The 227,703-nt window shown below is 66.7% G+C and carries 226 protein-coding genes and 2 riboswitches (2 of these 228 only partly in view); of the genes, 116 read left to right on the top strand and 110 right to left on the bottom strand.

Features of this window, described 5'->3' with window-relative positions; genetic code table 11:
- On the bottom strand, nt 1-127 hold the beginning of the coding sequence (locus FBY28_RS00830) for a Crp/Fnr family transcriptional regulator (protein WP_141863536.1). The gene continues 548 nt to the left of window position 1, outside the view; only the first 127 of its 675 coding nucleotides appear in the window; its start codon is at nt 125-127; its stop codon lies off the left edge, out of view.
- Nucleotides 128-270: 143 nt separating this feature from the next.
- On the opposite strand from FBY28_RS00830, the gene FBY28_RS00835 reads away from it, so the two are divergent.
- From FBY28_RS00835 to hslR, 5 genes are all read left to right on the top strand, one after another.
- Nucleotides 271-990, top strand: coding sequence for a cutinase family protein (locus FBY28_RS00835; protein WP_216847415.1), 720 nt, complete (start codon nt 271-273; stop codon nt 988-990).
- A 130-nt stretch (nt 991-1,120) separates the two neighbouring features.
- Nucleotides 1,121-1,855, top strand: coding sequence for a cutinase family protein (locus FBY28_RS00840; protein ID WP_141863537.1), 735 nt, complete (start codon nt 1,121-1,123; stop codon nt 1,853-1,855).
- Between the two features lie 78 nt (nt 1,856-1,933).
- On the top strand, nt 1,934-2,602 hold the full coding sequence (locus FBY28_RS00845; protein WP_216847416.1) for a cutinase family protein: 669 nt from the start codon (nt 1,934-1,936) through the stop codon (nt 2,600-2,602).
- Nucleotides 2,603-2,721: 119 nt separating this feature from the next.
- A complete protein-coding gene (locus FBY28_RS00850) occupies nt 2,722-3,444 on the top strand; it encodes a cutinase family protein (protein WP_174241512.1) in 723 nt (240 codons plus the stop codon).
- 35 nt (nt 3,445-3,479) lie between these two features.
- Entirely contained in the window at nt 3,480-3,845 is a 366-nt protein-coding gene (hslR, locus tag FBY28_RS00855; RefSeq protein WP_141863538.1) for an Hsp15 family ribosome-associated heat shock protein, read from the top strand.
- A gap of 3 nt (nt 3,846-3,848) precedes the next feature.
- On the opposite strand, the gene FBY28_RS00860 is transcribed toward hslR, so the two are convergent.
- From FBY28_RS00860 to FBY28_RS00875, 4 genes are all read right to left on the bottom strand, one after another.
- Nucleotides 3,849-4,478 (bottom strand): hypothetical protein, encoded by a 630-nt coding sequence (locus tag FBY28_RS00860; RefSeq protein WP_216847417.1) that lies wholly within the window; start codon nt 4,476-4,478, stop codon nt 3,849-3,851.
- Between the two features lie 119 nt (nt 4,479-4,597).
- Nucleotides 4,598-6,187, bottom strand: a complete 1,590-nt coding sequence (locus FBY28_RS00865; protein ID WP_141863539.1) for a threonine/serine exporter family protein — start codon at nt 6,185-6,187, stop codon at nt 4,598-4,600.
- Nucleotides 6,188-6,354: 167 nt separating this feature from the next.
- A complete protein-coding gene (locus FBY28_RS00870; protein WP_019514798.1) occupies nt 6,355-6,558 on the bottom strand; it encodes a cold-shock protein in 204 nt (67 codons plus the stop codon).
- Between the two features lie 241 nt (nt 6,559-6,799).
- On the bottom strand, nt 6,800-7,198 hold the full coding sequence (locus FBY28_RS00875; protein ID WP_216847418.1) for an NYN domain-containing protein: 399 nt from the start codon (nt 7,196-7,198) through the stop codon (nt 6,800-6,802).
- An 84-nt stretch (nt 7,199-7,282) separates the two neighbouring features.
- Between FBY28_RS00875 and FBY28_RS00880 the strand changes: the two genes are divergently transcribed.
- Complete coding sequence (locus tag FBY28_RS00880) at nt 7,283-7,837, top strand: DUF4334 domain-containing protein (RefSeq protein WP_141863540.1); 555 nt, start codon at nt 7,283-7,285, stop codon at nt 7,835-7,837.
- A 32-nt stretch (nt 7,838-7,869) separates the two neighbouring features.
- Here FBY28_RS00880 and ripD read toward each other — a convergent pair whose 3' ends face one another.
- Together ripD and tpx are read right to left on the bottom strand one after the other, a co-directional pair.
- A complete protein-coding gene (gene ripD / locus FBY28_RS00885; RefSeq protein WP_141863541.1) occupies nt 7,870-8,499 on the bottom strand; it encodes an NlpC/P60 family peptidoglycan-binding protein RipD in 630 nt (209 codons plus the stop codon).
- Between the two features lie 258 nt (nt 8,500-8,757).
- The gene (tpx, locus tag FBY28_RS00890) at nt 8,758-9,252 is read right to left on the bottom strand and encodes a thiol peroxidase (RefSeq protein WP_023985827.1); all 495 of its coding nucleotides are present in this window, start codon (nt 9,250-9,252) and stop codon (nt 8,758-8,760) included.
- 52 nt (nt 9,253-9,304) lie between these two features.
- On the opposite strand from tpx, the gene FBY28_RS00895 reads away from it, so the two are divergent.
- On the top strand, nt 9,305-10,198 hold the full coding sequence (locus FBY28_RS00895; protein ID WP_141863542.1) for an aminoglycoside phosphotransferase family protein: 894 nt from the start codon (nt 9,305-9,307) through the stop codon (nt 10,196-10,198).
- A gap of 46 nt (nt 10,199-10,244) precedes the next feature.
- Nucleotides 10,245-11,831, top strand: a complete 1,587-nt coding sequence (locus FBY28_RS00900; protein ID WP_141863543.1) for an HNH endonuclease signature motif containing protein — start codon at nt 10,245-10,247, stop codon at nt 11,829-11,831.
- 15 nt (nt 11,832-11,846) lie between these two features.
- On the opposite strand, the gene FBY28_RS00905 is transcribed toward FBY28_RS00900, so the two are convergent.
- The 3 genes from FBY28_RS00905 to FBY28_RS00915 are packed head-to-tail and all read right to left on the bottom strand — an operon-like array spanning nt 11,847 to nt 15,195.
- The gene (locus tag FBY28_RS00905; RefSeq protein WP_141863544.1) at nt 11,847-13,097 is read right to left on the bottom strand and encodes a cytochrome P450; all 1,251 of its coding nucleotides are present in this window, start codon (nt 13,095-13,097) and stop codon (nt 11,847-11,849) included.
- Between the two features lie 4 nt (nt 13,098-13,101).
- Complete coding sequence (locus tag FBY28_RS00910) at nt 13,102-14,028, bottom strand: enolase C-terminal domain-like protein (protein WP_141863545.1); 927 nt, start codon at nt 14,026-14,028, stop codon at nt 13,102-13,104.
- Nucleotides 14,029-14,040: 12 nt separating this feature from the next.
- Nucleotides 14,041-15,195, bottom strand: coding sequence for an alkaline phosphatase family protein (locus tag FBY28_RS00915; protein WP_141863546.1), 1,155 nt, complete (start codon nt 15,193-15,195; stop codon nt 14,041-14,043).
- 22 nt (nt 15,196-15,217) lie between these two features.
- Here FBY28_RS00915 and FBY28_RS00920 point away from each other — a divergent pair, with 22 nt between their 5' ends.
- Complete coding sequence (locus FBY28_RS00920) at nt 15,218-15,877, top strand: MOSC domain-containing protein (RefSeq protein ID WP_141863547.1); 660 nt, start codon at nt 15,218-15,220, stop codon at nt 15,875-15,877.
- A 1-nt stretch (nt 15,878) separates the two neighbouring features.
- On the opposite strand, the gene FBY28_RS00925 is transcribed toward FBY28_RS00920, so the two are convergent.
- The 3 genes from FBY28_RS00925 to FBY28_RS00935 form a co-directional block, all read right to left on the bottom strand.
- On the bottom strand, nt 15,879-16,595 hold the full coding sequence (locus FBY28_RS00925) for an Rv0518 family GDSL lipase (protein WP_141863548.1): 717 nt from the start codon (nt 16,593-16,595) through the stop codon (nt 15,879-15,881).
- Between the two features lie 70 nt (nt 16,596-16,665).
- Nucleotides 16,666-17,844, bottom strand: coding sequence for an acyltransferase family protein (locus FBY28_RS00930; protein WP_141863549.1), 1,179 nt, complete (start codon nt 17,842-17,844; stop codon nt 16,666-16,668).
- Between the two features lie 158 nt (nt 17,845-18,002).
- Nucleotides 18,003-18,554 (bottom strand): Rv1352/Rv1906c domain-containing protein, encoded by a 552-nt coding sequence (locus FBY28_RS00935; protein ID WP_141863550.1) that lies wholly within the window; start codon nt 18,552-18,554, stop codon nt 18,003-18,005.
- 317 nt (nt 18,555-18,871) lie between these two features.
- On the opposite strand from FBY28_RS00935, the gene FBY28_RS00940 reads away from it, so the two are divergent.
- Complete coding sequence (locus FBY28_RS00940; protein WP_141863551.1) at nt 18,872-19,387, top strand: C40 family peptidase; 516 nt, start codon at nt 18,872-18,874, stop codon at nt 19,385-19,387.
- Nucleotides 19,388-19,394: 7 nt separating this feature from the next.
- Here FBY28_RS00940 and FBY28_RS00945 read toward each other — a convergent pair whose 3' ends face one another.
- Nucleotides 19,395-20,642 (bottom strand): CynX/NimT family MFS transporter, encoded by a 1,248-nt coding sequence (locus tag FBY28_RS00945; RefSeq protein ID WP_141863552.1) that lies wholly within the window; start codon nt 20,640-20,642, stop codon nt 19,395-19,397.
- 48 nt (nt 20,643-20,690) lie between these two features.
- Here FBY28_RS00945 and FBY28_RS00950 point away from each other — a divergent pair, with 48 nt between their 5' ends.
- Nucleotides 20,691-21,359 (top strand): FadR/GntR family transcriptional regulator, encoded by a 669-nt coding sequence (locus tag FBY28_RS00950; protein ID WP_141863553.1) that lies wholly within the window; start codon nt 20,691-20,693, stop codon nt 21,357-21,359.
- 4 nt (nt 21,360-21,363) lie between these two features.
- On the opposite strand, the gene FBY28_RS00955 is transcribed toward FBY28_RS00950, so the two are convergent.
- Nucleotides 21,364-21,618 carry a hypothetical protein gene (locus tag FBY28_RS00955; RefSeq protein WP_141863554.1) on the bottom strand — a complete coding sequence of 85 codons (255 nt, stop codon included), beginning with the start codon at nt 21,616-21,618 and terminating at the stop codon, nt 21,364-21,366.
- Between the two features lie 13 nt (nt 21,619-21,631).
- Entirely contained in the window at nt 21,632-22,072 is a 441-nt protein-coding gene (locus FBY28_RS00960) for a hypothetical protein (RefSeq protein ID WP_141863555.1), read from the bottom strand.
- A gap of 58 nt (nt 22,073-22,130) precedes the next feature.
- Here FBY28_RS00960 and yaaA point away from each other — a divergent pair, with 58 nt between their 5' ends.
- From yaaA to FBY28_RS00980, 4 genes are all read left to right on the top strand, one after another.
- On the top strand, nt 22,131-22,877 hold the full coding sequence (yaaA, locus tag FBY28_RS00965; RefSeq protein WP_141863556.1) for a peroxide stress protein YaaA: 747 nt from the start codon (nt 22,131-22,133) through the stop codon (nt 22,875-22,877).
- An 80-nt stretch (nt 22,878-22,957) separates the two neighbouring features.
- Entirely contained in the window at nt 22,958-24,139 is a 1,182-nt protein-coding gene (locus FBY28_RS00970) for an esterase family protein (protein ID WP_174241513.1), read from the top strand.
- A gap of 44 nt (nt 24,140-24,183) precedes the next feature.
- Nucleotides 24,184-25,551, top strand: a complete 1,368-nt coding sequence (locus tag FBY28_RS00975; RefSeq protein ID WP_141863557.1) for a WS/DGAT/MGAT family O-acyltransferase — start codon at nt 24,184-24,186, stop codon at nt 25,549-25,551.
- A gap of 251 nt (nt 25,552-25,802) precedes the next feature.
- A complete protein-coding gene (locus tag FBY28_RS00980; RefSeq protein WP_141863558.1) occupies nt 25,803-26,738 on the top strand; it encodes a hypothetical protein in 936 nt (311 codons plus the stop codon).
- 49 nt (nt 26,739-26,787) lie between these two features.
- Here the strand turns inward: FBY28_RS00980 and FBY28_RS00985 are convergent, their stop codons facing one another.
- Together FBY28_RS00985 and FBY28_RS00990 are read right to left on the bottom strand one after the other, a co-directional pair.
- Complete coding sequence (locus FBY28_RS00985; RefSeq protein ID WP_141863559.1) at nt 26,788-27,453, bottom strand: GNAT family N-acetyltransferase; 666 nt, start codon at nt 27,451-27,453, stop codon at nt 26,788-26,790.
- A gap of 77 nt (nt 27,454-27,530) precedes the next feature.
- Nucleotides 27,531-28,157, bottom strand: a complete 627-nt coding sequence (locus tag FBY28_RS00990; protein ID WP_141863560.1) for a TetR/AcrR family transcriptional regulator — start codon at nt 28,155-28,157, stop codon at nt 27,531-27,533.
- 103 nt (nt 28,158-28,260) lie between these two features.
- Here FBY28_RS00990 and FBY28_RS00995 point away from each other — a divergent pair, with 103 nt between their 5' ends.
- Genes FBY28_RS00995 through FBY28_RS01005 form a run of 3 tightly spaced genes read left to right on the top strand, consistent with a single transcriptional unit; the run spans nt 28,261 to nt 30,390 of the window.
- Nucleotides 28,261-28,539 (top strand): WhiB family transcriptional regulator, encoded by a 279-nt coding sequence (locus FBY28_RS00995; protein WP_141863561.1) that lies wholly within the window; start codon nt 28,261-28,263, stop codon nt 28,537-28,539.
- Nucleotides 28,540-28,594: 55 nt separating this feature from the next.
- Nucleotides 28,595-29,515 (top strand): alpha/beta fold hydrolase, encoded by a 921-nt coding sequence (locus tag FBY28_RS01000; protein ID WP_141863562.1) that lies wholly within the window; start codon nt 28,595-28,597, stop codon nt 29,513-29,515.
- A 14-nt stretch (nt 29,516-29,529) separates the two neighbouring features.
- Complete coding sequence (locus FBY28_RS01005) at nt 29,530-30,390, top strand: LLM class F420-dependent oxidoreductase (protein ID WP_141863563.1); 861 nt, start codon at nt 29,530-29,532, stop codon at nt 30,388-30,390.
- Nucleotides 30,391-30,437: 47 nt separating this feature from the next.
- Here FBY28_RS01005 and FBY28_RS01010 read toward each other — a convergent pair whose 3' ends face one another.
- The 3 genes from FBY28_RS01010 to FBY28_RS01020 all read right to left on the bottom strand — a co-directional run bounded on the left by FBY28_RS01010 (nt 30,438) and on the right by FBY28_RS01020 (nt 32,790).
- Complete coding sequence (locus FBY28_RS01010) at nt 30,438-31,718, bottom strand: competence/damage-inducible protein A (RefSeq protein WP_141863564.1); 1,281 nt, start codon at nt 31,716-31,718, stop codon at nt 30,438-30,440.
- Between the two features lie 25 nt (nt 31,719-31,743).
- Nucleotides 31,744-31,968, bottom strand: coding sequence for a hypothetical protein (locus FBY28_RS01015; RefSeq protein WP_141863565.1), 225 nt, complete (start codon nt 31,966-31,968; stop codon nt 31,744-31,746).
- A 78-nt stretch (nt 31,969-32,046) separates the two neighbouring features.
- Nucleotides 32,047-32,790, bottom strand: a complete 744-nt coding sequence (locus FBY28_RS01020; protein WP_023985836.1) for a glucose 1-dehydrogenase — start codon at nt 32,788-32,790, stop codon at nt 32,047-32,049.
- Nucleotides 32,791-32,893: 103 nt separating this feature from the next.
- Here FBY28_RS01020 and FBY28_RS01025 point away from each other — a divergent pair, with 103 nt between their 5' ends.
- The 10 genes from FBY28_RS01025 (at nt 32,894) to FBY28_RS25695 (ending at nt 43,657) form a co-directional block, all read left to right on the top strand.
- Entirely contained in the window at nt 32,894-33,970 is a 1,077-nt protein-coding gene (locus FBY28_RS01025) for an NAD(P)H-dependent amine dehydrogenase family protein (protein WP_141863566.1), read from the top strand.
- Between the two features lie 24 nt (nt 33,971-33,994).
- Nucleotides 33,995-34,744, top strand: coding sequence for an HAD family hydrolase (locus FBY28_RS01030; protein WP_141863567.1), 750 nt, complete (start codon nt 33,995-33,997; stop codon nt 34,742-34,744).
- Between the two features lie 215 nt (nt 34,745-34,959).
- A complete protein-coding gene (locus FBY28_RS01035) occupies nt 34,960-35,676 on the top strand; it encodes an SDR family NAD(P)-dependent oxidoreductase (protein ID WP_141863568.1) in 717 nt (238 codons plus the stop codon).
- Between the two features lie 23 nt (nt 35,677-35,699).
- Nucleotides 35,700-36,413: an SDR family NAD(P)-dependent oxidoreductase gene (locus FBY28_RS01040; RefSeq protein WP_141863569.1), complete on the top strand. Its 714-nt coding sequence runs from the start codon at nt 35,700-35,702 to the stop codon at nt 36,411-36,413.
- Nucleotides 36,414-36,447: 34 nt separating this feature from the next.
- Complete coding sequence (locus tag FBY28_RS01045; RefSeq protein ID WP_141863570.1) at nt 36,448-37,335, top strand: nitrilase-related carbon-nitrogen hydrolase; 888 nt, start codon at nt 36,448-36,450, stop codon at nt 37,333-37,335.
- Nucleotides 37,336-37,381: 46 nt separating this feature from the next.
- On the top strand, nt 37,382-38,221 hold the full coding sequence (locus FBY28_RS01050) for a polysaccharide deacetylase family protein (protein WP_141863571.1): 840 nt from the start codon (nt 37,382-37,384) through the stop codon (nt 38,219-38,221).
- Between the two features lie 36 nt (nt 38,222-38,257).
- Complete coding sequence (locus FBY28_RS01055; RefSeq protein ID WP_141863572.1) at nt 38,258-39,283, top strand: sugar ABC transporter substrate-binding protein; 1,026 nt, start codon at nt 38,258-38,260, stop codon at nt 39,281-39,283.
- Between the two features lie 8 nt (nt 39,284-39,291).
- Complete coding sequence (locus FBY28_RS01060; protein ID WP_141863573.1) at nt 39,292-40,809, top strand: sugar ABC transporter ATP-binding protein; 1,518 nt, start codon at nt 39,292-39,294, stop codon at nt 40,807-40,809.
- A complete protein-coding gene (locus FBY28_RS01065) occupies nt 40,806-41,798 on the top strand; it encodes an ABC transporter permease (protein ID WP_216847419.1) in 993 nt (330 codons plus the stop codon). The genes FBY28_RS01060 and FBY28_RS01065 overlap by 4 nt, the downstream gene beginning before the upstream one ends.
- A gap of 95 nt (nt 41,799-41,893) precedes the next feature.
- A complete protein-coding gene (locus FBY28_RS25695) occupies nt 41,894-43,657 on the top strand; it encodes an ABC transporter substrate-binding protein (protein WP_160145449.1) in 1,764 nt (587 codons plus the stop codon).
- 30 nt (nt 43,658-43,687) lie between these two features.
- On the opposite strand, the gene FBY28_RS01075 is transcribed toward FBY28_RS25695, so the two are convergent.
- Nucleotides 43,688-44,332: a fatty-acid--CoA ligase gene (locus FBY28_RS01075; protein ID WP_141863574.1), complete on the bottom strand. Its 645-nt coding sequence runs from the start codon at nt 44,330-44,332 to the stop codon at nt 43,688-43,690.
- 179 nt (nt 44,333-44,511) lie between these two features.
- Here FBY28_RS01075 and FBY28_RS01080 point away from each other — a divergent pair, with 179 nt between their 5' ends.
- The 3 genes from FBY28_RS01080 to FBY28_RS01090 all read left to right on the top strand — a co-directional run bounded on the left by FBY28_RS01080 (nt 44,512) and on the right by FBY28_RS01090 (nt 48,591).
- A complete protein-coding gene (locus tag FBY28_RS01080) occupies nt 44,512-45,642 on the top strand; it encodes a nitronate monooxygenase (RefSeq protein ID WP_019510945.1) in 1,131 nt (376 codons plus the stop codon).
- Nucleotides 45,643-45,785: 143 nt separating this feature from the next.
- On the top strand, nt 45,786-46,343 hold the full coding sequence (locus FBY28_RS01085) for a TetR/AcrR family transcriptional regulator (RefSeq protein WP_141863575.1): 558 nt from the start codon (nt 45,786-45,788) through the stop codon (nt 46,341-46,343).
- Between the two features lies 1 nt (nt 46,344).
- The gene (locus FBY28_RS01090; protein ID WP_141863576.1) at nt 46,345-48,591 is read left to right on the top strand and encodes a molybdopterin-dependent oxidoreductase; all 2,247 of its coding nucleotides are present in this window, start codon (nt 46,345-46,347) and stop codon (nt 48,589-48,591) included.
- Nucleotides 48,592-48,603: 12 nt separating this feature from the next.
- Here FBY28_RS01090 and FBY28_RS01095 read toward each other — a convergent pair whose 3' ends face one another.
- Nucleotides 48,604-49,242, bottom strand: a complete 639-nt coding sequence (locus FBY28_RS01095; RefSeq protein ID WP_141863577.1) for a hypothetical protein — start codon at nt 49,240-49,242, stop codon at nt 48,604-48,606.
- Nucleotides 49,243-49,451: 209 nt separating this feature from the next.
- Between FBY28_RS01095 and FBY28_RS01100 the strand changes: the two genes are divergently transcribed.
- Nucleotides 49,452-50,726, top strand: a complete 1,275-nt coding sequence (locus FBY28_RS01100) for a cytochrome P450 (RefSeq protein ID WP_141863578.1) — start codon at nt 49,452-49,454, stop codon at nt 50,724-50,726.
- Here the strand turns inward: FBY28_RS01100 and FBY28_RS01105 are convergent.
- A complete protein-coding gene (locus tag FBY28_RS01105; RefSeq protein ID WP_216847420.1) occupies nt 50,671-50,913 on the bottom strand; it encodes a hypothetical protein in 243 nt (80 codons plus the stop codon). The two genes, FBY28_RS01100 and FBY28_RS01105, sit on opposite strands and share 56 nt — an antisense overlap.
- A 196-nt stretch (nt 50,914-51,109) precedes the next feature.
- On the opposite strand from FBY28_RS01105, the gene FBY28_RS01110 reads away from it, so the two are divergent.
- Nucleotides 51,110-51,886, top strand: coding sequence for a helix-turn-helix domain-containing protein (locus FBY28_RS01110; RefSeq protein ID WP_174241515.1), 777 nt, complete (start codon nt 51,110-51,112; stop codon nt 51,884-51,886).
- Between the two features lie 28 nt (nt 51,887-51,914).
- On the opposite strand, the gene FBY28_RS01115 is transcribed toward FBY28_RS01110, so the two are convergent.
- Nucleotides 51,915-52,481 (bottom strand): hypothetical protein, encoded by a 567-nt coding sequence (locus tag FBY28_RS01115; protein WP_141863579.1) that lies wholly within the window; start codon nt 52,479-52,481, stop codon nt 51,915-51,917.
- A 128-nt stretch (nt 52,482-52,609) separates the two neighbouring features.
- Between FBY28_RS01115 and FBY28_RS01120 the strand changes: the two genes are divergently transcribed.
- The 3 genes from FBY28_RS01120 (at nt 52,610) to FBY28_RS01130 (ending at nt 55,651) form a co-directional block, all read left to right on the top strand.
- On the top strand, nt 52,610-53,305 hold the full coding sequence (locus FBY28_RS01120) for a response regulator transcription factor (RefSeq protein WP_286177616.1): 696 nt from the start codon (nt 52,610-52,612) through the stop codon (nt 53,303-53,305).
- Complete coding sequence (locus FBY28_RS01125) at nt 53,302-54,750, top strand: HAMP domain-containing sensor histidine kinase (protein ID WP_141863580.1); 1,449 nt, start codon at nt 53,302-53,304, stop codon at nt 54,748-54,750. Before FBY28_RS01120 ends, FBY28_RS01125 begins: the two co-directional genes overlap by 4 nt.
- A gap of 70 nt (nt 54,751-54,820) precedes the next feature.
- Nucleotides 54,821-55,651 (top strand): formate/nitrite transporter family protein, encoded by an 831-nt coding sequence (locus FBY28_RS01130; RefSeq protein WP_141863581.1) that lies wholly within the window; start codon nt 54,821-54,823, stop codon nt 55,649-55,651.
- A gap of 16 nt (nt 55,652-55,667) precedes the next feature.
- Here the strand turns inward: FBY28_RS01130 and FBY28_RS01135 are convergent, their stop codons facing one another.
- Nucleotides 55,668-56,945: an MFS transporter gene (locus FBY28_RS01135; protein ID WP_216847421.1), complete on the bottom strand. Its 1,278-nt coding sequence runs from the start codon at nt 56,943-56,945 to the stop codon at nt 55,668-55,670.
- 281 nt (nt 56,946-57,226) lie between these two features.
- On the opposite strand from FBY28_RS01135, the gene FBY28_RS01140 reads away from it, so the two are divergent.
- Nucleotides 57,227-57,769 (top strand): TetR/AcrR family transcriptional regulator, encoded by a 543-nt coding sequence (locus FBY28_RS01140; RefSeq protein ID WP_160145530.1) that lies wholly within the window; start codon nt 57,227-57,229, stop codon nt 57,767-57,769.
- Here FBY28_RS01140 and dmpG read toward each other — a convergent pair.
- Genes dmpG through FBY28_RS01155 form a run of 3 tightly spaced genes read right to left on the bottom strand, consistent with a single transcriptional unit; the run spans nt 57,766 to nt 60,518 of the window.
- Nucleotides 57,766-58,809: a 4-hydroxy-2-oxovalerate aldolase gene (gene dmpG / locus FBY28_RS01145; RefSeq protein ID WP_141863584.1), complete on the bottom strand. Its 1,044-nt coding sequence runs from the start codon at nt 58,807-58,809 to the stop codon at nt 57,766-57,768. The genes FBY28_RS01140 and dmpG overlap by 4 nt on opposite strands.
- Nucleotides 58,806-59,723 (bottom strand): acetaldehyde dehydrogenase (acetylating), encoded by a 918-nt coding sequence (locus FBY28_RS01150; RefSeq protein WP_141863585.1) that lies wholly within the window; start codon nt 59,721-59,723, stop codon nt 58,806-58,808. The genes dmpG and FBY28_RS01150 overlap by 4 nt, the downstream gene beginning before the upstream one ends.
- Nucleotides 59,724-59,732: 9 nt before the next feature.
- A complete protein-coding gene (locus tag FBY28_RS01155; protein WP_141863586.1) occupies nt 59,733-60,518 on the bottom strand; it encodes a 2-keto-4-pentenoate hydratase in 786 nt (261 codons plus the stop codon).
- Nucleotides 60,519-60,710: 192 nt separating this feature from the next.
- On the opposite strand from FBY28_RS01155, the gene FBY28_RS01160 reads away from it, so the two are divergent.
- Nucleotides 60,711-61,571: an alpha/beta fold hydrolase gene (locus FBY28_RS01160; protein ID WP_141863587.1), complete on the top strand. Its 861-nt coding sequence runs from the start codon at nt 60,711-60,713 to the stop codon at nt 61,569-61,571.
- On the opposite strand, the gene FBY28_RS01165 is transcribed toward FBY28_RS01160, so the two are convergent.
- The 3 genes from FBY28_RS01165 to FBY28_RS01175 are packed head-to-tail and all read right to left on the bottom strand — an operon-like array spanning nt 61,555 to nt 64,865.
- Entirely contained in the window at nt 61,555-62,412 is an 858-nt protein-coding gene (locus FBY28_RS01165) for an SDR family oxidoreductase (RefSeq protein WP_141863588.1), read from the bottom strand. The genes FBY28_RS01160 and FBY28_RS01165 overlap by 17 nt on opposite strands.
- 45 nt (nt 62,413-62,457) lie before the next feature.
- A complete protein-coding gene (locus tag FBY28_RS01170; protein ID WP_141863589.1) occupies nt 62,458-63,255 on the bottom strand; it encodes a mycofactocin-coupled SDR family oxidoreductase in 798 nt (265 codons plus the stop codon).
- Nucleotides 63,255-64,865, bottom strand: coding sequence for a flavin-containing monooxygenase (locus FBY28_RS01175; protein WP_216847422.1), 1,611 nt, complete (start codon nt 64,863-64,865; stop codon nt 63,255-63,257). The genes FBY28_RS01170 and FBY28_RS01175 overlap by 1 nt, the downstream gene beginning before the upstream one ends.
- Nucleotides 64,866-65,002: 137 nt before the next feature.
- On the opposite strand from FBY28_RS01175, the gene FBY28_RS01180 reads away from it, so the two are divergent.
- The 6 genes from FBY28_RS01180 (at nt 65,003) to lipP1 (ending at nt 71,803) form a co-directional block, all read left to right on the top strand.
- Nucleotides 65,003-66,064 carry a ferredoxin--NADP reductase gene (locus FBY28_RS01180; RefSeq protein WP_141863591.1) on the top strand — a complete coding sequence of 354 codons (1,062 nt, stop codon included), beginning with the start codon at nt 65,003-65,005 and terminating at the stop codon, nt 66,062-66,064.
- Nucleotides 66,065-66,156: 92 nt separating this feature from the next.
- Nucleotides 66,157-67,338, top strand: coding sequence for an acyl-CoA dehydrogenase family protein (locus FBY28_RS01185; protein ID WP_141863592.1), 1,182 nt, complete (start codon nt 66,157-66,159; stop codon nt 67,336-67,338).
- 15 nt (nt 67,339-67,353) lie between these two features.
- The gene (gene bphC, locus FBY28_RS01190; RefSeq protein ID WP_174241516.1) at nt 67,354-68,262 is read left to right on the top strand and encodes a biphenyl-2,3-diol 1,2-dioxygenase; all 909 of its coding nucleotides are present in this window, start codon (nt 67,354-67,356) and stop codon (nt 68,260-68,262) included.
- Nucleotides 68,259-69,719, top strand: a complete 1,461-nt coding sequence (locus tag FBY28_RS01195) for an FAD-dependent oxidoreductase (protein ID WP_141863593.1) — start codon at nt 68,259-68,261, stop codon at nt 69,717-69,719. The genes bphC and FBY28_RS01195 overlap by 4 nt, the downstream gene beginning before the upstream one ends.
- Nucleotides 69,720-69,933: 214 nt before the next feature.
- Complete coding sequence (locus FBY28_RS01200; protein WP_141863594.1) at nt 69,934-70,815, top strand: IclR family transcriptional regulator; 882 nt, start codon at nt 69,934-69,936, stop codon at nt 70,813-70,815.
- 34 nt (nt 70,816-70,849) lie between these two features.
- Nucleotides 70,850-71,803: a LipP1 family hormone-sensitive lipase gene (lipP1, locus tag FBY28_RS01205; protein ID WP_286177620.1), complete on the top strand. Its 954-nt coding sequence runs from the start codon at nt 70,850-70,852 to the stop codon at nt 71,801-71,803.
- Between the two features lie 6 nt (nt 71,804-71,809).
- Here lipP1 and FBY28_RS01210 read toward each other — a convergent pair whose 3' ends face one another.
- Nucleotides 71,810-73,045 carry an NADH:flavin oxidoreductase gene (locus FBY28_RS01210; RefSeq protein ID WP_141863598.1) on the bottom strand — a complete coding sequence of 412 codons (1,236 nt, stop codon included), beginning with the start codon at nt 73,043-73,045 and terminating at the stop codon, nt 71,810-71,812.
- A 100-nt stretch (nt 73,046-73,145) separates the two neighbouring features.
- Here FBY28_RS01210 and FBY28_RS01215 point away from each other — a divergent pair, with 100 nt between their 5' ends.
- Entirely contained in the window at nt 73,146-73,493 is a 348-nt protein-coding gene (locus FBY28_RS01215; RefSeq protein ID WP_141863600.1) for a hypothetical protein, read from the top strand.
- Nucleotides 73,486-74,112 (top strand): Dabb family protein, encoded by a 627-nt coding sequence (locus tag FBY28_RS01220; RefSeq protein WP_141863602.1) that lies wholly within the window; start codon nt 73,486-73,488, stop codon nt 74,110-74,112. Before FBY28_RS01215 ends, FBY28_RS01220 begins: the two co-directional genes overlap by 8 nt.
- A 19-nt stretch (nt 74,113-74,131) precedes the next feature.
- On the opposite strand, the gene FBY28_RS01225 is transcribed toward FBY28_RS01220, so the two are convergent.
- Both FBY28_RS01225 and FBY28_RS01230 read right to left on the bottom strand, forming a co-directional pair.
- Nucleotides 74,132-75,019, bottom strand: coding sequence for an SDR family NAD(P)-dependent oxidoreductase (locus FBY28_RS01225; protein WP_141863604.1), 888 nt, complete (start codon nt 75,017-75,019; stop codon nt 74,132-74,134).
- A complete protein-coding gene (locus FBY28_RS01230; protein ID WP_141863606.1) occupies nt 75,016-76,938 on the bottom strand; it encodes a flavin-containing monooxygenase in 1,923 nt (640 codons plus the stop codon). Before FBY28_RS01230 ends, FBY28_RS01225 begins: the two co-directional genes overlap by 4 nt.
- Before the next feature lie 117 nt (nt 76,939-77,055).
- Between FBY28_RS01230 and FBY28_RS01235 the strand changes: the two genes are divergently transcribed.
- From FBY28_RS01235 to FBY28_RS01280, 10 genes are all read left to right on the top strand, one after another.
- Nucleotides 77,056-78,639, top strand: a complete 1,584-nt coding sequence (locus tag FBY28_RS01235; protein ID WP_141863608.1) for an acyl-CoA synthetase — start codon at nt 77,056-77,058, stop codon at nt 78,637-78,639.
- 207 nt (nt 78,640-78,846) lie between these two features.
- The gene (locus tag FBY28_RS01240; RefSeq protein ID WP_141863610.1) at nt 78,847-79,965 is read left to right on the top strand and encodes a zinc-binding dehydrogenase; all 1,119 of its coding nucleotides are present in this window, start codon (nt 78,847-78,849) and stop codon (nt 79,963-79,965) included.
- Between the two features lie 40 nt (nt 79,966-80,005).
- The gene (locus FBY28_RS01245) at nt 80,006-81,427 is read left to right on the top strand and encodes an aldehyde dehydrogenase family protein (RefSeq protein WP_141863612.1); all 1,422 of its coding nucleotides are present in this window, start codon (nt 80,006-80,008) and stop codon (nt 81,425-81,427) included.
- A 31-nt stretch (nt 81,428-81,458) separates the two neighbouring features.
- Complete coding sequence (locus tag FBY28_RS01250) at nt 81,459-82,247, top strand: crotonase/enoyl-CoA hydratase family protein (protein WP_141863614.1); 789 nt, start codon at nt 81,459-81,461, stop codon at nt 82,245-82,247.
- Between the two features lie 22 nt (nt 82,248-82,269).
- A complete protein-coding gene (locus tag FBY28_RS01255) occupies nt 82,270-83,421 on the top strand; it encodes an acyl-CoA dehydrogenase family protein (protein ID WP_141863616.1) in 1,152 nt (383 codons plus the stop codon).
- Nucleotides 83,418-84,488 carry an acyl-CoA dehydrogenase family protein gene (locus tag FBY28_RS01260; protein ID WP_141863618.1) on the top strand — a complete coding sequence of 357 codons (1,071 nt, stop codon included), beginning with the start codon at nt 83,418-83,420 and terminating at the stop codon, nt 84,486-84,488. The genes FBY28_RS01255 and FBY28_RS01260 overlap by 4 nt, the downstream gene beginning before the upstream one ends.
- A gap of 76 nt (nt 84,489-84,564) precedes the next feature.
- Nucleotides 84,565-85,047, top strand: coding sequence for a nuclear transport factor 2 family protein (locus FBY28_RS01265; protein WP_141863620.1), 483 nt, complete (start codon nt 84,565-84,567; stop codon nt 85,045-85,047).
- A complete protein-coding gene (locus tag FBY28_RS01270) occupies nt 85,044-85,934 on the top strand; it encodes an SDR family NAD(P)-dependent oxidoreductase (protein WP_216847423.1) in 891 nt (296 codons plus the stop codon). The genes FBY28_RS01265 and FBY28_RS01270 overlap by 4 nt, the downstream gene beginning before the upstream one ends.
- 10 nt (nt 85,935-85,944) lie before the next feature.
- Nucleotides 85,945-86,943, top strand: a complete 999-nt coding sequence (locus FBY28_RS01275) for an alpha/beta hydrolase (protein WP_141863622.1) — start codon at nt 85,945-85,947, stop codon at nt 86,941-86,943.
- Between the two features lie 112 nt (nt 86,944-87,055).
- Entirely contained in the window at nt 87,056-88,132 is a 1,077-nt protein-coding gene (locus FBY28_RS01280) for a hypothetical protein (protein ID WP_141863624.1), read from the top strand.
- Nucleotides 88,133-88,842: 710 nt separating this feature from the next.
- On the opposite strand, the gene FBY28_RS01290 is transcribed toward FBY28_RS01280, so the two are convergent.
- Nucleotides 88,843-90,000, bottom strand: coding sequence for a 3-ketosteroid-9-alpha-monooxygenase, oxygenase component (locus tag FBY28_RS01290; RefSeq protein WP_141863626.1), 1,158 nt, complete (start codon nt 89,998-90,000; stop codon nt 88,843-88,845).
- Nucleotides 90,001-90,135: 135 nt separating this feature from the next.
- Here FBY28_RS01290 and FBY28_RS01295 point away from each other — a divergent pair, with 135 nt between their 5' ends.
- Entirely contained in the window at nt 90,136-91,812 is a 1,677-nt protein-coding gene (locus FBY28_RS01295) for a 3-ketosteroid-delta-1-dehydrogenase (protein ID WP_141863628.1), read from the top strand.
- A 12-nt stretch (nt 91,813-91,824) separates the two neighbouring features.
- Here FBY28_RS01295 and FBY28_RS01300 read toward each other — a convergent pair whose 3' ends face one another.
- Nucleotides 91,825-92,517 carry a PadR family transcriptional regulator gene (locus FBY28_RS01300; protein WP_141863631.1) on the bottom strand — a complete coding sequence of 231 codons (693 nt, stop codon included), beginning with the start codon at nt 92,515-92,517 and terminating at the stop codon, nt 91,825-91,827.
- 133 nt (nt 92,518-92,650) lie between these two features.
- Between FBY28_RS01300 and FBY28_RS01305 the strand changes: the two genes are divergently transcribed.
- The 5 genes from FBY28_RS01305 to FBY28_RS01325 are packed head-to-tail and all read left to right on the top strand — an operon-like array spanning nt 92,651 to nt 96,967.
- Nucleotides 92,651-93,166: a flavin reductase family protein gene (locus FBY28_RS01305; RefSeq protein ID WP_141863633.1), complete on the top strand. Its 516-nt coding sequence runs from the start codon at nt 92,651-92,653 to the stop codon at nt 93,164-93,166.
- Complete coding sequence (locus FBY28_RS01310) at nt 93,159-94,721, top strand: FAD-binding protein (protein ID WP_141863635.1); 1,563 nt, start codon at nt 93,159-93,161, stop codon at nt 94,719-94,721. The genes FBY28_RS01305 and FBY28_RS01310 overlap by 8 nt, the downstream gene beginning before the upstream one ends.
- On the top strand, nt 94,718-95,335 hold the full coding sequence (locus FBY28_RS01315; RefSeq protein ID WP_141863637.1) for a PaaI family thioesterase: 618 nt from the start codon (nt 94,718-94,720) through the stop codon (nt 95,333-95,335). Before FBY28_RS01310 ends, FBY28_RS01315 begins: the two co-directional genes overlap by 4 nt.
- Entirely contained in the window at nt 95,325-95,768 is a 444-nt protein-coding gene (locus tag FBY28_RS01320) for a Zn-ribbon domain-containing OB-fold protein (RefSeq protein WP_141863639.1), read from the top strand. Before FBY28_RS01315 ends, FBY28_RS01320 begins: the two co-directional genes overlap by 11 nt.
- A complete protein-coding gene (locus FBY28_RS01325) occupies nt 95,768-96,967 on the top strand; it encodes a lipid-transfer protein (RefSeq protein ID WP_141863641.1) in 1,200 nt (399 codons plus the stop codon). Before FBY28_RS01320 ends, FBY28_RS01325 begins: the two co-directional genes overlap by 1 nt.
- Before the next feature lie 73 nt (nt 96,968-97,040).
- Here the strand turns inward: FBY28_RS01325 and FBY28_RS01330 are convergent, their stop codons facing one another.
- From FBY28_RS01330 to FBY28_RS01345, 4 genes are all read right to left on the bottom strand, one after another.
- Entirely contained in the window at nt 97,041-97,664 is a 624-nt protein-coding gene (locus FBY28_RS01330) for a hypothetical protein (RefSeq protein WP_216847424.1), read from the bottom strand.
- On the bottom strand, nt 97,661-98,311 hold the full coding sequence (locus FBY28_RS01335) for an Rv1363c family protein (protein WP_141863643.1): 651 nt from the start codon (nt 98,309-98,311) through the stop codon (nt 97,661-97,663). The genes FBY28_RS01330 and FBY28_RS01335 overlap by 4 nt, the downstream gene beginning before the upstream one ends.
- An 87-nt stretch (nt 98,312-98,398) precedes the next feature.
- Nucleotides 98,399-98,797 (bottom strand): Rv2576c family protein, encoded by a 399-nt coding sequence (locus tag FBY28_RS01340; RefSeq protein ID WP_141869981.1) that lies wholly within the window; start codon nt 98,795-98,797, stop codon nt 98,399-98,401.
- A 10-nt stretch (nt 98,798-98,807) separates the two neighbouring features.
- On the bottom strand, nt 98,808-99,185 hold the full coding sequence (locus FBY28_RS01345; protein WP_216847425.1) for a hypothetical protein: 378 nt from the start codon (nt 99,183-99,185) through the stop codon (nt 98,808-98,810).
- A 141-nt stretch (nt 99,186-99,326) separates the two neighbouring features.
- Between FBY28_RS01345 and FBY28_RS01350 the strand changes: the two genes are divergently transcribed.
- Complete coding sequence (locus FBY28_RS01350; RefSeq protein ID WP_141863645.1) at nt 99,327-99,833, top strand: Rv2253/PknI dimerization domain-containing protein; 507 nt, start codon at nt 99,327-99,329, stop codon at nt 99,831-99,833.
- A gap of 58 nt (nt 99,834-99,891) precedes the next feature.
- On the opposite strand, the gene FBY28_RS01355 is transcribed toward FBY28_RS01350, so the two are convergent.
- From FBY28_RS01355 to FBY28_RS01390, 8 genes are read right to left on the bottom strand one after another with little or no spacing between them, the layout of a single operon-like run.
- Nucleotides 99,892-101,421, bottom strand: coding sequence for an MCE family protein (locus FBY28_RS01355; RefSeq protein ID WP_141863647.1), 1,530 nt, complete (start codon nt 101,419-101,421; stop codon nt 99,892-99,894).
- Nucleotides 101,421-102,638 carry an MCE family protein gene (locus tag FBY28_RS01360; RefSeq protein WP_141869983.1) on the bottom strand — a complete coding sequence of 406 codons (1,218 nt, stop codon included), beginning with the start codon at nt 102,636-102,638 and terminating at the stop codon, nt 101,421-101,423. Before FBY28_RS01360 ends, FBY28_RS01355 begins: the two co-directional genes overlap by 1 nt.
- Nucleotides 102,638-104,107, bottom strand: a complete 1,470-nt coding sequence (locus tag FBY28_RS01365; RefSeq protein ID WP_174241517.1) for an MCE family protein — start codon at nt 104,105-104,107, stop codon at nt 102,638-102,640. The genes FBY28_RS01360 and FBY28_RS01365 overlap by 1 nt, the downstream gene beginning before the upstream one ends.
- Nucleotides 104,104-105,186 (bottom strand): MCE family protein, encoded by a 1,083-nt coding sequence (locus FBY28_RS01370; RefSeq protein WP_141863651.1) that lies wholly within the window; start codon nt 105,184-105,186, stop codon nt 104,104-104,106. The genes FBY28_RS01365 and FBY28_RS01370 overlap by 4 nt, the downstream gene beginning before the upstream one ends.
- Nucleotides 105,186-106,220, bottom strand: a complete 1,035-nt coding sequence (locus tag FBY28_RS01375) for an MCE family protein (RefSeq protein WP_141863653.1) — start codon at nt 106,218-106,220, stop codon at nt 105,186-105,188. Before FBY28_RS01375 ends, FBY28_RS01370 begins: the two co-directional genes overlap by 1 nt.
- The gene (locus tag FBY28_RS01380) at nt 106,217-107,410 is read right to left on the bottom strand and encodes an MCE family protein (protein WP_216847426.1); all 1,194 of its coding nucleotides are present in this window, start codon (nt 107,408-107,410) and stop codon (nt 106,217-106,219) included. The genes FBY28_RS01375 and FBY28_RS01380 overlap by 4 nt, the downstream gene beginning before the upstream one ends.
- Before the next feature lie 10 nt (nt 107,411-107,420).
- Complete coding sequence (locus tag FBY28_RS01385; RefSeq protein ID WP_141863655.1) at nt 107,421-108,269, bottom strand: MlaE family ABC transporter permease; 849 nt, start codon at nt 108,267-108,269, stop codon at nt 107,421-107,423.
- 3 nt (nt 108,270-108,272) lie between these two features.
- Nucleotides 108,273-109,016 (bottom strand): MlaE family ABC transporter permease, encoded by a 744-nt coding sequence (locus FBY28_RS01390; protein WP_286177624.1) that lies wholly within the window; start codon nt 109,014-109,016, stop codon nt 108,273-108,275.
- A gap of 271 nt (nt 109,017-109,287) precedes the next feature.
- Between FBY28_RS01390 and FBY28_RS01395 the strand changes: the two genes are divergently transcribed.
- Both FBY28_RS01395 and FBY28_RS01400 read left to right on the top strand, forming a co-directional pair.
- Entirely contained in the window at nt 109,288-110,112 is an 825-nt protein-coding gene (locus FBY28_RS01395; protein ID WP_141863659.1) for an SDR family NAD(P)-dependent oxidoreductase, read from the top strand.
- Nucleotides 110,113-110,160: 48 nt separating this feature from the next.
- Complete coding sequence (locus FBY28_RS01400) at nt 110,161-110,610, top strand: hypothetical protein (RefSeq protein ID WP_141863661.1); 450 nt, start codon at nt 110,161-110,163, stop codon at nt 110,608-110,610.
- Between the two features lie 134 nt (nt 110,611-110,744).
- Here the strand turns inward: FBY28_RS01400 and FBY28_RS01405 are convergent, their stop codons facing one another.
- Entirely contained in the window at nt 110,745-112,148 is a 1,404-nt protein-coding gene (locus FBY28_RS01405) for a hypothetical protein (RefSeq protein ID WP_141863663.1), read from the bottom strand.
- Nucleotides 112,149-112,200: 52 nt separating this feature from the next.
- Between FBY28_RS01405 and FBY28_RS25700 the strand changes: the two genes are divergently transcribed.
- From FBY28_RS25700 to FBY28_RS01415, 3 genes are all read left to right on the top strand, one after another.
- Nucleotides 112,201-112,350: a hypothetical protein gene (locus tag FBY28_RS25700; protein WP_160145450.1), complete on the top strand. Its 150-nt coding sequence runs from the start codon at nt 112,201-112,203 to the stop codon at nt 112,348-112,350.
- A 314-nt stretch (nt 112,351-112,664) separates the two neighbouring features.
- Nucleotides 112,665-113,387: a FadR/GntR family transcriptional regulator gene (locus FBY28_RS01410; protein WP_141863665.1), complete on the top strand. Its 723-nt coding sequence runs from the start codon at nt 112,665-112,667 to the stop codon at nt 113,385-113,387.
- Nucleotides 113,384-114,034: a sterol desaturase family protein gene (locus tag FBY28_RS01415; protein WP_141863668.1), complete on the top strand. Its 651-nt coding sequence runs from the start codon at nt 113,384-113,386 to the stop codon at nt 114,032-114,034. The genes FBY28_RS01410 and FBY28_RS01415 overlap by 4 nt, the downstream gene beginning before the upstream one ends.
- Before the next feature lie 10 nt (nt 114,035-114,044).
- Here the strand turns inward: FBY28_RS01415 and FBY28_RS01420 are convergent, their stop codons facing one another.
- Together FBY28_RS01420 and FBY28_RS01425 are read right to left on the bottom strand one after the other, a co-directional pair.
- On the bottom strand, nt 114,045-114,770 hold the full coding sequence (locus tag FBY28_RS01420; protein WP_141863670.1) for a L,D-transpeptidase: 726 nt from the start codon (nt 114,768-114,770) through the stop codon (nt 114,045-114,047).
- 139 nt (nt 114,771-114,909) lie between these two features.
- The gene (locus FBY28_RS01425; RefSeq protein ID WP_524912004.1) at nt 114,910-116,244 is read right to left on the bottom strand and encodes a DUF7159 family protein; all 1,335 of its coding nucleotides are present in this window, start codon (nt 116,242-116,244) and stop codon (nt 114,910-114,912) included.
- Nucleotides 116,245-116,452: 208 nt separating this feature from the next.
- Between FBY28_RS01425 and FBY28_RS01430 the strand changes: the two genes are divergently transcribed.
- Both FBY28_RS01430 and FBY28_RS01435 read left to right on the top strand, forming a co-directional pair.
- Complete coding sequence (locus tag FBY28_RS01430; RefSeq protein WP_141863674.1) at nt 116,453-117,931, top strand: peptide MFS transporter; 1,479 nt, start codon at nt 116,453-116,455, stop codon at nt 117,929-117,931.
- Nucleotides 117,932-118,184: 253 nt separating this feature from the next.
- On the top strand, nt 118,185-118,406 hold the full coding sequence (locus FBY28_RS01435; RefSeq protein WP_141863676.1) for a hypothetical protein: 222 nt from the start codon (nt 118,185-118,187) through the stop codon (nt 118,404-118,406).
- Here FBY28_RS01435 and FBY28_RS01440 read toward each other — a convergent pair.
- Nucleotides 118,374-119,357: a threonine ammonia-lyase gene (locus FBY28_RS01440; protein WP_141863679.1), complete on the bottom strand. Its 984-nt coding sequence runs from the start codon at nt 119,355-119,357 to the stop codon at nt 118,374-118,376. The two genes, FBY28_RS01435 and FBY28_RS01440, sit on opposite strands and share 33 nt — an antisense overlap.
- A gap of 42 nt (nt 119,358-119,399) precedes the next feature.
- On the opposite strand from FBY28_RS01440, the gene FBY28_RS01445 reads away from it, so the two are divergent.
- Nucleotides 119,400-119,837, top strand: a complete 438-nt coding sequence (locus tag FBY28_RS01445) for an acyl-CoA thioesterase (protein WP_141863681.1) — start codon at nt 119,400-119,402, stop codon at nt 119,835-119,837.
- A 65-nt stretch (nt 119,838-119,902) separates the two neighbouring features.
- The gene (locus FBY28_RS01450; RefSeq protein WP_141863683.1) at nt 119,903-121,201 is read left to right on the top strand and encodes a cytochrome P450; all 1,299 of its coding nucleotides are present in this window, start codon (nt 119,903-119,905) and stop codon (nt 121,199-121,201) included.
- On the opposite strand, the gene FBY28_RS01455 is transcribed toward FBY28_RS01450, so the two are convergent.
- Nucleotides 121,202-122,554 carry a glutamine synthetase family protein gene (locus tag FBY28_RS01455; protein WP_141863685.1) on the bottom strand — a complete coding sequence of 451 codons (1,353 nt, stop codon included), beginning with the start codon at nt 122,552-122,554 and terminating at the stop codon, nt 121,202-121,204.
- Nucleotides 122,551-124,002: an APC family permease gene (locus FBY28_RS01460; protein WP_141863688.1), complete on the bottom strand. Its 1,452-nt coding sequence runs from the start codon at nt 124,000-124,002 to the stop codon at nt 122,551-122,553. Before FBY28_RS01460 ends, FBY28_RS01455 begins: the two co-directional genes overlap by 4 nt.
- A 168-nt stretch (nt 124,003-124,170) precedes the next feature.
- Here FBY28_RS01460 and FBY28_RS01465 point away from each other — a divergent pair, with 168 nt between their 5' ends.
- Together FBY28_RS01465 and FBY28_RS01470 are read left to right on the top strand one after the other, a co-directional pair.
- On the top strand, nt 124,171-124,926 hold the full coding sequence (locus FBY28_RS01465) for a MetQ/NlpA family ABC transporter substrate-binding protein (protein WP_141863690.1): 756 nt from the start codon (nt 124,171-124,173) through the stop codon (nt 124,924-124,926).
- Nucleotides 124,927-124,986: 60 nt separating this feature from the next.
- On the top strand, nt 124,987-125,517 hold the full coding sequence (locus FBY28_RS01470; protein WP_216847430.1) for a winged helix-turn-helix domain-containing protein: 531 nt from the start codon (nt 124,987-124,989) through the stop codon (nt 125,515-125,517).
- On the opposite strand, the gene FBY28_RS01475 is transcribed toward FBY28_RS01470, so the two are convergent.
- From FBY28_RS01475 to FBY28_RS01485, 3 genes are all read right to left on the bottom strand, one after another.
- Nucleotides 125,507-125,899: a hypothetical protein gene (locus FBY28_RS01475; RefSeq protein ID WP_141863692.1), complete on the bottom strand. Its 393-nt coding sequence runs from the start codon at nt 125,897-125,899 to the stop codon at nt 125,507-125,509. The genes FBY28_RS01470 and FBY28_RS01475 overlap by 11 nt on opposite strands.
- A 43-nt stretch (nt 125,900-125,942) precedes the next feature.
- Nucleotides 125,943-127,049 carry a glycosyltransferase gene (locus FBY28_RS01480; RefSeq protein ID WP_141863694.1) on the bottom strand — a complete coding sequence of 369 codons (1,107 nt, stop codon included), beginning with the start codon at nt 127,047-127,049 and terminating at the stop codon, nt 125,943-125,945.
- An 83-nt stretch (nt 127,050-127,132) separates the two neighbouring features.
- Complete coding sequence (locus tag FBY28_RS01485) at nt 127,133-128,029, bottom strand: dienelactone hydrolase family protein (RefSeq protein WP_141863696.1); 897 nt, start codon at nt 128,027-128,029, stop codon at nt 127,133-127,135.
- Nucleotides 128,030-128,121: 92 nt separating this feature from the next.
- On the opposite strand from FBY28_RS01485, the gene FBY28_RS01490 reads away from it, so the two are divergent.
- Genes FBY28_RS01490 through FBY28_RS01500 form a run of 3 tightly spaced genes read left to right on the top strand, consistent with a single transcriptional unit; the run spans nt 128,122 to nt 131,737 of the window.
- Nucleotides 128,122-129,909, top strand: coding sequence for an N-acyl-D-amino-acid deacylase family protein (locus FBY28_RS01490; protein WP_141863697.1), 1,788 nt, complete (start codon nt 128,122-128,124; stop codon nt 129,907-129,909).
- Entirely contained in the window at nt 129,899-130,372 is a 474-nt protein-coding gene (locus FBY28_RS01495) for a nuclear transport factor 2 family protein (RefSeq protein ID WP_141863700.1), read from the top strand. The genes FBY28_RS01490 and FBY28_RS01495 overlap by 11 nt, the downstream gene beginning before the upstream one ends.
- Before the next feature lie 30 nt (nt 130,373-130,402).
- On the top strand, nt 130,403-131,737 hold the full coding sequence (locus tag FBY28_RS01500; protein WP_141863702.1) for a cytochrome P450: 1,335 nt from the start codon (nt 130,403-130,405) through the stop codon (nt 131,735-131,737).
- On the opposite strand, the gene FBY28_RS01505 is transcribed toward FBY28_RS01500, so the two are convergent.
- From FBY28_RS01505 to bfr, 4 genes are all read right to left on the bottom strand, one after another.
- Nucleotides 131,726-132,157, bottom strand: coding sequence for a hypothetical protein (locus tag FBY28_RS01505; protein WP_286177628.1), 432 nt, complete (start codon nt 132,155-132,157; stop codon nt 131,726-131,728). The two genes, FBY28_RS01500 and FBY28_RS01505, sit on opposite strands and share 12 nt — an antisense overlap.
- Entirely contained in the window at nt 132,154-132,636 is a 483-nt protein-coding gene (locus FBY28_RS01510) for a carboxymuconolactone decarboxylase family protein (RefSeq protein WP_141863704.1), read from the bottom strand. Before FBY28_RS01510 ends, FBY28_RS01505 begins: the two co-directional genes overlap by 4 nt.
- 42 nt (nt 132,637-132,678) lie before the next feature.
- Nucleotides 132,679-134,823, bottom strand: coding sequence for an MDR family MFS transporter (locus tag FBY28_RS01515; RefSeq protein ID WP_141863707.1), 2,145 nt, complete (start codon nt 134,821-134,823; stop codon nt 132,679-132,681).
- An 84-nt stretch (nt 134,824-134,907) separates the two neighbouring features.
- Nucleotides 134,908-135,399, bottom strand: coding sequence for a bacterioferritin (gene bfr / locus FBY28_RS01520; protein ID WP_141863709.1), 492 nt, complete (start codon nt 135,397-135,399; stop codon nt 134,908-134,910).
- Between the two features lie 477 nt (nt 135,400-135,876).
- On the opposite strand from bfr, the gene FBY28_RS01525 reads away from it, so the two are divergent.
- Nucleotides 135,877-136,068, top strand: coding sequence for a (2Fe-2S)-binding protein (locus FBY28_RS01525; protein WP_141863711.1), 192 nt, complete (start codon nt 135,877-135,879; stop codon nt 136,066-136,068).
- 4 nt (nt 136,069-136,072) lie between these two features.
- On the opposite strand, the gene FBY28_RS01530 is transcribed toward FBY28_RS01525, so the two are convergent.
- Nucleotides 136,073-136,828, bottom strand: coding sequence for an enoyl-CoA hydratase/isomerase family protein (locus tag FBY28_RS01530; RefSeq protein ID WP_141863713.1), 756 nt, complete (start codon nt 136,826-136,828; stop codon nt 136,073-136,075).
- A complete protein-coding gene (locus FBY28_RS01535; RefSeq protein WP_141863715.1) occupies nt 136,825-137,535 on the bottom strand; it encodes an EthD domain-containing protein in 711 nt (236 codons plus the stop codon). The genes FBY28_RS01530 and FBY28_RS01535 overlap by 4 nt, the downstream gene beginning before the upstream one ends.
- Before the next feature lie 131 nt (nt 137,536-137,666).
- On the opposite strand from FBY28_RS01535, the gene FBY28_RS01540 reads away from it, so the two are divergent.
- The gene (locus FBY28_RS01540) at nt 137,667-139,667 is read left to right on the top strand and encodes an FUSC family protein (protein ID WP_141863717.1); all 2,001 of its coding nucleotides are present in this window, start codon (nt 137,667-137,669) and stop codon (nt 139,665-139,667) included.
- 7 nt (nt 139,668-139,674) lie between these two features.
- Here the strand turns inward: FBY28_RS01540 and FBY28_RS01545 are convergent, their stop codons facing one another.
- Nucleotides 139,675-140,298, bottom strand: a complete 624-nt coding sequence (locus FBY28_RS01545) for a PaaI family thioesterase (RefSeq protein ID WP_141863719.1) — start codon at nt 140,296-140,298, stop codon at nt 139,675-139,677.
- 124 nt (nt 140,299-140,422) lie between these two features.
- Here FBY28_RS01545 and FBY28_RS01550 point away from each other — a divergent pair, with 124 nt between their 5' ends.
- From FBY28_RS01550 to FBY28_RS01595, 10 genes are all read left to right on the top strand, one after another.
- A complete protein-coding gene (locus tag FBY28_RS01550; protein ID WP_216847431.1) occupies nt 140,423-141,091 on the top strand; it encodes a GntR family transcriptional regulator in 669 nt (222 codons plus the stop codon).
- Nucleotides 141,092-141,148: 57 nt separating this feature from the next.
- Complete coding sequence (locus FBY28_RS01555; RefSeq protein ID WP_141863722.1) at nt 141,149-142,555, top strand: allophanate hydrolase; 1,407 nt, start codon at nt 141,149-141,151, stop codon at nt 142,553-142,555.
- Nucleotides 142,552-143,244, top strand: coding sequence for a cysteine hydrolase family protein (locus tag FBY28_RS01560; protein ID WP_141863724.1), 693 nt, complete (start codon nt 142,552-142,554; stop codon nt 143,242-143,244). The genes FBY28_RS01555 and FBY28_RS01560 overlap by 4 nt, the downstream gene beginning before the upstream one ends.
- Nucleotides 143,245-143,256: 12 nt before the next feature.
- A complete protein-coding gene (locus FBY28_RS01565) occupies nt 143,257-144,852 on the top strand; it encodes a SulP family inorganic anion transporter (protein ID WP_141863726.1) in 1,596 nt (531 codons plus the stop codon).
- Nucleotides 144,853-144,948: 96 nt separating this feature from the next.
- Nucleotides 144,949-145,530 carry a TetR/AcrR family transcriptional regulator gene (locus tag FBY28_RS01570; RefSeq protein WP_141863728.1) on the top strand — a complete coding sequence of 194 codons (582 nt, stop codon included), beginning with the start codon at nt 144,949-144,951 and terminating at the stop codon, nt 145,528-145,530.
- Entirely contained in the window at nt 145,530-146,549 is a 1,020-nt protein-coding gene (locus FBY28_RS01575; protein ID WP_141863730.1) for a hypothetical protein, read from the top strand. The genes FBY28_RS01570 and FBY28_RS01575 overlap by 1 nt, the downstream gene beginning before the upstream one ends.
- Before the next feature lie 19 nt (nt 146,550-146,568).
- Entirely contained in the window at nt 146,569-148,245 is a 1,677-nt protein-coding gene (locus FBY28_RS01580) for a tetratricopeptide repeat protein (RefSeq protein WP_141863732.1), read from the top strand.
- A 132-nt stretch (nt 148,246-148,377) separates the two neighbouring features.
- Nucleotides 148,378-148,593, top strand: a complete 216-nt coding sequence (locus FBY28_RS01585) for a hypothetical protein (RefSeq protein WP_141863734.1) — start codon at nt 148,378-148,380, stop codon at nt 148,591-148,593.
- Nucleotides 148,594-148,623: 30 nt separating this feature from the next.
- The gene (locus FBY28_RS01590; protein ID WP_141863736.1) at nt 148,624-149,103 is read left to right on the top strand and encodes a nucleoside deaminase; all 480 of its coding nucleotides are present in this window, start codon (nt 148,624-148,626) and stop codon (nt 149,101-149,103) included.
- Nucleotides 149,100-150,380, top strand: a complete 1,281-nt coding sequence (locus FBY28_RS01595) for an alpha-amylase family glycosyl hydrolase (protein WP_141863738.1) — start codon at nt 149,100-149,102, stop codon at nt 150,378-150,380. The genes FBY28_RS01590 and FBY28_RS01595 overlap by 4 nt, the downstream gene beginning before the upstream one ends.
- Here the strand turns inward: FBY28_RS01595 and FBY28_RS01600 are convergent.
- Nucleotides 150,371-151,693 carry an NAD(P)/FAD-dependent oxidoreductase gene (locus tag FBY28_RS01600; RefSeq protein WP_141863741.1) on the bottom strand — a complete coding sequence of 441 codons (1,323 nt, stop codon included), beginning with the start codon at nt 151,691-151,693 and terminating at the stop codon, nt 150,371-150,373. The genes FBY28_RS01595 and FBY28_RS01600 overlap by 10 nt on opposite strands.
- A gap of 161 nt (nt 151,694-151,854) precedes the next feature.
- Here FBY28_RS01600 and FBY28_RS01605 point away from each other — a divergent pair, with 161 nt between their 5' ends.
- From FBY28_RS01605 to FBY28_RS01615, 3 genes are all read left to right on the top strand, one after another.
- Nucleotides 151,855-153,933 carry an adenylate/guanylate cyclase domain-containing protein gene (locus tag FBY28_RS01605; RefSeq protein WP_216847432.1) on the top strand — a complete coding sequence of 693 codons (2,079 nt, stop codon included), beginning with the start codon at nt 151,855-151,857 and terminating at the stop codon, nt 153,931-153,933.
- Nucleotides 153,930-155,330, top strand: coding sequence for a mechanosensitive ion channel domain-containing protein (locus FBY28_RS01610; RefSeq protein WP_141863743.1), 1,401 nt, complete (start codon nt 153,930-153,932; stop codon nt 155,328-155,330). Before FBY28_RS01605 ends, FBY28_RS01610 begins: the two co-directional genes overlap by 4 nt.
- Nucleotides 155,331-155,514: 184 nt before the next feature.
- Nucleotides 155,515-156,510, top strand: a complete 996-nt coding sequence (locus FBY28_RS01615; RefSeq protein WP_030136577.1) for an esterase family protein — start codon at nt 155,515-155,517, stop codon at nt 156,508-156,510.
- A 456-nt stretch (nt 156,511-156,966) separates the two neighbouring features.
- Here FBY28_RS01615 and FBY28_RS01620 read toward each other — a convergent pair whose 3' ends face one another.
- Nucleotides 156,967-158,733 (bottom strand): BCCT family transporter, encoded by a 1,767-nt coding sequence (locus FBY28_RS01620; RefSeq protein WP_141863745.1) that lies wholly within the window; start codon nt 158,731-158,733, stop codon nt 156,967-156,969.
- 306 nt (nt 158,734-159,039) lie between these two features.
- On the opposite strand from FBY28_RS01620, the gene FBY28_RS01625 reads away from it, so the two are divergent.
- The 7 genes from FBY28_RS01625 to FBY28_RS01655 all read left to right on the top strand — a co-directional run bounded on the left by FBY28_RS01625 (nt 159,040) and on the right by FBY28_RS01655 (nt 165,998).
- Nucleotides 159,040-159,732 (top strand): VC0807 family protein, encoded by a 693-nt coding sequence (locus FBY28_RS01625; protein WP_216847433.1) that lies wholly within the window; start codon nt 159,040-159,042, stop codon nt 159,730-159,732.
- A 66-nt stretch (nt 159,733-159,798) separates the two neighbouring features.
- On the top strand, nt 159,799-162,147 hold the full coding sequence (gene lon / locus FBY28_RS01630) for an endopeptidase La (protein WP_141863747.1): 2,349 nt from the start codon (nt 159,799-159,801) through the stop codon (nt 162,145-162,147).
- 79 nt (nt 162,148-162,226) lie between these two features.
- A complete protein-coding gene (locus FBY28_RS01635; protein ID WP_216847434.1) occupies nt 162,227-162,694 on the top strand; it encodes an OsmC family protein in 468 nt (155 codons plus the stop codon).
- Nucleotides 162,695-162,731: 37 nt separating this feature from the next.
- Nucleotides 162,732-163,055: a TfoX/Sxy family protein gene (locus FBY28_RS01640; RefSeq protein WP_141863751.1), complete on the top strand. Its 324-nt coding sequence runs from the start codon at nt 162,732-162,734 to the stop codon at nt 163,053-163,055.
- A 40-nt stretch (nt 163,056-163,095) separates the two neighbouring features.
- Nucleotides 163,096-163,749 (top strand): DNA glycosylase family protein, encoded by a 654-nt coding sequence (locus FBY28_RS01645; RefSeq protein WP_141863753.1) that lies wholly within the window; start codon nt 163,096-163,098, stop codon nt 163,747-163,749.
- The gene (locus tag FBY28_RS01650; protein WP_141863755.1) at nt 163,746-164,978 is read left to right on the top strand and encodes an NAD(P)/FAD-dependent oxidoreductase; all 1,233 of its coding nucleotides are present in this window, start codon (nt 163,746-163,748) and stop codon (nt 164,976-164,978) included. The genes FBY28_RS01645 and FBY28_RS01650 overlap by 4 nt, the downstream gene beginning before the upstream one ends.
- Before the next feature lie 30 nt (nt 164,979-165,008).
- Nucleotides 165,009-165,998, top strand: a complete 990-nt coding sequence (locus tag FBY28_RS01655; protein WP_141863757.1) for a malate dehydrogenase — start codon at nt 165,009-165,011, stop codon at nt 165,996-165,998.
- 1 nt (nt 165,999) lies between these two features.
- Here the strand turns inward: FBY28_RS01655 and FBY28_RS01660 are convergent, their stop codons facing one another.
- From FBY28_RS01660 to FBY28_RS01670, 3 genes are all read right to left on the bottom strand, one after another.
- On the bottom strand, nt 166,000-167,475 hold the full coding sequence (locus tag FBY28_RS01660; RefSeq protein ID WP_141863759.1) for an acetyl-CoA acetyltransferase: 1,476 nt from the start codon (nt 167,473-167,475) through the stop codon (nt 166,000-166,002).
- A gap of 88 nt (nt 167,476-167,563) precedes the next feature.
- Complete coding sequence (locus tag FBY28_RS01665; RefSeq protein ID WP_141863762.1) at nt 167,564-168,988, bottom strand: aldehyde dehydrogenase; 1,425 nt, start codon at nt 168,986-168,988, stop codon at nt 167,564-167,566.
- On the bottom strand, nt 168,985-171,426 hold the full coding sequence (locus tag FBY28_RS01670) for a CaiB/BaiF CoA-transferase family protein (protein WP_141863765.1): 2,442 nt from the start codon (nt 171,424-171,426) through the stop codon (nt 168,985-168,987). Before FBY28_RS01670 ends, FBY28_RS01665 begins: the two co-directional genes overlap by 4 nt.
- Nucleotides 171,427-171,510: 84 nt before the next feature.
- Between FBY28_RS01670 and FBY28_RS01675 the strand changes: the two genes are divergently transcribed.
- Nucleotides 171,511-172,287, top strand: coding sequence for a CPBP family intramembrane glutamic endopeptidase (locus FBY28_RS01675; RefSeq protein ID WP_141863767.1), 777 nt, complete (start codon nt 171,511-171,513; stop codon nt 172,285-172,287).
- A 4-nt stretch (nt 172,288-172,291) separates the two neighbouring features.
- Here the strand turns inward: FBY28_RS01675 and FBY28_RS01680 are convergent, their stop codons facing one another.
- Nucleotides 172,292-172,558: a helix-turn-helix domain-containing protein gene (locus tag FBY28_RS01680; RefSeq protein WP_141863769.1), complete on the bottom strand. Its 267-nt coding sequence runs from the start codon at nt 172,556-172,558 to the stop codon at nt 172,292-172,294.
- Between the two features lie 109 nt (nt 172,559-172,667).
- Here FBY28_RS01680 and map point away from each other — a divergent pair, with 109 nt between their 5' ends.
- On the top strand, nt 172,668-173,435 hold the full coding sequence (gene map, locus FBY28_RS01685) for a type I methionyl aminopeptidase (RefSeq protein ID WP_141869990.1): 768 nt from the start codon (nt 172,668-172,670) through the stop codon (nt 173,433-173,435).
- 5 nt (nt 173,436-173,440) lie between these two features.
- Here map and FBY28_RS01690 read toward each other — a convergent pair whose 3' ends face one another.
- Together FBY28_RS01690 and FBY28_RS01695 are read right to left on the bottom strand one after the other, a co-directional pair.
- A complete protein-coding gene (locus tag FBY28_RS01690; protein WP_019510005.1) occupies nt 173,441-173,743 on the bottom strand; it encodes a GlsB/YeaQ/YmgE family stress response membrane protein in 303 nt (100 codons plus the stop codon).
- Nucleotides 173,744-173,930: 187 nt separating this feature from the next.
- On the bottom strand, nt 173,931-174,923 hold the full coding sequence (locus tag FBY28_RS01695) for an alanine and proline-rich secreted protein Apa (protein ID WP_141863771.1): 993 nt from the start codon (nt 174,921-174,923) through the stop codon (nt 173,931-173,933).
- A 311-nt stretch (nt 174,924-175,234) separates the two neighbouring features.
- Here FBY28_RS01695 and FBY28_RS01700 point away from each other — a divergent pair, with 311 nt between their 5' ends.
- The 4 genes from FBY28_RS01700 (at nt 175,235) to FBY28_RS01715 (ending at nt 178,969) form a co-directional block, all read left to right on the top strand.
- The gene (locus FBY28_RS01700) at nt 175,235-175,906 is read left to right on the top strand and encodes an SDR family oxidoreductase (RefSeq protein ID WP_141863773.1); all 672 of its coding nucleotides are present in this window, start codon (nt 175,235-175,237) and stop codon (nt 175,904-175,906) included.
- A 67-nt stretch (nt 175,907-175,973) separates the two neighbouring features.
- Nucleotides 175,974-176,900 (top strand): LLM class F420-dependent oxidoreductase, encoded by a 927-nt coding sequence (locus FBY28_RS01705; RefSeq protein ID WP_141863775.1) that lies wholly within the window; start codon nt 175,974-175,976, stop codon nt 176,898-176,900.
- Between the two features lie 125 nt (nt 176,901-177,025).
- Nucleotides 177,026-178,411 carry a type II NADH:quinone oxidoreductase Ndh gene (gene ndh, locus FBY28_RS01710; protein WP_141863777.1) on the top strand — a complete coding sequence of 462 codons (1,386 nt, stop codon included), beginning with the start codon at nt 177,026-177,028 and terminating at the stop codon, nt 178,409-178,411.
- Nucleotides 178,412-178,483: 72 nt separating this feature from the next.
- Complete coding sequence (locus tag FBY28_RS01715; RefSeq protein WP_216847435.1) at nt 178,484-178,969, top strand: DUF2628 domain-containing protein; 486 nt, start codon at nt 178,484-178,486, stop codon at nt 178,967-178,969.
- Between the two features lie 14 nt (nt 178,970-178,983).
- On the opposite strand, the gene FBY28_RS01720 is transcribed toward FBY28_RS01715, so the two are convergent.
- The 8 genes from FBY28_RS01720 to FBY28_RS01755 form a co-directional block, all read right to left on the bottom strand.
- Entirely contained in the window at nt 178,984-179,625 is a 642-nt protein-coding gene (locus tag FBY28_RS01720; RefSeq protein WP_141863781.1) for an urease accessory protein UreD, read from the bottom strand.
- 4 nt (nt 179,626-179,629) lie between these two features.
- A complete protein-coding gene (gene ureG, locus FBY28_RS01725) occupies nt 179,630-180,313 on the bottom strand; it encodes an urease accessory protein UreG (protein WP_141863783.1) in 684 nt (227 codons plus the stop codon).
- A gap of 23 nt (nt 180,314-180,336) precedes the next feature.
- Entirely contained in the window at nt 180,337-180,999 is a 663-nt protein-coding gene (locus FBY28_RS01730) for an urease accessory protein UreF (RefSeq protein ID WP_141863785.1), read from the bottom strand.
- Nucleotides 180,999-182,732 (bottom strand): urease subunit alpha, encoded by a 1,734-nt coding sequence (locus tag FBY28_RS01735; RefSeq protein ID WP_141863787.1) that lies wholly within the window; start codon nt 182,730-182,732, stop codon nt 180,999-181,001. Before FBY28_RS01735 ends, FBY28_RS01730 begins: the two co-directional genes overlap by 1 nt.
- Nucleotides 182,729-183,046 carry an urease subunit beta gene (locus FBY28_RS01740; protein WP_141863790.1) on the bottom strand — a complete coding sequence of 106 codons (318 nt, stop codon included), beginning with the start codon at nt 183,044-183,046 and terminating at the stop codon, nt 182,729-182,731. Before FBY28_RS01740 ends, FBY28_RS01735 begins: the two co-directional genes overlap by 4 nt.
- A gap of 10 nt (nt 183,047-183,056) precedes the next feature.
- A complete protein-coding gene (locus tag FBY28_RS01745; protein ID WP_141863792.1) occupies nt 183,057-183,359 on the bottom strand; it encodes an urease subunit gamma in 303 nt (100 codons plus the stop codon).
- Nucleotides 183,360-183,404: 45 nt separating this feature from the next.
- On the bottom strand, nt 183,405-183,806 hold the full coding sequence (locus tag FBY28_RS01750) for a PaaI family thioesterase (RefSeq protein ID WP_174241518.1): 402 nt from the start codon (nt 183,804-183,806) through the stop codon (nt 183,405-183,407).
- A 179-nt stretch (nt 183,807-183,985) separates the two neighbouring features.
- Entirely contained in the window at nt 183,986-184,765 is a 780-nt protein-coding gene (locus tag FBY28_RS01755; protein WP_141863794.1) for an iron reductase, read from the bottom strand.
- A gap of 215 nt (nt 184,766-184,980) precedes the next feature.
- Here FBY28_RS01755 and FBY28_RS01760 point away from each other — a divergent pair, with 215 nt between their 5' ends.
- From FBY28_RS01760 to FBY28_RS01800, 9 genes are all read left to right on the top strand, one after another.
- A complete protein-coding gene (locus FBY28_RS01760; RefSeq protein WP_141863796.1) occupies nt 184,981-185,397 on the top strand; it encodes a BlaI/MecI/CopY family transcriptional regulator in 417 nt (138 codons plus the stop codon).
- A gap of 14 nt (nt 185,398-185,411) precedes the next feature.
- Nucleotides 185,412-186,359 (top strand): M56 family metallopeptidase, encoded by a 948-nt coding sequence (locus FBY28_RS01765; RefSeq protein WP_141863797.1) that lies wholly within the window; start codon nt 185,412-185,414, stop codon nt 186,357-186,359.
- Between the two features lie 77 nt (nt 186,360-186,436).
- Nucleotides 186,437-187,891, top strand: coding sequence for an NADP-dependent phosphogluconate dehydrogenase (gene gnd / locus FBY28_RS01770; protein WP_141863799.1), 1,455 nt, complete (start codon nt 186,437-186,439; stop codon nt 187,889-187,891).
- A gap of 109 nt (nt 187,892-188,000) precedes the next feature.
- Nucleotides 188,001-189,437 (top strand): GuaB1 family IMP dehydrogenase-related protein, encoded by a 1,437-nt coding sequence (locus FBY28_RS01775; protein WP_141863801.1) that lies wholly within the window; start codon nt 188,001-188,003, stop codon nt 189,435-189,437.
- Between the two features lie 244 nt (nt 189,438-189,681).
- Nucleotides 189,682-191,046, top strand: a complete 1,365-nt coding sequence (locus tag FBY28_RS01780; protein WP_141863803.1) for a hemolysin family protein — start codon at nt 189,682-189,684, stop codon at nt 191,044-191,046.
- Entirely contained in the window at nt 191,036-192,088 is a 1,053-nt protein-coding gene (locus FBY28_RS01785; protein WP_019509985.1) for a hemolysin family protein, read from the top strand. The genes FBY28_RS01780 and FBY28_RS01785 overlap by 11 nt, the downstream gene beginning before the upstream one ends.
- Nucleotides 192,085-192,963: a 3-methyladenine DNA glycosylase gene (locus FBY28_RS01790; RefSeq protein ID WP_141863805.1), complete on the top strand. Its 879-nt coding sequence runs from the start codon at nt 192,085-192,087 to the stop codon at nt 192,961-192,963. Before FBY28_RS01785 ends, FBY28_RS01790 begins: the two co-directional genes overlap by 4 nt.
- Before the next feature lie 41 nt (nt 192,964-193,004).
- Nucleotides 193,005-195,188: a malate synthase G gene (locus FBY28_RS01795; RefSeq protein WP_141863807.1), complete on the top strand. Its 2,184-nt coding sequence runs from the start codon at nt 193,005-193,007 to the stop codon at nt 195,186-195,188.
- A gap of 46 nt (nt 195,189-195,234) precedes the next feature.
- Nucleotides 195,235-197,265 carry a vWA domain-containing protein gene (locus tag FBY28_RS01800; RefSeq protein ID WP_141863809.1) on the top strand — a complete coding sequence of 677 codons (2,031 nt, stop codon included), beginning with the start codon at nt 195,235-195,237 and terminating at the stop codon, nt 197,263-197,265.
- Here FBY28_RS01800 and FBY28_RS01805 read toward each other — a convergent pair.
- From FBY28_RS01805 to secA2, 25 genes are all read right to left on the bottom strand, one after another.
- On the bottom strand, nt 197,246-198,109 hold the full coding sequence (locus FBY28_RS01805) for an endonuclease/exonuclease/phosphatase family protein (RefSeq protein ID WP_216847436.1): 864 nt from the start codon (nt 198,107-198,109) through the stop codon (nt 197,246-197,248). The two genes, FBY28_RS01800 and FBY28_RS01805, sit on opposite strands and share 20 nt — an antisense overlap.
- 32 nt (nt 198,110-198,141) lie before the next feature.
- Entirely contained in the window at nt 198,142-199,047 is a 906-nt protein-coding gene (locus tag FBY28_RS01810; RefSeq protein WP_141863811.1) for an alpha/beta fold hydrolase, read from the bottom strand.
- Between the two features lie 9 nt (nt 199,048-199,056).
- Nucleotides 199,057-201,957, bottom strand: a complete 2,901-nt coding sequence (gene gcvP / locus FBY28_RS01815) for an aminomethyl-transferring glycine dehydrogenase (RefSeq protein WP_141863814.1) — start codon at nt 201,955-201,957, stop codon at nt 199,057-199,059.
- A gap of 39 nt (nt 201,958-201,996) precedes the next feature.
- A riboswitch (glycine riboswitch) is annotated at nt 201,997-202,091 on the bottom strand.
- Nucleotides 202,092-202,189: riboswitch (glycine riboswitch) on the bottom strand.
- A 13-nt stretch (nt 202,190-202,202) separates the two neighbouring features.
- Complete coding sequence (locus tag FBY28_RS01820) at nt 202,203-203,333, bottom strand: M20 family metallopeptidase (protein ID WP_286177641.1); 1,131 nt, start codon at nt 203,331-203,333, stop codon at nt 202,203-202,205.
- The gene (locus FBY28_RS01825) at nt 203,323-203,997 is read right to left on the bottom strand and encodes a DUF1028 domain-containing protein (protein ID WP_141863819.1); all 675 of its coding nucleotides are present in this window, start codon (nt 203,995-203,997) and stop codon (nt 203,323-203,325) included. Before FBY28_RS01825 ends, FBY28_RS01820 begins: the two co-directional genes overlap by 11 nt.
- Nucleotides 203,994-204,410 carry a RidA family protein gene (locus FBY28_RS01830; RefSeq protein WP_141863821.1) on the bottom strand — a complete coding sequence of 139 codons (417 nt, stop codon included), beginning with the start codon at nt 204,408-204,410 and terminating at the stop codon, nt 203,994-203,996. The genes FBY28_RS01825 and FBY28_RS01830 overlap by 4 nt, the downstream gene beginning before the upstream one ends.
- Nucleotides 204,407-205,867, bottom strand: a complete 1,461-nt coding sequence (locus tag FBY28_RS01835; protein ID WP_141863822.1) for a 4-hydroxyphenylacetate 3-hydroxylase family protein — start codon at nt 205,865-205,867, stop codon at nt 204,407-204,409. The genes FBY28_RS01830 and FBY28_RS01835 overlap by 4 nt, the downstream gene beginning before the upstream one ends.
- Entirely contained in the window at nt 205,864-206,511 is a 648-nt protein-coding gene (locus tag FBY28_RS01840; RefSeq protein ID WP_141863824.1) for a flavin reductase family protein, read from the bottom strand. The genes FBY28_RS01835 and FBY28_RS01840 overlap by 4 nt, the downstream gene beginning before the upstream one ends.
- Complete coding sequence (locus FBY28_RS01845) at nt 206,477-207,511, bottom strand: putative NAD(P)H-quinone oxidoreductase, PIG3 family (protein WP_141863826.1); 1,035 nt, start codon at nt 207,509-207,511, stop codon at nt 206,477-206,479. Before FBY28_RS01845 ends, FBY28_RS01840 begins: the two co-directional genes overlap by 35 nt.
- Entirely contained in the window at nt 207,508-208,338 is an 831-nt protein-coding gene (locus tag FBY28_RS01850) for an alpha/beta fold hydrolase (RefSeq protein ID WP_160145452.1), read from the bottom strand. Before FBY28_RS01850 ends, FBY28_RS01845 begins: the two co-directional genes overlap by 4 nt.
- Nucleotides 208,339-208,481: 143 nt before the next feature.
- Nucleotides 208,482-209,405 (bottom strand): LysR family transcriptional regulator, encoded by a 924-nt coding sequence (locus FBY28_RS01855; protein ID WP_141863831.1) that lies wholly within the window; start codon nt 209,403-209,405, stop codon nt 208,482-208,484.
- Nucleotides 209,406-209,409: 4 nt separating this feature from the next.
- Nucleotides 209,410-210,687, bottom strand: a complete 1,278-nt coding sequence (locus FBY28_RS01860) for a TRAP transporter large permease (RefSeq protein WP_141863833.1) — start codon at nt 210,685-210,687, stop codon at nt 209,410-209,412.
- Complete coding sequence (locus FBY28_RS01865) at nt 210,684-211,256, bottom strand: TRAP transporter small permease (protein WP_141863835.1); 573 nt, start codon at nt 211,254-211,256, stop codon at nt 210,684-210,686. Before FBY28_RS01865 ends, FBY28_RS01860 begins: the two co-directional genes overlap by 4 nt.
- The gene (locus tag FBY28_RS01870; RefSeq protein WP_141863837.1) at nt 211,256-212,047 is read right to left on the bottom strand and encodes a maleate cis-trans isomerase family protein; all 792 of its coding nucleotides are present in this window, start codon (nt 212,045-212,047) and stop codon (nt 211,256-211,258) included. Before FBY28_RS01870 ends, FBY28_RS01865 begins: the two co-directional genes overlap by 1 nt.
- Entirely contained in the window at nt 212,044-213,045 is a 1,002-nt protein-coding gene (locus tag FBY28_RS01875) for a TRAP transporter substrate-binding protein (RefSeq protein ID WP_141863839.1), read from the bottom strand. The genes FBY28_RS01870 and FBY28_RS01875 overlap by 4 nt, the downstream gene beginning before the upstream one ends.
- A gap of 517 nt (nt 213,046-213,562) precedes the next feature.
- Nucleotides 213,563-214,186: a MerR family transcriptional regulator gene (locus FBY28_RS01880; RefSeq protein ID WP_141863841.1), complete on the bottom strand. Its 624-nt coding sequence runs from the start codon at nt 214,184-214,186 to the stop codon at nt 213,563-213,565.
- Nucleotides 214,187-214,376: 190 nt separating this feature from the next.
- Nucleotides 214,377-214,871, bottom strand: coding sequence for a bifunctional nuclease family protein (locus FBY28_RS01885; RefSeq protein ID WP_141863843.1), 495 nt, complete (start codon nt 214,869-214,871; stop codon nt 214,377-214,379).
- Between the two features lie 46 nt (nt 214,872-214,917).
- Nucleotides 214,918-215,646 (bottom strand): transcriptional regulator FtsR, encoded by a 729-nt coding sequence (gene ftsR / locus FBY28_RS01890; RefSeq protein ID WP_141863845.1) that lies wholly within the window; start codon nt 215,644-215,646, stop codon nt 214,918-214,920.
- A gap of 28 nt (nt 215,647-215,674) precedes the next feature.
- Nucleotides 215,675-216,139: a glycogen accumulation regulator GarA gene (garA, locus tag FBY28_RS01895; protein WP_023985855.1), complete on the bottom strand. Its 465-nt coding sequence runs from the start codon at nt 216,137-216,139 to the stop codon at nt 215,675-215,677.
- A gap of 199 nt (nt 216,140-216,338) precedes the next feature.
- Nucleotides 216,339-216,734: a glycine cleavage system protein GcvH gene (gcvH, locus tag FBY28_RS01900; protein WP_141863847.1), complete on the bottom strand. Its 396-nt coding sequence runs from the start codon at nt 216,732-216,734 to the stop codon at nt 216,339-216,341.
- A 28-nt stretch (nt 216,735-216,762) separates the two neighbouring features.
- Nucleotides 216,763-217,575, bottom strand: a complete 813-nt coding sequence (locus tag FBY28_RS01905) for a DUF881 domain-containing protein (RefSeq protein ID WP_141863849.1) — start codon at nt 217,573-217,575, stop codon at nt 216,763-216,765.
- A 3-nt stretch (nt 217,576-217,578) separates the two neighbouring features.
- Nucleotides 217,579-217,911, bottom strand: a complete 333-nt coding sequence (locus tag FBY28_RS01910; protein WP_019509972.1) for a small basic family protein — start codon at nt 217,909-217,911, stop codon at nt 217,579-217,581.
- A 25-nt stretch (nt 217,912-217,936) separates the two neighbouring features.
- Entirely contained in the window at nt 217,937-218,845 is a 909-nt protein-coding gene (locus FBY28_RS01915; protein WP_174241520.1) for a DUF881 domain-containing protein, read from the bottom strand.
- Nucleotides 218,838-219,497: a CDP-alcohol phosphatidyltransferase family protein gene (locus FBY28_RS01920; protein WP_216847438.1), complete on the bottom strand. Its 660-nt coding sequence runs from the start codon at nt 219,495-219,497 to the stop codon at nt 218,838-218,840. Before FBY28_RS01920 ends, FBY28_RS01915 begins: the two co-directional genes overlap by 8 nt.
- Before the next feature lie 10 nt (nt 219,498-219,507).
- On the bottom strand, nt 219,508-221,868 hold the full coding sequence (gene secA2 / locus FBY28_RS01925) for an accessory Sec system translocase SecA2 (protein ID WP_286177646.1): 2,361 nt from the start codon (nt 221,866-221,868) through the stop codon (nt 219,508-219,510).
- Between the two features lie 78 nt (nt 221,869-221,946).
- Here secA2 and FBY28_RS01930 point away from each other — a divergent pair, with 78 nt between their 5' ends.
- Nucleotides 221,947-223,878 carry an ABC transporter ATP-binding protein/permease gene (locus tag FBY28_RS01930; protein ID WP_141863851.1) on the top strand — a complete coding sequence of 644 codons (1,932 nt, stop codon included), beginning with the start codon at nt 221,947-221,949 and terminating at the stop codon, nt 223,876-223,878.
- A gap of 16 nt (nt 223,879-223,894) precedes the next feature.
- Here the strand turns inward: FBY28_RS01930 and FBY28_RS01935 are convergent, their stop codons facing one another.
- From FBY28_RS01935 to FBY28_RS01945, 3 genes are read right to left on the bottom strand one after another with little or no spacing between them, the layout of a single operon-like run.
- Nucleotides 223,895-225,376 (bottom strand): FAD-binding protein, encoded by a 1,482-nt coding sequence (locus FBY28_RS01935; protein ID WP_141863853.1) that lies wholly within the window; start codon nt 225,374-225,376, stop codon nt 223,895-223,897.
- A gap of 19 nt (nt 225,377-225,395) precedes the next feature.
- Nucleotides 225,396-225,890: a VOC family protein gene (locus tag FBY28_RS01940; protein WP_141863855.1), complete on the bottom strand. Its 495-nt coding sequence runs from the start codon at nt 225,888-225,890 to the stop codon at nt 225,396-225,398.
- A 45-nt stretch (nt 225,891-225,935) separates the two neighbouring features.
- Nucleotides 225,936-226,625: a TetR/AcrR family transcriptional regulator gene (locus tag FBY28_RS01945; protein ID WP_141863857.1), complete on the bottom strand. Its 690-nt coding sequence runs from the start codon at nt 226,623-226,625 to the stop codon at nt 225,936-225,938.
- Nucleotides 226,626-226,724: 99 nt separating this feature from the next.
- Here FBY28_RS01945 and FBY28_RS01950 point away from each other — a divergent pair, with 99 nt between their 5' ends.
- Nucleotides 226,725-227,165 carry a nitroreductase/quinone reductase family protein gene (locus tag FBY28_RS01950; protein WP_141863859.1) on the top strand — a complete coding sequence of 147 codons (441 nt, stop codon included), beginning with the start codon at nt 226,725-226,727 and terminating at the stop codon, nt 227,163-227,165.
- Here FBY28_RS01950 and FBY28_RS01955 read toward each other — a convergent pair.
- Nucleotides 227,078-227,703: the 3' portion of an Rv1815 family serine proteinase gene (locus FBY28_RS01955; protein ID WP_216847441.1), read on the bottom strand. Its footprint extends 145 nt past the window's final position; the window shows 626 of its 771 coding nt (coding positions 146-771); the start codon falls outside the window, past its right edge — the gene reads right to left on this strand; the stop codon is at nt 227,078-227,080. The genes FBY28_RS01950 and FBY28_RS01955 overlap by 88 nt on opposite strands.

Genomic DNA, 227,703 nt, shown 5'->3' on the forward strand with positions numbered 1-227,703 from the left:
GCTCACCCTCGACGAAGATGGTGTGGTTGCGCGGAAAGTTCATCCACTCCAGCTCGCCGCTCAGGGTTTCCATCGCCTCGGCATCGACATCGGCGAAGATTGCGGTGCGGGCCAGTACCGCGTTCATCGGCGCGCACCCGCAGCCGATGCGCCGGGAACGGCTTTGTGTGCGGCCGAGCGAGTATTACTGCAGGTCCGGGTCAATTCGTAGCTCCGAGTGGTCAGGTGCGGCGCGGCCCGGAACGTCTGGTCGACCCACGGGATGATGGCATGATCATATTCATGTTCCAGTGCACCCGCGCCAGCGCAATCGGGCGCCGCTTGATTCCGGTCACGACATCGACCCTAGGCGTTCTGGCCGCCGTTGCCGTGCCTCTCGGTGCGGCACCACAGGCGGAGGCGGCACCGGCCTGCGCCGATATCGAGGTGGTCTTTGCCCGCGGCACCGACGAAGCGCCCGGTGCGGGCAGTGTCGGTACTGCCTTCGTCGATGCGCTGCGGGCACAGCTGGCCGGAAAGACGGTGGACAGCTATGCGGTGAACTATCCGGCCAGCAACAACTGGCCCACCGTGGTCCTGGGCGTCAATGACGCGGCAGACCGCATCCGGACGGTCGCTGCCGACTGCCCGGACACCGGCATCGTGCTCGGTGGTTACTCACAGGGTGCGGCCGTCGCGCAGTTGGTCACCGCCGACCCACCGGCCATCCCGCTCAATTCCTTCGCCCACGGAACCACCACGGGGTTGAGCCCCGATGTCGCCAAGCACGTCGACGCGGTGCTGCTTTTCGGCAAGCCCAACGACCGGATGCTCTTCCTCATCGGCCAACCCAACGTACCGATCGGCACCAACTTCGTGTCGAAAACCCTTGACCTGTGCGCGATCAACGATGCGGTCTGTTCCGACGGCCTCGATCCGGTGGCTCACCAGACCTACATCGCCAACGGCATGGTGACCGAAGCCGCAACATACGCTGCCGCACGCATGTGACCCGTTCACGTCCGCTTCCCCGGCGAGGTTGGTGCTAGCCGGTATCGGTGATGCGCGCCTGCGTCAATGTGCGGCGGGCGGTGATGCGGGATCCTTGATCAACCACGACCCTCGCTCCCGAAGGACCGCCATGACTTCGGCATTGTTCGATCGTGTTCGATCACGCCGTATTCACCGTCTGACCGGCGCCGTTGTGTTGTTGTGGGCGGTGGCGATCAGTCCACTGGTGTCGGCACGGGCAATTGCCGCCCCGCCGGCCTGTTCGGATGTCGAGATCGTCTTCGCACGCGGCACTTTCGAGGCACCCGGCATCGGCGCGACGGGACAATCCTTCGTCAACGCCCTCACACCGCTACTCGGCGGTGCGTCCGTTGACGTCTACCCGGTCAACTACCCCGCATCCCTGGATTTCCAGGCTGCGGCCAATGGCATCGCCGATGCCAGTAACCGGATCCAGTACATGGCCAACAGTTGTCCGGCAACCAAGATCGTGCTCGGCGGCTACTCACAGGGTGCCGCGGTCGCCGGCTATACCACCTTCGATGCGGTGCCGGCCGGCCTTACCCTTCCTCCCGGCTTGGCCGGACCGATGCCACCATCTGTGGCGCCGCACGTGGCCGCCGTGGCATTGTTCGGCACACCCGACAACTGGTTTCTGAATCTGGTGGACCGCACTGCTCCACCGATCACGGTGGGACCGCTCTACACAGCCAAGACCATTCAACTGTGTGCACCCGGTGATCCGGTGTGCGCGCCAGGCGGCCTCGACCGCGCCGCACACAGTGCGTACAAGGACAATGGGATGGCCGTTCAGGCAGCGGATTTCGTCGCCGACGCACTGGCCAGGACACCTTCGTCGGACTGACGCCGCAGCGTGCTGGGTCCCGATTCTCGTTTGCTCGCCGGGGTGTCCGCGACGAGTATCGCGGGTAACATGCCGCGAATGGGGATGGGCCGAGAGCTCCGGGTGTGGACAGTTTGCGCGCTCGCCGCGTCGGCGCTGGCAACCGGTGGGGCGCCGGGCGCGGGGGCGGCAGCCTGTCCCGATGCCGAAGTCGTGTTCGCCCGCGGCAGCGATGAGCCACCTGGTCTCGGGAGCACCGGGCAGGCGTTCGTCGACGCGCTGCGTGCGCAGTCCCCCGGCAAGACAATCGACTCATATGCCGTCAATTACCCGGCCACCGGTGATTTCGACAACCGCGCGGTCTTCCCGTCCACGATGTTCGACGGTGTCGCCGACGCCGGTGCCAGGATCAGGGCGACGGCAGCGAACTGCGCGAACACCCGGTTCATCCTCGGCGGTTACTCACAGGGCGCGGCGGTAGCGGCCTATGTGAGCACCTCCGATATGCCGGCAGCAGTGACCGACCGCATCGCCGGCGTGGTGCTGTTCGGCAAACCATCGGCAGGGCTGCTGTCCCGGTATGGCGCCCCGGCGGCGAACATCGGATCTCAGTACGCGGGGCGGTCGCTGGACCTGTGTGCGCCCGGAGACAACATCTGTGACGGCTCGTCGCCCGCATCGCTGCTCGGTTCGCTGGTGCATGTCACCTATCCGGTCAACGGACTGGTCGCTGCCGCCGCTGCGGCTGCGGCGGGTCGGCTGGCCTGACCGGGTTCGATCCGCCGGTCAGCGTGGGGCACTGTTTCGGTAGCAAACAGCACGGGTACAGAGGGGCAGGTCGCCATCTGCCAGCCGGCGGGCACGGCGAATCACCGAAGGAGTGCCCGATGAGCCTTGGACAATCCGCCCGATTTCTCGGCGCTGCAGGGTTGCTGACAGCCGGACTGGCAGTCGGGTCGGCACCCGTGGCGGCAGCGGAGCCGGCATGTCCCGATGTCGAGGTCGTCTTCGCCAGGGGTACGTCTGAAGCGCCGGGTGTCGGTGGGACAGGCCAGGCGTTCGTCGACGCGCTGCGCGCCCAGACGCCGGGGAAGTCGGTCGCTGTCCATGCCGTCGACTATCCGGCCAGCAGTAACTTCACGGATCGAATTCCGTTCGCGCAGAACGTCGTCGATGGTGTGCGCGACGCGGGGTCGCACATCCAGGCGACCGCAGCCGCGTGTCCCGACACCGAAATCGTGCTCGGCGGCTTCTCGCAGGGCGCGGTGGTCGCCGGATACGTCACCGCTGATGCGGTGCCGCAAGGTGTTCCCAGCGAGTACCTCTCCTACCTCCCGAGTCCGCTACCCGATGAGGTATCCGACCATGTGGCCGCGGTTGCGCTGCTGGGCAATCCGTCGGAGGCATTTCTCAACCAGTTCGGCGCGCCCATCGGCACCATCGGTCCGCGGTACGCACCGAAGACCATCGAGCTGTGCGCCCCCGGTGACACGATCTGCGATGGCACCCCAGGCGCCATGCCATCCATGGCGCATGCCATGTACGGCATCAACGGGATGACCAACGAGGCAGCCTCCTACGTCACTGCGCGGGTCATGCCTGCAGCGTGACCGTTCGGTAAGCACGATGATGCGATCATCGACGGGTGGAATCCACGAGGATCGACCGGTGGCTGTGGGCGGTCCGGCTGAGCAAGACCCGGCCCGACGCCGCGGCTGCCTGCCGGGGCGGGCACGTTCGGGTCAACGATCGAGTCGCCAAGCCGTCGACACCGGTGGTGCCCGGAGATCGGGTGCAGGCCCGGCTGGGTGATCGTCAACGCGTCGTCGAGGTGGTCCGGGTGATACAGAAACGGGTAGGCGCCCCGGACGCCGCCACCTGCTATCTGGACCGCACCCCGCCAGCCCCGGCGATCGTCGAACCCGCTGTTGCGGTACGGGACCGCGGTGCTGGCAGGCCCACCAAGCGCGAGCGGCGGGAGCTGGAGAAATGGCGCTCGGGCCTGCGGTGAGCGCTACTGGTTGGCGATGATCATCGGTGGTGGAGGCGGCCCCACCGGCGCTGGGGGCGGCGGCGGTGCCGCCGGATGCGGCACCTCGGCGGGCGCAGCGCCCGGGGCACCGATGGGCAGGACATCCGCTGGCGGGGCGGGGTCGGAAAGCGACACGAACCCTGGTGGCAGCGGCGGACCGCCCACTCCGGGCGCGCGCTCGAGAGCCGGGGTCGAGGACGCGGGATCGGTCAGCGACGTGTAGCCCGGCGGCAGCTTGGGTGCCGGGCCGGCCCCGGGTGGAGCGCCGCCGGGTGCGGCGCCCGGATCGGCCACGAGCGCCTCCATCGGGTTACCGGTCTGGAAGGCTCGCCAGAGATCTCTGATGTAGCCACCGGCACCGGGCGTCTGCCCTTGGCCGTAGACCGGATTGCTGATCTCGGGTACCGGCGGTGCGCCGGCCGGCGGCGGAGCGGGTGCGGCCACCGGCATCTCGCCGGGACCGAGAACCACGGGCTGTCCCGGCGGCACCGGCTGGCCGGGCGCCACGGGCGGGGGTTCGGCGCCGGCAAGGCCCGCCGTCGTCAGGGCCATTCCGGCCAGTGCACCCGCGACCGCGAGTCGCAGGGCCGACAGCCCTCGTTCGGTGATCACCGCTGTTCGTCCTCTCCGGTCATGCCTCGTCCGCGTCGTGATGTCGTCGGGCATGCCTGCGAGAAGGCTAGCGTCTCCAGGCTCAGGCGTCACACGATGCGCAAAGGTGCCGCCCGCCGTCATCGCGGTTCACGTGGATCCGGATCGCTGTTCTCGTCGGCCGCGTCGTCGGCTCGATCCGTGGTTTCCGGTTCCAGGGCGACACTGCGTGCGCGCACGGCGTTGCCGCCCGGGGAGGCACTATCGGCCGGCTGCAACCGCACCACCCGACCGACCGCGCGACGCAGACCCGGTGGTCCTTCGATCCGCACGAAGTCACCGACGCGGCCCGCGCGATAACGTAACGGCGACCCCAGCAGCTCGCCCATCACCACGCCGCTGCCGATGGCGAGGGCGATGGCGACCGCAGACAGCAGTTGTGCGATGCCGTCGATATAGCGCTCGTCCACCGCAAAGAAAAACACCGACCGGAAGACGGCCAGCCCCGGCAGCATGGGAGTGATACCTGCGGTGGCGATGACCAAGGCCGGCGCCTGGCGCCGGATGGAGAGGACGGTTGCCAGCAGGCCGACCCCGACCGAGGCGATGCCGGTGGCGAAGACGACGCCGAACTGTGCGTGCCCGAGTCCGATCAGCACTGCCTGCGCGGTGCCGGCGGTCGCCCCGGCGGTCAGCACCGATCGCAGTGGCGCGTAGGACGCCAAAGTGAGGAACACGCCGGCCAGGGCCGCGCCCAGCACCGCAATCCCGATTTTCAGGGGCCCGCTGGGCACGATGATCGATTGTGTTGCGTCGATGTGCAATTCGATCTGGATGCCGCCAAGGTTGGCGATCTGCAGACCCGCGACGATGCCGGCCACGATCCCGGCGGTGAGGAACAGCGCATCCCCCAACCGTCCGACGGCGGTCACCATGTGTCCGGTCAGTGCGTCCTGAACGGAACCGACCAGGGTCATGCCGGACAAGAGCATCACGATTCCGGTGGCGACCAGCGCTGTCGGGTTCTGATCGGCGAACCGGTAGGCGGCCACCGCTACCAAGGTGGCGATGGCGGCGCCGACGGCGTGCTGGAAGAAGAACGGGGTGCCCACCCGGTTCAGCAGCCGCCCGATCCGGTCGATGACCGCCGAGGTGGCCGCCGCCAACAGGCAGATCTGCCAGGTGCCGCCGAGCAGCATCGCGATACCGAGAGCGAAACCTGACCAGCACGCGGTGGCCATCCACCGCGGATAGGGATGCGGTCGTTCACTGAGCTCGTCCATCGCGTCATGAGCTTGCTCGACGGTGACGCCGCCGGCGGTGATCCGCCGGACCAGGTTGTCCAGTTCGGCGAGCCGCGTGTAGTCGGTCGCGCGGTGCCGCACCGCCCTGACGATGGTCAACGGCGGGCTGTCGGCGGTGGGCAACGCCGAGACGATGATGGTCGAGAAGGTGATGTCGACGACGCAGTCGGTGAGTTGATACGCCTGGGCGACATCTTGGGCGGTTGCCACGATATCGGCGGTTCCCGAGCCCGACGACAGCATGACCTCGGCCAGCCGGATCGTCAGGTCGAGGACCTTACGGGTGTGGACATCGCCGACCCTGTTGGTGCTGCGTCGCCGCTGGCCTGCAATCGGGGCCGGATCGCGACGCCCACGCAGTGCGCCGCGGAGACCGCGGCGCAGAAGACGGTTCTGCGCGGTGTCTTCCGGGTTATCGGGAGCCATTGTCGACACCATACTGACGTTGCCTCCCGCAGTGGAGACCCCGTACCGGCGCCGAGCACACGAGATGGGATACCGGTAAGGGCAAGGGTTTTCCGATCATTTGTGCGGAACGCCAAAAACCCCGCGGCCCGGTGATCGGGTACCGCGGGGCTTCTGTACGAAAGGGTCTAGATAACCGAGACCGCGACGGCCTGGGGGCCCTTGGCGCCCTGGGTGATGTCGAACTTCACGCGCTGGTTCTCTTCCAGGCTGCGGTATCCGCTGGACTGGATCTCGGAGTAGTGGACGAACACGTCCGCTGCGCCGTTGTCAGGAGCGATGAAGCCGAAGCCCTTTTCGCCGTTGAACCACTTGACGGTTCCTTCAGTCATGCTGTTTGTTCTCTCTTCTTCGAACTTTGGCTGCCGTCATGCAGCCAAGTATGGGGGTACGACCGCGAATGATCATTCGTGTCGCGGTCGAAACGGGGTGTGCGATCGCCGGCACAGGGCTGCAATGGGGTGGAACTGACACCCGGCCGCGGCTCGGCCGAACACAGACACGCCGCCTTACAGTTGCGACGTACGAAGACAGCGTACCCAGTGGGCGCCGACATCGCCTAATTTCCGATGATTATTCTTGCGCGCCTGTCGCTCCGGGGCGGTCCAGACGGTCCAGATCGTCGCGGAATCGGCCCGCGGACACTATCTGCGCGCCCGCCCCGCGTGCTCGTCGGGCCAGCGTTGCATCCGAAGTGATGACGACGATGTCGTGCGGATGCTCATCGGCATGCAACAGGCGGATGATCTCGTCGTCGGCGGAATCGGCTGCCGCCGACGGGGCGCTCGTCACGGTGACCACCGAGGACCAGATGGGAAGCGGCCGCTCCAATACAACGGTCACCTCGGCGCGCTCACGTTCGGCGAAGATCTCCAGTCGCTGGACGAGCGCTGCCAACGCAGCCTTCCGATCCCGCCACCAACCATCGGGCCGCGCCCCGATGACGTTCATCGCATCGATGAGATAGCGCACCCGGGCGACGGTACGCCCAGTGCCCTGCGCGGCGGCGCGACGAGCACGATTGATGACTTGACACCTGTCAAGTAGGCTGACCACATGCTTGTTCAGGACGTGCTGACCACCGTGCCGACCTCCACCGACGAGGCGACCGCCCTCTTCGATTCCGCCCCGGCAGTCGAGCCGGACTTCATGTTCGGCACGTGGCAGGGCGCCGAATTGCCGACCGCGCATCCCATGGACGGGCTCCTGGAAGCCAGCGGCTGGTGGGGTAAGCAATTCATCGACGAGGAAAACGTGCACCCGCTGTTGTTCCCCAAGGACGGCGGCACCGCGCTGTGGGCGCTGAATCCGGTGCTGGCATTCGGCGGCCTCGGGCTGGCGACCAAGGTCCCCGCCGTTCGCAATCTTTCACTGGTGCAGCCCATCTCGGCGCTCCGTCCGGCACTGCGCACCAAATCGGCCAAGGCGCGGCTGCGCACCACCCGCTACCGCGGCGTCGACAGTGCGACGATGATCTACGACAATCTGCCGATCAACGACGTCTTCCGAAAGATCGACGAGGACACCGTCATCGGTGCCATGGACTATCGCGGCGGACGCCGGCCGTACTTCTTCGTGCTGCGCCGCAACAACGCGTTGCCGGTGCACTGACACCTCGCGAGCAGATGAGGCGGCGGGTCAGATCAGGCGATGATCCGCACGAGATAGGGCGTCATGCCCGAGGTGCGCACCGGCGAGACCGTGACACCGGAATCCCCGGTCTCCAGCATCTGGCCGTTACCGATGAACAACGCAACGCTCTGGGTACCTTCGGGGCCGAAGAAGATCAGATCTCCCGGGAGCGCCTGCGCGGGCAGCACCTTCTGGCCGACCTTGTACATCTCCCCCGATGACCGCGGAAGCTTCACACCGACGCCGGCGAAGGCATAGACGATGATGCCGGAGGCATCGAAGCCCACGACATTGGTGGCCGGCGCCGGCACCGCCGGGGTGACCGGCAAGCCCGGGACCGTCGCCGCGGCGGGCGGAGCCAGACCTGGGAAGTTCAACCCGGGAACACCACCGGGAATGGGGTTGGCCACCGGGTCGGCAGCGTCGGGCGGCGTCTCACGCACGACTCCGAGGGTGGGACCGTTGGCGTCGCCGCCGCCGTAGGCGAAAGGCACACCCCGCTGCGACAGCGCACGGGCGATCACGTAGTCCACGGCCTGTTGGTTGCGCGCCGGACGCGTGTTGAAGGAATCGGCGGAAGCGACGCCCGGACTCACTGCGAGCATCGCCAGACCGAGCACCAGGGCACAGAAGCTTCTCATCGCTAGTGTCAACTCATTTCCGGACGGCACATACGTCGGCGCCGAATTGACGCCCACTGACGCTCAATCTAGGTGAGCTTTGCGTCGTGTGCCCAATCCAACTGCGGCACAACGGCAATGAGATATGTATCCGTGACCGGACGGTGATTCAGGACCCGATTTCGTGACGTAACCGGAACGCGTTCGATACCGGTCGGTGAGCCCGGACAGCAAGCGGCGCCGGCAGGCTCGGCCTGCCGGCGCCGTCAACGACACTGTCTACTGCAGCGCAGCCAGGGCTGCGTCGTAATCCGGCTCCTGGGCGATCTCGGGGACCAGCTCGGTGTAGGCGACGTTACCGTCGGCACCCACGACGACCACCGCGCGACCGAGCAGGCCGGCCATCGGGCCGTCGGTGATGGTGATGCCGTAGTCCTCGCCGAAGCTGTCCCGGAACGCCGAGGCTGTCACGACGTTCTCGATGCCCTCGGCACCGCAGAAGCGCTTCTGTGCGAACGGGAGGTCCTTGGACACATTGAGCACCGTGGCGCCGGTGGCTGCCGCGCGCTCGTTGAAGGTGCGGACGCTGGTGGCGCACACCGGAGTGTCGACCGACGGGAAGATGTTGAGCACGACTGCCTTGCCGCTGAACTGGTCATTGCTGACCGGTCCCAGATCGGTGCCGGTCAGGCTGAACGCCGGTGCCGCGGAGCCGACGGCAGGCAGTTCACCGGCGGTGTTGATGGGGTTTCCCTTGAGCGTTATCTGTGCCATGGCGATAAGTCTGTCACAGTGACCCGGCCGGTTTCGTGGCAGCATCGACCGTGTGATCGACCTGCCCGACGGGGTCCGCGCGATGGCCGCTCGTGGTCCTGAATGGCAGCGCTGGATCGATGTTTTGCCGACCCACACCGCGGCCGCCGTACAGGACTGGAACCTCTCCATCGACGGTGCCGCACAACACGGCTTCTGCTCGCTGGTGCTGCCGGTCCGAACCGTCGACGGAGTACCGGCAATGCTCAAGATCGCGTTCCCCGACGACGAGTCCGAACACGAGCATCTGGCGTTGCGCCGCTGGGGCGGTGTCGCGACGGTACGACTGCTCAGCGCCGACCCGCACCGGCGGGCGCTGTTGCTGGAACGGCTGAAGGAACGGAACCTCAACGAGGTGTGGGACATCGAGGCCTGCGAAATCGTGGCGGGACTGTACGGGCATCTGCATGTGCCTGCCCTACCTCAGCTGCGTCCGCTGGTCGGATTCATCGAGAAATGGAACGCGGAGTTGGCCGGGCTGCCGCGCAGCGCGGCGTTGCCGCACCGATTGGTGGAACAGGCGTTGAGCCTGGGCGCGGACCTGGTGCGCGACCCCGCCAGCAGCGGCACCCTGATCCATGGCGATCTGCACTACGAGAACGTGCTGGCCGGAGACCGCGAGCCCTGGCTGGTGATCGACCCCAAACCGATGAGCGGCGACCCGCACTACGAGCTGGCACCGATGCTGTCCAACCGATTCGACGAGTTGGAGGGTTACGTCCGCGAGGGGGTGCGGCGGCGGTTCTACACATTGGTCGATGCCGCCGGTTTCGATGCCGACCGGGCCAGGGCCTGGGTCATCATCCGGATGATGCACGACGCGATGTGGGAGCTCACCGAGAACACCGTCCCCGATGGCCGCTACCTGACCATGTGCGTGGCCATCGCCAAGGCGGTGCAGGACTGACGCTCGGCCGGCCGACTTGTCGGTGTGCCGAAGTAGACTCGCTCATATGTTCGAACGATCGGGATTGTCGGGGCTGAGCGATGAGGCGCTCATCGCCGAGGTCACCGATGCCACCCGCACCGAGGCGGCTGCGGCGGCCCGGCGGCTGGCCGCGATCGCCGAGGTCACCGCCCGGCACTGCGAGGTCGAAGACGAATCGTCGGCGTTGAGGTTGATCGACGGGTGGGCGCTGGCCAAAGCCGAGATCAGCGCCGCCTGCACCCTCAGCCCCCGGGCCGCCAGCGCCCAGATGCGCATCGCGATGGCCCTACGTGACCGGCTACCGAGGACCGCCGAGGTGTTCACGCAAGGCTCGGTCTCGGCCAAGGTCATCGCCGCGATCACCTGGCGCACCCAGCTGGTCTGTGATGAGGAGGCGCTGGCGTTGATCGATGCCGGGATCGCCGGCACCGCCCACCAGTACGGCGCATTGTCGGAGAGCGCGCTGATCACCGCGGTCGACTTCTGGGTGCACACCTTCGACCCGGTCGCGGTCATCCGATCCAAGGCCGCCGCCAAAGACCGCTACATCGACTTCGGCGACAACGACGACCCCGACGGGGTGGTCTCGTTCTGGGGACGAATGCGCACCACCGACGCCGCGATCAGCGACACCCGCCTCACCGACCTCGCCAATGGTGTCTGTGAGGGTGATCCGCGGACCATGGCCGAACGCCGCGCCGACGCCCTGGCCGCCGTCCTGGCCGGCGCCGACCGACTCACCTGCCTGTGCGGGAACCAAGAATGCACCGGATCGGGCAAGGATCCTCGGGCGGGTGCGGTCACCATCTACGTGCTCACCGGACAGCAACCCGATAGCGGGCACGGGGCGAAGCCGGATACCGGGCCTATGCCGTCGACCGGACCGGTACCGGCCACGCCCGATGCCGATGAGTTGGAGGAACATCAGGAATCCGGTTCGGACGTCGAGGCCGAACCAAAGCCTCCCTCGACGCCCTCGGCACCTTCTGCACCGGCCGCCAGCACTCGGCCCGGCGTGGGTGCCGGGATCACCCTGGACGGGGCGATCATCCCCGCCCACCTGCTCGCCGAGCTCATCGCCACCGGCGCGAGGGTCCGACCCCTGAGCAGCGCAACCAACCTGGGCTCCGAACCCCGCTACCGCCCCTCGACAAAACTGGCCGCCTACGTCCGCATGACCGCGATGACCTGCTGTTTCCCCGGCTGTGGGAAACCCGCCCAACGCTGCGACCTGGACCACCTCACCCCGTGGCCCGCCGGGGCGACCCACCCGGGCAACCTGCGCCCGCTCTGCCGCGAACACCACCTACTCAAAACCATGAAAACCGGCTGGACACCGGAAGCGCACCCCGACGGCACCACCACATGGACCGCACCCACCGGGCACCGGTACACAACGATGCCGCTGGGGCCAGTCCTGTTCCCGCACAGAACATCTGACGTCGAGATCCCACGAGCGCGGCACATCACCCTGATCGATCACCCCGAACGCGAACCCGACATCCCACGGCGCAAACGCACCCGACAACACGACCGCGACTACCGCATCAACAGCGAGCGCACCCGCAACGCAGCCGACGGCGATATCGGCACCGATCCCCCGCCCTTCTGAAAAGGGTGGCCGCCCCTAGACCGTCACCGGCAACGACAACATTCCGCGCAGCGTCACGTTTGGCTTGTACTCGGGGTCACCGCCGAGTTCGGCATTCGGAAACCGCTTTGTCACCGCCGACAGCACGATCGAGGCCTCCAGCCGCACCAGGGGTGCGCCGAGACAGAAATGCGCACCATGACCGAAGCCCAGATGGCGGATGACTCCACGGTCTGGATCGAAAACGTCCGGATTCGCGTTGGCGGCCGGGTCGCGGTGTGCCGCAGCCAACAATACGATCATGGTGTCGCCCTTGGGAATATGCAGATCGCCCAGGGTGATGTCCTCAGCGGCGACCCGACCCAGCAGCTGCGCAGCCGGGTCGAATCGCAGCGTCTCCTCGATGACCCGCAATGCACGCTTCGGGTCGGCACCCAACGCCGCCCACTGCTGCTTGTCACGAAGCATGGCCAGTACCGCGGTGGCCATCATGCTGACCGTCGACTCATGTCCGGCGATGAGCAACAGATTGCAGGTTGAGATGATCTCGTCCTCGGACAGCTGATCCCCGGACTCTTCGACGGCGATCAGCGCGGAGATCAGGTCGTCACCGGGATCGCTCCGCCGGGCGCTGATCAGGTCGCGGAAATAGCGCCGCAACCACTTGCCCGCCTCGATGCGGTCGGTGAATCCCTCGGGCACCTCGCCGGTGGCCGACAGAAACGGATCGACCGTCTGGGCCAACAGGGTGGAGGCGATCCCGAACTTCGGTTCGTCCTCGACCGGAACACCGAGCAGTCGGCAGATGACGGCCACCGCAACCGGATAGGCCAGCCCGCCGACCGCATCGAACTCGCCGCGATCCTGCGCAGTGTCCAGCAAAGAGTCGACCGTGCCGACGATCTCCTGGCGCAGCTGGTTGATCACGCGCGGCGCGAACGCCTTGGCCACCAGCTTGCGCAGCCGGGTGTGGTCCGGCGGATCGAGGAACAGAAAGGCAGGCGTCCGTCGCTTGTCGACGAGTCCGGCCAAGCCGAACGGTCGGGGCTGTTCCCCCGCAGCGATCTGACGCTGCGCGATGGCCGACTTCATTCGGTCGCTGGCCGCTGCCGGATGCCGCAGCACGGCATCGCAGTGTGCGTACGAGGACAACACCGTCAAGCTGATCTCTGGGATCTGCAACGGCCCGTACTCACGCAGTTGGCGGTACACCGGATAGGGGTCGACCCGGTTGGCCGGGTCCAGCGCACGGCCGAGGAGTACCTGCGGGGTGGACACGGAGGTCATGCCCTCATTGTGCAATTGCGTGCCGCAGACGTCTGCGCCAGCACCGAATTCGTTCCGGATCCGTCACCGTGTGCTCCGCAGGCAACTGCGGTGCCGGCGACATCGGTGCGACCGGCAGGAACCCCTCGACCGGGACCAGACTTCGCGCCGCCGCGACGGGATCCGCAGCCAGCACCAGTCCCGCGCCCAGCTCACAGGCAAACGGGAGCGTGGGCAGCGCGCCGGCAAGAGCCACCCCGACCGCCGCACCGACGCTGGTCTGTTTACCCGAGGTCACCACGCACGGCAGGCCGCTGATCTCGGCGACGCGCAGGGCCCGCCGGGCCCCGCCGAGCACACCGCAGTGCAGGATCGCGATGTCCGCGATGCCGCGCAACTCCAGATCTGGCGCGGCGTGAACGGCGATCGGAACATCGACCAGGCGTCGCACGGCGCGCAGCTGCTCGTGGTCGGCACAGGGGCGCGCAATGTACTCGAGGCCACCGGCGGCACGGTCCAGCGCCGCGATCGCAGCCACCGCGCCCGCGGCGTCCCAACGCTCCCGCGCATCACACCGGATCTGCCCGCCGGGCCCCAACGCCGCACGGACCGCCGCCACGCGCTCGATGTCCTCAGCCGTCGCGCCGTGCACCTCGACCGTGGCGGTGCGGCATCCCGATTCGAGGACTTGCGCGTGGGCGCGGCCGGGGTCGACGGCGCCGATGCCCACGGCAACAGGGACGCGCCCACGCACCGCATCCGGCCAACCGACCGTGCCCACCTCGGTGGCTGCCGTGAGCCACCGTCCCAGCAACTGGTCGGGACAGTCGGCAGGCGGGCTGAATTCGCCCCAGCCCTGCGGTCCTTCGAGCATCATGCCCTCGTGGGTGCCACCGTCACGGAGCGGAACGGCGAACACCGCGGCGGCATCGAGGTCGATGAGGGTCTGCACAAGCAGTGGACGCTAGTTGCCCGCAGCGGCGAAGGTGTACAGCGGCACCAACATTTCCGCCGGCGTCAGCGAACCGTGATGGCCGAGCAGGTTCGATTGCAAGGGTTCGGCACCGGAGCGGATCACGGCACGATCGGTATCGGAGACCACCACCACATCGCCGATTCGCGGTGCGACGTCCGCGCGCACGTTCGGTCCGAACCAGCCGGCGCCGGTGACCTCCGAGCGGGTCAACACGGTGAAGTCGCTGCCCAGCGTCTCGCGCCAGGTTGCGGCAACATCATCGGCCGCACCGGGTTCGGTGTAGACGTGCCGGGCGCGTGGTTCGCCGCCCAGCGTGCGCACACCGGTCTGCAGCACCGCGGTGCTGTCGAAATCGACCGGGTCGGCGACCTGCACCATGCCGTGGTCGGCGGTGACGATCAGCGCCGACCCGGCCGGTAGCCGTTCGGCGATCAGCCGGATCATGAGGTCGATCTGCGCCAGTTCCAGCGCCCAGGATTCGGACTGTGGACCACGCACATGGCCGGTCATGTCGAGGTCGCCGTGATAGGCATAGACCAGCGTGCGGTCGGCAGCCGACAGCGCCGTGAGCACCCCGTCGACAAGGTCGCCCATGGAGAAGGCCGGCCGGAAGTCGCCACCGCGCAGCGCCGCCCGGGTCAGCCCGGAGCCCGCCTGGTAGGTCGGCGCCACCTGGGTCACCCGCACACCGTCGGCGGCGGCCCGCTCGAAGGCGGTCTGCGAGGGCTGGAACTGCTCGGGGATGAGCTCTTTGAGCAGATCGACCTTGGGCCCCTGGCCCATCAACCCCCATTTCAGCGGATTCATCAACCGGTCGTGACCGGGCACCGAAAGCAGGTAGCCGACCAGACCGTGCTCACCCGACGGCAGGCCGGTGCCCAGCGACGCCAGGCTCGCCACCGTCGTGCTGGGGAAACCTGCGGTGAGCGAGCGGTCCGGCCGGGCGGCCAGCAGCGGCGCGACATCCCGGCGGGCCGCGACCAATTCGCTGCCCATGCCGTCGATCAGCAGGACAGCGATTCGTCGCACCGCACCCAGGTCCAGACCTATCCGGTCCGACTCGCCGGCCACACCGAGAACCCCGAGGACGGACGGAAGAAGGTCGGCAAGTGCGCCGGTGCCGTAGCGCGGGGAGACGAACATGCCGCCAGACTAGGCTTGCCCCATGTCGAGCGTGCTGACGGTCAACATTGCCCACCCCATGACCAACCCCGACCACAAGAAGAAGCCGACCGGCATCGACAAACGCCCCACCGATGAGGCGGTCACCGTACGGGCCCCCGGCCCGATGCGTGGCGGTCTCGGCAGTGGCATGGTCGGCGATCTGGTCAGCGAACAGAAGTACCACGGCGGCGACGACCAGGCGGTTTATGCCTACGCCCGGGAAGATCTGGACTTCTGGGAGGGTGAACTCGGCCGCGATATCTCCAACGGCGTGTTCGGCGAGAATCTCACCACCGCGGGCATCGACGTCACCAACGCGCTCGTCGGCGAACGCTGGCGCATCGGGACCGACGGTCTTGTGCTGGAGGTGACCCGTCCCCGCACCCCGTGCCGGACCTTCTCGGCGTGGCTGGATATCGACGGCTGGATCAAGACATTCACGCGCAAGGGTGCACCGGGAGCGTATCTGCGCGTGATCTCGCCGGGGTCGGTGCGCGGGGGCGATGCCGTCGAGATAATCGATCGCCCGGACCATGACGTGACGATCGGAACCGTCTTCCGGGCGATGACGACGCAGCCCGCCCTGTGGCCCGCACTGCTCGCGGCCGACGCCCTGCCGGACCAGCTCAAGGAGAAGGCCCGCCGCAAAGCCGGGGTGTGAATCAGCGCCGCAACGTCAGCTGCGCACCCATCAGACGGGCAATCTTGTCGGCGAGGTAGAGATGGCCCGCGTCGGTGGGATGCACGCCGTCGGCGGCGATCAGATCGGGACGGCCGACGAACCAGCCCTCGGCAATCGGATCGACGAATCGCGCGCCGGCCGACCGGGCCACGGCCGCCAGCGCATCTCTGATGCGCAGGATTTCCACCGGCACGTCGGCGGTCGGCCAGGGCGGCCCGATGACCAGGAGGCGGGCCGCCGGTGCGATCCCGTGCACCAGGGCAAAGGCATTGCGGGCCTGATCGACGACATCGGTAACCGCCACCGGTTGGTCGTTGCGCGATCCGAAGAACACCACCAACCGATCGTCGGGCCGGACCGCGCGCGTCGTCAGATCCCAGAACAGGCTGCCGCGGTCACCCCGCACGCCATAGCCTGCCCGGCCCTCTGCCGCGACATCGGCGACGACGGGCCTGCCCTGGGCGGCCAGCAACTGCCAGGCCTGGGCCGGCCACCCGGCCGCACCGATCCCGCCCCAATCGGTTCCGTTGGTATACGAGTCGCCGATCACCGCTACCCGGCTCAACGGTGTCTCCACCGACAGCGGCCGCGCGTCGATGTGGGCGACCGGTATGACGACGCATACGAGCATCACGACCACCGCTGCCAGCGTCGACAGGGGCAGGATGGGGCGCCGCAGCACGTCTGTCAGGATCATCGGCGGCGAGCTTACTCGAAGAACCCGTGAGAAGCCCTGCCGCACACGGCCATTGGGGTCACATGGCGGGTCACGCCGACAGCCGGGTCTCGGAGTCCACCGCGTGCACGCTGGCAGCAGGCTTCTTTCTACCGACCATCCGACGCATCCATATCCGGGCCGGCTCCTCCACCACGTGATACAGCGCCGCCGATGCCGTCAGGGTGACGGCGAACACCGCGACCAGCCACCACCCGCCCCCTGGCCCGGCCATCGTCAGTTCGAATTGCTTGGCCGCCCAGATCCAGGCGGTGTGGATCAGCTCGTGGACCATGTACAGGCTGAACGAGATCTGCCCGCCGTAGATCAGGATGCGTTGGGAGAGCAGCCACGGCAGCGTGCCCGCACCGATCGACAACGTGACCACCAACGGCACGAACAGCAGGTCGACGACTCCCCCGCTGTCGATCACACCGGGGAACGGATGCTCGTCCAGCCAGTACAGGCTGCCGATGATCGTGGCGACCAACGCGATGGAAGCCAGCCCTGCCGCAGTCCGGGCCCGGTCGCTGGGGTACAAGCGGCGCACCGCCGCGCACGCGATGACTCCGGCGGTGAACTGCATCAGGATGCGGGGCAACCAGCTCCACGGCGTATAGATCTGTCCGCTGGACAGCAGGAACATCACGGGCGGCAGGGTGGCCGCGAACGACAGCAGCAACAGGCTGCGAGCGCGGGTGGCCGCGGCCATCCGGAACACCACCAGCGCCAGGAAGCCGAAGAACAGGTAAGCCAGCCACTCGGCGCTGATCGACCATGCCGGCCCGTTCCAGCTCGAGCCGTCGAAATAGGGCTGGTACCACAGCTGCACGAGGAAGAGTTGCCGTAGATAACTGGTGGCGGTCAGGGTGTCGGCCACTTCGGACGGGAACCGCCCGACGTAGAGGGTGAAGATGATCCACAGTGCCGCAAGGTGCAGTGTGACCAGATAAACCGGCCACACCCGAGCCAACCGCATCCACAGGAAGTGCAGGGTGTCGCGGGTCGACCAGGTCGGACCCATCCGGTCCAGGTAGTTCCAGGCCAGGACGAAACCGCTCAGAATGAAAAAGAGGTCGACGCCTTGGGCGCCACTGTTGAGTATCGGCGCCAACGCGGTACTGACATCGGGTATCGATTCGGCCAGCAGCGGGCGGAAATGGAACAACACCACCCAGACGGCGGCGAAGAGGCGAAGGCCGGTGAGGGCCTTGATTTCTCCGCTACGCACGACACTCTTTTCGCGTTCCGATTACTTCGCGCTCGCGCGCGCTGCCCGGGCGGACCGCTCTCCCCGAGGTCCTCACTTCCGGCTCACGCAGAATAACAGCGCTACGCGCCTTGGCGCGGTAGGGCGAACTCGCGTCGGTGCGCCGGACCCGGTCCGGATTAAGGCGCCGGGGCCGGTGGTGCCGGGGCCGCCGGGGCCGGCGGCGGTTTGTTGGCCTCGTACTGCTGGGCGTTGCGGTTGAGCGAATCGAGATAGCCGCGCACCTGCAGTCCGGCCAGCAGTGGGCCCATTCCCGGCGCCGGCGGCGGTTGATCGGTCAGCGTCCAGGTCTGGCACTCGGTGGTCTTGAACACGCCATCGGTCGGCAGGACCTGGACGACCTGGGGCTGTTTGGTGAACGCACGGTCCAGGGTCTCGCCTTGTTCGGCACCGTCGACCGCCGGTGCCATCCGCCGCCAGGAGCACGTGCCGTCGGGGAACGGTCCCGCCGAGGCGTACACACCGGGAACGATATCGACGCCGACCCGGTAGGTGCCGTCCTTGTCGATCACGGTCGCCGGTGCCGGTGCCGGTGCAGGAGCGGCGGCGGGCGCGGCCGGGTCTACGGGAGCCGGACTCGGCGCGGGTGGTTCGGCGGCCGCGATACCGGCAGAAGCCATCGCAGCCACCGCCAGAACCGCACCGAGCATCGCCGGATTCCTCAAAGCCATGACACCCAGAGTAAGCGCGCCGCGGCGGCTGCGAAAACGCATGGCGTGCCTCCCTCTTGCGTCGCGGCCGCATGACTCAGCAGATTCGTTGCGGCCCTTCGGTTTCCAAGTCCACGGGCGCCCGACGGACCACCGGCTCACCACGGCGGCGTCGAGTTTGCGAGAACTCCCCTGGCGGTCGAAAAATCAACCATCAAGTTCCGCCGCGCAGCGCCGAAGTTGTGCGTATTTGTGATGTGAACTGCGGTTTTACAGACCTGTGTCTGGAGTCACAAGATTTTGCCCGCTTACAAAATGCTCTGTTAACGTCCGTCGCCATGTTTGCTGTAGCTTCACTATTGGCGCTGGTTGGCCAGGTGTCGGGAACGCCGTATATCTCGGGTGGGGACTCCCCGGCCGGTACAGATTGCTCGGGCCTCGCATCATGGGTCAGCAACGCCGCGACGAATCGACCGGTCTTCGGCGATCGGTTCAACACAGGCAATCAGGAAAGCGCACTGCTGGCGCGCGGGTTCAGGTACGGCACTCAGCCCGGCGCGCTGGTGATCGGGTGGAACAGTGGCCACACCGCAGTGACACTGCCGGACGGCACCGCGGTGTCCTCCGGTGAAGGCGGCGGAGTCAAGATCGGCGGCGGAGGCGCCTACCAGCCGCAATTCACCAAGCACATGTATCTCCCCGTCGAGGAGATCGCGCCGGCGCCTCCCGCACCGGGCACACCCCCGCCGCCTCCCGCACCGGGTGTTCCCCCGCCGCCGGCGCCAGTGGCGTTCGTGCCGCCTCCGCCGGGACAGCTCCCTCCCGTCGCACCCCCGCCCGGCGTTCCCGTCTAGGCGAGACTCAGACGTAGCGGGGACGGCCCGCCAAAGCGCCCAACACCATCTGCACGATGTACACCGTCATGACCATGACCCAGGGCACCGTCCATCCACCGCTCGTCTCGTGCAGCAGCCCGAAGAGGAACGGTCCCACGCCGGCCAGTAGATATCCCAACCCCTGCACCATCCCGGACAACCGGGCGGTATCCGCAGCGGTCCGTGAGCGCAGGCCGATCACCGCCAGAGCGAGCGAGAACACGCTCATACCCAGTCCGAGCAGGACCGTCCACAACAGCGGCGCCGCCATCGGCGCGAGCGTCAACCCCAGGACTCCACCGAAACCGAGCAGTCCCAGTCCGACGATCCAACCGCTCTGACTGGCCCGCCTGGCAGCCATCGGGGCCACCACGATGCTGATCGGCACGGCGATCACCGCGTTCAGGCCGAGCAGCAGTCCGGCATCGGACTTGCTCATCCCGTGGTCGATGAAGACCTGCGGCAGCCAACCCATCACGATGTAGGCCAGGCACGACTGGCACCCGAAGAATCCGGTGATGATCCAGGCCAGCCTGCTCCGGAGCATCGAACGGGGTTGTCCCGCCGCGGCGGCCGGCGTGGCGGCGGTTGCCCGCGCATGGTGCCCGCGGATGGCCAGTACCCAGAAGACCAGCGCCGCGGCGGCCAGGCCCGCCCAGGCGCCGAGCGCGGGCCGCCAGCCGCCGAACAGGTCGTCCAGCGGCGGGGTGACAGCGGAACCGGCGGCGCCACCGCCCTGTAGGGCCGCCGTATAGATGCCGGTCATCAAGCCGATCCGGGCGGGAAAGGACTCCTTGATCACGACGGGGATCAACACGTTGATCAAGGCGATCCCGGCGGTGGCCACCAGGGTGCCGCCGATGACGACCGCAGGCCCGTCGACGACACGCAACACCAGGCCGCCGATCAGGATTCCGAGTGCTGCGGAGATTGCGTGGCCCAATCCGATCCGACGCGCCAGATAGGGCGCAGTCAGTCCGGCCAACGCGAAACACAATCCCGGCAAAGTGGTGAGCAGTCCGGCCCACAACGCCGATGTTCCAAGCTCACCCCGCATGTCCGCGAGCAGCGGTCCCACACTGGTGATGGCCGGGCGCAGATTCGCCGCCGTCAGCACGACCGCCGCCATCAGCAGCACGCCGCCGGCGACCACCTCGGCGGGACGCGGATCGATCGGACCATGGGCCTCGACGTCCCGGCCGTCCAGGGTCTGCGGGTGGCGGCTGTGGTTCATCTGCACTAGGTTGCCATACATCCGATGATTGGATGAAAGGGGTTTCGCGTGCCGTTGGCTTCGACGCGCCGGACGGGCTTGGTCGACCAGGCCATCGAGCAGCTGCGCAGCTCAGTGGCCACCGGCGAGTGGCCGGTCAACGCCAAGATCCCGACCGAACCGGAGCTGGCGCAGTCTCTCGGAGTGGGACGAAATACCGTCCGGGAGGCCGTCCGTGCCCTTGCTCACAGTGGAATCTTCGAGGTCCGACAGGGCGATGGGACCTATGTGCGGGCCACCAGCGAGGTCTCCGGAGCCCTGCACCGCCTGTGCGGCTCGGAACTGCGCGACGTGCTTCAGGTGCGGCGTTGTCTCGAGGTGGAGGCCGCCCGGCTGGCCGCCACGGCACGCAGCGCCGAGGATCTGGACACATTGTGGCAACTCTGGGAGCGCACCGAGCAGCTACGCAGCGACCGGCGGGACGAGGAATTCGCCCGCGCGGATGCCGACCTGCACTTCGCGATCGTGCGCAGCGCACACAACGCGGTGTTGACCGAGCTGTACCGCGGGTTGACCGAAGTCGTGCTCGCAAGCGTGGTCACGAGTACCGGAAATCTCGACGAGAGCCCGCAGCACCGCGAGCTTATCCAGGCCATCGCCGACGGCGACCAGGCGCTGGCGAGCAGGGAGGCCGGCGGATTTCTCGACGAGCTTCTCGACCGGCTTCCGGAGCGGTAGTCGCCTACTCCGGCTGCAGGACGTCGGAATCGACGAACGTCAGCGAGCCGCTGTCGAGCAGAACTGCCCACCGCCGCGCCGGATCCGCGATGTGGTGCTCACCGATATCGACGGACTGACCAGCTGTGTCGCCGAAATCGTCGACGATCACTCCGACTGCCTCGTCCTCGGTACCGGCATGGACGCGCACTCGCGCGTCGATGGCGAGTCCCTGATCCTGGTTGTCGGGGTCGGCACCGACGATTCCCTGAGCAGTCACCAGAACTCCCTAGTCATCCGCGGCGACCGCCATCCGCGGCCACCCAGTCGAGTGAGACGCAGAAACGGATATGCGATCCGGCCCTGCGCTGTTTCTCATTGCACGTCCAGCCCCCGACGAGCATCTGTTCGATCCCCTCGTACCGATCGACGCCCAACCGAACACGCCGATCCTCATTTACCGAATACAACGTTGTCAATCCGTCCGCCGCAACGAACCGGAAAAGCGGTCGGACCGGCGTTGCACCCGGTGTGTCCATCGTAAACTCCGGGGGCGCGAACTTGATCGGCCACAGCCCCGCAAAGGCACCCGAAATGCCGGCGACCGTCGGGATCAATTGCGGATGGCGCAAAAGCGTGCGCGCGCAACATTCGATTTCACGAATGGACAAAGGCACCGAAAATCCCCGTACGTGCAATTTCAGCAAATTCATCGACAGGCCGATGATGACCATCCGGCACTGCGCCGGAGCCGCGGCACGATGCGGTGCGGCCTGAGCTAACGTCTGTGCCGTGATCGTGCTGCTTCCCCCCTCGGAGACCAAACGCGCCGGCGGCGACGGCCCCGCCCTGCGGTTGCACGACCTCAGCTTTCCAGCCCTGAACGGCGTGCGCGGCGAGCTCGTCGACGAACTGGGCGCACTGGCTTCCGATATCCCCGCATCGCGTCGGGCGCTCGGTGTGACCGCTGCCCAGGATGCCGAGATCGCCCGCAATGCCGAGCTGGTGACCGCGCCGACCATCGCGGCCATCCAGCGCTACACCGGGGTGCTCTACGACGCACTCGACGTCGACTCGTTACGCGGTGCCGCGGCGGCGCGGGCACGTGCCCGACTGGCGATCGGGTCCGCGCTGTTCGGCCTGCTGCGCGCCGACGACCCGGTTCCGGCCTACCGGCTCTCGGCAGGGTCGAAGCTCCCGGGACGCCCGACACTGGCCGCCCGCTGGCGTCCGGTGCTGGAACCATTGCTGGCCGAGATCGCCGAGGCCGACCTCGTCATCGATCTGCGGTCCGGGTCCTATGTGGGACTGGGCCGGCTTCCTGGGGCCGTACGAGTGGATGTCCTTGCCGAACGAGAGGACGGACATCGTTCGGTGGTAAGCCATTTCAACAAGGCGCACAAGGGCAGACTGGCCAGGGCGCTGGCGACCAGTCGCGCAGAACCCGACGATGCCGCCAAGGTCGTCGGCATTGCGCGCCGGGCGGGGATGCGTGTCGAACGCGACGGGAACAACCTGACGATTATCGTGCCCGCGTGAGTTAAATCGTTATATAACAACGCGATCACAGCGAGCGTCGCGCCGTTGCGGCTCACCCGTGCGCTGCTAGTTTGCCGTGCATGACGCATCCGACAAGGCTGCGGCGCTGGGCGCGTCGTTGCGTGTCCACAGTCCTGGCCACCGCCGTCGCGGGCTCACTGATCGGCGCTCCCGAGGCCGCCGCGTTCTCCAGGCCGGGGCTACCGGTCGAACAACTCGACATCCCGTCGCCATCGATGGGACGCAACATCCGTGTCGAATTCCAGGGCGGCGGCCCCCATGCGGTGTACCTCCTCGACGGCCTGCGGGCACAGGACGATTTCAGCGGTTGGGACATCAACACCGCGGCATTCGAGTGGTATCACGACTCCGGTCTGTCCATCGTGATGCCTGTCGGCGGTCAGTCGAGCTTCTACAGCGACTGGTATCAGCCGGCCGCGGGTAACAACGGCACGCTCACCTACAAATGGGAGACGTTCCTGACCCAGGAGCTGCCCGGCTGGTTGGCCGCCAACCGCGGGATCAGCCCGGTTGGCAATGCGGTTGTGGGACTGTCGATGTCGGGCGGATCTGCGTTGACCCTCGCCGTTTGGCACCCGACCAAGTTCATCTTCGCCGCCTCTCTCTCCGGCTTCGTCAACCCGTCACTGGGTCTGTGGCCGACCCTGATCGGCCTGGCGATGCGCGATGCGGGCGGATACAACGCCACGAGCATGTGGGGGCAGACCAACGACCCTGCCTGGCGCCGCAACGACCCGATGGTCAATGTGGCGACGCTGGCAGCCAACCGCACCGCGATCTGGATCTACTGCGGTGACGGCACCCCCTCCGACCTCGACACCGGCGGTGATTTCGGCGGGATGTTCAGCGCGCAGTTCTTGGAGAACATCACCCTGAACACGAACAAGACCTTCCAGCAGCGCTATCTGGCCGCGGGCGGGCGCAACGGTGTCTTCAACTTCCCCAAGGACGGGACACACAGCTGGGGCTACTGGGGATCCCAGTTGCAGGCGATGAAGCCGGATCTGCAACGCGTGCTCGGGGTAATTCCTCCTGCCCCGCCGGCAGCCGCGCCGGTGCCGGGCGCTCCTGTTCCGGGTCTTCCGCCGGCCGTCGCGCCGGCCGTGGGCGCAGGGCAACTCGCCGCGGTGGTCGGTTCACCCGTCCCGCCGCTCGCGGCAGCGCCCCGCGTCGCCGCGCCCATCGCACCGGCCCCGGCGATCCCGGCGGCGGTCCAGCCGGCCACACTTCCGCCCTCCTGAGAATTCGACGGTACGACCGGCATCCGGGTGGGTAGTTTCACCCCATGAAGCTGATTTCCCCGACCGATGCGATGTTCCTCGTCGGTGAGTCCCGCGAGCATCCGATGCATGTCGGAGGTCTTCAGCTCTTCGAACCACCCGCCGATGCCGGACCGGACTTCGTGGCGGAGATGTATCGGGCGATCGCCGGCTTCGGCGATTTCCAGCCGACATTCCGTAAGCACCCGGCGACGTTCTTCGGTGGAATCACCAATATCGGTTGGACTTTGGACGACGAGGTCGACGTCGACTATCACCTGCGGCGTTCGGGTTTGCCGAGGCCCGGACGGGTACGTGAGCTGCTCGAGCTCACCTCGCGCATCCACGGCAGCCTGCTGGACCGTCATCGGCCACTGTGGGAGGCGTACTTCGTGGAGGGCCTCAGCGACGGCAGGTTCGCCGTCTACACCAAGATCCACCACTCCCTCATCGACGGCGTCTCGGCACAACGGCTGATGATCAGGACGTTGTCGGCGGACCCGCATGACCGCGAGATCCGGGTTCCCTGGACGTTGGCGCCCAAGCGCAGGCCTGCGCGCCCGAATACGGCGGGATCACTGGTGCGGTCGGTGACGGGTACCGCGTCGGCCGTCGCGGGGCTGGCCCCGACCACCTTGGGGTTGGCCCGCGCGGCCCTGCTCGAGCAGCAACTCACGCTGCCGTACCGGGCACCCAAGACGATGTTCAACGTGCCCATCGGTGGCGCCCGCCGGTGCGCCGCGCAATCCTGGCCGCTGGCGCGGATCCGGGCGGTGAAGGCGGCCACCGGCGTCACGGTCAACGATGTCGTGTTGGCCATGTGCGCCGGTGCGCTGCGCGCCTACCTGGAAGAGCAGAACGCATTACCCGAGACTCCCTTGGTGGCAATGGTTCCGGTGAGCCTGCGCAGTGAGCACGAGCAGGACGCCGGCGGGAACATGGTCGGCACCATTTTGTGTAACCTGGCCACCGACACCGCCGATCCGCTGCGCAGGCTGGAGGCCATCAGTTCCTCGACGCGCGACAACAAGCGGGTGTTCAGCGAACTCCCGCGAACTCAGGCACTGGCGCTGTCGGGTTTCCTGGTCGCCGGGCTGGGCCTGAGCCTGGTCCCCGGCGTCGTGTCCTCGACACCGCCGCCGTTCAACATCGTCATCTCCAACGTGCCGGGGGCACGAGAGCCGATGTACTGGAACGGGGCCCGACTCGACGGCAACTACCCCATGTCGATCGCACTGGATGGCCAGGCCCTGAACATCACGCTCACCAACAATGCCGACAACCTCGATTTCGGACTCGTCGGTTGCCGGCGTAGCGTGCCGCACTTGCAGCGGTTGCTCGTGCATCTGGAGGATTCACTGACCGACCTGGAAAAGGCAGCCGCCGGCATGTGAGGTGAACCGGCGGAAAAGGCATTCGCAGGACGTTCTTTTCGCGAGTGGGCTTCGCTTCGCGTCACAGGACGGGCAACGGATCGCATCGGATCGGTGTCGGCTCCGACGCGCGGTGAATCTGGGACCGGAACCGCGATAGGTTCCCCACGTCGTTTGTCGCCGGCCGAATCAGGAAATCGATGCCACCCACCGTCAACAGGCTCGCCATCACGTCTGTTGCGACGGCAGGGATGTGTTTCGGCGTGTTGGCCATGAGTTCGGTAGTTTCGGCCGAGCCGACGACCAGTCCGGGTGTGCCCTGCCTGGACATGGTCCAGCAGCTGTCCACCAGTCCCGAGATCGTCCCGCAGGCTGCCGATGCCGTGGTCGCGGCGCCCGCGGAAACGGGGGCCTCCCCACTGATCGAGGCCCCGCTGATCCAGGCCCCACTGATCCAAGCAGCGGCCGTGCCACCGACGCCCGAACCGGCGGCCGCCGCGGCACCACCGGTCATCGAACCGGTAGCCGTCGCGGAACCCATCCCCGAACCGATCGCCGAACCCTTGCCCGAACCCTTGGCCGCAGCGGCTGTTCCGACCGAAACACTGGACCTGATCTCTCCGGTGCTGGCCGGACCGCCGGTCGCCGAACCCCTGTCGGCTACGCCGATCGGCCCGCCGCCGGCGGTACCGGTGGTGCCGGTCCCTGCCCTACCCGCCGCCGCCCCGCCGGTACCCGTGCCCGTGGCGGGTGCAGCACCTCCGGTCGCATCGGTGGCCGCACCGCTGACCCAGGCCGGCGTTGCGATCCCTCCCCCGGCGCCCGTGCTCAGCCCGGCACCCGTGATGGCCGAAACCGCGGCAGTACCACCGATTGCCGATGTGTCCGAGACCGTTGCGGCTCCGGTGGAAGCCGCGGCGGCCGAGCTGGTCGAGGCTGCCGCACCGATTCCGGTCGCCGCAGCGCCTGCTGCCGCCGCCGCCCCGGCCGAGGCCGCCGGGGCGGCTTCGGCTGCTGCCATATCGGCCCCGGCTGCCGCCGCATTGGCCACCGATACCGTGCTGCCCGCCATTGCCTCGGCGCCCGCGGTGCTGGCGGCGACGCCGCCGCCTCCGCTGGCGCTACCGGCAATGCCGGGCCTGCCGGTCCAACTGCCTGCCTCGATCCCGTTCCCGACCGACCTGGTGTGTGAGGGCACCGCCTGGTGACCCGCCGCCCATATTCCCTATGACCGTACGGCTCACCGGCTTTGAGCGATCAGGGCGCGGGCACACCCGGAGCGCGGACCACGACCGGTACGGCCGGGAAGTAGATAGCCATCTCGGACCGGCACTTGCGCAGAGCCGCGGTCGCATAACCCTTTTTACGGCATTCCGGATGGATCCAGACCCGGACCTCGACCTCGTGGTCGACGAGCTCACCTAGCACCATGCCGACCTTGCGATCACCCTCCAGGGCGACGAACCATGCCGCTTCTTCGGCGTCGACCCGGCCGAGCGCGGCACTGATCTCATCCTCCAGACTGCCCGCTGGACCGCCCCTGCCGTCGCCGGCGGTGTGCATGTCCTCGATGCGGGCACCGAAGATATCGCGGTCCTCGGTGCCGGAGAAGGTGCGCAGCACGACGCTCTCGGCCCCGGAGGCCGGCCGGTCGTTGAGGGTGAAGGTCAGCTGGCTGTTCAAATCCTCCAGTTCGGCGGCGATGTTGCGGCGCGAATCCTTGGTGAGTTTGTCGAAGGACAGCCCGAATACCGCTTCGCTGCCGGCCTGGCTGGTGCCCAGCAACTCGGCGATCGCCGTGACAGCGGCCTCACGGTCGTCGGCGTCAACGATGATGTCGAGTACCTCGTGCCTGCGGTCGAGTGCCTTGAGCAAGGCATCGGTGATATCACGACGGGCGGCGGCACGATCCAGATCGGTCATGCCCCAACCTTAGACCCGAGCGTTCCGCTTCTCGCCGGATCGCCGCGCCACGAACCGCGCGTGGCGGGCGCGCGTTCTCAGCTCCGCTCCGTGGGCGGGAACAGACCATCGCGCAGCAGGGTGTCCACCGACGTCTGCCAACGATCGAGTTGGGATGGGGCGGTGAACGGTTCGGGCAGATGACGTTCGATATGCGGGCGCAGGCTCACCGCACCGAGGGCGAGCACCAGCGCGTTGGTCGCCGCCCACACCACGTCGATATCGGGACGCGCTTCGCCGCAGTCGGCACGAGCCTGCCAGCGCGCGACACCGACCTCGAACAGGCGGTCGAAGACCACGTGCCCCAGTGCGCTGCCGTCGACCAGTGCGCGTCCGAGGTAGGCAGCCACATCCGGATGCTCGGCGATGATCCGATTCACCCGTCGACCCACCTCGGAGATCGAATCCGATGTTTGCTCCTCGATCGGCTGGGCCATCGGCGTGATCACCACATCGAGGACGTACTCGTCGACAGCCTTGATCAGGCCGGCCTTCGTCGCGAAGTGGTGCTGCACCAGCCCCAGCGACACCCCGGCGGCCGCCGCCACGCCACGCAGTGTCGTCGCGGCGGCTCCCTGCGCGGCGAAGCTCGCCAGCGCCGCACCGCGAATTCTGTCGATACTGCGCGGTTCTGCCACGCCCGGTCCGCCGCCCTCTGCGCTCACATGTGTAACCGTAGTCAACATCACTCCTCCACCGGCTCGACGGTAAAGACGAATTCACGATACAAACGTATTGTCGAGTTCGGAAGTTTGGAAGGGGGGGAACATGCATCCGATAACGGCAGCCGAGGGGATGTGGACGGCACCGTGTACGCAAGATCCCGACCGTTGGACGACGACCGCCGACGAGGGAGCCAAGGCACTCTGCCGGGCCTGTCCACGGCGCTGGCAGTGCGCAAAAGAGGCCTGCGTGACACCGGGCGCCGAGGGGCTGTGGGCCGGGATCGTATTGCCGCCTGCCGGCCGCAGCAGGCAGTTCGCGCTCAAACAGTTGCGGTCGCTGGCCGAACGCAACGGCGTGTCCGTTCGGCGCCGATCGAGCTGAGCCAGGCCCGCGGGCCTGGGTGTTTTGGGACTGTTAGCCGTGACACACTCTGCTGATGGTTCCACCCATCGAGCGCCCCAAGCTGGAGGGCAATGTAGCGGTCAGCGCAGACCGCCAACTCGGTTTCGCCGAGTTCGGTGACCCGCAGGGCCGGGCGATCTTCTGGTTGCACGGCACCCCGGGGGCACGACGCCAGATACCTGCCGAAGCTCGCGCCTATGCCGAACTGGAGAAAATCCGGCTGATCGGGGTCGACCGGCCCGGCATCGGTTCCTCGACACCGCACCAGTACCCGAACGTACTGGCCTTCGCCGCCGATCTGGGCACGATCGCCGACACCCTGGGTATCGACGAGTTCGCGGTCGTCGGATTGTCCGGTGGCGGGCCCTACACGCTGGCCACCGCCGCCGCCATGCCCGACAGGGTGGTCGCGGCCGGTGTACTCGGCGGCGTGGCGCCCTACGTGGGACCCGACGGTATTACCAGTCCCCTGATGAACCTGGGCTCGACGGTGGCGCCCGTCCTGCACCTCGCCGGGGCGCCCATCCGGTTGGCAGCGGCGACGGTGATCAAGATCGTCGCGCCGATCGGGTCACCGGCACTCGACCTCTACGCCCGGGTGTCCCCCGAGGGCGACCGCAAGCTGCTGGGGCGACCGGAGTTCAAGGCCATGTTCCTCGACGATCTGCTCAACGGCAGCCGCAAACAGTTGGCTGCGCCGTTCTACGACATCATCGACTTCGTCAGGGACTGGGGTTTCCGCCTCGACGAGGTGAAGGTGCCGGTGCGCTGGTGGCATGGCGACAGGGACCACATCGTGCCCTTTTCCCACGGCGCGCACGCGGTGTCCCGACTCCCGGACGCCGAGATGACGGTGCTGTCCGGCGAAAGCCATCTCGGGGGCCTCGGTCGCGCCGAGGAGATCCTCCGTACGATGTTGGACATCTGGGATCGCGAGAGGCCAAACTCTCGCTGAAAGGAGTTCGGCACGTGGATCTTTCGGGCACCGGCATCTGGAGCTCACACCTGCGCTACGGTGACGCCGGGCAGGCCGCCGAGGCGGTGGCCGAACTGGAGCAGCTGGGTTATCCGGCGGTCTGGATCCCGGACGTGGGCGGACCGGTGCTCGAGTCGGTGGAGAACCTGCTCGCGGCGACCACGAAGATCACCGTGGCCACCGGCATCCTGAACCTGTGGATGCACGCTCCGGCAGACGTCGCCGCCGCGCACGCACGCCTGCAGGCCGCTCACGGCCGGCGGTTCCTGCTGGGCATCGGCGTCAGCCACGCCCCGCTTATCGACTCCAAATCCCCTGGCACCTACCGCAAGCCGCTCGCCGCGACCGCGGCGTTCCTGGACGGCCTCGACAACGCCGAACAACCGGTGGCCGCCGAGGATCGGGTGCTTGCCGCGCTCGGGCCGAAGATGCTGACGCTGGCCGCCGATCGCTCACGTGGAGCACACCCGTATCTGGTCACCCCGGAGCACACCGCGACGGCCCGCGAAGTCCTCGGAACCGGCCCCCTGCTCCTGCCGGAACAGACGGTGGTGCTCAGCGATGATGTGGATGCCGCCCGCGGTATCGCCCGCGACTGGGTACGCAACTACCTGGCGATGCCCAACTACGCGAACAACCTGCTGCGGTCCGGCTTCACCGAGGACGACGTCCACAACGTCAGCGACCGACTGGTCGACGCCATCGTGGTATCCGGTGACGAGGAGGCGATCCTCGCGCGGGTCGACGAGCACAAGGCCGCCGGCGCCGACCATGTCTGCGTACAGGTCCTCGACGCCGACCCGACGACCATGCCGATGGCGCAGTGGCGCAGGCTGGCACCGGTACTGAACTGACGCATACCGGGTGGGGCCGACGCGCGTGTCGGTCTCACCCGGTCACGTCACGGCAGCTGAGCGCGGCCGAGGTGCTCGCGCAGCAGATGCATCGCCACGGTCGTCGACCGTTCACGGACATCGCTGCGATCCCCTGGCAGATGCAATGTCCGCACCACGGTGTCGCGACCGGCCACGGCCAGCCCGAAACACACCGTGCCCACCGGTTTCTGCTCCGATCCCCCGCCGGGCCCGGCGATACCGGTGATACCCACCGCCGTGTCTGCGCCGAACCTGGCGAGCGCACCTTCGGCCATCGCCCGGGCGACCGGTTCTGACACCGCGCCGTGCTGGGCGATCAGGGCCTCGTCGACGCCGAGCAGCTCGATCTTTGCCTCATTGGAGTAGGACACCACGCCGCCGGCGAGGTAGGCCGAGGAGCCGGCCCGGTCGGCCAGGCGGGCCGCCAGCAGACCAGCCGTGCACGATTCGGCGGTGGCGATGGTCCGGCCGGCAAGCACACCGGCGACCTGGTCATCGATCAGGGAACCGTCATCGGAGAACAGCTCGCGCGGATAGCGCTCGCGCAGCAGCTCGACAAGGGCGGTGTAGCTGTCGGCGGCATCGGGTTCATACCGGGTGACGATCTCCAACTCGCCGCGGCGCAGACATGTGGTGATCTCCAGGTCGTCGAATCCGGCCACCTGCGACTGTGCCTCACGCAGTGTTTCCGCCAGCCCGGACTCGGGCAGCCCGAACATCCGCACCGTCCGCTGCAGGTAGCGGGTGCGTCCTGCTATCGCACGCTGGACCCCGTCGGTGACCACCGCGGTCGACCACATCGGCTGTAGCTCGCGCGGCGGGCCGGGCAGCACCACCACCGTGGGCAGGTGTTCGGAATGCAGCACGACACCAGGGGCGGTGCCCACCGGCTCGAGGATCTGCGCGCCGACCGGCACCATCGCCTGCTTGCGGTTGGCCGCCATCACGGCGTCGAAATCCACACCTGGCCTGCCCGCGCCGAGCCGACGCAAGATGGCCGCGATGCGCTGTTCCAACGCGTCGTCCAAGACCAGATCGCGGCCGTAGAACCCGGCGACGGTGGCGACCGTCAGATCGTCGGCGGTAGGGCCGAGGCCGCCGCTGGTGATGATGAGGTCGACGTCCTGACCCGCCAGGAAAACCAGCTGTGCGGTGAGATCTTCGGCGCGATCGCCGCATTGGGTGATGTGCGCCAGCTCGACGCCCAGCTCAAGAAGCCGGTCGGCCAACCACGGGCCGTTGAGATCGCGGACCCGCCCGGTCAGCACTTCGGTCCCGGTGATCACGATCCCGGCGCGCACGCTCATGGGTGAAGCCTAGGCAGCGCGACGGTCAGCGGGACAGCCAGCCCTTCACCGTGTCGAGCTCGCGGGTGTACTGCTCCATCATGTCGTCCTGGTAGCGCGAGCCACCGGAGAGCGCCTCGTCACCGCCCCAGATCACCCGAATCCGGGTCGCGTCGCGCAGATAGACGTCGACGCGGTCGATCGCGCGCCGGTTCCATCCCTTGTCGGCGGTGAAGTCGGCGAGGGCCTGCCGTTGCGTTCCGTCAGCCATGGGTCCTCCTCTGTCGGCTGCCCGCCATCCTGCCCTGTGCGGTGGCGGGCGTCGCGAGCGGTGCCGGTCGACACCGGATCAGAAGAGATCCTTGTGCGGAACGTCGGTCACCAGACCGCCATCGACCACGAACTCCGCGCCGGTGGAGAACGACGACTCGTCGCTGGTCAGAAAGACGATGAAGGTCGCAACCTCTTCGGAGGTACCTGGGCGGCCCAGCGGCGAGGTGACCATGTCATCCGGGAAATGCTTGGTCATCGGGGTGCGGATGAAACCGGGGTGCACCGAGTTGATCCGGATGTTGAACTTACCCAGTTCGATCGCCGCTGACTTCGCCAGACCGCGCACGGCCCACTTGGACGCCACATATGGGTGCACCATCGGCGCGCCGCGCAGACCCTCGATCGAGGACACGTTGATGATCGATCCGCCGCCGGCGGCCTTCATCTGCTCGACGACGGCCTGCATACCGAGGAAGGTGCCGGTGAGGTTGACGTCGATGACCTTCTGCCACTTCGCCATGTCGAACTGACCGATCTTGCCCAGCGCGACGATGCCTGCGTTGTTGACCAGCGTGGTGACCTTGCCATAGGTCTCGACGGCCAGGTTGACCGCGGCCTCCCATTGGTCGGCCTGGGTGACGTCGAGGTGGATGTAGCGTGCGGCGTCACCGATTTCGGCGGCCAGCGCCTCGCCCTTGTCGTCGAGGATGTCGCCGATGACCACCTTGGCGCCCTCGGCCACCAGCATCCGGGCGTGCGCGGCGCCCATGCCCTGCGCTCCGCCGCTGATCAGTACAACTTTGTCGTCCACGCGTCCCATGCGCGCACACGCTACCGCACGCCCCGACAGAACTAGAACCTGTTCCAATTCTCCGCCGAACCGCGCATACTGCGATCAGACCACACACCGTCAGGAGACTCGTATGGCCATTCGCGTGGCACTCGTCGGCACCGGAAACTGCGGGAGGCTGGCCCTGATCCAGCTGATCGAGGATCCGCGGTTCGAGCTCGTCGCCGTCGGCACGTCCACCGAGTCGAAGGTCGGCGTCGACGCCGGTGAACTGGCAGGCCTGGATATCAGCACCGGCGTGCCGGCCTCCCTCGGCATGGATGACGTCATCGCCGCCGCCCCGGACTGTCTGGTGTACTGCGCGATGGGTGACACCCGCCCCGTGGAGGCCACCCGTGACGTGATGGCCGCCCTGGCCGCGGGCATCAACGTCGTCGGGTCCGCACCGGGGGGCTTGCAATTTCCCTGGGGAGCCATGCCGGAGAAGGCCATCGCCCGGGTGGAAGAGGCCGCTCGCCAGGGGAATTCGAGCGTGTTCATCACCGGGGTCGATCCCGGGTTCGCCAGCGACCTGGTGCCCTTCGCGATCGCCAGCACGTGTCAGCGCATCGATCAGATCAAGACGATGGAGATCGCGGACTACGCCACCTACGACGGCACCGAGGTGATGTCGATCGTGATGGGATTCGGCAATCCGATCGATCAGCCGGGCATGTTGTTCCTTCCCGGGATCCTCGGCGCCGCCTGGGGAACGGCCATCCAGATGCTCGCGGCGGGCCTGGGTGTCGAGGTCGAGGAGATCACCGAGAGCTATGAGCTGGAGCCGGCACCCGAGGATATCGAGGTCGCCACCGGCGTCATCGCCAAGGGCACCGTGGCCGCCATGCGGTTCGAGATCAACGGAATGGTCGGCGGCCGACCCGTGATCGTCGTCGAGCACATCACCAGGGTGCGTGAGGACCTGCGGCCGGACTGGGCCCAACCTGCCCAACCGGGCGGTTCGTACCGCGTGGAGATCACCGGCGAACCGTCCTACGTCGTGGACATCTGCCCGACGAGCGCTCGCGGCGACCACAACTACGCCGCGATCCTGGCCGCTGCGGGGCGGATCGTGAACGCCATCCCGGATGTCATCGCCGCGCCGGCAGGCATCCGCACCACCCTCGACCTGCCGCTGGGCACCGGTAAGGGCCTGGTCTATCAGGTCTGATCCACGGATCCGCACAATGGAGGGGTGACCGACCCGCTAGCCGCCGTCCTCGCGAGTCCGCAGGGGCCGCAGGTCGGTGCATTCTTCGACCTCGACGGCACGCTGGTGCGCGGGTTCACCGCGACCGTGCATGCCGGACACCGCTTCCGCAACGGACAGTCCGGCTTCGGTGAACTCACCGGCATCTTGGAGGCCTCGGTCCGCTACAAGGTCGGGCGCATGGAGTTCGCCCGGTTGCTGCAGCGGGCCGCGGGCTATCTGGTCGGCGACTCCCTTGCCGAGCTCGAGGCACTCGGCGAGACGTTGTTCAACGAACGCATCATCGGCCGACTGTTCCCGCTGATGACCAAGGTGGTGGCCGCGCACCAGGAGCGCGGGCACACCGTCGCCATGAGCTCGTCGGCACTGACCATGCACGCGGGACCGGTCGCCCGGCACCTCGGTATCGAGCATGTCCTGTGCAACCATTTCGACGTCGACGACGCCGGCAGGCTGACCGGTGAGATCGTGCGGCCCATCATCTGGGGACGCAACAAGGCCCGTGCGGTCACCGAGTTCAGCGCCGCCAACGGTGTCGAGCTGGGGCGGAGCTTCTGCTACGCCGACGGCACCGAGGATCTGCCGCTGCTCGATGCCGTCGGGCACCCCCACGCCGTGAATCCACGGTCCGGTCTGGCCGCAGCGGCCACCCGCAACGGCTGGCCGATACTGCGGGTCGATTCCGAGGAAGACCGCCGCCGGTGGTTCCGAGCCGCACGGCCTCGGCGCCGATGACCGCATCGGCGAACCAATACCCGCCTACCGGGTTTCCACCGCGTTAACCACGGTTTCGAAGGGGCTAACCCGACCCTCGGATGCTCCGCATATGCCCTGCTGGGGGCCGGCGGTCCGGACCACTACGTAGAAGTACGGATGACGCAACCACACTCGAACATCTTCACTCATGCAAGGCCGCGGGGCGTGCCCGCCGCCAGAGAGAAGGTAATGCGATGGGCCGGTTGGCCGGAAAGGTCGCGATAGTCACCGGAGCTGCCGATGGAATCGGATTGGCGATAGCCAAACGCTGCGCCGACGAAGGCGCCGAGGTCATCGCCACCGATGTCTCCGGGCCCGCTGATATCGATTCCATCCGGGTGCTCGCACAGGACGTGACATCGCCCGACCGGTGGGACGAGATCATCGGCAACGCCGAAAGTGCTTACGGCCGAGTCGACATCCTGGTGAACAACGCCGGCGTCGCCGGTTATCAGGACATCGAGAACTCATCGGTGAGTGAGTGGGAGCGGATCATCGGTGTCAATCAGACCGGAGTGCTCTACGGCATGCGCGCGGCCATCCCGGCGATGCGCCGCGCGGGAGGCGGTGCGATCGTGAACGTCTCGTCGATCTGCGGTGCCGCGGCCGTGCCAGGAATCAGCGCTTACCACGCCAGTAAGGGCGCGGTGATCACGATGACCAAGAACGCCGCGATAACCTATGCCGCAGAGCGGATCCGGGCCAACGTCATTCTCCCTGGGTGGATCCCGACACCGATGACACTCGCCCAGACCGACGAGGTCAACAACCGCTACCTCGATCACACACCGTTGGCGGGAGTCGCCGATCCCGACGATATCGCCTGGGGCGCAGTGTTTCTGGCCTCAGATGAAGCGAAGTTCGTCACCGGAATCGAACTGCCCATCGATGGTGGATATCTGGCCCGGTAGGGCCCGGACCGAAGACAGGAATCATGAACCGACTCGCAGGCAAGATCGCCTTGGTGACCGGAGCGGCGCAAGGCATCGGGCGCAGTGTGGCCGAACAGTTCACCGCCCAGGGAGCCACCGTCTATGCCACCGACCTCACCACCGGCCAGCTGCCGCCCGGAAGTCAGGCGATGACCCTCGACGTCACCGACCCAGATCAGTGGGCGCGGGTGGTGGACACCATAACCCGCCAGAGCGGGACGATCGACGTCCTGGTCAACAACGCCGGCGTGATCGCCTATGCCGACATCGCCACCGTCACGGACGCCGAGTGGGAACGGGTGCTCGCCGTCGATCAAACCGGCGTCATGCTCGGGATGCGGGCGGTGATACCCGGAATGAAGCAACGAGGTGGATCCATCATCAACCTGTCCTCGGCCTGGGGCGTCGTGGGCGGATCCGGTGTGGCCGCCTATCAGGCCGCAAAGGGCGCCGTGCGGTCGATGACACGAAACGCCGCGATCACCTACGCCGCCCACAACATCCGAGTCAACTCGGTCATCCCCGGTTGGGTGCGTACCCCGCTGGCAGAGGCGCAGGACCCGGCCATCAACCAGGACGTGATCGGGGCGACGCCCCTGGGCCGGGGCGCAGAGCCGGTCGAAATTGCTCATGGGTGCGTGTTCCTGGCCAGCGATGAATCCTCCTACGTCACCGGCAGCGATCTGGTGATCGACGGCGGCATGCTCGCCCGCTGACCCTGACCACCCACGTCTTCAGATAGGAACCACGATGTCGAGAACTCTCTCCGTCGCCGCAGTCCAGTTCGAGATGCGGCCGGTCGCCGACTTTGCCGAGTTCGCCGGCCAGGTCACCACACTCGTCGATCAGACCGACGGCGCCCAGGTCACGGTCTTTCCCGAGTTGTTCACCGAGTCCCTGTTCACCATCGACCCCGACTGGAGATCCGATCCGGTATCGGCGCTGGGCCGGATCGCCGACTACACCGACGATTACCGGGCACTGTTCGCCGAACTGGCCCGCAGTCGTGGACAGACGATCCTGGCAGGCAGCCACCTCGTGCGCGGTCCCGAGGGTTCGCTGCTCAACGTCGCCCACCTGTTCACGCCGGCCGGTGAGATGTACACCCACGAGAAGACCCACATCTTCCCGGCGGAGGCAGAGTGGGGCACCACAGAGGGCGACACCCTGGAGCCGATCGACCTCGGACACGTCACCGTCGGTATCGCCATCTGCTACGAGGCGGAGGTTCCTGAGGTGTCCACCGTGCTGTCCCGGCGCGGCGCGGAATTGATCCTGAGCCCGTCCTACACGTTCACCGAAGCCGGCTTCTACCGAGTCCGCCACTGTCTGGCCGCGCGGTGCATCGAGAATCAGGTGTATGCGGTGCACGCACCGGTGACCGGCCGCCTCGGGTCTCCGTTGTCCCCCGGCTGGGCCCGCGCATCTGTGTTGGGACCGTGCGACACCGGTTTTCCGGCCGACGGAGTGCTGATCGAAGCACCGCAGAACGTCGAGAGCGTCATCCACGCCACTCTCGATCTCGACGCGTTGGCAGAGAATCGCCGCAGCGGTGCGGCAACCACCTTCCATGATCGCCAGCGGCGTGCCGGGCTGTACCGCAACAGCTTCCAAGAGGATCTACTGCCGGCGCCCTGATCGCCCGGTTCGCTCGTGTCATCCCTCCCACTCTGAAGGAGAAATCATGCCCCTGAACCTCCCCACCGGAAAGAAACTGGCCGTCAACATCGGCGCGGACTTCGATGCCGACAGTGTCTGGATGGGCACGTTCGGAAAGTCCAGCCCCTCGTACCTTTCGCGCGGGGAATTCTGCGCAGAGGTCGGAGTACCCAGGGTGCTGGCTCTCTTGGAGAAATACAGCATCAAGGGCACCTGGTGCACGCCCGCACACAGCATGCAGACCTACCCCCGGCGCTTCGCGTCGATAGTGGAAGCGGGACACGAGATCGCCGCGCACGGTTGCTTCCACGAGGCGGTGCCCACACTCGATCACGACACCGAACGCAGGTTGATGGAACGCACCCTGCAAGAGCATGAGAAGTACGTCGGCAAGCGACCGCGTGGATACCGTTCTCCTGCATGGGATTTCACCGAGCACACGCTCGGCTTGTTGGAAGAGTACGGCTTCGAGTGGGATTCGTCGTTGATGGGACGCGATTTCGAGCCGTACCATCCGCGTCCGGTCGCAGTGGGCTACGAGGACGGGAGTGTGTTCGGTGACCCGTCACCGATCCTGGAACTTCCGGTTTCGTGGTATCTCGATGACTTTCCTGCCGTCGAGTACATCCCAGGGATCAACCAGGGTCTCGGTTCCACCGAAACCATCTATCAGCGGTGGAAAGACCATTTCGACTACGCCTACCAGAACATCGAGGGCGGGGTCATGGCGATCACCGTCCATCCGCAGACAATCGCACGCGCCCACCACATCATCATGTTCGAGCGACTGCTCGACTACATGAGTGGCCATGACGGTGTGTGGTTCACCAGCCTCAGCGACATCTACGACACCTGGACAGATTGACATCCCACATCAGCCCCGACCACCAAGGAGCTTTCCATGAGAATGAACCCGCTCTCCGCGATCGCGGCGGTGGCGCTGCTGGCCGGCCTGCCGGCATGCAGCGTCGATGACACCGGTCCGACAGAAGGTACTGCGGCACAGGTGAAACCGACTGTCAGTGATCCGAAAGATCTCAAGATCGCCTATTTCTCCGCAGGTAGCAGCAATTCGTATCTGCAGGCCGGGATCGCCGAAGCCAAGACCACCGCCGCCGAACTCGGCGCCCAGATCGATATCTTCGACGGCCAGTTCAGCGCGCAGACACAGTTCGACCAGATGCAGTCGGCGATCACCAGCGGCAGATACAACGCCTTTGCCGTCGAACCCAACGACGGCAATCTCGTGTGTAATCTGCTGACCCAGCAGGCATCGGCCAAGCAGATAATGGTCAGCGTCTTCAATCTCCCCATCTGCGGGCGCGCCACCAATGCCGGAGAACAGACCTGGGAACCCGGCACTGTGAATTACGTTGGTGGGCAGACGATCGACGTGTACGAACAGTGGGTCGACCAGGTCAAGAAGGATCATCCCGACGGAGCGAAGATCGCGCTGATCTCGGGGCCCGACCTCAACGCGAACACCATCGCGTTCTTCGAGGCCGCCAAGGCATTCGACGGCGACGACAAGTACCAAGTGGTGGCCAGGCAGACCACCGACTACACAACACCGAAGGGGTTCCAGGCGGCCCAGACCATCCTGCAGGCCAATCCCGACCTCGATGTCATCATGTCGAACTTTTCGGGCATGAGCCGCGGCGTCGTGCAGGCGGTCAACGGACGAGATGTCGCCATCTACGACTTCGGCGGAGACGCCTGGTCGTTGGACAGCGTGCGCGCGGGAACCCTCACCAGCACTGTCATGATGCTGCCGAAAATGGAGTCCCGGAAATCCATCGAAGGTATCGCCGAAGTGGTCCAGGGTATCGACACGGCGCGCTTCGTGAACCTGGCCGAGTCCGACTCACTGCCCGGCACTCCATTCGTGACCAAGGACAATGTCGGCCTTTTCACGGCGGAGTACTAGGAAGGCCCATGCAAACCGCAGTCCAGACTCCCCCGGATACGGTGGCCATCGGCTGTCGCGACGTCTCGAAATCCTTCGGCGCCAACAAGGCCGTCAAAAACGTCGACCTACAGGTGGACAGTGGCACCATCCATGCCCTCGTCGGTGAGAACGGCGCAGGTAAGTCCACCCTGCTCGGCATGATCAGCGGCAGGTTGCCTGCATCGTCCGGACAGGTCACGGTGTTCGGAAACCCGCTCAAGGGCGCCAATCCCCGAGACGTCCGCGAGCTCGGGCTGGCTGCGGTGTACCAGGAGCTGACCATGGTGCCCGCGCTGGATGCGGTGGCGAATGTCTTTCTGGGTCAACCATTGCACCGGGGTGGACTCCTCGACACCGCCGGGATGCGCGCGCGTTACACCGAACTGTGTGCGCAGTTCGGCGTCAACATTCCGGCGGGCGTACCCGCCCGTGAGCTGTCGGTGTCTTCACAGCAGGTCCTGGAGATCATGCGTGGCGTACAGGCGCAGAGCAGAGTGCTGATGCTCGATGAACCGAGTGCCGCTCTCGCCGAAGCCGAAAGAGACATGCTGTATCGGATCCTCAACCAGCTCAAAGAGTCGGGCACCACCATCATCTTCGTCAGCCACAATCTCGAGGAAGTGCTCGCGCTATCCGACCACATCACGGTGCTGCGCGAGGGTGCGGTCGTCCGCACCGCGCCGCGCCGGCAGTGGGATCGGCAGAAGCTGATCAGGGCCATGGTCGGCCGGGACGTGGCCGTCAACGTGCGATCGTCTCGTCGGCCACTGGGTCCGGTTGTCCTGCAGGTACGCAATGTTGTTCCGCGCCCGGGGATGACACCGCTCGAGCTCACCGTCCGCGAGGGCGAGATTGTGGGCCTGTGGGGCCTGGTAGGCTCCGGCCGCACCCGTTTCATGCGGTCGGTGTGTGGACTGGAGTCCTCGTCCTCGGGCGAAATGTCGCTGCGCAACCAAATGATTCCATGGCCTACGTCACCGCGATCGGCCATCGCCGCCGGGCTGGCACACGTACCCGAAAGCCGTCGCAGTGGACTGGTCATGAACATGAGTGGGGCGACCAACTACTGGTTGGGACGCCCGTCCCGCTCCGGTGGTTGGCTGCTTCCCGCCAGAGAACGCGCCGGGGCCACCACCCAGGCGGAATACTTCGGCTTCGATCCCAAGCGCCTCGGCGAACACGTCTCGCGTCTGTCAGGTGGCAATCAGCAGAAGGTGTTGCTGGCCAAGTGGGCAGGCCACGCACCGTCGACGTTGTTCATCGACGAGCCCACGCGAGGAATCGACATCGGCGCAAAGTCCGAAGTACTTGCCTCACTCGTCGCACTCGCCGAGCAAGGCGCCTCGGTCGTGGTGACCTCCTCGGAGTTGGAGGAGGTCCTGGCGATCGCAGACCGCCTACTGGTGTTCTCCCATGGTCGCATCGTCGGCGAGATCGACTCCACGTCAGAGAATTTCACAGTTCCCGAGATCGTCAGACTCGGCTTCAAAGAGGACGTCGCATGACCGCTCCCGCTGCACCCACCCAACAGTCCCCCGCAACTCCTGGTGGCCCGAAAAGCAGGAACCTGGCCGCGGTGACCTATCGCTACAGCATGCTCGGCGTACTGGCGATTCTGATCGTGGTGGCCAGCATCCTCTACGACGGCTTCCTGGCACCGGACAACCTGCGTGACATCCTGGTGCAGAACGCATCCGTCGGCATCATCGCGGTCGGGATGACATTTGTCATCATCTCCGGCGGTTTCGATCTCTCCGTCGGCGCCACCTATGCATTGGGCTCCACCGTTTTCGCCGGCGTGATGATCTCGACGAATTCCATCGCGCTGGCGGGAGTGATCGCGTTGACCGCCGGCGTGGTGTGCGGTCTGGCCAACGGATTGCTGGTCGCCCGACTGAAGATCAATCCCTTCGTGGCCACCCTCGGCTCGGCGTCGGTGATCGCCGGCATCGCCTATATCTATTCCAACTCCGCCCCGTTCATCGTTTCCGACCGGAGCTTCCAGGCCTTGGCCAATTCCAGGACGCTGGGCGTACCCACACCGATCCTCATCCTGTTGGTGACGTTCACCGTCGGAGGCCTGGTCCTGTCCAAGACCACCGTGGGCCGCAACGTGCAGGCGGTGGGCGGCAACGTCGAAGCTGCCTGGCTGTCCGGCCTGCGGGTTCCGACGCTGACCGCAGGGGTGTATGTGCTCACCGGTGCACTCGCCGCACTCGCGGGAATGATCGATGCATCACGACTGGCCGTCGGCCAGGCTGATGTCGGCGCCACCATGGCACTGGACGCCATCGCCATCGTCGTGGTCGGTGGCACCTCACTGCGTGGCGGCGAGGGCGCGATGTGGCGATCCTTCGTGGGATTGCTGATCCTGGCGACCCTGACCAACGTCTTCTACAGCCTCAATGTGAGCCAGCACTGGCAACTGATCGCCAAGGGCCTGATCGTGATCGCGGCGGTGGCCCTGGACGCCGCGGTCCGCCGGAAGTCGTGAACCTACACCGCAGCGGGCGTCCCGCGGCACAGAGGTAGACCGATATCGACCGCCGAGGCGACAATTGGGCACCGGTACACGAAGGGAGAGCACCGATGGGATCAGCGGGGCCCCGCGCGCACGACGACGCTCGCCCTTTCTGCGCCGTGGTCACCGCGACCGGATCGACGAGCAGACTCCGCGGCGAATCCGTTCACCCGGCGACGGTGGCCAACGGCGATCGGGCCGATCTGCACCCCGACCTCGTTCAGGTGGCCCGCGGTGCGCTGCGCGACGATCTGGACACCGTCACCTTCCGGTGGCGCGGCGGCAACCGTCTTTATCGGATCACCGTGACGGTGGCCGACGCAGAGGCCGAGGTGGTGGTCGAACCCGACGCGGGACTGCCGGTGACCACGCGCGAACTCGAGGTGCTCACGCTGCTCAGCGGTGGCCTCACCAACGCCGAGATCGCAGCCCGGCTGATGCTCAGTCCGCGCACGGTGACCACCCACGTCGACCGGGTGCTGACCAAGCTGGGCGCGGCCGGTCGCACATCGGCGGCGATCATCGCGATGAACCATGGTCTGATGCTGCTTCCGGTTCAGGGCGGCACCAGGGGCCTGGAGCACGTGCCGTTGATCCGTGCCAGTTGCGCGCTTCCCGCGCCTCGACTGGTCCAGCCTTCGCGCCGAATCAAATTGCAGCCATTGGTGATCGGCGCAGCCGTCCCGCTCACCGGTCAGGCCAGATCCGACGGGGTCGAGATGGTTCGAGGCACCGAGCTGGCAATGCGTGAGATCAACGCGCGTGGCGGGGTGAACGGTCGACGCGTCGAATTGGCCACCGCAGACGTGGATATCACCTCTCGTACCAGTATCGAACAGGCGATGCTCTCGTTGGCCGAGCGCAATGTCGACGCCTTCACCTCCGGGTATTTCGCCTGGCAGGACATTGCCCATGAAGTGGCCGCCGATCACGGTGCGCCGTACCTGCACGCGGCAACGCTGCAGGTGATGGCAGATCGCGTGCGCGACAATCCGGCCCGCTATGGCCGGATATTCCAGGTGTGCCCCAGCGACACCAACTATGGACCGGGCTTTGTCAGCTTCCTGCAGGAGTTGCGGGCTCGTGACCAGTGGCGGCCGTCAAGCCGCACCTTGGTCGTCTTGCAGGGCGGTTGGGAGGTGACCGATCTGGGCCTGGAGTACGCCGCCGACCTCGCCGCATCCTCGGGCTGGGAACTCCTGGTGATCCCGGTCGGACCCACCGAACGGGATTGGGCTCGGTGCGCCGATCGCATCCGAGATCTCGAGCCTGCCGCCGTGATGGTGGGCGACTACTTCATCAACGGAGCGTTGGCATTCATCCGCGCGCTGCTCACCGCCGCACCCGACGCCCTGATCTACTGCTTGTACGCACCCTCGATACCGGAGTTTCGCCAACGCCTCGGCGAGCAGGCCGAGGGCATCATCTGGGCCACCACAACGGGCACCTACTCCGATCCGGTCGGTACCACGTTCGCCGACTCCTACCGGCGGGCATACGGGGTGGCGCCCGGACGATCACACGCCGGGATCAGCTACGACCGAGCGATGATCCTGGCCAATGCGTGGTCGCGCACCACCCGACCACACGATCACCGGATGGTCGCCGAGGAACTGCGCTCGGGCGTGCACCGAGGCGTCAATGGCGTGTACTACATGGGAGCTGCCGATCAGTCCGCACGCGCGTACCCCGCATCCAACGGTGACGGGTCGCTGGCACTGGCTCACCTTGTGTACCAGATCCAGGGCAACGGCCACCGCATTCTCAGTCCTGCCAGCCAAGCCGACGGAACGTTCCGGATACCGCCGTGGTTCGGTGTCCAGGCGCGCTGATCACCCGAAACGGCCGGCCGATACTGCGGGTCAATACCGCGAAGGACCGCCGCTGCCGGGCTCGATGGTCATCATTTGCAAGAAGCTCCCGATGAACACGGGCGGATAGGCTCCGACACCTGCCTCGGCGAGCCACACGGCGGCGTCCTCGGACTCGCGCAGCCAGCGCCGAGCGGTCGATTCGTCGTCGACCTGCTGCAGCATCAGCACCTCGTGCGGGTCGTCGAGGGCGCGAAAACTCCAGAACCGCTGCACCCCGGCGGCATGGAATATCGCGGCATCGTCTCGCACCCGACCGTTCAGCCGGCCGATATCGGCAACCGAGGTGACCAGACAGATCATCACCGGCGGGGCGGCATGGGTGTCGCTGTCGAAATCGATGCGTGCGACCAGTTCCCCGGCGAACACCGCAGGCAGGTCTTGCACGCCGACGGCATCGAACCAATCGAAGAACACCCGCGACCGCAGCAGGTCGCGCACCGGCTCATGGGCGTGAATTCCCAGGATCACCAGAACGCGTTCGGAATCGGTCGTGGAGGTGTAGACCAGGACGTGATGCACGCCCAGATCCGCGAGCGCATCGGCGCGTCGTTGCAAGAGCATCCACACCGCGGACGGGTCGGGCACCCGATAGTCGGAGACCAGCACCAGCGAGTTGGCCAGCCAATCCCTCATCGGACACCTTCGGCTCGCGGATACGGTCGCTGTTAACGCCATGTGCGTAGTTTGATAATCACATTCTCGCACGGTGGCGTGCACATCGCGCCAGATTTTGCCGGGAGTCCCCTGTCGATGACAGTGGCTGTGATACTAAACTAGAACACGTTTCAGTCGCGCCCAAGCAAGGAGCAGGCATGCACACCGCCCTCTGTGACCAACTCGGCATCGAGTTCCCGATCTTCGCCTTCACCCACTGCCGCGACGTCGTCGTCGCCGTCAGCAAGGCCGGCGGTTTCGGCGTACTCGGGGCGGTCGGGTTCACCCCCGAGCAGCTCGAGGTCGAGCTCAACTGGATCGACGAACACATCGGCGACCACCCCTATGGCGTGGACATCGTGATCCCGAACAAGTACGAGGGCATGGACGCCAACATGTCGGCCGACGAGCTGAAGTCGACGTTGAACGCCCTGGTACCACAGGAACATCTCGACTTTGCCAAGAAGCTGCTGGCCGACCACGGCGTGCCCACCGGAGACCTCGACGACAACGCGCTGCAGTTGCTCGGCTGGACCGAGGCGACCGCCACCCCCCAGGTCGAGATCGCCCTACAGCACCCGAAGGTGACCCTGATCGCCAATGCGCTGGGGACCCCGCCGGCCGACATGATCAAGCACATCCACGAGTCCGGACGTAAGGTCGCCGCGCTGTGCGGCTCCCCCGCTCAGGCACTCAAGCACGCCGAGGCCGATGTCGACATCATCATCGCCCAGGGCGGCGAGGGCGGCGGCCACTGCGGCGAGGTCGGCTCGATCGTGTTGTGGCCCCAGGTGGTCAAGGCGGTCGCTCCGCGCCCAGTGCTGGCCGCGGGCGGTATCGGCAGCGGTTACCAGATCGCCGCGGCACTGGCCATGGGCACGCAGGGCGCGTGGACCGGCTCGCAGTGGCTGATGGTCGAGGAAGCCGAGAACACCCCGGTGCAACAAGCGACGTACGCAAAGGCGACCAGCCGCGATACGGTGCGCAGCCGTTCGTTCACCGGAAAGCCGTGCCGGATGCTGCGCAACGATTGGACCGATGCCTGGCAGACCGCCGGTAATCCCGAGCCGTTGGGCATGCCCTTGCAGTACATGGTGTCGGGCATGGCCGTGGCCGCCACGCACAAGTTCCCCGACCAGACGATCGACGTGGCATTCAATCCCATCGGCCAGGTGGTCGGCCAGTTCACCAAGGTCGACAAGACCTCCACCGTCATCGAACGCTGGGTGCAGGAGTATCTCGAGGCGTCCAACACGCTCAACGAGATCAACGAGGCCGCCACCGTGTAGCCCGCATCCCGCATCGACAGACCCGCGAATCCCGCCGGCCTCCGTTCTCCCGGACCGGCGGGATTCGTGCTGTTCGGGGTTGGCCGGAGGGCCACCCGACTATGTATGCTGCTATACATAATCCGGTGAGAGGAGTCTGCTCGATGGCCAAACACCGAGACCGGATGGTCGCTTCGGCCGCCGTTCTGATCAGAGAACGCGGAGCGCACGCCACCGCCATCTCGGACGTGCTCGAGCACAGCGGCGCACCCCGCGGGTCGGCCTACCACTACTTTCCCGGCGGTCGAACCCAATTGCTCTGCGAAGCAATCGACTTCGCTGCCGATTTCATTGCGCACCGGATCGCTTCGGCACCGTCCGCGCTCGGCGCGCTCGACGCCGTGGCCGACGGTTTCCGCGTCCAGTTGACCGAAACGGGCTACCGAGCCGGTTGCCCGGTGGTCGCGGTCGCGGTGGAAGCCGACAATCCCCAGATCACCGAGCGCGCCGCAGCGGCATTCACCCGCTGGATCGATCTGATCGAAGACAGGCTGCGGGCCGACGGCGTCGGCGCCGACCAGGCGGCCGAACTGGCAATGCTGACGACCACCGCCATCGAGGGCGCCGTGCTGGTCAGCCGCACCACCGGGGCGAGCTCGGCGCTCGACCTCGTGCACCGACAGTTGCGTGCGCTGGTCACAGCGGCGACCGGAAGGGACTGAGATGGCCGTGCAGAGCGACTGGCAACCCACCGCATGCATTCTGTGTGAATGCAACTGCGGCATCGTCGTTGCGCTACAGGACCGGACGATCACCAAGATCCGCGGCGACAAGGCGCACCCCGCCTCGCGGGGCTACACCTGCAACAAGGCGCTGCGTCTGGATCACTATCAGAACAACCCGAACCGACTGACCTCCCCGCTGCGCCGTCGCGATGATGGCAGTTACGAGGAGATCGACTGGGACACAGCAATTTCTGAGATCGCCGAGCGATTCGCGGCGCTGCGCGACCAGCACGGCGGGGACAAGATCTTCTATTACGGCGGCGGCGGACAGGGCAACCATCTTGGCGGTGCCTACAGTGGCGCGTTCCTCAAGGCCATCGGTTCGCGGTACCGGTCGAATGCACTGGCCCAGGAGAAGACCGGCGAGTTCTGGATCGACGCTCAGCTCTACGGCGGGCACACCCGCGGCGAGTTCGAACATGCCGAGGTATCGGTGTTCATCGGCAAGAACCCGTGGATGTCGCAGAGCTTCCCGCGGGCGCGGGTGGTGCTCAACGAGATCGCCAAGGATCCGGCACGGTCGATGATCGTCATCGACCCCGTGCGCACCGATACCGCAGAGCTCGCCGACTTCCACCTGCGGGTCCGCCCGGGCACCGATGCCTGGTGCCTGGCCGCGCTCGCCGCGGTGTTGGTGCAGGAGGACCTTTGCGACGAGGAGTTCCTGACCGCCCGGGTCACCGGGGCGACGGGGGTGCGCGCGGTCCTCGCCGATGTCGATGTGACCGCGTACGCCACCCGCTGTGGAGTCGACGAGACACTGATTCGTGGCGCCGCCCGGCGTATCGCCGCCGCGGCCAGCGTCTCGGTATTCGAGGACCTCGGAATTCAACAGGCACCCAACAGCACGTTGTGCTCATATCTGAACAAACTGCTGTGGATCTTGACCGGTAACTTCGCCAAAAGGGGTACCCAGCATCTACATTCGTCGTTCGCGCCGCTGTTCAGCGCCGGGGGCGTCGGCCGCACACCGGTCACCGGCGCCCCGATCATCTCGGGCCTGGTGCCCTCCAATGTCGTGCCCGACGAAATCCTCACCGATCACCCCGACCGCATTCGAGCGATGATCGTGGAGAGCAGCAATCCGGCGCACTCGGTGGCCGACTCGGCACGCGTACGCAGCGCGTTGGCTGCGCTGGATCTGCTGGTGGTCATCGATGTTGCGATGACCGAGACCGCGCGCCTGGCGCACTACGTACTGCCGGCCGCCAGCCAGTTCGAAAAGGCGGAGGCAACATTCTTCAATCTGGAGTTCCCGCACAATACGTTTCAGCTGCGCCGTCCGGTGCTCGACCCACTCCCGGGCACCTTGCCCGAACCGGAGATCTGGGCGCGGCTGGTCCGCGCACTCGGGGTGGTCGACGAGGCGGATCTGCATCCGCTGCGCGTCGCCGCCCGGGCGGGACTGGAGGCCTACACGGCGGCGTTCTTCACCGCGGTGAGCGCGAATCCCGCACTGGGACGGATTCTTCCGTTCGTGCTGTACGACACGCTCGGCCCGACCCTGCCCGCGGGGCTGAGCGGAGCAGCGGCGCTGTGGGGATTGGCGCAGAAGACCGCGATGACCTACCCGGAGGCAGTCCGCCGGGCCGGCCACGCCGATGGCAACGCACTGTTCCAGGCGATCCTGGACCATCCCTCCGGCGTCACCTTCACCGAACACGAGTACGTCGACGACATCGCGTTGATCAGCCATGCCGACCGGCGGATCGCCCTCGACATTCCCGAGATGCTTGCCGAAACGAGAGCACTGGCCGCCGACCGCAGCCCCCTCACCAGCACCGAATTTCCCCTGGTGTTGTCCGCGGGGGAACGCCGTGCCTACACCGCGAACGACATACTGCGCGATCCGTCGTGGCGTAAGCGTGATCAGGATGGCGCCCTGCGGATCAGTCCCGAAGACGCCGATGATGCCGGTGTCGGCACCGGCGATCTGGTGCGCATCACCACCGCGAGCGGTTCGGCCGTGGCCACCGTCGAGATCAGCGATGCCATGCAGGGCGGGCACATCGCCCTGCCCAACGGTTTCGGAGTGGACCACATCGGTACCGACGGCCGGGCTGTCGCGCCCGGGGTGGCACCCAACGAGCTGACCGCATCGCAGTGGCGCGACGAGTACGCCGGCACCCCGTGGCACAAACACGTCCCGGCGCGGCTGGAAAAGGTCGAGGCAGCCTCGTCTTGAGGCGCGGTACGGCTACGGGAGCGGCAGCGGGGCCGGAGCCTCAGCGGCGGCGGGCACCAGCGGTGCGGGACCCGACGGAGCGGGGGCGGGCGGCAGCGGCACACCGGGCGGCGGCGCCACCGGCGGCAACGGGGCACCCGGAGCCAGCGGCGCCGCGGGATCGCGCGGGTACTGGATCGGCACGTTCGGACCCGGGGCCTGCGCAGGCATCGGGGTGTTCATCCCACGCTGCGCGAGGCCGAGGACCAGCGCCTCCTTCCCACTGATCTCCTGACTCTGCACCGCATGCCACAGATCGCGCAGGTAGCTGACGTTCGGCGACGGATCGCGGCCGGCCAACGTCGGATCCATGGTGGTGCCCACCGGCAACGCATCGGGACTCGGCAGGTGCGGTGTGCCATCCATCGATGGCTCCGGAGCAGCCAACACCGCATCGGGGGCCGGCGCGGCCGGATCGGGTGCCGGGGCCGGGGCAGCCAGCACGCCGGGGCCGGGTGCCGGTGGAGCCACCACGGGACCGGGCGCGGGCACCGGCGGGACGGGGCTCGGAAGCGGCTCGGCCAGCGCAGTCGCGGGTGCGGCGAGCGCGACGCACACGCTCGCCGCACACCAGCTCACCGTGGTCACGAACCGACGAAGGTCGACACTCATCGCAGCTGCCTCTCACTGAAGCCAAGGGACCGAAGTTCTGACGCAGAATGTATCTCCACCGACCTGGTTCGCGTTACTCGGACAAAACGAGAACAGGTTCTTCTCAGCACTTCGTACGACTTTGCCGAAGCGGCGCCGCGCAGGCCCCGGGGTGGTGTAGCAATGCGTTAGGCCACTAGACAGCTTCGTCAAGAGGAGTCCTGGACGCCATGACCGACACCGCCCACGCCCGGCAGCCCAACATTCCTCCCGGTTTCGATTTCACCGATCCGGACATCTACGCCCACCGGCTGCCCATCGAGGAATTCGCCGAAATGCGCCGGGTGGCGCCCATCTGGTGGAACGAACAACCGGCCGACAAAGGCGGCTTCGGTGATGGCGGGTACTGGGTCGTCACCAAGCACAGGGACGTCAAGGAGATTTCGCGGCGCAGCGACGTCTTCTCCAGCCTGGCCAAGACCGCGCTACCGCGCTATGCCGACGGCACCGTCAAGGAACAGATCGACACAGGCAAGTTCGTCCTGCTGAACATGGACGCTCCGCATCACACCCACCTGCGCAAGATCATCTCGCGCGCCTTCACGCCGCGCGCCATCGAGCTGTTGCGCGCGGACCTGGCCGAACGGGCCCGCGAGATCGCAGCCAGGGCGGCCGCGGCCGGGTCGGGTGATTTCGTCGAACAGGTGTCCTGCGAACTGCCGCTGCAGGCCATCGCCGGGCTGATGGGTGTTCCTCAGGAAGACCGGATGAAGCTGTTCCACTGGTCCAACCAGATGGTCGGCGACATGGATCCCGAGTTCGCCGGTAACGACGCCATCAGCGCGTCGGTCGAGCTGATCACCTATGGCATGAAACTGGCCGCCGAACGCGCCGACTCCCCCGGCGAGGACCTGGTCACCAAGCTGGTGCAGGCCGACGTGGAGGGGCACAAGCTCTCCGATGACGAACTCGGGTTCTTCGTGGTGCTGCTCGCCGTTGCGGGTAACGAGACGACGCGCAACTCGATCACCCAGGGGATGATGGCGTTCACCGACTTCCCGGATCAGTGGGAGCTGTTCAAGCGGGAGCGGCCGTCGACGACGGCCGACGAGATCGTCCGGTGGGCCACACCGGTGACATCGTTTCAGCGCACCGCCCTCGCCGACACCGAACTGTCCGGGGTGTCGATCAAAAAGGGTCAGCGGGTGGTGATGATGTACCGCGCAGCCAATTTCGACGAGGATGTTTTCGAGGATCCGTACACGTTCGACATCCTGCGTGACCCGAACCCCCATGTCGGCTTCGGCGGCACCGGGGCGCATTACTGCATCGGCACCAGCCTCGCCCGGATGACCATCGATCTGATGTTCAACGCGATCGCCGACGCGATGCCCGACATCACGTCGCTGGCCCAGCCCGAACGGTTGCGTTCCGGCTGGCTCAACGGCATCAAACACTGGCAGGTCGACTACGTGGGCGCGTCGAAACAGGCCGCGCACCAATAGTTGCGGGCTCCGGGTAGTCCAGCACCGAACGCCAGTAGCCCTCGTCGATCTCGGCACCCCGGCGCAGCACCAGCGCGAGCCCGGTTGCCATCGCGATGCCGAGCAGCCCGAGCCACAACCCGGCAAGGGCGATCAGCACCCACAATGCGGCGGTCAGCGCCTTCCACGGCGACATGACGGCGAGCACCGGAGCGAAGAAGAAGCCGGCGCCGATGTACCAGGACGACCCCGCCCGGGCGCCACCGCAACACCGTTCGCAACCATCGGGGAACCCGCGGATCCACTGTCGTGCTCATACCGCCACGGTGCTCGCCCGCGCACAAGCCCCGCAATTACCGCCCAGGTAATGGAGTTTGGTCCGATTCTGGCCGACACTGGCTCAGGTGACCGGTGTCGACCTGCAGAATCCGCCGCTCGGTGCGCTGATGAAGGCCTGGCGTCAGCGGCGGCGCCTCAGCCAACTCGACCTGGCCTCCGAAGCCGATGTCTCGGCGCGCCACGTCAGCTTCATCGAGACCGGGCGCGCGGTGCCGAGCCGGGCGATGGTGTTGCGGCTTGCCCACGCGCTGGGCGTTCCCGCCCGCGAACAAAATCAGTTGCTCCTTGCGGCGGGACTGGCCCCGGCGTACTCCGAACGTGATCTCGACGACCCCGGGATGTCCGCGGTGCGTACCGGAGTCGAGCGGGTGCTCGACGCCTACAACCCGTTTCCGTGCCTGGCCGTCGACCGGTATTGGAATGTGTTGCAGACCAACACCGGCGCGGCGATCCTGCTCGACGGGGTCGCCGCCCATCTTCTGGCTGTGCCCAATGCGCTGCGCATCGCATTGCATCCCGACGGCCTGGCACCGCGCATCCGCAATCTCGCGCAGTGGCGCCACCACGTGATCGGCAGGTTGCGCCGGGAAGCAACGCTGAGCGGATCGGCACGGTCGGCGGCCCTTCTTGCCGAAATCGAGTCCTATCCCGGCGGCCAGGACGAGACCATCGACTCCGGTGACGTGGCAGTGCCACTGGAACTCACCGGTGTCGACGGGCGCCGGCTGACCTTCCTGAGCACGGTCACCACCTTCGGTACCGCGCTGGACCTCACCGCGGCCGAACTCAGCATCGAGGCGTTTCTGCCTGCCGACGACGGCACCGCCGCAGCCTTGCGCTGAATCCTGCGCCTGTGCCCATCCGGGATGCTCAGCCCGCGGGACGCTCCGCGGGTAGCGGCGGCGCCTCACCGGCGGGCGGGACGGGCCTGGGTCCCGCCGGCTCGCCGTCCGCAGGAGGGACGGGGCCGGGCGGCGGGCCCGCGGGTCCACGATCGCCGGGACCGTGCGGGCCGGCACCGTGGCCGCCTGGACCGTGGGCACCGGGACCCGCTCCCCCTGGTCCGGGCGCACCTGGCCCACCGTCGGCCGGGCCGGGCGGCATCGGGGGACGCGGTGCAAAGATCCCCGGCCCGCCTGGACCGTCGGGTCCTTGACCAGGTGCCGGCGGGCGAGCGAAACCACCGGGGTCCGGTGTGCTGCCCACGGTCAACGAGACCATGGGGTGCGCGTCGACGGCGACGCCGCCCAGAAAACCGACCAGCAGCCCGGCTGCCGCGGTGGCCACCGCCACCCCGACCTGTTGGCGGCGCGCCGGACGCTTTTCGGCGATCTCGGGTTCCTGCGCAGCGACCTCCTGGTGGGCCACCGGCGCGGTGACCTCCGACGAGCTCGTCGGTTCGCCGGAATCGGGTTGACTGCGTTGATCATTGGACATGGTGACTCCTCGAGTGGGAAAGCTGACGAGAGCCGACGCTAAGCGGCCGTTCTGAAGCGAACCTGAAGCCCGGCCCCGGATCGACGATCTTCAGATTCGCTTCAGCCTGCGAACGTCACAATGGACGGGTGACACCCTCCGCCGGTGCGGCACGCCGCCCACCGCACGTGCTGCTGGTCGAGGACTCTGCCGCCATCCGCGACATGGTGGCCGAGGCGCTGCGCGACGCGGGGTTCACGGTGTCGGCCTACTCCGACGGTGACGGGCTGGAGGAACGGCTGGCCGGACACCGGCCCGACGCCGTCATCCTGGACGTGATGATCCCCGGACGGGACGGCTTCGAGTTGATCGATGTCGTGCGCGAGTGGGGTGAGGCCGGCATCATCATGCTCACCGCCCGCGACGGCCTACCCGACCGGCTGCGCGGGCTCGACGGCGGCGCCGACGACTATGTCGTCAAACCCTTCGAGATGCCCGAATTGCTGTCGCGGGTCAACGCGGTTCTGCGGCGCCGCGGAACGCTCGCCTCGATCATCGAACTGGGCGACCTGTTGGTCGACAAGGACGCCGCCGTCGCCACCCGAGCGGGTCAACCGCTGTCGCTGACTGCGACCGAACTGAAACTGCTTGAGTTCCTCATCGATCAACGCGGCCGGATCGTCAGTGCCGCACAAATACTCGATGCGGTATGGGGATACACCGCCTATGACGACAACCTGGTCCACGTGCACATGAGTAGCCTGCGCCGCAAACTAGAGGCGCACGGTCCCCGCCTTGTGCACACGGTGCGAGGGATCGGCTATCGTCTGCAGCTCACCGCATGAGCACCCCTACCCCGTCGCTGACCCGACGGACGATCGTCGCCGTGCTGATCGTGCTCACGGTCCTGCTGGCGCTGCTCGGCGTGACCATCGACTCGGTGGTCGGCGCACAGGCCCGAAACGACCTGCACGACCGACTGATGGCCGCGTCGGCGCGCGCCGATTCACTCGCAACCCAGGGCGCGTCGCCGCAACGCCTGGTAGCCGAGACCAGCGGTGGCGGCATCCGCACCCGCCTGATCACCGCCGCCGGAATGTCGTATGGCGACCCCGCGGTCGTCCCCGGTCCGCCAACCGACGCGGGTCCACCACCACCGCCCCGCCCGCCCGGGCCCGGCGGCCCAGACGGGCCGGACCCCGGTCCGCGACACCGCCCACCCCCACCGCCGCCGATCGGGGCCACCGCCACGGTCATCGACCACCCCCTTCCCGGGGGTGACCGACTGATACTTCTTGCCGACACCACTGCCACCACCGCGCTGCTGCAACAGCTGCGCATCATCCTCGTGCTGTCCAGCCTCGGCGTTCTGGTGGTCGCCGCGATCAGCGTGGCCCTTGTGGTGCGAGCGACGATGTCTCCCCTGGGTCGGCTGACCGCGGTGGCCGAGAGCATCGCGTCCGGTGACCGGGGCGCACGGCTGGCACCGGATCGTCCGGGCACCGAACTGGGAAGGGCAGCAACCGCGTTCGACACGATGGTGGATGCACTGGAGACCTCCGAACGGCGTGCCCACGCCGCAGCGGCAGAAGCCGAGCGCGCGGACGCCGCGACCCGGCAGTTCCTGGCCGACGCCGCCCACGAACTACGCACGCCGATCGCCGGCATCCACGCCGGAGCCCAACAGATCGTGGCCGCCGCGCTCCAAGACATCGACCATCCGGCGGCCGCTGCCCAGCAGCATCGGGCCGAATTGGTGCTGACCGAGGCTCGGCGGGCCGGGAGACTGGTATCCGACATGCTCGATCTGAGCAGAATCGACGCCGACCCCCGACTGGACCTCATGCCCTGTGACATCGTCGAATTGGCGGACAACGAGCGGCGGCGAATAGCGATGCTGTCACCCTCGCTGACCGTGACGATGAACGCACCGGACGTACTTGCGGCGGAGGTCGACCCGATCCGGGTCCAGCAGATCCTGACCAACGTGGGCGACAACGCGCGCCGTCACACGCCGGCCGACGGGTCGATCACGATAGACGTCACCGGTGACGGCGAGACGGTCGACGTGACCATCACCGATTCCGGCCCCGGGGTGCCCGCCGATCAGCGGGAGCGAATCTTCGACCGGCTCGTCCGGCTCGACCATTCACGAGCCCGCGATCAGGGTGGAGCCGGACTGGGATTGTCGATCGCACGGGCACTCGCCCGCGCTCACGGCGGTGACCTGGTCTGCGTCGAGCATCCGTCGGGAGCGCGCTTCACCGTCACCTTGCCTACCCGCCGGTGAAGACGCGGCTTCGATCTCCGTCGGCGGGGTACCCCGCGGATCTATTGTCACCGACGCGGAGGATTCACCCATGAGCCCGACGAGCCAGCGCGAGTTGGGCAGCTCCGGCAGCCCGATCGAGGACGAACTCGAAGACGCCTTCAACAGAATGGTCGATGAGGGCACCCAGCGCCTGCACCGCAGCTGGCGCGAAGTGCTCGTGACCGGCTTCTTCGGCGGCACCGAGGTGGCGATGGGTGTGTTGGCCTACCTGTCGGTGCTCGCCGCCACCGGTAATCAACTGCTGGCCGGCCTGGCCTTCTCCATCGGCTTTCTGGCGCTGTTGCTCGGCCGCAGCGAGCTCTTCACCGAGGGCTTCCTCATTCCCATCACCACGGTGGCCGCCAAACGTGCCGGCATCGGTCAGTTGTTCGCGTTCTGGAGCGGCACGTTGGTGGCGAACCTGGCCGGTGGATGGGTGCTGATGTGGTTGATCATGTCGGCGTTTCCCAAGTTGCACGATCAGACGATCGAATCGGCGGGCCATTTCGTCACCGCCCCGATATCCGCAGAGACAGTGGCTTTGGCTCTTCTCGGTGGGATGGCCATCACGCTGATGACCCGCATGCAGCACGGCACCGACTCGGTGTTCGGCAAGATCGCCGCCGCGGTCGCTGGCGCGTTCCTACTGGCAGGCCTGCAGATGTTCCACTCGATCCTGGACTCGCTGTTGATCTTTGGCGCGCTCGCCACCGGCCGGGCGCCGTTCGGATATCTGGACTGGCTCGGGTGGTTCGGTTACGTGGTGGTCGGCAACATCATCGGCGGATTGGGCCTGGTGACCCTGCTGCGACTGCTGCGCAGCAAGGACCGCATCAAGGAGGAGCGTGCGGAGGCCGAGGCCGACGAATCGGGAGACTGACCCGCCGGCGTGTGCATCAGATGCCGGTCAGATCACGTCCACTCGTCTCGGTCAGTCTCCACACCGCGGATACCGTGATCAATCCGCAGCCGGCGGAAAGCAGCACCAGCGGTCCGCTCGAGACAGCGTGGGCGTGCAAGCTGCTGGCGATCAGCGGGGTGAAACCGGCACCGAGCAAGGCCGCGAGCTGATAGCCCATGGAAGCCCCCGTGTATCGGACCGCGGTACCGAACATCTCCGAGAACAAGGCCCCGAGTGGGGCGTACATCATGGACTGGATGATCTGTGCGATCACCATCGCCAGGATCAGGTATCCCTGCGATCGCAGATCGATCAGCGCATAGAACGGCCATGCGTACACGACGATTCCGATCGCGCCGGCAAGCATCACCACGCGACGCCCGACGAAGTCGGACAACGCCGAGAACAACGGAATCGCGACCAGGCCGGTCAGTGAGGTGAAGATCAACGCGGTCATGACGTCGGTTCGGTGGTAACCGATCGCCGTTGCATAACTGATCATGTATGTACTGATGAGCGCCGTCAGCGCGAACGGACCGATACCGACGGCGCACGCGAGGATCAGCGTGCGCGGCCTTCGCAGAACCTGGAAGAACGGCGGAGCGGTGTGGGCGCCGCGGACACCTCGGGACGCGGCCTCGAACACCGGGCTCTCGGTGACCGACAACCGCACGTACACACCCAGACCCAGCAGCAGCAGACTCACCAGGAATGGCACGCGCCAGCCCCACGACAACAGATCATCATCGGGTAGCAGGGTCACGATCGTGACCACACCCACGGACAGCAGCGATCCGATCGGCGAGCCCATTTGCATCAGACCGTTCCAGAAGCCTCGCCGGTCAGCGTCGGCGTGCTCGGTGACCATCAGGGTGGCGCCGCCCCATTCGCCGCCGATCGCAATGCCCTGGACGACGCGCAGCAGCACCAGCAGGATCGGCGCTGCCACACCGATGGCAGCGTAGGTGGGCAGCAGACCGATCAGGAAACTCGACGCGCCCATCAGCACCATGGTCAAGACCAGCATCGATTTGCGACCCACCCGATCGCCGAAGTGGCCGAACAGGATTCCCCCCAGGGGGCGGGCGACGTACCCGGCCGCCAGGGTGCCGAATGCTGCGATGGTGGCCACCGCGGGATCGGAATCGGGAAAGAAGACCAGCCCGAAGACGAGCGCACTCATCGTTCCGTACACCAGGAAGTCGTAATACTCGATCGCCGTGCCCAGCAGGCTGGAGAGTGCGACCCGTCGAAGTAGCCGCGGTTCGCTCACCGACACATCATTCACCGAACCTCCCTGCGTGTCGCGACGTCCCGCGACATCGTGGCGTCTGGCGGCTCGCCTGATTCGACGACGTCTCGCCCAACGGGACGTCATCGAACTCGCTGCGGCCGAAACACTCTCGTGTTCCATTGACCGAGAGAGCGAACGTCGACTCGATGCAGCGCGGCCTATCGTGTCCTGGACACCGGAGGAGGTCCGTCATCCAGCACGCCGCCACTGAAGCGAAGGCTCGGCCGGCACCAGACCGGATCCTCATCACCGCGTTGGGCATGGCCGATCACGATTACGACGACTTCCAGATCAGGCTGGTCGCGCACCGTGCGCATGTTTCGCCCGCCACCCTGTACCGCCACTTTGCGTCGAAGGACGAACTTCTGGTGGCATGTCTGAACCATTGGTTGACCGACCTGGTCCCATTGGTCTGCAGCGAGTTGGCTCGGTGCGATGACCCGGGCGGCCGTGTCGGGCACGCGGTGGCACGTATAACGCTCGGCATCGTGGAAAAGCCGCTTTTGGCAGCGGCTTTCGCGCGCTCGTACCTTCTGTCGAATATCGCTTCACCGACCTCGGACACCGTGCATTCGACACTGACATCGTTGTTCGCCCACGCCGTAGGCACGCACCGGAGCGGACCGAGCGAACTATTGACCGATATCTGGTCCGTCAACATGCCCGCCTTGTTGCAACGCAGGATCACCCTCGCCGAACTTCACGAACGGATGAATCGCAGCGCCGCCGCGATCGGCATCGCGCCGGCCGGCCGGCCGGTCCGGCTGGTGCCCCCGTACACCAGCCGGGCCGTGAACCACTAGGCCGACGAGGCCTGTTCGCGTTTGATTTCCAGGGCGATGTCGATGAGTTGGTCTTCTTGGCCGCCGATGAGTTTGCGTTGACCGGCGCGGTGCAGCAGTTGGTGCGCGGGTACGCCGTAACGTTCGGACTGGCGGATCGCGTGCTTGAGGAAACTGGAATACACCCCCGAGTAACCCATGATCAACGCGTTGCGATCCAGCAGGCATTCCGCGGGCATCGCCGGGGCCACGACCTCTTCGGCGGCATCGGCGATCTCGAAGAAATCGATCCCGGTCTTGACACCGATCTTGTCGAACACCCCGATCATCGCCTCCACCGGCGCGTTACCCGCACCGGCACCGAACCGCCGACACGACCCGTCGATCTGCTTGGCACCCGCGCGCACCGCCTCGATGGAGTTCGCGACACCCAACCCGAGATTCTCATGACCATGAAAACCCACCTGGGCGTCATCACCGAGCTCAGCGACCAACGCGGCCACCCGATCGGCAACCTGATCGAGCACCAACGCCCCCGCCGAATCCACCACATACACGCACTGGCACCCCGCGTCGGCCATGATCCGGGCCTGCGCGGCCAACTTCTCCGGGGAAATCGTATGAGACATCATCAAAAACCCGACCGTCTCCAAACCGAGTTCACGGGCCAACCCGAAATGCTGGATCGACACATCGGCCTCGGTGCAGTGCGTGGCGATGCGGCAGATCTCCCCACCGTTGTTCTGGGCCTGGATGATGTCTTCCTTGGTGCCCACACCCGGCAACATCAAAAACGCGATCTTCGCCTCTTTGGCGGTCTCGGCCGCCAGCTTGATCAGTTCCTGCTCAGGGGTTTTGGAGAACCCGTAGTTGAAGCTCGACCCACCCAACCCGTCGCCGTGGGTGACCTCGATGACCGGCACCCCCGCAGTATCCAGCGCCGCCACGATCGAACGCACCTCATCGGCGGTGAACTGGTGACGCTTGTGATGGGACCCATCACGCAGCGACGTGTCGGTCATCCGGACATCCCACACCGGGTTGAAGAAAATCTCGCTCATGCCTGCACTCCTGCTCCCGCTGCGCTGCGTTCCTTGGCGATCTCCTCGCCGACCTTGGTCGCCGCCGCGGTCATGATGTCCAAATTCCCGGCATAGGGCGGCAGATAATCCCCGGCCCCCTCCACCTCGACGAAGATCGTCACCACATGCTGGCCACCATTGACCACCGACGGCTCATCGAACTGCGGCTCATTGAGCAACCGATACCCGGGCACATAGCTCGCCACCTGCGCGACGACCTCCTTGATCGAGGCGGTGATAGCCGCGTGATCGGCATCCTCAGGGATCGCACAAAAAATGGTGTCCCGCATGATCATCGGCGGATCCGCCGGATTCAAAATGATGATCGCCTTACCGCGCGCCGCCCCACCGATATCACGCACACCGGCACTGGTGGTCTTGGTGAACTCATCGATATTGGCCCGCGTCCCCGGCCCCGCCGACGCGCTCGACACCGACGCCACAATCTCGGCATACGGCACATCCACCACACGCGACACCGCGTACACCATCGGAATGGTCGCCTGCCCACCACAGGTCACCATGTTCACATTCGGCGCACCCAGATGCGCCCGCAGATTCGCCGGCGGAATCACCCCCGGCCCCACCGCCGCCGGAGTCAGATCGATCGCGGTGATACCGGCCGCCTCATACCGCGGTGCGGCATCACGATGCACATACGCGCTGGTCGCCTCGAACACCACATCGGGCTTCTCGGACTGGCCCAACAACCAGTCCACCCCCTCATGGGAAGTCTCCAGACCGAGCTTGCGGGCACGCGCCAACCCCTCCGACGCCGGATCGATCCCGATCATCCAGCGCGGCTCCAACCAGTCCGACCGCAACAACTTGTACAACAGGTCGGTACTGATATTGCCCGACCCCACAATCGCAACACTCAACTTCTCAGCCATACGTGGCTCCTATTCGAAAGAAAGACGAACCGAACCCAGCCCATCGAAATCCGCTACGAAATCGTCACCGGGACGAGCATCTATCGCCCGCATACACGCCCCCGGCAACACGATGTCCCCCGCACGCAACCGCACCCCGAACTGATCGACCTTGCGCGCCAACCACGCCACCGAAGTCACCGGATTACCCAACACCGCATCACTGCGACCCTCGGCCACCACCTCACCATTGCGTTTCAAGACAGCATTGATGGCCTTGATATCGATATCCTTGGGCGACACCCGTTCCGGGCCCAACACCCACCCCGCAGACGACGCATTATCGGCGATCGTGTCGCACAACTTGATCTTCCAGTCCGTGATCCGGGTATCGATCAACTCGATCGACGGCGCGAACGCCGCCGTCGCAGCCAGCACATCATCCTCGGTGCACCCCGCACCCGGCAGATCATCGGCCAAGATGAACCCCACCTCGACCTCCACCCGCGGATACAGAAACCGGCCCGCCGCAACCGGTTTATCCTCGAACACCTCCATATCAGCGAGCAGATGACCGTAATCGGGCTCATCCACCCCCATCATCTTCTGCATCGCCTCCGAGGACAGACCCACCTTGTGCCCGACCACCCGCGCACCCTCGGCCACCCGCTGCCGGATATTGATCAACTGAATCTCATAGGCATCCACCACATCGATATCGGGATACCGATCCGTCAACGGCGTCGTCGCCACCCGACTACGCTCCGCCTCAGCCAAGTCGGCAGCAAGCACGTCGCGGACCTCGACACTGAGCATGTTGATGAATTCCCCTCGAAACCTTTTGCGTGAAGCCTTGCGGGCCGACGATGAGCCCATTGTGGGCTGATCGACGCGACGCGATCTCCGGAGGTCCACTCAACGGACGTCTTGTAGTTCACATTCGAGCCCGGTATCCCGCTCTCCGGTATCAGGGGTGAGTTTCGCGAGTCGATCGTGTGGAATCGGTGCATGACAATCGACTACCGCGAGAGCCAGCGTGAGATCAGTACCCCCTCGGGCGTGCTGCGCTACCACGAAGCCGGCGACGGTCCTCCCCTGCTGCTGTTGCACGGTTCCGGTCCCGGTGTCACTGGTTGGCGGAACTACCGCGGCAATCTCGCGTTCTTCGCCGAGCACTACCGTTGCCTGGTACTGGAGTTCCCTGGCTTCGGTGTGAGCGATGACTTCGGCGGACATCCGATGCTCGACGCGCAGGGCGCCGTCGTGCAGTTCGTGGATGCGATGGGTCTGGACAAGGTCGACGTCATCGGCAACTCCATGGGTGGTGGTGTCGGCATCAACTTCGCCACCACACATCCCGGCCGTCTCGGCAGGCTGGTGACCATCGGCGGTATCGGCACCAACATCTTCAGCCCCGGACCCAGCGAGGGCATTCGGCTGCTGCAGGAGTTCACCGAGGATCCCACTCGACAACGGCTGGTCGATTGGCTGCGCTCGATGGTCTACAGCGAGTCCCTGGTGACCGAGGAGTTGATAGAAGAGCGTTGGTCGCTGGCCACCGACCCGGAGACGCTGGCCGCCGCGCGACGCATGTACGGTAAGGCGGCGTTCGCGGCGATGATGGACATGATGCGCAACGCCGCCTTCCCGCTGCCGTGGGCGACCATGCACAAGGTCGTTGCCCCGACGCTACTGACCTGGGGTCGTGATGATCGCGTCAGCCCGCTGGACATGGCGTTGGTGCCGATGCGGACCATCCCCAATGCCGAGTTGCATGTGTTTCCCAACTGCGGTCACTGGGTGATGATCGAAGCGAAGGCGGCTTTCGAGCGGACAGTGCTCGCTTTCCTCACTAAGAGCGACGCCTAGCACGCCGGTAACCGAGGAATCGTGTGGTGTACCGCGGCAGCATCGCCGCGGGCAGCCGCGCGGGCCACGAGTCGGGCCGAAAGTAGGCATCGGAACCCCCGTCGACGAAAATGACGCTGCCACAGAGGAAATCGGCGGCATCCGAGAGCATGAACACCATCCAGTCGGCGAGCTGTCCGGGGTCACCGAAGCCACCGACCGGCACCGGGAATGTGGTGATCGCTTTGGCTTCGGTCGGATCGGCCAACTGTTCTTCCAGCAGCGGTGTCATGACGGCGCCCGGGGCCAACGCGTTGAGACGGACACCCACGCCTGCCCACTGCGCGGTGACCGCGTTCCGACGCACCCACCGTGCCACCGCGATCTTGGAGGCCGCGTAGATCATCGGCGCGGAACGGCCGCCGAACATCCGCACGGCCCGCATTGCCCGCTCGATATCGCCGTCGAGCAATGCCCGCACCGCACGACGCGGCACCAACGGGGTGACCGTGGTCGAATTACTCGATACGACCACGATCTTGGCTCGTTCGGCACGGGCGAATGCCGGCAGCAGCGCGGTCAACAGATCGGTGACTCCGAAGTAGTTGACCTCGGCGATCAACCGGTCCCGCCCCGGGATGGGTCCAAGCCCGGCGGCGAGCACCGCACCATCGAGGACACCCTCGCAGAGTTGCAGCACCCTCTGCACCGCCGTGGCACGCCCCGCATCGGTGGACAGGTCGGCGATCACCTCGGCATTCCTCAAATCGACGCCGATCACCGAATGCCCTGCGGCATGCAGCCTCTCGGCTGCGGCCCGACCCATACCCGAGGCCGATCCGGTCACCACATAGGTACCCATGAAATGAAGTCTCCTTTCACTGCAACACGAATGGCCCGTCCACGGCTACGCCTTCTGTGTCAATCCGGCATCGACCACCAATTGGGTGCCGGTGATATAGCGGGCCTCTTCGGAGCTCAAAAAGCACACCGCATTGGCCACATCCACCGGATCCACCCACGGAACGGGCAGCAGATTTCGTGCGGTCAGGACCCGCGCCGCATCCGCTTCGGTGGGGTTCTCGATATCCGGGCACAGCCGTCGGTAGGTCGCCTCGTTGCGGACCATGGCGGTACCGACGGCGCCCGGGTGTACCACGTTGACGCGGATGTTGAATGGTCCTAGTTCGTTGGCCAGGCTGCGCGCCAACCCGACGACGGCGTGCTTGCTGGCGGTGTAGTGGGCCGAGTTCGCAGTTCCGCGGACACCGTTGGTGGATCCGATGATGACGATCGATCCCCCGTTCCGGCTCAGATGCGCAACAGTTGCCTTGACGGTGTGCCAGACGCCCGTGAGGTTCACATCCAGCGTGTCCGCCCACGCGCGGGCACTCAGTTCCCAGGTCGGCGCACCGGCGATATGGATACCCGCGTTGGCCACCACGATGTCCACACCACCCAGTTCGGTGGCCCCGGCCGTCACCACCGACTGCAACGAATCCAGATCGCGGACGTCGGAGTGGCCGCTGTGGCACCGCCTCCCCCGGCCGATCACCGCTTCCACCGTGCCGGCCAGCTCGCTCGCGGCACCGGTGTCCACGGCGATCACATCGGCACCTGCATCGGCCAGTCGTTCACAATGCACCCGGCCGGTGCCGCGCGCCGCACCCGTGACGACCGCGACCTTACCGCCCAGGTCCGGCATCACGCCCCCTTCAGCAGGCTGAATCCCTTGTAGCCGGCATTCGCCACGTCGGCGCAGATACCGAGGTAGGTCGCGAACCCACCGATGAACAGCATGAACACCCGGGGTTTACCTGGCACATTGGCACCCATGTACCAGGAGTTGGCCTTGGGGAACAGTGTCGCGTCGGCGCGCCTGTTGCACTCGGCCACCCAGTCGTCGACCGCGTCGGCGGTGGCCTCGATCGCGGCCACCTCATGCTTGTCCAGATAGTCGATGGCGTCGGCAATCCAGTTGATATGCGCTTCGGCATGCAACACCATGTTGGCCAGCACCGCCGGCGCGCCGGGGCCGGACACCAGGAACAGGTTGGGAAACCCGTCCACTCCCAAACCGAGGTAGGTGCGAGGCCCGTGGGACCAGCTATCGACGAGCCTGCGGCCGTCGCGGCCGACGATGTCGATCTTGGCCAGAGTGCCGGTCATGGCGTCGAAACCCGTTGCCAGCACGATCGCGTCGACGCCGACATGGCGGTTCGTGGTGTTGATCCCGGTGGCGTCCACCGATTGGATCGGGGTCGCGCGGACGCTGACCAGTTCGACGTTGGGCCGATTGAAGGTCTGGAAATAGTTGGTGTCGGTACAGATTCGCTTGGTGCCGATCGGATGATCCTTCGGGATCAGCAGGTCGGCGACCTCGGGATCGTCGATGACCGCCCGGATCTTCTCCTCGTAGAATTTACGTGCCTCGTCGTTGGCCTCCATGTCGATCATCTGATCGGCGAAGGTCTTCGAGAACAGCACACCGCCCAGCTGCCAGCGCTTCTCGAATGCCTCGCGGCGTTCGTCAGGGGTGGCCTCCATGGTCATCTTCGGATGTGCCACATGCGGTGACCCGCCGCCGCTGCGCCATGACATGCGCCGCCGCTCATCGTAAGTGGCCTTGGCTCGTTTGATCTCGTCGTTGCTGAGCGCTCGATTACCGGCCGGCACACTGTAATTCGGCGTACGTTGGAAGACATAGAGCTGCGCAGCCTGCTCCGCGATGATCGGAATGGACTGGATACCCGAAGAGCCGGTGCCGATCACGGCAACCCGCTTACCGGTGAAATCGACGCCGTCATGTGGCCAGTGAGCCGTGTGGTACACCTCGCCGCCGAAATCGTCGAGGCCGGCGATATCGGGCGTCAACGGAGACGACAGCGGACCCGTGGCCATCACGACGAAGCGGGCAATGACGGTCTCGCCGGTATCGGTGGTGACGGTCCAGTTCAGCGCATCGTCGTCGAACACCGCTGACACGACACGGGTGTTGAATGTGATGCCGGGCCGCAGATCGAGCTTGTCGGCCACCCACTTGATGTAGTCGAGGATCTCGCTCTGGGTCGCGTACTTCTCCGTCCAGGTCCACTCCTGCTGGAGTTCGTCGGAGAACGAGTAGCAGTAGTCCAGGCTCTCCACATCGCAGCGAGCACCCGGATACCTGTTGAAATACCAGGTGCCCCCGACCTCGGGTGCCGCCTCGAACACGCGTACCGACCTACCCTGCTGCCGGAACTTGTGCAGGGCGTAGAGGCCGCCGAAGCCGGCACCAACCACCACAATGTCAACACGATCCGCAGTCCCAGTCACGCCGAAAACGCTAGGACCTCCACGCGCAACGACGTCCGGCCCTTCCCGGTCAACGGTCATCGAAAAGCGGGCTTTTCGTCCCAGCCACCGGTAGCACCTCCGGACACCCGGTCGAAAGTCGAGCAGGATCCCGGGCCATGAGCGACGTCCAAACCGATAGCCGCGCCGCGGCAGCACCCCGCGCAGTACCCCTGACCGTCACCGCTGTCGTCGAGGAGAGTCGCGATGCCAAATCCCTGGTATTCGCCGTGCCCGCCGAGCACCGGTCACGGTTCGACTATCGACCGGGTCAGTTCCTGACCCTGCGGATCCCGAGTGAACAAACCGGATCGGTCGCGCGCTGCTACTCGCTGGCCAGCTCTCCGCACACCGATGATGCACCAAAGGTGACCGTGAAGCGGACCGACGGCGGATACGGATCGAACTGGTTGTGCGACAACGTGTCCATCGGAGACACCATCGAATCACTCCCGCCGTCCGGCATCTTCACGCCCCGCGACCTCGACGGTGACTTCGTGCTCTGGGCCGCAGGTAGCGGTATCACCCCGGTGATGTCGATCCTCAAATCGGTGCTCGTCGCGGGCACCGGGCGGGTGGTGTTGTGTTACGCCAACCGCGACGAGGCATCGGTGATCTTCGCCGCCGAGTTGCGTGCCCTCGCAGCGCGCCATGCCGGCCGGCTGACCGTGATGCACTGGCTCGAATCGATCCAGGGCCTGCCGACCCTGACCCAGCTGAACAACTTCGCCCGGATCTACTCCGGTTACCAGTCATTCATCTGCGGACCCGCACCGTTCATGGCGGTGGTCAAGGAAGCCCTCACCGCGGCCGGAATCGCGCGGGAAAACATCCATTTGGAGGTTTTTCAGTCCCTCGATGGCGATCCCTTCGCCGAAGTGGCCATCGAGGACCTGCCGTCCGACGGACAGGGCGCCGAAGCCGAGATCTCCATCGATGGTGCGGTGCACCACCTCACATGGCCGGTGGGTCGCAATCTCGTGGACACCATGATCGCGGCGGGCATCGAGGTTCCCTACTCGTGCCGGGAAGGCAACTGCGGATCCTGCGCGGCCACGGTCGTGGAGGGCCAGGTCGACCTGGGGAATGCGGAGATCCTCGAGGAAGAGGACATCGCCGAAGGACTTTTCCTGGCCTGTCAGGCCTGCCCGCTGTCGAATTCGATCAAGGTCGAATTCTAGACGTGTGGCATGCGCAGCGCGGGGCACGATTCGCGTCCGCTCACCGGGAAGGCAGCTGCGTGTCCGGCCGGACAAGCGCCACCATCGTAGGTATGACACAACGGGTGATCGACAGCCTCGCGGACGTCGCAGACCAACTGCGCGAACAGGCTCAGGAGGCCGAGAAGATCGGCAAGTTGACCGATGACACGGTCAAGACGATGAAGCGGCTCGGCAACATCCGCCTGCTCCAACCGAAGAAGCACGGCGGCATGGAAGTCCATCCGCGGGAATTCGCCGAAACGGTGATGGCCACCGCGGCGCTCGATCCGTCCGCCGGCTGGATCAACGGAGTGGTCGGTGTCCATCCCTACCAGCTCGCCTACGCCGACCCACGCGTCGGCGCCGAGATTTGGGCCGATGATGTCGACACCTGGGTCGCCTCGCCCTACGCACCCCAGGGTGTCGCCGTGCCGGTGGACGGTGGCTACATCTTCAACGGTCGTTGGCAGTTCAGCTCGGGTACCGACCACTGCGACTGGATCTTCCTCGGCGCGATGATCGGCGATGCCGACGGCAAGCCGTTGATGCCTCCGCAAATGCTGCACATGATCCTGCCGCGCAAGGATTACGAGATCGTCGAAGACTCCTGGGATGTCGTGGGCCTGCGTGGTACCGGATCCAAGGATGTCATCGTCAAGGATGCTTTCGTGCCGACCTATCGGACGATGGACGCCATGAAGGTGATGGACGGCACCGCCCAGCGCGAGGCCGGCATGACCGAGACGCTGTACCTGATGCCGTGGTCGACGATGTTCCCGCTGGGCATCTCGTCGGCAACCATCGGCATCGCCGAGGGCGCCCTTGCCGCCGCGCTGGATTACCAGCGCTCACGGGTGAATTCCAGCGGCGTCGCCATCAAGGACGACCCCTACGTGATGTATGCGATCGGTGAGGCGGCCGCCGATATCAACGCCGCCCGCCAGGAACTGCTGGCCAATGTCGACCGCATCTACGACATGGTCGACGCGGGCAAGGAGGTGTCCTTCACCGACCGTGCCGCCGGTCGGCGCACCCAGGTTCGCGCAGTGTGGCGCGCCGTGTCCGCTGTCGATGAGATCTTCGCGCGCTGTGGCGGTAACGGCACCAGGATGGACAAGCCCTTGCAGCGGTATTGGCGTGATGTGCACGTGGGTCAGGCGCACGCCATCCACGTGCCCAGCACCGTCTATCACGCATCGGCACTGAGCTCACTGGGCGTCGATCCCCAGGGCCCGCTGCGAGCGATGATCTAGGAGGGCACAGACAACATGGGTTTGATCAAGAGCCTCGGCTACGTCACCGTGCAGGCGACCGATATGCACCGCTGGCGCCAATTCGCCTTCGATGTCCTGGGTTTCGCCACCGGAAGCGGACCCGACCCGGATTCGCTGTATCTGCGCATGGACGAACGGGCCGCGCGCATCATCGTTTCTCCCGGTGACACCGACAAGATCGTCACCGTCGGCTGGGAGGTGCGTGACGCTGCTGACCTCGGCGAGGTCAAGCGAAGCCTTGAGGCCGCAGGCACCCCGTACAAGGAACTGTCACTCGCCGAGGCCGACAGTCGTCGGGTCGAAGAGGTCATCGCCTTCGAAGATCCGGCCGGTACCTCGCTGGAGGTCTTCCATGGCGCGGTGCTCGACCACAGCCCAGTCGTCACACCGTTCGGTGCCCGTTTCGTGACCGGGGAACAGGGCCTGGGCCATGTGGTGCTGCCGGCGTTGGACGTGCAGGGGATGTTCGACTTCTACACCGAGGTACTGGGTTTCAAATCCCGCGGCGCATTCCGGGTGCCGGTACCGCCGGAATTCGGTCCGGTCCGGGTCCGCTTCCTCGGGGTCAACCAGCGCCACCACAGCCTGGCGCTGTGCCCCGCCGCCACCCTGCGTGACCCGGGCCTGATCCACCTCATGGTCGAGGTCGACACACTTGACGCCGTCGGCCAGGCGTTGGACCGCATCAGCTCCGACGGCTTCCAGCTGTCCTCCACGCTTGGCCGCCACACCAACGACAAAATGGTGTCGTTCTACGTCCGGGCGCCCGGGGACTGGGATATCGAGTTCGGCACCGAAGGCATGCGCGTCGACGAGAATCACTACACCGCCGAGGAAATCACCGCCGACAGTTACTGGGGCCACAAGTGGGTCGATGATCTTCCCGCCGCGATGCGCCCGTGAGCAGCGATATCGTCCCGCTGGCCGAGGCCGAGGTCACCCGGTGGGATCACCACGCCGACGTCGTCATCGCCGGTTACGGCGTGGCCGGGGCGTCGGCGGCCGTCGAGGCAGCGCGAGCCGGGGCCGATGTGCTCGTACTCGAGCGCACCGGCTCGTGGGGTGGTGCGGCATCCATGGCCGGCGGATTCATCTATCTCGGTGGCGGCACGTCGTTGCAGAAAGCCTGTGGTTTCGAGGATTCAGTCGCCGACATGGCCGCCTTCCTCAAGGTGGCCATGGGCCCAGGCGCCGACGAGAAGCGCATCGACGACTACTGCGCGGGCAGCGTTGCCCACTTCGACTGGCTCGTGGGCTGCGGGGTGACGTTCAAGGCGGAGTTCTTCGGCGAGCCCGGCTGGGAGCCGATGGGCGATCAGGGGTTGATGTACTCCGGTGGCGAGAACTCGTTCCCGTTCAACACCATTGCCACGCCCGCACCGCGCGGTCACATCCCGCAGATGTCGAACAAGAAGCAGGGTGAAGCGTCCGCCGGCTACATGCTGATGAAACCGCTCGTCGAGACGGCGACCGCAGCCGGCGCCCGTGCACTGTATGACGTTCGCGCGCAACGTCTTGTGGTCGCCGCGGATGGTCGGGTCGTCGGTGTCCTCGCGCGCCAGTACGGAGACGAGGTCACCATCCGCGCGCGGCGCGGTGTGGTGCTGGCCACGGGTAGCTTCGCCTACAACGAGGCGATGGTGGCGCAGTACGCGCCGCGGATCGCGGGCAGGCCGGCCGCCTCGATCGAGCAGCACGACGGCCGCGCGATCCAGATGGCACAGGCACTGGGAGCCGATCTGGCCCATATGGACGCCACCGAGGTCGCGATCTTCGCCGATCCACAGCAGTTGGTGCGCGGAATCCTGGTCAACGCCCGGGGGCAGCGCTACGTTGCCGAGGACACCTATCCGGGTCGCATCGGCCAACTGACGCTGTACCACCAGGACAACACGGCGTATCTGATCATCGACGGAGATGGCCAGGACGACGCGATGAATTCGCCGTCGCCACACTTGATGATGCGGCCGCCGACCTGGGTTGCCGATACCGTCGCCGAACTCGAATCGGAGATCGGCTTGCCCCCGGGTTCGCTACAGTCCACCGTCGCGGCCTACAACGCCGGCGCGGCGCGTGGTGAGGACCCCCTGTTGCACAAGAAGCCGCAGTGGATCAGACCCATCGGTTCTCCGGTCGGCGCGATCGATCTGCGCGAAAGCACCGGGGGCTTCACCCTCGGCGGCCTCGCCACCACGCTCGATGCCGAGGTTCTACACGTCAGTGGCGAGCCCATACCCGGCTTGTTCGCCGCCGGGCGGTCTGCCGCCGGGCTCGCGGCCTGGGGCTATGCCAGCGGCGTGTCCCTCGGCGACGGCAGCTTCTACGGCCGCCGGGCCGGGTGCAGCGCGGCGTCGGCCTGAGGACGGGCGACACGCCGAGACACACAATTCACATCGAGCCGGGTCGGTGAAGGCCCACGTCAAGCCGGGTTGTGCGACAGCACGCCCGGCTTTCGACGTTGTTGTCCGGCTGAGAAACGACCCAACCATGTGACAGCAGCCACAGCGATGTGATAGGTCTATATGAGCATTAGGCATATGCCTATTAGAAATATGGATACTCCGGAGGACCACGATGACCGTGACCGTCGACAGCTCTCGCGCACCCGCCATCAAGGCCGCCGCCGAAACCCCGAGCGCCGTCATCGACCGGGTCTCGCTCGTGCTCGACGCGTTCGATGGACCCGGGCGGCTGACACTGGCACAGATCGTCCGGCGCACCGGATTGCCGCGCTCCTCCGCCCACCGGATGCTGGAGCGCCTTGTCCAACTGCGCTGGCTGCGTCGCTCCGGCCGCGACTACGAGTTGGGGATGCGGCTGGTCGAACTCGGCTCACTCGCGGTCCACCAGGACCGGCTGCACAAGGCCGCGATTCCGATGCTGCACGAGCTGCACGCCGCCACCGGCCTGGTCGTCCATCTCGCCGTGCTGGAGGGCTCGGATGTGGTCTACATGGAAAAGGTCGGCAACCGGCTGACCGCCGCCATCCCGACCCGGGTCGGCGGACGCCAGCCCGCGCATTGCGCCGCCGTCGGAAAGGCGATCCTGGCCTTCGCCGGTGAGCCGGACCTCGACGTGGCGGCTGCGGCTCCGCTTCCGCGTCGGACCAAATACTCCATCTCCACGGCCGCCCAGCTGCGCGCCGAACTGGCCAAGGTTCATTCGCACGGCGTCGCCTTCGACCGCGAAGAGTCGGTGCCCGGATTCGGCTGTGTGGCAGCTCCGATCGGTGACCCCGGCGAGGCGGTCGCCGCGGTCTCGGTCTGCGGGCCGATGGGTCAGATGAAATTCGACCAACACCTCGTGGCGCCGGTGCGGATGGCGGCCATGGGGATCTGGCGCGCGGTGGAAGGCGGGCCGATGCGGGTGGCTCCGACGCTGCAGCAGATGCGTCCGCTGCGCGGCGGTCCGATCAGTCAGACGGCGGTGCGGACCTCGACCCTGCAGCCGGCATGAGCGCAGCTTGCGGAGCGAATCGACAGATATGAGCGTGAGCGACAAACTCGACCCACAGATCGCAGCCATCATCGACGCGCTGGATTCCGGCTTCCCGCCGGTACACACCATGACCGGTGACCAGGCCCGCGCCGCCATCCGGTCACGGATGGTGGCAGCGAGCGATCCCGAGCCCATCGCCTCGGTCGAGGACCGCAATATCGCGGGACCGGACGGTCCGGTGGCTGTGCGCATCTACCGACCCGAAGCCGCCGACGACAAGGGCGTACCGACGCTGATCTATGCACACGGTGGCGGCTGGGTGTTCTGCGACCTGGACAGCCACGACGGGTTGTGCCGCGACTTCGCCAATCGCCTACCGGCCGTTGTTGTTTCGGTGCACTATCGGCGGGCCGCAGAAGAAGGCCAGTGGCCCGCGGCAGCCGAGGACGTCTACGCCGCAACCGTCTGGGCCGCGGCGAACATCGCCGAACTAGGTGGCGATCCGGGTACCCTGCTGGTCGGCGGCGACAGCGCCGGTGGAAATCTCGCGGCGGTCACCGCCCTGATGGCCCGCGATCGCAGCGGTCCCCGACTGGCCGGCCAGCTGCTGTTGTACCCGGTCATCGCCGCCGACTTCGACACCCCGTCCTACCGCGAGTTCGGTCATGGGTACTACAACCCGCTTCCCGCTCTGCGGTGGTACTGGGATCAGTATGTGCCGAACCCGGCCGACCGGACCGATCCGTACGCCTCGCCACTGCACGCCGACGATCTGTCGGGGCTGCCGCCGACGGTGGCTGTGGTGGCCGGGCACGATCCGCTGCGAGACGAGGGTGTGGCCTACGCCGAGGCCCTGCGACGGTTTGGAGTTCCGGTGGTGCAGCGCTATTTCGAGGGCGGTGTGCACGGTTTCATGACCATGCCGAGCCTGGACATCTGCCAGAAGGCCCGCGCCCAGGCGTGTGCGTACCTCACCGGCGTCATCAGCGGTCAGGTCAACTCATGAGCCACGTCACCGCCGGATGGTTTCCCCGGCGGTGACGTCCATGGATTCGGCAGAGCCGTAACGCTGTTGCGGGTCGAGCACACAATGCGTTCGGCCGAAGACCGTCACCATGCACCTGTTGTTGTGGTTGCAGCGACTGCGGGTGCCGGGATCTGCGATCATCTTGTTCACCAAGTCCGGCTCACGCAGCAGCGCCCGGCCCATCGCGACGAAATCGAAGCCCTCCCGGATTCCGGTCTCGATGTGTTCGCGGTTGGTGATGCCCCCCAACAAGATCAGCTTGGTATTCTTCATGATCGGCACGAATTGCCGGGCGGCCGGCAGCATGTACAGATCTTCGTAGGGATAATTTCCCATCACTGCTTTGCCAAGGACTCGTAGACCAGGCCGCACCATCGTCGGCATCACCTTGGCGAACTCACGCACCGGTACATCGCCGCGAAACAGGTACATCGGCCGGTAGACCGACGAACCCTGGGTCAACTCGATGGCGTCCAGATTGGCGTCGATGTCGAGCAGCTGCACGGTGCGCAGCGCCTCATCGATCCAGATGCTGCCCGGCAGGCCGTCGTCCATATCGAGTTTGGCGATGATCGCCACCCTGTTCCCGACGACTTCGCGCACCCGCCGGGCGATCTCGCGGACCAGACGCGAGCGGTTGTCGATGTCTCCGCCGTACTCGTCTTTGCGACGGTTGAGCAGTGGGCTGAGAAATGAACTGGGCAGGTACAGATGACCGAAATGAAGTTCTACCGCGTCGAATCCGGCGTCGACCGCCACTCTGGCCGCGTCGCCGAACTGGTCGATGATCCCGGCGATCTCGTCGCGACGAATCTCTCGGCAGTACGCGCCGGACGACGGATTGATGAACCTGCTCGGCGCCAGCGGGGTGACACCTGTCAAACGCTTGTGTGCCACGACCCCGGCATGCCCGAGTTGCGCGGAGATACCTGCCCCTGCCGAGTGCACGGTATCGGTGAGCCGCCGAAGGCCGGGCAGCGCTTTATCGCTCATCACGATCTGGCCAGGGGCACTGGCCGCCTGCGGTGAGACACAGCAGTACGCCACGGTGGTCATTCCGATGCCACCCTCGGCGAAACTGCGGTGAAAGTCGATCAGATCGGTGGTCACCAACCCCTCGGGCGATCGCCCCTCGGAGGTGGCGGCCTTGATGACCCGGTTACGGAGCCGGACGGGCCCGAGCTGTATCGGACTGAACGGATCTGGGCTGAGATCGGTCATCAGATCACGATCGACCGGCGGCCGTCTCCGCGTCAACATCGGTTCCCGATAACCGGGATCAGCACCCTCTCATCGTCGGGAAGACCCTAGGGTCAGTGCTATGGCAGACGGTGAGATCTTCGTCATCGACCGGGTGATCACCCGGCCCGGCCGCGCCAGGCAGTTCGTCGACAGCTACCTGTCCGGATACGCGCCGAGTGCCCGCGAACGTGGCATGAGATTGGTCAATCTGCTTGTCTCACCACCTATCTGGTTTGACACGGAGCCCAACACGGTCACCGCCACCTGGGTCCTGCCCAGCGCACAGGCGTGGTGGGAGATGACCTGGCAGGGTCGACCCGACCCGGCGGTCGGCGCTTGGTGGGACAGTGTCGCCGAGCTGGTGCTGCAGCGGGAACGCGATGCGGCCGCCGCACACGATGACGTCGACGGGCTCTGCGATGTTTAGCGTCACCCGGCTCATCGATATCGCAGAGGGAGACGACGAACGGATCCGGACGGCGCTCACCCACGCGGCACGGCGCAGTGGGGCCCACCGGGCCCTGGTCTCCCCCACCCTGGCGGGCAGTCGAAACGGCGGGGATCTGCTGCTACACCTCCGATTTGAGGAGAGCGCCGGATGGGAGGCTGCCGCCACCGAGGTCGCGGATGTCCTGGCCGACCCCGCCGTGACCCGCGTCAACGGCGCCGATTATCACGGTTCGTCCACCGCGATCGAGGGCCGTCGCACCGGCAGCGTCTACCGCGTGCTGTTGTTGCGGGTCGCCGACGGCACCGATCCCGACACCACGGCTCGCTTCGAGGCCGACCTGCGATTACTGCCCGGCTATGTGTCCACCATCAGCACCTGGCAGCTGAGTCGGCCGGAGCGCACCGTCGGGAACGCCTGGACCCACGTCTTCGAACAGGAGTTCACCGATGCCGACGGCATCATGGGTGCCTACCTGATGCACCCCATCCACTGGGCGGTCGTCGACCAGTGGTTCGATCCGGAGTGCCCGAAGGCCATTGTCCGCGAACGGGTCTGCCACAGTTTCTGCATCGACAGCGACCACGTACTGCGCTGACGTAGGCAGTTGCGGAAGATCAGATCCCGTCGGGCAGGATGTTCGGGTTCGCTGCGGCCGGCGGCTGCAGCGGCGGCAGCTCGGTGGTGCCGTCGAGGCTGTGCACCGTCAGATTCTGCGACCAGGGATAGTGCAGGCTGAACGCCACCAGACCGGTGCGTTCGGCCGCGGGCAGGTGACACATTGCCAGCACCGTCTCGGCCAGGTACTCGACCGGCTCGGTCGGAAACGTCTCCGGGATCAGGCCGGCAGCGCCGGGCGTGCGCACGGCACTGGACGGCCCGACCACATTGACCGCGATGTTCGAGTCGAGCAACTCGGCAGCGACGCCCTGCGTGAAGCGGTGCAGCGCCGCCTTCATCGAGGCGTAGATGACGTCACCGGAGGTCTTGTTGTACTCCCGGTAGGGCCGCGCCGGCGCGAGTCCGGTGACCGAGCCGATGTTGACGATCCAACCGGCGCCCTGTGTGCGCATGTGCGGAACGGCCCGCTGGGTCAACACGAACGGCGTGCGGACGTAATGCTCTATGGTCCGTTCAAAGGTGGTCATCGGCATGTCCTCGATGACGGAGTAGTCCGCGTATCCGGCATTGTTGACCAGGATGTCGAGTCGCCCGGTGTGCTCCACAACCTGATCGATGAGCCGAGCGCGCTGGTCGGCGTCCTCCAGATCGCAGGCAATACCGAAGGCCTTACCGCCGGCACCCTCGATCAGCTCGATCGTCTCGCCGATCGTTCCCGGCAGCTCGGCGGTGGTTCCCGCCCGGGTGGACGCAGAAGCCCGATGAGACCGGGCGGTCACCGCCACGGTGGCGCCCTCGGCGGCCAGCCGCTGGGCGATGGCCCGCCCGATACCGCGGCTGCTGCCGGTGACCAAAGCCGTTTTACCGTGCAGAATTCCGCTCACTGGACGACCAGATCCTCTTCGTTGGGGGCACGGTGGCTCTGCCACACCTCGATGAGGCGGAACGGGAACGCCGTCACGATGCGACCACCACCGGACCGGTAATAGGTGTGCGCGGTCGGCGTGTGACACCACACCGTCTGGGCCATCGCTTCATCGATGGAGCGCACATACTTCTCGAACGCCTCCGGGGTGACCTCGACGGTCTGCGCCCCGCGCTCCGCCATCAGCTGCAGGCACTCCATCACGTAGTGCACCATCACCTCGACACCGAAGTTGTGCCCCGCACCGTGCCCCGGGCTGTAATTGGGCGCCGAGGAGATGAACATGTTCGGGAAGCCCGGCACCAGACCACCACGGTATGCGGCAGGGCTGTCACCCCAGACATCGGCCAACTTGATGCCGTCGCGCCCCTCGATGTCGACGGTGGACAGGAAATCCAGGTGGTAGCCGGTGGCGTAGATGATGACGTCCAGGTCGATCTGCCGTCCGTCCTGCGTGACGATACCGCGCGCGTTGACTTCGGCAGGCTCGCTTGCCTCGACGTCGACATGATCGCGGGCCAGCGCCGCGTAGTAGCCGCCCGGATCTCGGATTATGCGTTTACCGTACGGCGCGAAGTCCGGAGTCACCTTCTTCGCCAACTCCGAACCGGCGCCGAAGACCCGGTCGATGTACTCAAGACACATCTGCAGGAGCACATCATTGGCCGGCGAGATGGACAGATGATCGGCCGCCCATTCGGGATCGCGCACGATGACGGGATAGTTGTTGTCGGCCGTTCCCCAGAACGACTTGAGCCGGTTCCAGTTGGCGTAGAAGGGAACATGCGCGTTGAGATAGCGACGGTGTTCGGGTACGTCGTCGGTCAGACGCTTGCGCGGCGCGACCCAGTGGGGCTGACGCTGGAAGACCGTCAGGTGCTCGACCTCGTCGACGGAGGCATCCACGATCTGCACGGCGGTGCAACCCGCACCGATGATCGCCACCTTCTTGCCGCGTAGCGACAGCTCCGGGTCCCACTCGGCGGAGTGCACGCTCACCCCGGCGAAGGTCTCCCGGCCGGGCAGGTCCGGCCATCGCGGCCGATTCAGATAACCGGCAGCCGGCACGACGACATTGGCGTAGGAGACGTCGGGCTTGCCGTCGGCACCGCTGCTGTGCACCTCCCACACCTTGCGATCGGCAACCCAGCGCAACGCGGTCACCTCGGTGCTGAACCGGGTCCGGTCACGCAAGCCGTACTTGTCGGCGACCGACTTCAAATACTGCTGGTACTCGGGGCCTTGGGGGTAATAGCTCGACCACCCCCCGTTGATATCGCGAGACAGTGAGTAGTAGGCCGACGGGGTGTCCACGCCGATTCCGGGGTACACCGCGGTATACCACGTGCCGCCGACCTCGTCGTTGCGGTCGATGATCTCGTAATCGATACCGGCGGCAGCGCACTCCAGCGCGGCGGCCATACCGGCTATGCCGGCCCCGATGATGACGACCTTGAAACCGGTGGGCAGCTTCGCGGTGCGCGGCAGCACCGGTTGGGAGGCGTGAAAGCCGCCCTGTTCCAGCAACAGTGCGATGTACTCCGGTCCCACTTCGGTGCCCAGCGCCACAGGTGCCACGGCGGCGAACAACTCGGGGTCGTCGAACGGCACGGCATCGGCGGGGCGCGGGTTCTGCATCGCGGCCACCACCGCCTCGACCAACTGAGTATGCGTTGCGGGGTCGGTGCTGCCCTTCTGCTCGGGCGGATCAGGTGTGTACGAGATCTTTCCCGCATACCGGCCCACGACGCTGGCGTCACCGGTCAGCTGAGCCAGCACCGCCACCAGGATGCCGGCATCGGCGTTCGCGAGATTGGTGCGCAGTTCCTCAGGTTCTGGCGATTTCTGGTCTGCGGTAACGGTCACAGCGATCGTCATCGATCCTCCTTGTTCTGGACCGAGTATGTGAGCGTCCGACGCTGCGCGAGGCACCGTCTTCTACTGAGCGGGACGCCGGCCGATCACAGCCGTCCGGCGGCCCCTACAGTCCAGGTCATGGATGATCTGCAGTCCGTTCTCGCCTCGGCACGAAGCCACGCCCTCGGCGATATCCCACGACGCTCGGCGCGCAAGCATCCCGACAAGGTAGCGATCATCGACGGTGGCCTCAGCCTGACCTTCGCCGAGTTCGAACGACTCGTCGACCGGACCGCAGCCGCACTGGGTGACAACGGTTTCGGAGTCGGCGATCGGGTTGCCGTCCTGGCCCACAACTGCTGGCAGTACGCGGTGCTGGCATTCGCCACGGCGCGCGCCGGCGTGGTGCTGGTCCCCATCAACTTCATGCTCACCGCCGCAGAGATCGCCTTCATCGTGCAGCACAGCAAGGTGACCGGGTTCCTGGTCGAGGCCGACCTGGTCCCGACAGCCGAGGCGGCGATGCAGGCGGGCGCACCGGTTGCGGTGACTGCGGCGCTGGTGCTTCCCGGTCAGACACCGCCGGCGGGCTGGCCAGACTTCGCACAGTGGTTGGAGACCGCTTCGCCGGCACCCAGTCCGCACATCGACGACGACCAGATGATCCGGCTGATGTACACCAGCGGCACAGAGTCGCAGCCAAAGGGCGCCATGCACTCGACCCGCAGCCTGATGGGCAACTACATCAGCTCCATCATCGCCGGCTCGATGGAGGGCAGCGATGTGGAAATCCACTCGCTACCGCTGTATCACTGCGCCCAACTCGACAACTTCCTGATCACCGATATCTACCTCGGTGCCACCAGCATCATCCTGCCCAAGGCCGATCCCGAAATGGTCCTGCGAACCATCGAAAAATACGGGGTGACAAACTACTTCGCGCCACCGACGGTGTGGATCTCGCTGCTACGCTCGCCGGTGTTCGAGCAAGTGGACCTGTCCAGCCTACGCAAGGGCTACTACGGGGCCTCCGCGATGCCGGTGGAGATCCTGGCCGAGATGCGCGAGCGGCTGCCGCATCTGCGCCTCTGGAATTTCTACGGGCAGACGGAGATGGCGCCGCTGGCATCGGCCCTGGGGCCTGATGAACAGGATGCCCACGCCGGATCCGCGGGCCGGCCGGTCATCAATGTCGAGACCAGCATCCTCGACGACGACAATGCTCCGGTCGCTGCGGGCGTCGTCGGCGAGATCGCGCACCGCAGCCCACATCTGATGTTGGGCTACCTCGACGACGAGGCCAAGACGGCCGAAGCGTTCCGTGGAGGCTGGTTCCATTCCGGTGATCTCGGCTACTACGACGCCGACGGGCTGCTGCACGTCGTGGATCGCAAGAAGGACATGATCAAAACCGGTGGCGAGAACGTGGCCAGCCGCGAGGTCGAAGAGGTCATCTACCGGCACTCCGGGGTCGAGGAGGTCGCCGTGTTCGGCGTGCCACATCCGACCTGGGTGGAAGCCGTCGTGGCCGCGGTGGTCGCCAGGGACGGCTTCGAGCTGACCGAAGACGATGTTGTGGCCCACTGCCGTGCCCACCTGGCCGGGTTCAAGACACCCAAGCAGGTGTTCTTCGTCGAGGCGTTACCCAAGAATCCCAGCGGCAAGCTGTTGAAGCGGGTGCTGCGGGAGCGCTTCACCACCGCGGCGCGAGTCCCCGGCTGAACCCATATCGACGCTGGCCGGTACGCACCCCCAACCCGGCGCCGACGTGCGGTAGCGCACAGTGACCGCTGGGCGGGAATCGCGAGTTCGCTCCCCCACTGTGCGCCGTTACGGTGCGAAAACAGATGTGGCCGTGTGCATGCCCGCACGTGTGTGCCGACCGCGGCGGACATGGCCTACGCAGGTGAACCGAGAGGACGTCAAGCTGTGACTGTTGCGCCGTACAGGGGTCGTATCGCTCGATTCGACGAGCCGGGTAAACCGTTCGAGATCGAGACGGTCACTTTACCCGATATCAATCCCGGCGAGATCCTCATCAAGGTGACGCGCGCCAACATCTGCGGCTCGGATGTGCACGCCTGGCATGGCACCTTCGCGACCCGCGGTCTCGGCGGGCAGTTGCCGACCGTGCTGGGACACGAAATGGTCGGTGTGGTGGCAGCTTTGGGTGAAGGTGTGTCCACCGACTCCAACGGAAAGCCGCTGGCGGACGGAACCCGAGTGGTGTTCCCCTACTTCTTCTGCTGTCATACCTGCCGCAACTGCCTGGCCGGGCGGCGAAACGCCTGCCTGAACCTGAAGATGGCCATGTTGGGCCGCGCCGACGAGCCGCCCTACTTTGTCGGTGGCTACGCCGACTATTTCGTGTTGCCCGCCGGCGCCGTGGTCTACACCGTCCCCGATTCGGTCTCCGATGACATCGCTGCCGGTGCCAACTGTGCTCTGTCGCAGGTGATGTACGGCCTGGAACGGGTCGACCAGCAGCTCGGCGAGTACGTCGTGGTGCAGGGCGCGGGCGCCCTCGGGCTGTACGCGGTGGCGGTCGCCAAGGCCCGCGGCGCGGCGAAGGTCATCGCGATCGACGGCGTTCCCGAGCGCCTCGAGCTGGCGACGGCGTTCGGCGCCGACGCAGTCATCGACATCACCGAGGTGACCGACGAGAAGGACCGGGCCAAGATCGTCCGGCGGCTCACCGACGGCCAGGGCGCCGATGTGGTGGTCGAGGTTGTCGGGCATCCCTCGGCCATCGACGAGGGCCTCAAGTTGCTCGGGCAGTTCGGCCGATACGTCGAGATCGGGAACATCAACGTGGGCAAGACCTTTGTGTTCGATCCGTCTCGGTTCGTGTTCTCCAACAAGACGATGGTCGGAGTTTCTCTCTACGACCCGGCGGTGCTGTCCCGCGCACTGGACTTCCTGGCCGCCTATCAGGACACGCTGCCCTTCGAACGGTTGGCCGCGGCGTGCTACTCCCTCGACGACATCAACGACGCGTTCGCCGCCGCCGAGGACAAACGTGACGTTCGCGCCAGCATCGTCCCCTGACCGGCCACCCGCCCCGAAACCGATTACCGGAGAGCGCCAGATGAGCAACCACAACTACGACCGCACCGAGCTCTACATCGACGGTGAGTGGGTCCGCCCCACCGGCAGCGACGTCATCGAGGTCATCAACCCGGCCACCGAGCAGGTGCTGGGGGTCGTGCCCAGCGCATCGGACGTCGATGTCGATGCCGCAGTCTCCGCCGCGCGCAGGGCGTTCGACCCGAACATCGGTGTCACCGAGCGGCGCGAACGCCTCGACGCGGTGATCGCGTCGATGGAGAAGCGGCTGCCCGATATCGCCGAGACCATCACCGCCGAGATGGGGGCACCGATCCGCGTCTCGCAGTCCGTGCAGACCCAGGTTCCATTGGCCGTCGCACGCGGATTTGCCGACGCGCTGGCCACTTTCGAGTTCGAGGAACGAATCGGCAACTCGCTGGTGACCCGCGAACCCTACGGTGTGGTCGCGGCCATCACCCCGTGGAACTACCCTCTGTACCAGGTGGTGGCCAAGGTCATCCCGGCCATCGCTGCGGGGTGCACAGTGGTGCTCAAGCCCAGCAACGAGGCCCCGCTCTCGGTGTTCGAGTTCGTCGAATCGCTGCATGATGCCGGCCTACCTCCCGGTGTGGTGAACCTGGTGTCCGGTCCGGGCCGGATCATCGGAGAGCGGCTGTCCGAACATCCGGACGTGGACTTCGTGTCGTTCACCGGTTCCACCGGTGTCGGGAGCCGAGTCGGTGAGCTGGCCGGAAAGACCATCAAGAAGGTGGCCTTGGAACTGGGCGGCAAGTCGGCGAACGTCATCCTCGATGGCGCCGACCTGACGACCGCGGTCAAGGTCGGCGTGGGCAACGCATTCCTCAACGCCGGCCAGACATGCATGGCGTGGACCCGCATGCTGGTTCCGCTCGCCCGGTACGGCGAAGTCCTCGACATCGTCGAAGCCGCCGTCGCCAAGTACACCGTCGGAGACCCGTGGGATCCCGCGACCCGTGTCGGCCCGATCGCATCCAAGTCTCAGCAGGAAACAGTTCTCGGCTTCATCGAGCGCGCGCCGGGCGAGGGTGCACGACTGGTGTGCGGTGGCGCCCAGAAGGTACGCGATATCGGCTATTACGTCGCCCCCACCGTCTTCGCCGACGTCGATCCGCAATCCGAACTGGGTCAGGAAGAGGTCTTCGGCCCGGTGCTCTCGATCATCCCGTTCCGCGACACCGACGAAGCTCTGGAGTTCGCCAACGGCACGCCCTACGGACTGTCCGGAGCCGTCTGGGCCGCCGATGACGCCACCGCGGTGGCGTTCGCCCGACAGGTGCAGACCGGTCAACTGGATATCAACGGCGGCAAGTACAACCCGGCCGCTCCGTTCGGCGGCTACAAGAAATCTGGTATCGGGCGTGAGCTCGGCCGGATCGGTTTCGAAGAATATCTGCAGATCAAGTCACTGCAGCTGCCGTAGATCCGACCCACCGAGAGCCTGGAGCCATGACATGTCGGTAACCACCGAACCACTCCGCATCACGTCCGACGGGGCGGTGCAGACGTGGACCATCAACCGTCCCGAGCAGGGTAACGCCATCACCGGCAAGGACATCATCGCGGCCTTCGAGGCCGCAGCCGAACAGGCCAACGCCGACACCGGCGTCTGTGCCGTCATCCTCACCGCGGAAGGCAAGATCTTCTCCGCGGGTGGCAACGTCAAGGAGATGGCCGACGGTCAGGGCATGTTCGGCCTCGCACCCATCGAACAACGGTACGCCTATGTCGACGGCATCCAACGCATCCCGCGTGCGCTGGGCAGGCTAGAGGTGCCGTTGATCGCCGCGGTCAACGGCGCCGCCATCGGGGCGGGCTGCGATCTGGCGATGATGTGCGATATCCGGATCGCGTCCGAACGCGCCTCGTTCGCCGAGAGTTTCGTGCAGCTGGGCCTGATCCCCGGTGATGGGGGCAGTTGGTTCCTGCAGCGCGCGATCGGTTACGAGCGCGCCGCCGAGATGACCTTCACCGGTGACCGGATCGACGCGGTCACGGCGCTGGACTGGGGCCTGGTGAGTCGCGTTGTCCCCCACGACGATCTGCTGACCGCGGCGAAGGACCTCGCCGACCGCATCGCGAAGAATCCGCCACATTCGCTGCGGATGGCCAAAAGGCTGCTCGGCGAATCACGCACCGGCACCTTGGAATCGACATTGGCGATGGCGGCGGCAATGCAGCCGTTGGCGCACGCCGATACCGAGCACCGGCAGCGCATCGCACGTTGGCGGAGCCAACCATGAGACACGAGAGGCGGACCTCCTGATGGCCCGTTCGCGACTCGTTCCGCCCGCGAGCACCGACCTGGCAGGCACCGCCGCGCTGCGGGCCGAAGTTCGCGCCTTCCTGACGGCCCAGTTGTCCGCCGGTTCCTTCGTCCCGGCGGTCGATGGCTGGCTGTGCGGATGGGACGAGGCTTTCACCAAGGCACTGGCGCAGCACGGCTACCTCGGGATGACGGTTCCCCCAGAATATGGCGGACATGGCCGTTCACATATCGAACGGTTCGTCGTGACCGAGGAACTGCTGGCGGCGGGCGCGCCGGTGGCGGCACACTGGATCGCCGACCGTCAGATCGTCCCGGCCCTGCTCAAGAACGGTACCGAGGCCCAGAAGCGGGAGTTCCTGCCGAAGATCGCCACCGGGGACTGCTTCTTCGGCATCGGGATGAGCGAGCCCGACTCGGGATCCGACCTTGCCAGTGTGCGCACCAAGGCCACCCCCGTCAGTGGCGGCTGGTCGCTGACGGGCACCAAGGTGTGGACCTCGGGTGCGCACCGCGGCCACGCCTTCATCGTGCTGGCCCGCACCACACCGGTGGACCCCACGCACCGCCACGCCGGGCTCAGCCAGTTCATCGTCCGTTTCGACGGGCCCGGCGTACAGGTGCGCCCCATCGTCTCGATGAACGGTGGGCACCACTTCAACGAGGTGATCCTCGACGAGGCATTCGTGCCCGAAGACATGGTGTTCGGCGAGATCGGCGACGGATGGCAACAGGTCACCTCGGAGCTCGCCTTCGAGCGCAGCGGGCCCGAGCGGGTGCTGTCGACCTTCCCGGTGTTGAGCGCGATCGCCGAAAGCACGTCACGGCAGGACATCTCCCCCGGTGCCGAGCTGGGCCGGCTGGTGGCCCGGATCGCCGGGCTTCATCAGATGTCGACTGCGGTGGCCGGTGCGCTCGAACGTCACGAACCCGCCGATGTGCCGGCGGCTGTGGTCAAACTGCTCGGCACCTCCACCGAGGGGGACATCGCAGACTTCGCCGATCTGCGCCTCGGTGACGAGACCACCGTGGATCAGCACGTGCGTGAATTGGTTTCGGTTGCGGTCGATCAGCGGCCCGGCTTCACTCTGCGGGGCGGAACGACCGAGGTACTGCGCGGCGTGATCGCGCGTGGATTGGGGATGCGATGACGATCTCGGAGACCGGCCACCAGGCCGAGAGCGTGGGTACCGCTGTCGACGCCGATCTGATCGACATGATGGACGCGGTGTTCGCGGCGCAGCGCACGGGGCACGAGGCCCCCGCGACGGTGGGCCATGACGCCGAGTCATGGTCGCGTCTGGACGAGTTGGGGTTGGTGCGGCTGACCGGGTCCACCGAACACGGTGGTAGCGGTGCGGGCTGGGCCGAGGCCGCCGAGCTCATCTCGGCGGCCGTCCGTCACGGCGTGCGCGCTCCCCTGGCCGAGCACGACCTGCTGGCCTGCTGGCTACTCGAAGCGGCCGGACTACCCTGCGACGAGACGCTGCGCACGGTCTGCATACTCGACGCTGACGGCACCGCCACCGGGGTGCCGTGGGCGCGAGCCGCCGGGCGCATCGTCGTGGTCTTCGGCGACACTGACGGCGGCAGCGAGTACCGTCTCGCCGATATCGACGCGGCCAGGCTCACGATCACTCCGGCGACCAATATGATCGGCGAACCGCGTGACAGCATCGCCACCGATATCGGGGCGTTGCACGCCGGCAGCCGTGCCATCGATAGAGCACTGGTCGACCAGTTGCGTCGGAAATCGGCTCTGGTGCGCTCGATTCAGATCTGTGCGGCACTGGACAGCGCACTGGATCTGACCATAGAACACACGTCCTCGCGGGTACAGTTCGGGCGTTCGCTGTCCAAGTTCCAGGCCATCCAGCACATGGTCGCCGATATCGCGGCCGAGGCGGCACTGGCGCGGGCGGCCACCGAGGCCGCCGTGAATGTCGCGATCACCAGCGACTGGACGGCCGACAATCTCGGTTTCCTGGTGGCAGTGGCGCGATCGTGTGCCGGGCATGCCGCTTCGGTGGTGGTGCGCAACGCCCATCAAGCGCACGGCGCGATCGGCACCACCGTCGAACACCGGCTGCACGAATACACCCGCGCCGCACTGGCTTGGCGTTCGGAGTACGGCTCGGTGACCTATTGGGACCGGGTCGTGACACAAGCTGCCGTGGCGGCAGGTGCAGCGGGGTTGTGGCCGCTGATCGCCGACTGAGCCAGGTGCTGTTTGGTGTTCCACTGACCGGTCACGACGGTGTCCACGGTTACCCGACAACGGTTGACTCGATGGCATGACCACCCCGATCACGCTGCCGGAAGTTCACGAGTTCATCGCCAGTTTCTGGTACCACTACGACCAGGGCCAGTTCGATGTGCTGGCCGCCTACGTCGCCGACGATATGAAGTATCTGAGCCGGTCCGATTCCGGGCAGTGTCCGTTCGAGGAGTTGTTGGCCGCCGAACTGTCCGGTGGCACCGAGGTTCTCGCGTGGCTGTCCCAGCACCGGGATGAAAACCCTTACCCATTACGGCATCACGCCACCAACATCTTCCGTACCGGAAGCGACGGTGACGCGACCCTGGTGCGTTTCTACCTCTATGTCAACCAGGTCACCAACAACGTGCCGTTCGACGTGTCCTCCGGCGTCGTCGATGTCGCCATCCGGCGTGCCGGTGAGGGGCTCAGGTTCACCTCCATGACGGTGGTGCTCGATGCCGAGGACTCCATCCCGTTCGCCGAGCACCGCACCAAACTCGCCGCGACGAACGCGTGACCGTGGGGGACGGTGACGCACAGGCAACCTTCGGCGGCGGCGTAGCGGTCATCACCGGAGCCGGCGCCGGTATCGGTGCCGGCCTGGCCAGGCATGCCCATCGGCTCGGCATGACGGTCGTGTTGGTGGATGTCGACGAAAACGCCGCCACCGCGTTGCGCGAGGAGTTGATTGCCGACGGTGGAACGGCACACGTCGCAGTATGCGATGTTCGCGACGCCCAGGCCATGGTCGCGTTGGCCGAGCAGGTCTATCGCGATATCGGACCGGTGCGACTGCTGGTGAACAACGCCGGTGTCGAGCAGTTCGGCTACCTGTGGGATACCCCGGTGGCCAACTGGAACCGGGTGATGGACATCAACGTCAGTGGGGTTTTCCACGGTGTGCGGGCGTTCCTACCGAAGATGATCGCCGCCGCAACCCCCGCGTGGGTGTGGAATCTGTCATCGATCGGCGGGGTTGCCAGCGTCCCGCTGCAAGCGCCCTACATCGTGAGCAAGCACGCCGTGCTGGCACTCACCGAGTGCCTGCGCCTGGAGGTCGAGTTGGCCGGGCACAGCGATGTCATCCGCGTACAGGCCGTCCTGCCGGGGGCGGTGAAGTCGAACATCTTCGAAGCCGCCGGTGGGGTGGACGCTGCCGCTGCCGGTACCGCGGTCGACGCGGCCGAATCTCAGCGTGCGGCAATGCTCGATATCAAAGCTGCCGCAATGGATCCCGACGAGGCGGCCCAGGTGGTCTTCGAGCAGTCGGCGCGGGACGCGTTCTATCTGTTGACCCAGCCCGAATATGTCGGTTCGGCGATGGCGGATCGTGCGCACACCTTGACCACCCTGGCCGCACCGAAGCTGCGTAGGACGCAACGCTTCGACCCGACTCAGCACTGAGCAGCTGCCGATGCCTCATTCTGACCAGCCCACGGGGCACCGACCCACACTCGATCCCGATGCCGCCGCTCGGGTGGCGGCGTTCGGACCGCCGACGCCGATCCGGCAACGCGGGCTGCAAGCCGTCCGCGACTCGCTGGAAGCGGCGCCGCCGCCGGTCGATATGCCGGAGATGGCAGACATCTCCGATACCGAGGTGACGGGACCGGGCGGTCCGATCCCGGTACGCATCTACCGCCCCATCGCCGCCGATGGCCCGCAGCCGGTGATCGTTCATCTGCACGGCGGCGGGCTGGTGATGGGTTCGAACCGTTCGTTCGAGCCGATGGCTCGGGCGTTGGCGGCGGCCAGCGGGGCCGTCGTCGTCGCCGTCGACTACCGGCTGGCACCGGAGAACCCGCCGCCCGCCCAATTCGAGGACGCCCTTGCGGTCACCAAATGGGTTGCTGGCGAAGCTGATCCGCTCGGACTTGATCTCGACAGGATCGTCGTGTGCGGCGACAGCGCCGGTGGAGGCGTCGCCGCGGCGGTGGCGTTGGCAGTGCGCGACGACCGCGGACCCCGGCTGTTTGCCCAGGTGCTGTTGTATCCGGGTGTGGACCGCGATATGGGTGCACCGTCGTTGGTGGGACATCACGACGCACCCATGCTGGTGCATGACGACATCGTCTTCCTGCACGAACTCGCCGATATCGGCGCCGGGTCGCCGCACGATATCCGGCGGGTCCCCGCCTATGCCACAGATCTGGCCGGTCTTCCGCAGGCAATAGTGGTCACCGCCGAACTCGATCCGATCTATGACTGGGGTGAGCGCTATGCCGCGCGTCTACGTGATGCCGGCGTACAGACCACGCTCACTCGCTACCCGGGCATCTACCACGGGTTCCTGATGCGCTCGGAGGCCACCGCCCGCGGCCGGTTGGCGATGGCCGAGACAGGCGCGCTGCTACGCGCCAAGTTCGCCAACCCGCTGCCGTTCGCGCTTGCCGACCAGCGAACACAGGGTTGACCGACGTCCCGATGGCCGGACACTGCCCGTACGAACATGGCTGACCGCAACCACAATTGGACTCACTGACGGCGTGCGATTCGCCGTATCTACAGAAGAAGGAGTGCCTGTGATGCTCACCGATGAGCGGCGGATGGAGCTGTCCGACATCCTGCGGCCCGCGTCGCCGCCTCGCGAGGTCGACAACGTGTACACAGACGACCAGCGGGACCGACTGCTGAACGTCGTTCGTGAGAACGCGCCGTGGAATCTGATCATCGCGCAGCACTTCTCGTCGCCCGAGGAGCTGATCGCGACGATGAGCGGCAGGTTCCCCGAGGGCTTCACCCCGACATTGGACCTGTTCCTCACCCCGACGTTCCGTGGGTTCCTTGCCAACTACGGCACGGTGCTCTACCCGGAGCTGCACGACTGCTTCTACAACGCACAGTTCATCGATCAGGCGAAGTCGTACTGGGGTGCCGAGTATGCCAAGCCGCAGATGATGTTGTTCAACATCAACGGCCCGTGTGCCAACCGCGATCCGGGCCACCTGGACTCCCCCAGTTTCCGCGGCGTGCGGTACGAGAACGCACCGACCTGGCTGGTCAGCGTGATGGGAAAGTCCGGTTTGTTCCAGGACTACCTGATCAAGATGGCACAGGTCATCACCTGGTTCTCCCACGATCCCGGGAGCGGCTTCACCTACTGGCCCGAAGGACCACTGAAGGAGCCGCGACGCGTGGTGCCACCGGTGTACAACCGCGGTGTGGTGGTGCAGAACGAGATGCTGATGCATCGCGGCGAGGCCAACGGCCCTTTGGATCAGCAGGTCCCGGCGGGCCTGGACTTCCACACCGTGTTCGCCGGCGATCCGGATTCCAACGAGCACTGGGTACTACGCACCGATGACACCGTGATTGCCCGCCACCACACCGACGATCTGCGATTCCTGGTGCACTGGTCGGCGGAGGTGTTCGAGGACTATGACGAGCTCAAGAAGAACATGGATCACTCCGATGATCTGACCATCGACAAGGCGATCGACATGATGGTCGACGATCTGGGTAAACGGGGCATCAAGCTCGACATCCCGAACGCTCCCCTGCATGACGCCGCATTCATCGGCGCACTGAATGCCGGTTACGACCTGGGCGGTCCGGCGATCTACCCCGAAGAAGCCCCGCTGAGCGCCTTCCAGTTGGGCTGATCCGAACGATCTTCGCCACGCGACGTCCTGACAGCCCTTGCCGGCTGTCGGGACGTCGCGTATTTCGCGTGTGTAGCGGAACATCAGCAGATCAGCTGGACCGTCATTTTCGCCGCCGACGAGGACGTCGTGCTACCCCTGCTCGGGCAGTACGGCAGCCTGAGCGTTTCAGCCTCTCCACAACGCCGCAGTCGAAACCGCTACCGCCGAAGCACCCGTCACCGATCCGCAGTATCGCCTTCGATGGCTCGAATGGGGGCAGCAACTGGAGCCGGCGATCACCGAGTTCTTGGCAACACGGGTCGAATTGGACGATGATCAGTTCGCTCGGACATCACCGGCCCACATGATCATTCAACTCTGTCGCCAGGCCTACATCCACTGCAACTAGCTCGGCGCCCGATTTCCACGCTGTCAGCTTTCGCGCTCCGCGAGTACCGGAAGTGCACCCGTACCGGCGGCGCGTTCGATCGAGTCACGCAGTCGGCCGCACGCCAGGAACAGACCGGGCCGCTCGAGCCCGAGACCATTGGTCGCCGCAGGTTGGGCGGATGCCTCAGCACGTTCGCGACACCGAGTCAACGAATCGGCATCCCACTGCACACTCGTCTGTTCCCAGCTGCTTTTGCGGACCAGTACGCTCGCCGCGCATTCCCGGCAGCTCACCGGCTGCATCGGTGCGTCGCGCAGCCGGTTGTCCGGCCGGACGCTCACTTGGTCAGGCCCACCAGCCTGGGCAACCGCTTGGCGGCGATGTTTTCCTCGACCTCTTTCATCCACGCCTCACGTGGGCGGGTGGTGTCGATCTCGAATTCGAACCGGTCGACCATGTCCGGTGTGACGTCCGCGGCATCGACATAGAACTGCTCGTACCACCGTCGCAACTGGTAGACCGGGCCGTCCTCCTCGCACAACAACGGGTTGTCGATGCGAGCCTTGCGGCGCCAGATGTGCACGTCTTGTTCGAAGCCCATCTTCACGAAGTCGCCCAGCACGACCGCCATCTGCGTGGCGACGTCATCCGGCACGGCTTCCGACTTCTCGACGGTGATCCCGTACTGCAGGACGAAGGAGTTCTCGTCGATCGGGTAGTGGCAGTTCAACAAGACCGTGCGCTGGTCACCGTGTTCGTAGTGGTAGGTCAGGTCATCGATCATGAAGGAGGGTCCGTAGTACGAAGCCACGGAGGTGGTTCCGAGGATCTTGGCACCCTCGCCCGACCCGAGATCGGGCCTGCCGACGCTCTCGTAGTACTGCGTCGCGACGTGCCCCTCGAAGATGTTCTTGAATCCGGTCGGCAAGCCGCCGTGGATGTAGAAGAAGTGCGCCATATCGACGATGTTGTCGATGATCTCGCGACAGTTGGTGTCCACGACCGTGGTGTACCAGTGCCAGTCGGTCCACGTTTCACCGCCCACTCCCTCGATCGAAGGGATGGTGACATCGGCCGGCGGCGCCTTCTTCTCCGGGTCATTCCACAGAAAGAGCATGCCGTCTTGTTCCATGGTCGGCCACGCCGCGGTACGCGCCAGCTTGGGTACACGCCTGCTGTACGGAATCTGCTTACAGCGGCCGTCACCACCCCAGCGCCAATCATGGAACGGGCAGGCGATCTCGTTACCCTTCACCTCGCCATCGGACAGGTCACCGCCCATGTGCCTGCAGTATGCATCGAGGACGTTGATCGTGCCGTCCGCACTACGGAAAACAACGAGCTTGGTGCCAAACGCGTTGATGGAGTGCGGTTTACCGTCGCCGAGATCACGGGTCAGGCCCAGGCAATGCCAGCCGCGGGCGAACCGGGTGGGAGCGGCCTTTGCCTCGATCTGGCGAACGTCTCCGGCACCGTCGGGCTGCAACGATGTCATGTCGGACCATCCTCGAGTTCGTTGTTTGCGTGAATGATTCCGTTCTAGCACCGGAATTCGCGCGCTGACGGCGCGGTGTTCCACTGACCGGGCATCGATGCCGCACGTGTCGTCGGGCAACGCCAGAATCGACCGGTGACCGATCAGAACAACATCACCGTCGACCTCCTCGTCGTCGGCTCGGGTACCGGGATGGCGGCAGCATTGGCTGCCCACGAGCTGGGAATGTCGACACTGATCGTCGAGAAGAGCGCCTATGTGGGTGGTTCGACGGCTCGCTCCGGCGGTGCCTTCTGGCTTCCCGGCAGCTCCATTCTCAAGGACGCCGGTTCGGCGGACACTCCGGCCAAGGCGCGCACCTACCTTGAGGCACTCGTAGGTGACGACGCCTCACCCGAACGCGCACGCACGTTCATCGATCAGATCCCCGCGACCATCGACATGCTGCGTCGCACCACCCCGATGAAGTTCATGTGGGCCAAGGGATATTCGGACTACCACCCCGAGAGTCCTGGCGGCAGCGCTGTGGGGCGCACCTGCGAGTGCCGCCCATTCGACACTGCGGTCCTCGGCCCAGAGCTGGCGCGGCTACGACCTGGAGTCATGAAGTCCTCGTTCCCGATGCCGGTCACCGGCGCCGATTACCGTTGGCTGAACCTGATGGCCCGCACCCCGCGCAAGTCCTGGCCGCGGATCATGCTGCGGGCCATGCAGGGTATCGGCGGCCTGGCCCTGCGGCGCCGGTATGCCGCAGGCGGCCAGGCCTTGGCGGCCGGGATGTTCGCCGGCGTGCTGCAGGCGGGGATCCCCGTGTGGACCGATTCGACGGTGACCGAGCTCATCACCGATGGTGCACGGGTGACCGGCGCGCGGGTGCTGCGCGAGGGATCGGCCGTGACCGTGACCGCACGCCGTGGCATCGTGCTGGCCACCGGCGGGTTCGACCACGAGATGACCTGGCGGCGGAAGTTCCAGTCCGAGCTCCTCGGTGAACATCTCAGCCTTGGCGCCGAGAGCAATACCGGCGATGGCATCCGGCTCGCCCAGGACCTGGGCGCAGGCACCGGCCTGATGGACCAGGCCTGGTGGTTTCCGGCCTTTGCTCCGCTGCCAGGCGGTGATCCCACCGTGATGCTGGCCGAGCGGTCGCTGCCCGGCTGCCTGCTGGTAGACCAGAACGGTGAACGCTTCATCAACGAGGCCACCGACTACATGTCCTTCGGACAGCAGCTGCTGCGTCGCGAACACGTGGGCAATCCGGTCGAGACGATGTGGATGATCTTCGATCACCGCTACCGGAACAGCTATCTGCTTGCCGCCGAACTGTTTCCACGAATGCCGATCCCGCAGAGTTGGTACGACGCCGGGATCGCGCACCGCGGCACGGATGCGGAAGCATTGGGCCGCGAGATCGGTTTCGATCCCGCGACGTTGGTCGCCACGATCGAGCGGTTCAACGGACTCGCCGATGCCGGTGTCGACGCCGACTTCCAGCGCGGCGCGAGCGCCTACGACCGCTACTACGGCGACCCGACGATCACGCCCAACCCGAACCTGCGACCGCTGGATCCCGGCCCGCTGTACGCCGTCAAGGTCGTGCTGAGCGACCTGGGCACCTGTGGTGGGGTCCTGACCGACGTGAACGGGCGGGTGCTGCGCGAAGACGGAGCGCCCATCGACGGTCTGTACGCGATCGGCAACACCGCGGCCAACACATTCGGCAAGACCTACCCGGGCGCGGGAGCGACCATCGCGCAGGGGCTGGTGTACGGCTACGTTGCCGCGCACCACGCCTCAGGCCGGCGCGCCTGAACCCGCCCGGACTCAGTTCGCCGGATCACCACCGGGGTCGCCTTGGGCGCTTTCGGCGGCGATCCGACGTTCCAGCTCATACCAGTACTCACGCACGGGGAACTGGATACCGCCGGTGACGTTTTCGCCGAATGTCTCCTCGACGGCATCCAGATCCTTGATCATCTGGAGCGCCAGTTCGCGTTCGGCCGCGTAGTACTGCTCGGACCACTTCAGCGCCAGGCGGGCGTACGCCCACGCCGGTTGCTCGGTGGTCCACCGGACCTCGGTGGCGGCGGCCTGGTGCAGTTGCTCGGCGTATGCCGCGTGGTCGGTGAGAACCTCGCGGAGCCGGCCGGGCTTGAGCAGGTGCCCGAGCATCACGCGCAACATTGGGTTGTGCTTGAGAGTGGGCGGTTCCACGGGATCGTCGTTGATCCACCGCTCGACGGCAACCTGGCCCGCGTCGGTGATCTTGTACATCCGTCGGCTGCGGACTCCGGCATCGACTCGGGAACTGACCAAACCGAGTCGCTCCAGCCGCTTGAGTTCGGAGTAGATCTGGCTGTACGCAGGACTCGAATAGAAGAATCGGATGGCCCAGTTGATCCATTTCTTGATGTCGTAGCCAGACAACTCTTCACCGCTGGTCAGTAGGCCCAGCAGGGCCCACCCGGTGGGCGACACATTCAGCCCGTCGGTTTCGCCCCCGGCGTGTTCCGTCACCTGCCAAGGCTAGCAATGTGACCAGCTCGTCGGCCCGTTACTACCGCTCACCGGGATGACGCGTTGCACCACCACGCAACGGCGGCAGAGGGTAACAATCGACTCGTTGGGCCTGTGAACGGCAAGGAGATGTATGACTGCACAATCCGGTGGCGCTGTTCTCGTCCCCGAGGGACCACACATGCGCCATGTGCTCGGGCACTTCTGCACCGGGATCGCCGTCATCACAGCCCATGACGGCAACCGGCCCATCGGCTTCACCTGTCAATCGGTCACATCGGTTTCCCTGGATCCGCCGTACATCTCATTCTGTCCCGCCGCCACGTCGACGAGTTGGCCCCTGATCCGGGCAGTCGGCACCCTGTGTGTCAACATTCTCGCCGCCGAGCAGAGGGACGTCTGCACACGGTTCGCCACCAGAGGTGACGACAAATTCAGTGGTGTCAGCTGGAAACCCGGCGCCAATGGAGCACCGACCGTCGACGGCACCCTGGCCTCGATCGAGGCCGATATCGAGTTCGAGCACGCCGCAGGTGACCACAGCATCGTCGTCGCGAGGGTGACCGGACTGTGGGCGCACGAGGAACGACGTCCTCTGCTGTTCTACCGTGGCGGGTACGGGGCGTTCGAAGGGACACCTGATGCCTGATTCAGATATGCCTGATCCAGATCTCGAGTTCGACGTCATCGTCGCCGGGTCCGGCGGTGGACTTGCCGGCGCGTACACCGCTGCCCGCGAGAATCTTTCGGTGCTGCTCGTCGAGGCGACCGATCTGTTCGGCGGCACCACGTCGTTCTCCGGCGGGGGCGGCATGTGGTTTCCCTGCAACCCCGTTCTGCAACGCGCGGGCACCGACGACACCATCGACAAGGCGTTGACCTACTTTCACGCTGTCGTGGGTGAGCGCACCCCGCTCGCACTTCAAGACGCCTACGTCCGCGGTGGCGCGAAGCTCATCGAGTATCTGGAACAGGATCCGGCCTTCGAGTTCACGGCGCTCCCGTGGCCGGATTACTACGGCACGGCTCCCGAGGCGCGTACCGACGGCTACCGGCACACGATTCCGCTTCCCGTTCCCGATGCGGCCCTTGGCAAGTACGCGGGCCTGGTGCGCGGCCCGCTGGACACCGAGCGGCTCGGCGCCGAAGCGCCCGATCTTCTCGTCGGAGGGCGCGCGCTGGTCGGCCGGTTCCTGGCTGCACTGGACAAGCTACCCACCGTCACCTGCTGGCTGAACGCGCCGCTGTCGGACCTGATCACCGAGAACGGACGCGTCGTCGGCGCGGTGATCGAGCGCGACGGCGCTCCGGTGCGGGTCGGGACGCGTCGCGGCGTGCTGTTGGCCAGCGGTGGATTCGAGCAGAACGCCGAGATGCGCGCCGAGTACGGCGTGCCGGGCAACGCCACAGACTCCATGGGTGGTCCGGGTAGCACCGGCCGCTCGCACCGCGCCGCCATCGGCGTCGGCGCCGATGTCGATCTGATGGACCAGGCCTGGTGGTCACCGGGGATGACCCATCCCGACGGCCGGTCCGCCTTCGCGCTGTGGTTCACCGGCGGCATCTTCGTCAACCAGCAGGGCCGCCGGTTCGTCAACGAATCCGCACCCTACGACCGCATCGGCCGCGACATCATCGGTCAGCTGGAGAACGGTTCCACCACATTGCCGTTCTGGATGATCTACGACAACCGCGACGGCGATATTCCCCCCGTCAAAGCCACCAACGTGTCCATGGTCGAGCCCGAGAAATACCGCGCGGCAGGTCTGTGGCACAGCGCCGATACGCTGGCCGAGCTCGCCGGGGCAATCGGTGTCCCCGCCGCCGAACTGGAAGCCACCGTGCGGAGGTACAACGAACTTGCCGCCACGGGCGTCGACGACGACTTCGGCCGCGGCGGTGAGGCGTATGACCGCGCGTTCAGTGGGGGCGAGTCACCGATGGTCCCACTGGACACCCCGCCCTATCACGCGGCGGTCTTCGGGCTGTCCGATCTGGGTACCAAGGGTGGGCTGCGCACCGATACCCACGCCCGGGTGCTCGACGCCGACGGCGCGGCCATCCCCGGTCTGTACGCCGCGGGCAACACGATGGCGGCAGTGTCGGGCACCACCTACCCCGGTGGCGGCAACCCCATCGGTGCGTCGATGTTGTTCAGCCACCTGGCAGCACTGGACATGGCGACACAGAGCTCAGCGCAATGAGCGCACCTCTTGCGGCCGATGAAGCACGGCGTCTGGAGGATCTTTACGGACCCCTCACCCAGTCATTGCGCACACTCATCGACGTGACGATCAGGAGCCGGGCCGATGACACCGATGTGCGCCAGGCGCACAGTTTGATCAATCAGGCTGTGACACTGCTGAGCTCACGCTTGGACCCCGAGCCATTCGGAGTACGTGCGACAACCGAGGGTGGGATGCTCACGTGGGGCAATGTTGCGATAGGACTGCGTAACGCCATCGCGTTTCCTTTGCACGTCATCCGCGACGACAATGGTGCGACCAGTGCCGATCTACACGCCACGGCACCCTATGAGGGTCCTCCCGGTCACGTGCACGGCGGAGTGTGTGCGCTCATCCTCGACCATGTCCTGGGGGCGACGGCACATCAACCGGGTCGGCCCGCGATGACCGGCACCCTTACGGTGCGGTATGTGGCACCCACTCGCCTGGGCCCACTTCGGGCCGAAGCATGGGTCGAGCGCGAGACGGAATCGAAAACCATTGCCGTCGGCCACCTTCGGAACTCAGAAGGTACAGTCACGGTAGAGGCTCACGGCGTTTTCATCAGACCGAAAGCGAAACATGACAACTGATTTCGACACCGAGCCCGCGGTGGAAGGGTGGTTCGCCACCGACGAGTCCGGGGCCACGCATCTGATCGGCGGTAAGTGCACCGCCTGTGCCACCTATGTCTTCCCGCCCCGGGAAAACAACTGCCCCAACCCCGGCTGCGACAGCGACACCCTGGCCTTGGTCCCGCTCTCCCGGCGCGGCACCGTGTGGAGCTACACCGAAAACCGGTACGCCCCTCCCCCGCCCTATCCCTGCCCAGACCCCTTCGAACCCTTCGCCGTCGCCGCGGTCGAACTGGCCGACGAAGGACTGATCGTGCTCGGCAAGGTCGTCGAGGGCACCCTGGCCGCCGACCTCAAGGTCGGGATGGTCATGGAGCTGACCACCATGACCCTCTACACCGACGACGACGGCACCGCACGCACCACCCACGCCTGGAGGATCGCTCAGTAATGGCAACCGAACCGGTTTACATCCTCGGCGCAGGCATGCACCCCTGGGGCAAATGGGGCCGCGACTTCACCGAATACGGCGTTGTCGCCGCACGCGCCGCCCTGGCCGAGGCAGGCCTGGACTGGCGCCAGATCCAGCTGGTCGCCGGCGCGGACACCATCCGCAACGGCTACCCCGGCTTCGTCGCCGGGGCCACCTTCACTCAAAAGCTCGGCTGGAACGGCATCCCCATCACCTCCAGCTACGCCGCCTGCGCCTCCGGATCCCAAGCACTGCAATCCGCGCGCGCCCACATCCTGGCCGGCCTGTGCGACGTCGCCCTGGTCATCGGCGCCGACACCACCCCCAAAGGCTTCTTCGCCCCCGTGGGCGGGGAACGCAAAAACGACCCCGACTGGCAACGCTTCCACCTCATCGGCGCCACCAACACCGTCTACTTCGCCATGCTGGCCCGGCGTCGCATGGACCTCTACGGCGCCACCGTCGAAGACTTCGCGAACGTCAAGGTCAAGAACGCCCGCCACGGCCTGAACAACCCCAACGCCCGCTACCGCAAAGAAGCATCCGTCGAGGATGTGCTCGCCTCCCCGGTCGTCTCCGACCCGCTGCGCCTGCTCGACATCTGCGCCACCAGCGACGGCGCCGCCGCCGTCATCGTCGCCTCCAAAGCATTCACCGAGAAGCACCTCGGTTCGGTTGCCGGTGTCCCGTCCGTGCGCGCGGTGAGCCTGCAGTCTCCGCAGTACCCGCAGCATCTGCCCGAGCTGCCCGATATCGCCACCGACTCCACCGCAGTCGTGCCCGGGCCGGAGCGGGTATTCAAAGACCAAATCCTCGATGCCGCCTACGCAGAAGCCGGCATCGGCCCCGAAGACCTGTCCCTGGCCGAGGTCTACGACCTGTCCACGGCACTGGAACTCGACTGGTACGAACACCTCGGACTGTGCCCACGCGGCGAAGCCGAACAGCTGCTGCGCTCCGGCGCCACCACCATCGGCGGCAAGGTTCCCGTCAACGCCTCCGGTGGTCTGGCCAGCTTCGGCGAAGCCATCCCCGCCCAGGCCATCGCCCAAGTCTGCGAACTCACCTGGCAGCTCAAAGGCCAGGCCACCGGCCGCCAGGTCGAGGGCGCCACCGTCGGCATCACCGCCAACCAAGGCCTCTTCGGCCACGGCTCCTCCGTCATCATCGCCACCTGACCCCCGCGAACGTGCTTGCCCCAACCCGACGCAGCGCGCCAGGTTGGGGCAGCGTCGTGCGCGGCCGGCCCGTCTACACGGGATCGAGTGCCGAAATACGCCAATCTCCATCGGTTTTGGTGATGCTGACCACCACGCTGCTGGTTGCCAACGAAGGCTCCGGGCGGTCCTTGCTCGCCGTCTCCTGATTCAGGAAGAGCAGAACCTTGGCGTTGTCGGGCTGTATCTCCATGACGGCCGCGTTGAGCACCTGTGCGCCGGCCATGATTCCGCGCTCGCGCACGGCCGGCGCCACGACCTCGGCGGTGAACTTGGTGTAGTAGGTCTGGAACTCACCGGTCGTCAGGGTCTTGGCTCGTTCCATATCGCGGTCAAGGGTCTCCGGTGAATAGGACAGCAGCGCCAGTGTCGACGATGAGGCGGCATCCACGGCCGCCTGCTCGGACGCCGCATCGGTCAGCTGGCTCGGACGGAAACTGGTGAGGTACAGCGCCCCGGCGAACCCCGCGGCGGCGAGCAGCATCACCGTGAGCGCCAGCCCCTTCCAGCGTGCAGTCACGAAGCCACGAGTCCGTGCGAAGATCCCGCTTTTGCCGGGCGTCGGTGCGGTCGATTCCTGTTCGGCTGCCGTCTCGTCGACCGCCTGCTGGTCGATGTCTGTCGTCTCCACCGACTCGGTGTTCTCCTGAACGCTCATGGCACGAACTCCACTTTCGACATCTTGATCCGGTCGCCGTCACGCTGGAGATCGACGGTCAGCCGCCAGTTGCGCGGCGCCTCCTCGGCGCCTGCGGCGTTGGTGACAGTCGAGGATGCCGATACCAGCACCACCGCCGAGTCCGCGGTCATCGACTCGACGGCTGCGGCATTCACGGTCGCCTTGGTGATCACCTTGGCGTCCTGAGACACCTTGATGAAATCCTCTGATGCGCCTTGGAATTCCTGGCGGAACGGGTCGACCGCGTTGTCGAGGATCTGCTCGACGCTGGCCTGCGGGTTGTTGAAGTCGATCGACATCAGGGTGACCACGACCTGGCGGGCGGCCGTGGTGAACTCGGCACGGTGGCTCTCCTGGGCCGCAACCTCCCGGCCTTGGTGCACCATGAATCCGCCGGCGGCCAGCAGCGCGACCGTGCTCAGCACCGCCAGCGCGGACGCCACCCTTGTCCAGCGCGGTCTGCGCCGTCGCGGCTTGCTGCGCGGCGGTCCGTCAGCACCGCTGTCGGACCGCAGTCGGTCCGCGCGGGCCCGTGCTTCGAGGGCAAGCTGCTCGGCAGCTTCGGCTTCGGCTTCAGCCTCGGCGGACAGCGCATCGCGCTGCTCAGCGGTGAGATCCACGGACATATCGGCACCCTAAGTCGAGGACCGGATGCTTCCGGAGCGTCCTCCCACCCAGTGGGCCACGTCACATGAACTGCGTGTTCAGGACGCTCAGAAGTGCCGAATCGCGCAGAGCGCGCCCTTGGGACCGCTTGAGGTGTCCACGACCACGCCGTCGACCGCCAGCTCGCAACGAAACATCGGTTCCACCTGTGCCCGACCGCTGGTGGCCGAGACCATTGCCCACCTGGCGGGATCCAGCAACGTCGCGTGCAGCACCCACGGGCGGTCCGGACCGATCTCGACGTCCACCTTCGGGCTGAACACGTAGGGATTGTGGCTGTAGTCTGCCCAGCTCGGCGGATCGTTCTGACGGAAGTATACGGCTGCAGTGACCGGGGTTTCGGTGGTCACGGTGTAGGTGACCTGACGCGGGACAGGCGGCTCGGCCTGCGCGTGCCCGGTCGTGCCCAGGCCGGCGGCGCCCAGACATACCACCGTCGACAACAAGCACCTCACCCTAGACATCTCCGCGCCCCCACAGTGGCGCGCCGTTCTTGGACTGGCAGGCAAGGAACAATCCGTCCGGGGCCTGGGCCACCCAATTCTCGTAGCCGGCGCAACTGACCCCGAACTCCTTGACACCGGCCATCGACGGCGACCGGAAGTACCGGGGCTCGTACCGGCGCGGTGAACCGCAGAACACCAGCCGACCCCACGACGTGGTGCCGAAGACGAAGTGCGCAGTGTCCCGGCATGGCGCACCCAGGACCACCCCGGCGGCGATACCGGGCGTGCAATCCGGACCGTCGCAGCCGACGGGTTCCGCCGCCGCAGGCACGCCGGTGAACAGGGCGGCGGCCAATGCGCCCGTCACCGCAAGCACCCTCATCTTCACGGTGCGCACTCTGTCAGCCCCGGTGCCGCACCGCACGTCGGTTGTCCGCTCAGTGGACATGTTGCCGGCGGACGTCTGGTGCCGGGTATTTACTTCTCACGCTGCCGATTCCGGACAGCAGGCCCGTCCGAGGAGCAGGCAATGCTGCGTGTACCCGCAATCATGACCATCGGCGTCGCCGCACTCGCCTGTCTGGCGACACCCGCCGTGCACGCCGACAACCCCGACTGGGGTATCAACGGAACCTTCACCGCCACCTCCAACGGCGAGTGGGCGCGCAAGAACGACGCCTTCTTCGATCAGGCCAGTCTGCGTAGCACCTGGACCGTCAGTACCCAGTGCAGCTACCCCGGCGAGTGCACCGGCACCGTGCAGAGCGACTTCGGTTGGACGGCACCGATCTATCAACGCAGCGGCGTCTGGTATGTCAAGCACACCGTGGAGAACTGGATTCCATGCCCGGACGGCAGCACCGCACCGGGCCTGCAGACGTTCCGGTTCAAGCCGATGACGCCGGAGGGCGCCAACTTCGACATGTCGTCGAATGTCCTTGTCGGAGAGGATGTCACCACTGGCCCCAGCGGTGCGTGCGGTGTGAGCAAGCCGGTGTACATCAATATGCCGTTCAAACTCGCGAAGGTGAGCTGACCGCCCACCCCACGCTCCCCCGGTGCGCCCGGCGTTCACCGAGTGCACCGGGTGTCCGCTACTTCGGCATCAGGTCTTCCCAGTTCCGCGCGGGCGGACCCACCAGATCGGTCTGGGTGTAGACGTTCCCGTCCGGCGCCGCGTACTGACCGGTCTCCGGGTTGTACGTCGCGAACGCCACCGACGGTCCCTGCAGCGAGCTCTCGTGAGCGCTCGGAGCCACCGGTAGCGCGCCTGCCGCCGGCGGTGCAGGCGTGGCCGGTGGCGCATCGGCGGGAGGCATCGGGGTCCCCTGCACCGGTCCGAAGATCTGATCTCCGAAAGTGACCCGGTCATCGACAGGGACCCCCTGGGCGATCAGGTTCGGATCGATGGGATACGGGCCGGTGACATGTTGCCGCATGGCGAGCGGCTCATAGGGCCGGTCACTCTCACAGATCTCCACCGTGGGCGCCCGCTTGCCGGGCTGGCCCTGACACGGAAAGTTTCGCGCCCCCCGCACACCGATCGGCGAATCCTGCGGCAGTTTGCAATACAACCCGTCCGGGGTGTCGATATCCGATTCGTCGGCGGGAGACCGCCACGATGACGGCGGCAGGAATCCGACCGAACACGCGGGTGGATCACCGAGGGTGAGGCTGAACTCCGAGAGGGCCATACCGGTCGGGTTGTTCAGCGAGGACCCGTAGGACTGGGTGGCCGCCAGGTAGGGCGGCAGGAGTACCAGGAGCTGCTCCAGCGATGCGTTGTAGGTGACCCCGATCTGTCCGACGGTCGTCAGATTGGCCAGCAGCACCGGCAGCGTGGGCTTGACCTGGTTCAGCAGCCGGGAGGCCTCATCGGCGGCACCGGCACCGGTGCGCAGGATCGTGCGCACCTCCTGTTCGCGTGCCGCCACGGTATCGGTGATCCCGGCCAGACTGGCAGCCCAGGTCCGGATCGCATCGGCCTTGTCGGCCTGCCCGTCCAGCAGCGGACGGCTGTCCTCGATCAGGTCGCGGGTATCGGCGGCCGAGGCCTCGACGTCGGCGGCCAACCTTCCCGACGCATCGAACAGTGCGCCCAGGTCGTTGCCGGTGCCGTTGAGCGCCTTGAAGGATTCGTCGAGCAGCCCGGTGAGTTTGCCGGTCGGGATGCTGCCGACCAACGCGCTCATCTGGTCGAGCATGGGGCCGACCGGTTGCGGAAGCGATGTGTTCGCCACGGTGATCACCGACCCGTCCTCGAGATACGGAGCTCCGTCCGTGCGTGGGACGAGGTCGACGTACTGCTCACCGACGGCGGACACGCTGCGCACATTGGCCTGCAGGTCGGCAGGAATCCTCGGTGATCGTTGCAACGACATCGTCACCTCGGTGCCGGTGCGCGTGGGTGTGATGGCGGTGACCTTGCCGACTTCGACCCCTCGGTAGGTGACGTTGGAGAACTGGTAGAGCCCACCGGTGGCCGGGACCTGCAGGGTGACCCCGATGCGGCCGAATCCGAGCAGCATCGGCGCTTGTAGGTAGACGAAAACCATCGCGCCCACACCGATCACGGAAGCGATGGTGAAGATGATCAGCTGATTGCGCACAAAACGGGTCAACATCAGTTACCACCCTCGGTAGCCGGGATATCCGAAGGCGGTGCCGCGGGTGCCCCACCCGGCTCCGCCGGTGCGTCGGCCAATGGCGGGAAGGGTGCCACCTCGGTGGGGATCGGTGTCACCGGTGCCGACAACGGGTCCCGGGTGTAGGTGTTGTACCACGGGTCACCCGGGGCGGGAACCATGGTCGCGTTCGGCTCACCCCATCTGGTGCCCAACAGAATTCCGCTCTTCAGGCGGGGAATGGTGAAGTCGAACACGATGAACTGGTTCATATAGTCACCGCGGATCCCGCGGTCGATGAACTCCTGTGTGTAGGGAAAGGTCGGCAGGAACGACAGGGCTGTCGTCAGATCGGGTCCGATATCGGCAAGAGCCCGGATCGTGGGTTCGAGATTCTGCAGGTTGCGAACGATGTCACCTTGCGAGTCGTTGATGAGTTGTGTTGCGGTGTCGCTGAATCGGCCCAGCTTGGTCAACGCTGTGGTGATGCGTGGTCGTTGCTGGTTCAACACGTCCAGCGCGGGCGGGATCCGGTCCAGGGCACGTGTCAGCACATCGCGTTGGCCGGCGAATGTCGCGGCGAGCCGGTTCAGCGCGGAGATCGATTCGATGATGTTGTCCCGTTGCGAATCCAGGAGACCGATGACCTTGTTCATCCGGCCGAGTAGGTCGCGGATCTGGCCCTGGCGGCCGTCGAGCGCGGCGTTGAAGTTGTGCACGATATCGCCGATGTGTGTCAGGCCACCGCCGTTGACCACCACCGACAGCGAGGACAGGGTCTGCTCGGTGGACGGGTACGTCGATGTCTTGGACAGCGGGACCGTGGCACCCGGTGCGAGTCTGCCGCTCGGGCTCTCACCGATCGGCGGGTCGAGCGCCAGGTGCATGGACCCGAGCAGGCTGGTCTGCCCGACGGTGGCCACCGCGTTCCCGGGAATCACGGCGTCCGGCTCGACAGTCACCTCGACGTTGGCAGTCCAGTCATCGACGGTCATCCTGCGTACCGCTCCGACCACCACGTCACCCACCATGACCGGTGAGTTTGATTCCAGGGTACCGACATTGGCGATCTGCACCCGGTAGGTCGTGGCGCCCTTGCCGGTTCCAATAGTGCCGGGCAGCGGCAGTGAGTTGATGCCGTCGAATGAGCATCCAGACGTCACCAGCATCGCGCAGCAGACCGCCGCGGCCCACCGGCGGGCCGGCTTCGGCTTCATCACGGGGTGCCTTCCTGTGCCGGCACCTCGGGGGCGGCTTCGGCCGGTAGTAGCAGTTCGGTCAGGGTTGACGCGGACGGCGCGGCAGGTGGGGGCTGAAACGGGAGTCCAGGCGGCACGGGCGCACCGGGGTAGAGGGCCGGGGTGCGTGCTGCGGGCAGTCCGAGCGGCGCGTAGGACCCCGGGGGTTGTGGCGGGTCCGTCCATCCCGGGGGCGGCGGGACATCCCCTGTCCCGGTGTAGGCCGACACCGCCGGCGGGAGATCGACCGGCGCGGGCCCGGTACCGCCACCACCGGGCGCCAGTCCCGGCTCGGAGTAGATGACGTTCTTCGGTGCCGGTCCCAGGTAGGCGTTGAACGGGATCGGAAGGTGGTTGAAGTTCAACAGTCGCAGGGCGGGGCCCAGATACTGCGCGCAGGCGCGGCCGGATTCCTCGGCGGTGACGTTCTCCACCGCCGAGATCGCAGAACAGATCGTGGCGACCGGGTTGGCGAAGTTGTTCATGGCGAACGAACCACGCGGCCCGCCGGTGTCGGGGTTGTAGATGTTGTAGCCGTTGACCAGGGCATTGGGCGCGGCATGCAGAATGTTCTTGACCGCCATGCTGTTGTCGGAGAGCACCTGGGTCACATTGGCCAGCCGCTCGATCTGCTCAGCGGTCTGATTGCGTGACCCGGCGACGAAGCTCTGCACCTTGCCCACCGCTACCGACAACTCACTGATCGCGGAGTCGAGGTCGGCACGGCTGCCGTCGACGACACCGGTGACATCGGCCAGCCGGTCCTGAAACTGCACGATCTGGGTGTTGCTGTCACGGAGCGCACGGACGAAGACCTGCAGATTCTTGATGACGCCGACAATGTCACCGCTCCCCTCGCCGAGAACACGTCCGACATCGGAAAGCTGGGTGATCGTCTCCCGCAGCCGATCTCCGTTACCTGCCATGGCATCGGCGGTGCTGTCGATGAACCGGCCGAGCGAGGTCTCCGATACCCCACTGCCCGGCCCGAGTTCGGTGGCCAACCGGGTGAGCTGCTCCTTGATCTCATCCCATTCCACCGGGACCGCAGTGCGGTCCTCCCCGATCTCGGCGCCGTCGGCCATGATGGCGCCGCTGGCTTCCGGGGTGGACCCGAAGGCCGGCGTCAACTGCACATAACGCGCCGACACCAGATTCGGTGCCACGATGATGGCCTTGGCGTCGGCAGGCACCGGCACGTCGCGATCCACCTGCAACACAACCCGGGTACGGGTCCCCATCGGCTCGATCGCCTTGATGGAGCCCACTCGTACCCCGACGACACGCACCTCATCGCCCGGGTAGATCGCCGTTGCCGACACGAAGTAGGCGACGATCGTCCTGGGCTTCAGGAAGTTCTGGTACACCGCGAATCCGGCTCCCGCGACCATCGCGACGGCCACGGCGACGACAGCGATCTTCTTGGCGGCGGGCGTGCGCATCCTCATCGCGATCCTCCGGGAATACCGTTGTACGGGAACGGGAATTCGGCACGCGGTCCGGCGTTGTCCGGCGGCTGTCCGGCGTTGACACCACGACGGAATCCGAGCGCGTAGTCGAGGAAGGGTTGAATCGCCGGCCCGGGTAGCAGATTGGCGGCGTAACCGTAGTAGTAGAACCCACTGTTGACGGCCTCGCCCTGGGTGATCTGGTACTTGGCCAGACCGGTCAGCGACTTGGCAAGATTATCGCGGTTGCGTTCCAACACCTCGGCAACCCGATTCAGCTGCGCGAGGGTCGGAGCCAGTTCGGCCTCGTTCTCGTCGACCAGCGCCGAGAGCTGATCGGCCACGGCGGTGGTGTTCGCGAGCAGGTTGACGATCGCGTATCGGCGGTCCTGCAGCACCCCGAGTAAGTCGTTGGCGTTCAGGATCAGACTGTTGACCTGCTGACTACGCTCCGAGAGGATCCCGGTGACATCGGCCGCGCTGCTGAGCAGATTGCCCAATGACTCGTTGCGGTTGTTCAGCGATCGGGACAGTCGGCTCACCCCGTCGAAGGTCGGGGCCAACTGCGGTGCCAGCCGGTCGACGGTGTCGGCGAGCACGTCGAGGGACTGGTTGATGGCCGCGGTATCGGTTTCTGCTGTATTGGAGGTGAACTCGTTGAGCGCATCGGTCAGCGAGTACGGCGATGCCGTCCGGGTCATCGGGATGGTGTCGAGGGCACGCATCCGGTCGCTGCCCCGGGGCTCGAGGACCAGTTGACGTTCGCCGAGCAGAGTGCCGATACCGATGTGGGCGATGGTGTCCTTGCCCAGGCGCACCTTGCTGTTCACCGCGAAGGTCACCAGCGCCGTGCCCTGATCCAGTTCGACATCGGAGACCGATCCGACGGTGACCCCGGAGACCTTGACATTGTTACCCGCGCTCAGCCCACCGGCTTCGGCGAAGACGGCCTGGTAGCGCACCGAGGTGGCCATCGCCACGAGCTGCTGTGGCTGCAGGCCGACAGCGATGATCAGGATCATCGACACCAGGCCGATGAAACCGGCTCGGACCAGGGATGATTGGCGATACTTGAGCATCAGGGTTCACCGCACCTTCCGGTGTTCTGGATCACCCACGGGAAGTGGGCGGTCCGGCCTTGCAGATCTGACACCCGGATGGTGACACCGCAGATGTAGAGGTTGAGCCAGCTGCCGTACGAACCGAGACGGACAAGCTTGCGATAGTTCTGCGGAGTCTTCTGCATCAGCAGATCGAGTCTGGCCAGATCGGTGTCGTTGGCCAGCAGCGGTGCCATTCGGGTCAGTTCATCCACCGTGCCCGAGAGCGCCGGGCGCGCCTGCGTCAGCAGGCCGGCCAATGAGGCGGTGCCGTTGTCCAGCGCGGTGATCGACTCCCCTATCGGATCTCTTTCTGCGGCAAGGCCGGTGACCAGCCGCTCCAATTTGTCGACAGCCCCGGAGAACTTGCCCCCGTCCTCGGCGAGCACCGTCATCGTCTCGTTGAGGTTGTCGATCAGGCTTTCCACCGTCTGACCGTTATCAGCCAGCGCACTGGCGAACGACGAGGTGCGGGTGAACAAGGACTCCAGGTCGTCGCCACCCTGGCCCTGCAGAATCTGGATCAGTGAGGTGGTCAGCGAGTTGACGTCGGTGGGGTTGAGGCCCTGGATGACGGGCTTGAGACCACCGAGGAGCAGGTCGAGATTCAGTGCAGGCTCGGTTTGCTCGATGCTGAAACGCGTTCCCGGAGGACGGATTCGGGTGGATCCGGGCTGATCGATCAGTTCCAGATAGCGATCACCCACCAGGTTCAGGTAACGCACGGCCACCGTGGTGTTCTCGCTCATCCGGATGTTGTCGTCGGCGTCGAAGCCGACGAGCACGGTGTTGTCGGGCTGCAGTTCGATGCTGCGGACGGTGCCGACCCGGATACCCGAGACCCGCACCGAATCACCCGATTTCAGGCTCGAGGAATCCGTGAACACCGCGGAGTAGCCCGCGGTGGACCCCGAACGGTACTGGCTGAATATCGCGAACAGTCCAGCGGTCAGGACCACCATGGTCAGGCCGAACGCACCGAACTTCGTCGCCGTCTTGGCAAAGGGGCTCATCCCGGCTGCCCTATCTGAGGAGTGTTGCGCGGCGGTCCGTCGAGCGGACCGAACAGCGCCTGCTTGAGGCCCTCGGAGTTCAACAGAATTCCTTCGTTGCCGTACTGGGCGGGGTTGGCGTTCACGTCGGTCACGACAAACGGCGGATGCTTCTGGAATGGCACCTTCGGCAGATCGGAGCACTGCGGGCCACCGGTGGCGGCCACCTTCGGCAGATTCGCGGGATACCGGTACCGCTCCTGGCCCAACACGATGGTCTGGAGCAACAGACCGCCCGGCACCGGCGTCCCCGGCGCCTTCGCCAGTTCCACCGCGCCACCCAGACCGCACTTCAACGCGGCGTTGTATTCGTTGGTCAGATCGGTGGTGGGTACCAAGAGGCGCATGGTGTCGGTGATCGCCTGCCGATTGGATCCGACGACATCGGTGCCGGTTTCGGCAAGCCCGATGACACTGATCAAAAGGGTGTCCAGATTGTGCTGCTCGTCTACCAGGGTGTCGCTCATCCGAGTCGCCGCGTCGGCGGTGGAGACCAGATCGGGGGCGGCGTCGGCGTACGCGTCGAGTACCTCGGGTGCAACGCCGATCTCGTGTTCCATGGCGGGCAGGCTCGGATCGACGGTGGCGAGGAAGCTGTCGAAGTTCGACAGCATCCGGCCGATCTGGTCTCCGCGCCCGTCCAGCGCGGTGGCCAGCGCGCCAAGGGTTTCGTTGAGTTTCGTGGGTTCGATCCTGCGCAGAACCGTGGAGAGTTGCTCGAAGACGGTGTTGATCTCCACGGTGACATGGTCGGCGGCGAGCACCTGCCCGGCGGCAAGTGACTGCGGCGACGGGTCGGCCGGTGGGATCAGTTCGACGAACTTCGAGCCGAACACGGTCGAGGACGCAATGTCAGCGCGCACGTTGGCCGGGATGAGTTCCATATACGACGGGTCCATCGCCAGGTGCAGCGCAGCACGACCGTCGGGCAGGGACTCCACGGACCGCACCGAACCGACGGGTGCGCCATGAAGTTTCACCTTCGCGTCGGCGTTCATGACCAGTCCGGCCCGGTCCGCGAGCACGGTGACGGGCACGGTATCGGTGAAGCTTCCTCGGAACAATCCGACCGACAATGCGACGATTCCCACCGCCACACCGACCGTTGCCACACCGACCAACGGTCGTGTGACGTCATCGTTCATCGCCATCTGCGCTCCCCTATCCCGACAGGTTGAAATTGCCGTTGGAGCCGTAGATCGACAGTGAGACGAGCAGGGTCACCGAGATCACGACTATGAGCGAGGTCCGCACGGCATTGCCCACCGCTACCCCGACACCGGACGGTCCTCCGGTGGCGAAGTATCCGAAATAGGTGTGCACCAGCAGCACGGCAATCGCCATCAGGATTGCCTGCAGGAACGACCACAACAGGTCCACCGGGTTCAGGAATGTCGAGAAGTAGTGGTTGTACAGGCCGGCCGACTGTCCGAACAGGCCGACCGTCGTCAACTTGCTTGCGGCGAAAGAGAGAATGACCGCGATGGAGTACAGCGGGGTGATGGCGATCATGCCCGCCACGATGCGAGTACTCACGAGATACTCGACCGGCCGGATGGCCATCGCGTCCAGAGCGTCGATCTCCTCGTTGATGCGCATGGCACCGAGTTGGGCGGTGACCCCGGCCCCGAAGGTGGCGGCCAATCCGATTCCCGCCACCACCGGCGCGGAGATGCGCACATTGATGAACGCCGCGAGAAAGCCGGTGAGAGCCTCGATGCCGATATCGCCCAGCGAACTGTATCCCTGCACCGCCAACGTGCCGCCGGCCGCCAGGGTCAGGAAGCCGACGATGACGACCGTGCCGCCGATCATCGCCAACGCGCCTGCACCCATGCTGATCTCGGCGATCAGCCGGATGATCTCGCGACGGTAGTGCACGAACGCGTGCGGCACGCCGGCCAGCGCGCGGCCGTAGAACAGCGTGTGGTCACCCACGCGTCCGAGCGCAGCGACCGGACGATTGAGCTCACGGGTCAGACGTGGGCGTAACGAGCGCGCGACGGTCATCGGCTAATCCGCCGTCATCTGGATGCCGATGGCAGTCACCACGACGTTGACCACGAACAGTGCCATGAACGCGTAGACCACCGTCTCGTTGACGGCGTTGCCGACCGCCTTCGCACCGCCGCCGCTGATCATCAGACCCCGGTAGCAGGCAACCAGTCCCGCGATCAGACCGAACAGGCCGGCCTTGACGCACGAGATGATCACCTCGGGCACACCGGTCAGCAGGGTGATGCCTGCGGCGAACGCACCGGGGTTGACGCCCTGGATGAAGATGGAGAACACATAGCCACCGATGATGCCGATGATGACCACCAGGCTGTTGAGCAGCAGTGCGACCAGTCCGGAGGCGAGCATGCGGGGCGTCACCAACCGCTGCACCGGGTTGATACCCAGCACCTCCATGGCATCGATCTCCTCGCGGACGGTACGCGAACCCAGGTCCGCACACATGGCGGTGGCACCGGCACCCGCCACGATCAGCACCGTCACCATCGGGCCGACCTGGGTGACCGCACCGAATGCCGCCCCGGCACCGGAGAGATCGGCCGCACCGAGTTCACGGAGCAGAATGTTGAGCGTGAAGCTGACCAGCACGGTGAACGGCACCGCGACCAAAATGGTCGGCATCAGCGACACCCGCGCGACGAACCACGACTGCTCCAGGAATTCCCGACCCTGAAATGGCCGCTGGAAAAGGAATTTGACCGCATCGGCGGACATCGCCAGCAAGCCTCCGATGGCACGCATCGGCCCGGGGCCACCCGTCCTGAAGATTGTGATCCCGGCGGACCAACGGTCCTGGGGGCTGCTCACCATGTACCGAAGAACCTCCGCGCCTGCTGCTGCCGAACCTCACGACCGGCCTGTCGGCACGTGACCCATGAACGTTGACAGCAGGACATGATCTTCGACACACCACCTCCCATCCACCGGGAACCATCACACGACAGCTCTCACGGGCGCGAGAACGTAGCGTGTCGTCGGTCCGTGTGAGTGTCTTCATGACAGGAGTCGAGCTGTGTCAGTTTCCGTTGAGCCCTCCGAAAGTGCGCGTTATGTCGGACGTCGCGTACTGATCACCGGGGGCGGTTCGGGTATCGGCCAAGCCTGCGTGCTGCGGATTCTGGCAGAGGGCGGCACCGTCGTCGCGGCGGACATCAGCCCGGACGGGCTGTCCGACACCGTCACCAAGGCCGGTGATGTGGGAGGTCGGCTGTCGACGATCGTGATGGATATCGGTAGCGAGCCCTCGGTCCGGGCCGGCCTCGCCGAAGCGCTCTCGATCCTGGGCGGCCTGGACACGTTGGTCAATGCGGCGGGCATTCTGCGCTCCGCCCACCTGGCGCAAACCACGCTCGCCGATTTCGAGCTGGTGCTCAGGGTCAACCTGGTCGGTACATTCCTGGTCACCCGCGAGGCGATCGGTGCGCTCGGCGCGGGCAACGGTCCGGCTGTGGTGAACTTCAGCTCGACCTCGGCGCACTTCGCGCATCCGTACATGGCCGCATACGCCGCGTCCAAGGGCGGTGTGCTGTCGATGACGCACGCCTGGGCCATGGAATTCGCCAAGGCCGGTATCCGCTTCAATTGTGTTCAGCCCGGCTCGATCTCGTCCGGCATGACCGACGGCACCGGGGTTGCCCGCCAGAGCATCGGTCCCGGGCTGCCCGCCGATGCGGACTTCGCCCTGTTCGCAAAGGTGGCCCCGATGCTCCCGCTGGGCAATGGCGCGATCTTCGCCGGGCCCGACTCCGTGGCAGGTGTCGTGGCGATGCTGGGCAGCGATGACGCCTACTTCATCACCGGCACCGAGATCCGGGTCGATGGCGGCTCCCATATGTGATCGGGCGAGGAGCCCATCTGACCGCGCCTTCCGGGAAAGGGATCAGCCATGAAGCTGGCACCGCTGGCATACGCATTCTCCGCACTGGCTCTGGGCACCGTGACGGGTGCACCGGCCGCTCAAGCGGATCCGTTCTTCGCCAATTATCAACTGGTGATACCGGATCGGTACGACTTCCATACCTGGGCATGGTCGGTGATGCACTGCATCCCGGCCGCCGACGACTGCCGCAGTATCGGCGCCATGCCGATGCCGACGGCGAAGGCCTTCGAATACTCCGGTCAGGCTCACCTCGCGGACGGGCGCTACACGTTGACCGTTGATGTCCCTGACGGTCTGCGATGCGGAAACGTCTACTACGGACCCGTCGTCGCGACCCGCGATGTCTACACGTGGGACGCCTCGACGCTGCGAGGCAATCTGACATCGTCATTCGCGGCGGGCTGCGACGGCGCGCCCGGCGCTCTGACCTATCCCTTTTCGCTGGTGCGGCTCTAAGCCTTTCGCTCCAGGCCTTTCGCTGTCAGTCTTTCGCTCCAGGCCTTTCGGGCGGCCCCGCCGACTCGTCGTCGCCGAAAATGCCATGCCGGCGCGGATCCTCGGATCCACGCCGGCATGGCTTTCGGCTCATCTCACACAGCGGTGGTGCCGGCCACGCTGAGGCTGATGGTGCGCACCGGATCGCCGTTGTGCGGCTTGAAGAGGTTGAGCAGGTTGAACCTGCCGTCGGTCACGACCACCTCGAACGAGTCGTCTCCTCCCGCGGCGGCGAAGGCGGGGTCCGGCGTGTAGGTGAACTGGCCGGTGACTTCGTCGATGACGACGGTGCCGTGCGCCGCCTGCGTGACGAGCTTGTAGCGCAGCTCGGGCCGGACCACCTCACCGCTCAGTACCCCGGTGGCGGCACCCGTTGCGTCGAGGGTGCTTTCACTGATGACCGTGCCGCGCACACCCTTGAGATCGCCGGTACCGAGATGCGGCTGAAGTTGAGCAACCGATCGTTCCTGCGTCGCGGACAACAACACACCATCGAAAAGCAAGGTGACGTGGCCCGTTCCGAGTCCGTCGATGGTGACCTCACCGATTTCCTTGCCGGTGTAGGTGACGGCACCGTTTGACCCGATGTAGACGCACGTGATGTCCACAGCGTCCGGGGCATGCCAGTTGCTGCCCGGCTCGGTGCCCAGGTATGCGTCGTTCATGAACGGCAGTCCGGCCACGCCGTCCACCACCGCGCAACCGCAGTCGGGTTCGGGGGTTCGTGGCCGCGCCGGGTAGGCGAAGACATTGGCTCCGATCTTGACTGTCTTGCCCATCTCGTCGGGATCGATCGCGTCGATGGTGCCGGTGATGACGCCGTCGGCCTGCTGAGATCCGATGTTCACCGCGGTGATTTCGGGGGCCTGGTTGAAGAATGTCCTGCGCACGAAGGCCAGCAGTGCCCAGGCCAACGGATTCTGTCCGGCCGGCGCGGAGGACATCAGTTCCTGCAACGGGCCGAAGAGCGCATCGAAGAACCGGTGCACCACGTCGGTGATGATCGCGACCGGGTTCGGCGCCGTGACGGTGGCTGCCGCAGCCGAAGCCGACATGGACATGGTCGCCGGTGCGAAGGTCGCCGGGCCGCTCACCTGACCGGCCGAGTCCGAGCGGGCGGTGGTGCGTGCCGAGAGTTGGTCGACCGACACCGTCGGCACCGGCTGCACCACCCCGTCCTCCGGTTGCTTCTGTTCGACAGCCGAATTCGAGGTGTTGTCGTGGTCCCGGTCGGTGGCGGGTTGTGCCTGCGCCGCTGCGGCGGTGTCCGTGTCGGCAGGAGCAGCGGGTCGCTCGGGGCTCTCCGATTCCGGCGGAGTCTCTGCCCCTACCACCTCCCACGGCGTCTCCGTGACATCCGGGGTGCCGAGCTCCACCGACGAGGTGTCCTCTTCGGCAGCATCCTCAGCAACGGCATCCTCGTCGGCAGCGTCCTCGTCGGTGAGGACGGCGGGCTCCGAGGAAACCGACGGTTCGAGGGCCGAGTCGGCGCTCTCCACGGCCGAATCCGAGGTATCGCGACTGTCGTCGTCGGAGGCCGAGCGAGACGCGGTGAAGGCCGACCCCGTCGAGCGCTCGGTGGCGGACTTCGGTTCGTTCGACGATGACGAGGTCGAGGTGGAGGACCCCGAAGAAGAGGACGAGCTCGCCGACGTACCGGCGGAACCTGAAGACGAATCATCGGCGATGGCGACCCCGTGACCGGTGGCGACGGCGGCGACGAGCCAAGCAGATAGTGCCAGACCGCCGAAGGCCACGTGTCGGGCCGCGGTACCGGCGAGCCGTTCCGTGGTGCGGTATCTCGCGGCATGGGCCGCGCTCCTGGGGTGCATATGAGTGTCGCCCTCCTGAGACGTAACTGTGACCCCCCACACAATCGGCTGTGAGAGCGCGGATCGGGCAATGTCATCCCGCTCATCGGGCGATGCGGCCCGGGCCGACATCACGACAACTGCCGTTACACCAAATTGGTCTGACCACTTGACCTCTTACCGCTCTGCTGCCATTGTTCACGCATGGCCCTGCAACCCGTACCTCGCCGCTCGGTCCCCGATGACGTCGTCGAGCAGATCGTCGACGAGGTGCTCAGCGGCGCGATGCAACCCGGCGACCACCTGCCCAGCGAGCGCCGACTGGCCGAGGTACTCGGCGTATCCCGACCCGCCGTGCGCGAAGCGCTCAAAAGGCTGAGCTCGATCGGCCTGGTCGAGATCCGTCAGGGCGACACCACCACGGTGCGCGATTTCCGCAGGCATGCCGGACTTGATCTGCTTCCCCGGCTGCTGCTGCGGGCCGGCGAACTCGACACCGCAGTGGTGCGTTCCATCCTGGAAACCCGTCTGCACAACGGGCCGAAAGTCGCCGAACTGGCCGCACGGCGCCACGGCGCCGAACTCCCCGGCCTGCTCGAGGCCGCCGTCGCGGCGTTGCACACCGAAACCGATCCGGTGAAACTGCAGCGCCATGCACTCGGCTTCTGGGATCACCTTGTCGACCATGCCAATTCGATCGCATTCCGGCTGATGTACAACACACTGCGGGCCGCCTACGAGCCCGCGCTTCCCGCACTGGCCGCGATGATGGCCGCCGAGGTCGGTCGGCCGGAGGCGTATCAGGCCATCGCGGACGCCGTCATCGCCGGCGATGCCGACAGGGCCGCTGCCGCGGCCCGCGCGCTGCTGGAACCCGCCACCACGGCGCTGTCCGCCGCGTTGACCGAACTCGAGGAGGCCCGATGAACAGCCGCGGCGGCATGACGTTGCGCGATGCGGCACGGGAATTCCGACGCCACCCCACCCCGTGGATGCTGGGCGCGACGCTCGTCGGTGCCGCCGCTGCCCGCGTCCTTACCGGCGACTGGCAACTCACCGACGCGTTGGTACCCGCCGTGATGCTCGCGGCGTTTCCGTTCGCCGAATGGCTGATCCACGTGCTGATCCTGCACTGGCGTCCACGCCGGATCGCCGGCATCCGCATGGATCCCCTGCTGTCGCGCAAGCACCGCGAACACCACGTCGAACCACGTGACCTGCCATTGGTGTTCATCCCCTGGCGGTCATTGCTCTGGGTGTTGCCGCTGGCCGTCGCGATCGCGACGCTGGTCTTCCCGAGCCTGGGCCGCGGTCTGACGTTCCTGACGATCATCACCGCACTCGGGTTGGGCTACGAATGGTGCCACTATCTGATCCATACCGACTACAAGCCGAAAACCGCCGTATACCGCGCGATCTGGCGCAACCACCGCCGGCATCATTTCAAGAACGAGCACTACTGGTTCACCGTGACCAGCAGCGGGACCGCCGACCGCGTGCTGCGAACCTACCCGGATCCGGCGGTCATCGACACCTCACCCACCGCGCGCAACCTGCACGCCGACGCTTGCTGAGGGCGAAAACTCAGGCCTGCACCACAATCGGGTCGCCGATGCTCACATTGTTGTAGTACCAGTCAGCATTGTCCGGGCTGAGGTTGATGCAACCGTGGCTGACGTTGGCATAGCCCTGCGAGCCCACCGACCACGGCGCACCGTGCACGTAAACCCCGCCCCAGGTGACGCGCACCGCGTCATACACCGTCAGCTTGTAACCCTCGGGATCATCGAGCGGGATGCCGATCGTGCGCGAATCCATGACCACCACGCTCTGCTTCTCCAGTGCGGTGAATTGACCGATGGGAGTGGCGTGTCCGGGCTTGCCCATCGATGCGGGCATCTCCCGGGCGACCTCGCCGTCGATGCTGACGGTGAAGGTGTGCGCGTCGATATCGGCGACACCGCGCACCAGGGCGCCGGTCTGGAAGCTCGATTTCATACCGACTGCCTCGACGGTGATGGTGGAATGCGCGGGCCAGTACTCGGTGGGGGTGAACCGCACCGTGGCATCGTCGAGCCACTCGAACTCACCGCCGGGCACCGTCGGTGCGGAGAAGGTGATGCCCCGTTCGGCGGCATCGCGGTCGAGAACCGGCGCGCCGAAGGACACGGTGACCGGATAGGCGACACCGACCACCGCACCGGCCGCGGGCGACACGGCCACGGCCGACACCGGCACGCTCACCGCGGCCACGCCCGTGGTTGTGGATGCGCCCAGTGACAGCGCGGTGACACCGACGATGACCACCATGTATCGAATAGCTTTTCGCAACGTGCCGAACCTCCCATGAACTCCGGACACTCCGGACCCGACCTGACCGCTCATCTGCTTGTCGCACCGAGTCCGGTAAATGTTAGCCAGCCGCAGATCTGCGCGGCACCCCAAAGGCCTAGCCTTGCGGCGGACTGACGATGATCTGGCCGGGAGGACCCTGGTCGGGACCGCCGAGGCGCAGCCGATCCCTGATCCGCTGCAGGAACGGTTTCTTGGGTTGCTCGAACACCTGGGGCGGCGTCGCGACCGGCGGGACCGGCGGCGGCAACACGGCCGGCGGCGCGGGCGCCAGCGCCGGATCGGGTATCGCCGCCTCGACCGGCGCGGGGTCGTAGCCGGCGCTCACCTCGGGCGCGGGCGCTTCGGGAAGCACCGGCTCGACGGGTGCCTGCGGCAGCGGCGCGAACTCGACCGGGGGTGCCAGCGCGTCGGAAAGTGAGGACCGCTCCCCCGCGGCCGGCTCGGCGAGCGGCGCCGCGGGCGGGGCCGGGCGCGGAGCGACACGCGCGGCGGGCGCATCCTGGACCACCACGGCGGCGGGCTCGGGGGCAGCGGTCTCCCGCGCCGGTGACAGTTGCACCGCCACCGCCACCGATGCCGAAACAACGAATGTGAGTACGCCGGCAACCAGCGCTCCGGCGATGAGGCGCGTCGAGTTGTTGCCGGCCGGCGGGGCGGCATGCCGACCCGCCGCGGTGGCTGCAGGCAACTCCAGGCTGAACGGCAGACCTGAGCTGTGTGTGGAGGCCAGCGCGGCACCGCGAGCCAACGCCAGGGGCGCCTCCGCGGGAGCGAACACCGGTACCGAGAGCGCCTCTTCCAGCTGCGGCAGGACGGTGTCGAAGCCACCGGCAGAACCGACGACGACCAGTGCCTCCGGCTGCCAGTCGGCGCGAGTGAAGACGGTGCTCAGCCAGCCGATCAGGCTCTCGTCGCTGTCGATGCCGTGATTGATGGCCGTATGTATCGCACCGTCGTCGGTGTGGACGATCAGGGCGATGGCGGTGTCCGGTTCGATGACACACACCGCACTGGTCCGGTATCCGATGACATCGGCCATTCCTCGGGCGAGCGCCTCGGTGGCTTCCGGCAGCCGGATCGGGACGACATTGCCGAAACCCGACCGATTCAACGAGTCCATCAGTGCGGTCGCCTCGGCGTCGGCGTTCTCGCTCCAGGTGACACCGATCGACTTGAGGCGCTGCCCCCGTGCAGCGGCAATGGCACCGACCGCCGCGGTCGCCTGTTCGGTTGCCGAACGGGCGTCCGAGCCATCGACGCGGACCTCGAAGGAATCCCGGGCGGCCGCGCCCTCCGGGGCCCCGTCACCGTCGACGACGACCACGCCGAGCGACGTAGGCGTCATCGACAAACCGAGCACCGCGTCCACATGAACCCCTTCGGACCACCCGGTCGCAGGCACGCGACCGGGTCGAGACGATTCGGTCACCGCCCCGTTATCCGGCCGACCTTACCCGGGAGGGTGGCCCAGAGCCCAGTCAGCGCGTCATCGCCGGCAGCCCAGAATTTGCCAATGAGACGGTCTACCTACGTCAAAGCCGCGGACATGTTCGCCGAGTCGTCATCACAGGCACGACGAGAAAGTGACATCGCCACAATGCGACACGTGGTCGCAGGGCGTGGCAGGGTGGTGTCCCATGACTGGGGCGCAACATACGGCAACCGGCAGCGGCGACGCACAAGCAACTCGCACGATCTTCGGCCACCCGATCGGCCTGACCAACCTGTTCGGCGTGGAACTGTGGGAACGATTCTCGTTCTACGGGATGCTCACGATCCTGGGGTACTACCTCTACTACTCGGTGACCGACGGTGGCCTGGAGATGGCCAAGGCCACCGCGACAGGCATCGTCGGGGCCTACGGCGGCCTGGTCTATCTGTCGACGGTGCTCGGCGGATGGCTGGCCGATCGGGTCCTGGGCATGGAACGCACGGTGTTCTACGGCGGCGTCGTGGTGATGGCCGGGCACATCGCCCTGGCCCTGCTCCCGGGTATCACCGGGGTGGCGGTCGGCCTGGTGCTGGTGGCGCTCGGATCCGGCGCGCTGAAGGCAAACGCCTCCTCCCTGCTCGGCACGCTGTACGACAAGGGTGATGCCCGTGCCGACGGCGGGTTCACGCTGTTCTACCTGGGCATCAACCTCGGCGCCTTCATCGGCCCGTTGCTGACCGGTCTGCTCCAGACCCGGGTGGGCTTCCACTACGGATTCGGCGCGGCCGCCATCGGCATGGCCATCGGGCTCACCCAGTACGTCGTGTTCCGGCGCAACCTCGGCACCCATGGCCGCGAGGTCCCCAACCCGCTACCGCGCAGCGGGGTCCTGCCCGCAGTTGCCGCCGGTGTCGGGGTGCTGGTCATCGTGGTGATCGCGTTCTGGACCGGCCTGGTGACGCTGGCCATCCTGTCTCAGGTGACCACCGGCGTGATTGTCGTGGCCTCCATCGCCTACTTCGCGGTGCTGTTGCGCAGCCCGAAGGTCAGCGGCCAGGAACGCACCAGGGTGCGGGCATTCATTCCGCTGTTCATCGCCAACGCGGTGTTCTGGTCGCTGTTCCAACAGATCTTCACCGTGCTGGCGGTGTACTCCGACGAACGGATGAACTGGTCGATCTTCGGGTGGACCGCCCCGTCGAGCTGGATCGGGTCGATCGAGCCGGTGTGGATCATCCTGCTGTCACCGCTTTTCGCGATCATGTGGACTCGGCTGGGCAACCGCGCGCCGACCACCCCACAGAAGTTCGCCTACGGTGTCATCGGAATGGGCGCGGCGTTCCTGCTGTTCCTGCCGTTCGCCGGCACCACCGGCAAGGCTGTCCCGGCACTGCTGGTGATGGGCATCATGGCGGTGTTCGCGGTATCGGAGCTGCTGCTGTCCCCGATCGGTCTGGCCGTCACCACCCAACTCGCGCCCGAGGCGTTCCGGGCGCAGATGATGGCGCTGTATTTCTTCTCCGTTGGATTGGGCACCGCCATGTCGGGAGTGCTGTCCGGGTATTACGACCCCGCAAGCGAGTTCGCATACTTCGGGATCCTCGGTGTGGTCGCGATCGCCGCCGGTGCCGTGGTGCTGGGGCTGGCGGGACGGATCAGCCGGCTGATGGAGGGTGTGCATTAACAGCTGCCCCAGCGGTCCCAAATTTACGCTGTAGCAACATCTCTGACTCATGCGACGTGGGCAGACAGCTTGTTTGGCAACTCCGATCGGCGGGTAGATGGCAGTCGTCCGTTATCCCGGCTTGACCGGATCAGCGTCGACTCGTAACTCGCCGATCCTGCCGAACCGGGGTCCAGCGGCGCAGAATTCGAACTGCGACAAACTCGCACGTCTGCGTGACACCGAGGTCAGGTCGACGAAGGAGATGGATCAGATGAACGTCTTACTGTTGGAGGACCGCCTCACCGCATCGACCGGAAGCGGGGTGGCCTACGTGTACAACCGCGGTGTCGGCAACTCCACCGCCGGCTGCTCGTGCGGCTGGATGGGCCGGCGCCGCCTACTGAAGGCCGCCGCCGAACAGGATGCCTGGTCGCACTGCGCCCATCTGGGTTGCGCAGTGTCAGTCCCGCTGGTCTTCCCCGATCGCGGCTGACGAGGTCAGGATCTCCGACAGCAACGCCGGCTCGATATTTCCACCGGAGACGATCAACGCAGTCGGACCCGGCGGCATCATGTGCCGCCGGTAGGCGGCCAGCGCGACGGCTCCGCTCGGCTCGGCCACCAGCCGAGCCTTGAACGCCAATTCGGCTACCGCAGAGCGGATCTCGTCTTCAGATACGGTGAGAACATCGCTCAGCACATGCTGGAGGTGGGCGAACGTGAGCTCCGAGGGCTGCGAACGCAGACCGTCGGCGATCGTTCGATTGCGATCCTCGATCGGCATGTCGACCCGGGTGCCCCGGCGTAGGCCGGCCGCGGTATCGGCGGCCAACTCCGGCTCCACACCGAAGATCTGGGCATTCGGGCACAGCGCGCGGATCGCCGTTCCGATGCCCGACGCCAATCCACCGCCGCTGACCGGAATCACCACATTGGCGATATCCGGGAAGTCCTCGGCGATCTCCAGGCCGATGGTGCCCTGTCCGGCAATCACATCCGGGTGATCGAACGGTGGGATCAGCGATCCGCCGGTCTGTTCGACGAGCTCGGCGGCCACCGCCTCGCGCCGGCCCATACCGCACAGCACCACCTCGGCACCGTGCGCGCGGGTCCGCTCGATCTTGACACGTGGGGTCTCCTCCGGCATGACGATATGTGCTCGCAGTCCGAAACGTGCTGCGGCATAGGCGACGGCCTGAGCATGGTTACCGCTGGAGTACGCGACGACGCCGCGGCGCTTCTCGTCGGCGTCGAGCCGTCCGATCGCGTTGAGCGCACCGCGCACCTTGAACGCACCGATCGCCTGCAGACTCTCCGGCTTCAGCCAGAGGGGACGCCGCGGATCACCCCACTCGGCCGCCAGCAGCGGAGTGCGCACCACGGCACCATCCAGGCGTCGAGCGGCGGACCGGATATCGTCGATGCTGATCAGGGTGGGAGCCACCCCCTGATCGTAACGAGCGCGTGATGGGGCAAGGTGTGCTCCGTGAGTCCGGTCGACGATGCACGGTTCGCGCTGTCGGTGGTCCCCCGGTACGCCGAGGTCGACCAGCAGTCGGTGGTGTTCCACGCCCACTACCTGACCTGGTTCGACGAGGCCTGGACCGCGTATCTGGACCATCGGTCGCTGCGCTATCCCGACCTGATCGCCGCCGGCGTCGACTTCCAGGTGGTGCGCAGTGAGATCGACTACCGCGCGCCCGTGCGCTGGCGCGACACCGTCCGGGTGGTCGTGGCCTGCGAGTCGGTGGGCTCCACCAGTTTCACCGTCACCTTCGACGTGCTGCGCACCGATGGCGACGGCATCGAACGGACGGCGGTGCGCGGCCGCAACGTCTACGTGACGGTATCCACCGACGATTGGGCGAAACGGCCGGTGCCCGACGCACTCCGCCGCATCTTCGGCGACTCGGCCCCCGGCTGACGGTCGGGCAGCGCTTGGCCGCGATTCCGACGTGCGCCGACGCCTGCGAATCTATGCTGAGGTTCATGTCGATCGCGGTCCGTCGCAACGGAACACCCCCGCGCACCGTCGACCGGTCCGAGGTCGATCTGGGGTCCTGGCGGTTCTGGCGCGGCGACGACGATTTCCGCGACGGCGCGTTCGCCACTCTGCGGCACCGCGACCCGATCTCCTTCCACCCCCCGGTCACGGCCGAGGGTGTCGATGCCGGGGCCGGACACTGGGCGCTGACCCGCTACGACGACGTGCACTATGCCAGCAGGCACCCCGAGATCTTCAGTTCGAGTCCCAACATCACCATCGGCGACCAAACCCCGGAACTTGCCGAGTACTTCGGCTCCATGATCGCCATGGATGATCCGCGTCACGGTCGACTGCGCAACATCGTGCGCAGCGCCTTCACCCCGCGGGTCCTGGCCAGGGTTGAGGAATCGGTTCGCGAGCGCGCCCGCGACCTCGTTTCCGCGATGGTCGCCGATCATCCCGATGGCCGTGCGGATCTGGTCTCGGCACTGGCAGGTCCGCTTCCGCTGCAGGTGATCTGTGACATGATGGGTATCGCCGAGGAGGATCACGACCGGATATTCCATTGGACCAATGTGATTTTGGGCTTCGGAGATCCGGATCTGACCGCCGACTTCGACGAGTTCGCCAGGGTGGCGATCGATATCGGTGCCTACGCCACCGCGTTGGCCGAAGACCGCCGCGCGCGTCCGCGCGATGACCTGACCACCGCCCTCATCTCGGCCGAACTCGACGGCGAACGGCTGACGTCGGCGGAGGTGGCCTCCTTTTTCATCCTCCTCGTGGTGGCCGGTAACGAAACCACGCGCAACGCCATCAGCCACGGTGTCGTCGCGTTGAGCAGACATCCCGAGCAGCGCGACCTGTGGTGGTCGGACTACGACCGGATAGCGCCGACCGCCGTCGAGGAGATCGTGCGGTGGGCATCGCCGGTGGCCTACATGCGGCGCACACTGACCCGCGATATCGAGCTCGGTGGTGTCGCCATGGCCGCAGGTGACAAGGTCACCATGTGGTACGGCTCGGCCAATCGCGATGAGACCCGGTTCCCCGACCCGTGGCGATTCGACGTGCTGCGCTCCCCCAACCCTCATCTCGGGTTCGGCGGTGGCGGCGCCCATTTTTGTCTGGGCGCGAACCTGGCCCGCCGTGAGATCACGGTGACGTTCCAGGAGTTACACCGCCAGCTCCCCGATCTGCTGGCCGACGCCGAACCGGACCGCCTTCTCTCGCCGTTCATCCACGGAATCAAGCGGCTGCCGGTGCGCTGGACGCCCGGCGCGGCTCGCGATATCGGCTGATCAGGATGTGGTCAGATAGCGGCGACGTTCCCAGTCGCTGACCTGTCCGGAGTAGGCAACCCACTCGGAGCGCGCGATCGCCGCGAAGTCTGCGACCGAATCCCGCCCAAGGATCTCGGCGATGGTGTCGTCCTGAGTGGTCAAGGCCACCGCCACCGCGAGCGAATCCGGCAACGGAGTGCCCGAACCGTACAGATTGCCGGCCTGCGCGGGTTCGGGCCGCCGCCGGGCCTCGATACCGGCCACCACGGCCGCCAGTGCCGAGGCGACCAACCAGTAGGGGTTGGCATCCGAACCGCCGGTGCGCAGCTCGATGCGGGTCGCCCGCGGGTCCTGATTCAGAAGCGAACGCACAGCGGCACTTCGGTTGTCGCGACTCCAGGTGACCGTGGCCGGTGCGAACGAGTCCGGCACGAAACGGCGGTAGGCGTTGACCGAATGTGCACCGAACAGCGTGATCGAGGGCAGGTGTTCCAGCAGACCGGCGATGGCGAACTGGGCGAGGTCGTTCTCGGTGCCGTCCACCTCGCCGAAAGCCGGTTCCTCGTCCCGCCAGAGCGAGATGTGCAGGTGCGCAGAACTTCCGGAGTGTTCGGCGAAGGGCTTGGCCATGAAGCTGGCGAGCTTGCCGTGCCTGCGTGCCACCTCCTTGGCAGCATACTTCAACCGTGCGCTGTCGTCGGCGGCCTCGAGCGCATCGGTGTAGACCAGGTTCGCCTCCACCTGTCCCGGCCCGTACTCGCTCTGGATTCCCTCCAGTCGGGTGAACGCACCAAGGGTGTCGTAGAGGTCGGACAACACCGGATCCAGCGCGTTGGCGTTTTCCAGCGAGTAGGCGTGGATGTCATCCTGCAGGGCGGTGCCGTCCGGATTCAACAGATAGAACTCCAGCTCGACGCCCACCTTGGCGGTGTAGCCCAGTGCGGCAAGGCGATCGAGCACCCGCCGCAGCACGGCCCGTGGATCCAGCAGCGACGGTGTGCGGTCGTGGGTGACGATATCGGAGACGACATGCCCGACGCCCGGCCGCCACGGCAACTCGCGCAATGTCGACAGATCGGGCACGGCGAACACGTCGGGATAGCCGCCTGCCCAATTGGTCAGCCGCAGCCCCTCGATGACGGTGCCGTCGGCGTTCCATCCCAGTGAGGCCTCGCAGAACGCGAATCCGCTGCCCCGTGCCCGGTCCAGGAACTGTGCGGCCGGGATCCGTTTGCCCTGAGCATGTCCCAGCGGATCGCTCCAGGCCACCTCGATCTCGGTCAGCGAGCCGTCGGCAAGGCGGTCGGACAGCGCGCGCACGGGCCCCTCGGTCGCGGTGTAGGAATTTGTGGTGTCGGCGGCGCGGGTCATGAGTGCACCACCGGGTTCACCTCGGCGGCACCCGCCACCCGCCGGGCAATGACCGCCCCGATGACGAAGGACACGATCAGGAGGCCGACAATGCCCCACCCCAACGCATTCGAGGTGGCCAGGCCCTCCAGATTGGTGAGGATCAGCACCAGGGTGAGACCGAGTCCGACGAGTCCCGATACCGGCGCGATGCGTACCCGCCACTGTGAGTACCCGCGGCGGTCAGGTGCGAAGAACACCAGCACCGCGACGCTGGTGGCGATCAGCAACGCCACGAATCCCACCGTGGTCGTGGCCGCGAACCACGTGTAGAACTGCGTCACCGGATCCAGGCCGAACACGACGGCGGCCGCAATACCGACCGCGACGACGGCGGAGATCCACAGCGATGCCTTGTGTGGTGAACCATGCGCGGAGTGCGCGACCCCGAGTGCGTCGGGCAGCACCCGGTGCTGGGACAGCGCGAACACGTAGCGCGATGCCACGTTGTGGAAGGCCAGGATGCAGGCGAACAGACTGGTGAAGTACAGCACGGTGATGATGTCGTTACCCGCGGTTCGGATATAGGTCTGGGCGATGTCGGCGAGGAAGGTGCCACCGGAATCGGTGGCCTGGGCGACGGCGCGATCATCACCCCATGCCGAGATCAGCGCCCAGCTACTCACGGCGTAGAAAGCACCGATGAGGATCAGTGCGGCGTAGGTGGCCCGCGGGATGGTGCGCTGCGGGTCCCTGGCTTCGTCGCGGAAGACCGCGGTGGCCTCGAAACCGATGTAGCTGAGCATCGCGAAGAGCAGGCCGATACCGAGCGAGCCGGAGAACACGGTGGCGGGGTTGACCGCGCCCGTCGACAAGCCCTCATCCCCTCCGCCGCGCAGCACGATCACCAGGTCGAGGACGCCGATGACCGCGATCTCGGCGGTCAACAACACGCCCAGCACCCGACTGGACAGTTCGATGTTGCGGTGGCCCAGATAGGTTGTCACCGCGAATGCGACCGCCGCGACGGCCCACCAGGGGATCTCGGCCCCGCCGAACAATGTGATGACACCGACGCCGGCGGGCCCCAGCAGGCCATACACCCCGGCCTCCAGGGCCACGTAGCTGACCAACGCGACGAAGCCGAACCCGATGCCGACCGAGAATCCCAGGGAGTGGCGGATATAGGAGAAGAAGGCCCCGGCATCGTCGACGAACGGGGTCAACGCGGTGAAGCCCACCGCGAAAAGCAGCAAGATCACCGTCGAGACGAGGAACGTCGCAGGGAATCCGGCACCATTGCCGTTGGCGATGCCCAGTGGGAAGACGCCACCGACCACCCCGAGGGGTGCGGCGGCGGCGACCACCATGAAGACGATGGAGGCCACCCCGAGGTTGCCCCGCAACCTCCGGTCGGAACTCTCAGCCGGGTCGCTCAGCTGCCCGGCTACGGCGGTGATCTCGGACATGGTGCACCAATCCTTCTCGGCCCTGCGATGACTGTTGGCCAGAACCTAGGCCGCCATCGAGCGCTCGAGAACCGCTGCGGTCAGCGTGCGCCGAAGTCCGTAACATGACGGCACATTCGCCGCGACTACCACCTTGCGCGCTGTGCAGTCTTCAGTACTCTGGCGAACATGTCGACCAGTTCGGTCCGATCGGTCAGCACGAAAGGGCTTCGGCCACTGCGGGTCGGCGCATCGCCGGTCCCGCACGCCGAGATCTTGGAGAGTGCCCGCACCGCGCTGGCCGAGTCCCAGATCGATCTGCAGGTGATCGTATTCGACAGTTTCGACGAGCCCAACGACTGGCTGGCCTCAGGACGATTGCACGCCAACTACTTTCAGTACCTGCCCTTCCTGGAGCAGTTCAACAGCACGGCCGGCACCGCACTGGTCCCGGTGGTCGCGGTCCACATCGAGCCGTTCGGGTTGTACTCCAGCCGGGTGACCAGCCTGGCAACGATTCCCGAATACGCAGAAGTGGCGTTGCCTGCCGACGCGGTGAATGCCGACCGGTCACTGATGATGCTCGACCGGCTCGGCCTGCTGGACTGTCGGCCCGATGCGGGGCAGTTGGCCACCACCGCCGACGTGCGGGCCAACCCCCGCCGGCTGGTGTTCAAGGAACTGACCAGTTGGACGATGGCCTCGGCTCTCGACGATTTCGACGCGGTGTTCCTCTTCGGCAACCAGGCGATGGAACGCAACGTGCACACCGACACCGCCCTGCACTGCGATCGCGGTGACCCCGTCTACGCCGAGTATCTGGTGACCGAGCATGCGGGACAACGCAACCCAGACATCGCGACGCTGGCCGCGGCGCTCACCGGGCCGCAGACCAGGATGTTCATCGAGACGACGTACTCCGGTCAGGTCATCCCCGCGTTTTGAGTTGCGCTCACCGCGCGCCAAATCCTGGCGGGCACCCGAATCCTGGGGCACCATGCAGCGATGTACCAATCGGGAGCGGGTACGTCATCGCCGACAGCGCATCCGGTGCAGGTCGTCCTCATCCTGGAGGTGCCGCCGGGCTTGACCGAACTTCCGCTGCGCACGGCTCAATTGGCCGACGAGTACGCCGGCGTGATTGCCCGCTCCATACCCGGGGTACGCGCCCGACCGGCCGTCATCACCTCCGCAGACCGCGCAGGCTTGGCGGCCCGCGAGACCGGCGGCCTGCGGATCCATCCTTCGCAGCGTTCGGTCATTGTCGACGGTCACGCGGTGCATCTGAGCTATCGGGAGCTCGAACTGCTCCTCTACCTGGCCCAACACCCGCACCGCACGGTATCCCGCGAGGAGTTGATGGCGCAGCTGTGGGATGACCGGCCCGCAGCCGGGCGTACCGTCGACACCCATGTTCGCCGGCTGCGGGTCAAACTCGGCGGCCATGCCGGCGTCATCACCACGATCCGCGGCGGCGGCTATCGGTTCGACATGGGCGCCGATGTGCACTACCTGCGCGACGGCGCTACAGGATGACCGTGGTCGGGCCGACGGTACTGCAATAGGTCACCGGCGGGCTGCCCGCGTTCGCGCACACCCGGCCACTCACGATGTATCCGGCACCAGGGGTGTACGGGCTGAATCTGACCTCGGCGGTACCGGGGCCCTCGGATTGCACGCACAGCGGGGCCACCGCACTGCCGGCCTGCTGTAGGCATGCCACCTGCAGCTGCGGAACCGCACGGTTGCACGCGCCCGGACTCACCGATGCCACGACGGCACGCACCCCGGCGTCCTGCACCACCGTGGGCGGCTGCAGGGTGACCGCGCATCCTTGTTCGGGGGCCGCGGTCGCCGATCCCGCGCCGAGCAGTGCCGCCACACTCACCATCGGAACCGCCAGCACAAGCCGTCTCATGCCCAGATCGTAGGACACGGTGCCCGCGGGCCGCGGCGATTGGTCACCGTCGGGCCAACACCTCCAACATGCCCGCCGCCGACCGGGGCCAGGTGAACTGTTCGGCCCGGCGCCGTGCGCAGTGTCTGCGCATCGTCTCGGGTCGGCTGATCACCGCGGCGACGGCATGGGCGATGGCCCGCGGATCGTTGTCCGCGGCGGCGCCGCTGTCGGCGGTGAGAATCTCCGCAAGGGCCGACGTGCGTGAGACCACCGCCGGTGTGCCGCAGGCCAGCGCCTCAAGGGCGGCCAGGCCGAAGGTTTCGTGCGGCCCAGGCGCCAACGCGACGTCAGCCGAGGCGAGGATGGCGGCCACTGTGTCGCGGTCACCGATGTAACCGGTGAAGTCGACCGGCAGACCGGCGGCCTGGCGCTCCAGCCGCGACCGCAGTGGGCCTTCCCCGACGACGACCAGTCGCGCGTCCACACCCGAGTCACGAAGGGCCGCAACGGTGTCGATGCTGCGATGGGCGTGCTTTTCCACCGAGAGCCTGCCGCAGTGCACCAGCAGGGTCTGCTCCGGGCGCGCCCATCGGCCACGCAGCTGCGGACAACGGTAGCGCGGGTGGAACTGGTCGAGATCGACGCCCAGCGGCACGGTCGCCACGTTTGTCGCTCCGATCCTTTCGAATTCCGCACGGGCGAAAGCCGTCGTACAGACCACCGCGTCGTAGTTGCGGGCGGTACGTCGGTTGGCCGCGTCGGCGATCTTGCGGGCCGCGCGGCGCGGCAAGATCTGCCCGAGCAGCCGGTCGAGTCGCTCGTGCGAGATCATGACGGTGGCCACCCCGTTGCGCCGACCCCAGGGTCCGAGCGAGCGGAGCGTCAGACGATCGGAGACCTCCAGCGCGTCGGGTTGCAACTCCTCGAGCAGGGCGGTCACCGGTCCGGGCAGCACGGCCCGGTAGCCGCCGGTGAACGGGATGCCGCGCGCCGGAAGGGACAACCGCGTGACACCGGAGGGCAGCACCTGCCGACCCGCATCGGCGCCCGGCACCACGAGTAGGACATCGTGGCCGGCGGCGCTGTACTCGGCGCCGAGCCGATCGACGGCGGTGCGCAGTCCACCCGAGCGCGGACCGTAGAAGTTGGCGACCTGGACGACCCTCATGGGCCATGAGTAGCCGCGATCTGTGTTCGGGTGGTCACGCGCCGCCGACACCGACGTGAACTGCCGGTGAATGCGCTTGCGACTCAGCCGACGTGGGTCGACAGCCAGGCCAGGGTGCGTTGCCAGGCGTCCTCGGCGGCCCGCGGGTCGTACCGATCGCCGGTGTCGTTGAAGAACGCGTGGTTGGCGCCCTGCTCGACGACCAGCTCGTGCACCAGCCCGGCGCGGTCCAGCGCCGCGGCGGCCACCGGTTCGGTGGCGTTCACCCGCTGATCGAGCTCACCGTAGAAGCCGAGCACCGCAACGCTTTTCGAGCCGCCAAAATCCGGATCATCGGGCGTCGGGCCGTAGAACGGGAAGGCGGCCGACAGCTCGGGCGCACCCGCCGCCAGCAGGCGCCACACCAGTCCGCCGCCCATACAGAAGCCGATGGCCGCCACCCGCTTGCCCGGAGTCCGCGCCCGCACCTCGGCGATCCCGGACCGCAGGTCGGCCACCATTTGTTCGGGCGGACGGTTGCCCAGCGCGGCGGTGGCCTCGGCCGGATCGGCGAAGGCGGCGGTGCCGCCGTCTGCCGACAGCAGGTCGATGGCCAGGCTTGAGTAGCCCACCCCGGCCAGTCGACCGGCCACCGAGCGCACCCAGTCGTTGAGCCCTTTGTTTTCGTGGATGACCAGCATCGCACCGCGTGGATCGGGCGACTCTGCCCATGCGCCCCGCAGTTCCCCGGCCGGCCCCTGCCAGCTGACCTGGACCGTCGGACGGGCCGCATCCATCCCCGGCGGCGTGGATCGGGTCGTCTCCGTGCTGGTCGCGGTCACATCCTGCTTGGCGTCCCCGCAGGCGGTGATGAGCGCGGTGGCCGCGGCCGTCCCGACACCGAGCAGGGCGAGTCGACGCAAGGCCTCCCGTCGCGACAGCAGGCCGTCGACGTGATCGGTGGCGATCTCTTCGGCGATATAGCGCTGCAGTGGCGTCATGGTGTCGAGTATGCGCGCCCGAAGTAGACACCTCGACAAATCTGTTCACGATTTTCGTTGACACCCGTCAGCGCCACTGTTCTGATGACGGGGTGACCTACGACACAATCATCCGTGGCGGACGCTGGTTCGACGGCACGGGCGCCCCGTCCGCCGTCCGCAATATCGGTATCCGCAGCGGACACGTCGTCGCCGTCAGCGCGGACGACCTCGACGACACCGACTGTCCGCAGCTGATCGATGCCACGGACAAATGGGTGATCCCCGGAATGCTCGATATCCACACCCATTACGACGTGGAGGTGCTGGCCCGGCCGTCGCTCACCGAGTCGCTGCGCCACGGGGTGACCACCGTGATGCTGGGCTCGTGCTCGCTGTCCACCGTGCACATCGGCGGGGCCGACGCGGGTGACCTGTTCGGAAGGGTCGAGGCGATCCCACGCGAGTACGTGATCGACACCGTCGATGAACACAAGACCTGGACCGGCGCCGAGGGTTACGTGCAGGCGCTGGAATCGCTGCCGCTGGGGCCCAATCTCGCGGCGTTCATCGGGCATTCGGACATGCGCACCGCGGTGATGGGCCTGGACCGAGCCACCCGCGCCGATCAACGACCGACTCGGGCCGAGCAGGCCGAGATGGAACGCATGCTGACCGAGGCCCTGAACGCAGGATTTGTGGGAATGTCCTCTCAGCAACTGCTTTTCGACAAGATCGACGGCGACACGTGCCGTTCGCGCACGTTGCCGTCGACCTACGCCAAACCGCGCGAGCTGCGCAGGTTGAAGTCGCTGCTGCGCCGCACGGGTCGAGCCCTGCAATCCGGGCCCGATATCCAGAATCCGCTTAACCTGCTCTCGCAGATGGCCCAGTCGCTGGGGTTCCTGCGCAACCCTCTCAAGACCAGCCTGCTCTCGGCCGCCGATATCAAGGCCAACCCCTACGCGATCAAGATCATGGGTCCGTCCTCGCGATTGATCAACGCACTGGGCGGCAATTTCCGCTGGCAGCATCTCCCGGTGCCGTTCGAGGTGTACGCCGACGGTATCGACCTGGTCGTATTCGAGGAGTTCGGTTCCGGCGCAGCGGCTCTGCACCTACGCGACGAAGTGGAACGCAATGCGCTGCTGGCCGACGAAAGTTACCGGCGGCAGTTCCGCAAGGATTACGAGAGCAGATACGGCCTGCGCGTCTGGCACCGGGACTTCTTCGATGCCCAGATCGTCGAGTGCCCCGACGCGGGGGTCATCGGCAAATCGTTCGGACAGGTGGGTCTTGATCGCGGCCTGCACCCGGTCGATGCGTTCCTTGATCTGGTCCTCGAGCACGGCCGCGGACTGCGCTGGCGGACAACCATTTCCAATCATCGTCCGGAGGTGCTCAAACAGCTGGCCCGCGAGCCCGGTATCCAGCTCGGGTTCTCCGATGCCGGAGCGCACCTGCGCAACATGGCGTTCTACAACATGGGCCTGCGACTGCTGCGCCACGTGCGCGATGCCCAGAACAGCGGGCGGGAGTTCATGACCATCGAGCGAGCGGTGCACCGGTTGACCGGCGAGCTCGCCGACTGGTACCGCCTCGACGCCGGTCACCTTCGCATCGGCGATCGGGCCGATGTCGTGATCATCGATCCCGAGCGCCTGGACGCAGGCCTGGACGACTACGCCGAGGAGCCCGTCGACTGTTACGGAGGGCTGTCGCGGATGGTCAACCGTAACGACGACACCGTCGCGGCCGTGCTGGTGGGCGGACGTGCGGTGTTCATCGACGGGCACGCCACCGAATCGGTGGGCCGGGACCGCACCGGTCGGTTCCTGCGGGCCGCGCACCGTTCCCCCGCCCATGGCGCCGAGCAGAGCGCGCTGGCCGATGCCGTCTGACACCGTCGGCGCGGCCCACTGCGCCGAATCGGCTGCGGTACTGGGCATGTGGCGCGCACTGTCGCGCCGCGACTGGGCGGAGGTCGCCACCTTCCTTGCTCCGGACTGCATCTACGCCGACATGCCGGTCGGGCCGGCCGCGGCAGCCCGCGGTCCGCAGGACATCGTCAAGCGCCTCAAGATCGGGCTGGAATCGTTGGCCGCCTACGAGAATCACGACGGCCTGCTCGTCGCCGACGGGCCGCATGTCATGTACGAGCACTCCGAGACGTGGACGTGGCCGACCGGCGAGCGAGCGGTGCTGCCGTTCGTCACCGTCCACCGGGTCGTCGACGACCGGATCACCCTGTGGAAGGACTATTGGGACATGGGTGGCCTGACCAACCATGCGCCCGCGAACTGGCTCTCGGATTTCGCCACCGCCGACATGTCATGGGTGTACGACGCGACCGGTCGGCTGTGAGGGGTTGCACCCGTCCGTAGACTCATACACATGACTGAATTGGCATTGCCGCCCGGACCTCCGCTGCCGCCGGGTCTGCAGGCAGCACTGCTGATGAAATTCTGGCCTCGGCTGATCGCCGGCTGTCGACGTCGGTACGGAAACGTTTTCACGCTGCGCATCGCATCGATGGGCACGGTGGTCTACCTGGCCGACCCGGCCGATATCAAGACGGTGTTCAGCGGCGACCCAGCCGTGTACCACGCCGGCGAAGCCAACTCCATGCTGACCGGATTGCTGGGTGCCAGCTCGGTTTTGGTGATCGACGAGGATGAACACCGGCAACGACGCAGGATGATGCTGGCACCGTTCGGCCGCGAGGCCATCGCCAGACAGACCGATGTGATCGCCCGGGTGGCCGCCGACAATATCGAAGACTGGCCCCTACGCCGGCGCTTCGCGGTGGCGCCCAAGATGGCCGAGATCACCCTGGAGGTGATCCTTCGGACGGTGATCGGTGCCAGCGACCCCGACCGGTTGGCCGCACTGCAGCGCGTCATGCCCAAGCTACTCAGCGTGGGAATCTGGGAGTCACTGGCGATCAGCACTCCCGGCCTGCAGCGCCTGACGCCGTGGCGGCCCTTCGCCGAGCGACTGCGTGCAGCCGACGAGCTGCTGTACGCCGAGATCGCCGACCGGCGCGACGATCCGGCGCTGGAATCCCGGACCGATGCGCTGGCGATGATGATCCGCACCGGCGAGATGTCCGATGAACAGCTGCGCGATCAGCTGATGACGCTGTTGGTCGCCGGACACGACACCACCGCGACCGCACTGTCGTGGGCGCTGGAGCGACTGACCAGGCACCCGGATCTACTCGCCAGGGCCACCGCGGCGGCCCGCGACGGCGATGACGCCTACCTGGATGCCGTGTGCAAGGAGATCCTGCGGATTCGCCCGGTTGTCTTCGACGTCGGACGGGTTCTCACCGAACAGGTCGAGATCGGCGGCTATCGACTTCCGGCCGGTGTGATGGTCGCGCCGGGGATCGGGCTGGTGCACGCCGACGCCGATCGCTATCCCGATCCCGAGAAGTTCGATCCCGACCGGATGCTCGACGCCCAGCTGAGCCCGACCACCTGGCTGCCGTTCGGTGGCGGCAACCGGCGCTGCCTCGGTGCGAACTTCGCGCTCGTGGAGATGGGGATCGTGCTGCGCGAGGTCTTGCGACGCGTCGACCTGGACACCACGACGGCTCCGGGCGAGCGGCGCCGCGTCAAGAGCGTGATCCTGATGCCGCACCGCGGGGCGCGGATCCGTGTACGTGCCCGGCACGCGGTGGCGACGTCACCGGGATGCCCGCATGCCGCGGCGTCAACGCAGTAGCGCGACACCGGTCACGATGAGCGCCGCCACTTTGACCAGTTCCAACCCGACATAGGCGTAGTGCGCCCGTGACCGCGCGGGCTCGCCGCCTCCCGACGGCGCGGCGAGCACCGCATCGGACCGGCGGCTCAGTCGTGGCCGGACCGCCACTAGTTGGACCGCCAACATTGTTGCGGCAACGCCGAATCCGATAAGAGCGGGCCCGCGTGCCGAGGAGAGCGTCAAGGCCGTGCCGATGAGTAGGGCGAGCACCGTCTCGACGGTGTTCAGCGCGCGGAAAACCAGCCTCCCGATACCCAGTCCGATGCGCAGGGTGACATCGGGAGCCCGGAACTTCAGCGGCGCCTCCAGAAACGAGATCGCCAGCACCATGCCCAACCAGACGAAGGTGAGCGCAACCGCCACGGCGGGACTGCTCAAAGGGTGATCTTGCAGGACTGGCCGATATCGAGCGTGCGCAGCATGCGCCCCATCCCGAGCCACATCGCACACGAGAGCGCGAGATCGGTAAGCAATTCATCGCTGAACTGCTCACGGCAGCGAGCCCAGAAGTCTTCGTCGTCACGCAGAGCGGTGTGGTCGTTGGCAAATCGCTCGGCGAACTCGGCGGCGACCCGCTCCTGGTCGCTGAACCCCGGCCAGGTCTGCCACACCGCCGCGTGGTCGTAGAGGTCTTCATCGACGCCGGCCGCCACGCCCTCGGAGTCGCGGGTGTTCTGGCACACCACGCACTCGTTGTTCAGTGCGATCACCATGCGCGCCAACTCCCGCACCCGCATGGGCAGCCGGTTCTTGTTGTAGACGGCGTGGGTGTAGCCCGCCATCGCCATCCCGATATCGGGCGACTTGGTGATCCAGGCGGCGGCATCGTCGTCAGCGAAATCTCCGATACGGCTCATGTGCGCAACCGTACGCCGATGACGACCGAAGTGGAACGTGTTCTAGTTCTTTGATGGGTCGGCGCGGGCCAGTTCGTCGCGATCCTCCACCCATTGCGGCTGGACCATCATGCGATGGGCGATCCGTTCCAGTGCCGCTTCCACCTGGAGACGGTCGGGCCGGGCAGCGAACCTGACGCTCGCCCCGTGCCTATCCCCCGTCGCTGCGCTCGCCCCGTGCCCATCCCCCGTCGCTGCGCTCGCCCCGTGCCCATCCCCCGTCGCTGCGCTCGCCCCGGTGAGGCGGTCGATCAGCTTGCTCACCAGCACATCGATCACCACCTGCACTTGCTCGGCACCGGCTTGGGTCAACCAGAGCTGGTCGCCGGTGCGCAAGGCGTAACCGGTATCGACGCACCGCTGGAAGGTCGGCTCAAGCACCTCGGCGGGAACACGCCGCGTATCGGCGATATCGGTCAAGGTTGCCGACCCGTACACCTGGTTGTGTCGGTAGATCTGCACGACGGCCCATAACCTCGCGATGTCGAGTTCGCACCCCGGATGGTCGGTCAGCCTACGCAGGCGAATATCGGGAGAATCCCGGAAGATGCGCGCCACCGCCATCTCCAGTATCTCGTCGGAGGTCTCCAAAGTCGGCATGCCGAACCCTTCGCCGAGATCGGATGCCGAAACCGTCTCCATCTCACGCAGCGGAATCTCTTTCAGGAACAGCGAGACGATGAATCCCACGAAGGCCACCGGGGCCGCGCACAAGAAGACCATGCCGAGGGCATCGGCATAGGCGTCGATGATGGGAGCCGCCATCTCGGGCGGTAGTTCGCGCAGCGCCTGGGGGGATTGCGCGGCGATCGCGGGCGCGCCGCTGTCGGCCACGGCCTGACCGATCCGGCTCGACAGGAAGTTGGCGAACAACGACCCGAAAATGGCAGCACCGAAGGAACTTCCGATGGTCCTGAAGAACGTGACCCCCGACGTCGCCACCCCGAGATCGGCGAAGTCGGAGGTGTTCTGCACCACCAGGACCAGCACCTGCATGCACAGCCCGATACCAGCACCGAGGATGAACAGATACAACGACTGCATCCAGAACGCGGTGTGCGCATCCATGGTGGACAACAACGCGAAACCCACGGTCATGACGGCGGTGCCGGCGACCGGGAAGATCTTGTACCGTCCGGTCCGGCCGACGATCGATCCGCTGCTGATGGAGGTGATCAGCATGCCAGCCACCATCGGCAGGGTGCGCAGACCGGATACGGTCGCCGATACGCCGTCGACGAACTGCATGAACGTCGGCAGAAATGTCATCGCACCGAGCATCGCGAAACCGACGATGAACGCCAGCACGCAGCAGACCGTGAAGACCCGTCCCGCGAACAGCCGGATCGGCAGAATGGGTTCCGGTGCGCGCAGTTCCACCCGGACAAAAGCCGCCAGCGCGATCACCGAGCCGACGAACAGACCGATGATGACCGTGGATGTCCAGGCGTACTCACCGCCGCCCCAGCTGGTGGCCAACGTCAGGCCCGAGGCGCCGAGACCGACCAGGGCAATGCCGGCATAGTCGATCACGGGGCGCGAGGTGCGAGCCAGCGCGGGAATGGCGACCGTGGCGACCAGGAACACCGCCACCGCGACCGGCACGTTGATCCAGAACGCCCACCGCCACGACAGATGGTCGGTGAAGAACCCACCGAGCAACGGGCCGATGACGGTGGTGACACCGAAGACCGCGCCGAGCGCGCCCTGATAGCGGCCGCGGTCACGCAGTGGGATCACCTCACCGATGACGGCGGTGGCGGTCACCATCAACGCGCCGCCACCGATGCCCTGTAAGGCGCGCGCACCCACCAGCATCGCCATCGAACCGGCCAAGCCACAGAGCACGGAGCCCAGCAAGAAGAAGGCCACCGCGACCTGGAATACGGACTTCCTGCTGAACAGATCGCCGAGCTTTCCCACGATCGCCGTGGCGATGGTCGACGCGAGCAGGTAGCTGGTCACCACCCAGGACTGGTGTCCGGCTCCCCCGAGATCGGCGACCACCGTTGGCAGCGCAGTGGCGACGATGGTCTGGTCGAGCGCCGCCAGCAACATCCCCAACAGCACCGAGACGAAGATGATGTTGCGGCGCTGCAGGCTGATTTGTGTGCCGGCGGCACTCGTACCCGTGGCAGTGGCCGTCACGGTTCCCCGGTCCTCCCCGACCCAGCGAAATATTAGCCTTGCTACCTAATATACCGCGGCCGGCGAGCCGGACGACCGCGCAACCTAGGCGGTACCCACACCCGGCGGGCGCGACACACACTGTGCCGAGTACAGCTCTTCGCCGAGCTTGTCCATCAACTCGAGCTGGGTCTCCAGGTAGTCGATGTGGCTTTCCTCATCGGCAAGGATGGTCTCCAGGATGCCCGCTGATGTCGCGTCACCCTTCTCACGACACATCATCACCCCGGGACGAAGACGTTCGACCACCTCGTACTCGATGGCCAGGTCCGACTGGAACTGCTCGCGCAGCGTCTGCCCGACCCGCAGCGAGAACAGGCGCTGGTAGTTGGGCAAGCCGTCCAGAAGCAGAATGCGGTCGGTGATCGTTTCCGCGTGGCGCATCTCTTCAAAGGATTCTTCGCGTGTGTGACGCGCCAATTCGGTGAATCCCCAATTGTCCTGCATCTTGGAATGCAGGAAATATTGATTGATCGCCGTGAGTTCGCTCGTCAGCTGCTCGTTGAGCAGTTTCAGAACATCCGGATCGCCTTGCATGTTGCTCCTAAGCACCTTGAGGGCTGTCAAGTGTCGCCAAAGCCGTGCGCACCCGAATCTAGCCGAGCCGGAAGGCCGCAGCGAGGGTGTCGGCGGCGGTTCGTCGCAGAGTTTTACGCGGCTACGGCGTGCCGTAGGCAAGGCAAACCCAACTACTGGACAACTACGGGAGAACGTTATGGACTGGCTACCCTTAGTTAGGTTACGATGACCTAACTTGCAGGCGATGGTGTCGGCAGCGCCGAGGGATACGCGTGAGCGAAGGGGGAATCATGACCCACCACGCGAATTCCTCACGCCATTGTTCTTTATCCCCGTGCCATTCCGACGAATTGGTCGCGTCAGTCGCGTCTCGGCACCTGAATTTCGATTTCGCGCGGATTTCATTGTCGATGAATGGCGCGCGTTCGGCACTCCACCCCGCGATACTTATCCCGAAGTACCATTCCGGCAACACGAGCATGGCGGCCTGATCCGATGTTCGTCTGCCTGTGCACCGGCGCCACCACCCAGGCGGTGCATGACGCCGTCGCGGCGGGCGCGACGACGTCTCGACAGGTTGCCGACGCCTGTGGCGCCGGCTCGGACTGCGGCCGGTGTCGCCGAACGGTGCGGGCGATTCTGGCCGCAGCCCGCACCAGCGAGTGCCCGGTGCACGCCGCGGGTTGACCTGTCAGCTACGTCCGGCGTTGAACGACGCCAGCGCGTCGACATTGGCGGTCTGGCCCAGCAGCTCGGCGAACAGGGCGTTCTCGCGCTCGGACGCCGCGGCGATCGCCGGGCGGATGGCTTCCATCATCGTCTGTTTGACCGCCATCAGGCTGTTCAACGGGCGGGACGCCAGCAGCTCGGCATGAGAACGCGCCTCGGACATCAACTCTGCGGGCTCACACACCTTGAACACCAGCCCCATCCGCAGCGCCTCGTCGGCATCGACCCATTCCGAGGACAGCAACAGCCAGGCCGCGTTCTGCCGACCGATCAATCTGGGCATCAGATAGGACGATGCCGCCTCGGGCGGCACACCCAGGCTGGTGAACGGGCACTTGAACCGCGCGGTGCTGGACATGAAGGCCAGGTCGGCATAGCCCAGAATGGTTGCGCCGATACCTAATCCGAGCCCATTGACGGCGAGGATGAGTGGCTTGGGGAAGGCCGTCAGCGCCTCGATCAGTCCGCGGAAGCCGTGCTTACCCGGCGTGTACTCCGGGTCCGTGACCAGCTTCTGCATCTCGACCAGATCGTTGCCCGCGCTGAAGGCCCGGCCCGCGCCGGTGAGCAGAACCACCGACACCTCGGGATCTTCTGCCGCGGCCAGCAGGGCCTCGGTGGTCGCGTCGTACAGCGCCTCGCTGAAGGCGTTCAGCGCCTCCGGCCGGTTGAGGGTCAGGGTCCGCACCCGGTTGTCATCCGAGATCAAAAGTGTCACGCGTGCAGCGTAAGCCCCTCGGCCCGGCAGACGTACCGACTGGTGGGCACCGTGTCGATATTGCGGTCCGCACCGAACCGCGCGACGCTGGCCGCCATCCGCCCCATCCGGTCGGCGAGATCGGCCTGATCGGCGGCTCCGAAGAACGCGAGCAGGTCCGATACCGCCTCGATCGGGAACAGTTCCTCCACGATGGCATCGATCACCGGCGCATCGGCGGTGATCGCGCGGACCACCGTGTTCTGGGTGTAACCGAAGGTGGCTTGGGTCTCGATCGCCACCGGCGTGTGGTCGATGTGCCAACGTTCCAGCCACGTCGCGGTGTCCAGATCCGCGGGACGGCGCAGCAGCGCCACGTTGGCCAGACCGGGTGTGCGCGCGCCGACGGGAACCTCGGGAGCGGGCAGCGGCACCGACTCGGTCACCAGATAGGCGGCCAACAGATCGCATTCTTTCTCCAGTCGCCGCAACACCGCCGCGACCGCGCTCCCGTAGTACTGCTGGGTCCAGATGCTCACCACCGCGACGACCGGCGGGTCCAACGTGGTCAGTGTCATCATCGACGCCCGCACGTCATCGTCGCGGACGTTGACCGTCAGACCGGCAAGACCCGAGCCGGACAGGTCGGCGGCCACCTCGGTCCGCAGCCGCAGGCACCACTGCTCGTCGGCGGCCGAGCGGCGCAACGTGATCATCACCTTTTCCACGATCAGAACGTAGCAAGAAGCACGTAGCAAGATCAGAACGTAGCAATCGCAGCCGGTTTCGATGATCACAACGGCGCGCGGGAAGGGCGGATCACCGTTGTTACGGGTGCGACTGGGGTGAAAATGGCGTCATGACGACGAGCCGCCGGCTGCGCCTGACGCTGTATGACTCGGGCGCGGTGATCCGCAGCCTGGCCGGTGTCATGGCGATCACGGTGCCCGCGATACTGCTGGGCTTCCCGGCTCAGCTGTCGGCGGTGGCGAGCGCCGCGATGGCCGGGTTGGTCGCCGGCGCCAGCGCGTTACAGGACAGCCCCCGGGGCCGGTTCCCGATCGTGGTCCTCGTCTCGGCCGAGATGGCGTTGGCGGTGCTGCTGGGCGCGCTGACCGGCGGCAGCGATCTGGCCCTGCTGATCGCGCTGGCGCTGTGGTGCGTGGTGGCCGGCCTGCACTGGGCACTGAGCGCCAACGCAGGTCTGGTAGCCGCCTCGGGCGCGGCGCTGTTGTTGACGGCCGAGCCGCCGGCGACGGCATCCGCGGCGGTGAGTGCGGCCGCGCTGGCGTTGGCCGCCGGACTGACCCAGGCGGTACTCATCGCGCTCTGGCCGCAGCGGCGTTGGCGCGATCAACGCAGCGCCCTCACCCGGGCCTACCTGTCGCTGGCGACCTACGCCGAGGGCATGCTCACCGATCCGGCCGCCGAGATCGACAACGAACCGCTGCTGCAGCTGCGGGAGGCCTTCACCGTCAACGAGGCGATGGCCAAACGCCGGCCACCGATCTACCGGGGCTGGTACGGCCTGCCCGAACGTATTTCGCAGTCCCTGACCGGGCTGCGCGCGCACACCGACGACGAGGCCGTCGCACGGCTGCTGCGCGCCGCTGCCGACCTGCTGACGGTCATCGCCCATGCCAGACGTCGCTCTCGGCAGGACCTCGGTCACGCCATCGGCCAATTGGATGGCTCGGCGCAGGCAGTCGGCGGCGAGCTACGCGACACCGCCGTGCGCCTGGTCGGCCAACTGCGCGAGGCGGTGGAGTTGCGCTACGGGCAGTTCGAACCCGAGCAGGTCGCCCACCTGCGCAGGCCCGGTCTGCCGCACGCGCTGGCCGCGGCCGTGCATCTGATGCGCGAACAGACCGACCGGTACTCGCCCATCCTGCGGCACACGATCCGGCTGGCCGCCGCCACCGTCATCGGTGTGGCGGTGTGGCGGTATGCCGGGGTGCCCCATGGCGCATGGATTGCGCTCACCGTCCTGATGGTGTTGCGGCCCGAGACCGCGCACACCTACACCCGGTGTGTGTGGCGAATCGTCGGAACCGCCGCCGGGGTGGCACTCGGGGCCGTCATCGTCGCGGTGTCGGGACCGTCGCCCATTGCCTCGACGGTGCTCGCGGTGCTGCTGGTCGCGCTGGCCTATGCCAGCGCCGAGGTGAGCTACCTGGCGGTGAACACGGCCATCGCGGCAGCCCTCGTCCTGCTGCTCAACACCGGTGGCACCGGTGATGCCGCCGCCATTGCCGACCGCCTGCTCGCGGTACTGATCGGCGGCGCACTGGCGGTGACGGTGCACGTCGCCCTACCGGACAACGCATTGGTGCGGTTGCGGCAGCGCGCAGGCGAGCTGCTCAAGACCGAGATCGACTATGCGGCAATGGTCGTGCGGGCCTTCGTGCACGACCTGGACCACCCGAAGGAGGCGCTGGAATCGGCATGGGCGAGGGCGGTGAGTGCGCGCACCGCGTTCGAGGCGACCGCCGGGGCGACGGGAACCGACTGGCAGCAGCTACGCCGATGGATGCGCTCCTACCGAGCGGCGTTGAACGCGGTCACCACCTCATGCGCCACGTTGGAAGCCAACCTGCCCGCGCATCCGCCGGTCGACCTGAACCGGGAATTCGTCGCGGCCGTCGACGAGTACGTGAAGGCGTTGTCGGGTGATCCCGCCACGCCGGCCGCGCCATGGCGTGTCGATACCGACGCGCTGCTCGCCGCCAATGCCGGCGTGCGGACCGCGGCGGCACTGTTGACCGACGCCGACGGCGCCGAGCGGGTACTCGTCGCCGAGATCGCCACCATCACCGCGGTGGTCACCGAGGTAGCCGCAAGCGATATCCAGGTGGGGTGAGCCGGCGTCACCCCCGTGCCCACCTGGGTTGGATGAACACCCCCTCGGCCTGCACTGTCGGTCCGGAGCCGTCCGATATCGTGCCCGCGGCAAAGGTTTTGATGCCCTCGGTACGCACGATCGCCGCTTCGGCACGCAGCGCGCCCAGCGGTGTCGGACGCAGATATCGCACGCTGATGGTTCCGGTCAGCCGCGGACTGGTGGCCGGGCTGGCAGCCTCGCCGAGGACGTGATCGAGGATCAGCGCGGCGATACCGCCGTGCACATGTCCCGGCGGCCCTTCGTAGGGGGCGCCGAGCACGAAATCTGCCGATACCGAACCGTCGTCGGCGCGGCGAACCGCCAACGGCGGCGCGATCGGGTTGCGCAGGCCGATCACGGCGTTACCCCACGGCATCCGATCGCCGTGGGCGGTGAACCGCACACCGAACGCACCGTCGAGTTGCTTACCGCGCAGCGCGGCAGTCGCCTCGTCGATGCGCGACTTGGCCGCCGCCACGGTGTCGGCGTCGGTTTCGGTTCGGATGGTCGCATCGACGAGTCGGCGAACCGATTCGGTGAGTGGGCCGTAGATGCTGCGCAGCCGTTCGACCTCCTCGGCGCTGAGGTCCTCGTGGGTGAAGTCCAACATCCCAGAACTAGAACACGTTCTAGAGACTCTGTCGAGCCGCCTCGCGCCGTGTCCACCCCATGACGCTATGGTCGCGACAGACCGATGCCGGCGACACGACGCGGGGAAGGTGACAACCGTAGCCATGGCGGCACCAAGGATGCCCGGCCCGGGACAGGGGCTGCCCGCGACCCTCGTCGACGTGGCCGCCGACCGGCTGCGGGCCGCCATCCTCAGCGGCGCATTGCCACCGGGCCAAAAACTGGTCGAAGAACAGCTCTGCGCCGATCTCGGGATCAGCCGGGCACCGTTACGCGAGGCGCTGCGCTTGTTGACCCAACAGGGCCTGGTCGAGCATCTGCCGCGACGCGGATCCCGGGTCACCGTGTGGTCTCCGACCGACATCCTCCAACTGTTCGCCTTGCGCAACGTCCTGGAGCGGCACGCCATCGAGCTGGCGCTGCCGCTGGCCGATCCGGCCACCGACCTCGAGCCGGTCCACCGTGCGTTGGACGAGATGGCCCGGGCCCGCGACGAGTTGGACCGAGACGATGCCCACCGCCGCTTCCACGCTGCCGTGGTGGCGCTGGCCGGAAATCGGCAACTCGACATCGCCCTGGCACCGATCTTGCTCAAGCTGCAGCTCCCGATGGCGATGAACCTTCGCGAGGAGGCTCGACACCACCGGGCCCGCGACGGGCTCGACCGGCATCGCGCCATCCTGACCGCACTCGAGACCAATGACCCCGCCACTGTCATCACCGCGCTGGCCGAGCACGGTCATCTCCAGTTTCTCGAGCTGCCGGATCGCTAACAAGATCGACACACGGCCGTACCGAGATCGCCACGATTCTGTCGACAATCGACAGATATGGATTCAGATGTGTGGGGCCCGACCGTCGGGCCGTCGGTGGCAGAGATACTGGCGTCGCACGAAAGCGGGAGCGGATCACCCACCAAGACCGCGGCTCGTGTTGCCGATGCCATAGCTGCCCGCGGTGACGATGGCACGTGGCTGTCGACGGTGCCCAGAGCCGAACTGCTGAACGCCGCCGCCGAGATCGAACGACGCCCCGGGGCACGTACCCTGCCCCTCTACGGTGTGCCGTTCGGGGTCAAGGACAGCATCGATGTCGCCGGGGTCCCGACCACCCTGTCCTGCCCCGATTTCGGCTACCTGGCGACCGAGACCGCGCCCGCGGTGCAGCGACTGCTCGACGCCGGCGCGTTGTATGTCGGTAAGACCAACCTGGACCAGTTCGCCACCGGCCTCAACGGCACCCGCACCCCCCACACCATCCCGCGCAGTGTGTATGGCGCCGAATTGATTTCCGGTGGTTCGAGTTCCGGTTCGGCAGTGGCCGTCGCGCTCGGCCAGATCCCGTTCGCCGTCGCCACCGACACCGCTGGGTCCGGCCGGGTGCCCGCCGCACTGAACGGCGTCATCGGCTTCAAACCATCACGCGGACTGATCAGCACCGTCGGCTTGGTACCGGCCTGCAAGTCGCTCGACTGCATCACCGTGATGGCCGGGTGCATCGATGACGTGGACCGGGTGTTCGACGTGATGGCCGGCCGCGACGACGCCGATGCCTGGTCGCGTGACCGCGGGCCCCGGTACACGGGTGCGCCGATCACGCTCGGATTGCCTGCCATCGACGAACTGGAGTTCTTCGGCGACGAGCAGATGGCACGTGCGCACGAGGCGTTTCGCCGCCGCCTCGCGGGTCAGGTGCACACCGTCGAGGTGTCGCTGGCGCCCTTTCTCGCCGCAGGCGAGCTGCTCTACCAGGGCCCGTGGGTGGCCGAGCGGCTCGTCGTGTTCGGCGATTTCCTTGCTGCTGAACCGGACTCGATACACCCGGTGGTCAGGGACATCCTGCGCAGCGGCGCGAAATACACCGCCGTCGACGCGTTCGCCGCGTTACAGCGACTGCAGGAACTGCGCGCCGAGGTGAGCCGGATCTGGTGCGATATCGACGCCATGGTGGTGCCGACCATCGGGACCACCTTCACCGTCGACGAGGTGCTCGCCCGGCCGATCGACACCAACACGATGCTCGGGCACTACACCCATTTCGGCAACCTGCTCGATCTGCTCGGGGTGGCAATCCCACTGGGCCGCACACAAGACGGCCGCCCGCACAGTGCCACCGTGCTGTCGGCCGCCCGGCGTGACGACCTCGCGCTGCACATCGCCGCGCAGATTCTCGACGAGCCGCGCTGCAGCGCCACCCCCGGCACTCCGGTCGCCACCGCCGTCGAGGAGCGAGTATGAGCCAGCACGTCGCCATTGCCGCAACACCCGAACCATTCCCCCTGGTTGCCGGTCGAACCGCGCTGGTCATCATCGACATGCAACGAGACTTCCTGTTGCCCGGCGGCTTCGGTGAGAGCCTCGGAAACGATGTCGGGCAGCTGCTGAAGGTCGTACCGCCGCTCGCGGCACTTCTGACAGCGGCACGAGAGGCCGGCGTCATGGTGATCCACACCCGCGAGGGGCACCGGCCCGACCTGTCGGACTGCCCTCCGGCCAAACTCCGGCGCGGCGTCCCCAGCAAGCGAATCGGCGACGAGGGCAGGTTCGGCCGCATCCTGATCCGTGGTGAGTACGGCCACGACATCATCGACGAGCTGCGCCCCCTCGACGGTGAGGTCGTCATCGACAAACCGGGCAAGGGCGCGTTCTACGACACCGAACTGGCCGAGGTGCTCGCCGGGGCGGGCATCACGCAACTGCTGATCACCGGTGTCACAACCGAGGTGTGTGTGCACACCACAACCCGCGAGGCCAACGACCGCGGATACGAATGTCTGGTCGTATCCGACTGCGTCGGTTCGTATTTCCCGGAGTTCCATCGGATCGGCCTGGAGATGATCGCCGCACAGGGCGGGATCTTCGGCTGGGTCGCCGACAGCACCGCCGTCCTCACCGCCCTGCACACCCTGACCATCGACGCCGCCTGATCGGAGATAGCCATGAGTACCGAGATCACCGATCCACCGGTCGACCCGCCGGTGCCCGAAGCCGCCGCTGCCGTGCCGTGGTGGACCCGCGGCGACACCAACGCGTTCTTCGGGCTCGGGTTCAACATCCTGGTCAACGTCCTCACCCTGACCGGGCTCATGATCGGGGTTGTCGCGGTGCCTGCCAGCGATGTGCTCGGTACGGTGCTCCCCGCCCTCGGCGTCGCGCTGATCCTGGGAAACCTGTACTACACATTTCTTGCCCGCCGGCTCGCGCGACGCGAGAACCGCACGGACGTCACCGCACTCCCCTACGGCCCGTCGGTGCCGCACATGTTCATCGTCGTGTTCGTGGTGATGCTGCCGGTATACCTGAACACCCAGGACCCACTGCAGGCGTGGTCCGCCGGGCTGGCGTGGGCGTTCATGATCGGCATCATCGTGATGATCGGCGCGTTCGTCGGGCCCTACATCCGTAAGCTCACTCCGCGCGCCGCCATGCTCGGCACGCTGGCCGGGATCTCCATCACCTTCATCTCAATGCGGCCGGCCGCACAGATGTGGGAGGCCGCCTGGATCGGCCTGCCGGTGCTCGCCATCATCCTGATCGGATTCTTCACCGACGTGAAACTGCCGTTCGGGATGCCGGTCGGTTTGGCGGCGCTACTGGTGGGCACCGCCATCGGCTGGATGGGCGGATACATGTCGGCGCCCGATGTCGGCCGAGCCGTCTCCGATATCGCGATCGGCATCCCCGATCTGCGCCTGGACCTGCTGTTCTCCGGGCTGACCAACCTGGCCCCGCTGTTGGGCACGGCGATCCCGCTGGGTGTCTACAACTTCACCGAGGCGATGAGCAATGTCGAGAGTGCCGCGGCGGCCGGTGACAACTACAACCTGCGCAGCGTGCTGCTGGCCGACGGCGCGGGCGCGGTCGTCGGTTCGGCCTTCGGCTCACCGTTCCCGCCGGCGGTCTATATCGGCCATCCGGGCTGGAAGGATGCGGGCGGTCGTGCCGGCTACTCGCTGGCCAGTGGCCTTCTCATCGGCGTGCTGTGTTTCGTCGGCCTCTTCGGCATCCTGGACGCGCTGCTGCCGGTGCCTGCGATCGTGCCGATCCTGCTCTACATCGGTCTCCTGATCGGCGCCCAGGCCTTCCAGGCGGTGCCACGCCTGCACGCAATCGCCGTGGTGATCGCCTTGTTGCCCAATCTCGCCGAGTGGGCCAAGACCCAGATCGACAATGCCTTGAACGCCGCGGGGACGACGGCGTCGGAGGTGGGCATGGATGCGCTCAACGGTTCCGGCGTGGTGTACGCGGGGTTGAAGACGTTGGGAGAGGGTGCCGTTCTGGTCGGGCTGATCCTCGGCACGATGGTCGTCTTCATCCTGGAGAAGAAATTCCTCTTCGCCGCCGCCGCCGCAACCGTCGGCGCGGCACTGTCCTTCATCGGGCTGATCCACTCTCCGGCAGTGGCGTGGGCGGCCAACCCGTCGGTGGCGCTGGGCTATCTGTTCTTCGCCACGGTATGCGTGCTGTACAGCCTGCTGCCGGGTGCCAAAAGTCCTGCCCTGATCGACGAGAGCGATATCGTCGCCGGTCACTGACCTGGGCGGCGGAGGTCACACGACAGCCCCGACGGTGGCATAGATAACCTAAGTTTTCGTGGTCACTTGTCTACGAAGTGCATTACCCTCGCATTCATGGCTGCACGCACCCACAGTGCGGACCCGCGCGCCGAGCGGGTCCGCACCCTTCTCCACGAGGCCGCCTTCACGCTGGCCCACGAACATCCGGTCGACGAACTGACCGTCGCCACCATCGTCGGTCGCGCCGGCGTGAGCAGGCAGGTCTTCTATCAACATTTCCGCGACCGTGACGACGCGGTCGCGGCCGCCTTCGCGGTGGCATTCGAACAGGCGACCGCCGATATCGGGGACGACCCCCGGGTGCGCATCACCCGGCTGTTCGATTTCGCCGGGGAGCATCGCGAGATGTACCGGAATGTCATCCCCAGCGCGGTCACCCAACGGGTCGTCAATGCCTTCCGCGCCGAACTGGCACCGGCTTGTGCCGAGATCGCCGCGCAGGGCATGTCGGTCATCGCGCCGATGTCCGGGCTCACCGTCGAAGCGGTGACCCGCTTCCTGGTCGGAGGGTTCATGGAGGTGCTGCGATCGTGGATGGAGGCACCGGACCAGCGCGACGCACATGATCTCCGTGAGCGTGTGACCGCCGCATTCGACACCGTCAACGCCCTGCTCACGCTGCCGGGACGGATCTGATGGGCAAGCATCGCGACGCACCTCCGGTCGTCACCCCGACCCAGATCCGAAACGTCGCACTCGCGATGGGCGTTTTCACCGCCCTGGTGCTGGCCATGATCGCCAGCTACGCCGGTGCGTTCGCCAAACCTACTCTGCGCCATATGGATATCGCCGTCGCAGCGCCCGCCCAACTGATCGAGGCAATGCAGGCCAGACCCGAACTCGCCGTCACCGCGGTCACCGACGACGGTGCCGCGCGCGATCTGGTGCTACAGCGAAAAGCAGACGCCGCATTGGTCGCCCAGCCCACGGGAACCCTGGACATCTATGTGGCCGGCGGCGGTGGCCGCAGCGTGGCGACCGCTGCCGAGAGCGTGGGGCGCAGCGTGGCGGCCGGAGCCGGACTGACCCCGGCTGTCACCGATATCGCGCCGACCTCGGCGGGTGACCCGTCCGGCACCGTCGAGTTCTACGCGGTCATCTTCGTCTCGATCGGCGCCTCGGTGGGTGCGGCGGCGTTCGGGCGGTTGGTCGGCGCCGTGCACCGTCCGGCCACCCTCGCCTTGCGGACGGTCACGCTCGGCTGTTACGCGGCACTGCTGGCCGGTGTCGTCACCGTGTATGTCGACAGCGGGCTCGGGGCACTGGCCGGTCATCCCTGGCAGGTTTTCGGGGCGCTGTGGCTCTACGCCATGGCGGTCGGCGGGGCGGTGACCGGGGTCGCGGCCGCCTTCGGCACCGTGGCGGCCATGACGGTCACCGCGTTCCTGGTGGTCGTCGGCAATGCTGCGGCCGCCGGCCCGATCGGCAGACCTCTGTTGACCGGGTTCTACACGTTGTTCAACCAGATCGTGCCGCAGGGATCGGGAGTTTCGCTGCTGCGCAGTATCGAGTACTTCGACGGCAATGGGGCGCTGACACCCTTTGCCACACTGATGATCTGGGCAGCCACCGGGCTCGCGCTCGCCGCGTTCGCGACCACCGTGCGCACACCGGCCGCCGAACGGCTGCGCCGTCGCACCGGCTCGCGCGGCTGACCCCCATTATGGTTGGTCGATGGATGCGGGCTACTACGACCTGGGCAGCTACCGACGCCCGGTCGACACCGATTCTGCACAGGCGCAGGTGTGGTTCGACCGGGGTCTGGTGTGGGCCTACGCCTTCAATCACGAAGAGGCGGTGCGCTGTTTCGAACGCGCGCTGGAACACGACGGCGACCTTGCCATCGCCCGCTGGGGCATCGCCTACGCCGTCGGCCCGAACTACAACAAGGCCTGGGATGCCTTCGATCCCGTCGAACTGGACGGTGCACTGCGGCGGGCGCACGCAGAGCTGGCCTCGGCCGCGGCGGGGCGGGCCTCGGCCACCGAACGCGCCCTGATCGAAGCCCTGTCGCTACGTTTCCCGACCGACGACCCGTCCGATGACACCGCGCTGCACGGCGGGCACGCCGCCTACGCAGACGCGATGGTGTCGGTCGCCGCGTGCTTCCCCGACGATGTCGACGTGCAGGCACTGGCCGCCGACGCGCTGCTCAACGTCAGCGCCTGGGAACTCTGGGACAGCGCGACCGGTCAGCCGGCCGCCGGCTCACGGGTGGAAGAGGCCACGGCGATCCTGGAGGCCGCCCTCGCCGGGACCGCCGGGCAGGCACATCCGGGGATCTTGCACCTCTACATCCATGCGATGGAGATGTCGGCGCACCCCGAGCTCGCGTTGCCCGCGGCCGACCTGCTCCGCGGCCTGGTACCCGATGCCGGCCATCTGCAGCACATGCCCAGCCATATCGACGTGCTCTGCGGCGACTACCGGGCCTCGGTGGTGGCCAACCAGGCCGCCGTGGCCGCCGATCGGGTGTTCGTCGCCGATGCCGGGCCACTGAACTTCTATTCGCTCTACCGCGCCCACGATCTGCACTTCGTGGTCTACTCGGCAATGTTCGAGGGCCGGTTCCAGATCGCCCACGACGCCGCGCGCGAGCTCGCCGAACAGCTCACACCCGAACTGCTCGCCATCCCCTCGCCCCCGATGGCCGACTGGCTGGAGGCGTTCGCCGCCCTCGAGGTTCACGTCCTGGTGCGTTTCGGCCGGTGGTCCGATCTGATCTCGCTGCCGGTGCCCGAAGACGGTGCGCTCTACTGCACCACCACCGCGACCGTGCACTACGGCCGCGGGGTGGCCTACGCCGCAACCGGCCAGCTATCTCATGCGTACGACGAACGTGACGCTCTCGCAGCCGCTTACGCGCGGATTCCCGATACCCGCTACCTGTTCAACAACACCAGCCGCGATATCCTCGCCATCGGAGTCGCCATGCTCGACGGCGAAATCGCTTATCGGGAAGGGCGATTCGACGACGCTTTCGCCCGGCTCCGCGATGCCATCGCACTCGACGACGCCCTGCCCTACGACGAACCCTGGGGCTGGATGCAGCCGACACGGCACGCCTACGGCGCGCTGCTGCTCGAGCAGGGCCGGTTATCCGAGGCCGCCGACGTGTACGCAGCGGATCTCGGACTCGACAGCACTCTGCGCCGGTCGTGCCAGCACCCTGGCAACGTCTGGAGCCTGCACGGCTACCACGAGTGCCTGCAACGTCTGAGCCGTGATGCAGAAGCGGCAATCATCGGCCAGCAGCTGAAGCTGGCCCGCGCCCGCGCCGATGTACCCGTTCTCGCGTCCTGCGCGTGCCGCCTCGATGTCACAACAGGGCCGGAGACGTGTTGCGAATAGGTGAATTTAGTTGGCAGTCAACGTGTCATGCAACCAACGAGGCCCCGAGCCACTATCGTGTGCGTCAGGAAAAGAACCGGGGGCCCGCGCAAGCCGAGTGCGCTCCCGCCCCTACCTGTGGAGAGGACAACGATGTCCAACGAACACCACCTGGCGCACCTCCGTTCCAAGGACGAGCCATTGGTCGCACTGGTCGGGATGATCAGGCACGCAGTGAGCGACCCGGTCCGCTCCGCCGGCGGCAGCAAAGCCGATGTCGAGGCCATCGCCGTCGCGGCCGCGTACGCGGCGTGGTGCTGGGGGGCGGCCACCGACGAATCGGCGCCCCAACCGTTGCGCTGCGGTTGACGTTGCACCCCGCTGGGTAAACTCGCCCGCGTGGCGATCACCGACGCGGACCTGGAATTCCTTCGGCGGTGTGTCGAACTGGCACGCGACGCGCTGAACCTCGGCGACGAGCCCTTCGGCTCGCTTCTGGTCGACGAAGCAGGTGACACCCTGTTCGCCGATCACAATCACGTCAGCAATGGCGACGCCACCGAGCACCCCGAGTTCGCCATTGCCCGATGGGCCGCCGAGCACCTCACCCCCGAACAGCGCTCGAGTGCCACCGTCTACACCTCCGGTGAACACTGCGCCATGTGTTCGGCCGCGCACGCGTGGGTGGGCTTGGGGCGCATCGTCTACGCGACATCGGCCCAGCAGCTCAGCCAGTGGTGCGCCGAGTGGGGTGCGCCCCAGGCGCCGGTCGCGCCACTTCCCATCAGCACCGTCGCACCGGGTCTCGTCGTCGACGGCCCCGCGCCGCAACTGGGTGACCAGATGCGCGATCTCTACGAGCGGGCGTTCCGACCATGAGCGATCCAGACTGGGTGCGCCACGTCATCTGGTGGCAGATCTATCCCCTCGGGTTCGTCGGCGCGTTTCCTGCCGATCCCGCACCGACGGCCGAGGAGCACCGGCTGCTGCGGATCATCGACTGGCTCGACCACGCGCTGGAACTGGGCGCATCCGGTCTGGCGCTCGGGCCGGTGTTCAGCTCCCGGACCCACGGTTATGACACCACCGATCACTTGCGTATCGATCCACGCTTGGGAACCGATGCCGATTTCGACCGACTCATCTCCGAATGCCGCCGGCGAGGGCTCAGGGTGTTGCTCGACGGTGTGTTCAACCACGTCGGCACCGACCACCCGCGCTATCGCGACGCGGTCGCGGGTGGCCCGACGGATTGGTTCCGGCATGGTTCCGGCGGTTTCGACACCTTCGAGGGCCACGGCGAACTGATCGCGCTGAACCACGGTAATCCCGAGGTGGTGGCGCACACCGTCGAGGTGATGAACCACTGGCTCGATCGCGGTGCCGACGGCTGGCGCCTCGATGCCGCCTATGCAGTCGATCCGGGATTCTGGCGGCAGGTCTTACCGCAGGTTCGTCGCCGCCATCGCGATGCCTGGTTCCTGGGCGAGGTCATCCACGGCGACTACGCAGCGCAGGTGAGCGCCGCAGGATACGACTCGGTCACCCAGTACGAACTGTGGAAGGCCGTCTGGAGCGCCCTGAACGACAAGAACTTCCACGAACTCGACTGGGCGCTGCAGCGCCACAACGATTTTCTGGGATCCTTTGTGCCGCTGACGTTCATCGGCAACCACGATGTCACCAGGATCGCCAGCCGCATCGAAGATCCGCGGCATCTCGAGCATGCCCTAGTGCTGCTGCTGACCACCGGAGGCACCCCGAGCGTGTACGCCGGCGACGAATGGGCCTGGCGCGGTGTCAAGGAGGAACGCGTCGGCGGCGACGACGCGATCCGCCCCGAGTTCGGCGCGCCGCCGATCCCACCAAATGACATGACGCGGCTGTATCAGTACCTCATCGGCCTGCGCCGACGAAACCCGTGGCTGCACAACGCCCGTACCGAATCACTGAGCCTGACCAACACCGGTTACGCCTACCGCGTCGCCGCCGATGATCGAGCGTTGGTGGTGGCCCTCAACCTCGACGACGCGCCGTTGACTGCCGGGTTGCCTGGGACCGGGCGGGTGATCGCGGGCTCCGGGGCCCCACCTGCCGAACGTGTCGACGAACTCGTCGTGCCCCCGCACGGCTGGGTGATCGCCGACTACGGCTGATCGTCCTTGGTCCAGGTGTAGGGCTGTTCGGGCACACCGCGATCGCCGAGCATGAATGTCCGATGCTCACGCTCGCCGCGCCCGATCGCTGCCATCCAGGTCAGCACCGTGCTGACCCGGTTGTGGACACCAGTCAGGAACGCGATATGGATGAAGCCCCACGCCATCCAGCCCAGCCGGCCCGAGAGCTTCACCGGACCTACTTGCAGCAAGGCATTGCCGCGGCTGATGTAGGCCGCCGAGCCGAGATCGCGGTACCGGTATCTGCGGCGCGGTTTACCTGCCAGCTCACGACGCACGCACGAGGCAACGTGCAGGCCGCCCTGCATGGCGTTCTCGGCCACACCGGGATAGTCGCCCCCGGCCAGATCGCCGATGACGAAGACCTCGGGATGACCAGGCACCGACAGATCCGGTTGGACGTCGATCCGGCCGGACCGATCTGTCTCGGCGCCCAGCGCCTGCGCGGCGCGCCGGGCGAACGGCACCGCCTCGACGCCGGCGGTCCACAGGACCGTCCTCGCCTCGTACCGCTGCTCCGGTCCGCCGGACTTGGGCGTCACCGTCACGCCGTCGCGGCCGACATCGGTGACATGGACGCCCATGTGCAACTCGACACCGAGCGCCTGCAGGGTGCGGGTGGCCTTGTCGGTCAAACCCGGGGCGAACGACTTCAAGACCCGGTCACCACCGTCGAACAACAGCACCCTGGCGTCCTCGGGTTTGATGCTGTGGAACTCGTTGGCCAGTGTCCGTGAGGCGACCTCGCGGATCTGGCCGGCGATCTCGACACCGGTGGGGCCGCCGCCGGCCACGGCGAAGGTCAGCCAGCTGTCCCGCTCGCGGCCCGGCGGCAAGGTCTCGGCGATCTCGAATGCGGTGAACAATCGCTGCCGGATGCACAGCGCATCGTCGAGGGTCTTCATCCCCGGTGCCCACTCGGCAAAACGCTCGTTGCCGAAATAGGACTGCTGCATGCCCGCCGCGATCACCAGGACGTCGTACTCCAGCGTGTAAGTCGATTCGTCGGGACGTAACGCCGTCACGATCCTGGCGTCCGGATCCAGCTGCACCGCCTCGCCGAGCAAGGTGCGCACATTGGGGTATCGCGAGAGCTCCTCGCGCAGTGAGTGGCTGATCTGACCGATGCTCAGCGTTCCGGTGGCGCATTGGTAGAGCAGTGGCTGAAAGATATGCCCGGCCGCACGGTCGAGCAGGGTGACCGCCGCGCCGGTGCGCCCGAGCCGGCGGGCGCAGAACAGACCGCCGAACCCTCCCCCGATGATGAGCACCCTGGTGCGTCCGTTGTTCACCCGTGCCAGGCTAGTCGCCACGTCACTTCGTCAAGCCGCGCGCGTCACCCGACCCGGACGGCTACGCTCACCGGTTGATGGCGATCACCAGCGAAGCAGTATCGGAGCCCGGGCCCGCTGCCGACAACCACAAGCGCCGCAGGCGAAGTGCTCTGTCGAGAATGAGCATCCAGTCGAAATTGTTGATCATGCTGCTGGCGACCAGCATTCTGTCTGCCGCCGTGATCGGCTATATCGGCTATCAGTCCGGGCGTAGTTCGCTGCGCGACGCGGCCTTCAACCGGCTCAACGAGATCCTCTCGTCGCAAACCCGCCAGTTGGAGGCCGAATACCGCTATCTGCGCGAATCGCTGGTGATCTACACCCGCGGTTCCACGGCACACGAAGCAGCACGCGAGTACGCCGCGGGCTTCGACGAGCTCAGCACCGCCACCACCACCCCCGCGCAGGACCGCGCCATCAATGACTATTACCGGGATCAATTCGCCAAGGAAACCACCGCGGCTACCGGGCAGGACATCGATATCAGCGGCCTTCTTCCCACCTCTCCGGCAGAGAAGTACCTGCAGGCCTATTACACCGCGCCCTTCGACGACTGGGATGCCGCCCTGCGAAACGACGACGCCGGTGACGGCAGCCGATGGTCGGCGGCCAACGCCCGCTTCAACGACTTCTTCCGCCAGATCGTGCATCGGTTCCGATTCGAAGATGCGCTGTTGTTGGACACTCAAGGCAACGTCATCTACACGGCCTACAAGGGACCCGATCTCGGGACCAACATTCTGACCGGGCCCTATCGCGACGGCAAGCTCACCGCGGCATACCAGTCCGCGTTGGAGTCCAACGTCGTCGACTATGTCGGTGTCACGGACTTCGCCTACTACCAGCCGACCGCCGAGCCGACGGCATGGTTCATGTCGCCGATCGGTTCCGGTGGGCAGATCGACGGGGTGCTGGCATTGCAATTTCCCACCATCGGCGTCAACCGCGTCATGACGATGGACCGAGAGTGGGAACAGGCCGGTATGGGGAGCACCGGTGAGACCTTCCTCGTCGGACCCGACGGGACGATGCGGTCCAACTCGCGGCTTTTCGAAGAAGATCGCGACGCGTTCCGCACTCGAGTCGTGGATGCCGGTACGCCCCCGGATGTCGCCGATCAGTCGCTGCGCAACAACACCAATGTCCTCATTCAGCCAGTGGCCGACGAGGCAACCCGACAGGCCCAACGCGGACAGACCGGCACCATCGTCGAAACCGACTATCTGGGTAACGAATCCCTGCAGGCGTACGGGCCGGTGAATCTGCCGGGCCTGGACTGGGTGATGGTCGCCAACATCGACACCTCCGAGGCGTTCGCCCCGGTGGCCACCTTCACCCGCACACTGGTGTTGTCGACAGCGGCCATCGTTTTCATCGTCTCGATCGCCTCGATGCTGTTGGCGCGACTGTTCACCAGACCCATCCGGCGCTTGGAGTCCGGGGCCCGCCAGATCAGTTCCGGCGACTACGGCGTCACGGTACCTGTGCAGTCCAAGGACGAGTTCGGTGACCTGACGGTCGCCTTCAACGCGATGAGCCGCAATCTGGCGATCAAGGACGATCTGCTCAACGAGCAACGCAGGGAGAACGACCGCTTGTTGTTGTCGCTGATGCCGGAGCCGGTCGCCGCGCGCTACCGCGACGGGGAGGAGACCATCGCCCAGGACCATCAGGACGTCACGGTGATCTTCGCCGGCATCACCGGTCTCGACGAATTGTCCGCCGAGCTCAGCGCCGACGAGGGACTGTCCCTGTTCAACCATCTGATCCGCCAGTTCGACGCGGCAGCAGAGGATCTCGGCGTCGAGAAGGTACGCACGCTGCACGACGGTTACCTGGCGAGCTGCGGTTTGACCACACCCAGGTTGGACAATGTGCGCCGCACCGTCGACTTCGCCGTCGAGATGCAGCGCATCGTTGACCGCTTCAACGCCGAGACCGGCCACAGCTTGACCCTGCGTGCCGGTATCGACACGGGCACGGTCACCAGCGGCCTGATCGGCAAGTCCAGCCTGGCCTACGACATGTGGGGCGCCACCGTGGATCTCGCGAACAGCATGCAGAGCGGCTCGTCGCAGCCCGGGGTCTACGTCACGGCACGCGTGCACGACGTGATGAGCGGTAGTCGCACTTTCACCGCCGTCGACGACAGTGGCATCGGCGAACCGGTGTGGCGCTTGACCGAGCAGCGCTCGTGAACGGACTGTTCGACGCCCCGTGGTTCTTGTGGGCCGTCGGGGTGTCCGTCGGCCTGCCGGTCGCCCTGGTGATACTCACCGAGTTGCGTAACGCGCTGGCCCGGCGGGGCAGCGCACTCACCCCCGCGGTGGGCCTGGTGCGCAACTATGTGGTGCCGACCGGGGCACTGTTGCTACTGCTCACCGAGGCCACCGAGATATCAGCCGAAGCCACCGGTGTGCGCATCATCGCGACCGTGTTCGGGTTCGTGGTCCTGATCCTGCTGTTGTCGGGGTTCAATGCCGCGCTGTTCCAGGACGCCCCCGAAGGCTCGTGGCGCCAGCGCATTCCGTCGATCTTCCTCGATGTGGCGCGCCTCGCGCTGATCGCGGTCGGGCTGGCGATGATCCTTTCCTTCGTGTGGGGCGCCAATGTCGGCGGCTTGTTCACCGCACTGGGCGTCACGTCGATCGTTCTCGGCCTGGCCCTGCAGAATTCGGTCGGCCAGATCGTCTCCGGCCTGCTGCTGTTGTTCGAACAACCCTTCAAACTCGGCGACTGGCTCGACACGCCGTCGGCACGCGGTCGCATCGTCGAGGTCAATTGGCGGGCCACCCACGTGGACACCGGCGGTGGCGGGCTGCAGATCATGCCCAACTCGGTGCTGGCCGCCGCATCGTTCACCAATCTGAGCCGGCCTCCAGGCCAGCACAGCATCTCGGTCGTCAGCGTGTTCAGTGCCGGGGACGCGCCCGACAAAGTCTGCGCGATGCTCACCGAAGTGGCCGCGACCCTGCCGCAGTTGCGTAGCGGAGCCACTCCGAAAGCCGTGCCGATCGGTGGACTGGAGTACCGCACCTCGATACCGGTCCGCAGCCCTGCCGACGACGGCGCAGCCAAGGCGACGTTCCTGCGCTGGGTCTGGTATGCCTCCCGGCGTTCGGGTCTGCATCTCGACGAGCGCACCGACGAGTTCAGCACCGCCGCGCGTGTCGACGAGGCAATACAGGCAGTCGCCGCCTCCCTGCGACTGCATCGCAGTGAGCTGGACGGGATCGTCGAGCACGCCCGGGTTACGCGCTACGGGGCCGACGAACTGGTGCAGTCCCGCGGGCAGGTCCCCCACCAGATGACGTTCATCCTCGACGGCAGGGTGCGGTTGTACGCGCCACGCGCGGATGGAGTCGTCGTTGCGGTCGCCACCCTGGAGCAGGGTGACTTCCTGGGCCAGACGACACTCACCCGGGAACCTGTTCGCGCCGACGCCCGCGCCCTCGAGGAGGTGGCCGTCCTACAGATCGGACGCAGCCACGTCGAGGACCTCGTGATGCGAAACCCCCTGTTGCTGCAGGAAATCGGGCGCATCATCGAGGATCGACGGATAAGCATGCGCGACGCATTGGCGACGGCCGACTGATCCTGCCCGGGGCCCATCGGAGCTTTGCCGCGTGTCGGGTCTCGACACCGAGTCGGAATCGTTGCCCAACCGCGATACACCACGCCGCGCTGGTACGCGTGTGACGCAAGTGGCCCGTGTTGAACTACCCATCGAAGAAAGCAACGGCGATTGCTTGAAGACGAAAGGTGGGTTGGTTGCCGTTATGAAGACCATCAGGAAAATCCGTGGCGGATGGCTACGCAGACTGGCGGTGGTTGCCGCGTCGATGCTGGCGCTGCCCGGGCTGATCGGTTTCGCCGGGGGTTCGGCGACTGCTGGTGCGTTCTCTCGACCCGGGCTGCCCGTCGAATACCTCGACGTGTTCTCCCAGTCGATGAACCGCAACATCCGGGTGCAGTTCCAGGGCGGTGGGCCGCACGCGGTCTATCTGCTCGACGGCCTGCGCGCTCAGGATGACTACAACGGCTGGGATATCAACACCCCGGCATTCGAGTGGTACTACCAGTCCGGTCTGTCCACGATCATGCCGGTCGGCGGCCAGTCCAGCTTCTACGCGGACTGGTACCAGCCCTCGAAGGGCAACGGGCAGAACTACACCTACAAGTGGGAGACCTTCCTGACCCAGGAGTTGCCCACCTACCTGGAGACCGTCAAGGGCGTGTCGCGCACCGGCAACGCCGTGGTCGGTCTGTCGATGGCCGGTAGCGCATCGCTGAACTACGCGATCCACCACCCGCAGCAATTCATCTATGCCGCATCCCTTTCCGGCTTCCTCAACCCGTCCGAGGGTTGGTGGCCGATGCTGATCGGGCTGGCCATGAACGATGCCGGCGGCTTCAACGCCGAGAGCATGTGGGGCCCGTCCTCGGACCCGGCGTGGAAGCGCAACGATCCGATGGTCAACATCAACCAGCTGGTGGCCAACAACACCCGCGTCTGGATCTACTGCGGTACCGGCACCCCGTCGGACCTGGACGTCGGTGCCAACACCGGCAACCTGATGGCCGCGCAGTTCCTGGAGGGCTTCACCCTGCGGACCAACGTCAGCTTCCGGGACAAGTACGTCGCGGCCGGTGGGACCAACGGGGTGTTCAACTTCCCGTCACAGGGCACCCACAGCTGGGGCTACTGGGGCCAGCAGCTCCAGATGATGAAGCCTGATATCCAGCGCGTGTTGGGAGCCCAGGCCGTCGCATGATGACGGACTGACCCGACACACCGAAGACCCAGGGAGCCTGCCGTACCCCCCGAACGGCAGGCTCCCTGCTTTGTGTCTGTTCACGAGAGTGACGTTTCTGCGCCGTCCATGGTCTGGACAGCGCAGAAACGTCACTCTCACGGCTATGCGGCGGCGAAAACCGGTTGCTTGACAACCTTGCGGCGCGTTGAGTGGTACCCATGAAGAACCAGCAGCATCAGGGCGGCAGCTGGGATAGTCTGCGCGCCAACGCAATAGGCTCCATGTGGGGACGGTCGGCGCTCACTCCCGACATCGCATCCGCCATTCTCCGGGTGCACCAGACCGGCACCGGCGGTCGGGTGACGGGGTTGGGAGCCACATTACGGTCGTCGACCGAAGGACTCATCTAGACCACACCGCGCTCAGCAGTTCAGCGGTTCGGCCACCTCGAGAGGCGAGGTCAGGCCCTCAGCGTTACTCGTTCGTCGGGCTCTGCTTCTGAGCCGGTGCCGCGTCGGGGGCCACCTTCCCGTCGGCAAGCGGATCTGTCGGCTCATTGATCGACAGTTCTCCGGTCGCCGGGTGTATCTCCCAGTCGGCCGGCGTGATCGTCCGGACCGCAACCAAGCCGGCCATGGTGGCCGACACGCCATGGCGGCGGTGCGACGGAGGCAGGTCGGGTGCTGTGACATGCAGCAGCCGCGGCGTCGTGGCCAGGTCGTATCGGAAGGCCCGCAACATGGCCACACACGCGGCAACCATTACCAGGGAAAACGGTGCTGCGGTGGCGATCGACGCCGTTTGCAGAGCGGTGAGGGATCCCGCGCCGCCGACCAACAAAAGAACTCCAGCCGCGACGCCCTCAAGCACCGCCCAGTACACCCGGGTGGCCTTCGGTGGATCCAAGTCTCCACCCGAGCAGAGGATGTCGATGACAAGCGAACCCGAGTCCGATGACGTGATGAAGAAGAACATGATCACAAGCACCGCAACCACACTGGTGATGGTGGGCCACGGCAGCGTCGACAACAATTGGAACAGCGAGGTATTCGAGTCGACGGCGCCGTCGACCAGCATGTCGCCCTGCGTGCGCTGCCGCAGAATCGCCGAGTCACCGAAAATGGTGAACCACAACGACCCGATCACCGTCGGCACCAGCAGAACGGTGGTGACGAACTCGCGGATGGTGCGACCGCGGGATATCCGCGCGATGAACATGCCGACGAACGGCGCCCAGCTGATCCACCAGCCCCAGTAGAAAATGGTCCACGATCCCAGCCAGCTTCCGTCGCTGAAAGGTCCGGTGCGCAGGGAAAGCTGCGGCAGCGCCTGGGCGTACCCGCCGAGGTTCTGCACCCACGCCTGCAACAAGAAGAGCGTCGGTCCCAACGCGATGACGAACAGGGCCAACGCCGCTGCCAGCGCCATATTGATGTTGGACAACCACTGCATGCCCTTGGCGACGCCGCTGACCACAGAGAATGTGGCCATCGCCGTGATCACCGCGATGAGCACCAGCGTCCAGGTGTTGTCCAGTTCAATCCAGCCCAGATACTGCAGTCCGGCACCGATCTGGGTTATCCCGAACCCGAGCGACGTGGCCACGCCGAACAGGGTGCCCACGACGGCCACCACGTCGACCGCGTGGCCGATGGGTCCCTCGACGCGATTCTTACCGATGAGCGGCTCCAGCAGCCACCGCACCGAGAGCGGGCGCTGGCGCCGGTAGGTCATATAGGCCATTCCGAGGCCGACAACGACGTAGATGGCCCATGCGTGCAAACCCCAGTGGAACAGCGTCAGCGACAGCGCCTGATTCGCCGCGGGTGCGGTGGCGCCGTCGACACCCAGCGATGCGGGTGGATCGACGTAGTGGGTCAGCGGTTCAGCGACGCCGTAGAAGACCAGGCCGATACCCATGCCCGCGCTGAACAGCATCGCCAACCACGCGATGAAAGTGAACTCGGGTTCCTCGTCATCAGCTCCGAGCCTGATCGTGCCGATGCGCGACGCCCCGCAGTACACGGCAAACAGTACGAAGCCCGTGGTGACCAAGATGTACCACCACCCGACACCGGACGTGATGGCCTTGTTGAGTTCGGCGAAGGCTCCTTCGGCGGTGGCGGAAAAAGCCACCGAGAAGACAATCAGCCCGATGATGAGTACCGAGGAAGGGATGAACACCTGCGGTTTCAAGGCGCGGAACGCCTTGGGCATCACAGTTAGCGAACTCTTGGGCATCGACCAACCTCGTCATCGTCTTCGCTCTACGTCGCGTGCGCCAGTCAAATCTGGCCATGGGCCGGCCAGCGGCCGGCGGGATCTGACCATACCCGCTCCATTTGCGGCAGGACCGGTTGATCAGCCAGGCCGTCCCACTCGTTCTGTGCCTCGCCCCCCGCTCAGAGAAGTGCCTCGCCCTTCTTTTCACCCGGTTACCCGTCCGGATCGCCGTCAGAGACCCGAGCGGACGTCTGGGCCGACGCAGCGACCGCCGGCGCAGGCACTCACAGCGGGTTGTCAGCATCGGGCCATAATGTCGGCAGGGTGACCGAGGCGCATACGCCGCGACCGTCGTTGCGTCCCGTTCTGCGCGGCATGCTGCTCGACATCGCCCCGCCGCTGGTCGCCTACTACGGATTGCGCGCCGCCGGGGTGTCCGAATATCTGGCCCTGCTCACCGCGACGGTGCTCGCCGGTGCCAAGGTCGGCTACGACGCGATCCGCGCACGCCGGCTTGACCCGTTCGCCGGCTACCTGATGCTCAACTTCGGCCTGAGCCTGGCCGTCGGCCTGGCGACCTCGGATGCCCGGATGCTGATGGTCGGCGACACCCTGGTCGGCGGCATCGGCGCACTGATCTTCCTCGGGAGCTGTGTCATCGGTAAGCCCTTGACCCAGGTTGTCGCCGAGCGGGTGCAACCGGACGACGTGCCGGAGTCGGCGGATCCCGGGGCCGCGACCTTCCGGCGGCACATCCACGTCCTGCTCTCTGCGATGTGGGGTGTCGGGCTTCTGGTCGGCACGGGTCTGAGCCTGGGCATCATCTATTCGTTCTCGGTCGACGTCGGCAAGGGCCTCAACACCGCGGTGTCGCTGATCGTCATCGGGATTCTGACGCTGCTGACGGTCGTCATCGCCAACCGGGCGCGAGCGCGGTGGCAGCACACGGACGAGTCGGCGGTGCCGTCCGCCGATCCCCCGGCACCGCCACCCCGGTGTTCGCCCTCAGCGCAGTGACCGTGCGCCGGGAACAACCGCAGACCGCTCCGGGTTGAGTGCATCAGAATCAACTTTGGAGGATTGATGTCTGAAGCCATCACAGTCCCGGTCCTGTTCGTCAGCGAGCCCATCGTGCTGCCCGGCATGGTGGTGCCCATCGAGCTGGACGACACCGCGCGCGTCGCCGTCGAAGCGGCCCAAGCCGCCGCCCAAGACCGCGACGCAGCGAAACTGCTCATCGCACCGCGCCTGGATGACCGCTACCCCACCTACGGGGTGCTCGCCTCGATCGTGCAGGTGGGCCGGGTTCCCGGCGGCGGCGCGGCCGCCGTCGTCAAGGGCGAGACCCGCGCACACATCGGCTCCGGCACCACCGGACCCGGTGCCGCGCTGTGGGTCGAGGTCGAGCCGATCGCGGAGGCGGAGGTCTCCGTCGAGACCAAAGCCCTGGCCGCCGAGTACAAGAAGCTGCTGCTGGCGATGCTGCAGCGCCGCGAGGCCTGGCAGATCGTCGACGTCGTCAACAAGATCAGCGACCCGTCCGCGCTGGCCGATACGGCCGGTTACGCGTCGTACCTGAGCGATGTGCAGAAGCGTGAGCTGTTGGAGACCTCCGATGTCGAGCGTCGGCTCCGGCTGTTGATCGATTGGACCGGTGAGCACCTGGCCGAGGTCGAGGTCAACGACAAGATCGCCGAGGACGTCCGGGCCGGGATGGACAAGCAGCAGAAGGAGTTCCTGCTGCGCCAACAGTTGGCCGCGATCCGCAAGGAACTGGGCGAGCTGGGTCCCGACGGCCAGGAGGGTGAGGACGATTACCGGGCCCGCGTCCAGGCCGCCGAGCTGCCGGAGAAGGTCCGTGAGGCCGCGCTGCGTGAGGTCGGCAAGCTGGAACGCTCCAGCGATCAGAGCCCCGAGGGCGGCTGGATCCGTACCTGGCTGGACACCGTGCTGGACCTGCCGTGGAATGTCACGACCGAGGACTCGGCCGACCTGAAAGCGGCTCGCGAGATCCTCGACGCCGATCACCACGGTCTGGAGGACGTCAAGGACCGCATCGTCGAATATCTGGCGGTGCGGGCGCGGCGCGCCCAACGCAACATGTCCGTCGTCGGCGGGCGTGGCTCCGGCGCGGTGATGGTGCTGGCCGGTCCGCCCGGGGTGGGCAAGACCTCGTTGGGTGAGTCCGTCGCACGGGCCTTGGGCCGCAAGTTCGTTCGTGTCGCCCTCGGCGGTGTGCGCGATGAGGCCGAGATCCGCGGGCACCGGCGCACCTACGTCGGCGCACTGCCCGGCCGGATTGTGCGGGCCATCGGCGAGGCCGGTTCGATGAACCCGGTCGTGCTGCTCGACGAAATCGACAAGGTCGGCTCGGACTACCGCGGCGACCCGTCCTCGGCGCTGCTCGAGGTGTTGGACCCGGCGCAGAACCACACGTTCCGCGACCACTACCTGGAGCTGGACCTGGACCTGTCCGATGTGGTGTTCCTGGCGACGGCCAACGTCATCGAGAACATCCCGTCGGCGCTGTTGGACCGCATGGAGCTGATCCAGATCGACGGCTACACCGAGGACGACAAGGTGGCCATCGCGCGGGATTACCTGTTGCCCCGGCAAGCCGAGAAGGCGGCGCTCAGCGTGGACGAAGTTGAGGTGACGGATTCTGCGCTGCGCAAGATCGCCGCCGACTACACCCGCGAACCGGGCGTGCGCCAGTTCGAGCGGTTGCTGGCCAAGGCGCTGCGCAAGGTCACGACCAAGCTGGCTGGAGGGATCACCGGCCTCATCATCGATGAGCCGGATCTCGTTGAGTACCTGGGCCGTCCGCGGTTCACTCCGGACTCCGACGAGCGGACCGCGGTGCCGGGTGTGGCGACCGGTCTGGCCGTGACCGGACTCGGTGGCGATGTGCTCTACATCGAGGCCGGCTCGGTCGAGGCAGAGCCGGGATTGAAGCTGACCGGTCAGCTCGGCGACGTGATGAAGGAGTCGGCGCAGATCGCGCTGTCCTATGTGCGTGCCCATGCCGAGCAGCTCGGCGTCGACCCGAAGGCGCTGGATCGACAGATCCACGTGCACGTGCCCGCGGGTGCGGTGCCCAAGGACGGCCCGTCGGCCGGTGTGACGATGGTGACCGCCCTGGTCTCCATGGCCACCGGGCGGCAGGTCCGCGGTGACGTGGGCATGACCGGCGAGGTCACGCTGAACGGTCGGGTGCTGCCCATCGGCGGTGTCAAGCAGAAGCTTCTCGCCGCGCAACGGGCCGGGCTGATGACCGTCTTCATCCCGCAACGCAATGAACCCGATCTCGACGAGGTCCCCGAGGAAGTTCTGGCCGCGCTCGACGTCCGGCCGATGACCGATGTCGCAGAGATCGTCGCGCTGGCGCTGGAGCCGGCCGCCGAGAGCTCGACCGACACGGTCGCGGCATAGCCTGACGAGCGTGCGTGTCTGCAGGTCTGACAGTCGACCAGCAGACACGCACGCTCGGGGTGACCTCTACCGTATGAGCATGGTCGGCAAGACACACCGCTACGAACCGGATATCACCTGGACCGGTAACACCGGAAGCGGCACCAGCGGTTACCGCGCATACGAGCGCGCCCATGAGATCAGCGGGGCCGGCAAGCCGACGATCCCCGGCAGCGCGGATCCGTCCTTCCGCGGTGACCCGCACCGATGGAATCCAGAGGAGCTGCTGGTCGCATCGCTGTCCCAATGCCACATGCTGTGGTTTCTCGGGCTATGCGCTCAGGAGGGCATAGTCGTCACCGGGTACACCGATCATCCGTCGGGCACGATGTCCGAAACCGAGGATGGTGGCGGGCATTTCACCGAGGTGGTGCTGAGGCCGGAGGTCCGGGTCGATGATCCCCGACACCTCGATGCGTTGTCGGCGATCCATGAGCGGGCCCATCATCTGTGCTTCATCGCGAACTCTGTGAATTTCGACGTCCGTTGTGAGCCGGGCACTGCTTAGAATCTCGGCATGACCATCCGGGTGGACCTGGACTGACATGGCCTACGACCTGGATCTCGCAGATCGCGTGCGAGAGCTTGTCGGCGGGGCCGAGGAGCGGCGGATGTTCGGCGGGCTGGCCTTTCTGGTGAACGGGCACATGGCCGTCTGCGTATCGGGTCAGGGCGGGCTGATGGTGCGGGTGCCCGCCGAAGAAACCGGCGCCCTGCTCGGCCGCGAACATGTCGAGCCGATGGTGATGTCGGGGCGCGAGGTCCGTGGCTGGATCCGAGTGGCGACCGCCGGGATTTCCGATAAACGCAGGCTGCGATCCTGGGTGGATCGCGGGATCTCGCATGCGAGGTCGCTGCCTCCGAAGTAGCCGACGTTTGCGCCGGACCGCCCCGGGTACCTCAACACCGATGTCTGATTCGCAGAACAGGGCCGAGCGGCTGATCCAGCAGGCGGGCACCACCTATGCCGAACAAGCCGGCATCACGCTCAAGGACGCCCCTGCTCCGCTGTTCCAGCTGCTGACGCTGGCGATGCTCGCCAGCAAGCCCATCGGTGCCGATATCGCCACCGCCGCCGCCCGCGAACTCCACACCGCGGGCCTGCGCACACCGGATTCGGTGTTGGATTCCGACCGACGGACAATGATCGACTGTTTCGGCCGCGCGCACTACGCCCGCTACGACGAGAGCTCGGCGACCCGGTTGACCGAACTCGCGACCCGCGTCCGTGAGCACTACTCCGGAGACCTCCGTACGCTCGCCGAAAAGTCGGGCCACGACGTGGCGGCGACGAAACGCCAACTGCAGGAGTTCAAAGGTATCGGGCCGACGGGCGCGGACATCTTCCTGCGCGAGGTGCAGGACGTGTGGCCGTGGGTGCGGCCCTACTTCGACGACCGTGCGGTCGAGGCCGCACGTGGGCTTGGTCTACCCCACGATCCGGATGGCCTGCACCGACTGGCACCGCGCAGGTCGGCCCGGCTGGCCGCCGCCTTGGTGCGGGTTTCCCTCGACGACGAATTACGCGACACCCTCATCAACGCAACCACGGAGCAGACATGACCACACCCAGCTATCTGATCATCGGCGGCGGGCTGGCCGGCGCAAAGGCCGCCGAAGCGTTGCGCGACAACGACTTCGACGGGAGCATCATCCTTTTCGGTGCCGAATCCGCACTGCCCTACGAGCGGCCACCGCTGTCCAAGGACTACCTGCTCGGCAAGGCCACACCGCCCGATTTCACGGTGCACGACGCGGACTGGTTTCGAGAACACGATGTTGATTTGCGGTTGGGTACCGAGGTCAGCATCATCGACCCGGCCGCACATGCCGTCGGCTTCGACGAGGGCCGGCATGAGCATTACGACAAACTGTTGTTGGCCACCGGATCACGGCCGCGCCGGTTGGACATCCCGGGCGCCGATGCCGATGGTGTGTATGTACTGCGCACGGTCGCCGATGCCGACGCCCTGCTGTCGGCGCTGCAGCACCGACAGCGGCTGGCCATCATCGGCGCGGGCTGGATAGGCCTGGAGGTCGCCGCCGCGGCACGGTCCCGGGATGTCGCCGTCACCGTTGTCGAGAACGCGGACTTGCCGCTGCTCAAGACGCTCGGCCGGGAGAACGCGAAGGTGTTCGCCGGCCTACACACCGGGCATGGCGTCGACTTCCGGTTCGGCGCGACCGTCGAGGGCATCACCACAACCGCCGGTGGACCGGCCTCCGGAGTGCGCCTCGGCGACGGTTCCACGGTGGCCGCCGACGCCGTGCTGATTGCGGTGGGCGCGGAACCGAATCTCGGACTGGCCGAACGCGCAGGTCTGGACATCGTCGACGGAGGGCTGGCGGTGGATGCGTCTTTGCGCACCAGCGACGCGGACATCTATGCCGTCGGTGACATTGTCGCGGCCCAGCATCCGCTGTACGGCACCAGGATTCGTACCGAACACTGGGCCAATGCCAAGAAACAACCCGCCGTGGCCGTCGCAGGGATGCTGGGCAAGCCGGGCGTCTATGACGAGCTGCCCTACTTCTACACCGACCAGTACGACCTCGGTATGGAGTACGTCGGTCACGCACCGGATTACGAGGCCGTGGTCTTCCGCGGCGATGTCGACGGTCGCGAGTACACCTCATTCTGGCTGGACGGGAAGGACCGCGTGCTGGCCGGGATGAACGTCAACATCTGGGAGGGCCTGGATGACATCAAGGCCCTCATCCGATCCGGCACTAAGGTCGACCGGCAGAGGCTGGCCGATCCGTTGGTGCCGCTCGCGGAGCTGTTCGACTGACCACCGATAGGCGCGATTAGGGTGGTCGGCATGTCCCCCACCCCCGTCACCGTCGCCGTCACCGGCGCCGCGGGCCAGATCGGCTACGCGGCGTTGTTCCGAATCGCCGCAGGCGCGATGCTCGGTCATGACACACCGGTCACGCTGCGACTGCTGGAGCTGCCCGATGCGGTGCGTGCCGCCGAGGGTGTGGTGATGGAGCTCGACGACGGTGCGTTCCCACTGCTGGCGGGCACCGAGATCTACGACGACCCGGTGCGGGCGTTCGACGGCGTGGACGTCGCGCTGCTCATCGGCGCCCGGCCACGGACCAAGGGCATGGAACGCGCCGACCTGCTCGGCGCCAACGCGCAGATCTTCGCCAACGCGGGCGCGGCGCTCAACGCAGGCGCGTCCGACGATGTGCGGGTGCTCGTCGTGGGGAACCCCGCGAACACCAACGCCCTGGTGGCATCGGCGCACGCACCCGATATCCCGCGTGACCGATTCACCGCGCTGACCCGCCTCGATCACAACCGGGCCGTCGCCGCGATGGCAAGGCATGCGCGGGTGCCGGTGACCGAGATCAGCCGGATGACCATCTGGGGCAACCACTCCCCGACGCAGTACCCCGATATCTTCCACGCCGTGGTGGGTGGCCGGTCCGGTGCCGACTACGCCGCCGACACCCATTGGCTTGCCGACGATTTCATCCCGACGGTGGCTCGTCGCGGCACCGCGATCATCGAAGCACGCGGTGCCAGCTCGGCGGCCTCGGCCGCCAACGGGGCCATCGACCATATCGACGACTGGGTCCACGGCACCCCGGCCGACGACTGGACCTCCGTGGCACTGCCGTCGCCGGGCGCCTACGGCGTCGACGAAGGTCTGGTGTCCTCGTTCCCATGCCGGTCGGTCGGGGGCCGTTGGGAGATCATCGAGGGCCTCGACGTCAACGCATTCTCGCGCGCCAGGATCGACGCCTCGGTGGCCGAACTGCGCGAGGAGCGCGACGCCGTGGCGGCACTGGGCCTGCTGTAGGTCAGCCCAGCGTCGCCGTGCCGTCGGCGCGCACGGTGACCTTCGCCCCGGCGATGTCCTCGTCCACGCTGGCCCGCGCCTCGGAGCGATCGGTGAGCACCGCCAGGGTGCGCGTGTCGGAGGGGGTGCGCACCGCCAGGAACGCCTTCTCCGGTTCGCCCTCACGATCGAACGGCGTCGTCCACGTCTCCACCGTGCCGACGCCGGACCACTCGACCTCGGCGGCCCGGGTGGGTTCGGCGTCCACCTTCTGCTGCACGTCCTCCCAACGGAATTCGTGGCTCGGCGGCTCGGTTCCGTATACCCCGAAGCTGTGCTTGGTGAGATAACCACCGTTGGCGGTGATCAGGCCCCGGCTGCCCGGTTCGGCGATCAGCCGCTCGGCCATCGTCGCGATCGAATGTGTCACATAGTTGTTCCACGGTCCGCCGGCGAAGGTCAGTCCGCCGGTCACGGTCAGCGGCCGGCGCGGGTCATCGAGAGCCAGTCCGAGTTCGTTGGCCGCGACCTGCACCGCCGACGGGAAGCATGAATAGACGTCGACCAACGCGATATCGGCGAGATCGGTCTGCGCCAGCTCCAGCGCGGTCAGTCCCCCGATCCGAATGGCCGGTGAGCCATGGAACTCGGCGCGGTGGCTGATCTCGTAGGTGTCGTGCGCGTCGGTGCCGGCGTACGGGAAAACCCAACGCTCGGTGGGTATCTGGAGATAGGTGGCCTTCTCCGCGGACATCAGGATCAGTGCGGCGCCCTGATCGACCATATTGTTCGAGTTCATCAGCTTGGTGTAGGGCGTGCTGATCATCCGGTTCTTCGGTCCCGGGTTGGCGATCTCGTCGGCGGACAGCGGCTCCTGGCTCCAGGCGTGCGGGTTGGTCGCCGCGACCGCGCTGAAGCGCGACCACAGTTCGCCGATCCGGCGCTGGTGCTCGGCCGGTGCGGCGCCGGCCGCGATGCGCAAGGCCTGCTCGAACATCGGGTACACGAACGACGGCCGGTCCAGATGGATGCGCAGCTCGCCGGGACCGGCAAGCGCGAACTCGTCATCGGAGCCCGGCGCCAGCGGCACCGACTCGTCCTGCTTTGTGCCGGTGAGCTTCTCACCGCGGGCGCGCAACCGGGTTCGGCTGCGCCACGTTTCACCGCCGCTGATCAGCACCACGTCGTTGCGTCCCTGCTGGATGTCCAGGCACGCCTGGTTGACCAGCGACTGCGGCACGTTGCCACCGATCGGGGTGTAGCGGGTGGCCGCCGAGGCCGCCCCGATGCGCTGCGCCAACAGCAGGCCGGGATCGCGGTACCGCCAGGACAGCAGGTTGACGATCCGTACCGAATCGACGGCGGCCAGCACGCGCGGGTCGGCGGCGGCGCGAGCGGCGGCCTCCATGAGGTCGACGGGCTCGGTCGTCGCGCTCTCATCGCGCTGGTTGGTCTGGCCAAACCCGACGAGCACCGGGGTCCTGGGGTCAATGGTCATGCGTGCATTCCTCTCCACGAGCGTGCGGAAAATTCAGAGTGAGAGCGGCGCGTCGGGGTGCAGACACGCACGCTCGTCGGGTTGGGGATCAGGCGGGGCCGACGCGGTAGATCGACTTGAGCACCTGATAGGCGGCCAGCCCCTCGGGGCCGAGCTCGCGACCGAGACCGCTGGCCTTGACGCCACCGAAGGGTGCGTTCACGTCGAGCTGATACTCGTTGACGCCGATGGTGCCGGTGTGGACGGCGCGCGCGATCTCGGTGGCGCGTTCGACGTCCTGGGACCACACCGTGCCGCCGAGGCCGAACTCGCTGTCGTTGGCGATATCGATCGCCTCCTGGTCCGAGCCGTACGGGATCACCGTGAGCACCGGGCCGAAGATCTCTTCCTGGGCGATGCGCGCCGAGTTGTCGACATCGGCGAACACTGTCGGCGCCACGAACCAGCCCTGCGGTTGATCCGCCGGAACCGCGCCGCCGGCAACCAGTTTGGCCTCGGATCGGCCCACCTCGATGTACTCCAGCACGCGCTGCTGCTGACGCTTGCTGACCAGCGGCCCGATATCGGTGGACTTCTGCAGCGGGTCACCGACCACCAGTCCGTCGGCCAGGGCGGCGACGGCGTCGACCACCTCGCAGTAACGCGAGCGTGGGGCCAGGATCCGCGAACTCAGATGACAGGTCTGACCGTTGTTCACGAACGAGGCCGAACGCAGACCCTTGACGGTGGCATCCAGGTTGGCGTCGTCGAGGATGATCGCAGCCGATTTGCCGCCCAGTTCTAGCGTGACCGGACGCAGCAGTCGGCCGCACGTCTCGGCGATGGCCCGCCCGGCTGCGGTCGAACCGGTGAAGGCGACCTTGTCCACCCCGGGGTGTGACACCAGATGAGCCCCGGCCTGCGGCCCACCGGCCAGCACGTTGAGAACCCCGGCAGGCAATCCGGCCTCTTGGGCCGCCTCGGCGAACACCAAGGCGTCCAGGGCGGTTTCGGGTGCGGCCTTGAGCACCATGGTGCAGCCGGCGGCCAGCGCCGGCGCGATCTTCATGGCGGCGAGGGCCTGCGGATAGTTCCACGGTGTGATCGCGGCGACCACCCCGACCGGTTCGCGACGCACGATGGTGTGTCCGATGGCCGCCGGCCTGGTCTCCTCGTCGACACCGCGGTCGACGAGGTCGGCGTAGTAGCGCAGTAGCAGCGCGGGGTACAGGCCATTGGCGCCCTTGGACAACCGGATGGGCATCCCGTTCTCGCGCGAACACAGCGTGTGGGTGTCGGGGCCGCGCTGTTGCAGGGCGTCGGCGAAACGCCGCAGGATCGCCGCGCGTTCGGTGGCCGGGGTCTGTTGCCATCCGATCAGCGCGGACCGCGCCGCCGCCACCGCGGCGTCGACCTCGGATTCGGTTGCCGCCGAACCCAGTCCGAGCTGTTGCTCGGTGGCCGCCTCGATGACCGGGGCCGACTGCGATGCCGAACGGAACTCGCCGTCGATGAAGATTGATGCGGTGCTCATGTCGTGGTCCTCGCGTCGGTGGGGGTGGCGACCGGTGCACTCTCGAAGAGAACACCATCGGCGATCAACCGGTCGATATCGGATATGTCGAGCCCGAGTGCGCGGTGGGCGATATCGCGGGTGTGCTCCCCCGCCGTCGGTGCCGGGCGCAGCTCGCCGCGCGGTATCCGCCGATAGGGCGCGGGTCCGGTCTCACTGGGCATCGGTTCGTCGAACAGCGGATGCTCCAGATCGGTGTAGAGCGAGCGGAATTGCAGCTGCACATCGTCAAGGACATCGGCAGGACGGTTCATCGGCCCGGCCGGGATGCCGGCCCCCTGCAGTTGCTCGGTGATCTCGTGCTTGTCGCGCCCGCTGGTGTAGGCACCGAGAATGGCCGTCAGCGCGGCCGCCTCGGCGGGCAGGTCGATGCCGATCAGCGCGGCCAGCGTGTCGCGGTCGGTCTGGTCACGCACCGAGATGACGCACCATTCGTCGTCACCGGCGCAGGGGCACACCGCGTGCACGGCAGGGTCCGCGGTGAGGGCGAGCCCGGACTGGGCGGCGGCTTCGGCGACATAGGCCACCGCGAGCTGGTTGATCGCCACCTCGGCCTGCGAAATGTGCACATGCGCCCCGGTGCCGGTGCGTTCACGGCCGATCAGCGCAGCCAGGGTGGCGATGGCGGTGATCCTGGCGGCGACGTGATCGGGGAACACCGTGGTGGCATCGAAGAACGCCGCAGAACTGTTCCCCCGGCTCCCGGCGGCGCGCCAGAGCCGGGTGACGCCGGTGGTGGCGCGCACCAGCGGCCCATAGCCCATCTGGGCACTCCACGGCCCCGTGTCGCCGAACGCACTGCTTTCCGCCAGCACCAGTCGCGGGTTGATCTGCTGCAGCTTCTCGAACGAGAAGCCAAGCCCGGCAAGGGTTCCCGGCTTGAAGTTGGCGAACACCAAATCGGTCCGACTGACCAGCTTGGCGAAGATCTCGGCGCCCTCGGGGCTGCGCAGATCGACGCCGAAGCTGAGCTCATTGCGGTGGGTCAGCGCCCAGGATGCGCTCATGGGCTGCCCCGGCGCGGTCTGGCGCAGCCCGTCGGGATAGGCAGCGCTCTCCACCTTCACCACGCGCGCGCCGAGATCGGCATACAGCCGCCCCAGTTCGCCGCCGGCGACGATGACGCCGAGGTCCAGGATCCGCAAACCGTCGAACGGCCGCGCACCCTGCTTCTGCGGACGCCCCAACGCGTTGGGTGCACCGAGCCACTGCGCCCCGGCATCGGCCACCGCGGGCCGCCTCAGCCCGCGGTGCTGTCCGTCGATGACGAAGGGTCCGACCGGCACGGTCACCGACGCGCCGGGGGCCACCGGCAGCGAGGCCAGGGCGCCGACGGTGCGCAGATGATCGGAGGCCAGCGCCTCCGCCGGAGTCTGCACCGCCGCGATCGGCACCCCGCGTGATTGCCCCTGCTCGACCAGGTGGGCCATCGTGTGCTCGGCGAACAGCGCACCGATCAGCGCATTGAGCTGTTCGGTGGCGGCGAACCGGGCGGCGATCGAGTCGAACTCGGGGTCCGCGAACTCCGCGGGCTCGCCGAGCCAGGCCCGCATCCCGCGCCACTGCCGGGGCGAGAGAAGACAGATGCGGACGTGACCGTCGCGGCATCGGAAGGTCGGGTAGATCTGCTGGTTTCTCGGGCGTCCACGCCATCCGCCGGTGCGTTTGAGTCCGGCCGCGGCCTGTCCCTGGGAACCGAAGGGTGGATCGAGGGCCTGGACCACGGCCTCGAATCGGGAGAAGTCGATGTGCTCGCCTCCACCGTGGCGCAGGCGGTGGTAGTAAGCGGCCAGTACCGCCCAGGCGGCCTGGGCGGCGGCCGTCGCCGAAGCGATCCCCACCGGGGGAAGTACCGGGGTGCCGGTGGCGGGTCCGGAGCGCGACAGCGCCGTCGACATCGCGTAGAAGACCGCGTCGGTACCGCGCCAGCTCCGGTACGGTCCGTCGGCACCGAAGTCGGTGATCGTCATGGCCACGAGGTCACGGTGGCGATCGGCGAGTTCGGCGGCGGTGGCGCCGAACTCGGCGGCGAGTCGGCCGTCGGCCACCAGGATGTCGGCGCCAGCGACCAGCTCGTGGAACCGGTCGCGGTCGGTGTCGGCCGCCGGATCCAGCGACAGCAACCGCTTGTTGGCGTTGTCCAGCGTGTGCGGGATACTCAGGGAGCCCACCAGGGGCGGTGCCGGCCTGTCATCGCGACCGGGCACCTCGACCCTGCGGACGTCGACCCTGCGGACGTCGACCCTGAGGACGTCGACCCTGCGGACGTCGACCCTGCGGACGTCGACCCTGAGGACGTCGGCACCCAGATCGGCGAGCAGCCGGGTGACCGCGGCCCCGGCGGGTCCGGCGGCGTCGAGAACGCGGACGCCGTCGAGCAGCACCTGTCCCGCCGTCACAGTGTCTTCTTCCGCACGTCCGACACCTTAGCGCGTCAGTTCGCTAACTTAGGTAGACAACACCGCCGCGTACACTGACAAGCGATGTCTGACGCCGGCGCGGTGGTTTCACCGATCGATTCGCCTGCCCACCCTCTGGTCGGGCAGCTTTCCGCGGTGCACCGCTTCCGGGTGTACGTCGATGTGGCCATCGTCGTCGCCGTGCTGGTGGCCACCAACCTCGTCGCACATTTCACCACCCCGTGGGCCAATGTCGCCATCGTCCCCGCGGCCGCCGTCGGCCTGGTGATCCTGGTGCGCTCGCGGGGGCTGGGCTGGTCGGAACTGGGTCTCGGCCGCGAACAGTGGCGCTCAGGCGCCGGCTACGCACTGGCCGCCGTCGGGATCGTGCTCGCCGTCATCGCGATCGGTGTCGCGCTGCCGTGGACCCGGCCGATGTTCATGAACAACCATTACGCCACGCTGTCCGGCGCGCTCATCGCGTCGATGGTGATCATCCCGCTGCAGACCGTGATTCCCGAGGAGCTCGCATTCCGCGGGGTCCTGCACGGTGCCTTGGATCGCGCCTGGGGTTTCCGCGGGGTCGCAGCCGCCGGATCGCTGCTGTTCGGCCTCTGGCATATCGCCAGCTCGTTCGGGTTGACCAGTGGCAATGTCGGTTTCAGCCGCATCCTCGGCGGCGGCGTGTTCGGCATGGTGGCCGGCATCGTCGGCGCCGTGATCGTCACCGGCGCCGCGGGTTTCGTATTCACCTGGCTACGGCGCCGCAGCGGCAGCCTCATCGCACCGATCGCGCTGCACTGGTCACTCAATGGGATGGGCGCACTGGCAGCGGCGCTGGTGTGGCACGCCTCCAGCTGAACGGTCAGCCGGCGTGCTCCAGATCGACGGGAAACAGGCAGCTGTCGGCCAGCTCGTCCAGCGACACCGGTAGCACCCGCGCCAATGCGGCCACGGTGGTGAATGCCGGCGTCGCCAACCGGCCGGTCTCGATCTTGCGAAGTGTTTCCGGCGAGATCCCGGCCGATGCCGCAACGTCGGCCAGCGTCCGCTCGCCACGCGCGTGGCGGAGTTGCTCACCGATGCGTTTACCGGCGGCGAGCTGTTCGGCGGTCAGCGGAAGGCGCACCATGCGGCCAGCGTAGCGCGCCGGTATGAAAATACCGGGATTATGGGCTACCGTGATCGTCAGCCGGTATTTTCATACCGGCCTCGACGATCACGATGGGGCGCAGGCGAACATGGTGGAACTGAAGACAGCGCAGGAAGTCGACGCGATGGCGGTCACCGGGGCGTTCATCGCCGCCCTTCTCGACGACCTCGCCGGGCGCGCCCGGCCCGGGGTCAATCTGCTCGACCTCGAACTGCGCGCCCGCAACCTGATCGCCGAACGCGGAGCGCAGTCCTGCTACTGGGACTACGCGCCCTCCTTCGGCCGCGGACCGTTCCGCAATGTGATCTGCCTGTCGGTCAACGACGCGGTGCTGCACGGTCTTCCGCACGACTACACACTCGCCGACGGCGACCTGCTCACCATGGACATTGCCGTATCGATCGATGGTTGGGTGGCCGATTCGGCCCGCAGCATCACCGTCGGCACCCCCAGGGCCGAGGACCTGCGGCTGATCGAGGCCACCGAGCGCGCACTGGCCGCCGGTATCGCTGCGGCGGTACCGGGAAACCGACTCGGCGACATCTCCGCGGCCATCGGGAACGTCGCGGCCGATTACGGCTACCCCGTGAACACCGACTTCGGCGGGCACGGGCTGGGCCGCACCATGCACGAGGACCCCCACGTGCCCAATATCGGCCGGGCCGGTCGCGGCCTGAAACTACGCCCGGGTCTCACATTGGCACTGGAACCGTGGCTGGCCGCCGGCACCGTCCGGATCGTCTACGACCCGGACGGTTGGACCATTCGGTCCGCCGACGGCTCCCGCACCGCGCACAGCGAACACACCATCGCCGTCACCGACGGAGCGCCTCGGGTGCTCACCGTGCCCGGCTGAGACGGCTACGACTTTTTGGTGACGAGCCCGACGATCCACAACAGGATCACCGAACCCAGCACCGCGGTGAACAACGTGAACCACCATCCGCCACCGGCGGTGTCGAGGAAGAAGCTGAGCAGGAAACCGCCGATGAGCGCACCGACGATGCCGATGACGATGTTCATCAGGATCCCGGATCCGGTGCCCTTGACGAGCTTTCCGGCGATCCAGCCTGCGATCGCTCCGATGATGATGTAGCCGATCCACCCCACGCTCGTCTGGGTGGTCGAGCGGGCAAGAACTTCTGTTGCCGCCAGCATGTCCATATCAACACTCCTGCCTAGATACCCCGGATGGGCTCCCCGTAGCGGGATGCGCAGCCCCTTCAGGCCGTGCTGCTTTCCGGTGTACCCCGGTCAGGTGACGATCACGCCGTCAAAACGGGCACGATCGTGCCAGAGTCGGTTGTCGGCACAGTATGGATCAGGCCGACGTGGATCAGGCCGGTCTGGATCAGGCCGGCGGCAGCATCCCCGGAGCGGAATTCGGATCCACCGGCACCGGGACACCCACCGCGGGACGCGGCGGCGGCGCATTCGGGTCCGGCGGAGGCGCGTTGGGATCCGGCGGCGGCGGAGGCGCGTTGGGGTCCGGCGGCGGCGGCGGAGGAGGCGGTGACCACGGCCTGATCGACTGCGCGAGATTCACGGCGGCCGCCTTGTCGACCGGGTTGTTCGCCGTTCCGAGCCACACCACGAACCAACGCTCGGGAGCACGCTGCCCACGGGTGCCCGCGGCAACCGGGGTGCCGACGACCCCGGACCAGATCTGCCCGTTGGGCTTGTTGGTATCGGTGAACTTGACCTCGTAGTAGGACGCGGAGCCGGTGAGATCACCCGCGGTCAGCGGGGCGCTCTCCTGTCCGAGCCGGGTCCCGGGGAACGGCATGAAGAACTCACCCATATCCGAGGCCAACCTGGTCGCGGCCTTGGCATTGTCGGCTTCGGAACCGGCGAAGAGCTTCAGGTCGAGCCTGCCGAGCAGCACGCTGGTGTCGTTGGTCGGCTGTTCCGTGCCCGCCGGCGGAATCTTGGTCAGCAGCGCCTGGCCGTACGACAGCTGCGTGGCGTCGGCGACCTTCCAGCCCTCGGGCACGACATAGCTGAAACCCCCGGCCGCGTTGTCGACCCGGCCCGGCTCCGGCGCGGGCGCTGGTGGCGCATTGGGGTCCACCGGCGGCGCGTTCGGATCAGCGGGCGGCGGTGGCACCCCCGGCGGCAGCGGGGCCGGTGCGGGCACCCCGGGAGCCGGTGCTGGCGCTGGTGCGGGAGCCGGTGCTGGTGCGGGCTCGGCAGGTACCGGAGGAGGCGGTGCGGGAACAGGTTCGGCATGCGAGACCGCCACCGGCAGCGTCAGCGCGGCGGCTGTTGCCCCGGCCGCGGCAGCCGCCAGCAACCCGGCGGTGCGGCGCCTGCGGTGTGAGGAATTCACGTCCGACTGATCCATGGAGAAGAAAATACCGTGTTACGGCCGTGACGCAAGTGTGAGTTGCTCTAATAGTGTTTTGCTGAAAGATAGCTAACGACACCAAAACACGACGCCAGTAGACCCTACCCACGTTGCCGACCTCGGTCGTCGATCACGGGTGCACCGATCGTGCGCGGCGCACGTTCAGCGGGTCTCAACGGTGTTTCGCGCGAGCACACGCCGGCGTTACCGCACCGCCTCCGGGTGGGCGCGTCGGATTTCACCTCCTAGCTACTGTCCAGTAACATCGCCGGTATTCGCTGACTCAGCGCTGAACCAAGGAGGGTTCGATGCACGTGCTGCTCACCGGTGGCGACACCGACCTCGGCCGTCAGATCGCCGGCGGTTTCCGGGAAGCCGGCCACGATGTCCTGATCGCCGGCTCGCGACGCGCGGAGCTCGAGGTGGCCGCCAAGGAACTCGACGTCGACTTCGTCGTCCTGGACAACATCGATCCGGCCAGCCTTGAGGCCGCACGCGGATCACTCCCCCAACATCTGGACGGCATCGTCAACGTTCCGGCACCGCGCTGGGACGCCGGCGATCCTCGGACACACTCGCTGGCCGAGCGCGCCGCTACCTGGCGACATGCGCTGGACACCACCGTCCTCTCGGCGGTGCTGACCGTGACCGTCCTCGGCGATCAGCTGAGCTCCGGTGGATCGATCCTCAACATCGTTGCCGAGAATCCCGCAGAGGGCAGTGCCGACGCCGCGATCAAGGCTGCGCTGTCGAACTGGACCGCGGGCCAGGCCGCCCACTTCGGCATTCGCGGCATCACCATCAACACCATCGCCGCGGGCCGCAGCGCCGAGGCCGGCTACCCGGGTGCCGACCCGGCGCCGGGCTCGACTGCCGCCGAGATCAGCCGGCTGGCACTGTTCCTCACCACACCGGCGGCCCGCCACATCACGGGCGAAACGCTGCACGTGAGCCAGGGCGCGTTGGCACAATTCGGCTGAAATATTCCGCGTTCACCCCAAGCTGAAACGGGGTGACCACTCCGGTTCGCTGTGGTTTGGTGAGTCCATGGCGATTCGACTTGGACTCCAGATCCCCAACTTCTCCTACGGCACCGGCATCTCCGAGCTTTTCCCGACCGTGATCGCGCAGGCCCGCGAGGCCGAGGACGCCGGTTTCGACTCGGTCTTCGTGATGGACCACTTCTACCAACTACCCGGACTCGGCGCCCCCGAAGAGCCGATGCTGGAGGCCTACACCACCCTCGGCGCCCTCGCGACAGCCACCGAACGGGTCCAGCTGGGAACGCTGGTCACGGGCAACACCTATCGCAATCCGACGGTGCTGGCCAAGGAGATCACCACGCTCGACGTGATCAGCCAGGGCCGCGCCATCCTCGGTATCGGCACCGGGTGGTTCGAACTCGAACACGACAGCCTGGGTTTCGAGTTCGGCACGTTCACCGATCGGTTCAAGAAGCTCGACGAGGCGTTGAGCATCATCATCCCGATGATCAAGGGTGAGCGTGTCACCGTCGACGGCACCTACTACCGCACCAACGAAGCGTTCGCCAATCCCCGCTTCCGCCAACACATTCCGCTGATGATCGGGGGCAGCGGCGAGAAGAAGACCATCCCGTTGGCCGCGCGGCACTTCGACCACCTCAACATCATCGCCGGCTTCGACGAGCTGCCCCGCAAGCTCGATGTCGTGCGGGCCAGATGCGAGGAGATCGACCGCGACCCGGCGACGCTGGAGACCAGCATGCTGGTCGTCGCGCTGATCGGCGAACAGTTCACCGCCGAGATGATCCCGGACGATTTCAAGCAGCAGGCCGTGTTCGGCAGTCCCGATCAGATCGCCGAGCAGCTCAAGGAGAAGGTGTACGACATCGGGGTCGACGGCGTCATCCTGAGCCCGGTGACCATGGGCGGATACGTCCCCGGCGGAGTCACGGGTGTTGCCGAGGCGCTGAAACCCCTGATCTCGGGGTAGAGCTCGTGGTGCGAGCCCGGTCTACGGGATGAATTCTCGGTCCGGTGTGCCATCTCACCGCGCTGCTGGGATGGCCACCGACTACCCTGGGGTTGTACTGACAAAGCACTTCGCTAGGAGCAGAGATGAGCCATCCCGGAGCTACGGCATCGGATCGGCACAAGGTCGTCATCATCGGATCGGGTTTCGGTGGTTTGAACGCCGCGCAGGCGCTCAAGCGCACCGACGTCGACATCAAGTTGATTGCGCGCACCACCCATCACCTGTTCCAGCCGCTGCTGTACCAAGTGGCCACGGGCATCATCTCCGAGGGTGAGATCGCCCCGCCGACGCGGCTCATCCTGCGCAAGCAGCGCAACGCTCAGGTACTCCTCGGCGACGTCACCCACGTCAACCTGGAGAAGAAGACCGTCGAGTCGGTGCTGCTGGGGCACACCTACAGCACCCCATACGACACCCTGATCCTGGCGGCCGGTGCCGGTCAGTCCTACTTCGGCAATGACCACTTCGCGGAGTGGGCGCCGGGTATGAAGACCATCGACGATGCGCTGGAACTTCGCGGACGCATCCTGGGCGCGTTCGAGCAGGCCGAACGCTCCAGCGACCCGGAGCGCCGCAAGAAACTGCTGACGTTCGTGGTCGTGGGCGCCGGTCCGACCGGTGTCGAGATGGCCGGTCAGATCCAGGAGCTCGCCGATCAGACGCTCAAGGGCAGTTTCCGCCACATCGATCCCACCGAAGCCCACGTCATCCTGCTGGATGCCGCCCCGGCGGTGTTGCCGCCGATGGGTGAGAAGCTCGGGCTCAAGGCCAAGGAACGGCTGGAGAAGATGGGCGTCGAGATCCAGCTCAACGCCATGGTCACCGATGTCGACCGCAACGGCATCACCGTCAAGGACAAAGACGGCACGCTGCGCCGCATCGAGTCGGCGTGCAAGGTGTGGTCGGCGGGTGTGCAGGCCAGCCCGCTGGGCAAGGACCTGGCGGCGCAGTCGGAGACCGAGATCGATCGCGCCGGTCGTGTTGTCGTCAACCCCGATCTGTCGATCCCGGGGCACCCGAACGTCTTCGTGGTCGGCGATATGGCCTTCGTGCCGGGCGTGCCGGGCATGGCGCAGGGTGCGATCCAGGGCGGCAAGTACGTCGCGGCGATCGTGAAGAACGAGGCGGCAGCGCGCGCCCACGGCACCAAGCCCAAGCCACGGGTGCCGTTCAAATACTTCGACAAGGGCTCGATGGCCACAGTGTCGAAGTGGAACGCGGTGGCCAAGGTCGGCAAGCTGGAGTTCGGCGGGTTTATCGCCTGGCTCGCCTGGCTGGGCCTGCACCTGATCTATCTGGTCGGCTTCAAGACTAAGATCGCGACGTTGTTGTCGTGGGCGGTGACCTTCCTGAGCCGACAGCGGGGACAGCTGACCATCACCGAGCAGCAGGCCTACGCGCGGATCAGGATCGAGGAACTCCAGGAGATCGCGGCCTCGGTTCAGGAGAGCGAGAAAGCCGCCAGCTGAACCGATCTCACCGCCCATGTGATCCACCGACCGTGGCCGCACAATGAAGTGCGCGAACGGTATTATGGCGCGGTGACAGATAGCGGCTTCCCGTCCCAGTATCCCCAGAATCCCGACATCCCTTACGGCGCACCGGTTCCCGGACCGGCGGGCTTCCAGGTTCCCGAGCAGTGGCGTAGCCGCTTCGACTTCTTCTCCCGCTACGGGTACCCGGCATCCACGCCGGCCGCGCAGGCTGCGTTCAAGCAACTGTCATTCGGCCAGCGGATGCGGTTGGGGGCCAACGGCCCGGCGTTCTTCTTCGGACCGATCTACTTCGCCATCAAGGGACCGTGGCGAAAAGGGTTGAGCCTGTTCGGCATCTCGTTCGTGCTGGCGGCGGTGATCAGCGTGATCGAAATCGCGCTGAACTTCACCTTCTCCTCGGCGGCGTACGGCGCCGCGATCGGCGTGCTCTACTCCAGCACGGCCAACTGGGCCTACTTCCTGCACGTGACGCGCGCCAGCACCAGCTGGAACCCCTTCGAGGGTGCGCCGATGTTCCGCGGAAAGCGCTGAACCGATCGCGCGGGTCAGGTCGGCGCCTCGTCGAGTCGCAGGCCCTGCCAGGTCGACAACGCCCCGCCTGCGGCAAGACTGAGCACCGTCCCAACACCGGCGAAAGATGCTTGTGGATAGCGTAATTCGCTGATACACGCGCGTGGCGCGGCAATCTGATCATCGCTGACCGATGCGGTGCCCATCTCCACGCGGTGCCGCAGCAACGGTGCACCGTCGATATCGGCGCGCAGCGACCCGGTCCAGTACCCGTCGCGTTCACCGTGCCTGCCGATCTGGATGCGTTCGCGCACCCGAATCCTCGCGTCGGCGGCCATCCGGACTCGGGTGGCCGCCGAATGCCGTGAGCTGCCCGCGATCACGGTCGGCTCCGGGTCGAAGTCCAGCTCGCCGCACACCTCCGCTTCCCACGTGCTGTGCGACTCGGCGCTCGCGGCGCCGGGCAGCACGACGGTGGCTGCCACCGACCGCACCGCCAACCGCGCCCCCGCCTCCACGACGATCCGTACGGTGATGACGTCGCCGCCCAAGGGTGTGGCGGCCGCCGAGAGCAGGTGCACGGTCTCGGCACCGGTGCGCCGGGCGGTGATGCCACCGGTGCATTCGATATGCGCGCCACGACCGGGCCGCGCCACCAACAGGACGTCGGAACGCACGATGTCAGCCCGACACCGACACCTGGAGTTGTTCACGAACCCACGCCAGCACCGGCCCCGCCGTGGGGTCCTCGGTCAGCGAGATGAGCACGAACGGCCGATCCCCGCGCACCATCGTCGAATCCCGGCGCATGACGTCCAGATCGGCCCCCACCATCGGCGCCAGGTCGGTTTTGTTGATCACCAACAGATCCGAGAAGGTCACCCCCGGGCCACCCTTGCGTGGCACCTTGTCCCCGCCGGCGACATCGATGACGAAGATCTGGACATCGATGAGGCCCGAGGAGAACGTGGCGGTCAGATTGTCGCCGCCGGATTCGACGAGGATCAGGTCGAGGCGTGGATTCGCGGCGATCAGATCGTCGATCGCATCGAGGTTGGCGGTGATGTCATCGCGGATGGCGGTGTGCGGGCAGCCGCCGGTCTGCACCGCGGTGATGCGCTCGTCGGGCAGTACGGCGTGGCGGCGCAGGAAGTCGGCGTCCTCGGTGGTGTAGATGTCGTTGGTCAGTACGGCCAGCGAGAGCTCATCGCGGAGCTGCCGGCACAACGCGGCGGTCAACGCGGTCTTACCCGACCCGACCGGCCCGCCGATCCCGATACGCAGCGGTTCGCCGGGACGGCGGACCCGCTTCGGCCGATCGTGGTGGTGATCGTGCGGTTCGCCGTCGATCAGATGTGGGGGCATGTCATTCCTTCGATATCGGTCGGTCAGGACGAGAACAGGGGGCGCTCACGCGCGGCGTGGTGTTCGGCCAACACGTCGAGCAGCGGGTCGGACAGATCGGCAAGGCCCTCGAGCGCCTGCGCGGCGGTCTGCGCGCACAGCGCGGACAGCTCGAAGGTCACGGCGGCCACGTCGGCCGGGTCCAGCGCCAGCAGGCGCTGCGCGGCGGTCGCCGACCCCGTCATGGTCGTGTAGACCAGCGACAGCGCGGTGTGCTCGGGGGCGATCCCGCTGATGCCACCCACCACGCCGGCGACCACCGGCAGGTGCGGTTTGGCACCAAGGGCGGCCCAACCAATCTCCGGTCGGGAATCCGGCCATACGCGTTTGGCCAGCCGCAGGAGTCCGCGGCCCTGGGCGCGCGAAGCGGCGCGGGCGGCCGGCGACGGTGTGCGGGCATCGGTTTCGGCGTCGGCCAGCTCGACAGACAGCTCACCGCGGTGAACAGCAGCGGCCAGCGAGGCGCTCACCAGCCCCTGGGTGCCGATCCGGCGGCGCAGATACGCGCGCAGCGTGGGAAGATCGTGCACCCGGCCCGTGGTGATCGCCTCTTCGATGCCACCGGAGTGCACATGTCCACCGGTGGGCAGCCGGGAATCGGCGAGGGTGAGCAGCGTGGCCAAACCGTGCGGAGCCTGGGCGAGCATCAGAACAGGAAGTAGCGCTGCGCCATCGGCAATTCGGCGGCGGGTTGTTCGGTCCACACATCGCCGTCGATCCGGACGGTGAACGTGTCGGGGTCGACCTCGATGCGGGGCATGGCGTCGTTGAGCGGCATCTGCGCCTTTCCGACCTGACGGACGTTCTTGACCGGCAACAGCTTTCGCCGGATATCCAGGCGATCGGCCAATCCGTCCTCGACGGCGGCGGGCGCGACGAAATGCACCGATGTGGCGGCGGCGGCCACCGGGTCCGCGCCGAACATGGGCCGCGGCAGCACGGGCTGCGGGGTCGGGATGGACGCGTTGGCATCCCCCATCGCCGCCCAGGCGATCATGCCGCCCTTGACCACGGCGTGCGGGCGCACACCGAAGAAGGCCGGCTCCCACAGCACCAGGTCGGCGAGCTTGCCGACCTCGACCGACCCGATCTCATCGTCGAGGCCGTGCGCGACCGCCGGGCAGATCGTGTACTTGGCCACGTACCGGCGGGCCCGGTTGTTGTCGGCTCCCCCGGGGCCGGATCCGTCGCCTTCGAGCGCTCCCCTGCGGCGCTTCATGACATGCGCGGTCTGCCAGGTCCGCAACACCACCTCACCGATACGACCCATCGCCTGGGCGTCCGATCCGATCATCGAGATGGCGCCGATATCGTGCAGCAAGTCCTCGGCGGCGATCGTCGACGGCCGGATCCGGCTCTCCGCGAACGCGAGATCCTCGGGGATGCGCGGATTGAGGTGATGACACACCATCAGCATGTCGAGATGTTCGTCGAGGGTGTTGACGGTGTGCGGGCGGGTCGGGTTGGTGGAGCTGGGAAGCACATTCGGGTGCGAGGCGACCGTGATGATGTCGGGCGCGTGCCCGCCGCCGGCACCCTCGGTGTGATAGGCGTGGATGGACCGGCCCTTGATCGCGGCCAGGGTGTCCTCGACGAAGGCCATCTCGTTGAGGGTGTCGGTGTGGATGTTGGCCTGCACTCCCGCGGCGTCGGCGACGGTGAGACAGGCGTCGATCGCCGCCGGGGTGGTCCCCCAGTCCTCGTGCAGCTTGAAACCCGCTGCACCGCCACGCAATTGCTCCCACATCGCCTCGTGGCTCACGGTGTTGCCCTTGCCGAGCAGGGCGATGTTCAGCGGCCAGGAATCCAGGGCCTCCAACATCCGGCCCAGATGCCACGCCCCCGGGGTCACGGTGGTGGCCTTGCTGCCCTCGGCCGGACCGGTGCCGCCTGCCACGATCGTCGTGATGCCGCCGCCGAGCGCTTCGGCCATGATCTGCGGGCAGATCAGGTGCACGTGACAGTCGATGGCGCCCGCGGTCACGATGCGGCCGTTACCCGCGATGATCTCGGTAGAAGGCCCGACCACCAGATCGGGGTGCACCCCCGACATGATGTCCGGATTACCCGCCTTACCGATGGCCACGATGCGGCCGTCACGGATGCCGATGTCGGCCTTGATGATTCCCCAGTAGTCCAGGATGACGGCGCCGGTGATGACGGTGTCGGGAGCGCCCTGCGCCCGGGTGACCCGGGACTGGCCCATCGATTCACGCAGCACCTTGCCACCGCCGAAGACTGCCTCGTCGCCGGCAAGCCCCGGCCCACCGCTGCGGTCCTCGGTGATCTCGATGACCAGATCGGTATCGGCCAACCTGATCCGGTCACCGGCGGTGGGTCCGAACAGCGCGGCATACCGGTCGCGGGACAGTGAACTCACAGAGACGGATCCAATCTTCCTGGCGGATCGAGCGACAGTCCGTGCACCTCGCGCGTACCGCCCAGCGGGACCAGCGACACGGTCTGGGCGATACCGGGTTCGAACCGCACCGCGGTTCCGGCGGGGATGTCGAGGCGATGGCCGCGCGCGGTGACCCTGTCGAACTCCAGCGCACTGTTGGCCTGCGCGAGGTGCACGTGACTGCCGACCTGGATCGGTCGGTCGCCGCCGTTGATCACCGGCAGGGACAGCCGCGCGGCACCGCGGTTGAGCTCGACATCGCCGTCGCCGTAGAGGATCTCACCGGGAATCATCGTGACGGCCTCAGGAGATCGGCTGGTGGACGGTGACGAGCTTGGTGCCGTCGGGGAAGGTCGCCTCGACCTGGACATCGTGCAGCATCTCGGGGATACCGTCCATGACCTGATCGCGGGTGAGGACTTCGCGGCCGGTGACCATCAGTTCGGCCACCGTGCGCCCGTCACGGGCACCCTCCAGGATGTGGTCGGTGATCAGCGCGACGGACTCCGGGTGGTTGAGCAACAGACCGCGGCCCTGGCGGCGGCGCGCCAGATCGGCGGCGTAGGAGATGAGCAGCCGTTCCTGTTCATGCGGCGTCAAACGCATAGTGCGCGATCCTGCCACGCCGACGCGGTTTCGGCAGCGCTGCGGTCAGTCGGCGATGTTCTGCAGCCGGACCTGACCGCGTGCGACGGTGCGGCCCTCCTCGTCGGTGATGTTGATCAGCCACAGCTGCTGGCGACGGCCGCGGTGAATCGGCGTCGATACCGCTGTGACGGTGCCGGATTTGATGGCGCGCAAGAAGTCGGTGTTGTTGTTGACGCCGACGACGGTGCCGCCACCGTGCTCGGCGAGCCACACGTGGCCGGACACACTGGCCAGGCTCTCGACGATGGCGCAGTAGACGCCACCGTGCACGATCCCCCACGGCTGCTTGACCTTGTCGCTGATGACCAGCTGTGCCCGGCCACCGTCGGGGGTCACCTCCAGGTACTGCAGTCCCAGTTCGCTGTCGAAGCCGGCGCCGAGGCCGGGAGGCAAGGAAGAAGTCACGAATGATGTGTCTACACCGTCGCGCGAAGGCGCCGTCGACCCACTGCACCCCGCAGATGCGGAAGGGCCCCACGCGTATCGCGTGGGGCCCTTCCTTCGAGTGGACCGGGGGTCTCTGCAGCCCTCAGGACTCCGGCTCGGTCCGTTAGTCTCGCATGATCATCATAGGCAAGGCTTGCCTAATTAAGCAAGGCTTTCCCTGCCGAGAATCTGCTCGCGCCGCGCACCGGCAGCCCGAAGCCCACCAATGCATCGAGAATTGCCTGCCCACGGCTCATGCTCGTCAGCTCACTGGAACCCGCGAGCAGGGGCACCTGCGTCGAGGCACCCACCACTGCGGCGCCGACGATGTTCCACATCGACGCGATGGAGATGGCGCCATCGCTCACCTCGTGGAGCTTGGCGAACAACGGGGCCAGCGCGCGATGGCTGCGATGAGCGACCCAGGTCGTCAGCGCCGCCTCACTGGGCAGTGCAACGATGCCGTCGCGCCGGGTACGCACCGACCCGACACTGCGACGTTGGGCCAGGTGCGGATCGTCGGGAAGCGCGCGCAGCGTCGGATCCACGACGCCGACCCAGTCGATCGCACCCTCGGAATCCACGTGCACCCACAGGTTCTCCAGCCCGACATCCCAGGCCCGGCCCTCGAGCGCCACCAACGGGACGACCCGGCCGATCACCACGTGCGAGAGCGTCGCCGCCAATTGCTGGGCGACCGCAACCCGACTGTCGGTCTCGGCCACGGCCGCATCGAACATCAGGCGCAGACGGTCGGTCGTGACCATTTCGATCAGCGGCCACCAGCGGCGCCGGGACAGATCGCCCATCACGGCCACGCCGTAGACACGTGGACATTCCGGATACAGCTCACGCAGCCGGCGACTCGACTCATGCAGCGGCAAAGCCCGCCGGATCGACATGCGGGCGATCAGTGGATCGTCGACCACGACCGTCATCGGCACCTCCTCAATCGGTTAGGTTAGCCTTACTATAGTCATGACCCACCAACGGGCCAAAGCGTGTGACTGGACTCACAGGATCACGTAAAACGCCCCGTGACCGGCGCGGGAAGTTTCTTCGCCACGCGGAGCGGCAACCCCGGTGATTGGATACGACGCACGGTAGTAAGCGCGTAGTACGCTGTTTTCATTGCTCAGGGAGTGAACGGAACATGGCCAAGTTGACGCGGCTCGGGGAACTCGAGCGCGAAGTGATGGACCACCTCTGGACCTCGCGCGAACCACAGACGGTGCGCCAGGTCCACGAGGCGCTGGCCGCACGCCGCGATCTGGCCTACACCACGATCATGACGGTGCTGCAGCGGCTGGCGAAGAAGAATCTGGTCGTCCAACACCGCGACGACCGTGCCCATCGGTATGCGCCCACGCACGGACGCGACGAACTGGTTGCCGGCCTGATGGTCGACGCACTCGACCAGGCGGCCGATTCGGGTAGTCGCGAAGCCGCCCTCGTGCATTTCGTGGAACGGGTCGGCGCCGGTGAGGCCGCCGCGCTGCGCCGGGCACTGGCCGAACTGGAAGCCAAGCACGCGACGGTCACACCGACTGGTAATTCCGGTACCGACTGAGAGACACTAGCGGCGTGTCCGCGCTGGCTTTCTCCGTCGTCGCGCTGGTGCTCGTCGGTCCGGTTCCCGCACTGTTGGCGCGGGCCCGCTGGCCGCTACGGGCACCACGTGCGGCGATCGTGCTGTGGCAGGCCATCGCACTGGCCGCGGTGCTCTCGGCGTTCTCCGCGGGAATCGCCATCGCCAGCCGACTGTTCGTGCCCGGGCCCGACGGGCGTCCGACCGCCACCCTGACCAGCGAGATCGCGGTCCTCGGCTGGCCGCTGTGGGCGCTGTACGTGGTGGTCTTCGCGCTGACGCTGATGATCGGCGCCCGACTGATCGTCGCCGTCATCCAGGTGGGTGTGGCCACCCGCCGCCGCCGCGCGCACCACCGCATGGTTGTCGACCTGGTCGGTAAGTGCCGCGATCAGATCAGCACCCCGGCGCGCCGACCGGCAGGCCTGCGCATCCTCGACGTCGCCCAGCCGATGGCCTACTGCCTGCCCGGTGTGCGCAGCCGTGTGGTGGTCAGCGAGGGCACCCTGACCTCGCTGTCGGAGAACGAGATCTCGGCCATCCTCACCCACGAACGCGCCCACCTGCGGGCCCGCCACGACCTCGTGCTGGAGATGTTCACCGCCGTGCACCGGGCGTTCCCGCGGTTCGTCCGCAGCGGTAACGCCCTCGACGCGGTGCGCCTACTGATCGAACTGCTTGCCGACGATGCCGCCGTCCGGGTCGCCGGACCGACACCGCTGGCGCGGGCGTTGGTGGCGTGCGCGGGCGGACGCACCCCCTCCGGTGCGCTCGCCGCGGGCGGACCGACCACCGTGGTCCGGGTGCAACGCCTGTGCGGCGAGGGCAACAGCCTGGCCCTTGCGGTGGCCGCGTACACCGCGGCGGCCGCCATCCTGATCGTCCCCACGATCGCGCTGGCACTGCCCTGGCTGACCGAACTCCATCGCCTGTTCAGCAGCTAGCGATCCCCCGGTTCCGCGGGCGCGATGTGGTCAGGGAATGATCGAGAAGGACGCACACCGACGCGAAAGGCTCCCGCATGACCAACTCGGGCAACACCGGTAAAGCTCAGATCGGGGTCACCGGCCTCGCGGTCATGGGATCCAATATCGCGCGTAACTTCGCCCGGCACGGTTACACCGTTGCGCTGCACAATCGTTCGATCGCCAAGACCGACGCGCTGCTGGCCGAGCACGGCAGCGAGGGCAACTTCGTGCGCAGCGAGACGATCGCGGAGTTCCTCGACGCGCTGGAGAAGCCGCGCCGAGTGCTGATCATGGTCAAGGCAGGCGACCCGACCGACGCCGTCATCAACGAGCTCGCCGACGCCATGGAGCCGGGCGACATCATCATCGACGGCGGTAACGCGCTCTACACCGATACGATCCGCCGCGAGAAGGCGATCCGCGAGCGCGGCCTGCACTTCGTCGGCGCCGGGATCTCCGGCGGCGAGGAGGGCGCACTCAACGGCCCGTCGATCATGCCCGGTGGCCCCGCCGAGTCCTATGTGTCCCTCGGCCCGCTGCTGGAGGAGATCTCCGCCCATGTCGACGGTGTCCCGTGCTGCACCCATATCGGCCCCGACGGCGCGGGTCACTTCGTCAAGATGGTGCACAACGGCATCGAGTACTCCGATATGCAGCTCATCGGCGAGGCCTACCAGCTGTTGCGCGACGGACTCGGGCTGGCCGCCGCCGATATCGCCGACGTCTTCGCCGAATGGAACAAAGGCGATCTGGACAGCTACCTGATCGAGATCACCGCCGAGGTGCTCAAGCAGGTCGACGCCAAGACCGGCAAGCCGTTGGTCGACCTGATCCTCGACGAGGCCGAGCAGAAGGGCACCGGCCGCTGGACGGTCAAGTCCGCGCTCGACCTCGGCGTCCCGGTCACCGGCATCGCCGAGGCCGTCTTCGCCCGCGCGCTGTCCGGGTCGGTCGCCCAGCGCAAGGCCACGACCGGGCTGGCGTCCGGGGACCTCGGCGAAAAGCCGGTAGATGCCGCGCAGTTCACCGAGGACATCCGCCAGGCGCTGTACGCCTCGAAGATCATCGCCTACGCACAGGGCTTCAACCAGATCCAGGCGGGCAGCGCCGAGTACAACTGGGATATCACCCCCGGCGACATGGCGCGGATCTGGCGCGGCGGCTGCATCATCCGGGCCAAGTTCCTCAACCGAATCACCGATGCCTTCGACAACAACGCAGAGTTGCCGACGTTGATCGTCGACCCGTATTTCCGCGATGCCGTCGAGGCCGCGATCGACGGTTGGCGCCGTGTCGTGATCAAGGCCACCGAGCTGGGCATCCCGATCCCCGGATTCAGCTCGGCGCTGTCGTACTACGACGGCCTGCGCACCGAACGGCTGCCCGCGGCCCTGACCCAGGGCCTGCGCGACTTCTTCGGCGCGCACACCTACGGGCGCATCGACACCGACCGCGACAAGCGGTTCCACACGCTGTGGAGTGGTCAGCGCAACGAGATCGAGGCCTAGCCTCTTCCGGGCCTTTCCGGCGAGCAGACACGTTTACCCCTGTAATGCGAGGTTTTCGGGGGTAAACGCGTCTGCTCGCGGGAGGAACCGGGCCCACTAGACTCGGGGTATGCGTTTCCTCGACGGCCACCGTCCCCCGTACGACCTGACCTACAACGACGTCTTCATCGTGCCGGGCCGCTCGGAAGCCGCCTCCCGCTTCGACGTGGACCTGTCCACCGTCGACGGATCGGGCACCACCATCCCGGTCGTGGTGGCGAACATGACCGCGGTCGCCGGCCGGCGGATGGCCGAGACGGTGGCCCGCCGCGGCGGCATCGTCGTTGTGCCCCAAGACGTTCCGCTGGCAGCCGTGCGGCACACGGTCGACTTCGTCAAGAGCCGTGACCTGGTCGCCGACACCCCGGTTCAGCTGGCACCCGACGACTCGGTCTCCGACGCGCTCGCCCTGATCAACAAGCGAGCCCACGGCGCGGCGGTCGTCGTCTCCGACGGTAAGCCCGTCGGCGTCGTCACCGAGGCCGGATGTGCCGGGGTCGACCGGTTCGCCCGGGTACGTGACGTGGCCACCGGCGATTTCGTCACCGCGCCTGCCGGCACCGACCCGCGCAAGGTGTTCGACCTTCTCGACCACGCGCCGATCGATGTCGCGGTGCTCACCGACGGTGCGGGAAACCTGGCCGGGGTGCTGACCCGAACCGGCGCTGTGCGCGCAGGCATCTACTCCCCCGCCGTCGACGACGCAGGACGGTTGCGTATCGCCGCCGCCGTCGGCATCAACGGTGACGTGGCGGCCAAGGCCCGCGACCTCGCCGAGTCCGGCGTCGACCTCATCGTCATCGACACCGCGCACGGCCATCAGGTGAAGATGCTGGACGCGGTGGCCGCCGTCGCCGCCCTGGATCTGGGGCTGCCGCTGGCCGCGGGCAACGTCGTCTCGGCAGGGGGCACCCGCGACCTGATCAACGCCGGCGCCTCGATCGTCAAGGTCGGAGTCGGCCCCGGCGCGATGTGCACCACTCGGATGATGACCGGCGTCGGCCGGCCGCAGTTCTCCGCTGTCGTCGAATGTGCCTCGGCGGCAACCGAACTCGGTGGCCACATCTGGGCCGACGGCGGCGTGCGCCACCCGCGCGACGTGGCCCTCGCCCTGGCCGCCGGCGCGTCCAATGTGATGATCGGCTCCTGGTTCGCCGGCACGTACGAATCCCCCGGCGATCTGCTCCGCGACCGCGACGGCCGCCCATACAAGGAGAGTTACGGGATGGCCTCCAAACGGGCCGTCGCCGCCCGCACCGCGGGCGACGGCGCATTCGACCGGGCCCGCAAGGCGCTGTTCGAAGAGGGGATCTCCAGCTCTCGGATGAGCCTGGACCCCAACCGTGGCGGTGTCGAGGACCTGTTGGACCACATCACCTCCGGTGTGCGCAGCACCTGCACCTACGTCGGCGCGCGGACACTGCCCGAACTGCACGAGAAGGTCGTCCTCGGGGTGCAGTCGGCCGCCGGTTTCGCCGAAGGCCATCCGCTGCCGACGGGTTGGTGATGCTCGGCGCCACGCAGCGGGCAGTTAGGATGGACCAGTTCCGCCGCCCGAAGAATGCCGCGACTGCGTCGCGCCGAAGACCAGAGAGGGACCCCGTGCCACAGGCACCCGTGGAGGCTCCGGGTTCACCGCTGGGCGCGGGAATCCCACCGGGCACCGCCACCCCACCCGGCGAAGCATCCGACGCCGAACCGTCCTCTAGTCAGCCGGGCACGCGGCCCGGCAGCCATCCGGTGAGGTGGCCGTGACTCTCACCATGACCCTGCTCAGCCTTCTGGCCTTCGTCCTGTTGACCGCCGGCACCGCGGTCTTCGTGGCGGCCGAATTCTCGCTGACCGCCCTCGAACGCAGCGTCGTCGAGGCCAATGCCCGGGCCGGCGGACGACGCGACCAGTTCATCCGCAAGGCCCATCGCACGCTGTCATTCCAGCTGTCGGGCGCCCAATTGGGCATCTCGATCACGACATTGGCCACCGGTTATCTGGCCGAGCCGGTGATCGCCCGGTTGCTCTACGGACCGTTGACCGCGATCCGCATCCCGGCCGACTGGGTCAGTGGCATCGCGCTGGCGCTGGCCCTGCTGATCGCCACCTCGGTGTCGATGATCTTCGGTGAGCTGGTGCCCAAGAATCTCGCGGTCGCCAAACCACTGGCCACCGCCCGGTTCGCCGCCGCCCCGCAGTGGTACTTCTCCAAGCTCTTCACTCCGGTGATCAAGGCCACCAACGGCACCGCCAACTGGATCCTGCGCCGGATGGGCATCGAACCGGCCGAGGAACTGCGTTCGGCCCGCTCACCCCAGGAGCTGGTCTCCCTGGTGCGCACCTCCGCGCGCAGCGGCGCACTCGACGCCGACACCGCGTTACTGGTGGACCGATCGCTGCAATTCGGCGACCGTTCCGCCGAGGAACTGATGACACCGCGATCGAAGATCGAATCCCTGGAGATCGAGGACACCGTGGCCGACCTGATGGCCGCCGCGATCCGCACGGGGCACTCCCGTTTCCCGATAGTCGACGGCGACCTGGATCAGACCGTCGGCATGGTGCACGTCAAGCAGGTGTTCGAGGTGCCCACCGAGCTGCGCGCACGGACCCCGCTCTCCCGGCTCGCGGTGCCCGTACCGACCGTGCCCTCGACCCTGGACGGGGATGCGGTGATGACGCAGATCCGCGCCAATGGCATCCAGACCGCCATGGTCGTCGACGAATACGGCGGTACCGCGGGCATGGTCACCGTCGAGGATCTGATCGAGGAGATCGTCGGCGATGTGCGCGACGAGCACGACGACGCCACCCCGGATGTGGTGCAGAGCCGTGCCGGTTGGCAGGTGTCGGGACTGTTGCGCATCGACGAGGTCGACTCGGAGACACCGTTCCGCGCCCCCGAGGGCGACTACGAGACCATCGGCGGATTGGTGCTGGAGAAGCTGGGACACATCCCGGAGGTGGGCGAGACCGTCGAGCTGACCGAATTCGACCCGGACCGCCCCGGCGACCCGGCGATGCGATGGCATGCCCGTGTGCTGCGGATGGACGGCAGGCGCATCGACCTGCTGGAGCTGGTGCAGGTAGACGCCGACCCCGAGGAGAACTCCCGTGGGTGGTGATCTGTTCGGAGTCGGTCTTGCCGTGCTCCTGCTCGCAGCCAACGCATTCTTCGTCGGCGCCGAGTTCGCGCTCATCTCCGCTCGGCGTGACCGTCTGGAAGCACTCGCCGAGCAGGGCAAGAAGCGCGCCGTCACCGTCATGCGTGCCGGTGAACACCTGTCGCTGATGCTGGCCGGCGCCCAGCTGGGCATCACGATCTGCTCGATCCTGCTGGGCCGTGTAGGCGAACCCGCGGTGGCCCATCTGCTGGAGAAACCCGCCGCGCTCATCGGCATCAGCGACGCGATGCTGCACACGGTGTCGTTCGTCATCGCCCTGGCCGTCGTGGTGACCCTGCATGTGCTGCTCGGCGAGATGGTGCCCAAGAACATCGCCATCGCCGGGCCGGAGAGCACCGCGATGCTGCTCGTCCCGCCCTACCTGCTCTACATCCGGGCGGCGCGACCCTTCATCGCCTTCTACAACTGGGCCGCCAACACGACGTTGCGGGCGCTGCGTGTGGAGCCCAAGGACGAGCTGGACGTGACCGTGTCCACCGTGGAGCTCTCCGACATGATCGCCGAATCGCTCTCGGAGGGTCTGCTCGACCGCGAGGAGCACACCCGCTTGACCCGCGCCCTGCAGATCCGCGATCGCCACGTGGCCGACCTTGCGATCCCGCTGGATCGGATCTTCGCGGTGCCGGCCGCCGAGCCCGGTGCGGGCCCGACCATCGCCGCCATCGAACACGCGCTCTCGCAGACCGGCTACTCACGCTTCCCGGTCGCCGGCGCCGACGGCAATTATCTGGGTTACCTGCACATCAAGGATGTCCTTCCGGTGCTCAGCGAGGACCTCACGGTGCTTCCCGCCGATATGGTGCGCCCGCTCATCCAGGTGCCCTCGTCGATGTCCCTGCCCGACGCCCTGACCCGGATGCGCCGCACCAAGAGCCATCTCGCGCTGGTCACCAACGGCGGCCGCGTGACCGCGATGGTGACGCTGGAGGACTTGGTCGAAGACCTCGTCGGGACCGTGCGCGACGGGACCCATCGGGTGTGACCGCACTCGGTCAGGACGTCTGGAAGACACGCGAGGCCGCATACCGGCGGCGCGTCGAGACGTTCGTCGACCCGCATCTGCAGCGCGCCCGGCGCGGTGAGCCGCATCCGGTGTGGGACTTCCTGTTCACCTATTACAGCCTGCGCCCACGCCAGCTGCGCCGCTGGCATCCGGGGTTCGGGGTGGCCCTGTCCGGGCCGGACGCCCGGCGATTCCTGGACCGCACCGGCTACACCGAGCGTGACGGGCTGGTCGGCGTCTCCGACGAGCTGCTGCGCGCGCGGCGCGACACCGTCGAATTCGTCGCCACCCTGTTGCACGGCACGAGTCGGCGCCCGGCCCGCTTCAACTGTTTCGGGCTGCACGAATGGGCGATGGTGTACCGGTCCGACGAGGTCCGCCACGGTGCGGTGCCGCTGCGACTGGGGGCATCCGGCACCGATGCGGTGGTCGAGTCGATGCCGCTGCGGTGCAGTCACTTCGACGCGTTCCGGTTCTTCACCCCGGCCGCCATGCCACGCAACGCCGAGCAGCTCACCAGGGACGGCCAGCTCGCCACCGAACAACCGGGCTGTCTGCACAGCGGCATGGATCTCTACAAGTGGGCCTACAAGTTGGGACCGCTTGTCGAGTCCGAACTCGTGATGGACTGTCTGGAACTGGCCGCCGACGCCAGGGTCTTGGACATGTGTGCCAGCCCATACGACCTGACCGACTATGGTTTTGCACCGGTGGCCATCGAAACCGCCGCCGGCCGTGCCCAGTACGCCAAGGCACAGCAGGACATCGCCGACCGCGCCGCGCCCTTGCGTGCGGCGCTGCTGGCCCGGTGTGACGCGCTACTGGCACGGCTGCCCGCGCCCGTTCGCGCGTAGTTACCGACGGGTAAACTGGGTCGACTGTTAAGGGAGGAATCATGACCGAGCGCGTGACCGTCGGCAACCTGCGGGTCGCCAAGGTGCTGCACGATTTCATCACCAATGAGGCGTTGCCGGGCACCGGCGTGGATCCGGACAGCTTCTGGGCGGGCGTGGACAAGGTCGTCGCCGACCTCGCCCCGCAGAACGAAGAGCTGCTCGCCCGCCGCGACGACCTGCAGGCCCAGATCGACAGGTGGCACCGCGCGCGCGTCATCGGTCCCTTCGACGCCGCCGAGTACAAGCAGTTCCTCACCGATATCGGCTACCTGGCACCCGAGCCTCCCGACTTCACCGTGACCACCTCCGGGGTGGACACCGAGATCACCTCGACCGCCGGCCCGCAGCTCGTCGTGCCGATCCTCAACGCCCGCTTCGCGCTGAATGCCGCCAACGCCCGCTGGGGCTCGCTCTACGACGCGCTCTACGGCACCGACGTCATCTCCGACGAGGGCGGCGCCGAGGCCGGGACGTCTTATAACAAGGTCCGCGGCGACAAGGTGATCGCCTATGCCCGCAACTTCCTCGACGAGGCGGTGCCGCTGGCCGACGGCTCGTGGGCCGACATCACCGAGGTCAAGATCGAAGACGGGCAGCTGATTCCCTCGTTGGCCGATCCGTCGGCATTCGTCGGATACACCGGCGAGCTGGGCTCGGCGTCCTGGTCGGTGCTGCTCAAGCACAACGGCCTGCACATCGAGATCCTCATCGACCCGTCCTCGCCGATCGGATCGACCGACAAGGCAGGCATCAAGGATGTCGTCCTGGAGTCGGCGATCACGACCATCATGGACTTCGAGGACTCGGTGGCCGCCGTCGACGCCGAGGACAAGGTGCTCGGCTACCGCAACTGGCTGGGACTCAACCGCGGCGACCTCTCCGAAGAGGTCAGCAAGGGCGGCAAGTCCTTCAACCGGGTGCTCAACCCCGATCGGGAGTTCACCCGCCCGGACGGGTCCGGCGAGCTCAGCCTGCCCGGCCGCAGCCTGCTGTTCGTCCGCAACGTCGGACACCTGATGACCAACGACGCCATCGTCTTCGACAATGACGGTGCCGACGGCGCCGAGGTGCCCGAGGGAATCCAGGACGCGTTGTTCACCGGCCTGATCGCCATCCACGGCCTCAAGGAGGGCGAGCAGAACGGCCCGTACCGCAACTCGCGCACCGGTTCGGTCTACATCGTCAAGCCCAAGATGCACGGCCCCGACGAGGTCGCGTTCACCTGCGAGCTGTTCTCCCGCGTCGAAGATGTCATCGGCGTGCCGCAGGGCACCCTCAAGGTCGGCATCATGGACGAGGAGCGCCGCACCACGCTGAACCTGAAGGCGTGCATCAAGGCCGCCGCCGACCGCGTCGTGTTCATCAACACCGGCTTCCTGGACCGTACCGGCGACGAGATCCACACCTCGATGGAGGCGGGCCCGATGATTCGCAAGGGTGCGATGAAATCGCAGCCCTGGATCAAGGCCTACGAGGACGCCAACGTCGACACCGGCCTGGCGACCGGGTTGGCCGGTCGCGCCCAGATCGGCAAGGGCATGTGGGCGATGACCGACCTGATGGCCGATATGGTCGAGCAGAAGATCGGCCAGCCCAAGGCCGGCGCTACCACCGCGTGGGTGCCCTCGCCCACGGCGGCGACCCTGCACGCGATGCACTACCACCAGGTCGATGTCGCCGCGGTGCAGTCCGAACTGGCAGGCAAGAAGCGCGCCACCATCGACGAGCTGCTGACCATCCCGCTGGCCGGTGAGCTGGCCTGGTCCCCCGACGAGATCCACGAAGAGGTGGACAACAACTGCCAGTCGATCCTCGGTTATGTCGTGCGCTGGATCGACGCCGGTGTCGGCTGCTCCAAGGTGCCCGACATCCACAATGTGGCGCTGATGGAAGACCGTGCCACGCTGCGGATTTCGAGTCAGTTGCTGGCCAACTGGCTGCGTCACGGCGTCATCACCGAGGGTGATGTCAAGGCGAGCCTGCGCCGGATGGCCGCCATCGTCGACGAGCAGAACGCCGGCGACGCCGACTATCTGCCGATGGCACCCGACCCCGAGGCCAGCATCGCCTTCCAGGCGGCTCAGGAGCTCATCCTCTCGGGGGCACAGCAGCCCAGCGGCTACACCGAGCCGATCCTGCACCGACGCCGTCGTGAGTTCAAGGCGCGTGCCGCGAACCAGTGACTAGACTTCGGCGGGGTATTCGACACGACGAGACAAGAGGGTAGGGATGGGCCGGCACAGCATTCCCGATCCCGACGACCAGCCTGATGAGCAGTTCGGAGTGTTCGGCGACCCCCGCCGTGACGAACCCGCTGCCGGGTCGTCGGACGGGCAGCACGAACAGCCCGAGTTCGGTTACGACGCAGACGATTACCGGTACGACACGGAAGCCGACTACGACGAGCCTCGCCCGCACGACCGCGCGGACCACACGTACGAGGACCCGGCTCCGGCTCCGCGTGGTTTCCCGGCAGTCGCCGACGAGGACTCCCCGACCCAGGCGTTCTCGGTCACCGGTCGGCAACGCACCTTCGAGGGCGGGGAATGGACCGGTTCGCACCGGGCCATCACACCCGGCCGACGCACCGTCAGCCGGGGTGTCGTCATCGCACTGATCACGGTGGTCGCCGTGGTCGGCGCGGTCATCCTGTGGCAGTTCTTCGGCAACGCGCTCTCCGACCGCAGCCAGGCCTCGGCCGACCGGTGCGTCGAAGGCGAGGTCACCGTCGCCGTCGTCGCCGATCCGGCCATCGCCGACCAGATCTCGGCCCAGGCCGAGGATTACGTGGGGACCAATCCGCGCGTCGGCGACCGCTGCGTCAAGGTGGCCGTCACCTCCGCCGACGCCGACGCCGTCGTCGCGGGGTTCAAGGGCGACTGGCCCGGCGAACTCGGCGAGCGGCCCGCGGTGTGGCTGCCCGGCAGTTCGTCGGCGGAGTCCCGGCTGGAGGCAGCAGCGGGACCGGAATCGGTGATCGACAGCCGGTCCCTGGTCAGCTCGCCGGTGGTGCTCGCCGTGCGACCTGAACTGAAAAGCGCGTTGTCCGATCAGAACTGGTCGGCGCTGCCGAACCTGCAGACCGACCCGGCCGGTCTGGACGGACTGAATCTGCCCGGCTGGGGCGGATTGCGGTTGGCCTTACCGATGGCGGGCAACAGCGATGCGGGCATCCTCGCGGCTGAGGCCGTCGCGGCGGCGTCTGCGGCCCCGAACGCGCCGGTGACCTCCGGTGCCGGTGCCGCGCAACGGCTCATGGGCGCGCAGCCCGAACTCGCCGACAAGCAGGCGTCCACCGCACTCGATGCGCTCGTCGATGCCGCCGACCCGGCCGCGGCGCCGGTACATGCCGTGGCCACCACCGAGCAGCAGGTGTTCCGGCGCGGAGCAGACATGTCCGATGCGGGCAGCAAGTTGGCCGCCGTGATCCCGGCCGGTGCGACCCCGGTGGCCGACTTCCCTGTCGTGCTGCTCAGCGGCGACCGACTGGCCAAGGAACAGGTCAGTGCCGCCAGCGAATTCGACCGCTTCATGCGCAAACCCGAGCAGCTCGCCAAATTGGCCGAGGCCGGTTTCCGCGCCGACGGCGCATCGAATCCGGAGAGCGCGGTGACCGACTTCCCGGCCGTGACCGCACCGCTGTCGTTCGCAAATCCGGCCGACCGGGCAAGTCTGGCGGCCCGGTTGGCCGCCCCGGTGCAGGACGGCACGGTCACCGTGATGCTCGGTCAGTCCGCGCCCGGGCTGACCGACGTCGCGACCGCACTCAACGACCGGTTGCAACAACTGCCGCCGTCCGCGGCCGTGGGTCTGTGGACTTTCGACGGGGTGTCCGGCAGGTCGGCGATCACCACCGGTCCGCTCGGAGACGATATCGGCGGAACCCCACGGTCCGCGGCGCTCGGTTCGAGCCTGCAGTCCCAGGGCGGATCCGCCAGCGGTGCGGTGTCGTTCACCACGCTGCGCCTGGTCTACGGCGAAGCAGGCGCCGGTTTCCGTCCCGATCAACCGAATTCGGTACTGGTCGTGACCGCGGGCCCGCACACCGACCGCAGTCTCGACGGTCCCGGGTTGATCTCCTACATCCAGGGCGCGGCCAATCAGCAGCGACCGGTGGCGGTCAACGTCATCAACATCGGTGACGACCCGGATCGGGCGACGTGGGAGGCGGTGGCCCAGGCCAGCGGTGGTCAGTACCGCAACGTCACCGGTGCCGCCGATCCGGCGTTCGGCGATGCCGTCAGCGAGTTTCTCGGCTGACGCGTTCGAGCGTGCACTGCACGCCGAAGTGATCCGAGGGGAAGATTCGCGGCAGCTCGGGTGAGACCGGTTCCCGCCCGAGCAGCCGGACGGAGTGCGCCGTCCAGGTGTCGGCTTTGAGCAGCACCCGATCGAATCGGACGTGGCGGTGCTTGTCCTTCATGTCATAGCGCATGTGGTTGATCGTGGTGTCCTCGGTGAATCCCGGGTCATCGGGATGCAGCGTCGGCCAGACGTCCACGAAGTCCGCGGGCACGATGGCGTTCTCGGCGTCGCGCAGGTTGAAGTCCCCCATGATCGCGACATCCGCGTGGCTGCGCACCGAGTCGACGACCAGCCGCAGCTGGCGTTCGCGCAACGCGGCCGCGGCCTTGCCGCTTTCCAGGTGCAGCCCCACGACGGTGAGGGCCCGGCCGCCGACGGTGTACCGCGCCGTCAGGTACCCGCGGGCCAGGTTGGACGGCAGCCGTGTGTAGCTCACCCGATCGACCGGGATACGCGATAACAGCAGCATGCCGTAGTGACCGAGCCTGCCACCGCATACCGCGGCGCTGGAGTAGTGCGCGCGGACCCAGGGCTGGGCCAGCAGCACGGTCAGTGCCGGCTCGGTGACCTCTTGGAACACCATGACATCCGGGGCTTCTGCGGCCAGGATGGCGGCGATCGCCTCATACCGCTGCCGCGCGAACAGTCCGTTGAACCAGATGTTGTAGGTCGCCAGCGACAGCCGGTCCAGATCAGCGCCGCCACCGTGCAGGTCTGCGGTACGGGTCCAGCCGGAGTCGAACCGTCGCACCGGCATCGACGTGGTCCTGCGTAACACCGAGGGCCAGAGCCGCTTCATGACACCCAAACGTACGCCGCCGGGCCCCGCTGTCACTGCAGCGACAAGAGATTCCTGACCTGCGCGGCGAACCGGATCGGCACCTCCACCTGCGGGTAGTGCCCGACGTCGCACAACTCGACCGCGTCGGCGGCCGGCCGCAGATCACGCAGGCCGGCCAATACGTTGACCGTCGCGACCGGATCCTGCAGCCCCCACAGATAGCTCAGCGGTTTCGGCCAGTCCGCGATAGCCCCGTGCCAGCGCGATGCGTACCGCACGCGCTCGTCCAGATACGCGCACAGCAGATGCATGATGCGATGACCGCCGTTGTGGGCCAACAACGCCCACTGTGCCTCGGCCTCGTCGTCCGTGAGCGGATGCGCCGGAGCGAACAGCCGAGCGAAACCACGGGTGAATGCGGCGCGACCGGTCAGCCGGGACAGCAGCGGACCCAGCGGGCCGCGCAGCATCTTCTGCGACGGGCGCAGACTGGCGCGCTCCAGGATCACGCTGCCATTGGTGAGCACGGCGGCACGCAGATCGAAGGGCAGGCGCCCCTCGACATCTCGGGCCAACAGTTCGGTGGCCACCGAGGTGCCCATATCGTGGGCCACCATGACCACCGGACCGGTCGTCGTCTGCGCGAGCACATGCTCGACGATGTCGGCCTGCTCCAGCAGGCTGTACACGTACGGCCCGCGCCTACTCCCCCGTCGCTGCGCTCCTGCCCACCGAGGCTTGTCCGACAGGCCGAACCCCAGGAAGTCCAGCGTCAGCCAGGCTTGTCCGGCCAACTCGTCGACGACCCTGCGGTAGTCGAAGGAGCTGGACGGAAAACCATGCAGCAGAAGCAGCGTCGGGCCCGCGCCCGGTGCGGACCGGACGAAGATCCGACCCGACGGGGTGATCAGGAATCGACCACCGTCCGCCCAGTCCCGCACATCTGCCGGTAGCACCCGGTCAGGCTAAGCGAATGCCTCCACCGGCGGGCACGAACAGACGAGATTGCGGTCGCCGTAGGCGGCGTCGATGCGGCGCACCGGTGGCCACACCTTGGGACGGAAGCCCTTGCCCAACGGGTAGGCGGCCTCCTCGCGGCTGTACGGATGCGCCCAGTCGCTCACCAGCAGCGATTCGGCGGTGTGCGGAGCCCCGCGCAAGGGATTGTCATCGGCGGGCCACACCCCGGATCCGACCTTGTCGATCTCGGCCCTGATCGCGATCATGGCGTCGCAGAACGCGTCGACCTCGGCAAGGCTCTCACTCTCGGTGGGCTCGACCATCAGCGTGCCGGCAACCGGGAAGCTCATGGTCGGGGCGTGGAAGCCGAAGTCGGCCAAGCGTTTCGCGACATCGTCGACGGTGACCCCGGTCGCCTTGGTGATCGGGTTGAGATCGAGGATGCATTCGTGGGCAACCATGCCGCCCTCACCGGTGTAGAGCACCGGGAAGTGCTCGTCGAGCCGGCGAGCCACGTAGTTCGCCGACGCGATCGCCGTCAGCGAAGCCGCCCGCAACCCCACCGCACCCATCATCCGGATATAGGTCCAGGTGATCGGCAGGATCGACGCCGACCCGTAGGGCGCCGCCGACACGGTGTACTGATCGCCGAGCTCGTCGGCCAGCGGATGGCCGGGCAGGTACGGCGCCAGGTGGCTGCGCACCGCCACCGGCCCGACACCTGGACCACCACCACCGTGCGGGATGCAGAACGTCTTGTGCAGGTTCAGATGGCTCACATCACCGCCGAACCGGCCCGGGCGGGCCAGGCCCACCAGCGCGTTGAGGTTGGCGCCGTCGACGTAGACCTGACCGCCGGCGTCATGCACCGCGGCGCAGATGTCGGCCACATCGTGCTCGTACACCCCGTGCGTGGACGGATAGGTGATCATCAACGCGGCGAGCCGCTCGGCATGCTCGGATACCTTGGCGCGCAGGTCATCCAGGTCGACGTCACCATTGGCCCGACACTTCACCACCACGACCCGCATCCCGACCAGCGCCGCAGAGGCCGCGTTGGTGCCGTGCGCGCTGGACGGGATCAGGCAGACATTGCGTTCGGTGTCGCCGTTGGCGCGGTGGTAGGCCTGGATGGCCAGCAGACCGGCGTACTCACCCTGGGACCCCGCATTGGGCTGCAACGATATCTCGTCGTAGCCGGTGATCCCGGTCAGCCAGGTCTGCAGATCCGAGATCAGCCGGCGCAGACCGGGATTGTCCGACGCCGGAGCGAACGGGTGCTGCTTGGCGAACTCCGGCCAGGTGATGGGCTCCATCTCGGCGGCCGCGTTGAGCTTCATCGTGCACGAACCCAGCGGGATCATGCTGCGGTCCAGCGCGATGTCCTTGTCGGCCAGCGAGCGCAGGTACCGCATCATCGAGGTCTCGGTGCGGTACAGGTGGAACGCCGGATGGGTCAGGAATCCCGTTGTGCGGGTCTCGATATCGACACCGGAAGGCTCGACGGCGGCGGCTCCGGAACCCGATGTCGCCGCCGGGGCGGCTCCGGAACCCGATGTCGCCGCCGGGGCGGCTCCGAAAGCGGCGAGCACGGCGTCGACGTGGGCGTCGGTGGTCGCCTCGTCGCAGGCAACCGACACATGGTCGGCGTCGACGCGCCACAGGTTGATCCCCGCCTCTTTCGCGGCGGCGACGATATCGTCGGCGCGACCGGGGACGTGGGCGGCCACGGTGTCGAAGAAAGCCTCGTGCACCAGGGCATCACCGAGGCCGGCGCCGATCCTTGCCGCGTGCTTGTGCACGCGGCGGGCGATGCCCGTCAGGCCGGCGGCACCGTGATAGCTGGCGTACATGGCGGCGATCACCGCAAGCAGCACCTGCGCGGTGCAGATGTTGCTGGTGGCCTTGTCGCGGCGGATGTGCTGCTCGCGGGTCTGCAGGCTCAATCGGTAGGCCGGTGAGCCGTCGGCATCCAACGACACACCGACCAAACGGCCGGGCAGCTGGCGGGCGTGCTTGGTGTGCACGGCCAGGTAACCGGCGTGCGGACCGCCGAAGCCCATCGGCACACCGAACCGCTGCGTGGTGCCGAAGGCGACATCGGCACCGAATTCCCCTGGCGGGGTGATCAGCGTCGCGGCAAGCAGATCGGCACCGACAGCGACCAGGGCGCCGCGCTCGTGGGCGGCAGAGACCAGATCAGACCAGTCCTGGATGAGCCCACTCGCGCCGGGCAGCTGGACGATGACCCCGAAGAAGTCACCGTCGGGCAGGCCCTGGCTCAGATCGGCGGTGACGATCTCGATACCCAGCGGTTCGGCGCGGGTGGCGAGCACCGCAGCGGTCTGGGCGTACACATCGGTGTCCACGGCCAGCCGGTTGGAGGGGCCCTTCACCGCACGGTGCATCAACGTCATCGCCTCGGCGGCGGCGGTGCCCTCGTCGAGCATCGAGGCGTTGGCCACGTCCAGCCCGGTCAGATCGGCGACCATCGTCTGGAAGTTCAGCAGCGCCTCCAGCCGTCCCTGGCTGATCTCGGGCTGATACGGCGTGTAGGCGGTGTACCAGGCGGGGTTCTCCAGGATGTTGCGGGTGAGCACCGGCGGTGTCAGTGTGTCGTAATACCCCTGCCCGATCATCGAGACCGCGACGGTGTTCGCATCGGCGAGCGCGCGCAGCTCGGCCAGCGCCTCTTCCTCGGTGGCCGGGGGCGGTAGCTGTTCCAGACCGGGGGCGACACCGTCTGCACCGACCGCGTCGAGAATGCCGGCTGGCAGCGCCTTGCCTGCCAGTTCGTCGAGGGAACCGACGCCGATCACACCCAGCATGGTGGTGATGGCGTCGGAATCGGGCCCGATATGGCGGGCAACGAAACCGGACGAGGTCGAAGGCACATCAGGTGACACAGAAGTCTCCCCGGGTCGAGGTGTGCGCCGCGAAGCGCGTCCTCTCCCTCTGTCGGGGTGCCTGAGAGATTCAGCCCGGATCCGGGCCTTTCCCCATGGGCGGGTGCGCGCAGCACCGCTTTCCAGAGGCATCGTGGCCGCGCGCGGTCCGGGGGCCTGAGAGGTTGACGGAGAGGTGTTGCTCCTTCGGCGTCCGTGGCTGGCGACCACGGAACTCTCCCGCGCATGGGCGATACGGCTCGATTCTAGCGGTTGGCCAGTTCCAGCGCCGTCCACGCCAGCGCGGTGGAACCGTCGCGCAGGGCGGCCTCGGCCGCCGGACCCACCGCCGCGTCGGCGAATGCGGGTTGATGGTTGACCGCAGGCAGCGATCCGATGCCCAGATAGGGGTGGATCGCGCGCACGACCTGGGACACATTGCCCATGTCCGTCGAGGCCGTCCGCATCGCGGCGGCACCCTCGGCCGGCTCTGCGGTCATATCGCGGCCGACCGCCGCGGCGTTGGCGATGAACAGCGCCAGCAACTCCTCGTCGGTACGGAACTCGGCGTACGGCGGGGATTCCAGCTCGATCTCCAGTTCACAGCCGGTTCCCAGCGCGCCCGCCGCGAAACAATGGCGGATACGGCCCTCGATACCGGCCAGATCGGCAAGCGTGCGGGCCCGCACATACCAGCGGCCGGTGGCCACGTCGGGGATGGCGTTGGGTGCTGTGCCCGCCTCGGTGACGATGCCGTGCACCCGGGTGGTCGGCGGCAACTGTTGGCGCAGCAGGCCGATGGCGACCTGCGCGACGGTGAACGCATCGGCGGCGTTGACGCCCAGGTGCGGGTAGGCCCCGGCATGGGCGGTGACACCCCGGTAGACGATCTTCCAGTGCGCCACCGCCATCGGCTCGGCGCGCGGGGCATCGACCGGACCCGGATGCATCATCAGCGCGGCGTCGAGACCGTCGAACTCCCCGGCGTCGAGCAGGTGGATCTTGCCACCACCGCCCTCCTCTGCCGGGGTACCGATGACGTGCACGGTCAGGTCGCGCCCACGGTCGGCGTGCTGCGCCATCAACGCCGCGCCGATCGACGACGCGGCGATCAGGTTGTGTCCGCAGGCATGCCCGAGGCCGGGCAGCGCGTCGTACTCGGCGATGAAAGCGACGTGCAGCGGCCCGGTGCCGTACCGAGCGTGAAACGCCGTCTCCAGCCCGCCTGCGCGGGTATCGACGTCGAAACCGTGCTCGGTCAGCAGCGCGGTGAGCATCCGGTGGGCCCGGAACTCCTGCCAGGCCGGCTCGGGGTCGGCATGCAACCGCGCGCTGATCCCCCGGACCAGCTCCCAGGAGCGCGCCAGGTACTCGCCGGCAATCGCCTTAGCGGTCACCGGGCACACCGAAGCTCGGCGCCGCAGCCGGGTCCAGGGCCCGCCGGACGTAATCATCGCGCTGCGGTTCCCACACCGTCCACAGCTCTGCCAGTGCGGCGGCCGGGTCATCGGCCCAGTCCACCCGCAGCGTGGTCTCCGGCCATGCGACGCTGCGGTAGACCAACAGACCCGCGGCGTGGATCGGCCCCTCTTCACCGCCTGCGGACAGCGCCGCAGTCAAACCGTCGAGCAGTCGGCGTTCCAATTGCCGGGCACCGGATGACTCGTAGCCACGCACGAGTTCGGTGATGGTGGCGGGTCCGGCGAGCATGTTGCCCGCCGCGACCACCCCGTCACCGGCCACGTGGTGGTGGTTGCCGAGCGCGCCGGCGCCGCTGAAGGCGGCAGTGCGGCCGGCACGGTCCAGCACGGTCAGCTGCCGATAGTCCCGCAGCGGATGACCCTCGACCACGGTGTCCAACGCGGTCTTGGCATCGTCGCCGGCGACCAACCGGTCCAGCAGCTGTGCGCCGAGTCGGGGGTCGGTGACATTCTGGCTGGCCGCCGCGCCCAGGTGCGGCCGGATGTGCAGGCAGCGCGCGGCCACCGCCGGCGACGAGGACGCGATCACCATGCCGAGCGCCCCGGTATCGCGGTCCAGCACGGCCATCGAGAACGTCATGACGCCCGCTGCCGGACCGCGATGGCGTCGACCTCGACCAGCCATTCAGGTCGGGCCAGTGCGCTGACAACCAGTCCGGTGGAGACCGGATGCACACCCTTGAGCCAGCGCCCGATGACCCGGTAGACCGTTTCACGGTAGCGCGGATCAACAAGGTAGACAGTCACTTTCACGATATCGTCGACGGTGGCGCCGGCCTCGCCGAGCAACATCGCGATATTGGCCATCGCCTGTTCGGTCTGGGCGGCCACGTCACCGACCCCGATGTTCTCGGCGGTGTCGAGGTCTTGACCGATCTGTCCGCGCAGGTAGATGGTGTCCCCGGCGACGACGGCCTGGCACAGGTCGTTGTCGATGTCCTGCTCGGGGTAGGTGTCACGGGTGTTGAAGGGGCGGATCCGGACGTGGCTCACGGTCGCGCACCCCCGCTCACCTTGTCGGACAGTTCGGCCGCGGCCCTGACCATGGCCAGCGGACCGTCGAAGTCGAAATTTCGGTAGACGGCCTGGTAATGCGCGAAAGGTGGCGCCTGGGCGAACAATTGGAAGGTCAGCCGGTGTCCGGCGTAGTCACTGTTGAGCAGGTCACGGGCGAATGCCAGGAGCTTGCGCCGATCATCGGCCTGCCACTCGTCGGTTATCGAGTAGTACTTCTCCAGCCAGTGCGCCGCGCCGGGGATACCGAAGGTCGCCGAGTCCGGGGTGATACAGATCTGTCCGCCGCACAACTCGCGCGCGGTGTGCATCATCTGAGGCAGCTGGGTCTGCGCCCACACCCGGCCTGCGTACAGCAGCGACTGATTCGGCATCAACAATCCGCCCGGACTGGTTTCGGCGGTGGCGACCGCGGCGGTGAGGTGCGCGTCGATCCCCTCGCGATAACAGGCCAGCATCGCGAGCTTCTCCTGGACCGCGGGATTGCCGTCCAGACCGGTCTGCCGCACGTTGAACAGCGCGGCACCGATCATCAGATCGGCGAACCGGATCGACCGGTGCACATACGGCAGTGCGCTGTAGCGGTGCAGGCAGCTGCGCACGAAGGTGGCCGCTCTGGTGTGTCGGTAGAACAGGATGTCGTCCCAGGGGATCAGCACGTTGTCGAAGATGACCAGCGACTCGACCTCGTCGACCCGATTGGACAGCGGGTAGTCCGCAGCATCACGCCTGCCGGCGAACCCGGTGCGGCAGATGAACTTCAGATTCGGCGCGTTCAGGTCGGCGATGAACCCCACCGCGTAATCGGAGAGTTTCGCATCCCCCCAATTGGCAATGGTCGGCTTGGTGTAGGCCTGGGTGGCGTACGGGGCGGCCGTCTCGTACTTGGCGCCGCGCACGATGATGCCGTCGCCGGTCTCCTTGACCACGTGCAAGAGCATGTCCGGGTCCTGGTCCTGGGGACGTTTGGAGCGGTCACCCTTGGGATCGGTGTTGGCCGAGATGTGGAACGGGTCGCCGGTGGCGGCCAACTTGACATGCCTGCGGATGTTCTCGGCGAATCGCGGGTCGACCTCGTTGAGGACGTCTTGGCCGTCATAGAGTGCCCACATCTCGCCGATGGTCTCGTCACCGACTCGGGTCACGACACCGCGCGCCTCGTCGAGCACCAGGTCGATCGCGGCGCGCTTGTCGATCCAATCCTGCTGTGTCAGCGGCATCTTGTTCGCGATCGAGTTGCGCTCGCCGTTTTCGTCGACATAACTCATCACGTCGGCGGTGGCCGCATCGTGGGCCAGGTCGTAGATGCGGGCCCGGATGTCGATGATCGGGGCGAACATCGGGTGTTTGGTCACATCGTGAACCTGTTCACCATCGATGTAGATCTCCCGTCCGCTGTCGATGGACGCGCGGTACTCGTCTCCGGTCTTGATCATGCGTGCTGTCCTTCCATGTGGTGGGCCGAGAGGGTGCGGTAACTGCCACGTAGGTGCAGCAGCGGTTCGGCATCGGTGTGCACGACATGTCGCACCGCGCCGAGGTAGAGATGGTGCGAACCGACGTCGGTGACGCTGACAAGCGCGCATTCGAAGGACGCCACGCCGGCGGTGTAGACAGGAAGGCCGTTGCGGCCCGGGCTCCATTGCGCATCGTCGAAGGTGAACGGATCCCGTCCGCCGTGCCGGCGGCCGGCGAAAACATCGGCGACGCCGTGATGATCGGGACCGAGCAGCGAGACATTGAAGTCGGCGCTGTGCTGGATGGCGGCATTGATGGGGCTGCGGCGGTTGATGCACACACCGAGCACGGCCGGCTCATCGGACACCCGGCTGACCGCGGAGACCGTCTGACCCCAGCGCTGCTGCTGCGCCAGGGTGGTCACGATGGTCACGGGTGTCGCCGCGCAGCTTATCGCTCGGATGAACGCCCGAGCGTCCACGGATGACAGAGTGGATTTCATTGGGATGCCTCGCGTTTCAGAATCGGGGCGGGAGACGCGGACCGCAGCGTTGGTATCCGCGATCTCCATGCTGCCCGGCCCGGCGTCATCTGACAAAGAGCTGATTCCGTTGATGTGCATCGCTTTTGGAGATGTCGGCTGTGGTCGTCACCACCACCTTGCCGATCCGGTCAGCGGCGCCGAACCGCTTGTGGGCGGCATCGATATCGGCGAGGGTGAAGGCCTGCTCGTCGAGTACCGGCCAGATCTCACGCGTCCGCACCCGCGGCAGCACCTCGCTACGCAACTCTCGGCAGATCGCGGCCCGCGCCGCATCGGTCAGCCGACTCAGACTCGAGGAGGAAACCTCGGCGCCTGCGGCCATCAGCGCAGCGAGATCCAAGACTCCCTCGCTTCCGCCGGCCACCCCGATGACGACCAACCGCCCGCCGGGTGCGAGTACGCCGATGTTGGCGTTGAGGGTGGGCGCACCCTGGTTGTCCAGGATGATGTCGAAACCCCCGGGTTGCCTGCGCCGGACGGCGTCGAACACGTCCTGTTCGGCATAGTCGAGCACCGAATCGCAGCCGAGGTCGCGGCACAGCGCGGTCTTGACCGGCCCGCGGGCGGTACCGGTCACCGACGCTCCCAGCGCGCGGGCCAGCTGAACCGCAAGTGAGCCGACTCCCCCAGCCGCGCCGTGCACCAATACCCGTTCGCCGGTCCGTAACCGGCCGCGGCACACGAGATTCCACCATGCGGTGGCTGCCGCCTCTGGCAACGCGGCGCCCACGCAGAGCTCCACATCGTCGGGTAACGGCAGAACGGTGTCGGCGCGCACGGCGACGTATTCGGCGTAGGAACCCGCGCGCGTCAGCGCCGCGACCCGGTCGCCCGTGTGCAGGGTGTGCACGCCCGCACCCAGTGCGACGACGACCCCGGCGCATTCCAGACCGGGGACGGCACCCGGCGGCGCGGGCAGTGTGCCCGCGCACTGCAGCAGCTCGGCGTTGTTCAGGGCGAAGGCGCCCACCGCCAGTAACACCTCACCGGGACCGGGCACCGGTATCGGAACACTGTCCAGACGAAGCGGTTGCGGCCCGGTCGGATCGCAGAGCACCGCCGCCACCATCGCGCTCATGAGGCCGCCTCGGCGTGCACTCCGGCTTTCAGACCGTTGTGGAATGCCAGCACCGCCGCGGTGAACTCGACAGCACAGGTTTCCGGGCTGGAGATGTCTCCCTGGGCGAGAACATGTTCGACGGCCCCGGGGAAGGCAGCCAGAATCTCTGTGCGCCGCGGGAAGGCACGCGGGTCGCGCGCCGATGCCAGGCACAGCACCGGGCCGGGATAGCCGCCCACCCGGTCCTCGGACCGGTATACCGAGACCGCGGTATGCCCGCGGTCTGGGTCGGGGTGGGCCAACACATCTCGGATGTAGCGGGCCTGCACGCCCGGTTCCGGGCAGGCCAGGTATTCGGCGCGGCGCTGCCACAGCACGGTCAGGTGGCTGCCATCCGGTTGGTCGTCAACCGCATTGAATGGCGCGGCGACACGCCGGCGGATACGTTCCTGCTCGTCGATGAATGGTGTCGACGACAACACCAGCGACTGCACCCGGTCCGGACTCGTCGCGGCCATCTGGTAGGCGACCAATCCACCGAAATGATGGCCGACCAGATGCGCGCACGGGACGCGCAGCGCGTCCAGCAATGCCCATACCGCGGCAGCGGCGGCCTCGATCGTGTTCTCCCCGGAGGCCGGTGATCCGCCGTAGCCGGGCAGATCCGGGATGACCAGGCGGTAATCCTCTATCAGGTCGGCCACCGCCGCGAATTCGTCCCAGCTGCGCGGGGTCTGGTGCAGCAGCACCAAGCAGGGCCGGTCGCTGTGCCCGTTCTTGGTGACGACGTGCACCCGTCCCGCCCGCGTCTCGACGTACATCGGTGTCAGCTCGCCGTCGCTCACCTGGCCTCCATGTCTTCGGATCTGTGTACTGATTCGATCCAAGGCCACCGGCAGGGAGGCTGACAAACAGTGAATTACGCTGTGTTGCATCGCAATATCAGATGCAATGCAGCTGCCACGGCGATGCGGCGGAAGGGCGCCGGTCAGCCGACCTCAGCGACCACCGCCCGGCAGCGATCGGCGAAAACAGTTGCACGCCTGCTCATACGCATGGCCTGCAGCGTGGCCACCACCACACGCAGGGGCATGACATCGTCGGCGATGGGCACGGCGACCACACTGCCGCCGGCGTAGGTGCTGTCGGTGGCGGGCCGCTGGTGCAGCAGGCTGTATCCATGGTCCTGGGCCACCATGGCACGCACCGTTTCATAACTGCTGGAGCGGTACTGGATGTTGGGATGCAGACCGCGCCGGGTGAATACCCCGATGAAATAGTCACGGCTGTAAGGCAGATCGACCAGGATCATCGGCTCGTCCACCAGGTCGGCCAGGCGCACACTCTCGGCGCGGGCCAGCCGGTGGCCGGCCGGAAGTGCGGCATAGGGCCGGATCTCGGCGAGCACATCGCGGTCTATACCGTCCCCGAGTGCCAGATCGTAGGTCAGGGCAACCTCGGCCCGCCCGGATTCCAGGTACTCGCCGACCTCACCGGCCACTGCCTCGGTGACATTGACTTCAAGGCCCGGATGGTCCCGTTTGAGCCCGGCCAGGATCGACGGTAGGTAGAACGGCGCGATCGGGCTGAAGCACACCACCGACAGCGGACCCCAGAATGCCTGCGACTCACCTGCTACCGATTCGAGGGACTCGGCCAGCGCGGTGAGTGTCTGGCGGGTGCGCAGCAGCAGTTCCTTGCCCGCCGAGGTGAGGATCAGGCCCTTGGCGTGCCTGCGGATGAACAGCTGCACACCCAGTTCCTTCTCCAGGTGCGCCACGGCCGAGGACACCGCCGACTGCGCGACGAAGAGGTCCTCGGCCGCCCGCGTCATACTCTCGCGCTCGGCAACCCGGATGAAGTACCGCAGCTGTGTCAACGAGATACCGCGCAGCTGGTCCACCCCGGACATCGCCTCACTCCCCCAGCGTCGTCGGCAGCCAGGTGGCCAGCGCGGGTACGAATATCACCAGCAGCAGCACGCCGACCGTGGCGACAAGGAACGGCGTGTTGGCGCGCAGCACCCGCCATGCGTCGACGCGGGCGATCTTGGCGGCGACCACCAGTGACATCGCCACCGGCGGGGAGACCTGGCCGATGATCACGGTCAGGACGATGATCACACCGAAGTAGACAGGGTCGATCCCCACCGCCAGCATGGTCGGCAGCATGACCGGCATGATCACCGGGATCAGCGGGTCGAAAAGCATGCCGGCCAGGATGGCGACCACCGTGAGGATCAGCACATAACCGAGTTGGGCATCACCGGGCACGATGTGGGTGGCGAATTCGGTGAGCGCCTTGGGCAAGCCCGCCATCGCGAGCACCGCACCAAGGGCGACCGAGACCCCCACGATGAGCATGACCTCACCGGTCAGCACCGCCGCCTCGACCAGACACCGGTACAGCCTGCGCGGCCCCAGCGAGCGGAACACCACCGCGGAGACGACGATCGCGTACACCACGGCGAACGCGCCCGATTCGGTGGGGGTGAAGACCCCCATCGTCAGGCCGAGCACCACCAGCAGCGGTACCCCGAACGCCAGAATGGCACCGCGGAAGGTGCGCCACACCTCACGCCAGCTGAACGGGATCTTCTCCCCCCAGCCGTTGCGCCGGGCCTGTACGGCGACCACCACCATCAGCACGACGGTGAGGATGATGCCGGGGACGATGCCCGCCAAGAACAGCGCACCCAGCGAGGTTCCCGTGGCCGCGGCATAGAGGATCATCGGCGAGGACGGCGGGATCAGCGGGCCGATGCCCGAGGAAGAAGCCGTCACGGCCGCCGCGTACGGACCCGGATAGCCATGCTTCTTCATCTGCGGGATCAGGGTGGAACCGGTGCCCGCGAGATCGGCGACCGAGGTGCCGACCATCCCGCCGAAGAACAGGCTGGTCGACACGTCGACCTGGGCCAGTCCGCCCGGCAACGAGCCGAAAATGGCGCGGGCAAAGGCGAATACGCGTTCGGCGACCCCACCGGCGTTCATCACCACGCCGGCCAGGATGAACAGTGGCATGGCCAGCAGCACGAAGCTGCTCATCCCGTCGGTGACCTGCTGGGGGTATTGCAGCATCCACGATCCGCCGAGCGTGGCGTAGACAGCGACGCCGCTGGCCATCGCGATGATCAGCGGAGTGCCCAACAGCAGCAGCCCGACGATCGTCACCAGCGTCAGGGTCAGGATCACGACTCGTCCTCACGCAGTTGGCGCACCAGGGCGGCCCGGCACCCCGGCAGTTGGAACAACACCACCAGTGCCGCCACCGTCGCTCCGACCGGGAGCGCGGCGAGGAAGAATCCCTTGGGCAGCCGCAGATACGGGCTCGGATCACCACCGAACTTGGTGACGTACAGATAGGCGAACCAGGCCAGGTGCAGCAGCACCGCAGCCGTCAGCAGGTCGGTAGCCAGCTTGAGCCACACCTGCATGCGCACCGGGAGGCGCCCGACGAATGCCCGGATCTCGATCGATTCGCGGCGTCGCACCCCTAGGGTGAAGCCGAGCATGGTCAGCCACAACATCAGCCCGGTCACCAATTCCTCGGTCCACCCCAGCGGGGAGTTGAACACAAAGCGCAACACCGCGTTGGCGAACAGGATCAGGGTGATCGCGGCGAGCATTGCCGCGCAGAGGATCTCGAGCGTCCAATCGATCAACGTGCGGCCACCCGGGGTGGGGTCGACGCCGAAGGTGGAGTCCAGCACCATGGCGACGTCGGTGGGCTCGGCGATGGGATGTTCGTCCTTCTTCAGCATCAGCGCTCGCCTTCCAGCCGGGTGTCCATCAGCGATCCGAACCCGGGGCGTGCGGCGTAGGCGTCGGCGATCTGCAACGCGTACCAGAACGATGCCTGCACCGCGCTGATCACCGGTTTGCCCAATTCTGACTCCAGGGCGGCGATGGCGCCGACGCTGGCGAAGTTGGTACAGCTGATGAACACCGCGGACGCGTCATCGGTGTCGGTCTCACAAGCCAGGTCGTAGACGCGTTCCAACGGCACCTCGGCCAGCTCGTGATCGCTGGTGATGCCCAGCCCGACCGAGGCAACCACGGTATGGCCGTTCTCGCCGAAGAAGCGCGTCGCCCGGTCGACCACCTCCTGGCGGTACGGCGTGACCAGACTGATGGGGCCGGCCTGGACCGCCGCCAGCGCGGCGATGCTCGCCGTCGAGGTGGTGGTGCAGCGGCCGGTCAGACCACTCCACTGCTCCAGGTGTCCGACGAGCATCCGGTCCCACGCGGTGCCGTGCAGGAACGAGGCACTGGTACCGCCGAAGACCAGCACATCCAGTGGGGCCTGGGCCACCAGTTCGGTCGCGGTGCGCAGTTCCGGGGACCGCATCATCGCATCGATACCGTCGACGGTCACGCTGGGCAGGGTGACGCGACTGGTGTGGATGGTGGCTGCCGGGGTCGACATCGCATACATCTCGGCCTCCATCAGCGTGCTGGATGCCATGTACACCAGCCCGATCCGGGTCGCGGTGTTCAGAGCGCCCAGGGGCAGCTGTGGGCGACGTCGGCTGCCCGCACGGACGGGGCTCACTGGCGGTACTCGGCCAGCACGCGGTCGGCGAAATCGCCGGGGATGTCATCGGCGATATCCTCCCGCACACCGCTGACGACCTCGCTGAGCTGGTTCACGTCGGCCTCGTTGACCTGTACACCGGCCGCCTCGAACTTGGACAGCAACTGCTCGTCGGCCTCGGCGCCTGCGGTGCGACTGGTCGCCGCGGCCGCGGCGGCGGCCGCGGTAAGCCCCTGCTGAATCTGGGGGCTGAGGCCCTGCCAGGTGTCCTCGTTGACCGTCAGGTAGACCGGGCTGTAGATATGCGATGTCAGCGACAGGTAGCGCTGCTTCTCGTAGAACGAGAATGCGTCGATGACCTTCAATGGGTTCTCCTGCCCGTCGAGCACCCCCTGATCCAGCGCCAGGTAGGCCTCGCCGATGTCGATCTGGGTGGGCGCGGCACCGAGGGCCTCGAACAGCGCGACGCGGGCCGGGTTACCCGGAACGCGGATCTTCAGACCGGCCAGGTCTGCGGAGGTGTTGATCGGGCGCACATTGTTGGTGATCTGGCGGAAGCCGTTCTCGCCGAATCCGATGACGCGCGCGCCGACCGATTGCACCAGCGATTCACTGAGCTCGTCACCGAAAGGGCCGTCGAGGAATTCCACCACAGTGTCGCGGTCGGTGAACAGGAACGGCATGTCCATGATCGTGAAGTTGGGATCCAGATTGGCCACCGAGCCGCTCACCGCGGCCACGTCGATCGCACCGGCTCGCAGGCCCTGCAGCACCGCCTCCTCGTCACCGATGGCGCCGCCGGTCTGCACCGTGAGCTCGACGGAATCGCCGAGTTTCTTCTCGACCTCGTCGGCGAAGGCCAACAGCATGTCGGCCAACGGATCTCCTGCACTCGTCTCGACAGCAAGCATCAATTTTGTTGCACCGGAGTGAGTTTCATCCGATTTCGTACATCCGGTCAGCACCAGCGCGGCCGCCACACCGCATACCGTGACCGCTTTCGCCAATGACTTCATCGTGTTCCTCTCGTGGGCCCAACGGGTTTCGGGCGTGACTCAGGATCCGGGCCGGCGCCGATGCCAACGCGATGAAGTCAAGAATCCGATGGCGATTGGACCGCGTCAAACAGTCAAAAGCGAGCGTCTGCATCTGTCAAACAGATGCCACGTAACACGAAATTAACTGCAGCAGTGGTCACTTCGACGTGACGCCGACGTAACACACCGGCGGTTGACTACGGGGTTGCCGGCCGCCGAGAGGGCCGACCGGTCCTGGCGAAATCACAGGTGGCCGACAACGGCACGCGGTCACCCAAGGGGCGAGACACCGCGCGGATGTGGGTTGTGATGAACATCATGGAGGGTTGGATGTGGCCAACGCCATGCCCACCCACCATGCTCTGGGGTCGGCGGGCAGCGGGCCCCGAAGCCGGTTCAGTGAGCCGGTGAGCGTGCGCGAGCTGGGCACGACACGCCGGGCGGGGTGCCCACAGACACGCACGCTCGCCGAAAGGAGAGGAGGAGAAGAGGTGGGTCAGCCGATCTTGCGGTCGCGGCTCTTGCGCCGCGAGGCCAGCTCATCCTCGGGGGCCGCGATCGACTCGCCGCCGTCGGCGCGCTCACCGGGGAAGTCGGCGATCGCGCCGGTCAACTCGCGCATCGCCCCGGACACCGCGATACCGAATACGCCCTGGCCGCCCTGCAAGAGGTCGACGACCTCCTCGGCCGACGTGCACTCGTAGACGGTGGTGCCGTCGGAGAACAACGTGATGTTGGCAAGATCCTGCACGCCGCGCTGGCGCAGGTGGTCGACCGCGACGCGGATGTTGTGCAGCGAGATGCCGGTATCGAGCAGCCGCTTGACGATCTTGAGGACCAGCACGTCCTTGAAGGAGTACAACCGCTGACTGCCCGATCCCGCGGCACCGCGGATGGACGGGACGACCAGTGAGGTGCGCGCCCAGTAGTCGAGCTGGCGATAGGTGATACCGGCGATCTGGCAGGCGCTGGGACCCCGGTAGCCGACGAGCTCATCGGGGATCGAGTCGTCCGGGAACAGGCCGCCCTGCACGGGTTCGCCGGATACGCCGTTCGCGGGCGGGGTCAACCCGCCGGCAGAAGAAAGATCCAACTCCCCCTGATGTGGCGTATCGCCCACAGTCCATCCTCTCGCCGTCGCCCTCGGGCACACGTGACATCACGCTGGAACCCGAGTTCGAATATGTCGAGCATACGCTCAACACATTGCCGCTACTGCTCGTCGTCGATCAAAATTATGGCTGCCCGTTCGACTCGTCGCCGACACACAAACCGCGTGTCGACATCACGAGACGCAGTCGTGATCTTGGTCAGGTCGCTTTGAAATCATCCGGCGAGATGCTGTCGAGGAACTCCTTGAACTTCTCCACCTCGTCCTCGCGCACGGGTTCGGCGGAGTCATCGTCGCTGTCGTCGGGAATCAACAGTCCGGCCTCTGCCAAGACGGCTTCCTCGACATAGATCGGGACGCCGACCCGCAGGGCGATCGCGACCGAATCCGACGGGCGGGCCGAGACCTTGATATCGCGGTCGAAAATCAGGTCCGCGTAGAAGGTGCCCTCCTGCAGATCGACGATGCGCACCTCTTTGAGCGAATGTCCCAACGCTGCAATCAGATCGCGAATCAGATCGTGGGTCTGCGGTCGGGGCGCCTCGATCCCCTGCTGCTCATGGGCGATGGCCTGCGCCTCGGGCTGTCCGATCCAGATCGGCAGGTAGCGCTCGCCGTTCGCCTCGCGCAGCAGCAGCACCGGCTGGTTCTGCGGCTGCTCAACGCGAATACCGACCACCCGTACCTCACCCATCAGCGCCTGCCCTCCGCGAAGAAGCCGTCGTCGAAAATTCTAGTCCTCACCGGTCGAGAACGTCGCGCACGGCCGATTTGATCAGCGACGTGTGCAGTGTGATCGCCAGGGCGGCAACCTCGCGGGCCAGATCATCGGCCCGGTCTCGGGCACCGGCCTTGCCCGCGGCCGCGACCGGTCCGGCGATCTGGGCGATCAGATCGGATTGCCGGTCGGCCGCCGACCGGAACGCGCGGAGGTGGCGCGGCTCGACACCGTAGTCGGCAAGGGCCTTGGCACACTGGGCGATGGTGACCGAATGCTCTTCGAACAATCCGGCCGGACCGGGCTTGATCACACCCGCGGTCACCAGTGCCGAGAGCATGGTGTTGTCGATGCCCGACCTGGCCACCAGATCCTCCCGGCTGAGCCGGACCTGGGTGGGCGCGATGGCCGCCGAATCTCCCGCCGAATCGCCATCGGCGACCTGCACCAACCGCGGTGCCGAGTAACCCGCACTGACGGGCAACTCGTTGTCCGGCTGGGCGTCCAACTGCGCCTTGATCACCTTCAGCGGCAGATACTGGTCGCGCTGCGCGGTGAGTACGAAGCGCAGCCGCGCACAGTCGTACGCCGTGAACCGCCGATACCCGGCCGCCGAGCGTTGCGGCGTGACCAGCCCCTCGGCCTCAAGGAACCGGATCTTGGAGATGGTGACATCGGGGAAATCCGGGCGCAGCAGATCGAGCACCGCTCCAATGGACATCCCGGCGGGCACCGGGTCCGGTTGGGTCATCTGGTCCTCGCGCGAGCGCTCCGGCGACTCAGCCGGCGTCGTCGGTCTTGGGACCGGTCAGGAAGACCAGCCGGAACTTGCCGATCTGCACCTCGTCACCGTTGGACAGGACCGCCGAATCGACCGGTTCCCGATTGACGTAGGTGCCGTTGAGGCTGCCGACGTCGACGACCTGGAACTCGCCGGACTCCAGCCGGAACTCGGCGTGGCGACGGCTGACCGTCACATCGTCGAGGAAGATGTCGCTGTCGGGGTGGCGACCCGCCGACGTGGTGGCCTGGTCCAGCAGGAACCGCGACCCGGCGTTGGGGCCGCGCTTGACGACGAGCAACGCCGAACCCGCAGGCAGACCCTCCACGCCCGATACCGAGCTCTCGGTGCCGGTGCTGGCCGGGGCGTCCAGTTCGTTGAGGAAATCGGCGCGGAAAACCGAGGTCGTCTCCACCGTCACCTCGTCGGACTGGTCTGCCTGAAAGTTGCTGTTCTCCGTCACCCGCTGCTCCTCTGCTGGCTGCTGTGGCGTGCCTGGCCGATGCCCGTCAGGCCATTCGGCAGCCCAACGGACCGTGGTTGCGTCTCATGTCGACCGTACCGCGCCGGGCAGACCATTGGGTCCACCACCGCCGGATCCGCCTGACACGGGCTCGGTCACGCCTGTCCTTGATGAACGATCGGCAAAACCCTAACAACACCTACTCGGGAAGGATTGCCCGGTAGCCGTCCGCGTCCAGCAGCTCGGGCAGCGGGCCCGGTTCGGGGGCCGTCTCGACCTGCAGTTCGACCAGCCATCCGGCACCGTAGGGGTCGGAGTTGACCAGCTCCGGATTACCCTCCAGCTCGCCGTTGACGGCAACGACCTTCGCCGTGATGGGCGCATAGAGATCCGACAGCGACTTCGTCGATTCGACCTCACCGAAGCTGTCGCCTGCGCTCACCGCGGCCCCGGCATCGGGCAGCTGCACGAACACCACGTCACCGAGGGCGGCCTGCGCGTAGTCGGTGATGCCCACCCGCACGGTGTCCTCGCCGGTGCGTCGCACCCACTCATGCTCGGCGGTGTACTGCAGATCGGACGGGATCTCGCTCACGGGGCTCCTTTGACGGATACAAGCGGACTTACTTGACGGGCTGAGCGTATTGGCGAGGTTTCGGTTGCCGCAAGGCGGTCACGTCGACGACGTCGGCCTGGGCGACCGTCATCGATCCGCCGACCCGCTTCACGCTGTCCATCGCACCGCCGGGGATGTTCATCGCAGCGGCCAGTGTCGGCGGATCACCAATCGCCAGAACCGAATACGGCGCCCCGATGGTGACCCCGTCGATGATCAGCGCGCCAGGCGCCCCGACCACCCATGTGTCGACCCCGACCCGGATTCCCTCCGCGTCTCGTCCGGACCCGCCGGCGCGGGTCCCCCGCACCTCCATGGCCTCGGCACCGGCGGCACGTAGCTCGTTGATCACGTCGAGCATGGTCTCCGGCGACACGCCGGACGCCGCATCCTCGATGGTGATCGTCACACCGGGGCCGACAGCGGCGACCGTGCCGATCATGATCGACAGTGCCGCCAGCCGGGCCTGGGCGTTCTCGATGGCAGCCTGGTCGCTGCTGCCGGACTGCTGCAGCGCGGCCAATGTCTGCTGCAGCTCGGCGACTTCGGTGTTCAGCGCAGCCTCGCGCTGCTGCAGCGAATCGAGCAACACCAGTAGATCCGCCGGGCGTGCGGAGTCCAGGGAATCGCCGCTGGTGGTCTGTCGCACCTGCGTCGCGATCGCGATACCGAGCAGCAGGCACAGCAGCACCCCGAAGGTCCCGAAGACCAACTGCGACCGCGTCCGACGCACCCGGCCGGGACCGCCGGGCGGCAGTTCGTGCCTGCCGTGCTCGGGCTCGGCTGCCCGGTGATCGGTGTGCTCGCTGTGCTCACCCATGACTCAGGCCCCGAACAATCGACGGCGCAGGGCCGCGGCATTGCCGAAGATCCGGATGCCGAGCACCACGATGATCGCGGTGGACAGCTGCGTACCGACGCCGAGCTGATCGCCCACGTAGACGATCAGGGCGGCCACGAGCACGTTGAAGACGAAGGAGACGACGAACACCTTGGAGTCGAAGATGTGCTCAAGGTAGGCGCGCAGGCCACCGAATACGGCATCCAGCGCGGCGACCACGGCGATGGGCAGATAGGGCTGGATCGCCTCGGGCACACCGGGGTGGAAGACGAGCCCGAGCACGATGCCGACGACCAGTGCGGCGATTCCGATCATCGCTCGATCATTTCAGCAGCTGCCGTCACGGCTTCATCTCCTTGGCGAAGCGGATCTCGCGCACCGAGCCCCCCGGCACGTTCAGCGCCTCGCCGGTACTGACCGTAACCCCGACGCCGTAGGACCGCTGCAGCAGCATCAGTCGCTGCATACCGGAGCTGCGGTTGAACACATCCTGGATGGCGTGCGGCGGACCCAGCGCGATCACCTCATACGGGCTGGTGATCGGGCGGTTGTCGACCAGGATGCGGCCACCGGCCTGCCGGATGGTGACGCCGGCGCCCACCCGCACCCCGCCCACCGACACCGCTTCGGCGCCGCCGACCCACAACGAGTTGACCACCAGCTGCAGGTCGCGATCCAGGATCACCTGCTGGCTACCTGCGACCCGCTGCTTGCTCACATCGGTCAGATCACGGGACACGCCGGGATCGGTGACGGTGACCGTGACGCCGGGGCCGATCGCCGGGGTCACCGCAGCGGCGAATTCGGCGGCGTCGAGATCGGCGAGCAGCGCCCGGCCCTGTTCGTCGCCGGCCAATCTGCTGCGGCGTTCGGCCTCCACCTCGGCGGCCAGCCCGTCACGAGTGGCCTCGATTGCTGCCGTGCGGGTTTCGGCAGCACGGGCGCTCTCGGAGAGCACCTGCTGAGTCTGGCGATTCGCCGGCGCGAGCGCCTGCGCCTGCGACGCGGCGGCGGCGAAGACTCCTGCGATGATCAGTCCGGCCAGCAACGTCCAGCCCCATTGCCGCCCGCGCCGCGGCGGTCGATCGGTGCGGGCGGCGGCGGCCGCCGCGTAACCGGGATCGAGGTGTTCGGTGAGCAGCGAGCGCAGCAGGGAGGGGACCGGAATTCGTTGGGGTGCGCCGGCTTGGTGGGCGCTCAACCCCGCACGCGGGTGATAACCGCCCAACGAATTCGATCGCTCAGCCACCGGTGACGCGCCCCCGCGGTGTCGCCGGCGCGCGCGGCATGGATCGCGCCACCATGGACACCTGCATCAGGTACAGCACGGCCGACCAGAGGTAGAGCGCCAGACCCCAGATCAGGAACGCCCAACCGCAGGCCAGGATCACCCGGCTCCACAGGGCGTCGAATTGGCCGAGCAGGACCAACGGCAGCCCCGACATCAGCGCAAAGGTGGCGCCCTTGCCGAGATAGGTGACGGGCAAGGCGGTCAGACCACGCGAGCGCAGCAGCGGAAGGGTCGCCGCCAGCACCAGATCCCGGCCCAGCAGCACGATCACGAACCACCACGGCACCACGCCGGCAGCTGCCAGTGCCAGCGGGACGACGATCATGTAGACGCGGTCCACCAGCGGGTCCAGCAGCTCGCCCAGCCGCGAGGACTGGTTGTCGACCAGCCGGGCGATCTTGCCGTCGGCCCAGTCGGAGAACCCGCCGAACATCAGGACCGCCACCGCCCACCCGCTCTGTTCGGCGATCAGCAGCAGGTACAGAAAGACCGGCACGAGGATCAGTCGGATCGCCGAGAGCACGTTCGGGATCGTCAGCACCCGATCACCGATGCCGCTCGGCACCGAATCCTGTGGACGATCCCCCGCCGCTCCGCTCGCCCGGGTCATGGCTAGAAACCTAGCGGAACACGCCGGGCAGACTCAGTGCCGACATGACGTTGTCGGCCAGTGGGTCGTCATGGATCATGTACGTCCACGTCGAGGTGGGCCGCGCCAGCCTGGTCAGGTCCAGCCCGGCCACCCCCTCCTCGTCATCGACGATGGTGGCGGTGTCGAAGGTCTGCTGGGCGGCCTCGATCGCGTCGGCGGCCAGCGAGGCGAACGCGTCCACCGCCATCCGGTGGAACTCGTCGAGCGGGTTCTGGTTTCCCAGCGCCCGCAGGCTGATGCTCTCCCGGATATCGGCCAGATAGGCCAGGTGGTCGGCCCACCCGCGGTCCAGGTGATACAGCATGATCAGCCGGCAGATCTCCTCGAGGCGCTCCTGCGGAATCGTCTCGGCGAGTTCCTCGTACCGTTGCGGAGAGCGTTCTTCCAGCTCCTCCCTGGCGGCCGCGGTCCGCAGCAGGGTGTCCCGGCGCTCGACCAGGATTGCGCGTTGCTGCGCAGTGAGCTGGTTGTAGCGCCAGGTGTTGGCATGCAGGTCGAGCGTCTTGCCCTCGGCCACCCGCTGCGCGTGGTCCAGCAGGGCGGCGGCCCGGTTGCTGGTGATCCGGCCGTCGCCGTCGGTGGCCAGTGGCAGCTTGTTGGGCTCGACGAAGGACACCACCACGTCGTCCTCCCAGCTGGAGAAGAACACCGAGGACCCGGGATCGCCCTGGCGCCCGGCGCGCCCGCGCAGCTGGTTGTCGAGGCGTTCGGTGTAATGCCTGCCGGTGCCGATGACGTGCAGGCCGCCGAGTTCGGCGACCTCATCATGATCTGCTTCATCCGAGCCGCCCAGCCGGATGTCCGTCCCGCGGCCGGCCATCTGGGTCGATACCGTGACCCGGCCCCGCGCGCCGGCCTCGGCGATCACGGCGGCCTCCTCGGCGTCGTTCTTGGCGTTCAGCACCACCGCCGGGATGCCGGCCTTGACCAACCGCTCGTGCAGCTCCTCGGATTCGGCGACATCGCGGGTGCCGACCAGGATCGGCTGGGAGGTGGTGTGCACCTCGGCGATGTGCTCGACGATGGCGTCGTTCTTGGCGGCGATGGTGATGTAGACCCGATCGGCCTCGTCCTCGCGCATGTTGGGCTTGTTCGGGGGGATCGGGGACACACCGAGCTTGTAGAACTGGCGCAACTGCTCACCGGCGGCCAATGCGGTGCCGGTCATGCCGCACACCCGCGGGTACCGGTTGATCAGGGCCTGCACCGTGATGGTGTCGAGCACCTCACCGGTCTCGGTGATCTCGATGCCCTCCTTGGCTTCGACGGCCGCCTGCAGGCCGTCGGGCCAGCGCTGCAACGAGGCGATGCGCCCGCGGGACGCATTGATCAGGTGAACCGCGTTGTCGCGCACGATGTAGTGCACATCGCGTTCCAGCAGCACGTGCGCATGCAGGGCGACGTTGATCTCGGTCAGCGTCGAGCCGACGTGCTCCTCGGAGTAGAGGTCGATACCGCCGAGGGCGGCCTCGAGTCGTCGCGCGCCCTTGTCGGTGAGTTGCACGTTGCGCTTGTCGGGATCGGTCTCGTACTCGACACCCTCGCGCAGCTCGCCGACCAGCCGGATGATCTCGACCCGCGGGGTCTCCCGGTGCGACGTGCCGGCCAGCACCAGCGGCACCAGCGCCTCGTCGACCAGGACCGAGTCGGCCTCGTCGATCAGCGCGATGTCCGGGCTCGGTGAGACCAGGTCGTCGACGGAGATCACCAACTGATCGCGCAGCACGTCGAAGCCGATTTCGTTGACCGAGCCGTAGGTGATGTCGCAGCCATAGGCCTCCCGACGCTGTTCGGGGGTCGAGTCGGCGGTGATCCAGCCGACGGTCAGCCCGAGGGCACGGTGCAGCGGTCCCATCCACTCGGCATCGCGACGAGCCAGGTAGTCGTTGACCGAGATGACGTGCACGCTACGGCCACCGATGGCATATCCCGCCGCGGCGATGGCGCCGGCCAGTGTCTTGCCCTCACCGGTGGCCATCTCGACGACGTCACCGGCCAGCATGCGCAACGCGCCGAGCAGCTGAACATCGAACGGCCGCAGCGCGATCGACCGCTCGGCGGCCTCCCTGACAAGCGCCAGGAACTGCGGGATGTCCGACGAGTCGGCCAGGTCGTCAAGGTTGAGCAGCCCGGCCGCCTTGAGCAGCTGATCATCGTCGAGACCGGCGGCCTTCTCCTCGAACTTGGCCGCGGCATGCACCTGGGTCATCGAGCGCGCCTGGTCCTTGTCGGTGCTGGCGCCCAGCAGCTTCCAGAACCGGTTGCTCAACCGTCCTGACTTCGCACCGCCGGACTTGGACACCTTCGAGGTCTTGGAACTCACAGCCACAGTCATACGGTACGCGGAGCAGGTCGGGCTGATGCCATCAGCCGCGCTGCGACCAGCCTCAGCCTGTACCTTGCCCGCATGGACATGTTCACCCCGACGCTGGACTGGGGCAGTGAGCTGGGCACCTCACTGATCTGGATCGCCAAGGCCTGGACGATTGCGGCGGTCAGCACCGTGATCGTGCTGATCCTGCTGGCGAAGTTCACGGTCTGGGGGCGGCAGTTCTGGCGCATCACCGGCGCCTACTTCACCGGCCGGGAATCGGTGAAGGCGTGGCTGTGGCTGGGTGCCATCCTGCTCTCGATCATCTCCGGTGTGCGCTTGGACGTGCTCCTCAGCTATTACGGAAACGACCTGATGACCGCCGCGCAGACCGCGGTGCAGGGGGTGGCCGCCGGCGACGCCGCAGTCCGCCAATCCGGTATCGACGGGTTCTGGTTCTCCATCCTGATCTTCGCGGCGCTGGCCACCATCCACGTCTGCCGGGTGCTGCTCGACATCTTCATGATGCAGCGGTTCATGCTGGCCTGGCGGGTGTGGCTGACCGGCAGGCTGACCGACGACTGGCTCGACGGCAAGGCCTACTACCGCAGCCGGTTCATCGATGACACCATCGACAACCCCGACCAGCGCATCCAGGCCGATATCGACATCTTCACCACCAACGTCGGACCGCTGCCGAACACGCCGAACAACACCAGTGGCTCCACGCTGCTGTTCGGGGCCATCAGTTCGATCGCGTCGGTCATTTCGTTCACCGCGATTCTGTGGAACCTGTCCGGAAATCTGTCGGTGTTCGGCGTCAACATCCCGCGCGCGATGTTCTGGATCGCCATCGTCTACGTGTCCATCGCGACCATCATCGCGTTCTGGATCGGCCGCCCGATCATCCGGTTGACCTTCGACAACGAGCGGTTCAACGCCGTCTTTCGCTACGCCCTGGTGCGGCTGCGCGATTCGGCGGAGGCGGTGGCGTTCTATCGAGGCGAGGTTGCCGAGCGGGTGCAGCTGCGCCGGCGCTTCGAGCCGGTCGTGTCGAACTACAAGCGCTATGTGAACCGGTCGATCGCCTTCAACGGCTGGAACCTGACGGTCAGCCAGCTCATCAACCCGTTGCCGTGGATCATCCAGGCGCCCCGACTGTTCGCCGGTGAGATCAAACTCGGCGACGTCTCGCAGACCTCGTCGGCGTTCGGCAACATCCAGAGCTCGCTGTCGTTCTTCCGCAACTCCTATGACGCGTTTGCCGGCTGGCGCGCCTCGATCATCCGCTTGCACGGCTTGGTGGTGGCCAACGAGGAGGGCCGAGCGCTCAACGAGCTCACCGTCGAACCGTGCGGCAGCTGCCCCGTGGAGATCCGCGATGTCGCGGTGAGCACCCCCACCGGCGAGATCCTGGTCGAGGATCTGAACCTGCAGATGCAGCCGGGCGACACGCTGATCGTCACCGGCCAGTCCGGCGCGGGCAAGACCACCCTGCTGCGCAGCCTGGCGCAACTGTGGCCGTTCGCCAGCGGAACCCTGCGGTGCCCCGAAGGCGCCAACGAGACGATGTTCCTGTCCCAGATGCCCTATGTGCCCCTCGGTGATCTGCGAGCTGTGGTGTCCTACCCGAAGGGACCCGAGGAGTTCACCGACGCGGAGCTCATCGGCGCACTGGACAAGGTGTCACTCCCGCAATGCGCCAGACGCCTTGCCGAAGTGGCGGATTGGGTCAAGGTGCTCTCCCCCGGCGAGCAGCAGCGCGTCGCCTTCGCCAGGGTTCTGCTGACCAGGCCGAGGGTGGTGTTCCTCGACGAGGCGACCTCTGCCCTCGACGAGGGCCTGGAATTCACGATGTACGACCTGGTGCGCCGTGAGCTGCCCGACACCATCCTGGTCAGCGTCACCCATCGCAGCACCGTGGGTCAGCATCACGAGCAGCACCTGCACTTGTTCGGCGGGGGCAAGTGGGTGCTCGGCGATGTCGATCCCGAGACCGGAAAGCCCAAATCGCCCCAGCCGAGCTGAGCCGACCGCGCGCGGGTCAGCGCGCGGCGGCGTGCCTGCCCGCCCGGCGGCCGAAGAAAGAACCCTCGCCGAGCTGGACACCGCTGGCATATCCCTTGCCATCGCGCGCGATATTGGATGCGCACGCACCGGCGGCATACAGACCCGGAACCACCGCGCCGGACTCGTCGAGGACCTCGCCGTCCAGCGATACCGTCAAACCGCCCATGGTGAACCCGGAGTACATCGCGACACCGAGGGTCAGGTCGAATGCCGCGAACGGCCCGGTGTCCTGCGGGGCAAGGTAATCCGGCTGCTTGTGGAAGTCGGGATCGACACCGGCCGCAGCATCGGCGTTGTACCGCTCCAGGGTGGCGGCCAGGTTGCCGGACGGAATGCCCAGTGCCTGCTCGACTTCGGCGATCGTCTCGTAGCCGTCGATGAATTTGATCAGCGGCATCTCGGGCATCTGCATGTGTGCCTCATCGACGATCAGGTAGGCGGCGTGATCGGGTTGTTCGAGCACGAACGCCGATGTGCGCGAGTGGTAGGAGTCCTCGGCGACGAACCGGTGGCCGTCCTTGTTGACGATGACACCGGTGAGCAGGATCTCCGGCGGGTAGGCCGCGGCGGTGATGAATGCCTGATCCAGATTCTTGGCAACACCGCCCACGGACACACCGAGCTTGATGCCCAGGCCGTCGTCGTTGGGGTTGCCGAGGATGTAAGGCGCCACCGTGCCGTGATGTTTGGTCTTGCGTTCCTGACCCAGTTCCGGCGTGTACTGCGCCACCATCTCGGCGTTCATCGCGAAGCCGCCGGCGGCGATGATCACCGATTTCGCCTTGACCGCACCGGTTTCGGTGAAGTGCTTCCAGGCCACCCCCTGCACCGCACCGTCGGCGACCACGAGGTTCGTCGCACCGGTCTCGTAGCGGAACTGCACCCCGAGCTCCGCGGCTCGCTTGAGCAGTAACTGGATCACCATGTCGGCGCCGCCGAGTTCGCCGGGAACCGGCACCGAGTGACCGCGCGGTGCGGGCTTGGCCTGATCGATGAAGGGCCACACCTTCTCGTTGCCGGTGTAGGACAGCCCCTCGGTGCCCGGCGGGACCACCACCTTGCCCGGGTAGTAGCTGCGCTCGAACTGAAAGCCAAGGGACTCAAGCCAATCGAAGTGCTCGACGCTGTGGTCGCAGTAGGCGCGGATCTTGTCCAGTTCGGGGTCCTCGGTGACGGCGACCAGGTATTTGTACATCTCCTCGGCACTGTCCTCGTGTCCGGTGGCCTGCTGCACGGCCGTTCCGCCGCCGAGGTAGAAATGCCCACCGGCCATCGACGTCGTACCGCCGGCAGCGGCCGCCTTCTCCAGCACCAGCACCCGTGCCCCGTTCTCGGCCGCGGTCACCGCCGCACAACCACCGGCGATACCGAAACCCACGACGACGACATCGACGTCATCGGACCAGGAGCCGACGTCGGCCACGCCCATGGTTGCCGGGATCTGCTGCAGGGTCATCGTTGTCTCCTCGGGCGCATCACTGCTGTTGTTTCTTGACGTGGTCGAAAAAGGCTTGGATTTCCGGCGGTATGTAGGCGATCTCGAGAAACGGCACGCCGGCGTCGGCGCCGCCGACGTATCCGAAGTGCATGCCGCCGGGCATCACACCCCTGGTGACGACGGGCGCACCGGCTGCCGCCGCATCATCCAGCGCGGCCTCGAAGGCGTCCACATCCGGCACGGCAACGCAGATGTGGTGCAGTCCCGCACCGTGTGAGGCCAGGAATTCGGCATAGATGCTCTCGCCACGTACCGGCGCGATGAGTTCGAGCTGCAGGTCACCGGCGTAACTGAGCGAGATGTCGGCGACGAAGTCAGCGGGTTCGCCGCGATGGGTGCACGTATCCGGACCGAAATGCACACCGGGCATACGCACCCATGTGCTGGCACCCGACAGCGCACTGAGCATCTGCTCGGTGGCAGTCAGGTCTGCGGTCACCCAGGCAACCTGGACAGGTGTCTGATCATGCATCGCAGTGAGGATATCGCCAGTGCCCGACGATCGCTAGAACAGGTTCTAGTTCGCCGGGAATTCGCTGCTCATCGTGTGCACGAGCAACCCCAGCTGAGCATCGAAGACCGCGCCGGGATCGCTGAGCGTGTCGGCTCCGTACTGCCCGAATACCTCCAGGCTGATCGCACCGACCACGGTTGCCCAGGCCGACAGACAGGCCAGCATCAGCCGGTCACCGCCGGGGAATCCGAACTCCGCGCGAATGCCGTCGAAATCCGACGAGATCGGTTCACCCATCGAGTCGTCCGGGCTACCCACGACCCCACTGCGCACCCCGTCGGCAACGATCGACAACAGGCTGGCGATGACCCGGGTTCCCGGACCCACCGTCAACTCCGGGGGCGCGTGATATCCGGGCACCGGGCTGCCGTAGAGCAACGCCCACCGCGCGGGCTGCCCCACCGCCCAGGCGCGCGCCGCGCGCGCCAGCGCGACGAGCCGGTGATCCCAGTCCCCCACCCGCGCGGCCGCGTCCACCGCATCGGCAAGGTCGTCGTAGGCGTCGACGAGTAGCAGGGTCAGCAGATCATCCCGACTGGCCACGTACCGATACACCGCCGAGGACACCATGCCCAGCTCTCGGGCGATGGCGCGCAGCGACAGCCCCGCGGCGCCGTCGGTGACCAGATGACGGCGGCCGACCTGCACGATCTGCGCCTCGATACGGTCCCGCGCTTCCTGCCGCTTGCCCACGGGGCCAGTCTGCCACAAACGAGAACAGTGCTCTTGCTTTTTCGCGTCCAGGGTGCCATCGTCAAAAGAGAGCAGTGCTCACAACACTTTGGAGGAACGATGACCATTCGATACGACGAACCCGGCCGCGCGGCCCGAGCAGCCAATACGCTGATCCGGCACCTCGCCGAACTGGGCATCGAGATCGCGGGCAGCCGCGCGTTACGTGTCCGCGGCCGCAGCACCGGACAATGGCGGACGGTGGTGGTGAACGTGTTGACCGTCGACGGCCGCGACTATGTGGTCGCCACCCGGGGGAACACCCAGTGGGTCCGAAACGCCCGGGCCGCCGGCGAGGTGTTCACCGGACCGCGATGGAGGCGCAGACGCCGCAGCGTCGTGGAGATCGTCGACGCCGACAAGCCCGACCTCATCCGGCGCTACCTGGATCGCTGGTACTGGGAGGTCAAGGGTCACGCGGGCGGGTTGACACCCTCGTCTAGCGAGTCCGAGGTCAGGGAGATCGCCGCCTCGATACCGGTGTTCGAACTGGCCGGCTGAGTGGCGACCGCCTCGCGGATCCGCGGCACCGTTGCCTGCCAGGACACCGCGGTGGGCGCCCCGCCCCAGGTGCTGTTGAACAACCCGACGATGGCGGCTCTTCCGTCGGAAGTCAGGACGTAGACCGGACCGCCGGAGTCGCCCTTTTGGCTGACCACACCGTCTTTCATGGTGAACCAGCCGTTGTTGACCACACCGACCGTGCCGCAACTCTCGCCGGTGACGATGCCGAAGTGACAGACGGGCTGACCGGGCTGCTGGACCGCCAGCGCCTGGTCGAGAACCAGCGACCTACCGCCGGGAAGCACGGTGTTCACCTCGACGTCCGGGTTCAGGGTGATAGCCCCCCAGTCGGCCAGCTGATGATCACCGGTCACCGTCGCGCCGTCGGGGGTGTTGTCGTCGAAGAGTGCCATCTCGCCGAGGGCATTGCCGAACCGGTCGGTGACGGGCCCCGCACCGCGGCAATGCCCGGCGGTGAAGGCCACCCGCGCCGCGGGGTCGACGAACCCGAGAGTGCACATGGTGGTGCCCTGCC

Origin of the sequence: Arthrobacter sp. SLBN-53 (assembly GCF_006715585.1) — a bacterium.
Taxonomy (GTDB): Bacteria; Actinomycetota; Actinomycetes; order Mycobacteriales; family Mycobacteriaceae; genus Mycobacterium; species Mycobacterium neoaurum_A.

What these genes read in the sequence shown, in the direction of transcription:
- FBY28_RS01430 (WP_141863674.1), top strand. Translation starts at nt 116,453, where the DNA reads ATGACTGGGGCGCAACATACGGCAACCGGCAGCGGCGACGCACAAGCA.
- FBY28_RS00835 (WP_216847415.1), top strand. Translation starts at nt 271, where the DNA reads ATGATCATATTCATGTTCCAGTGCACCCGCGCCAGCGCAATCGGGCGC.
- FBY28_RS01000 (WP_141863562.1), top strand. Translation starts at nt 28,595, where the DNA reads ATGGTTCCACCCATCGAGCGCCCCAAGCTGGAGGGCAATGTAGCGGTC.
- dmpG (WP_141863584.1), bottom strand. Translation starts at nt 58,809, where the DNA reads ATGAGCGAGATTTTCTTCAACCCGGTGTGGGATGTCCGGATGACCGAC.
- FBY28_RS01885 (WP_141863843.1), bottom strand. Translation starts at nt 214,871, where the DNA reads ATGGGTGAGGTACGGGTGGTCGGTATTCGCGTTGAGCAGCCGCAGAAC.
- FBY28_RS01935 (WP_141863853.1), bottom strand. Translation starts at nt 225,376, where the DNA reads ATGACCCTGCAGCAGATCCCGGCAACCATGGGCGTGGCCGACGTCGGC.
- FBY28_RS01500 (WP_141863702.1), top strand. Translation starts at nt 130,403, where the DNA reads ATGACTGAATTGGCATTGCCGCCCGGACCTCCGCTGCCGCCGGGTCTG.
- FBY28_RS01315 (WP_141863637.1), top strand. Translation starts at nt 94,718, where the DNA reads ATGAGCGCACCTCTTGCGGCCGATGAAGCACGGCGTCTGGAGGATCTT.
- FBY28_RS01465 (WP_141863690.1), top strand. Translation starts at nt 124,171, where the DNA reads ATGTCGACCAGTTCGGTCCGATCGGTCAGCACGAAAGGGCTTCGGCCA.
- FBY28_RS01080 (WP_019510945.1), top strand. Translation starts at nt 44,512, where the DNA reads ATGCACACCGCCCTCTGTGACCAACTCGGCATCGAGTTCCCGATCTTC.
- FBY28_RS01650 (WP_141863755.1), top strand. Translation starts at nt 163,746, where the DNA reads ATGACCACACCCAGCTATCTGATCATCGGCGGCGGGCTGGCCGGCGCA.
- FBY28_RS00850 (WP_174241512.1), top strand. Translation starts at nt 2,722, where the DNA reads ATGAGCCTTGGACAATCCGCCCGATTTCTCGGCGCTGCAGGGTTGCTG.
- FBY28_RS01485 (WP_141863696.1), bottom strand. Translation starts at nt 128,029, where the DNA reads ATGACGCCACTGCAGCGCTATATCGCCGAAGAGATCGCCACCGATCAC.
- FBY28_RS01375 (WP_141863653.1), bottom strand. Translation starts at nt 106,220, where the DNA reads ATGAGCCCCTTTGCCAAGACGGCGACGAAGTTCGGTGCGTTCGGCCTG.
- FBY28_RS01155 (WP_141863586.1), bottom strand. Translation starts at nt 60,518, where the DNA reads ATGCTCAGTGTCGAGGTCCGCGACGTGCTTGCTGCCGACTTGGCTGAG.
- FBY28_RS01335 (WP_141863643.1), bottom strand. Translation starts at nt 98,311, where the DNA reads ATGTCCGTGGATCTCACCGCTGAGCAGCGCGATGCGCTGTCCGCCGAG.
- FBY28_RS01635 (WP_216847434.1), top strand. Translation starts at nt 162,227, where the DNA reads ATGGTCGGCAAGACACACCGCTACGAACCGGATATCACCTGGACCGGT.
- FBY28_RS01865 (WP_141863835.1), bottom strand. Translation starts at nt 211,256, where the DNA reads ATGCTGAAGAAGGACGAACATCCCATCGCCGAGCCCACCGACGTCGCC.
- FBY28_RS01840 (WP_141863824.1), bottom strand. Translation starts at nt 206,511, where the DNA reads ATGCACATCAACGGAATCAGCTCTTTGTCAGATGACGCCGGGCCGGGC.
- FBY28_RS01545 (WP_141863719.1), bottom strand. Translation starts at nt 140,298, where the DNA reads ATGTTGGACTTCACCCACGAGGACCTCAGCGCCGAGGAGGTCGAACGG.
- FBY28_RS01565 (WP_141863726.1), top strand. Translation starts at nt 143,257, where the DNA reads ATGAGTACCGAGATCACCGATCCACCGGTCGACCCGCCGGTGCCCGAA.
- FBY28_RS01470 (WP_216847430.1), top strand. Translation starts at nt 124,987, where the DNA reads ATGTACCAATCGGGAGCGGGTACGTCATCGCCGACAGCGCATCCGGTG.
- FBY28_RS00980 (WP_141863558.1), top strand. Translation starts at nt 25,803, where the DNA reads ATGAGTTCGGTAGTTTCGGCCGAGCCGACGACCAGTCCGGGTGTGCCC.
- FBY28_RS01845 (WP_141863826.1), bottom strand. Translation starts at nt 207,511, where the DNA reads ATGAGCGCGATGGTGGCGGCGGTGCTCTGCGATCCGACCGGGCCGCAA.
- ftsR (WP_141863845.1), bottom strand. Translation starts at nt 215,646, where the DNA reads ATGACCCAACCGGACCCGGTGCCCGCCGGGATGTCCATTGGAGCGGTG.
- FBY28_RS01745 (WP_141863792.1), bottom strand. Translation starts at nt 183,359, where the DNA reads ATGCGTTTGACGCCGCATGAACAGGAACGGCTGCTCATCTCCTACGCC.
- FBY28_RS01560 (WP_141863724.1), top strand. Translation starts at nt 142,552, where the DNA reads ATGAGCCAGCACGTCGCCATTGCCGCAACACCCGAACCATTCCCCCTG.
- FBY28_RS01065 (WP_216847419.1), top strand. Translation starts at nt 40,806, where the DNA reads ATGACCGCTCCCGCTGCACCCACCCAACAGTCCCCCGCAACTCCTGGT.
- FBY28_RS01875 (WP_141863839.1), bottom strand. Translation starts at nt 213,045, where the DNA reads ATGAAGTCATTGGCGAAAGCGGTCACGGTATGCGGTGTGGCGGCCGCG.
- lon (WP_141863747.1), top strand. Translation starts at nt 159,799, where the DNA reads ATGTCTGAAGCCATCACAGTCCCGGTCCTGTTCGTCAGCGAGCCCATC.
- FBY28_RS01035 (WP_141863568.1), top strand. Translation starts at nt 34,960, where the DNA reads ATGGGCCGGTTGGCCGGAAAGGTCGCGATAGTCACCGGAGCTGCCGAT.
- FBY28_RS01475 (WP_141863692.1), bottom strand. Translation starts at nt 125,899, where the DNA reads ATGAGACGGCTTGTGCTGGCGGTTCCGATGGTGAGTGTGGCGGCACTG.
- FBY28_RS01090 (WP_141863576.1), top strand. Translation starts at nt 46,345, where the DNA reads ATGGCCGTGCAGAGCGACTGGCAACCCACCGCATGCATTCTGTGTGAA.
- FBY28_RS01940 (WP_141863855.1), bottom strand. Translation starts at nt 225,890, where the DNA reads ATGCATGATCAGACACCTGTCCAGGTTGCCTGGGTGACCGCAGACCTG.
- FBY28_RS25695 (WP_160145449.1), top strand. Translation starts at nt 41,894, where the DNA reads ATGGGATCAGCGGGGCCCCGCGCGCACGACGACGCTCGCCCTTTCTGC.
- FBY28_RS00920 (WP_141863547.1), top strand. Translation starts at nt 15,218, where the DNA reads ATGTCGAGCGTGCTGACGGTCAACATTGCCCACCCCATGACCAACCCC.
- FBY28_RS01085 (WP_141863575.1), top strand. Translation starts at nt 45,786, where the DNA reads ATGGCCAAACACCGAGACCGGATGGTCGCTTCGGCCGCCGTTCTGATC.
- FBY28_RS01450 (WP_141863683.1), top strand. Translation starts at nt 119,903, where the DNA reads ATGTCGATCGCGGTCCGTCGCAACGGAACACCCCCGCGCACCGTCGAC.
- FBY28_RS01235 (WP_141863608.1), top strand. Translation starts at nt 77,056, where the DNA reads ATGGATGATCTGCAGTCCGTTCTCGCCTCGGCACGAAGCCACGCCCTC.
- FBY28_RS01100 (WP_141863578.1), top strand. Translation starts at nt 49,452, where the DNA reads ATGACCGACACCGCCCACGCCCGGCAGCCCAACATTCCTCCCGGTTTC.
- FBY28_RS01200 (WP_141863594.1), top strand. Translation starts at nt 69,934, where the DNA reads ATGACCGTGACCGTCGACAGCTCTCGCGCACCCGCCATCAAGGCCGCC.
- FBY28_RS00975 (WP_141863557.1), top strand. Translation starts at nt 24,184, where the DNA reads ATGAAGCTGATTTCCCCGACCGATGCGATGTTCCTCGTCGGTGAGTCC.
- ndh (WP_141863777.1), top strand. Translation starts at nt 177,026, where the DNA reads ATGAGCCATCCCGGAGCTACGGCATCGGATCGGCACAAGGTCGTCATC.
- FBY28_RS01390 (WP_286177624.1), bottom strand. Translation starts at nt 109,016, where the DNA reads ATGCGTGCCATCGGAGGCTTGCTGGCGATGTCCGCCGATGCGGTCAAA.
- FBY28_RS00935 (WP_141863550.1), bottom strand. Translation starts at nt 18,554, where the DNA reads ATGGCTTTGAGGAATCCGGCGATGCTCGGTGCGGTTCTGGCGGTGGCT.
- FBY28_RS01585 (WP_141863734.1), top strand. Translation starts at nt 148,378, where the DNA reads ATGTCCAACGAACACCACCTGGCGCACCTCCGTTCCAAGGACGAGCCA.
- FBY28_RS00845 (WP_216847416.1), top strand. Translation starts at nt 1,934, where the DNA reads ATGGGGATGGGCCGAGAGCTCCGGGTGTGGACAGTTTGCGCGCTCGCC.
- ureG (WP_141863783.1), bottom strand. Translation starts at nt 180,313, where the DNA reads ATGCCCCCACATCTGATCGACGGCGAACCGCACGATCACCACCACGAT.
- FBY28_RS01215 (WP_141863600.1), top strand. Translation starts at nt 73,146, where the DNA reads ATGGCAGACGGTGAGATCTTCGTCATCGACCGGGTGATCACCCGGCCC.
- FBY28_RS01400 (WP_141863661.1), top strand. Translation starts at nt 110,161, where the DNA reads ATGAAGCTGGCACCGCTGGCATACGCATTCTCCGCACTGGCTCTGGGC.
- FBY28_RS01835 (WP_141863822.1), bottom strand. Translation starts at nt 205,867, where the DNA reads ATGATCAAGACCGGAGACGAGTACCGCGCGTCCATCGACAGCGGACGG.
- FBY28_RS01950 (WP_141863859.1), top strand. Translation starts at nt 226,725, where the DNA reads ATGACCATTCGATACGACGAACCCGGCCGCGCGGCCCGAGCAGCCAAT.
- FBY28_RS01050 (WP_141863571.1), top strand. Translation starts at nt 37,382, where the DNA reads ATGCCCCTGAACCTCCCCACCGGAAAGAAACTGGCCGTCAACATCGGC.
- FBY28_RS01660 (WP_141863759.1), bottom strand. Translation starts at nt 167,475, where the DNA reads ATGACCATTGACCCCAGGACCCCGGTGCTCGTCGGGTTTGGCCAGACC.
- bphC (WP_174241516.1), top strand. Translation starts at nt 67,354, where the DNA reads ATGGGTTTGATCAAGAGCCTCGGCTACGTCACCGTGCAGGCGACCGAT.
- FBY28_RS01930 (WP_141863851.1), top strand. Translation starts at nt 221,947, where the DNA reads ATGGACATGTTCACCCCGACGCTGGACTGGGGCAGTGAGCTGGGCACC.
- FBY28_RS01795 (WP_141863807.1), top strand. Translation starts at nt 193,005, where the DNA reads ATGACCGAGCGCGTGACCGTCGGCAACCTGCGGGTCGCCAAGGTGCTG.
- FBY28_RS01555 (WP_141863722.1), top strand. Translation starts at nt 141,149, where the DNA reads ATGGATTCAGATGTGTGGGGCCCGACCGTCGGGCCGTCGGTGGCAGAG.
- FBY28_RS01320 (WP_141863639.1), top strand. Translation starts at nt 95,325, where the DNA reads ATGACAACTGATTTCGACACCGAGCCCGCGGTGGAAGGGTGGTTCGCC.
- FBY28_RS01455 (WP_141863685.1), bottom strand. Translation starts at nt 122,554, where the DNA reads ATGACCCGCGCCGCCGACACCACAAATTCCTACACCGCGACCGAGGGG.
- FBY28_RS01730 (WP_141863785.1), bottom strand. Translation starts at nt 180,999, where the DNA reads ATGCTCGCCCAGGCTCCGCACGGTTTGGCCACGCTGCTCACCCTCGCC.
- FBY28_RS01230 (WP_141863606.1), bottom strand. Translation starts at nt 76,938, where the DNA reads ATGACGATCGCTGTGACCGTTACCGCAGACCAGAAATCGCCAGAACCT.
- FBY28_RS01905 (WP_141863849.1), bottom strand. Translation starts at nt 217,575, where the DNA reads ATGGGTGAGCACAGCGAGCACACCGATCACCGGGCAGCCGAGCCCGAG.
- FBY28_RS01060 (WP_141863573.1), top strand. Translation starts at nt 39,292, where the DNA reads ATGCAAACCGCAGTCCAGACTCCCCCGGATACGGTGGCCATCGGCTGT.
- FBY28_RS01645 (WP_141863753.1), top strand. Translation starts at nt 163,096, where the DNA reads ATGTCTGATTCGCAGAACAGGGCCGAGCGGCTGATCCAGCAGGCGGGC.
- FBY28_RS01700 (WP_141863773.1), top strand. Translation starts at nt 175,235, where the DNA reads ATGCACGTGCTGCTCACCGGTGGCGACACCGACCTCGGCCGTCAGATC.
- map (WP_141869990.1), top strand. Translation starts at nt 172,668, where the DNA reads ATGGTGGAACTGAAGACAGCGCAGGAAGTCGACGCGATGGCGGTCACC.
- FBY28_RS01290 (WP_141863626.1), bottom strand. Translation starts at nt 90,000, where the DNA reads ATGACATCGTTGCAGCCCGACGGTGCCGGAGACGTTCGCCAGATCGAG.
- FBY28_RS01740 (WP_141863790.1), bottom strand. Translation starts at nt 183,046, where the DNA reads ATGATTCCCGGTGAGATCCTCTACGGCGACGGCGATGTCGAGCTCAAC.
- FBY28_RS00970 (WP_174241513.1), top strand. Translation starts at nt 22,958, where the DNA reads ATGACGCATCCGACAAGGCTGCGGCGCTGGGCGCGTCGTTGCGTGTCC.
- FBY28_RS01775 (WP_141863801.1), top strand. Translation starts at nt 188,001, where the DNA reads ATGCGTTTCCTCGACGGCCACCGTCCCCCGTACGACCTGACCTACAAC.
- FBY28_RS01655 (WP_141863757.1), top strand. Translation starts at nt 165,009, where the DNA reads ATGTCCCCCACCCCCGTCACCGTCGCCGTCACCGGCGCCGCGGGCCAG.
- FBY28_RS00985 (WP_141863559.1), bottom strand. Translation starts at nt 27,453, where the DNA reads ATGACCGATCTGGATCGTGCCGCCGCCCGTCGTGATATCACCGATGCC.
- FBY28_RS01510 (WP_141863704.1), bottom strand. Translation starts at nt 132,636, where the DNA reads ATGAGCCGTATCGGAGATTTCGCTGACGACGATGCCGCCGCCTGGATC.
- FBY28_RS01055 (WP_141863572.1), top strand. Translation starts at nt 38,258, where the DNA reads ATGAGAATGAACCCGCTCTCCGCGATCGCGGCGGTGGCGCTGCTGGCC.
- tpx (WP_023985827.1), bottom strand. Translation starts at nt 9,252, where the DNA reads ATGGCACAGATAACGCTCAAGGGAAACCCCATCAACACCGCCGGTGAA.
- FBY28_RS00940 (WP_141863551.1), top strand. Translation starts at nt 18,872, where the DNA reads ATGTTTGCTGTAGCTTCACTATTGGCGCTGGTTGGCCAGGTGTCGGGA.
- FBY28_RS01095 (WP_141863577.1), bottom strand. Translation starts at nt 49,242, where the DNA reads ATGAGTGTCGACCTTCGTCGGTTCGTGACCACGGTGAGCTGGTGTGCG.
- FBY28_RS01330 (WP_216847424.1), bottom strand. Translation starts at nt 97,664, where the DNA reads ATGAGCGTTCAGGAGAACACCGAGTCGGTGGAGACGACAGACATCGAC.
- FBY28_RS00915 (WP_141863546.1), bottom strand. Translation starts at nt 15,195, where the DNA reads ATGTTCGTCTCCCCGCGCTACGGCACCGGCGCACTTGCCGACCTTCTT.
- FBY28_RS01480 (WP_141863694.1), bottom strand. Translation starts at nt 127,049, where the DNA reads ATGAGGGTCGTCCAGGTCGCCAACTTCTACGGTCCGCGCTCGGGTGGA.
- FBY28_RS00925 (WP_141863548.1), bottom strand. Translation starts at nt 16,595, where the DNA reads ATGATCCTGACAGACGTGCTGCGGCGCCCCATCCTGCCCCTGTCGACG.
- FBY28_RS01705 (WP_141863775.1), top strand. Translation starts at nt 175,974, where the DNA reads ATGGCGATTCGACTTGGACTCCAGATCCCCAACTTCTCCTACGGCACC.
- FBY28_RS01075 (WP_141863574.1), bottom strand. Translation starts at nt 44,332, where the DNA reads ATGAGGGATTGGCTGGCCAACTCGCTGGTGCTGGTCTCCGACTATCGG.
- FBY28_RS00865 (WP_141863539.1), bottom strand. Translation starts at nt 6,187, where the DNA reads ATGGCTCCCGATAACCCGGAAGACACCGCGCAGAACCGTCTTCTGCGC.
- FBY28_RS01325 (WP_141863641.1), top strand. Translation starts at nt 95,768, where the DNA reads ATGGCAACCGAACCGGTTTACATCCTCGGCGCAGGCATGCACCCCTGG.
- FBY28_RS01615 (WP_030136577.1), top strand. Translation starts at nt 155,515, where the DNA reads ATGAAGACCATCAGGAAAATCCGTGGCGGATGGCTACGCAGACTGGCG.
- FBY28_RS01675 (WP_141863767.1), top strand. Translation starts at nt 171,511, where the DNA reads ATGTCTGACGCCGGCGCGGTGGTTTCACCGATCGATTCGCCTGCCCAC.
- FBY28_RS01245 (WP_141863612.1), top strand. Translation starts at nt 80,006, where the DNA reads ATGAGCAACCACAACTACGACCGCACCGAGCTCTACATCGACGGTGAG.
- FBY28_RS01185 (WP_141863592.1), top strand. Translation starts at nt 66,157, where the DNA reads ATGACACAACGGGTGATCGACAGCCTCGCGGACGTCGCAGACCAACTG.
- FBY28_RS01825 (WP_141863819.1), bottom strand. Translation starts at nt 203,997, where the DNA reads ATGACGTTCTCGATGGCCGTGCTGGACCGCGATACCGGGGCGCTCGGC.
- FBY28_RS00905 (WP_141863544.1), bottom strand. Translation starts at nt 13,097, where the DNA reads ATGACCTCCGTGTCCACCCCGCAGGTACTCCTCGGCCGTGCGCTGGAC.
- FBY28_RS01525 (WP_141863711.1), top strand. Translation starts at nt 135,877, where the DNA reads ATGTTCGTCTGCCTGTGCACCGGCGCCACCACCCAGGCGGTGCATGAC.
- FBY28_RS01350 (WP_141863645.1), top strand. Translation starts at nt 99,327, where the DNA reads ATGCTGCGTGTACCCGCAATCATGACCATCGGCGTCGCCGCACTCGCC.
- FBY28_RS01420 (WP_141863670.1), bottom strand. Translation starts at nt 114,770, where the DNA reads ATGGTGGTCATCGTCGGTGTCACCGCGCTGTCACTGGGCGCATCCACA.
- FBY28_RS01355 (WP_141863647.1), bottom strand. Translation starts at nt 101,421, where the DNA reads ATGTTGACCCGTTTTGTGCGCAATCAGCTGATCATCTTCACCATCGCT.
- FBY28_RS01020 (WP_023985836.1), bottom strand. Translation starts at nt 32,790, where the DNA reads ATGGGACGCGTGGACGACAAAGTTGTACTGATCAGCGGCGGAGCGCAG.
- FBY28_RS01760 (WP_141863796.1), top strand. Translation starts at nt 184,981, where the DNA reads ATGGCCAAGTTGACGCGGCTCGGGGAACTCGAGCGCGAAGTGATGGAC.
- FBY28_RS01550 (WP_216847431.1), top strand. Translation starts at nt 140,423, where the DNA reads ATGGCGGCACCAAGGATGCCCGGCCCGGGACAGGGGCTGCCCGCGACC.
- FBY28_RS01010 (WP_141863564.1), bottom strand. Translation starts at nt 31,718, where the DNA reads ATGAGCGTGCGCGCCGGGATCGTGATCACCGGGACCGAAGTGCTGACC.
- FBY28_RS01665 (WP_141863762.1), bottom strand. Translation starts at nt 168,988, where the DNA reads ATGAGCACCGCATCAATCTTCATCGACGGCGAGTTCCGTTCGGCATCG.
- FBY28_RS01410 (WP_141863665.1), top strand. Translation starts at nt 112,665, where the DNA reads ATGGCCCTGCAACCCGTACCTCGCCGCTCGGTCCCCGATGACGTCGTC.
- FBY28_RS01045 (WP_141863570.1), top strand. Translation starts at nt 36,448, where the DNA reads ATGTCGAGAACTCTCTCCGTCGCCGCAGTCCAGTTCGAGATGCGGCCG.
- FBY28_RS00840 (WP_141863537.1), top strand. Translation starts at nt 1,121, where the DNA reads ATGACTTCGGCATTGTTCGATCGTGTTCGATCACGCCGTATTCACCGT.
- FBY28_RS01695 (WP_141863771.1), bottom strand. Translation starts at nt 174,923, where the DNA reads ATGGATCAGTCGGACGTGAATTCCTCACACCGCAGGCGCCGCACCGCC.
- FBY28_RS01805 (WP_216847436.1), bottom strand. Translation starts at nt 198,109, where the DNA reads ATGAAGCGGCTCTGGCCCTCGGTGTTACGCAGGACCACGTCGATGCCG.
- FBY28_RS01130 (WP_141863581.1), top strand. Translation starts at nt 54,821, where the DNA reads ATGAGCCCGACGAGCCAGCGCGAGTTGGGCAGCTCCGGCAGCCCGATC.
- FBY28_RS01620 (WP_141863745.1), bottom strand. Translation starts at nt 158,733, where the DNA reads ATGCCCAAGAGTTCGCTAACTGTGATGCCCAAGGCGTTCCGCGCCTTG.
- FBY28_RS01160 (WP_141863587.1), top strand. Translation starts at nt 60,711, where the DNA reads ATGACAATCGACTACCGCGAGAGCCAGCGTGAGATCAGTACCCCCTCG.
- FBY28_RS01115 (WP_141863579.1), bottom strand. Translation starts at nt 52,481, where the DNA reads ATGTCCAATGATCAACGCAGTCAACCCGATTCCGGCGAACCGACGAGC.
- FBY28_RS01495 (WP_141863700.1), top strand. Translation starts at nt 129,899, where the DNA reads ATGCCGTCTGACACCGTCGGCGCGGCCCACTGCGCCGAATCGGCTGCG.
- FBY28_RS00870 (WP_019514798.1), bottom strand. Translation starts at nt 6,558, where the DNA reads ATGACTGAAGGAACCGTCAAGTGGTTCAACGGCGAAAAGGGCTTCGGC.
- FBY28_RS01605 (WP_216847432.1), top strand. Translation starts at nt 151,855, where the DNA reads ATGAGCATCCAGTCGAAATTGTTGATCATGCTGCTGGCGACCAGCATT.
- FBY28_RS01370 (WP_141863651.1), bottom strand. Translation starts at nt 105,186, where the DNA reads ATGCTCAAGTATCGCCAATCATCCCTGGTCCGAGCCGGTTTCATCGGC.
- FBY28_RS01910 (WP_019509972.1), bottom strand. Translation starts at nt 217,911, where the DNA reads ATGATCGGAATCGCCGCACTGGTCGTCGGCATCGTGCTCGGGCTCGTC.
- FBY28_RS01580 (WP_141863732.1), top strand. Translation starts at nt 146,569, where the DNA reads ATGGATGCGGGCTACTACGACCTGGGCAGCTACCGACGCCCGGTCGAC.
- FBY28_RS00880 (WP_141863540.1), top strand. Translation starts at nt 7,283, where the DNA reads ATGCTTGTTCAGGACGTGCTGACCACCGTGCCGACCTCCACCGACGAG.
- FBY28_RS01275 (WP_141863622.1), top strand. Translation starts at nt 85,945, where the DNA reads ATGCCTCATTCTGACCAGCCCACGGGGCACCGACCCACACTCGATCCC.
- FBY28_RS00995 (WP_141863561.1), top strand. Translation starts at nt 28,261, where the DNA reads ATGCATCCGATAACGGCAGCCGAGGGGATGTGGACGGCACCGTGTACG.
- FBY28_RS01920 (WP_216847438.1), bottom strand. Translation starts at nt 219,497, where the DNA reads ATGACCCGGGCGAGCGGAGCGGCGGGGGATCGTCCACAGGATTCGGTG.
- FBY28_RS01015 (WP_141863565.1), bottom strand. Translation starts at nt 31,968, where the DNA reads ATGGCTGACGGAACGCAACGGCAGGCCCTCGCCGACTTCACCGCCGAC.
- FBY28_RS01640 (WP_141863751.1), top strand. Translation starts at nt 162,732, where the DNA reads ATGGCCTACGACCTGGATCTCGCAGATCGCGTGCGAGAGCTTGTCGGC.
- FBY28_RS01575 (WP_141863730.1), top strand. Translation starts at nt 145,530, where the DNA reads ATGGGCAAGCATCGCGACGCACCTCCGGTCGTCACCCCGACCCAGATC.
- FBY28_RS01360 (WP_141869983.1), bottom strand. Translation starts at nt 102,638, where the DNA reads ATGAAGCCGAAGCCGGCCCGCCGGTGGGCCGCGGCGGTCTGCTGCGCG.
- FBY28_RS01800 (WP_141863809.1), top strand. Translation starts at nt 195,235, where the DNA reads ATGGGCCGGCACAGCATTCCCGATCCCGACGACCAGCCTGATGAGCAG.
- FBY28_RS01250 (WP_141863614.1), top strand. Translation starts at nt 81,459, where the DNA reads ATGTCGGTAACCACCGAACCACTCCGCATCACGTCCGACGGGGCGGTG.
- FBY28_RS01380 (WP_216847426.1), bottom strand. Translation starts at nt 107,410, where the DNA reads ATGGCGATGAACGATGACGTCACACGACCGTTGGTCGGTGTGGCAACG.
- FBY28_RS01125 (WP_141863580.1), top strand. Translation starts at nt 53,302, where the DNA reads ATGAGCACCCCTACCCCGTCGCTGACCCGACGGACGATCGTCGCCGTG.
- FBY28_RS01210 (WP_141863598.1), bottom strand. Translation starts at nt 73,045, where the DNA reads ATGACCGATCTCAGCCCAGATCCGTTCAGTCCGATACAGCTCGGGCCC.
- FBY28_RS01150 (WP_141863585.1), bottom strand. Translation starts at nt 59,723, where the DNA reads ATGGCTGAGAAGTTGAGTGTTGCGATTGTGGGGTCGGGCAATATCAGT.
- FBY28_RS01280 (WP_141863624.1), top strand. Translation starts at nt 87,056, where the DNA reads ATGCTCACCGATGAGCGGCGGATGGAGCTGTCCGACATCCTGCGGCCC.
- FBY28_RS01570 (WP_141863728.1), top strand. Translation starts at nt 144,949, where the DNA reads ATGGCTGCACGCACCCACAGTGCGGACCCGCGCGCCGAGCGGGTCCGC.
- FBY28_RS01365 (WP_174241517.1), bottom strand. Translation starts at nt 104,107, where the DNA reads ATGAGGATGCGCACGCCCGCCGCCAAGAAGATCGCTGTCGTCGCCGTG.
- FBY28_RS01310 (WP_141863635.1), top strand. Translation starts at nt 93,159, where the DNA reads ATGCCTGATTCAGATATGCCTGATCCAGATCTCGAGTTCGACGTCATC.
- FBY28_RS01180 (WP_141863591.1), top strand. Translation starts at nt 65,003, where the DNA reads ATGAGCGACGTCCAAACCGATAGCCGCGCCGCGGCAGCACCCCGCGCA.
- FBY28_RS01040 (WP_141863569.1), top strand. Translation starts at nt 35,700, where the DNA reads ATGAACCGACTCGCAGGCAAGATCGCCTTGGTGACCGGAGCGGCGCAA.
- FBY28_RS01385 (WP_141863655.1), bottom strand. Translation starts at nt 108,269, where the DNA reads ATGACCGTCGCGCGCTCGTTACGCCCACGTCTGACCCGTGAGCTCAAT.
- FBY28_RS01415 (WP_141863668.1), top strand. Translation starts at nt 113,384, where the DNA reads ATGAACAGCCGCGGCGGCATGACGTTGCGCGATGCGGCACGGGAATTC.
- FBY28_RS01595 (WP_141863738.1), top strand. Translation starts at nt 149,100, where the DNA reads ATGAGCGATCCAGACTGGGTGCGCCACGTCATCTGGTGGCAGATCTAT.
- FBY28_RS01140 (WP_160145530.1), top strand. Translation starts at nt 57,227, where the DNA reads ATGGCCGATCACGATTACGACGACTTCCAGATCAGGCTGGTCGCGCAC.
- FBY28_RS00945 (WP_141863552.1), bottom strand. Translation starts at nt 20,642, where the DNA reads ATGAACCACAGCCGCCACCCGCAGACCCTGGACGGCCGGGACGTCGAG.
- FBY28_RS01460 (WP_141863688.1), bottom strand. Translation starts at nt 124,002, where the DNA reads ATGTCCGAGATCACCGCCGTAGCCGGGCAGCTGAGCGACCCGGCTGAG.
- FBY28_RS01690 (WP_019510005.1), bottom strand. Translation starts at nt 173,743, where the DNA reads ATGGACATGCTGGCGGCAACAGAAGTTCTTGCCCGCTCGACCACCCAG.
- FBY28_RS01680 (WP_141863769.1), bottom strand. Translation starts at nt 172,558, where the DNA reads ATGGTGCGCCTTCCGCTGACCGCCGAACAGCTCGCCGCCGGTAAACGC.
- FBY28_RS01255 (WP_141863616.1), top strand. Translation starts at nt 82,270, where the DNA reads ATGGCCCGTTCGCGACTCGTTCCGCCCGCGAGCACCGACCTGGCAGGC.
- FBY28_RS01540 (WP_141863717.1), top strand. Translation starts at nt 137,667, where the DNA reads ATGACGACGAGCCGCCGGCTGCGCCTGACGCTGTATGACTCGGGCGCG.
- FBY28_RS01305 (WP_141863633.1), top strand. Translation starts at nt 92,651, where the DNA reads ATGACTGCACAATCCGGTGGCGCTGTTCTCGTCCCCGAGGGACCACAC.
- FBY28_RS01165 (WP_141863588.1), bottom strand. Translation starts at nt 62,412, where the DNA reads ATGGGTACCTATGTGGTGACCGGATCGGCCTCGGGTATGGGTCGGGCC.
- bfr (WP_141863709.1), bottom strand. Translation starts at nt 135,399, where the DNA reads ATGCAAGGCGATCCGGATGTTCTGAAACTGCTCAACGAGCAGCTGACG.
- FBY28_RS01260 (WP_141863618.1), top strand. Translation starts at nt 83,418, where the DNA reads ATGACGATCTCGGAGACCGGCCACCAGGCCGAGAGCGTGGGTACCGCT.
- FBY28_RS01755 (WP_141863794.1), bottom strand. Translation starts at nt 184,765, where the DNA reads ATGACGGTCGTGGTCGACGATCCACTGATCGCCCGCATGTCGATCCGG.
- FBY28_RS01220 (WP_141863602.1), top strand. Translation starts at nt 73,486, where the DNA reads ATGTTTAGCGTCACCCGGCTCATCGATATCGCAGAGGGAGACGACGAA.
- FBY28_RS00900 (WP_141863543.1), top strand. Translation starts at nt 10,245, where the DNA reads ATGTTCGAACGATCGGGATTGTCGGGGCTGAGCGATGAGGCGCTCATC.
- FBY28_RS01025 (WP_141863566.1), top strand. Translation starts at nt 32,894, where the DNA reads ATGGCCATTCGCGTGGCACTCGTCGGCACCGGAAACTGCGGGAGGCTG.
- ripD (WP_141863541.1), bottom strand. Translation starts at nt 8,499, where the DNA reads ATGAGAAGCTTCTGTGCCCTGGTGCTCGGTCTGGCGATGCTCGCAGTG.
- FBY28_RS01265 (WP_141863620.1), top strand. Translation starts at nt 84,565, where the DNA reads ATGACCACCCCGATCACGCTGCCGGAAGTTCACGAGTTCATCGCCAGT.
- FBY28_RS00960 (WP_141863555.1), bottom strand. Translation starts at nt 22,072, where the DNA reads ATGGTCATCATCGGCCTGTCGATGAATTTGCTGAAATTGCACGTACGG.
- FBY28_RS01435 (WP_141863676.1), top strand. Translation starts at nt 118,185, where the DNA reads ATGAACGTCTTACTGTTGGAGGACCGCCTCACCGCATCGACCGGAAGC.
- FBY28_RS01170 (WP_141863589.1), bottom strand. Translation starts at nt 63,255, where the DNA reads ATGCCGGACCTGGGCGGTAAGGTCGCGGTCGTCACGGGTGCGGCGCGC.
- gnd (WP_141863799.1), top strand. Translation starts at nt 186,437, where the DNA reads ATGACCAACTCGGGCAACACCGGTAAAGCTCAGATCGGGGTCACCGGC.
- FBY28_RS01855 (WP_141863831.1), bottom strand. Translation starts at nt 209,405, where the DNA reads ATGTCCGGGGTGGACCAGCTGCGCGGTATCTCGTTGACACAGCTGCGG.